Annotated in this window: 148 protein-coding genes (1 of these 148 running past the window's edge); 79 read left to right on the top strand and 69 right to left on the bottom strand. The window is 62.5% G+C overall.

Annotated elements, in window-relative coordinates:
* The 15 genes from hscB to PM2_RS00895 form a co-directional block, all read left to right on the top strand.
* Window positions 1-502 carry the 3' portion of a co-chaperone HscB gene (hscB, locus tag PM2_RS00825; protein ID WP_016713207.1) on the top strand. It extends 20 nt beyond the left edge of the window, so the window shows 502 of its 522 coding nt (coding positions 21-522); its start codon lies off the left edge, out of view; its stop codon occupies window positions 500-502.
* 42 nt (window positions 503-544) lie between these two features.
* Complete coding sequence (hscA, locus tag PM2_RS00830) at window positions 545-2,407, top strand: Fe-S protein assembly chaperone HscA (RefSeq protein ID WP_028698928.1); 1,863 nt, start codon at window positions 545-547, stop codon at window positions 2,405-2,407.
* A gap of 3 nt (window positions 2,408-2,410) precedes the next feature.
* Window positions 2,411-2,752: an ISC system 2Fe-2S type ferredoxin gene (fdx, locus tag PM2_RS00835; RefSeq protein ID WP_016713205.1), complete on the top strand. Its 342-nt coding sequence runs from the start codon at window positions 2,411-2,413 to the stop codon at window positions 2,750-2,752.
* A 10-nt stretch (window positions 2,753-2,762) separates the two neighbouring features.
* On the top strand, window positions 2,763-2,963 hold the full coding sequence (gene iscX / locus PM2_RS00840) for a Fe-S cluster assembly protein IscX (protein ID WP_016713204.1): 201 nt from the start codon (window positions 2,763-2,765) through the stop codon (window positions 2,961-2,963).
* 88 nt (window positions 2,964-3,051) lie between these two features.
* Window positions 3,052-3,477 (top strand): nucleoside-diphosphate kinase, encoded by a 426-nt coding sequence (ndk, locus tag PM2_RS00845; protein WP_016713203.1) that lies wholly within the window; start codon window positions 3,052-3,054, stop codon window positions 3,475-3,477.
* 28 nt (window positions 3,478-3,505) lie between these two features.
* Window positions 3,506-4,651, top strand: a complete 1,146-nt coding sequence (gene rlmN / locus PM2_RS00850; RefSeq protein ID WP_028698929.1) for a dual-specificity RNA methyltransferase RlmN — start codon at window positions 3,506-3,508, stop codon at window positions 4,649-4,651.
* Window positions 4,652-4,665: 14 nt separating this feature from the next.
* Window positions 4,666-5,427, top strand: coding sequence for a type IV pilus biogenesis/stability protein PilW (gene pilW / locus PM2_RS00855; RefSeq protein WP_016713201.1), 762 nt, complete (start codon window positions 4,666-4,668; stop codon window positions 5,425-5,427).
* Entirely contained in the window at window positions 5,424-6,458 is a 1,035-nt protein-coding gene (locus PM2_RS00860; RefSeq protein WP_028698930.1) for a RodZ domain-containing protein, read from the top strand. The genes pilW and PM2_RS00860 overlap by 4 nt, the downstream gene beginning before the upstream one ends.
* A 3-nt stretch (window positions 6,459-6,461) precedes the next feature.
* Window positions 6,462-7,571, top strand: coding sequence for a flavodoxin-dependent (E)-4-hydroxy-3-methylbut-2-enyl-diphosphate synthase (ispG, locus tag PM2_RS00865; protein WP_016713199.1), 1,110 nt, complete (start codon window positions 6,462-6,464; stop codon window positions 7,569-7,571).
* Between the two features lie 25 nt (window positions 7,572-7,596).
* The gene (hisS, locus tag PM2_RS00870; RefSeq protein WP_028698931.1) at window positions 7,597-8,886 is read left to right on the top strand and encodes a histidine--tRNA ligase; all 1,290 of its coding nucleotides are present in this window, start codon (window positions 7,597-7,599) and stop codon (window positions 8,884-8,886) included.
* A gap of 38 nt (window positions 8,887-8,924) precedes the next feature.
* Window positions 8,925-9,566: a tetratricopeptide repeat protein gene (locus PM2_RS00875; protein WP_016713197.1), complete on the top strand. Its 642-nt coding sequence runs from the start codon at window positions 8,925-8,927 to the stop codon at window positions 9,564-9,566.
* Window positions 9,567-10,709 carry an outer membrane protein assembly factor BamB gene (gene bamB, locus PM2_RS00880; protein WP_016713196.1) on the top strand — a complete coding sequence of 381 codons (1,143 nt, stop codon included), beginning with the start codon at window positions 9,567-9,569 and terminating at the stop codon, window positions 10,707-10,709.
* A gap of 116 nt (window positions 10,710-10,825) precedes the next feature.
* Complete coding sequence (der, locus tag PM2_RS00885) at window positions 10,826-12,289, top strand: ribosome biogenesis GTPase Der (protein WP_016713195.1); 1,464 nt, start codon at window positions 10,826-10,828, stop codon at window positions 12,287-12,289.
* A 149-nt stretch (window positions 12,290-12,438) separates the two neighbouring features.
* On the top strand, window positions 12,439-13,587 hold the full coding sequence (locus PM2_RS00890) for a pyridoxal phosphate-dependent aminotransferase (protein ID WP_016713194.1): 1,149 nt from the start codon (window positions 12,439-12,441) through the stop codon (window positions 13,585-13,587).
* Window positions 13,575-14,366: an amidohydrolase gene (locus PM2_RS00895; RefSeq protein WP_019098669.1), complete on the top strand. Its 792-nt coding sequence runs from the start codon at window positions 13,575-13,577 to the stop codon at window positions 14,364-14,366. Before PM2_RS00890 ends, PM2_RS00895 begins: the two co-directional genes overlap by 13 nt.
* A 129-nt stretch (window positions 14,367-14,495) precedes the next feature.
* On the opposite strand, the gene PM2_RS00900 is transcribed toward PM2_RS00895, so the two are convergent.
* The gene (locus tag PM2_RS00900; protein ID WP_016713192.1) at window positions 14,496-17,051 is read right to left on the bottom strand and encodes a PepSY domain-containing protein; all 2,556 of its coding nucleotides are present in this window, start codon (window positions 17,049-17,051) and stop codon (window positions 14,496-14,498) included.
* A 102-nt stretch (window positions 17,052-17,153) separates the two neighbouring features.
* Entirely contained in the window at window positions 17,154-19,445 is a 2,292-nt protein-coding gene (locus tag PM2_RS00905) for a TonB-dependent receptor (RefSeq protein ID WP_028698932.1), read from the bottom strand.
* 222 nt (window positions 19,446-19,667) lie between these two features.
* Between PM2_RS00905 and PM2_RS00910 the strand changes: the two genes are divergently transcribed.
* Both PM2_RS00910 and PM2_RS00915 read left to right on the top strand, forming a co-directional pair.
* A complete protein-coding gene (locus tag PM2_RS00910) occupies window positions 19,668-20,348 on the top strand; it encodes a Fe2+-dependent dioxygenase (protein ID WP_016713189.1) in 681 nt (226 codons plus the stop codon).
* Window positions 20,349-20,351: 3 nt separating this feature from the next.
* The gene (locus PM2_RS00915; protein ID WP_016713188.1) at window positions 20,352-21,119 is read left to right on the top strand and encodes a tetratricopeptide repeat protein; all 768 of its coding nucleotides are present in this window, start codon (window positions 20,352-20,354) and stop codon (window positions 21,117-21,119) included.
* 69 nt (window positions 21,120-21,188) lie between these two features.
* Here PM2_RS00915 and PM2_RS00920 read toward each other — a convergent pair whose 3' ends face one another.
* Window positions 21,189-22,352, bottom strand: coding sequence for a type III PLP-dependent enzyme (locus tag PM2_RS00920; RefSeq protein WP_016713187.1), 1,164 nt, complete (start codon window positions 22,350-22,352; stop codon window positions 21,189-21,191).
* A gap of 494 nt (window positions 22,353-22,846) precedes the next feature.
* On the opposite strand from PM2_RS00920, the gene PM2_RS00925 reads away from it, so the two are divergent.
* From PM2_RS00925 to PM2_RS00935, 3 genes are all read left to right on the top strand, one after another.
* The gene (locus PM2_RS00925) at window positions 22,847-23,344 is read left to right on the top strand and encodes a sigma-70 family RNA polymerase sigma factor (RefSeq protein ID WP_016713186.1); all 498 of its coding nucleotides are present in this window, start codon (window positions 22,847-22,849) and stop codon (window positions 23,342-23,344) included.
* A gap of 20 nt (window positions 23,345-23,364) precedes the next feature.
* Window positions 23,365-24,327, top strand: a complete 963-nt coding sequence (locus PM2_RS00930; protein ID WP_016713185.1) for a FecR family protein — start codon at window positions 23,365-23,367, stop codon at window positions 24,325-24,327.
* A 107-nt stretch (window positions 24,328-24,434) separates the two neighbouring features.
* Window positions 24,435-26,864, top strand: a complete 2,430-nt coding sequence (locus PM2_RS00935) for a TonB-dependent siderophore receptor (protein ID WP_016713184.1) — start codon at window positions 24,435-24,437, stop codon at window positions 26,862-26,864.
* Window positions 26,865-26,899: 35 nt separating this feature from the next.
* On the opposite strand, the gene PM2_RS00940 is transcribed toward PM2_RS00935, so the two are convergent.
* From PM2_RS00940 to PM2_RS00955, 4 genes are read right to left on the bottom strand one after another with little or no spacing between them, the layout of a single operon-like run.
* The gene (locus PM2_RS00940) at window positions 26,900-28,057 is read right to left on the bottom strand and encodes an osmoprotectant ABC transporter ATP-binding protein OsmV (RefSeq protein ID WP_016713183.1); all 1,158 of its coding nucleotides are present in this window, start codon (window positions 28,055-28,057) and stop codon (window positions 26,900-26,902) included.
* Entirely contained in the window at window positions 28,054-28,707 is a 654-nt protein-coding gene (locus PM2_RS00945) for an ABC transporter permease (protein ID WP_016713182.1), read from the bottom strand. Before PM2_RS00945 ends, PM2_RS00940 begins: the two co-directional genes overlap by 4 nt.
* Window positions 28,704-29,618 carry a glycine betaine ABC transporter substrate-binding protein gene (locus PM2_RS00950; RefSeq protein ID WP_016713181.1) on the bottom strand — a complete coding sequence of 305 codons (915 nt, stop codon included), beginning with the start codon at window positions 29,616-29,618 and terminating at the stop codon, window positions 28,704-28,706. The genes PM2_RS00945 and PM2_RS00950 overlap by 4 nt, the downstream gene beginning before the upstream one ends.
* Window positions 29,619-29,631: 13 nt before the next feature.
* Entirely contained in the window at window positions 29,632-30,345 is a 714-nt protein-coding gene (locus PM2_RS00955; protein ID WP_028698933.1) for an ABC transporter permease, read from the bottom strand.
* Window positions 30,346-30,878: 533 nt separating this feature from the next.
* On the opposite strand from PM2_RS00955, the gene PM2_RS00960 reads away from it, so the two are divergent.
* Entirely contained in the window at window positions 30,879-32,462 is a 1,584-nt protein-coding gene (locus tag PM2_RS00960) for a peptide chain release factor 3 (protein ID WP_016713179.1), read from the top strand.
* A gap of 33 nt (window positions 32,463-32,495) precedes the next feature.
* On the opposite strand, the gene PM2_RS00965 is transcribed toward PM2_RS00960, so the two are convergent.
* From PM2_RS00965 to PM2_RS00980, 4 genes are all read right to left on the bottom strand, one after another.
* Window positions 32,496-33,575 (bottom strand): polyamine ABC transporter substrate-binding protein, encoded by a 1,080-nt coding sequence (locus PM2_RS00965; protein ID WP_016713178.1) that lies wholly within the window; start codon window positions 33,573-33,575, stop codon window positions 32,496-32,498.
* Window positions 33,576-33,627: 52 nt separating this feature from the next.
* Entirely contained in the window at window positions 33,628-33,969 is a 342-nt protein-coding gene (locus PM2_RS00970) for a cupin domain-containing protein (protein ID WP_028698934.1), read from the bottom strand.
* Window positions 33,970-34,001: 32 nt separating this feature from the next.
* Complete coding sequence (locus PM2_RS00975) at window positions 34,002-35,408, bottom strand: NAD(P)/FAD-dependent oxidoreductase (protein ID WP_028698935.1); 1,407 nt, start codon at window positions 35,406-35,408, stop codon at window positions 34,002-34,004.
* A gap of 64 nt (window positions 35,409-35,472) precedes the next feature.
* Complete coding sequence (locus PM2_RS00980) at window positions 35,473-36,273, bottom strand: AraC family transcriptional regulator (protein WP_028698936.1); 801 nt, start codon at window positions 36,271-36,273, stop codon at window positions 35,473-35,475.
* Window positions 36,274-36,487: 214 nt separating this feature from the next.
* Between PM2_RS00980 and PM2_RS00985 the strand changes: the two genes are divergently transcribed.
* Entirely contained in the window at window positions 36,488-37,387 is a 900-nt protein-coding gene (locus PM2_RS00985) for a hypothetical protein (RefSeq protein ID WP_028698937.1), read from the top strand.
* 160 nt (window positions 37,388-37,547) lie between these two features.
* Here PM2_RS00985 and PM2_RS00995 read toward each other — a convergent pair whose 3' ends face one another.
* The 9 genes from PM2_RS00995 to PM2_RS01035 form a co-directional block, all read right to left on the bottom strand.
* Window positions 37,548-38,516 (bottom strand): peptide ABC transporter ATP-binding protein, encoded by a 969-nt coding sequence (locus tag PM2_RS00995; RefSeq protein WP_028698938.1) that lies wholly within the window; start codon window positions 38,514-38,516, stop codon window positions 37,548-37,550.
* Window positions 38,516-39,484, bottom strand: coding sequence for an ABC transporter ATP-binding protein (locus PM2_RS01000; protein ID WP_016713171.1), 969 nt, complete (start codon window positions 39,482-39,484; stop codon window positions 38,516-38,518). The genes PM2_RS00995 and PM2_RS01000 overlap by 1 nt, the downstream gene beginning before the upstream one ends.
* A gap of 10 nt (window positions 39,485-39,494) precedes the next feature.
* Complete coding sequence (locus PM2_RS01005; RefSeq protein WP_028698939.1) at window positions 39,495-40,421, bottom strand: ABC transporter permease subunit; 927 nt, start codon at window positions 40,419-40,421, stop codon at window positions 39,495-39,497.
* A 10-nt stretch (window positions 40,422-40,431) separates the two neighbouring features.
* Window positions 40,432-41,442 (bottom strand): ABC transporter permease subunit, encoded by a 1,011-nt coding sequence (locus PM2_RS01010; protein WP_012316108.1) that lies wholly within the window; start codon window positions 41,440-41,442, stop codon window positions 40,432-40,434.
* Between the two features lie 91 nt (window positions 41,443-41,533).
* Complete coding sequence (locus PM2_RS01015; protein WP_028698940.1) at window positions 41,534-43,144, bottom strand: ABC transporter substrate-binding protein; 1,611 nt, start codon at window positions 43,142-43,144, stop codon at window positions 41,534-41,536.
* 78 nt (window positions 43,145-43,222) lie between these two features.
* Entirely contained in the window at window positions 43,223-44,602 is a 1,380-nt protein-coding gene (locus tag PM2_RS01020) for an OprD family porin (protein WP_016713168.1), read from the bottom strand.
* Window positions 44,603-44,733: 131 nt separating this feature from the next.
* The gene (locus PM2_RS01025) at window positions 44,734-46,326 is read right to left on the bottom strand and encodes an ABC transporter substrate-binding protein (protein WP_028698941.1); all 1,593 of its coding nucleotides are present in this window, start codon (window positions 46,324-46,326) and stop codon (window positions 44,734-44,736) included.
* Window positions 46,327-46,469: 143 nt separating this feature from the next.
* The gene (locus tag PM2_RS01030) at window positions 46,470-48,095 is read right to left on the bottom strand and encodes an ABC transporter substrate-binding protein (protein ID WP_016713166.1); all 1,626 of its coding nucleotides are present in this window, start codon (window positions 48,093-48,095) and stop codon (window positions 46,470-46,472) included.
* 337 nt (window positions 48,096-48,432) lie between these two features.
* Entirely contained in the window at window positions 48,433-49,149 is a 717-nt protein-coding gene (locus PM2_RS01035; protein ID WP_016713165.1) for an SIMPL domain-containing protein, read from the bottom strand.
* A gap of 202 nt (window positions 49,150-49,351) precedes the next feature.
* Between PM2_RS01035 and PM2_RS01040 the strand changes: the two genes are divergently transcribed.
* From PM2_RS01040 to PM2_RS01055, 4 genes are all read left to right on the top strand, one after another.
* On the top strand, window positions 49,352-50,608 hold the full coding sequence (locus tag PM2_RS01040) for an ATP-binding protein (RefSeq protein WP_016713164.1): 1,257 nt from the start codon (window positions 49,352-49,354) through the stop codon (window positions 50,606-50,608).
* The gene (locus PM2_RS01045) at window positions 50,608-51,168 is read left to right on the top strand and encodes a response regulator transcription factor (protein WP_003255244.1); all 561 of its coding nucleotides are present in this window, start codon (window positions 50,608-50,610) and stop codon (window positions 51,166-51,168) included. Before PM2_RS01040 ends, PM2_RS01045 begins: the two co-directional genes overlap by 1 nt.
* Window positions 51,169-51,397: 229 nt before the next feature.
* Window positions 51,398-52,339 (top strand): AEC family transporter, encoded by a 942-nt coding sequence (locus tag PM2_RS01050; RefSeq protein WP_016713163.1) that lies wholly within the window; start codon window positions 51,398-51,400, stop codon window positions 52,337-52,339.
* A 55-nt stretch (window positions 52,340-52,394) separates the two neighbouring features.
* Window positions 52,395-53,753 (top strand): amino acid permease, encoded by a 1,359-nt coding sequence (locus PM2_RS01055; protein WP_028698942.1) that lies wholly within the window; start codon window positions 52,395-52,397, stop codon window positions 53,751-53,753.
* A gap of 52 nt (window positions 53,754-53,805) precedes the next feature.
* Here the strand turns inward: PM2_RS01055 and PM2_RS01060 are convergent, their stop codons facing one another.
* From PM2_RS01060 to gatC, 6 genes are all read right to left on the bottom strand, one after another.
* Window positions 53,806-54,177 (bottom strand): carboxymuconolactone decarboxylase family protein, encoded by a 372-nt coding sequence (locus tag PM2_RS01060; RefSeq protein ID WP_016713161.1) that lies wholly within the window; start codon window positions 54,175-54,177, stop codon window positions 53,806-53,808.
* Between the two features lie 10 nt (window positions 54,178-54,187).
* Complete coding sequence (locus tag PM2_RS01065) at window positions 54,188-55,231, bottom strand: calcium/sodium antiporter (protein WP_028698943.1); 1,044 nt, start codon at window positions 55,229-55,231, stop codon at window positions 54,188-54,190.
* A gap of 60 nt (window positions 55,232-55,291) precedes the next feature.
* Window positions 55,292-55,666 (bottom strand): septal ring lytic transglycosylase RlpA family protein, encoded by a 375-nt coding sequence (locus PM2_RS01070; protein ID WP_016713159.1) that lies wholly within the window; start codon window positions 55,664-55,666, stop codon window positions 55,292-55,294.
* Between the two features lie 136 nt (window positions 55,667-55,802).
* Window positions 55,803-57,248 carry an Asp-tRNA(Asn)/Glu-tRNA(Gln) amidotransferase subunit GatB gene (gene gatB, locus PM2_RS01075; RefSeq protein ID WP_016713158.1) on the bottom strand — a complete coding sequence of 482 codons (1,446 nt, stop codon included), beginning with the start codon at window positions 57,246-57,248 and terminating at the stop codon, window positions 55,803-55,805.
* An 11-nt stretch (window positions 57,249-57,259) separates the two neighbouring features.
* Window positions 57,260-58,711, bottom strand: a complete 1,452-nt coding sequence (gene gatA / locus PM2_RS01080) for an Asp-tRNA(Asn)/Glu-tRNA(Gln) amidotransferase subunit GatA (protein ID WP_016713157.1) — start codon at window positions 58,709-58,711, stop codon at window positions 57,260-57,262.
* 15 nt (window positions 58,712-58,726) lie between these two features.
* Complete coding sequence (gatC, locus tag PM2_RS01085) at window positions 58,727-59,014, bottom strand: Asp-tRNA(Asn)/Glu-tRNA(Gln) amidotransferase subunit GatC (protein WP_003255165.1); 288 nt, start codon at window positions 59,012-59,014, stop codon at window positions 58,727-58,729.
* 205 nt (window positions 59,015-59,219) lie between these two features.
* On the opposite strand from gatC, the gene mreB reads away from it, so the two are divergent.
* The 8 genes from mreB (at window position 59,220) to tldD (ending at window position 70,339) form a co-directional block, all read left to right on the top strand.
* Window positions 59,220-60,257, top strand: coding sequence for a rod shape-determining protein MreB (mreB, locus tag PM2_RS01090; RefSeq protein WP_003255163.1), 1,038 nt, complete (start codon window positions 59,220-59,222; stop codon window positions 60,255-60,257).
* Window positions 60,258-60,483: 226 nt separating this feature from the next.
* Window positions 60,484-61,488, top strand: coding sequence for a rod shape-determining protein MreC (gene mreC / locus PM2_RS01095; RefSeq protein WP_028698944.1), 1,005 nt, complete (start codon window positions 60,484-60,486; stop codon window positions 61,486-61,488).
* On the top strand, window positions 61,488-61,976 hold the full coding sequence (mreD, locus tag PM2_RS01100) for a rod shape-determining protein MreD (RefSeq protein ID WP_016713154.1): 489 nt from the start codon (window positions 61,488-61,490) through the stop codon (window positions 61,974-61,976). Before mreC ends, mreD begins: the two co-directional genes overlap by 1 nt.
* 33 nt (window positions 61,977-62,009) lie before the next feature.
* The gene (locus PM2_RS01105) at window positions 62,010-62,621 is read left to right on the top strand and encodes a Maf family protein (protein WP_016713153.1); all 612 of its coding nucleotides are present in this window, start codon (window positions 62,010-62,012) and stop codon (window positions 62,619-62,621) included.
* A 54-nt stretch (window positions 62,622-62,675) separates the two neighbouring features.
* A complete protein-coding gene (gene rng / locus PM2_RS01110) occupies window positions 62,676-64,133 on the top strand; it encodes a ribonuclease G (protein ID WP_016713152.1) in 1,458 nt (485 codons plus the stop codon).
* 82 nt (window positions 64,134-64,215) lie between these two features.
* The gene (locus PM2_RS01115) at window positions 64,216-68,037 is read left to right on the top strand and encodes a YhdP family protein (protein ID WP_033740271.1); all 3,822 of its coding nucleotides are present in this window, start codon (window positions 64,216-64,218) and stop codon (window positions 68,035-68,037) included.
* An 8-nt stretch (window positions 68,038-68,045) separates the two neighbouring features.
* Window positions 68,046-68,897 (top strand): carbon-nitrogen hydrolase family protein, encoded by an 852-nt coding sequence (locus PM2_RS01120; RefSeq protein ID WP_016713150.1) that lies wholly within the window; start codon window positions 68,046-68,048, stop codon window positions 68,895-68,897.
* Between the two features lie 2 nt (window positions 68,898-68,899).
* Window positions 68,900-70,339: a metalloprotease TldD gene (tldD, locus tag PM2_RS01125; protein WP_016713149.1), complete on the top strand. Its 1,440-nt coding sequence runs from the start codon at window positions 68,900-68,902 to the stop codon at window positions 70,337-70,339.
* A gap of 35 nt (window positions 70,340-70,374) precedes the next feature.
* Here tldD and yjgA read toward each other — a convergent pair whose 3' ends face one another.
* Window positions 70,375-70,896 carry a ribosome biogenesis factor YjgA gene (gene yjgA, locus PM2_RS01130; protein ID WP_016713148.1) on the bottom strand — a complete coding sequence of 174 codons (522 nt, stop codon included), beginning with the start codon at window positions 70,894-70,896 and terminating at the stop codon, window positions 70,375-70,377.
* A gap of 108 nt (window positions 70,897-71,004) precedes the next feature.
* On the opposite strand from yjgA, the gene pmbA reads away from it, so the two are divergent.
* From pmbA to PM2_RS01160, 6 genes are all read left to right on the top strand, one after another.
* The gene (gene pmbA, locus PM2_RS01135; RefSeq protein WP_019099450.1) at window positions 71,005-72,351 is read left to right on the top strand and encodes a metalloprotease PmbA; all 1,347 of its coding nucleotides are present in this window, start codon (window positions 71,005-71,007) and stop codon (window positions 72,349-72,351) included.
* A gap of 127 nt (window positions 72,352-72,478) precedes the next feature.
* On the top strand, window positions 72,479-72,880 hold the full coding sequence (locus tag PM2_RS01140; protein WP_016713146.1) for a hypothetical protein: 402 nt from the start codon (window positions 72,479-72,481) through the stop codon (window positions 72,878-72,880).
* Window positions 72,873-74,249: a class II fumarate hydratase gene (locus tag PM2_RS01145; RefSeq protein WP_028698946.1), complete on the top strand. Its 1,377-nt coding sequence runs from the start codon at window positions 72,873-72,875 to the stop codon at window positions 74,247-74,249. Before PM2_RS01140 ends, PM2_RS01145 begins: the two co-directional genes overlap by 8 nt.
* Window positions 74,250-74,276: 27 nt before the next feature.
* Window positions 74,277-74,738 (top strand): DUF2753 family protein, encoded by a 462-nt coding sequence (locus tag PM2_RS01150; RefSeq protein WP_016713144.1) that lies wholly within the window; start codon window positions 74,277-74,279, stop codon window positions 74,736-74,738.
* A gap of 1 nt (window position 74,739) precedes the next feature.
* A complete protein-coding gene (locus PM2_RS01155; protein WP_016713143.1) occupies window positions 74,740-75,351 on the top strand; it encodes a superoxide dismutase in 612 nt (203 codons plus the stop codon).
* Window positions 75,352-75,362: 11 nt separating this feature from the next.
* On the top strand, window positions 75,363-76,256 hold the full coding sequence (locus PM2_RS01160; protein WP_016713142.1) for a ZIP family metal transporter: 894 nt from the start codon (window positions 75,363-75,365) through the stop codon (window positions 76,254-76,256).
* A gap of 44 nt (window positions 76,257-76,300) precedes the next feature.
* Here PM2_RS01160 and PM2_RS01165 read toward each other — a convergent pair whose 3' ends face one another.
* The 10 genes from PM2_RS01165 to PM2_RS01210 form a co-directional block, all read right to left on the bottom strand.
* Window positions 76,301-76,573 (bottom strand): HPr family phosphocarrier protein, encoded by a 273-nt coding sequence (locus tag PM2_RS01165; protein WP_016713141.1) that lies wholly within the window; start codon window positions 76,571-76,573, stop codon window positions 76,301-76,303.
* Window positions 76,574-76,593: 20 nt separating this feature from the next.
* The gene (gene rapZ / locus PM2_RS01170) at window positions 76,594-77,448 is read right to left on the bottom strand and encodes an RNase adapter RapZ (protein WP_016713140.1); all 855 of its coding nucleotides are present in this window, start codon (window positions 77,446-77,448) and stop codon (window positions 76,594-76,596) included.
* Window positions 77,449-77,450: 2 nt separating this feature from the next.
* Complete coding sequence (ptsN, locus tag PM2_RS01175; protein ID WP_016713139.1) at window positions 77,451-77,915, bottom strand: PTS IIA-like nitrogen regulatory protein PtsN; 465 nt, start codon at window positions 77,913-77,915, stop codon at window positions 77,451-77,453.
* 12 nt (window positions 77,916-77,927) lie between these two features.
* Entirely contained in the window at window positions 77,928-78,236 is a 309-nt protein-coding gene (gene hpf, locus PM2_RS01180; RefSeq protein ID WP_003255135.1) for a ribosome hibernation-promoting factor, HPF/YfiA family, read from the bottom strand.
* 79 nt (window positions 78,237-78,315) lie between these two features.
* On the bottom strand, window positions 78,316-79,809 hold the full coding sequence (locus tag PM2_RS01185; RefSeq protein WP_028698947.1) for an RNA polymerase factor sigma-54: 1,494 nt from the start codon (window positions 79,807-79,809) through the stop codon (window positions 78,316-78,318).
* Between the two features lie 176 nt (window positions 79,810-79,985).
* A complete protein-coding gene (gene lptB, locus PM2_RS01190) occupies window positions 79,986-80,711 on the bottom strand; it encodes an LPS export ABC transporter ATP-binding protein (RefSeq protein ID WP_010952146.1) in 726 nt (241 codons plus the stop codon).
* A complete protein-coding gene (gene lptA, locus PM2_RS01195; RefSeq protein ID WP_012270658.1) occupies window positions 80,712-81,236 on the bottom strand; it encodes a lipopolysaccharide transport periplasmic protein LptA in 525 nt (174 codons plus the stop codon).
* On the bottom strand, window positions 81,223-81,795 hold the full coding sequence (gene lptC / locus PM2_RS01200; protein ID WP_016713137.1) for an LPS export ABC transporter periplasmic protein LptC: 573 nt from the start codon (window positions 81,793-81,795) through the stop codon (window positions 81,223-81,225). Before lptC ends, lptA begins: the two co-directional genes overlap by 14 nt.
* A gap of 8 nt (window positions 81,796-81,803) precedes the next feature.
* A complete protein-coding gene (locus tag PM2_RS01205) occupies window positions 81,804-82,328 on the bottom strand; it encodes a KdsC family phosphatase (protein WP_016713136.1) in 525 nt (174 codons plus the stop codon).
* 11 nt (window positions 82,329-82,339) lie between these two features.
* Window positions 82,340-83,314, bottom strand: coding sequence for a KpsF/GutQ family sugar-phosphate isomerase (locus PM2_RS01210; RefSeq protein ID WP_016713135.1), 975 nt, complete (start codon window positions 83,312-83,314; stop codon window positions 82,340-82,342).
* Between the two features lie 248 nt (window positions 83,315-83,562).
* Here PM2_RS01210 and PM2_RS01215 point away from each other — a divergent pair, with 248 nt between their 5' ends.
* The 10 genes from PM2_RS01215 (at window position 83,563) to hisC (ending at window position 91,483) form a co-directional block, all read left to right on the top strand.
* Window positions 83,563-84,372 (top strand): ATP-binding cassette domain-containing protein, encoded by an 810-nt coding sequence (locus PM2_RS01215; RefSeq protein WP_016713134.1) that lies wholly within the window; start codon window positions 83,563-83,565, stop codon window positions 84,370-84,372.
* The gene (gene mlaE, locus PM2_RS01220) at window positions 84,372-85,169 is read left to right on the top strand and encodes a lipid asymmetry maintenance ABC transporter permease subunit MlaE (protein ID WP_016713133.1); all 798 of its coding nucleotides are present in this window, start codon (window positions 84,372-84,374) and stop codon (window positions 85,167-85,169) included. Before PM2_RS01215 ends, mlaE begins: the two co-directional genes overlap by 1 nt.
* Complete coding sequence (gene mlaD / locus PM2_RS01225; protein ID WP_016485045.1) at window positions 85,169-85,654, top strand: outer membrane lipid asymmetry maintenance protein MlaD; 486 nt, start codon at window positions 85,169-85,171, stop codon at window positions 85,652-85,654. The genes mlaE and mlaD overlap by 1 nt, the downstream gene beginning before the upstream one ends.
* Before the next feature lie 9 nt (window positions 85,655-85,663).
* Window positions 85,664-86,311 (top strand): MlaC/ttg2D family ABC transporter substrate-binding protein, encoded by a 648-nt coding sequence (locus tag PM2_RS01230; RefSeq protein WP_016713132.1) that lies wholly within the window; start codon window positions 85,664-85,666, stop codon window positions 86,309-86,311.
* The gene (locus PM2_RS01235) at window positions 86,308-86,610 is read left to right on the top strand and encodes an STAS domain-containing protein (RefSeq protein ID WP_016713131.1); all 303 of its coding nucleotides are present in this window, start codon (window positions 86,308-86,310) and stop codon (window positions 86,608-86,610) included. The genes PM2_RS01230 and PM2_RS01235 overlap by 4 nt, the downstream gene beginning before the upstream one ends.
* Window positions 86,611-86,727: 117 nt before the next feature.
* On the top strand, window positions 86,728-86,967 hold the full coding sequence (locus PM2_RS01240) for a BolA family protein (protein WP_003255121.1): 240 nt from the start codon (window positions 86,728-86,730) through the stop codon (window positions 86,965-86,967).
* Between the two features lie 23 nt (window positions 86,968-86,990).
* Window positions 86,991-88,256 carry a UDP-N-acetylglucosamine 1-carboxyvinyltransferase gene (murA, locus tag PM2_RS01245; protein WP_016713130.1) on the top strand — a complete coding sequence of 422 codons (1,266 nt, stop codon included), beginning with the start codon at window positions 86,991-86,993 and terminating at the stop codon, window positions 88,254-88,256.
* Between the two features lie 91 nt (window positions 88,257-88,347).
* Window positions 88,348-88,983 (top strand): ATP phosphoribosyltransferase, encoded by a 636-nt coding sequence (hisG, locus tag PM2_RS01250; protein ID WP_016713129.1) that lies wholly within the window; start codon window positions 88,348-88,350, stop codon window positions 88,981-88,983.
* A 126-nt stretch (window positions 88,984-89,109) separates the two neighbouring features.
* Window positions 89,110-90,435, top strand: coding sequence for a histidinol dehydrogenase (gene hisD / locus PM2_RS01255; RefSeq protein WP_016713128.1), 1,326 nt, complete (start codon window positions 89,110-89,112; stop codon window positions 90,433-90,435).
* Window position 90,436: 1 nt separating this feature from the next.
* Window positions 90,437-91,483 (top strand): histidinol-phosphate transaminase, encoded by a 1,047-nt coding sequence (hisC, locus tag PM2_RS01260; RefSeq protein ID WP_016713127.1) that lies wholly within the window; start codon window positions 90,437-90,439, stop codon window positions 91,481-91,483.
* A gap of 39 nt (window positions 91,484-91,522) precedes the next feature.
* Here the strand turns inward: hisC and PM2_RS01265 are convergent, their stop codons facing one another.
* Complete coding sequence (locus tag PM2_RS01265) at window positions 91,523-92,707, bottom strand: alkaline phosphatase family protein (protein WP_016713126.1); 1,185 nt, start codon at window positions 92,705-92,707, stop codon at window positions 91,523-91,525.
* Window positions 92,708-92,847: 140 nt separating this feature from the next.
* On the opposite strand from PM2_RS01265, the gene PM2_RS01270 reads away from it, so the two are divergent.
* The 4 genes from PM2_RS01270 (at window position 92,848) to PM2_RS29630 (ending at window position 95,696) form a co-directional block, all read left to right on the top strand.
* Window positions 92,848-93,498 carry a FadR/GntR family transcriptional regulator gene (locus PM2_RS01270; protein ID WP_016713125.1) on the top strand — a complete coding sequence of 217 codons (651 nt, stop codon included), beginning with the start codon at window positions 92,848-92,850 and terminating at the stop codon, window positions 93,496-93,498.
* Window positions 93,499-93,511: 13 nt separating this feature from the next.
* Window positions 93,512-94,789: a CynX/NimT family MFS transporter gene (locus PM2_RS01275; protein WP_016713124.1), complete on the top strand. Its 1,278-nt coding sequence runs from the start codon at window positions 93,512-93,514 to the stop codon at window positions 94,787-94,789.
* 96 nt (window positions 94,790-94,885) lie between these two features.
* Window positions 94,886-95,362 (top strand): nuclear transport factor 2 family protein, encoded by a 477-nt coding sequence (locus PM2_RS01280; protein ID WP_016713123.1) that lies wholly within the window; start codon window positions 94,886-94,888, stop codon window positions 95,360-95,362.
* On the top strand, window positions 95,355-95,696 hold the full coding sequence (locus tag PM2_RS29630; RefSeq protein WP_080578098.1) for a GIY-YIG nuclease family protein: 342 nt from the start codon (window positions 95,355-95,357) through the stop codon (window positions 95,694-95,696). The genes PM2_RS01280 and PM2_RS29630 overlap by 8 nt, the downstream gene beginning before the upstream one ends.
* On the opposite strand, the gene yejK is transcribed toward PM2_RS29630, so the two are convergent.
* Entirely contained in the window at window positions 95,644-96,651 is a 1,008-nt protein-coding gene (yejK, locus tag PM2_RS01285; protein WP_016713122.1) for a nucleoid-associated protein YejK, read from the bottom strand. The genes PM2_RS29630 and yejK overlap by 53 nt on opposite strands.
* A 370-nt stretch (window positions 96,652-97,021) precedes the next feature.
* Here yejK and PM2_RS01290 point away from each other — a divergent pair, with 370 nt between their 5' ends.
* On the top strand, window positions 97,022-97,303 hold the full coding sequence (locus PM2_RS01290) for an HU family DNA-binding protein (RefSeq protein ID WP_003255106.1): 282 nt from the start codon (window positions 97,022-97,024) through the stop codon (window positions 97,301-97,303).
* A 50-nt stretch (window positions 97,304-97,353) separates the two neighbouring features.
* Here the strand turns inward: PM2_RS01290 and rlmF are convergent, their stop codons facing one another.
* The 5 genes from rlmF to PM2_RS01315 form a co-directional block, all read right to left on the bottom strand.
* Complete coding sequence (gene rlmF, locus PM2_RS01295) at window positions 97,354-98,304, bottom strand: 23S rRNA (adenine(1618)-N(6))-methyltransferase RlmF (protein ID WP_016713121.1); 951 nt, start codon at window positions 98,302-98,304, stop codon at window positions 97,354-97,356.
* 86 nt (window positions 98,305-98,390) lie between these two features.
* Window positions 98,391-101,237 (bottom strand): valine--tRNA ligase, encoded by a 2,847-nt coding sequence (locus tag PM2_RS01300; protein ID WP_028698948.1) that lies wholly within the window; start codon window positions 101,235-101,237, stop codon window positions 98,391-98,393.
* Window positions 101,238-101,368: 131 nt separating this feature from the next.
* Window positions 101,369-101,734, bottom strand: a complete 366-nt coding sequence (locus PM2_RS01305) for a hypothetical protein (protein ID WP_016713119.1) — start codon at window positions 101,732-101,734, stop codon at window positions 101,369-101,371.
* A 5-nt stretch (window positions 101,735-101,739) separates the two neighbouring features.
* Entirely contained in the window at window positions 101,740-102,168 is a 429-nt protein-coding gene (locus PM2_RS01310; RefSeq protein WP_019098191.1) for a DNA polymerase III subunit chi, read from the bottom strand.
* Window positions 102,169-102,218: 50 nt separating this feature from the next.
* Window positions 102,219-103,712, bottom strand: a complete 1,494-nt coding sequence (locus PM2_RS01315) for a leucyl aminopeptidase (protein ID WP_016713117.1) — start codon at window positions 103,710-103,712, stop codon at window positions 102,219-102,221.
* Between the two features lie 301 nt (window positions 103,713-104,013).
* On the opposite strand from PM2_RS01315, the gene lptF reads away from it, so the two are divergent.
* The gene (gene lptF / locus PM2_RS01325) at window positions 104,014-105,129 is read left to right on the top strand and encodes an LPS export ABC transporter permease LptF (protein ID WP_016713115.1); all 1,116 of its coding nucleotides are present in this window, start codon (window positions 104,014-104,016) and stop codon (window positions 105,127-105,129) included.
* On the top strand, window positions 105,122-106,183 hold the full coding sequence (gene lptG / locus PM2_RS01330) for an LPS export ABC transporter permease LptG (RefSeq protein WP_016713114.1): 1,062 nt from the start codon (window positions 105,122-105,124) through the stop codon (window positions 106,181-106,183). The genes lptF and lptG overlap by 8 nt, the downstream gene beginning before the upstream one ends.
* 63 nt (window positions 106,184-106,246) lie before the next feature.
* Here lptG and PM2_RS01335 read toward each other — a convergent pair whose 3' ends face one another.
* The 6 genes from PM2_RS01335 to gcvH all read right to left on the bottom strand — a co-directional run bounded on the left by PM2_RS01335 (window position 106,247) and on the right by gcvH (window position 113,263).
* Window positions 106,247-106,735 carry an RDD family protein gene (locus PM2_RS01335; RefSeq protein WP_009687037.1) on the bottom strand — a complete coding sequence of 163 codons (489 nt, stop codon included), beginning with the start codon at window positions 106,733-106,735 and terminating at the stop codon, window positions 106,247-106,249.
* 91 nt (window positions 106,736-106,826) lie between these two features.
* Window positions 106,827-107,039, bottom strand: a complete 213-nt coding sequence (locus tag PM2_RS01340) for a cold-shock protein (RefSeq protein WP_016713113.1) — start codon at window positions 107,037-107,039, stop codon at window positions 106,827-106,829.
* 358 nt (window positions 107,040-107,397) lie between these two features.
* The gene (gcvT, locus tag PM2_RS01345) at window positions 107,398-108,519 is read right to left on the bottom strand and encodes a glycine cleavage system aminomethyltransferase GcvT (RefSeq protein ID WP_016713112.1); all 1,122 of its coding nucleotides are present in this window, start codon (window positions 108,517-108,519) and stop codon (window positions 107,398-107,400) included.
* Window positions 108,520-108,546: 27 nt separating this feature from the next.
* Window positions 108,547-109,923 carry an L-serine ammonia-lyase gene (locus PM2_RS01350; protein WP_028698949.1) on the bottom strand — a complete coding sequence of 459 codons (1,377 nt, stop codon included), beginning with the start codon at window positions 109,921-109,923 and terminating at the stop codon, window positions 108,547-108,549.
* A gap of 89 nt (window positions 109,924-110,012) precedes the next feature.
* Window positions 110,013-112,868, bottom strand: coding sequence for an aminomethyl-transferring glycine dehydrogenase (gene gcvP / locus PM2_RS01355; protein ID WP_028698950.1), 2,856 nt, complete (start codon window positions 112,866-112,868; stop codon window positions 110,013-110,015).
* 11 nt (window positions 112,869-112,879) lie between these two features.
* Window positions 112,880-113,263, bottom strand: coding sequence for a glycine cleavage system protein GcvH (gene gcvH / locus PM2_RS01360; protein WP_016713109.1), 384 nt, complete (start codon window positions 113,261-113,263; stop codon window positions 112,880-112,882).
* 615 nt (window positions 113,264-113,878) lie between these two features.
* Here gcvH and PM2_RS01365 point away from each other — a divergent pair.
* Complete coding sequence (locus tag PM2_RS01365) at window positions 113,879-115,270, top strand: NAD(P)/FAD-dependent oxidoreductase (protein WP_196765143.1); 1,392 nt, start codon at window positions 113,879-113,881, stop codon at window positions 115,268-115,270.
* Window positions 115,271-115,348: 78 nt separating this feature from the next.
* Complete coding sequence (locus PM2_RS01370; RefSeq protein ID WP_028698952.1) at window positions 115,349-115,843, top strand: RidA family protein; 495 nt, start codon at window positions 115,349-115,351, stop codon at window positions 115,841-115,843.
* 53 nt (window positions 115,844-115,896) lie between these two features.
* On the opposite strand, the gene gltS is transcribed toward PM2_RS01370, so the two are convergent.
* The 7 genes from gltS to arcD (PM2_RS01405) form a co-directional block, all read right to left on the bottom strand.
* Complete coding sequence (gene gltS, locus PM2_RS01375) at window positions 115,897-117,099, bottom strand: sodium/glutamate symporter (protein ID WP_028698953.1); 1,203 nt, start codon at window positions 117,097-117,099, stop codon at window positions 115,897-115,899.
* Between the two features lie 127 nt (window positions 117,100-117,226).
* Window positions 117,227-118,735, bottom strand: coding sequence for a transcriptional regulator GcsR (gene gcsR / locus PM2_RS01380; RefSeq protein WP_016713105.1), 1,509 nt, complete (start codon window positions 118,733-118,735; stop codon window positions 117,227-117,229).
* 83 nt (window positions 118,736-118,818) lie between these two features.
* A complete protein-coding gene (locus PM2_RS01385) occupies window positions 118,819-119,187 on the bottom strand; it encodes a DUF5064 family protein (protein ID WP_016713104.1) in 369 nt (122 codons plus the stop codon).
* A 56-nt stretch (window positions 119,188-119,243) separates the two neighbouring features.
* A complete protein-coding gene (gene arcC / locus PM2_RS01390) occupies window positions 119,244-120,173 on the bottom strand; it encodes a carbamate kinase (protein ID WP_016713103.1) in 930 nt (309 codons plus the stop codon).
* A gap of 81 nt (window positions 120,174-120,254) precedes the next feature.
* Window positions 120,255-121,265, bottom strand: coding sequence for an ornithine carbamoyltransferase (locus tag PM2_RS01395; protein ID WP_028698954.1), 1,011 nt, complete (start codon window positions 121,263-121,265; stop codon window positions 120,255-120,257).
* 69 nt (window positions 121,266-121,334) lie between these two features.
* A complete protein-coding gene (gene arcA, locus PM2_RS01400) occupies window positions 121,335-122,588 on the bottom strand; it encodes an arginine deiminase (RefSeq protein ID WP_016713101.1) in 1,254 nt (417 codons plus the stop codon).
* A 33-nt stretch (window positions 122,589-122,621) separates the two neighbouring features.
* Window positions 122,622-124,049, bottom strand: a complete 1,428-nt coding sequence (gene arcD, locus PM2_RS01405) for an arginine-ornithine antiporter (RefSeq protein WP_016713100.1) — start codon at window positions 124,047-124,049, stop codon at window positions 122,622-122,624.
* 427 nt (window positions 124,050-124,476) lie between these two features.
* On the opposite strand from arcD (PM2_RS01405), the gene arcD (PM2_RS01410) reads away from it, so the two are divergent.
* Complete coding sequence (gene arcD / locus PM2_RS01410; RefSeq protein ID WP_016713099.1) at window positions 124,477-125,904, top strand: arginine-ornithine antiporter; 1,428 nt, start codon at window positions 124,477-124,479, stop codon at window positions 125,902-125,904.
* Here the strand turns inward: arcD (PM2_RS01410) and PM2_RS01415 are convergent.
* The 6 genes from PM2_RS01415 to gap form a co-directional block, all read right to left on the bottom strand.
* Entirely contained in the window at window positions 125,884-126,297 is a 414-nt protein-coding gene (locus tag PM2_RS01415; protein WP_016713098.1) for a YbaN family protein, read from the bottom strand. The genes arcD (PM2_RS01410) and PM2_RS01415 overlap by 21 nt on opposite strands.
* A 54-nt stretch (window positions 126,298-126,351) precedes the next feature.
* The gene (locus PM2_RS01420; RefSeq protein ID WP_016713097.1) at window positions 126,352-126,945 is read right to left on the bottom strand and encodes a biliverdin-producing heme oxygenase; all 594 of its coding nucleotides are present in this window, start codon (window positions 126,943-126,945) and stop codon (window positions 126,352-126,354) included.
* 158 nt (window positions 126,946-127,103) lie between these two features.
* Window positions 127,104-129,692: a TonB-dependent receptor gene (locus PM2_RS01425; protein WP_028698955.1), complete on the bottom strand. Its 2,589-nt coding sequence runs from the start codon at window positions 129,690-129,692 to the stop codon at window positions 127,104-127,106.
* Window positions 129,693-129,818: 126 nt separating this feature from the next.
* Window positions 129,819-130,781 carry a FecR family protein gene (locus tag PM2_RS01430; RefSeq protein WP_016713095.1) on the bottom strand — a complete coding sequence of 321 codons (963 nt, stop codon included), beginning with the start codon at window positions 130,779-130,781 and terminating at the stop codon, window positions 129,819-129,821.
* 88 nt (window positions 130,782-130,869) lie between these two features.
* On the bottom strand, window positions 130,870-131,382 hold the full coding sequence (locus tag PM2_RS01435; protein ID WP_016713094.1) for an RNA polymerase sigma factor: 513 nt from the start codon (window positions 131,380-131,382) through the stop codon (window positions 130,870-130,872).
* Between the two features lie 191 nt (window positions 131,383-131,573).
* Entirely contained in the window at window positions 131,574-132,575 is a 1,002-nt protein-coding gene (gene gap / locus PM2_RS01440) for a type I glyceraldehyde-3-phosphate dehydrogenase (RefSeq protein ID WP_028698956.1), read from the bottom strand.
* A gap of 264 nt (window positions 132,576-132,839) precedes the next feature.
* Here gap and edd point away from each other — a divergent pair, with 264 nt between their 5' ends.
* The 10 genes from edd (at window position 132,840) to PM2_RS01490 (ending at window position 144,629) form a co-directional block, all read left to right on the top strand.
* On the top strand, window positions 132,840-134,666 hold the full coding sequence (edd, locus tag PM2_RS01445) for a phosphogluconate dehydratase (RefSeq protein WP_016713092.1): 1,827 nt from the start codon (window positions 132,840-132,842) through the stop codon (window positions 134,664-134,666).
* Window positions 134,663-135,625: a glucokinase gene (locus PM2_RS01450; protein ID WP_028698957.1), complete on the top strand. Its 963-nt coding sequence runs from the start codon at window positions 134,663-134,665 to the stop codon at window positions 135,623-135,625. The genes edd and PM2_RS01450 overlap by 4 nt, the downstream gene beginning before the upstream one ends.
* A gap of 85 nt (window positions 135,626-135,710) precedes the next feature.
* Window positions 135,711-136,436, top strand: a complete 726-nt coding sequence (gltR, locus tag PM2_RS01455) for a two-component system response regulator GltR (RefSeq protein ID WP_016713090.1) — start codon at window positions 135,711-135,713, stop codon at window positions 136,434-136,436.
* On the top strand, window positions 136,417-137,871 hold the full coding sequence (locus PM2_RS01460; protein ID WP_016713089.1) for an ATP-binding protein: 1,455 nt from the start codon (window positions 136,417-136,419) through the stop codon (window positions 137,869-137,871). The genes gltR and PM2_RS01460 overlap by 20 nt, the downstream gene beginning before the upstream one ends.
* A 145-nt stretch (window positions 137,872-138,016) precedes the next feature.
* A complete protein-coding gene (locus tag PM2_RS01465) occupies window positions 138,017-139,303 on the top strand; it encodes an ABC transporter substrate-binding protein (protein ID WP_028698958.1) in 1,287 nt (428 codons plus the stop codon).
* 64 nt (window positions 139,304-139,367) lie between these two features.
* Complete coding sequence (locus PM2_RS01470) at window positions 139,368-140,276, top strand: carbohydrate ABC transporter permease (protein ID WP_016713087.1); 909 nt, start codon at window positions 139,368-139,370, stop codon at window positions 140,274-140,276.
* Entirely contained in the window at window positions 140,269-141,114 is an 846-nt protein-coding gene (locus tag PM2_RS01475) for a carbohydrate ABC transporter permease (protein WP_016713086.1), read from the top strand. The genes PM2_RS01470 and PM2_RS01475 overlap by 8 nt, the downstream gene beginning before the upstream one ends.
* Window positions 141,115-141,117: 3 nt before the next feature.
* Window positions 141,118-142,272, top strand: coding sequence for an ABC transporter ATP-binding protein (locus tag PM2_RS01480; protein WP_028698959.1), 1,155 nt, complete (start codon window positions 141,118-141,120; stop codon window positions 142,270-142,272).
* 41 nt (window positions 142,273-142,313) lie between these two features.
* On the top strand, window positions 142,314-143,657 hold the full coding sequence (locus PM2_RS01485) for a carbohydrate porin (protein ID WP_028698960.1): 1,344 nt from the start codon (window positions 142,314-142,316) through the stop codon (window positions 143,655-143,657).
* Window positions 143,658-143,774: 117 nt separating this feature from the next.
* On the top strand, window positions 143,775-144,629 hold the full coding sequence (locus tag PM2_RS01490; protein WP_016713084.1) for a D-hexose-6-phosphate mutarotase: 855 nt from the start codon (window positions 143,775-143,777) through the stop codon (window positions 144,627-144,629).
* On the opposite strand, the gene hexR is transcribed toward PM2_RS01490, so the two are convergent.
* Window positions 144,622-145,485, bottom strand: a complete 864-nt coding sequence (gene hexR / locus PM2_RS01495) for a DNA-binding transcriptional regulator HexR (RefSeq protein ID WP_169774905.1) — start codon at window positions 145,483-145,485, stop codon at window positions 144,622-144,624. The genes PM2_RS01490 and hexR overlap by 8 nt on opposite strands.
* Before the next feature lie 211 nt (window positions 145,486-145,696).
* Between hexR and zwf the strand changes: the two genes are divergently transcribed.
* Genes zwf through PM2_RS01510 form a run of 3 tightly spaced genes read left to right on the top strand, consistent with a single transcriptional unit; the run spans window position 145,697 to window position 148,564 of the window.
* A complete protein-coding gene (zwf, locus tag PM2_RS01500) occupies window positions 145,697-147,166 on the top strand; it encodes a glucose-6-phosphate dehydrogenase (protein WP_016713083.1) in 1,470 nt (489 codons plus the stop codon).
* On the top strand, window positions 147,153-147,866 hold the full coding sequence (gene pgl / locus PM2_RS01505) for a 6-phosphogluconolactonase (protein WP_016713082.1): 714 nt from the start codon (window positions 147,153-147,155) through the stop codon (window positions 147,864-147,866). The genes zwf and pgl overlap by 14 nt, the downstream gene beginning before the upstream one ends.
* 17 nt (window positions 147,867-147,883) lie before the next feature.
* Window positions 147,884-148,564, top strand: a complete 681-nt coding sequence (locus PM2_RS01510; protein ID WP_028698961.1) for a bifunctional 4-hydroxy-2-oxoglutarate aldolase/2-dehydro-3-deoxy-phosphogluconate aldolase — start codon at window positions 147,884-147,886, stop codon at window positions 148,562-148,564.
* A 137-nt stretch (window positions 148,565-148,701) separates the two neighbouring features.
* On the opposite strand, the gene leuA is transcribed toward PM2_RS01510, so the two are convergent.
* The 4 genes from leuA to PM2_RS01530 all read right to left on the bottom strand — a co-directional run bounded on the left by leuA (window position 148,702) and on the right by PM2_RS01530 (window position 153,846).
* Window positions 148,702-150,375, bottom strand: a complete 1,674-nt coding sequence (gene leuA / locus PM2_RS01515; RefSeq protein ID WP_016713080.1) for a 2-isopropylmalate synthase — start codon at window positions 150,373-150,375, stop codon at window positions 148,702-148,704.
* Window positions 150,376-150,719: 344 nt separating this feature from the next.
* Entirely contained in the window at window positions 150,720-151,547 is an 828-nt protein-coding gene (locus tag PM2_RS01520; RefSeq protein ID WP_016713079.1) for a M23 family metallopeptidase, read from the bottom strand.
* 3 nt (window positions 151,548-151,550) lie between these two features.
* The gene (xseA, locus tag PM2_RS01525) at window positions 151,551-152,930 is read right to left on the bottom strand and encodes an exodeoxyribonuclease VII large subunit (RefSeq protein ID WP_028698962.1); all 1,380 of its coding nucleotides are present in this window, start codon (window positions 152,928-152,930) and stop codon (window positions 151,551-151,553) included.
* Window positions 152,890-153,846 carry a LysR family transcriptional regulator gene (locus PM2_RS01530; protein ID WP_373446711.1) on the bottom strand — a complete coding sequence of 319 codons (957 nt, stop codon included), beginning with the start codon at window positions 153,844-153,846 and terminating at the stop codon, window positions 152,890-152,892. Before PM2_RS01530 ends, xseA begins: the two co-directional genes overlap by 41 nt.
* A 97-nt stretch (window positions 153,847-153,943) precedes the next feature.
* On the opposite strand from PM2_RS01530, the gene PM2_RS01535 reads away from it, so the two are divergent.
* From PM2_RS01535 to tadA, 6 genes are all read left to right on the top strand, one after another.
* Window positions 153,944-154,699, top strand: a complete 756-nt coding sequence (locus PM2_RS01535) for a sulfite exporter TauE/SafE family protein (RefSeq protein WP_028698963.1) — start codon at window positions 153,944-153,946, stop codon at window positions 154,697-154,699.
* A 47-nt stretch (window positions 154,700-154,746) separates the two neighbouring features.
* A complete protein-coding gene (locus tag PM2_RS01540; RefSeq protein WP_028698964.1) occupies window positions 154,747-155,304 on the top strand; it encodes a hypothetical protein in 558 nt (185 codons plus the stop codon).
* Between the two features lie 86 nt (window positions 155,305-155,390).
* Complete coding sequence (gene guaB, locus PM2_RS01545) at window positions 155,391-156,860, top strand: IMP dehydrogenase (protein ID WP_016713074.1); 1,470 nt, start codon at window positions 155,391-155,393, stop codon at window positions 156,858-156,860.
* Window positions 156,861-156,938: 78 nt separating this feature from the next.
* Complete coding sequence (guaA, locus tag PM2_RS01550; protein WP_016713073.1) at window positions 156,939-158,516, top strand: glutamine-hydrolyzing GMP synthase; 1,578 nt, start codon at window positions 156,939-156,941, stop codon at window positions 158,514-158,516.
* Between the two features lie 203 nt (window positions 158,517-158,719).
* Entirely contained in the window at window positions 158,720-160,102 is a 1,383-nt protein-coding gene (locus PM2_RS01555) for a multicopper oxidase family protein (RefSeq protein ID WP_028698965.1), read from the top strand.
* The gene (gene tadA / locus PM2_RS01560; protein WP_016713031.1) at window positions 160,102-160,581 is read left to right on the top strand and encodes a tRNA adenosine(34) deaminase TadA; all 480 of its coding nucleotides are present in this window, start codon (window positions 160,102-160,104) and stop codon (window positions 160,579-160,581) included. Before PM2_RS01555 ends, tadA begins: the two co-directional genes overlap by 1 nt.
* A gap of 11 nt (window positions 160,582-160,592) precedes the next feature.
* On the opposite strand, the gene mltF is transcribed toward tadA, so the two are convergent.
* On the bottom strand, window positions 160,593-162,050 hold the full coding sequence (gene mltF / locus PM2_RS01565; protein WP_028698966.1) for a membrane-bound lytic murein transglycosylase MltF: 1,458 nt from the start codon (window positions 162,048-162,050) through the stop codon (window positions 160,593-160,595).
* Between the last annotated feature and the right edge of the window lie 140 nt (window positions 162,051-162,190).

Here is a 162,190-nt window from a genome sequence, read left to right on the forward strand (position 1 = left end):
CGCATTGTTTGACCTCCAGCCAAGCTTCCGCCTGGACCTCGACAAGCTGGCCACTCGCTACCGCGAGTTGGCCCGCGAAGTCCATCCCGACCGCTTTGCCGACGCCTCCGAGCGTGAGCAGCGTGTAGCGCTGGAGAAGTCCGCAGCCCTCAACGACGCTTACCAGACACTGCGCAGTGCGCCGCGTCGCGCCCGCTATCTGCTGGCCATCAGTGGTCATGAAGTGCCCCAGGAAGTCACGGTCCACGACCCGGACTTCCTGTTGCAGCAGATGCAGTGGCGCGAAGAGCTCGAAGAGTTGCAGGACGAAGCCGACCTTGACGGCGTGGGTGTATTCAAGCGGCGCCTGAAGGCTGCCCAGGACACCCTGAACGAGGACTTTGCCGCCTGCTGGGACGCCCCAGGCGAGCGCGAAAAGGCCGAGCGCCTGATGCGTCGCATGCAATTCCTCGACAAGCTCGCCCAAGAAGTGCGCCAACTGGAAGAGCGCCTCGACGATTAACCCGGTGTCGCCCGTGATGGCACCTAAGGTATTCAGATAAGCATGGCCCTACTGCAGATTGCCGAACCCGGTCAAAGCCCTCAGCCGCACCAGCGCCGCCTGGCGGTGGGGATCGACCTGGGTACCACCAACTCTCTGGTCGCCGCATTGCGCAGCGGCCGTAGCGAGCCCCTGCCTGATGCGCAGGGTAACGTCATTCTGCCGTCCGCGGTGCGCTACCTCGAAGGGCGCAGCGAAGTGGGGCAGGCCGCACGTGATGCCGCTTCCAGCGACCCGCTGAACACCGTGCTGTCGGTCAAGCGCCTGATGGGGCGCGGCCTGGCCGACGTCAAGCAGCTGGGCGAGCAGTTGCCCTACCGCTTTGTGGGTGGCGAGTCGCATATGCCGTTCATCGACACGGTGCAGGGCCCGAAAAGCCCGGTGGAAGTGTCCGCTGACATCCTCAAGGTGCTGCGCGAGCGCGCCGAAGCGACCCTGGGTGGCGAGCTGGTAGGCGCGGTGATCACCGTGCCGGCCTATTTTGACGACGCCCAGCGCCAGGCCACCAAGGACGCTGCGCGCCTGGCTGGCTTGAACGTGCTGCGCCTGCTCAATGAGCCGACGGCGGCTGCCGTGGCCTATGGCCTGGACCAGAATGCCGAAGGTGTGGTGGCCATCTATGACCTGGGTGGCGGTACCTTCGATATTTCCATTCTGCGCCTGACCGCTGGTGTGTTCGAGGTGCTGGCCACCGGTGGCGATACCGCCCTGGGTGGCGACGATTTCGACCACGCCATTGCCGGCTGGATCATCGAGCAGGCTGGCCTGTCGTCCGACCTGGACCCGGCGACCCAGCGTGCGTTGCTGCAAACAGCATGCGCCGCCAAGGAAGCCCTGACCGACGCCGACGTGGTCGGCGTCAGCCATGGCGCCTGGCAGGGTGAGCTGAGCCGTGCCGCGTTCGAAGCCATGATCGAACCGATGGTTGCCCGCAGCCTCAAGGCGTGCCGCCGCGCCGTGCGCGACAGTGGCGTGGAGCTGGAAGAAGTCAGTGCCGTGGTCATGGTGGGTGGCTCGACCCGCGTGCCGCGAGTGCGCGAAGCCGTGGGCGGGCTGTTCGGCCGTACCCCGCTGACCTCGATCGATCCTGACCAGGTGGTGGCCATCGGTGCCGCCATTCAGGCCGACACCCTGGCCGGCAACCGCCGTGAAGGTGGTGAACTGCTGCTGCTCGATGTCATTCCGCTGTCGCTTGGTCTTGAGACCATGGGCGGTCTGATGGAGAAGGTGATCCCGCGCAATACCACCATTCCGGTGGCGCGTGCCCAGGAGTTCACCACTTATAAAGATGGCCAGACGGCCATGATGATCCACGTCCTGCAGGGTGAGCGCGAGCTGATCAGCGACTGCCGCTCGCTGGCCCGTTTCGAGCTGCGCGGCATTCCGGCCATGGTTGCCGGTGCGGCGAAAATCCGCGTCACCTTCCAGGTGGATGCCGATGGCCTGCTCAGCGTCGCCGCCCGCGAACTGGGTTCGGGCGTGGAAGCCAGCATCCAGGTCAAACCGTCCTACGGCCTGACCGATGGTGAAATCGCCCGCATGCTGAAGGACTCCTTCGAACACGCAGGTTCCGACAAGCACGCCCGCCAGATGCGCGAGCACCAGGTGGACGGCGAGCGCCTGCTTGAAGCGGTACAGGGCGCCCTGGACGCCGACGGTGAGCGCCTGCTCAGCCGTGAAGAGCGCGAAGCCATCGAATTCCAGATGCAAGAACTACGTGATTTGCTGGCCGGCACCGATGGCGCAGCCATCGAGCAACAGACCAAGCGTCTGTCGCAGGTGACCGACGCATTTGCCGCCCGTCGCCTTGATTCGACGGTCAAAGCCGCACTGGCCGGGCGCAACCTGAATGAGATCGAGGAGTAACCGATGCCGCTGGTGACATTCCTGCCGCATGAGAAGTTCTGCCCCGAGGGGCTGACCGTGGAGGCGCCGACCGGGACCAATATCCTGGAACTGGCCCACGACCATCACATCGAGATGGAAAGTGCCTGCGGCGGCGTCAAGGCCTGTACCACTTGCCACTGCATCGTGCGCAAGGGTTTCGACTCGCTGGAAGAAGCCGACGAGCTGGAAGAAGACATGCTGGACAAGGCCTGGGGCCTGGAAGCGCAGTCGCGCCTGGGGTGTCAGGTGGTCGTCGCTGACGAAGACCTGACCATCGAGATCCCCAAGTACTCGCTCAACCACGCCGCTGAAGCGCCGCACTGAGGTTTGCACCATGAGCCTGAAATGGATTGATGTACTTGAGATCGCCATTCAGCTTGCAGAAAGCAAGCCTGAGGTCGATCCTCGTTATGTGAATTTCGTAGACCTGCACCGCTGGGTGCTGGCATTGCCAGAGTTCAGCGACGATCCGTCACGCGGCGGTGAGAAAGTGCTCGAGGCCATCCAGGCTGCCTGGATCGACGAAGCCGACTAAGCGTCACTTGCAGGTTAGGCAATCCCCCGGAACCCGCGTATAATTCGCGGGTTTAATTTTTCGTGTCACTCATATTCTGGAGTTTTCCATGGCTGTTCAACGTACTTTCTCGATCATCAAGCCTGACGCCGTTGCCAAAAACGTCATCGGCAAGATCACCACTCGCTTCGAAGAAGCCGGCCTGAAAATCGTTGCCTCGAAAATCAAGCAACTGTCCAAAGCCGAAGCCGAAGGCTTCTACGCTGAGCACAGCGAGCGCGGCTTCTTCGGTGACCTGGTTGCCTTCATGACTTCCGGCCCGGTTGTTGTTCAGGTTCTGGAAGGCGAAAACGCCATCGCTCTGAACCGTGAGCTGATGGGCGCTACCAACCCTAAAGAAGCTGCTCCAGGCACCATCCGTGCCGACTTCGCCGAGTCGATCGACGCCAACGCCGTTCACGGTTCGGACTCCGAAGCTGCTGCTGCTCGCGAAATCGCTTACTTCTTCGCTGCTACCGAGGTAACCACTCGCTAAGCGAAAGCTTACGGGTGAGGGTGAATCCATGACGACATCTACTGGCAAAATCAACCTGTTGGGTCTGACCCAGCCGGAAATGGAACAATTCTTCGACTCGATCGGGGAAAAACGCTTCCGTGCCGGCCAGGTGATGAAATGGATTCACCATTTTGGCGTGTCCGACTTTGCGGCTATGACCAACGTAGGCAAGGTCTTGCGCGAAAAGCTCGAGGCCGTTGCCGAGATTCGGCCTCCGGAAGTGGTCAGTGAAGACATTTCCGCCGACGGTACCCGCAAGTGGGTGATCCGCGTTGCCTCCGGCAGCTGCGTCGAGACCGTCTACATTCCTACCGACGACCGCGGCACCTTGTGCGTATCGTCGCAAGCCGGCTGTGCCCTGGACTGCAGTTTCTGCTCCACTGGCAAGCAAGGCTTCAACAGCAACCTCACTGCCGCCGAAGTGATCGGCCAGGTGTGGCTTGCCAACAAATCCTTCGGGACCGTCCCTGCCAAAGTCGACCGCGCGATTACCAACGTGGTGATGATGGGCATGGGCGAGCCCTTGCTGAACTTCGACAACGTCATCGCCGCCATGAAAATCATGATGGATGACCTGGGCTATGGCATTTCCAAGCGTCGCGTTACCCTGTCCACCTCGGGCGTGGTGCCGATGATCGACGAGCTGGCCAAGCACATTGACGTGTCGCTGGCCCTGTCGCTGCACGCACCGAACGACGAACTGCGCAACAAGCTGGTACCGATCAACAAGAAGTACCCGCTGAAAGTGCTGCTGGAGTCTTGCATGGGCTACATGTCCACCCTGGGTGGCAAGCGCGTGCTGACCATCGAGTACACCCTGCTCAAGGACGTCAACGACCAGCCTGAGCATGCCGCGCAAATGATCGAATTGCTGCGCGATGTACCGTGCAAGATCAACCTGATCCCGTTCAACCCGTTCCCGCATTCGGGCTACGAGCGGCCAAGCAACAACGCCATTCGTCGCTTCCAGGACCTGCTGCACCACGGTGGCTTCAACGTCACCACCCGCACCACCCGTGGTGACGATATCGATGCTGCCTGTGGTCAGCTGGTCGGCCAGGTCAACGACCGCACCCGCCGTAGCGAGCGCTACATCGCTGTGCGCCAGCTCTCCGCGGACGTCGAGCTGCAAGACAGCGCCGCCAACCACTGACCGGGACCTTGCCCATGAGCCTGCGCGCCGCGCTGTCGATCCTTGCGCTCTTGCTGCTGGCCGGCTGTGTGTCGGGCGGCGCGAGCGACCCCCTGGCCAGCCGCCAGGGCAGGGCAGAGGCGGGGCGGGCTTATGTGCAACTGGGCCTGGGGTATTTGCAACAGGGTTTGACCGCGCAGGCCAAGGCGCCACTGGGCAAGGCCCTGGCCCTCGACAGCACCGATGCCGACGCGCACGCGGCCTTGGCGCTGGTATTCCAGGCCGAAGGTGAGCCGGCACTCGCCGAAGCCCACTTTCGCAAGGCCTTGCAAGCCCGCGCCGGCGACACGCGAATGCGCAACAATTACGGCAGTTTCCTTTATGCTCAGGGGCGATTTGCCGAGGCCGAGCAGATGTTTCGCCTGGCCAGCGCCGATACCCTGTATCCTGAGCGCTCACGCGTGTACGAGAACCTGGGCCTGACTGCCCTGAAGCGCGATCGCCGCGACCAGGCGCATGCTTACCTGCTGAAAGCGTTGCAACTCAACCAGCGGCAACCGAAAGCGTTGCTGGAAATGGCTGAGTTGTCCTACGAAAACAGGCATTATGTGCCGGCCCGGGACTACTACGATCGTTTCAGCCAGTTGAGCGACCACGATGCCCGTAGCCTGCTGCTGGGCAGTCGCCTTGCCCGGGTGTTCGACGAGCAGGGCACACTGGCCGAGATGGGCCAGCAATTACAACGACTTTATCCCGGTACGCCGGAATATCAGCAATACCTGTCGGAGCAACGATGAACGCCGCGCATCCCGAAGTAGCAGTAGCGCCTGGCCAGAACCCCGGTGAGCTTTTGCGCCTGGCCCGTGAGAAACGGGACTGGTCTCAAGCCGAGGTGGCCCGCAAGCTCAACCTCACTGTCAGTTCGTTGAACCACGTGGAAACCGGCGCCTTCGACAAGCTGCCAGGGCATACGTTTGCCCGTGGCTACATTCGCGCCTATGCCAAGCTCATGGACCTCGACCAGGCCGCCCTGGTAGAGGCCTTCGACCGCTACACCGGCACCCACGCCAAAGGCAGCGAGGTACATTCGCTGGGCCGTATCGAAGAGCCGGTGCGCCTGTCGCACAACATTCTGCGCGGCGTCAGCCTGCTGTTGCTGGTGGCGGTGGTCGGTGGCGGCTTCGTCTGGTGGCAGGACCAGGGCAGCCTGCGTGGCAAAGACCTGGCCAAGATTGCTTTGGAGCACGTCGAAGTCGAAAGCGCCGATGGCACCACCCAGATTCACCCGCTCGATGAGCCTGAAGACCAGGCTGTTTCCGCTGGCCAGCAAGCTGAAAGCGCACCGCTGGCGCTGGAGCAGGGCGCAGCCGAACAGCCAGCCGCCGCTGCTGAACAGGCACCGGCAAGCCCGGCGCCAACCCTTGCTGCAGTGCCTGCGCCGACACCGGCCCAGCCAGCGTCCGCGCAGCCTGCACCTGCTGCAGTGGCTACCCCGGTAGCACCGGCTACCCCGGCACCGGCCGCTGTTGCACCTGCCGCACCGGCGCCGACCTTGGCTGCCACCGAGCCAGCCGCAGTACCGGCAGGCAGCGCCAAGGTCGCCATCCAGTTCACCGCCGATTGCTGGACCCAGGTGTCCGATGGCAACGGCAAGGTGCTGTTCAGCGCCATCAAGCGCAAGGGGGACAACCTCGAACTGACCGGCAAGCCGCCGTTCGCGGTGCGTCTGGGCTTTGCCCGTGGCGCCCAGGTCAGCTACAACGGCCAGGCCGTCGATGTTGCCCCGTTCACCAGTGGCGAGACCGCTCGCCTGAAGTTGGGACAGTAAGTCATGCACGGCGAATCTCCGATCAAACGTCGCGAATCCCGCAAAATCTGGGTCGGCAATGTGCCGGTGGGTGGTGATGCGCCCATCGCGGTGCAGAGCATGACCAACACCGACACCAACGATGTGGCCGCCACCGTGGCGCAAATCCAGCGCCTGGTCGATGCCGGCGTGGACATCGTGCGCGTTTCAGTGCCGGACATGGACGCCGCCGAGGCGTTCGGCAAGATCAAACAGCTGGTCAGTGTGCCGCTGGTCGCCGACATCCACTTCGATTACAAAATTGCCCTGCGTGTGGCCGAGCTGGGCGTGGATTGCCTGCGCATCAACCCCGGCAACATCGGCCGTGAAGACCGTGTACGCGCCGTGGTCGATGCCGCCCGCGACCGTGGTATCCCGATCCGTATCGGCGTCAACGCCGGCTCCCTGGAAAAAGACCTGCAGAAAAAGTACGGCGAGCCGACCCCGGCCGCATTGGTCGAGTCGGCCCTGCGCCACGTCGAGCACCTCGACCGCCTGGACTTCCAGGACTTCAAGGTCAGCGTCAAGGCCTCCGACGTGTTCATGGCCGTCGAAGCCTACCGCCTGCTGGCCAAGCAGATCGTGCAGCCGCTGCACCTGGGCATCACCGAAGCCGGTGGCCTGCGTTCGGGGACGGTGAAATCCGCCGTCGGCCTCGGTATGCTGCTGGCCGAAGGCATTGGCGATACCATCCGTATCTCGCTGGCGGCCGACCCGGTCGAAGAAGTGAAAGTCGGCTACGACATCCTCAAGTCGCTGCACCTGCGCTCGCGTGGCATCAACTTCATCGCCTGCCCGAGCTGCTCGCGGCAGAACTTCGATGTGGTCAAGACCATGAACGAGCTGGAAGGGCGCCTTGAAGACCTGCTGGTGCCGCTGGACGTCGCAGTGATCGGTTGCGTGGTCAACGGCCCGGGCGAAGCCAAGGAAGCCCATGTAGGGTTGACCGGCGGTACGCCGAACCTGATCTACATCGATGGCAAGCCTGCGCAGAAGCTGACCAATGACAACCTGGTCGATGAGCTGGAAAAACTCATCCGCCAGAAAGCGGCCGAAAAGGCCGAAGCCGATGCGGCGCTGATCGCCCGTGGCTGACACACAGAATTCGTAAGGACTATTCGTGAGCAAATCGCTGCAAGCCATCCGTGGCATGAACGACATCCTGCCAGAACAGTCGCCACTGTGGCGCTACTTTGAAGGCACCGTGGCCGGGCTGCTGGACACCTACGGGTACAGCCAGATCCGTACGCCGATCGTCGAGTTCACCGAGCTGTTCAAGCGCTCGATCGGTGAAGTGACCGATATCGTCGAAAAAGAGATGTACACCTTCGAGGACCGCAACGGCGATTCGCTCACCTTGCGCCCTGAAGGTACCGCCGCCTGCGTGCGTGCCGTGCTGGAGCACGGCATCACCGGCAATGGCCAGTTGCAGAAACTGTGGTACATCGGCCAGATGTTCCGCCACGAGCGCCCGCAGAAAGGCCGCTACCGCCAGTTCCACCAGATTGGCGTGGAAGTGTTCAACCTGGATGGCCCGGACATCGATGCCGAGCTGATCATGCTGACCTGGCGCCTGTGGGGCCTGCTGGGCATCCAGGACGCGGTCAAGCTGGAGCTCAACAGCCTGGGTACCAGTGAGGCCCGTGCACGCTACCGTGACGCGCTGGTCGAGTTCCTCTCGGCACGCCTGGAGCAGCTAGACGAAGACAGTCAGCGCCGCCTGAAGAGCAACCCGCTGCGCATTCTCGACAGCAAGGACCAGAACACCCAGGCGGTACTGGTGGGTGCGCCGAAGCTGGAAGACTACCTGGACGAAGCGTCCCGCGTGCACTTCGAAGGCCTGAAGGTCCGCCTGGACGCAGCCGGCATTCCGTTCGTGATCAACACCAAGCTGGTACGTGGCCTGGACTACTACAGCAAGACCGTGTTCGAGTGGGTCACCGACAAGTTGGGCGCCCAGGGCACCGTGTGTGCCGGCGGCCGCTACGATGGCCTGGTCGAGCAGATGGGCGGCAAGCCAACCACCGGCGTTGGTTTCGCCATGGGTATCGAGCGCCTGATCCTGCTGCTGGAAACCCTCGGCAAGGTACCGGAGTCCATCAGCCGCCAGATCGACGTTTACCTGTGCGCCTTTGGTGAGCAGGCCGAACTGGCAGGCCTGCGCTTGTCCGAAGGCCTGCGTGACCGCCTGCCGGGCCTGCGCCTGGCGGTAAACGCCGGTGGTGGCAGCTTCAAGAGCCAGTTCAAGAAAGCCGACAAGAGTGGCGCGCTGTTCGCCCTGATCCTGGGCGACGACGAGCTGGCCAAGCAAGAAATCGGCTTGAAGCCCCTGCGTGGCCAGGGCGAACAACAGAACATTGCCTGGGATGCTCTGGCAGAGCACCTGGAAACCGCGATCGCGCAGGCGTAACGCGGTTCAACAACGAATAGGCGAAAAGGAGTATTGGGGTGTCGAGTACCGATGATGATGATCTGGCAGGGGTCAAGGACTGGTGGAATCGCAACGGCAAGCCGCTGTTGACCGGCGCATTGCTGGCCGGCGTGGTGGTATTGGGCTGGAATACCTGGCACAAGTACCAGAACAACCAGTCGCAAGGTGCCTCGCAGCTGTATCAGGCGTTACTTGAGACCAGCCTGACGCCGACTGGCCAGCCAGACGCCACCAAGGTCGCGGAACTGGCCGGCAAGCTCAAGAGCGAGTTCGGCGGTACTGCTTACGCCCAGTACGGCAGCCTGTTCGTGGCCAAGGTGGCAGTCGAGAGCGGCAAGCTCGACGACGCCGCTGCCGAGCTGAAAAGCGTGCTGGACAAGCCGGCCGACGTGACCTTGGGCGAGATTTCGCGCCAGCGTCTGGCTCGCGTGCTTGCCGCCCAGAACAAGGCCGAAGACGCGCTCAAGCTGCTTGACGGTGATGCCGACAAAGCCTTCCTGGCCAGCCGTGAAGAGTTGAAAGGTGACCTGCTGGTGCAACTGGGCCGTGCCGCCGACGCACACAGCGCTTACGAAAAAGCCAAGGCTGCGCTGTCCGATGACGCGGCAGTCGGTGGCCTGCAATTGAAGCTGGATGACCTGGCTAAAGGGGACGCGTAAGTGATCGGTTGGAAACATGCAGCAGTGCTGACCCTGGCCGTGCTGGCCGCAGGTTGCAGCAGCAACAGCAAGAAGGAACTGCCTCCGGCCGAGCTGACCAAGTTCACCGAGGAAGTGGTGCTGAAGAAGCAGTGGAGCCGTTCGATCGGTGACGGCCAGGGTGAAACCTACAACACCCTGGTGCCGGCCATCGAGAACGACCGTATCTACGCCTCCGACGTCAACGGCGAAGTGTTCGCCCTGGACCGCATCACTGGCGATGTCGTGTGGAAGAAGGACCTGGAGCTGCAGGTTTCCGGCGCAGTTGGCGTGGGCTATGGCCTGGTCATGCTCGGCACCCTCAAGGGTGAAGTGATTGCCCTGGATTCCAGCACCGGTGAAGAGCGTTGGCGCTCCCGCGTGACCAGCGAAGTGCTGGCCCCGCCTGCCAACAACGGTGATGTGGTGGTGGTGCAAACCCAGGACGACCGCCTGATTGGCCTGGATGCCGCTACTGGCGACCGCCGCTGGATCTACGAAAACACCCCGGCCGTACTGACCCTGCGTGGCACCGGTGCCCCGATTGCCACCAACCGCCTGGCCATTGCCGGCCTGTCCACTGGCAAGGTGGTGGCGGTGGACATCAATAACGGCGTGCCAGTGTGGGAAAGCCGTGTGGCCATTCCACAAGGCCGTTCCGAGCTGGACCGTGTGGTCGACATCGATGGCGGCTTGCTGCTGTCCGGTGAAACCCTCTACGTCAGCACCTACCAGGGCCGTGTAGCGGGCCTGGACCTGGAAAGCGGCCGTGTGCTGTGGCAGCGTGATGCGTCCAGCTACGTGGGCGTTGCCCAAGGTTTCGGCAATGTCTACGTCAGCGAAGCGTCGGGTACCGTGGAAAGCGTCGACGAGCGCACTTCCAGCGCCCTGTGGACCAACGACACCATGGCGCGCCGTCAGCTGTCGGCGCCGGAAGTGTTTTCCAGCTACGTAGCGGTAGGCGACTTTGAAGGTTACCTGCACCTGCTGAGCCAGGTCGATGGCCGCTTCGTCGGCCGTGAGCGTATCGACAGCGATGGCCTGCGCGCCCGCCCACTTGTGGTCGGCGACACCATCTACGTCTTCGGCAACAGCGGCAAGCTCGAGGCACTGACCATCCGCTGAAGCTATGCTTGAAGCCTTGGCGGGCTTCAAGCTGCGGCGTAGGACACGCCGCCCGTACTCCGGCCGCTGCCTTGCAGCGGCCTTTGCATTTTCAAGAATTCGAGAGTGGAGAGCCGATGGTTCCCGTAATTGCCCTGGTGGGCCGCCCGAACGTCGGCAAATCCACCATGTTCAACCGCCTGACCAAAACCCGCGATGCCATCGTCGGTGACTTGTCGGGCCTGACCCGTGACCGCCAGTATGGCGATGCCAGCTGGCAGGGTCGTTCCTTCATCCTGATCGACACCGGTGGTATTACCGGTGACGAAGTGGGCATGGACGAGAAAATGGCCGAGCAGTCGCTCATGGCCATCGAAGAAGCCGACTACGTGCTGTTCCTGGTCGATGCCCGCGCCGGCATGACCGCCGCCGACCAGATGATTGCCGAGCACCTGCGCAAGCGCAACAAAGAGGCGATTCTGGTCGCCAACAAGATCGACAACATCGACGCCGACGTCGCTCGCGCCGAGTTCTCGCCGCTGGGCATGGGCAACGCCATTCCGGTGGCGGGCTCCCAGGGCCGTGGCATCAACGCGCTGATGGAGGCCGTGCTTGGCCACCTGCCGCGCGACCAGGTCGAAGAAGCCCTGGACGCCGAAGTCGCCGAAGGCGAAGAGGCCGTGCGCATCCCTGGCCCGAGCGAGAAAGATGGCATCAAGATCGCCATCATCGGCCGCCCGAACGTGGGTAAATCCACCCTGGTCAACCGCATGCTCGGTGAAGAGCGCGTGGTGGTCTATGACCAGCCGGGTACCACCCGTGACAGTATCTACATCCCGTTCGAACGCGATGGCGAGAAGTACACCTTCATCGACACCGCCGGTGTGCGCAAACGCGGCAAGATCCACGAGGAAGTCGAGAAGTTCTCGGTGGTGAAGACGCTGCAGGCGATCAAGGATGCCAACGTGGTGATCTTCGTCATGGACGCCCGCGAAGGTGTGGTGGACCACGACCTGAACCTGCTGGGCTTTGCCCTGGAAGCGGGCCGCGCCATCGTCATCGCCCTGAACAAGTGGGATGGCATGCAGCCCGGCGAACGCGACTACGTGAAGACCGAGCTGGAGCGCCGGCTGTTCTTCGTTGACTTCGCCGACATCCACTTCATCTCCGCCTTGCATGGCACTGGCGTGGGTAACCTGTACAAGTCGGTGCAGGCCGCGTTCAAGTCGGCGGTAACCCGTTGGCCTACCAGCCGCCTGACGCAGATCCTGGAAGACGCCGTGAGCGAGCACCAGCCACCGCTGGTGAACGGTCGCCGCATCAAGCTGCGCTATGCCCACCTGGGGGGGGCCAACCCGCCGCTGATCGTGATTCACGGTAACCAGACCGAGAAAATTCCGAAGTCGTACTCGCGTTACCTGGAGAACACCTACCGCCGTGTGCTGAAGCTGGTCGGTACGCCGATCCGCATCGAGTACAAGGGCGGTGAGAACCCGTACGAGGGCAAGAAGAACACCCTCACCGACCGCCAGGTCAACAAGAAGCGCCGCCTGATGTCGCACCACAAGAAGGCCGAGAAGAAGCGCCGCGACAAGCGCTGATTCCGCCTCAGCCTCTTCGCGGGCTTGCTCGCGAAGAGGCCGTTTGATCCAAAGCAATGCCCCTAATGTTTCAACCTTTTTCCTGACCGCCCGATCCGCTATGCTCGGACTCCACCCCGTGCCGGATACACCCCAGGAAAGAGGGCTCCATGATCCGCAGCAAACTGCCGAACGTCGGCACGACCATCTTCACCACCATGTCCCAGCTCGCCGTGCAGACCGGTGCGCTCAACCTGTCCCAGGGTTTCCCTGATTTCAACGGCCCGCAGGCCCTGCTCGATGCAGTGGGCCGGCATGTGGCTGCCGGGCACAACCAGTATTCGCCGATGACCGGCCTGCCGGCCCTGCGCCAGCAGGTGGCAGCCAAGGTCGAGCGCCTGTATGGCGCCAAGGTGGATGCGGACCAGGAAGTGACCATCACCCCCGGTGCCACCGAGGCGATCTTCTGTGCCATTCAGGCTGTGGTCCATGCGGGTGACGAGGTCATCGTCTTCGACCCTTGCTACGACAGTTACGAGCCGTCCGTGGAGCTGGCCGGTGGCCGCTGCGTGCATGTGCAACTCAGCGACGGCGACTTCCGCATCGACTGGCAGAAGTTCAGCGATGCCTTGAGCCCGCGCACGCGCATGGTCATCCTCAACTCGCCGCATAATCCCAGTGGCGCGTTGATTACCCGCGAAGACCTCGACCAGTTGGCGGCACTCATTGCCGACCGTGATATCTACCTGGTCAGCGACGAGGTCTACGAGCACCTGGTGTACGACGGCGTACGCCACGCCAGCGTGCTGGCCCATGAGCAGTTGTACCAACGCGCCTTCGTGGTCAGCTCGTTCGGCAAGACCTACCACGTGACCGGCTGGAAGACCGGCTACGTGATCGCGTCCCCGGCGCTGAGCGCGGAGCTGCGCAAGGTTCACCAGTACGTCAACTTCTGCGGCGTGACGCCTTTGCAATGTGCGCTGGCCGACTTCATGGCCGAGCACCCCGAGCACATCGATGAACTGCCGGCCTTCTACCAGGCCAAGCGAGACCTGTTCTGCGGTTTGCTGGACGGTTCGCGGTTCAGCTTCACCCGCACGGCGGGTACCTATTTCCAGCTGGTGGACTATTCGCAGATCCGCCCGGACCTGAACGATGTCGACATGTCGCTGTGGCTCACCCGCGAGCACGGTGTGGCGACCATTCCGGTGTCGGTGTTCTACCAGCAACCCATCCCCGAGCAACGCCTGGTCCGCCTGTGCTTTGCCAAACGAGAGGAGACGCTGCGTCAGGCAGCGGAACGACTATGCGCGATTTGAGCACACTGCCGAACCTGAGAGTCGCCCTGGTGCAAACCACCCTGGCCTGGCACGACCGCGAGGCCAACTATGCGCACTTCGAGGTGCTGCTGGAGCAGGTGGGCGAGGTGGACCTGGTAATCCTGCCGGAAATGTTCACCACTGGTTTCTCGATGCAATCGGAAAGCCTGTGCGAGCCGGAGAACGGCCCGACCTACAAGTGGCTGAAGGCCCAGGCGAAGAAATGCAACGCGGTGATTACCGGTAGCGTGATCATCCAGGCCGCTGACGGCAGCCACCGCAACCGCCTGCTGTGGGCGCGGCCGGATGGCGAAATTCTGCATTACGACAAGCGCCACCTGTTCCGCATGGCCGGTGAGCACAAGCACTACACCCCGGGCGAGCGCCAGGTCCAGTTCGAGCTCAAGGGCTGGCGAATTCGCCCACTGATCTGCTACGACCTGCGCTTCCCGGTGTGGAGCCGCGATGCCCAGGACACCGACCTGCTGCTGTACACCGCTAACTGGCCGGCTGCGCGGCGCCAACACTGGAACCGGCTGCTGCCGGCGCGGGGGATCGAGAACCTGTGCTATGTGGCAGCGGTTAACCGGGTGGGGACGGATGGCAAAGGCTTTGCGTATTCGGGCGATAGCCAGGTGCTGGACTTCCAGGGTGAGAGCCTGCTCAGTGCCGGGGAAGCGGACGGGGTGTTCACTGCAGTGTTGAGCGCGGCGGAGCTGGCGGCTTACCGGGCCAAGTTCCCGGCCAACCTGGATGCCGATACCTTCGAGCTTCACTGACGGCCTGAACTGGCCCTATCGCCGGCAAGCCAGCTCCCACAGGTACTGCACAGTATTCGAAATCTGTGAGGACCCTGTGGGAGCGGGCTTGCCGGCGAAGAGGCCGGCGCTGGTTACATTAATTTTCGATCAATACACATCCCGCCGATACCGGCCATCCTCGATCAGTTGCTGTACAGCAGCGTCCCCAAGCATGCCGTTCAGCGCAGCATCTACCCCCGCAGCCATCCCTTGCAGGCTGCCGCAGACATACACACAGGCGCCATCCGCCACCCAGCGTTTGAACTCCTCGGCCTGCTGCAGCAACACATCCTGCACATACACCTTCTCAGCCTGATCGCGTGAAAACGCGAGATCCAGCCGTGCCAGGTCGCCGCTGTCCAGCCAGCCTTGCAGCTCATCGCCACACAGCAGGTCATGCGCCCGGTTACGCTCGCCGAACAGCAGCCAGTTACGCTGCTCGCCAGCATTCACCCGCGCCCGAATCAGGCTACGCAGGCCGGCCAGGCCGGTGCCGTTACCGATCAGAATCATCGGTGCGGCACTTTCCGGCAGGTGGAAACCGCTGTTACGCCGCAGGCGCAGGCTCAAGGTGCCGTTCAGCGGCAGGTACTCGGTCAGCCAGCCCGAGCCCAGGCCCAGGTGGCCATCGGCGTGGCGTTCCTGGCGCACGATCAGCTCCAGCACGCCATCGCTGGCGATCGAGGCGATGGAGTATTCGCGGCTGCCGATCGGCACCAGTGCATCGATCAACGCCTGCGGCTGCAAGCCGATCAAGTGATCACGACGTGCCGGCAACTGGCGGCCAGCGAGGGCCTGGGCCAGGGTTTCGCTCAGGCCATTCACCTGCACCTTGGCGCTGGCGTCCAGCGCCAGGCCATTGAGGAAGGCGTCGACACGGGGCTGGCCATTGAGCGGTAGGATCTCCACCAGGTCGCCAGCCTCCCAGCTGGCAGGCGCTTCCGGTTGCAAGCCAAGCAGGTACACCGGCTGCCCTTGGCTGCCTGGGTTCAACAGTTCGCGGCGCACCAGTGACCAGTTGGCAAAGCTCGGCGGCTGCCAGGCGGCCACCGGCTGGGCGCCGGTCAGTTGCGCCAGTTCTTGCTGCCACTGCTGCAGCGCTGCCTGGTCGGCATTGTCCACTTCCACCGGGCTGAACGCGCTGCTGGCGCCGCGCTCACCCAGCCATGCCTGCAAGCGGCGGGCGAAGCCGCAGAAGTGCGGATACTGGCGGTCGCCGAGGGCGAGTACAGCGTAGCTGAGGTTGTTCAGCGCCCAAGGTTGGCCAAGCACCTTGCGCTCGAAGGCGCGGGCGCTGTCGGGGGCTTCGCCGTCGCCGAAGGTGCTGACCACGAACAGCGCGCGGCGGGCTTGTCGAAGGTCGTTTTCACCCAGTTCGGCCAGGGCGCGCACCTGTACCGGCATGCCCGCTGCTTGCAGCTGCCCGGCGCTCTGCCAGGCCAGTTGCTCGGCAAAGCCGCTTTGGCTGGCAAAACTGATCAGCCAGCTTTCGCCGCTGCCATTGTTGCTGGCAACGTTGCCACGGGCCTCGCGCACCTGGCGCTTCTTGCGGCGGCGGTCGAGGTATAGCAGCCAGCCGGTGACGAAGAACAGCGGCATGGTCAGGCTGGCGATGGTGACGATGATGCGGCCCGGCAGGCCGAAGTATTCGCCAACGTGCAGGGCGTAGACGCTTTGCAGCAGCTGGGCCTTGAAGGACTTATCGGTGTAGCGGTCGTGGTTTTTCACCTGTCCGGTGGCCGGGTCCAGCACCAAGGTGTTGAACGCGCGCGGGTGATCGGCGTTGTCCAGCAAGTAAAACAGGTTGGCAGGCTGGCCACCCGCCGGCGGCAGGCGCAGGTTATACATGGCCAGGCCTGGGCCGGCAGCGTTTTTGAGGTTGGCCCAGATCGCGTCATAGTCGACCACCAGCGGCGGGGCGTTCTTGTCGACTTTCTGCGGCCCGTGGCGGCCACGGCCTTCGCCGCGTTTTTGTTGCTGGCCCGCGGCCGGCTTGTCGGCCAGCAGCTTGTTCAGGCCTTCGCGGTACCATTCATAGGACCAGAACAGCCCGGTAAGGGCGAACAGCAGATAGAACAGCAGGCACCAGGTACCGGCCACGGCGTGCAGGTCCCAGTTGAAGGCTCGGCCTTTCTTCGCCCAGTCGAAGGTCAGCCAGGTGCGCCAGTCCAGTGCCTTGCGCGGCCAGCGCAGGTACAGGCCGGAGAGGCAGAAGAACACCAGCATCAGGGTGCAGGCACCGGTAATCTGCCGGCCGGTGTCGCCCATGGCCAGGAAGCGGTGCAGGTTGAGCATGAGGTTGAAGAAGCCTTGCCCGGCCACTTTGCCCTTGAGTTCGCCGGTGTAGGGGTCGGCATAGCGCAGCTCGCCACGGCGTTCGCCTGGTGGCGGCATGAAGAAGATCCGTGCGGCGTTGCCTTCACGCACGTCGACCCACAGCATCGACACCTTGTCGTGTTGCTGGGCCTCGACTCGCTGGACCAGCTCGGCTGGCGGCAGCACGCCTTCGGCGCGCACCTCTACCTTGAGCACATCGGCATTGAATGCGCGCAGCAGTTCTTCCTGGAACGAGTACAAGGCCCCCGTGATGCCCATCAGGGCCAGCACCAGGCCAGCGGTGATGCCAAAGAACCAGTGCAATTGGAACAGCGTCTTCTTCACCACGTCTCTCACCTTGTGTTGCTGCCGCTACCTGCGCGGCGTGCATTATGCCTTGATACGCAAAAGCCCCGCTCACTGGTATGAACGGGGCTTTGGGCTGCTGCGTTAGAAGTGAACGCTGGTGGTCAACAGTGCAGTCCGCCCGGCCGCCTGGTTGGCGAAGTGGGTGGAGAAGGCCTTGTCGTAGTACACCTCGTTGGTCAGGTTCTGCACGTTCAGCTGCAGGTCGACGTTCTTGGTCAGCTTGTAGGCCGCCATGGCGTCGTAGCGAACGTAGCTGTCGACCATGGTGGTGTTGGCTACGCTGCCGTACACGTCATCCACGTAGAACGCACCGCCACCGATGGTCAGCTTCGGCGTGATCGCGTAAGTGGTCCACAAGCTGGCGCTGTTGTTTGGCGTGTTCGGCAGTTGGTTGCCGTCGTTGGCCTTGCCCAGCGGGCCGCCGTCGATCTGGCGTGCCTGCATGTAGGTGTAGCCGGCGAACACCTGCCATTTATCGGTCAGCTTGCCGCTGGCAGACAGTTCAATACCTTGCACGCGGGTTTCACCGACGTTCTCGTAGGTGTTGGTGTTGACCTGTACCCGGGCGTTTTCTTTCTCGGTGCGGAACAGCGCCGCAGCCAGAGACAGGCGCTCGTCAAGCAGGTTCCACTTGGTGCCGATCTCGTAGTTGGTGGTTTCTTCCGGCTCCATATCGCTGGCAAGCAGATTCCCGTTGCGGTCAGGTGTGCCACCCAGCGGGTTGCCTTCGGTACCTTCGCCGAGCATGGTGCCTGGTGGCGTAGCGGAGGTGGCGTAGGACACGTAGATGCTGCCGTTTTCGGCCGGCTTCCACACCAGACCCAGTTGGCCGGTCACGAACTCGCTGACGTCGTTGCCTTTGGCAGTGGTGGTGCCAGCGGCGTTGTAGGTTTTGTAGTCGGTGTCGAAGTGGTCGTATCGCAGGCCCATGTTGACCAGCCACTCGGGGGTCAGCTCCAGGGTGTCGAATACATAGATCGCGCGGGTCTTGCTGTTGGTGGTGGTGCCAGCGTAGTTGCGCGAGATGGTGCCGTTCCACGGATCATCCGGGTTCGGGTTGCTCAGCGAGGTGCAGTTGTACCCGCTGGTGGAGCCGATCATGCCCGGGGTGCAGTTGGTATTGGCGCTGCCGCCTGGGACGGTGTCGGTGTCAACGGTGTAGCTGGAGCGCTCGCTTTCTTCACGGCTCAGCTCGATACCGGTGGAGAAGCTGTTTTTCAAACCACCGACATAGAACTCGCCGAACAGGTCGGTCTGGTTGGTGGTGGTGGCGGTATTACCCACCCGGGTGTTGGCACGACGCCACACGCTGCCGTTGTTGACGTTGCCCTTGCTGTCGTCAGGCTGGGTCAGGATGTAGTCCTGCATGCTGTTGCCGTGACGCAGGGTGTTCTTGATGGTCAGCGCGTCGGTCAGGTCGTGCTCGATGGCGAAGGTGGCGATGTCCACGCGGGTCTTGCGGAAGTCGCGACCGGTCAGGCCGTAGAAGTTATCGCTGTCGCCGCCGTCATTCGGTTTGCTCGGGTGCGCCGAGGTGCGCCCGGCGCTGCCGTTGGTCGGGATGGTGTAGGGGATGCTCGAATCCGGCAGGTCGTCGCTTTCCAGGTGGTAGTAGTCAAGGTTGACGCGGGTTGGCGTGCCCAGGCCGAAGGCCAGCGACGGGGCGATACCCCAGCGGTCGTAGTTGACCTTGTCGCGGCCGGCGACGTTGCTTTCGTGGGTCATCAGGTTCAGGCGGCCGGCAACGGTATCGCTGAACTGGTAGTTGCCATCGAAGGTGTAGCGCTGGGTCTGGTCGCTGCCCCAAGTCCAGGCGCCGTCGAGCGAGTTGCCAAGGTGCGCGCGCTTGCTCACCAGGTTGATGGTGCCGCCTGCAGCGCCACGGCCACCGATGGCCGAGTTAGGGCCCTTGGCCACTTCCACCGACTCGATGGCGAAAATTTCGCGGGTTTGCGCGCCAGTGTCTCGTACGCCGTCCAGGTAGGTATCACCCTGGGCATCGAAGCCACGAATGAACGGGCGGTCGCCTTGCGGGTTGCCGCCTTCGCCAGCACCGAAGGTAATGCCCGGCACAGTGCGCAGTGCGTCCTGCAGGGTCAAGGCATTGGTGTCCTTGATCACTTGCTGCGGGATCACGGTAACCGAGCGCGGGGTGTCTAACAGCGGCGCGGTGTACTTCTGCGAGGAGGCCTTTTCAACCTTGTAATCGGTGCTGGCTTGTTCAGCCTTGCCATTGACGCTGGTGGCGTCGAGGGTGATGGCGCTGGTGGCGGCCGGGTCGGCGGCGTAGACCGACGTGGCGCTAAGGGCGACACCGATGGCAGACACGATCAGGCGTGGCGAACTCACAGCAGATGGTACGGACTGGCGCATTGCTAAGGACCTTCCCCAAGGTGTTGAGGCGGCGGATCTTAATGTAAGCAATTGTGACTCACAATTGAGATTCGTTACCATTCGTGAGGAATTTACAATCTTTACAATTTGCCTTTACGGTTTCATCCAGCTGAAACGTCTTAAGCGGCGAATGGGGCTTGTGCAGCGCAAAAGGGAATCAATATCATTGGCGCCTTTACACTTCCTAACGGTGCTGCTGCCATGCTGCTTCACATCCCAGGCCTGTTCGACGCTGATGAGCTGGCCCGTATTCGCCAGGCGCTGGAGCAGGCCGACTGGGCTGATGGCAAGGCTACGGCTGGCTACCAGTCGGCCAAGGCCAAGCACAACCTGCAGTTGCCGGAAGGGCACCCGCTGGCCAAGGAGATTGGCAGCGCGCTGATCGACCGGCTGTGGAAAACTCCGCGCTTCATGTCGGCGGCCTTGCCACACAAGGTGTTCCCGCCGCTGATCAACTGCTACCGCGAAGGCGGCAACTTCGGTTTCCACATCGACAACGCCCTGCGCCAGCCCAAGGGCAGCCCGGAGCGGGTGCGTACCGACCTGTCTTCCACGCTGTTCCTCAGCGACCCGGACAGCTACGACGGTGGCGAGTTGGTGATTCAGGACACTTACGGCGTGCAGCAGGTCAAGTTGGCCGCCGGTGACCTGGTGCTGTACCCCGGCACCAGCCTGCACAAGGTAAACCCGGTAACCCGTGGCCAGCGTTACGCCGCATTTTTCTGGACCCAGAGCCTGGTGCGTGAGGACAGCCAGCGGACGCTGTTGTTCGAGATGGATAACGCTATCCAGCAATTGACTGCCGATGTGCCGGACCATCCGTCGCTGCTGCAACTGACCGGCACGTACCACAACCTGCTGCGCCGCTGGGCTGAGGTATGAGCCGTGTCCTACCAGTTGCGACGTGAGGAAGTGGTGGATGTGGCCGGTTTGCAGGCCATGCTGGAGGAAAGCCCCGGCAAGGCCGCTCAGGCGATTCTGGCGGCAGCGGGGCAGGGCGCGGTCGAGGCGCAGTTGCTGTTGGGGCAGATCCTGCTGGATGGCCGTGGAATCCAGGAGGATGCCACCGTGGCCCGGCGTTGGTTTGGCATCGCCGCACAGGGCGGCAGTGCCATGGCGCACAACATGCTCGGGCGTTGCCTGGAGCATGGTTGGGGCGGCGAGCCGAGCCTGACGCAGGCGGCCATCCACTATGCGCGCGCGGCTGATGCCGGTTTGGATTGGGGCCTTTACAATCTGGGCAACCTGCTGGCCACTGGTCGCGGGGTGCCGGCCAATCAGGCGCAGGCACTGATGTGCTACGAGAAGGCTGCGCAGATGGGGCATGCCAAGTCGATGAACCTGTACGGGCGTTACCTGGAGCAGGGCATTGCAACGGCGCCAAGCCCGGCGCGAGCGGTGCGCTGGTATCGGCGTTCGGCTGAGGCTGGGGATTTTCGAGGGATGTTCAGCCTGGCGCTGGTACTGGTAGAGCGCGGGCAGATGGCGGAGGCCGGGCAGTGGTTGGAGCGGGCGCGGGTTGAGGGGAACATGAATTTCCTGCGCGCTGCGTTGGTGACCTTGCAGGGCGCTGGGCCGGTGTTGATGGCCTTTGCGGGGCGGTATGCCGAGGAGATCGAACGGCGCGAAGACCGTTCCAATCCGACCGGTTGACGCGGTCAGGTGTAGGAGCGGCCTTGGGGGCACGCAAATAAAAACGAGGCCTTGCGGCCCCGTTCTGCATTACAGGTAGTAAGCCTTCAGCGGCGGGAAGCCGTTGAATTCCACCGCGCTGTAGCTGGTGGTGTAGGCGCCGGTCGACAGCCAGTACAGGCGGTCACCGATGGCCAGGTTCAGCGGCAGGCCGTACTTGTAGTTTTCGTACATGATGTCGGCGCTGTCGCAGGTCGGGCCGGCGATGACCACTTCTTCGGCTTCGCCTTTCTTCTCGGTCCAGATCGGGAACTTGATGGCTTCGTCCATGGTTTCGATCAGGCCGGAGAACTTGCCCACATCGGTGTAGATCCAGCGCTCGACGGCGGTACGCGACTTGCGCGCCACCAGCACCACTTCGCTGACCAGGATACCGGCGTTGGCAATCAGCGAACGGCCTGGCTCCAGGATGATTTCCGGCAGCTCGTCACCGAAGTCTTCCTTCAGGAAGCGGATGATTTCTTCAGCGTAGGTTTCCAGGCTGTTGGTACGGGTGATGTAGTTGGCCGGGAAGCCGCCACCCATGTTGATCAGCTTGAGCTCGATGCCGTCTTCTTCCTTCAGGCGCTCGAAGATCACCTTGACCTTGGCAATGGCAGCATCCCACACGCTGATGTCGCGCTGCTGCGAGCCCACGTGGAAGGAGATGCCGTAAGGCACCAGGCCCAGGTCGCGGGCGAGGATCAGCAGGTCCATGGCCATGTCGGTCTGGCAGCCGAACTTGCGGGACAGCGGCCAGTCAGCCGTGGTCGAGCCTTCAGTCAGGATACGCACGTACACTTTCGAGCCCGGTGCGGCCTTGGCGATGTTGCGCAGGTCGGCTTCGGAGTCGGTGGCGTACAGGCGCACGCCCTTCTCGTAGAAGTAGCGGATGTCCTTCGACTTCTTGATGGTGTTGCCGTAGCTGATACGGTCGGCGCTGACGCCACGGCCCAGCACTTTGTCCAGCTCGTAGATCGAGGCGATGTCGAAGCTCGAACCTTTCTCTTTGAGCAGGTCGATGATTTCGACGGCCGGGTTGGCCTTGACCGCGTAGTACACCTTGGCGAATTCGAAACCGGCGCGCAGGTCGTCATAGGCCTGGCTGATCATCTGGGTATCGATGAGTACGAACGGGGTTTCCTGCTTGTCGGCGAACGCCTTCATTTTCTGGAAGGTGTCACGCGCGAAATAGTCTTCGACCTGGATCGACATGCTCAGGGACTCCATGGGCAAACTGAAAGAATAAGTGGCTGCAAACTGAACGTCCTCCGTATCCCCACTTTGGTTCGCCTACTCAGTACTTGAGCCGGATGGATCGTTTCCAGCATGGACGTTCGGCGCGCACTTTAGGGCGTGAAGAATGCAGAATCAACAGGTAATCCGGGCGTGATCGGCGTGGATCGACGACCAGCCATTTGAATAGACGACCCATGTGACCGGCTGATGTTCCCCACGATGTTTCAAGCGTAAAAAATTGTGGAATAGACCGCATTGGGGCCTTCGCCGGTAAACCCGCTCCTACAGGGTTTTCGCCATTCCTGTGGGAGCGGGTTTACCCGCGAAAGGGCCAGGGGTGTTCATATTTATGGCCACATTTTCCTGGTACCCACGTACAGGAAATGGCTCATAAATTTTTTGTTACCGACTGGCGGATTTGCTGGTTTTGATGAGAAACATTACTATTCGCACCCTTGTCTGCCTCCCTGATGACCCCGACCGTGTCCGGACACAAAGGCTTCCTCGACCATTACCATGAGCTGATCGGCACCTGGACGCGCAAACTGCGCAGTCGTCAGCAGGCCGAGGACCTCACCCACGATGCCTTTGTCCGGGTACTGGAAAACCCGCGCGAACAGGTTGAGCAGCCGCGTGCCTACTTGCACCAGACCGCTCGCAACATTGTCGTGGATGGCTTGCGCCGCGAAGACCGCCGCCAGGCCCTGGAACTGGAAGCTTTCGACGATGGCGGTAGCGGCAGTGGCGACCCGGAGGCCTACGTGCAAGCCCTGGAGCTGGCCGACAGCGTCGAGCGGGCACTGGCCGAGCTGCCGCTCAACTGCCGGCAGGTGTTCATCTGGCAGAAGCTCGAAGGCCTTACCCAAGCCGAAATCGCCGAGCGCATGGGGTTGAGCAAGAACATGGTCGAAAAGTATATGATCCGCACGCTCCGGCACTTGCGTGAACATGTGGATGTGTCGGCATGAAGCGTCAGGAGACCTTTTCGATGAAACAGCACGGTACCGATACCGTCCGCGAGCAGGCGGCCGCATGGTTCGCCCGCGAGCAGGATGCGCCTCGGGATGCCGGGCTGCAGAAACAGTTGCGTGCCTGGTTGGCGAGCGACGAGCGCCACCGGGAAGAGTACGAACACCTCAGTCGCGTTTGGCAGGCCGCCAGCTTCATTCCACGCCAGCGCCTTGAAGCGCTGTGCCAGCCGGAACCGGTGCAGCAGCTGCCTCGTCGGCGCTTTGTGCGTCAGGCCTTGGCCGCCAGTGTTGCGGTGTTGGCGTTGGGGCTGGGCTGGGCCGGCTGGCACTACCAGCAACTGAACCATCAGGACAGCCTGCAGACTGCCTTTAACGAGCGCCGCCAGGTTGAGTTGCCGGATGGCACGCACCTGGAACTTAATGGCAACACACAGGTGCAGGTCGATTTCAGCGCCGGACAGCGGCATATCCGCCTGAGCGCCGGGGAGGTGATGTTCAGCGTCGCTCACGACAGCGCCAGGCCGTTCGTGGTCGACACCGCCCAGGGCCGTGTGACGGTAACCGGTACCCGCTTTGACGTTCGCCTGGACCCAGCCAGCACCCGGGTAGCGGTGGAGCAGGGTTCGGTGCGTGTGCAGGGCAAGGGAGCGTCACTTGCGCAGCTTACGGCCGGGCAGGGTTCGCAAATAGACGCACAAGGCGCGGTCACCGCACCTTACGCAGTCAATGCTGCCGCTGTGACCGCCTGGCGCCAGGGCAAGCTGGTGTTCGATAACGCGACCTTGGCCGAGGTAGTGGCTGAAGCCTCGCGCTACCGCAGCCAACCGTTGCGGGTTGCCCCGGGCAAAGTCGCCCAGATGCGCCTTTCCAGCACTTTCAGCACCGACGACACCGACGCGCTGCTGCGGGCCTTGCCGAGCATCCTGCCGGTGGCCATCAAGGCCCATGAAGACGGCTCCCGCGAAATAATTGCGAAATAGATTCAGGTTTTTTTCCACTCGTTCGTCTTCCTCGCCAGCTGCAACTGCCAAGCATTTCCATTTGCACGCGGTTGGCGTTTATTCCGCATTCAGGATGTTTCGACGACGTGAACAACAACAAACCTTTCCCACGTTTGCCCGCCCTGGCGCTGGCCCTGGCGGTCAGTGCCGTGGCCGTCAACAGCCAGGCTGCACAGGCCGGCAACACCATCCAGATCCAGGCCCAGCCGCTGGGATCGGCGCTGAGCCAGCTTGGCCAGCAGACCAACCTGCAACTGTTCTTCAGCCCCGAGTTGGTGGCTGGCAAGCAGGCCCCGGCGGTGTCCGGCAACTTGGCGCCGGTGCAAGCGCTGCAACAGTTGCTGCAAGGCAGCGGGCTGACCTTCGAGGTGTCCCAGGACACCGTTGTGGTAAAGCCGCTGCCGACTACCCTAGACTTGGGCAGTGGCAGCCTGGAGCTGGCGCCCACCGACATCAAGGTAGTCGGTGACTGGCTGGGCGATGCGCAGCAGAGCGTGGTGCAGAACCACCCCGGCGCACGCACCGTGGTGCGCCGCGAGGCGATGGTGGAAAAGGGCGCCATGAATGTGCGCGATGTGCTGCGTGGCATCCCGGGTGTGCAGGTGCAGGATTCCAACGGCACTGGCGGCAGCGATCTGTCGCTGAACGTGGGCGTGCGCGGCCTGACCTCGCGCCTGTCGCCGCGCTCCACCGTGTTGATCGACGGCATCCCGGCCGCGTTCGCGCCGTATGGCCAGCCTCAGCTGTCGATGGCGCCGATTTCCTCGGGCAACCTCGACAGCATCGACGTGGTACGTGGCGCAGGCTCGGTGCGTTATGGCCCGCAGAACGTGGGAGGGGTGATCAACTTCGTCACCCGGGCAATTCCGGAAAAGGCCTCGGCAGAGCTGTCCACCACCCTGGAAACCTCCCAGCACGGCGGCTGGAAGCACACCGAGTCGGCCTTCGTCGGCGGCACGGCAGACAACGGCATGGGTGTGGCACTGCTGTATACCGGCGTCAACGGCAACGGTTACCGTGAAAGCAACAACGGCAACGACATCGACGACGTTATCCTCAAAACCCACTGGGCGCCGACCGATGTCGACGAGTTCTGGCTCAACTTCCACTACTACGATGGCCGCGCCGACATGCCCGGTGGCCTGACCCAGGCCCAGTACGACAGCAACCCGTACCAGTCGCTGCGCGATTACGACTACTTCGCCGGTCGGCGCAAGGACGTATCGTTCAAGTGGCAACGCCAGCTCGACGATGCCACCCAGTTCGAAGTGCTGACTTATTACACCGACAGCTTCCGTGGCAGTGCCATCGCTTCGCGTGACATGAAGACCCTGTCGTCGTATCCGCGCAACTACCACACCTTCGCCATCGAGCCGCGTGTGTCGCGTATCTTCTTTGCCGGCCCGACCACGCAGGAAGTCAGTGTGGGTTACCGCTACCTGAAGGAAGCGATGCGTGAGCAGTCGACGCGCCTGGCGCTGATCGACAACGTGCCCACCGTGACCCCGACCTCCGACGGCCATGTGTTCCAGGACCGTAGCGGTGGTACCGAGGCCAGCGCCTACTACATCGACGACAAGATCGATGTGGGTAATTGGACCATCACCCCGGGCATCCGCTTCGAGCACATCAACACCGACTGGCGCGACCGCCCGGTGCTGGACGCCAACAACCGCCCGGTAGCGGAGAAGAAACGCAGCATCACCAGCAACGAGCCGCTGCCAGCGTTGAGCGTGATGTACCACATCTCCGATGCCTGGAAGGTGTTCGCCAACTACGAGACCTCGTTCGGCAGCCTGCAGTACTTCCAGCTGGGCCAGGGCGGCACCGGCAACAGCACGGCCAATGGCCTGGAGCCGGAAAAGGCCAAGACCTACGAGATCGGTACGCGGTATGACAATGGTGGTTTCGCCGGTGAGCTGACGGCGTTCTACATCGACTTCGATGACGAGTTGCAGTACATCAGCAACGATGTGGGTTGGACCAACCTTGGCGCCACCAAGCACCAGGGTATCGAAGCGTCGGTTCGTTATGACCTGGCCGGGCTGGACCCGCGCTTCGAAGGCCTGTCGGTGAACGGCGGCTACACCTACACCCGCGCCACCTATGAAGGCGAGATTCCCGGCTTCAAGGGCCGTGACCTGCCGTTCTACTCACGCCAGGTGGCCACTGCCGGCGTGCGTTACGAGGTCAACCGCTGGACCTGGAACCTGGATGCCTACGCCCAATCCAAGCAGCGTGCGCCGGGCACCGGGATCAACGCCGACGGCAGCTTCAATGGTGACTACATCACCGAGCCGAGTGCCGATGGGCAGTATGGCGATATTCCGGGTTACGTGACCTGGCATGCCCGTGGCGGGTATGAGTTCGGGCCAGAGATGTCCAACCTGAAGCTGGCGGCGGGGGTGAAGAACCTGTTCGACAAGCAGTACTTCACCCGTTCCAGCGACAACAATGCCGGCATTTATGTGGGTGAGCCGCGCACCTTCTATGTGCAGGCCAGTGTAGGGTTCTGATCTGAAATTGCCGGGGCGCAAAGCGCCCCTAGCAATTACGAAACCACCGCCTCAGCTGGCGAAACAATGCTGGTCTTAGCCCCCCGCGATCTTCCTGAACTCAGGTAAGCCGCAATCGACTCCTGCGTCACCTCGCCCAAGAACACCTGCTCGGCATCCAGCACCGGCAACCACGCCCTATTAAATTCGTACATCCGCGACAGCAGGATGCGCAAATGCTCATCATGCGACGCTGTGGCATTGAACGGCCGCAGGAAGTCACCACAGGTGCCTTGCTGGCGATGCATGTCGCGCCGGCGCACATACCCCAGCGCCTTGTTCTGCGCATCGGTCACCACCACATAGCGGCGGTCGTGTTCATCCAGCAGTTCCAGTGCATCGCTGACCGGCGTTTCCGGGCTCACCGACGGCGCGTTGTCCGCCGCATCCTCGGCACGTACCAGCAATAGGCGTTTGAGGGTGCTGTCCTGGCCAACGAAGTTACTGACAAACTCATCCGCCGGGTGCGCCAGCAGGGTGTCCGGGTGGTCCAGCTGCAGCAGCTTGCCGGCACGGAAGATGGCAATCTTGTCACCCAGCTTGATCGCCTCGTCGATGTCGTGGCTGACCATGATCACCGTCTTGTTCAGCGCCCGCTGCATCTCGAAGAACTCGTTCTGGATCATCTCGCGGTTGATCGGGTCGACCGCGCCGAACGGCTCGTCCATCAGCAGCACCGGCGCTTCTGCAGCCAAGGCGCGGATAACACCGATGCGCTGCTGCTGGCCACCGGACAGCTCACGCGGGTAGCGCTGCAGGTACTGCTTGGGCTCCAGCTTGATCATGTGCATCAGCTCGCGCGCACGCTCGTGGCACTTTTGCTTGTCCCAGCCGAGCAGGCGCGGGACCACGGTGATGTTCTCTTCGATGGTCATGTTGGGGAACAAACCGATCTGCTGGATCACATAGCCGATGTGCCGGCGCAGGGTCACTTCGTCCAGCCCGGTGGTGTCTTCGCCATTGATGAACACCTGGCCCGAGGTGGGGGTGATCAGGCGGTTGATCATTTTCAGCGTGGTGCTTTTGCCGCAGCCCGAGGGGCCGAGGAACACGCAGATTTCCCCTTCGTTGACGGTGAGGTTTACCGCGTCGACGGCTTTCACGTCCTTGCCGTTGACGTTGAAGGTTTTGCTGAGGTTCTTCAGTTCGATCATGAGCGCAGTCCTTCTGGAGTCAGGGCACGTTGCAGGGTTTGCAGGAGCAGGTCGGCAATGATCGCCAGCAGGCTGACCAGCACGGCGCCGACCAGCAGCATCGACATGTCGCTGCGGCTGATGGAGGTGAGGATGAGCACACCCAGGCCGCCGGCGCCGATGGTGGCGGCGATGGTCATGACGCCGATGTTCATGACCACGGCGGTGCGCACACCGGCGAGGATCACCGGCACGGCGATGGGCAGCTCGACCATGCGCAGGCGCTGGCCGAAGGTCATGCCGATGCCGCGTGCGGCTTCACGGATGCCGGGCTCGACGTTGGTCAGGGCCAGGTAGGTGTTGCGCATGATCGGCAGCAGCGAATAGAGGAACACGGCAGTGATCGCCGGGAGTGGTCCAAGGCCTTGGCCGAACTTGGAATAGAACGGCAGCAGAAGGCCGAACAGGGCAATGGAGGGGATGGTGAGCAGCACCGTGGCGCTGGCCTGCAATGGGCCAGCGAGGGCCGGGAAGCGCGTCATCAGAATGCCCAGCGGCACCCCGACGAGGATCGCCAGGCCTACTGCTATGCCCACCAGCATGATGTGCTGCCAGGTCAGTTGCAGCACCTGGGCCCAGTCCAGGTGGCTGAAGGTATCGATCAGGTTCATGGCTGGCCCTCGCTGTTCAGTGGGTGCTCACGCAGGAAGGCGGCGGCGACGGCGGTCGGGTTCTGGTGCTCGACGTCGACCTTGGCGTTGAGCTGGCGCATGGTTTCGTCATCCAGCTGCTCGGCCAGCGGCTTGAGCAGGCCGGCCAGTTGCGGGTTGGCGTCGAGCACCGCCTTGCGCACCACCGGGGCGGCGGTGTAGTCCGGGAAGTAGTGTTTGTCGTCTTTCAGCAGCTTGAGGTCGAAGGCGTTCAGGCGGCCATCGGTGGTATACACCAAGCCAGCGAACACCTGGTTGTTGCGCATGGCCGTGTAGACGAGGCCGCCGTCCATCTGGCGGATGTTGCGACGGTCCAGCGGCAGGCCGTACATCTCGCGCAGGCCGACCAGGCCGTCGGGGCGGTTGGCGAACTCGGTGTCCAGCGCCACCAGGTGGGTGCGCTGGCTTTCGTCATGCAGCACCTGGCTGAGGTCGCTGATGGTGTTCACCTGCGGGTAGGCTTCGGCCACTTGGCGGGGCAGGCCCAGTGCGTAGGTGTTGCTGAACTTCGACGGGGTCAGCCAGATCAGGTCCTTCTTGGCATCCAGTGCCTTTACCCTGGCGAAAGTGGCTTCGGCGTTGGGCATGCGCTCGTCGATGTGGTTATACGACACCAGCGACACGCCCGTGTATTCCCACATCAGGTCGAGCTGGCCGGTCTCCTGGGCCTGGCGTGCGATGTTGCTGCCAAGGCCGGTGGTGACACGCACGTCGAAGCCATTGGCACGCAGGTATTGCGCGGTGATTTCGGCGAGCACGGTCTGTTCGGTGAATACCCGCGCGCCGATGCGCACCAGCGGTTTTTCAGCTGCTTGGGCAAATCCTGCGAACAGCAGGGCCGCGCCCAGCAGCAAGGCGATTCTTTTCTTCATACGTTCCCTATCCTTATTGGGCCAGGCCACGTTCCAGCCAGCGCTTGCTGGAGAAACTCACCGCTGCGTCCAGCACCAGGGCCAGCAGCGCGGTGCACGCGGCGCCCAGCAGCAGCTGTGGCTGGTTGTTCAGGGCGATGCCGGGGAAGATCAGGCTGCCCAGGCTGTTGGCACCGATCAGGAAAGCCAGGGGCGCGGTGCCCACGTTCAACGCAAGGGCCACGCGAACACCGCCGACAATGATCGGCACGGCGTTGGGTAATTCCACCTGCCAGAGTTGCTGGCGCGGGGTCATGCCGATGCCGGTGGCGGCTTCCTTGAGCGAGGCGGGGACGTTTTTCAGGCCCTCGTAGGTGTTGCGCACGATGGGCAAGAGAGAGGCGAGGAACAGTGCGAAGATCGCAGGCCCGGCGCCGATGCCCAGAATACTCAGGGCGATGGCCAGAACGGCCAGGGGAGGGATGGTGTTGCCAACGTTGAAGAACTGCATGAAGCGCTCGGCTTTGTCGACCCGGTGCGGTCGACTGAGCGCAATGCCAGCGGGGATGCCCACGGCCAACGCCGCCGCCATCGAAGCCAGCACCAGTACCAGGTGCGCTTGCAGGTAGAACCCAAGATCGTCGCGATAACGCGTGATCGTGTCGATGCCGATCCAGTGGATCAGCAGGGCCAGGATGACGAGCACGGTGGCGCATCCCAACAGCCCTTTTCCGTAGCGTTTTGCCACAGGCGGACTCCTTGTGTAGTCGGCGAGCACACTTCTTTTTTGCCGGCCAGGCCTGGCGGCGGATGGTGTGTTCGCGAGTAGCAGCTTGATACACGCCGAAGGCTGCGATCAGGCCATGAGCCGAACCCCGTCGGGCCCGAAAATGCTGATGAAACCGATCCCCAACCGAAGCGGGTTGCAGGGGAGTGGACGTCTCCGTGGGTGTAAAGGTTCCCATCTGAGGCGGCATTTGGCCAGCGTTAATCACTGGGGTTATGGAAATCTCGCGCGATAAATAAGTGCTTTTTCTACATCAAGGCGTTGAATTACCTGCCATCGCGACGTCCATCGCGTGGCTCAGGATCGGCATGGAAATTTTTTCACATAAGTGCCAGGCGATCGGTTTTCGTTGTTGTTGAGATCGAGCGCCGCCCGCGCGGCGCTCGATCTCGAAGTCGACAAACGGCTACCGAAAAGCACCTTGGATTTTCGTCCCCGCTCAACTTCAGGTATGATATCGCCCCTTTTTGAATCCCCCAGTCAGGCGATTTCCCATGACCAACCAGGCCGCCGAAGTCGCGAAGCGCCGCACTTTCGCAATCATTTCCCACCCCGACGCCGGTAAGACCACCATCACCGAGAAGCTGCTGCTGATGGGCAAGGCCATTGCTGTCGCCGGTACCGTGAAGTCGCGCAAGTCCGACCGCCACGCCACCTCCGACTGGATGGAAATGGAGAAGCAGCGCGGCATCTCCATCACCACCTCGGTGATGCAGTTCCCGTACCGGGAGCACATGATCAACTTGCTCGACACCCCCGGCCACGAAGACTTCTCGGAAGACACCTACCGCACCCTGACCGCAGTGGACTCGGCGCTGATGGTGCTCGACGGCGGTAAAGGGGTTGAGCCGCGTACCATCGCCCTGATGGACGTATGCCGCCTGCGCGATACGCCGATCGTCAGCTTCATCAACAAACTCGACCGTGACATCCGCGACCCGATCGAACTGTTGGACGAGATCGAAGCCGTACTGAAGATCAAGGCCGCGCCGATCACCTGGCCGATTGGTTGCTACCGCGACTTCAAAGGCGTGTACCACCTCACCGGCGACTACATCGTGGTGTACACCCCTGGCCACGGCCATGAGCGCACCGAAGCCAAGATCATCCAGAAGCTGGACTCGGACGAAGCCCGCGCACACCTGGGTGACCAGTACGACTCGTTTGTCGAGCAGTTGGAGCTGGTGCAGGGCGCCTGCCATGAGTTCAACCAGGAAGAGTTCATCAACGGGCAGCTGACCCCGGTGTTCTTCGGTACTGCACTGGGCAACTTCGGTGTGGATCACGTGCTCGACGCCGTGGTCGACTGGGCGCCGCGCCCGCTGGGCCGCGTTGCCCACGAGCGTACCGTCGAGCCTGTGGAAGAGAAGTTCACCGGCTTCGTGTTCAAGATCCAGGCGAACATGGACCCGAAACACCGCGACCGTATCGCCTTCATGCGCATCTGCTCGGGCAAGTACGAGAAGGGCATGAAGATGCGCCACGTGCGCCTGAACAAGGACCTGCGTATCGGCGATGCGCTGACCTTCTTCTCCTCCGAGCGTGAACAGCTGGAAGAGGCCTTTGCCGGTGACATCATTGGCCTGCACAACCATGGCACCATCCAGATCGGTGACACCTTCACCGAAGGCGAAGCGCTGGGCTTCACCGGTATCCCGCACTTCGCCCCGGAGCTGTTCCGTCGCGTGCGCCTCAAGGACCCGCTGAAGTCCAAGCAGCTGCGCCAGGGCTTGCAGCAGCTGGCTGAAGAAGGTGCTACCCAGGTGTTCTTCCCGGAGCGCAGCAACGACATCATCCTCGGTGCGGTCGGTGTGCTGCAGTTCGACGTGGTCGCCAGCCGCCTGAAGGAAGAGTACAAGGTCGAGTGCGCCTACGAGCCGATCACCGTGTGGTCGGCCCGCTGGATCAGCTGCGACGACAAGAAGAAGCTTGAGGAATTCCAGACCAAGGCCATGGAAAACCTGGCCATCGACGGTGGCGGTCACCTGACCTACCTGGCGCCTACCCGGGTCAACCTGTCGCTGATGGAAGAGCGCTGGCCGGACATCAAATTCCGCGCTACCCGCGAGCATCACTGATAATTGAGCATGGGGCCGCCAAGCGGCCCCTTTTCAATTCCCGGCTTTGATACTGGTCCAGATCCGCGTGCGAATGCGGTCGATCTTCGCCGGCATCGCCTCCAGCGCATACAGCTTGCCCATCACATCCTCGCTTGGGTAAATCATCGTATTACCCTTCATCGCGGGGTCCACCAGCCCGTCCGCCTTCAGGTTGCCGTTGGCGTACTGCACATGGTTGCTGATGTTGGCCATCACGTCCGGCTGCAGCAGGTAGTTCATGTAGGCATACCCGGCTTTTTCATCCGGAGCATCTGCCGGCATGGCCACCATGTCGAACCACATGGGCGCGCCTTCCTTGGGGATCGAGTAGCCCACCTTCACCCCGTTCTTCGCTTCTTCGGCACGGTTCTTCGCCTGCAGCACATCCCCCGAGAAACCTACCACCACGCAAATGTCGCCGTTGGCCAGGTCGCCGGTGTACTTCGATGAGTGGAAGTAGCTGATGTACGGGCGTACCTGCATCAGCAGTGCCTTGGCCTTGTCGTAGTCCGCCGGGTTCTGGCTATGGTGTGGCAGGCCCAGGTAGTGCAAGGCAATTGGCAGCAGTTCAGGACCGTTGTCCAGCACGGCAACGCCACAGCTTTTCAGCTTGCTCATGTACTCGGGCTTGAAGATGAGGTCCCACGAATCAACCGGTGCATTGTCGCCGAGCACCGCCTTGACCTTGTCGATGTTGTAGCCGATGCCGGTACTGCCCCACAGGTACGGGAAGCCGTACTGGTTGCCCGGATCGTTTACCTCCAGTGCCTTGAGCAGCACCGGGTTGAGGTTTTGCCAGTTGGGCAACTGCGACTTGTCCAGGCGCTTCAGGGCCTTGCCCTGGATTTGCCGGGCCATGAAATGGTTGGAGGGGAACACCACGTCGTAGCCGGAGTTGCCGGTCATCAGCTTGCCATCGAGGGTTTCGTTGCTGTCGTACACGTCGTAGGTGGGCACGATGCCACTGGCCTGCTGGAAGTTTTTCAGCGTGTCGGGGGCGACGTAGCTGGACCAGTTGTAGATCTTTACCGTTTCGGCGGCGCCGGCCACGCTGGCGGCCAGCATCAGGGGAGCGAGAAGGAGCGTGCGCATGTCGGGGTTACCTTGCTTTGTCTGTTGTTATCGAAGGCAGGCGATCAGCGGATCAGAAGATAAGGACGTAGGTCTTGCGCACGGTATCCTGGATGTCCCAGATGCCAGTGCTGTTGGCCGGTAGCATCAATGCGTCTCCGGCTTCTATGACCAAGGGTTCGCCACCGTCGGGGGTGAAGGTGCAGCGGCCCTTGATGAAGTGGCAGAACTCCTGTTGCACGATCTGCCGGCGCCAGCGCCCGGGGGTGCATTCCCAGATGCCGGTTTCCACGCCGTCGCTGCGCTCCACGCAGGTGACCGACGTCACGGCTACGGGTTCGCCAAGCGGTACCGCGACCGGGTTGCTGCTGTCGAGCACGGCGCTGTCAGTGTTCTTGAACTGGGTGATGCTCATGACCGGTGGATCCTGTGTATGGAAAAGGGAAGTCAGTGCATGAAGCCTTCCATGAAGTCCGCAAGCGAGCTGGCCAGGCGCCGCCTCCAGGGCGCGCTGGCGGGGTTGGCGAGGGTCCGGTCCTCGTGGACGAAGCTTTGGATGATGGCGTTGTAGCCCAGCCAGCGGCAGGGTTCGGGTGGCCAGCTGGCCAGGCTGGAAACCGGGCGGTTGTCGAGCACCCAGGGCTGCGCGGTCAGTTCGTTGTGCTGGTTGAGGATCAGCGCTGCAAGTGTGCGCCCGCCCAGGTTGGTGGCGCCGACTCCTTCGCCGCCGTAGCCGCCAGCCAGGGCGATGCCGCGCTGGCGGTCGCACAGCATGTGCGGGCGGAAGCGTCGGGCCATGCCCAGGTTGCCCCCCCAGGAGTGGGTGATGCGTACGTGTTTCAGTTGCGGGAAAAGCTCGCTGAACAGGTAACGACGCAGTTCGACTTCATGCGCGTCAAGGTTGAAGTTTTCGCGCAGTCGGCCGCCGAAGCGATAGCCTCCGCGGGCACCGAATACCAGGCGGTTGTCGGCGGTGCGCTGGCCATAGGTGACCTGGCGGCTGCTTTCGCTGAAGGCCTGGCCTTGGCTCAGGCCGATCTGCTCCCAGGTCGAGTCCGGCAGTGGTTCGGTAGCGACCAGCAGGCTCTGTACGGGCAACTGATGTTTGCCCAGTGGCGGAAGGCTGGCAGCGTAACCTTCCACGGCGGGCACTACCCACTGGCAGCGAATTCGTGCCAGCGGCGTGCGCACCTCGCCGGGCTGCCAATCGATGGCCGGCGTGTTTTCATAGATCGGCACGCCCATCGCCTCCACTGTTCGAGCCAAGCCGCGCACGAGTCTGGCCGGCTGGATGGTCGCGGTGTGCGGGCTGTAGATGGCGCCAAAGGCATTGCTGACCCGCAGTTGGGCGTCCAGTTGCTCGGGGCGCAGCCAGCGGTAGTCGTCTTCGGTCATGCCTTGGCGATACAGATCGTCCAGGTAGGCGCGCAGGCTGCGTTCCTGCTCCGGGTAGCGTGCGGCGCAGTACAGCACGCCGCCTTTGCGGTAGTCGCAGTCGATCCCTTCGCGTTGCAGCACACGCTGTACTTCATCGGGAATGCCGTGCAGCAGGTCGATGCTGGCGCGGCGCTGTTGTGGCGACAGAGTGGCCAGCAGGCGGTCTTCGCCCAGCAGGTTGCCCATCAGCCAGCCGCCGTTGCGCCCGGAGGCGCCGAAACCGGCGATGTTGGCGTCGATCACCGCGACGTTGAGCTGCGGGGCCTGGCGCTTGAGGTAGTAGGCAGTCCACAGGCCGGTGTAGCCGGCACCGATGATGCACACGTCCGCAACCAGGTCTTCACGCAGGGCCGGGCGAGCGCACAGTGGCTCGTCGAGCTGGTCCATCCACAGGCTGAGCGTGCGCAGGGGTTGCATCGGCTTGGGCTCCACATCCGTCAAGGTCTGTGGGCGATCCTAGTGGGCTGTGCGAGCGGCTGTCTTACGTGCGTGCACGCAGGGAAATTTGCTTCAGGTACGCCTTGGGCGTGAGGCCGGTGTGTTCCCGGAAGCACTTGTAGAACGCTGACAGTGAGTTGAAGCCGGCGCTGAACGCCAACTCGTCAATCGTTGCCTCGACGCTGTCGTTGTCCAGGCTGGCCATCAGGTGTTGCAAGCGAGCCTGGTTGACGTAGCGGTAGAAGCTTTGCCCAAGCACCTGGTTGAGCAGGTAGGAAATCTGGTTGCGGCTGTAACCACTGGCGTCGGCGACCTGCTGCAGGTCCAGCTCCGGGTCCAGGTAGGGGCGCTGGCGCTGGAAGTAGTGTTCCAGGTCCTGGGCCATGGTCGACAGTTGCCGTGGTGACAACCCCAGGCGGCTGGTGGCAGGGCGCGGGCCGGTACTGGTGCGCCCGCTGCTGTTCTGGCGAACCAGCGTGGCGTATTCGTTGACCCGCCAGATCAGGCCGTCCTTGACGGTGATCGCCTCGCTGGACTGGAACGCCACCAGGCCATCGCCACCCTGGACCGTGACCTGGTACTGGATGAACGCGGTGCAGCCATCGACGCGGATACGGTCACTGTGAACGATGTCTTCGCCGGCTTCATGGGGCAGGCAGGCGCGTACGTAGTCGCGCATCTCAACGTAGCCAAGCACCCGGTTCTGGAAAAAGTCGTGGTACTGGATGTCGGGGTGGTACAGCGCTATGACCCCGTCCAGGTCTCGATGCTTCCAGCACAGGTGGTAGCGCAGCACGGTGTCAGCGGTGAGCGGGGTCTGGGCGGAGTCGTCAGGGAGCGTCATTGCCAGATCATGCCTCGCCGGCGTAAAGGCCACAATATTGCAGAACACCTGATGCCGGAGCGCCACTCGCGCTTTTTGCACGATTCTTAAATCAAAGAATTCACTAACTATCTGATTTTTATATAAGTAATTTTTTGTAATGAATGGCACAGCCTCTGCAACGGTTACTGCGCGAATGGACTTCTCGCTAACAACATACATAGGCGCACATATCATGATCCCCTCTGCCGACTCCTCCGTTTTCGATACTCAAGGCCGCTCAGGTGTTTCCTGGGCGGCCATCTTCGCGGGTGCTGCTGCGGCGGCCGCTTTATCCCTGATATTGGTGGTGCTGGGTGCGGGCTTGGGCTTTGCCGCCACTTCACCTTGGGCCAACGAGGGCGCGAGCGCGAAAACGCTGGCGGTTTCCACCATCATCTGGCTGTTGCTGACGCAGATCATCGCTTCTGGCCTGGGCGGGTATATCGCCGGCAGGCTGCGTGTGAAGTGGGCCAACTTGCATGGCGATGAAGTGTACTTCCGCGACACCGCCCATGGGTTCCTGTCCTGGGCAGTCGCCACCTTGGTAGCTGCGATGCTGGTCCTGGGTACGGCGGGCAACCTGGTAGGTGCTGGAGCCAGCGCGGCGACGCAAGTGGTTGGCATGAGTGCTGCTGCCGGTGGCGCGGCGGCTGCCAATGCCGATAAGGATTCGATGGGGTATTTCGTCGACAGCCTGTTCCGTGGTGACGGCCCTGCGCCGGTGAGCGAGGACGCTGCCAATGGGGTAGCGGCGCGCATTCTGGCCAAGGGCCTGGCAGGTGACGGTGCACTTGCGCCTGAAGACCGCGCTTACCTGGCGCAGTTGGTGGCGCAACGCACCCGCCTGACCCAACCCGAAGCAGAGGCCCGCGTCGACCAGGTGATGGCCCAGGTTCAACAGCTCAAGCTGCAGGCCAAGCAAGCGGCTGACGCTGCCGCGAAGGCTGCTGCATGGACCGCGCTGTGGACCTTTGTAGCACTGCTGTGTGGCGCCTTCTTCGCCAGCCTTGCAGCGCTTTATGGTGGTCGCCGTCGTGACCAGGTGCAGTGGCTGGAAGGCGAATACGTCGCCCATCGCACCATTCAACGTTAAGCAAGGAGAACCGACATGCGCTCGATACTGCTCTGGATGCTTGGGGTACCGATTCCGGTCATCATCCTGATCGCCCTTTTCATGCATTGACCGAAAGAGTCGCTTTGCGGCCCTTTCGCAGCATAAGGCTGCGAACGGGGCGCAAAGCGCCCCCGGTCATCTACAGAAACTGCTCCGCATAATGGCAAGACACCTGCCGCGTACTCACCTGCCGCAACGCCGGCACCTCCTTGGCACAGCGCTCGGTCGCATACGGGCACCGCTTGTGAAACGCACACCCATCCGGCGGGTTGAGCGGGTTGGGCAATTCCCCGGCAATGCGGATCTTCGGCTTCAGCGGGTCCGGGTGAATAGTGGGAGTTGCCGACAGCAACGCCTGGGTATACGGGTGCAACGGCCTCTCGTAGATATCCTCTTTCGGCCCCATTTCCGCCGGTCGCCCGAGGTACATCACCAGCACCTGATCGGCCACATGTCGCACCACCGCCAGGTTGTGCGAGATGAACACGTAGGCGGTGTTGAATTCCTTCTGCAAGTCCATGAACAGGTTCAGTACCTGCGCCTGGATCGACACGTCCAATGCCGAAGTCGGCTCGTCCGCTACCAGCACTTTTGGCTGCAGCATCATCGCCCGGGCCAGGGCGATACGCTGGCGCTGGCCACCCGAGAACATGTGCGGGTAGCGCTGGTAGTGCTCGGGGCGCAGGCCCACCTGCTCCATCATCTTCTGCACTTTGTCGCGCCGCTCGGCCTTGCTCAGTGACGTGTTGATCAGCAGGGGCTCGGCCAGCTGGTCGCCAATCTTCTGTCGGGGATTGAGCGAAGCGTAGGGGCTCTGGAACACCATCTGCACGTCGCGGCGCAGTTGCTTGCGCTCAGCCTTGCTGGCGCCTTTCACCTCGGTGCCGGCGATTTGCAGCGAGCCGGAGGAGGGCTCTTCGATCAGGGTCAGTGCGCGGGCCAGGGTCGATTTGCCACAGCCGGACTCGCCAACCACGGCCAGGGTCTTGCCGGCTTCCAGGTCGAACGACACACCATTCAGTGCACGGACCAACGCATGGCCTTTGAACAGCCCGCGGGAGACTTCGTAATGCCGGGTCAGCTCCCGGGCGGATAGAACGACGGTCATTACGCCACCTCCTGGTTCAGCGGGTAGAAGCAGCGCACCAGGCTGTACGCCTGGGGATCAAGGGGCGGCCGTTGGTGGCGGCAGTTGTCCTGCACATAGGGGCAGCGCGGCGACAACAGGCAGCCGACAGGGCGGTCGTAACGGCCGGGGACGATGCCGGGCAGGGTGGCCAAGCGTTCGGCGCCGATGCTGTGCTCGGGGATCGCTGCCAGCAAGGCTTCGCTGTAGGGGTGGGCAGGCACGTCGAACAACTCAGGCACCTGGCCTACTTCTACCGCCTGGCCGGCGTACATCACGCACACGCGCCTGGCCGTTTCGGCGACCACGGCGAGGTCGTGGGTGATCAGAATGAGCGCCATGTTGCGCTCCTTCTGCAGGTTGACCAGCAGCTCCATGATCTGCGCCTGGATGGTCACGTCCAGTGCGGTGGTCGGTTCGTCGGCGATCAGCAGCTTGGGCTCGCCGGCAATGGCCATGGCAATCGCCACACGCTGGCTCATGCCGCCGGACAGCTGGTGCGGGTAGGCATCCAGGCGGCTTTCCGCTGCCGGGATCTCGACTTTTTTCAGCAGCTCCAGGGCACGCTGGCGCGCGGCCTTGCCCTTCAGGCCCAGGTGCTGGCGCAGCACTTCCTCTATCTGGTAACCCACGGTGTAGCTGGGGTTGAGCGCGGTCATCGGGTCCTGGAAGACCATGGCGATGTCCTTGCCCACCACCTTGCGCCGCTGGCGGCCGCTGAGCTTGAGCATGTCGGTGCCATCGAAGGTGAGGGCGTCGGCGGTGATGCGCCCGGGGGCGTCGATCAGGCCCATCAAGGCCATCATGGTGACCGATTTGCCCGAGCCGGATTCGCCGACGATGGCCAGGATTTCGCCGGCTTCTACCGTCAGGTCCAGTCCGTCGACCACCGGTACCGCCGTGGCGTCGCCGAAGCGCACGTTCAGGTTGTTGATCTGCAACAGTGACATGGCGTTCTCCTCAGGCGGCGTTCTTGAGTTTCGGGTCCAGCGCATCGCGCAGGCCGTCGCCCATCAGGTTGATTGCCAGCACACTGAGCAGAATGGTCAGGCCAGGCAGGCTCACCACCCACCAGGCGCGCTCGATGTAGTCTCGGGCCGAAGCCAGCATGGTGCCCCACTCCGGGGTTGGCGGCTGTACGCCGAGGCCGAGGAAACCCAGGGCAGCGGCGTCGAGGATCGCCGAGGAGAAGCTGAGGGTTGCCTGCACGATCAGCGGTGCCATGCAGTTGGGCAGCACGGTGACGAACATCAGCCGTGGCAGCCCGGCACCGGCCAGGCGTGCTGCGGTCACGTAGTCGCGGTTCAGCTCGCCCATCACGGCGGCACGGGTCAGGCGCACGTAGGAGGGCAGGGAAACGATGGCAATGGCAATGACGGTGTTGATCAGGCCTGGGCCGAGGATGGCAACGATGGCCACCGCCAGCAGCAGCGAGGGCAGGGCCAGCATCACGTCCATCAGACGCATGACCGATGGGCCGAGCAATTGCGGGAAAAAGCCAGCCAGCAGGCCCAGCAGGATGCCCGGGATCAGCGATATCACCACTGACGACAGGCCGATCAGCAGCGACAGCCGCGCGCCCTGGATCAAGCGTGAAAGCAGGTCGCGGCCCAGCTCGTCAGTGCCGAGGATGAATTGCCAGGTGCCGCCCTCCAGCCACACGGGCGGTGTCAGCAGGAAGTCGCGGTACTGTTCGCTGGGGTCATGCGGGGCGACCCACGGTGCAAACAGCGCACAGAACACCACCAGGCACATGAAGGCCAGGCCCATTACAGCGCCTTTGTTGCGCGCGAAGGCTTGCCAGAACTCTTTGTAGGGCGAGGGGTAGAGCAGGCTCTGGTCCACCGGGCTGGCCGGCGACACGGATTTGGGAATCGGGCTAGTCATGGCAAGGGCCTCAGCGCTGATGACGGATGCGTGGGTTGGCCAGGCCGTAGAGAATGTCCACGACGAAGTTGACCAGGATCACCAGGCAGGCGATCAACAGGATGCCGTTCTGGACCACGGGGTAGTCACGGGCGCCGATGGCTTCGATCAGCCATTTGCCGATGCCCGGCCAGGAAAAGATGGTTTCGGTCAGCACCGCACCGGCCAGCAATGTGCCGACCTGCAGGCCGAACACGGTCAGCACCGGGATCAAGGCATTGCGCAGGCCATGCACGAACACCACGCGTGCTGGCGACAGGCCTTTGGCGCGGGCGGTGCGGATGTAGTCTTCGCGCAGTACTTCGAGCATCGACGAGCGGGTCATGCGGGCGATGACCGCCAGCGGGATGGTGCCGAGCACGATGGCCGGCAATATCAGGTGCATCACCGCGTCCTTGAACGCGCCTTCCTCATCACTGAGCAGCGTGTCGATCAGCATGAAGCCGGTTTTGGGCTCGATGTCGTAGAGCAGGTCGATGCGCCCGGACACCGGGGTCCAGCCCAGGCTCACCGAGAAGAACATGATCAGGATCAGGCCCCACCAGAAGATCGGCATTGAGTAGCCGGCCAAGGAAATACCCATCACTCCATGGTCGAACAGCGAACCGCGCTTGAGCGCGGCGATCACCCCGGCCAGCAGGCCGACGATGCCGGCGAACAGCAGGGCGGCGAAGGCCAGTTCCAGGGTGGCCGGGAACAAGGTGAGAAACTCGCTCCACACGCTTTCGCGGGTACGCAGCGATTCACCCAGGTCACCTTGGGCGAGCTTGCCCACATAGTCCAGGTACTGGACCGGCAGTGGTTTGTTCAGGCCCAGGCGTTCCATGGCCTGGGCATGCATTTCGGGGTCGACCCTGCGCTCGCCCATCATGACTTCCACCGGGTCGCCGGGGATCAGGCGTATGAGCGCGAAGGTCAGCAAGGTGATGCCGAAAAAGGTCGGTATCAGCAGGCCCAGGCGCCGGGCAATAAAGCTCAACATTGTCGGGGTTACCTCTTCAGACCGTGCGGCCAGTAGCACGCCACGGCAGTGCCGCCGGTCCCCGTGTGGGTTGCCGGCGGTCGTAGTTGTTCTACTTCACCTTGGTGGTGGCGAAGTTATTTTTGGTCAGAGGGCTGATCACGTAGCCCTCCACGTTGTCACGCATGGCCACGAACACCTTGGGGTGGGCCATGCTGATCCAGGGTTGGTCGTCATCGTACACCTTCAATGCCTCGCTATAGAGCCTTGCACGTTCGTCGTCGTTGATCACTTCGCGGGCGCGGGTGATCAGCTCCTGGAATTTCGGGTTGCACCAGCGGGCGTAGTTTTCGCCGTTCTTCGCCGCTTCGCAGCTCAGCAGCGGGGTGAGGAAGTTATCGGGGTCGCCGTTGTCGCCGGCCCAGCCGGTGGACACCAGGTCGGCTTCGCCCTTTTTGGCGCGGCGCAGCATTTCGGCCCACTCCATCACGCGGATATCCAGCTTCAGGCCGATCTGCTTCAGGTCAGCCTGCAGCATTTCGGCGGAGAGCCGCGGGTTAGGATTGGTCATGCCGCCGCCGTTGCGGGTGAACAGCGTGATCACCGTGCCCTGCGGCACGCCAGCTTCCTTGAGCAGCGCGCGCGCCTTGTCGAGGTCACGTGGCGGGTTCTGGTTACGGGTGTTGTAACCGATCATGGTCGGTGGATAAGGGTTCACGCCGACCAGCGCATTGCCTTTGCCAAAAAGCTGGTCAACGTGGGCCTGGCGGTCGAAGGCCATGTCGATGGCTTTGCGCACGCGCACATCGCTGAGGTATTTGTGCTCGGTATTCATGGCGATGTAGCCGGTGACCAGCGCTTCGGTCTCGGCCACCTTGAGCCTGGGGGCGGCCTTGATCGCCGGTACGTCTTCCGGCTTGGGGTACAGCGCGATCTGGCACTCGTTGGCGCGCAACTTCTGCAGGCGCACGTTGCTGTCGGTCGCGATGGCGAACACCAGGGCATCGGCCGGCGGTTTGCCCCCGAAGTAGTCCGGGTTGGGCTTGAAGCGGACCTGGGCGTCCTTGTTGTAGCGCTGGAAGATGAACGGGCCGGTGCCGATCGGCTTGCTGTTCAGCTCGGCGGTTTTACCGGCCTTGAGCAATTGGTCGCCGTATTCGGCGGAATAGATCGACGTGAAGCCCATGGCCATGTCGCGCAGGAACGGTGCTTCGGCCCGGGTGAGGGTGATCACCACGGTGTGGTCGTCAGTCTTGTCCACCGACTTGAGCAGGCTCTTGAAGGCCATGCTTTCGAAATACGGGTAACCGACACTGGTCTTGTCATGCCAAGGGTGCGCAGGGTCGAGCTGACGGCGCAGGCTCCATAGCACATCGTCGGCGTTGAACGTGCGCGTGGGGGTGAAGTAGTCGGTGCTGTGGAATTTGACGCCCTGACGCAAATGGAAGGTGTAGGTCAGGCCGTCTGGGGAAATGTCCCAGCGTTCGGCCAGCGCTGGCTCGATGTCGGTGGTACCTGGCTTGAAGTCGACCAGGCGATTGAACAGCGTTTCGGCGGTGGCATCGAACGTGACGCCGGTGGTGTACTGCACAACGTCGAACCCTTCCGGGCTGGCCTCGGTACACACCACCAGCGGTTTGGCCGCTAGCTGCGTGGCGCTGCTCAGCACCAGCGCGGCCAGGGCAAGGCGTAACGGTATCGATTTGATGAAAGCGCTCTGCATGGGTCACGGACTCCCGGCTTGCATTGATTCCAGCGTAGCTGCCACGGCCCGCAGCGAAACGGGCCGTGGCGCCAGCGGTCAGAGAATGTTGAATGGAATGGTGGTCACCACCCGGAACTCGTCGAGGCTGCCGTCACCTTGTGCCTTGCTGGCGCGGTGCGCGGTATAGGTGGCGCGGATGCTGGTGTCTTTCAGCGGCCCGCTTTGCACCGCATAGCTGGTGCCGATGCCCCACTCGTAGTGGTTTTCGCCGTCCAGGCCATTCACGTCGTAGGCCGTGCCACGGTAATGGGTGCCGTCGATATCCCAGCCACGGGCGTTGTAGAGGTTGAACTTCAGGCCCGGCACGCCATAGGGCGCCATGTTCAGTACGTAGGAGATCTTCAGCGATTTTTCGTTGGGGCCGTTGAAGTCCGACAGCAGCGAGTTGGCCAGGTAGATGCCGTTGGTCTCGTGCAGGTAGTCGAAGTACTCGTTGCCGTTGACCTGCTGCCAGGAGGCACCGAGGGTGTGGGCCTGATGGGTCAGGTCGAGCGACAGGCTGTAGACGTCGTTGTCGATCTTGCCCATTTTCTGGCTGCCGGCGTCTACGGTCTTGTAGTAGTTCAGGCCGGTGCTCAGGCTGAGTACCGCGCTGTCGCCCAGCATGTGGTTGGCGCCGAAGTAGTACTGGTTCCAGAAGTCGTCGACCTTGGTGGCGTACAGGCTGGTGCTCAGGCTCTTGAACGGCTGGTAGTTGATGCCGGCGGTACTGGCGCGGTCGGTTTCTACGCCGGTGGCGCTGTATTCGCTGCGGAATTTGCTGAGGCTTTGCTCGGTACGCGGCGAGACGCGGTCGAAGGTGCCCGCGTCGAAGCTGAGGTTTTCGAACTCGGCGCTGTGCAGGAACGCACCCTGGAAACTCGACGGCAGGGCGCGGTTGCCGATGTAGGCGATCATCGGCGTGTCCACCGACTGACGGCCGAGGGTAAGGGTGGTGTTGGACACGCGCGCTTTGATATTGCCCAAGCCCAGCTTGCTCCACTGGCCGATGGGGTCGCCATCGCTGTGGGTGAGCGTGCGGTTGTTGGGGCCGGCGACGGCCTGGCGGCTCTGTTGCAGGGCGATGGCGTTATAGCCGGCGGCCTCGACGGCAAAGCCTACGGTGCCTTGGGTGAAGCCGGAGCTGTAGTTGAGGATGGTGCCCTGCAGCCAGTTTTCGCGGCTGTGGGTGGCGTGGCGGGTGCCGTCGCTTTTGTAGTAGCGCCACAGCGGGGCGCGGGCGGCGCGCTCGCGGGCGTACCAGTTGCGGGTGGTGCCGGACAGGCTCTGGCCGTCGATGAAGCCGCTGGCTTGTGCCTGCTCGCTGCTGGCTTTGAGGGTGAGTGGAATGTATTCCTGGCTTTGCGGGTCGGCCTGGGCCACGGTGGATAAGGCACTGATGGATAAAGCCAGTGCTGTCAAGGTGAATACTCTCAAGGTTGAAGCTCCCATTCTTTTCTAGTTATTGCCGGCCTTGTGGGCCGGATGGTTGTTGCGGTGTTGCCAGGGTTGCCGCGGGATCACCGGGCTAAATCGGGGGCGTTGTGTTGGCCGGTACTGGCTAACGCTTAATCAACACTCACACCGGAAAAATCATTGCGCCCAAACGGGCTGACCTTGAACTGGGAAACCTTGACGCTGAGCGGTTGGTTAACCGTGGAATGCGCAACAGGGGTAATCGGCACCTGTTGCTTCAACCGCTGCTGGGCCTGCTGGTACAGGGCGGTGCGCTGGGTGCGGTCGGTAACCTGCTTAGCTTGCTTGACCAGGCTGTCGTACTGCGGGTCGCACCACAGCGAGTAGTTGTTGCTGCCGATGGCATCGCAGCTGTAGAGGGTGCCCAGCCAGTTGTCCGGGTCGCCGTTGTCACCGGTCCAGCCGATCAGGGCGATGTCGTGCTCGCCGCTTTTCATGCGCTTGATATACTCGCCCCATTCATAGCTGACGATGCGCACCTTGAAGCCGAGCTTGCTCCAGTCGGCCTGGAGCATTTCAGCCATCAGCTTGGCGTTAGGGTTGTACGGGCGCTGTACGGGCATGGCCCACAGGGTTATCTCGGTGCCAGGCTTGACCCCTGCCTGCTGGAGCAGCTGTTTGGCCTTTTCCGGGTCGTAGGGTGCGTCCTTGAGGCTTTCGTCATAGGACCACTGGGTGGGCGGCATGGCGTTGACCGCCTGTTGGCCGGAGTCCTGATACACCGCCTGGATGATGGCTGTCTTATTCACCGCCATGTCCATCGCCTGGCGTACTTCCAGGCGGTCGAATGGCGGGTGCTGGGTGTTGTAGGCGATGTAGCCGAGGTTGAAGCCCGGCTGCTGCAGCACCTGCAGCTTGTTGTCGGCCTTGAGTGCCGGCAGGTCGGCCGGGCGTGGGTGCAGGGTGACCTGGCATTCGTTGCGGCGCAGCTTCTGGATACGCACTGAGGGGTCGATGTTGATCGAGAACACCAGGTTGTCGATCTTCACTTCATTCGGTGCCCAGTAATCCTTGTTGCCCTTGTAGCGGATCTGCGAATCCTTCTGGTAACGCTGGAACACGAACGGCCCGGTGCCGATGGGCTGCTGGTTGATGTCGCTGGGGCGACCGCTGGCCATCAGCTGGTTGGCGTATTCGGCAGAGAGGATGGAGGCGAAACTCATGGCCAGGTTCTGGATGAACGCGGCGTCGACTTCGTTGAGGGTGAACTTCACCGTGTGCTCGTCGAGTTTCTTCACCTTCGCGATGTTCTTGTCCAGGCCCATGCTGATGAAATAGGGAAATTCGGTGGGGTAGGCCTTGCGGAACGGATGGCCCTTGTCGAGCATGCGATTGAACGTGAACAGCACGTCGTCGGCGTTGAAGTCACGGCTCGGGGTAAAGGCCTTGTTGCTGTGGAACTTCACCCCTTCGCGCAGGTGGAAGGTGTACTGCAGGCCGTCGTCCGATACCTCCCAGTGCGTCGCCAGGGCAGGGTGTACGGCGGTGCCGCCGCGCTCGAACTCCACCAAGCGGTTGTAGATCGGTTCGGCGGCGTCGTTGTCGGTGGCGGTGGTGTACTGGGCGGTGTCGAAGCCGGCAGGGCTGCCTTCGGAGCAGAACACCAGGTTGTTGGCCAGCAGGGCCGGGGATTGGCTGAGCAGTCCGAGGGCTAGCAGGGTCGATAGGCAAGTAGCGTGGCGCATGGCGAGTCCTTTTTCATCTGTTTGCACCGCCTCGGGGTACGAATGACGGCAACAGTTCGCCTACCCCGCGGCGGGTAGCCGCAGGACGACATAAAGAGGTGATGGGGGAAGGCACCCGCTATTGCGCGGGTGCCGCAGTTACCCTATTTGTCCACGCTGACGCCATAGAAGGAGTTCAGCGCAAACGGGCTGATCTTGAAGTCCTTCACCTTGGCGCTCATGGGCTGGTACACGGTGGAGTGGGCGATCGGGGTGATCGGTACCTGCTCCTTGAGTATGTGCTGTGCTTTCTGGTACAGCTCGGTGCGCTTGGCCTGGTCGGAGGTGGCCTTGGCCTGCTTGATCAGGTCGTCGTAGGGCTTGAAGCACCATTTGGAGAAGTTGTTGCCTTCGACCGCATCGCAGCCGTAAAGGGTGCCCAGCCAGTTGTCCGGGTCGCCGTTGTCGCCGCTCCAGCCAATCAGCATCGCGCCCTGTTCGCCGCCTTTGGAGCGTTTGATGTACTCGCCCCATTCGTAGCTGACGATTTTTGCCTTGATGCCGATCTTGGACCAGTCCGATTGCAACATCTCGGCCATCAGCTTGGCATTGGGGTTGTACGGGCGTTGCACGGGCATGGCCCACAGGGTGATTTCGGTGCCTTCCTTGATGCCGGCTTCCTTGAGCAGTTGCTTGGCCTTTTCGGGGTCGTATGGCGCATCCTTGATGCTGTCGTCATACGACCACTGGGTCGGCGGCATGGCGTTGACGGCCAACTGGCCGGCGCCCTGATAGACCGATTCGATGATCTTCTTCTTGTCCACCGCCATGTCCAGCGCCTGGCGCACTTTCAGCTGGGCCATCGGGTTGGCCTCATTACTGCCCTTGATCTTGTCCATCACGTTGTAGGCGATGTAGCCGAGGTTGAAGCCGGCCTGCTGTGGCATTTGCAGGTTCTTGTCGGCCTTTAGCGGCTCGATGTCGGCCGGGCGGGGGAACAGGGTGACCTGGCACTCGTTCTTCTTCAGCTTCTGCATGCGCACCGAGGCGTCGGTGGTGATGGCGAAGATCAGGTTGTCGATCTTCACATCATCGGGCTGCCAGTAGTCCTTGTTGCCCTTGAAGCGGACCTGCGCGTCTTTCTGATACTTGCTGAACACGAACGGGCCGGTACCGATCGGCTTCTGGTTGATGTCGGCCGCCTTGCCGTTTTTCAGCAACTGGTCAGCGTATTCGGCGGACTGGATGGAGGCGAAACTCATGGCCAGGTTCTGGATGAACGCGGCGTCGACTTCATTGAGGGTGAACTTCACCGTGTGCTCGTCGAGTTTCTCCACCTTGGCGATGTTCTTGTCCATGCCCATGTCGGTGAAGTACGGGAACTCGGTGGGGTAGGCCTTGCGGAACGGGTGGTCCTTGTCGAGCATGCGGTTGAAGGTGAACAGCACGTCGTCGGCGTTGAAGGGGCGGGAGGGCTTGAAGTAGTCGGTGGTGTGGAACTTGACGCCTTCACGCAGGTGGAAGGTGTAGGTCTTGCCGTCGTCGGACACTTCCCATTTGGTCGCCAGGCCCGGGATGACTGCTGTACCGCCGCGTTCGAACTGGGTCAGGCGGTTGAACACGGTCTCGGCCGAGGCGTCGAAGTCGGTCCCGGTGGTGTACTGCCCCGGGTCGAAACCGGCCGGGCTGCCTTCGGAGCAGAACACCAGGTTGGACGCGGCAAGCGCCGACGGTGCGCCGGTGAGCAAGCCTGCACCCAGCAGGAACGGAATGACTGCGTGTTTGAGCATGGTGGCCTCATTGTTGTCATTTTTCGGATGAGGTGGCCTCGTGAGCCGACCTGCGGATACTTATGCAGGGGATGTTCCCAATGCAACAGGTAGAAGGATAGTTGGCGCCAGAAAGGTGGTACGTTCGTACATGGATGTCGCATCGGTATAACTTTCGACGAAGTTAAACGTTTGCGCAGGCAAAATGATGGCATTTTGCAGGATGTTTCGAGGCGGGATTAAATGTAGGAAGCACCTTAGTGGTGCGTAGGAAATGTCTGAAATCGCAAAATTGAAGGTGGGCGCGGTCTTTGTGGGAGCGCCCCGGCAAGGCCGCTCCCACAGCGAGTTCGTAGCTTTACGGCATCTGCACTTCGATCAAGCCATCGGCATTCATGCTCACTTCACTGGTACCCGCCTCGATATCCGGCGCTGGCGCCGCCTCGTCCGCCCCCATGGCCTTCATTGCCATCGGTGCGCTACGCAGGTACGGGCGCGGGTAGCCGCTGCTGTTGAGGTTCAGGCTGACCACTTTGTAGCCCTTGCCGCCCAGCGCCTCGGTGGCCAGTTGCGCACGCGCCTTGAAGGCATCGACTGCGTCCTTGAGCAGTGCATCCTCGCTGGCCTTGCGTGTGGCCGGGGCAATGGAGAAGTCCATGCCGCCCATTTTCAGTTCTTGCAGCAGGTCGGCGGTAAGCTGGGACAGGGCCGGGAAGTTGGCGCTTTCCAGGCGCAGCTCGGCGCGCTCGCGCCAGCCGGTGATCTTCTGGCCCTTGCTGTCATAGACCGGGTAGCTGTTGCGGCTGCCCTGGCTGATCTTCACGTCCTTGACCTGGCGCGACTGCTGCACGGCCTTGTTCATGGTTTCGGTGATCTGCTTGGCGAGCTTGCCCGGGTCGGTGTTCTGCGCTTCGCTGTACAGGGTCACGACCATCAGGTCACGCGCCACTTCCTTGCTGACTTCGGCACGCAGCGATACCTGGTTGTAACGCGGTTCATCGGCAGCCAGCACCGGCAGGCTGGCGAGCAGGCCGCAAGACAGGACAAGGGCGGCGCCGCGACGAGGGATTTGCATGTGGTACTCCTTGGCAATAAAAGGCGTGGGGTCTGGTCATCCATTCCACGCATGGCCCATGTGACCGGCAACAGTGTAGTGGGTTCAAAAGTGCCATCATGAACCTGTGACAAAGTGTGGCGCTTTGCCGCATCGCTGCAGCGAGGCGCCCGGCTTCGGTATACTCCAGCCGATTTTTCTGGAGCACTCATCAGGAGAGCTCATGCTCGCCGCCGTACAACCGCTGTCTGCTACCCGCCAGAACCTCTGGCGCCTGACCGTCATTCGGGTCCTGGTCCTGGCTGCTCAGGCAGGCTCCGTGGGCGTTGCCTACTGGACCGAACTGCTGCCTTTACCTTGGCTGTCGCTGGCTGGCACCTTGGCCTTGTCCTCGCTGCTGTGCGCCTTCACGGCCCTGCGCCTGCGCCTGTCGCTGCCGGTCACCGAAATGGAATATGCCCTGCAGCTGGCCTGCGACCTGCTGATCCACAGTGCCTTGCTGTATTACTCCGGTGGCTCGACCAACCCGTTCGTGTCGTATTACCTGGTACCGCTGGCGATTGCTGCGGTGACCTTGCCGTGGCTGTATTCGCTGATTCTTTCGGGCATTGCCCTGACGGCCTACAGCCTGCTGCTGGTACAGTTCTACCCGCTCGAAGGCCTGCCGATGGCGCGGGACAAGATGCAGGTGTACGGCATGTGGCTCAGTATTGCCCTGGCCGCAGCGGTGATCACCTTCTTTGCTGCGCGCATGGCCGAAGAGCTGCGCCGCCAGGAGCAACTGCGTTCCGAGCGCAGGGAAGAAAGCCTGCGAGACGAGCAGCTACTGGCCGTGGCCACCCAGGCCGCTGGCGCCGCCCATGAACTGGGCACGCCGTTGGCGACCATGAGCGTGCTACTGAATGAAATGCGCCAAGACCACGCCGACCCGTTGCTGCAAGAAGACCTGCAGATCCTTCAGGACCAGGTAAAACTGTGTAAAGAGACTTTGCAGCAGCTGGTGCGCGCCGCCGAAGCCAACCGCCGCCTGGCGATCGTGGAGCAGGACGTGACTGCCTGGCTGGACGAGGCGCTGAACCGCTGGCACCTGATGCGCCCGGAAGCCAGTTACCGCTTCCAGCGCCTGCGCGACGGCAAAGTGCCGCGCCTGACGCCGCCACCGGACCTGACCCAGGCGTTGCTGAACCTGTTGAACAATGCCGCCGATGCCTGCCCCGATGACCTGGAAGTGCGCCTGGACTGGGATGCCCACGACATCGTCATCAGCATCCGCGACCACGGCCCGGGCGTGCCGCCGGCCATTGCCGAAGCCATCGGCAAACCCTTCATTACCACCAAGGGCAAAGGCTTCGGCCTTGGCCTGTTCTTGAGCAAGGCCAGCGTGACCCGTGCGGGCGGTTCGGTGAAACTCTATAGTCATGAACAGGGTGGCACCCTGACCGAACTGCGCCTGCCCTATGGCAAGCGAGGAGATGAATGATGAGCGAAGAAAACCAGGTCGAAAGCGAAGAGCTGCCGCACCTGCTGCTGGTGGACGACGATGCCACCTTCACCCGGGTCATGGCCCGGGCCATGAGCCGCCGCGGTTTCCGCGTGAGCACTGCCAGTTCTGCCGAGGAGGGCTTGATCCTGGCCCAGCAGGACCTGCCGGACTACGCCACGCTGGACCTGAAGATGGACGGCGACTCAGGCCTGGTGCTGCTGCCCAAGCTGCTGGAACTGGACCCGGAAATGCGCGTGGTGATCCTGACCGGGTACTCGAGCATTGCCACGGCGGTGGAGGCGGTGAAGCGGGGCGCCTGCAACTACCTGTGCAAACCGGCCGACGCCGATGACGTGCTGGCGGCGCTGCTGTCGGAGCACACCGACCTGGATACCCTGGTGCCAGAAAACCCGATGTCGGTCGACCGCCTGCAGTGGGAGCATATCCAGCGCGTATTGAATGAGCACGAGGGCAACATCTCGGCCACTGCACGGGCGCTGGGCATGCACCGGCGTACCTTGCAGCGCAAATTGCAGAAGCGGCCGGTTCGGCGCTGATTCTTGCAGGGCCTGTACCGGCCCTTTCGCGGGCAGGCCCGCTCCCACAGGTACCGCGCCGCCCATCACAGCAGCGCAGGACCTATGGGAGCGGGCGCCCGCGAAGAGGCCGGTACAGGCATTAGATAATCTAAAAGACAATTCCTTTTATCGCGCTCGATCCCCGCAAATCCCAGCCGTTGGCGTATCATTAGCCCCCTAACGGCAACCCCTCCAGGATCGCTTGCGCATGCTCGCCCTTCTTATCCAGACGCTGAACATCACGGCACCGGTTTTCGCCATGCTGTTCATGGGTGTACTGCTCAAACGCATCCATCTAATTGATGACAACTTCAACCGCGTCGCCTCGCAACTGGTGTTCAACGTCTGCATGCCGGCGCTGCTGTTCCTCGGCATCTACCACGCTGACCTGGCCTCAGCGATAAAACCGGGTGTCATCCTCTACTTCATCGTCGCCACTCTGGTCGGTTTCGCCATTGCCTGGGGCCTGGCCATCTGGCGCAGCCCGCTGGCAGAGCGAGGCATCTATACCCAGGGCGCGTTTCGCGGCAACAACGGCGTGATCGGCCTGGCCTTGGCCGCCAGCCTGTACGGTGACTATGGTATCTCCTTGGGGGCGGTGCTCGCCGGCCTGGTCATCCTCATGTACAACTCGCTGTCGGCAGTGGTACTGGCGGTGTACAGCCCGGACCTCAAGTCCGACCCGTGGAGCATCTGCAAGAGCATTTTCAGCAACCCGTTGATCATCAGCGTTTTGGTCGCCACGCCCATGGCCTACGGCCAGGTGCCGCTGCCCAACTGGCTGCTGACCTCGGGCGATTACCTGGCGCAGATGACCCTGCCGCTGGCGCTCATCTGCATTGGCGGCACACTGTCGCTGGCGGCGTTGCGCGACAGTGGCAGGCTGGCCATCGATGCCAGCCTGGTGAAGATGGTCTGGCTGCCACTGCTCGGTACCCTCGGTGCATGGTTGTGCGGTTTCCGGGGGGCGGAGCTGGGTATCCTGTTCCTGTACATCGGCAGCCCGACCGCAGCCGCCAGCTATGTGATGGCGCGAGCGGCCAATGGTAACCATGAGCTGGCAGCGTCGATCATCGTGATTACCACGCTAATGGCGGCGATCACCACCAATATTGGCATTTTCATCTTGCAGTGGGGCGGATGGATCTAGATCCTTGACTGCAAACAACACAAAAACACAGCCTCACTGAGCTAAAGGACACTTCATGCAAGACCAGAGCACGCCCGAGCGGTTACAGCGCGGGCTGAAGAATCGCCATATCCAGCTGATCGCGCTGGGCGGGGCCATCGGCACCGGTTTGTTCCTGGGCATCGCCCAGACCATCCAGCTGGCAGGCCCTTCCGTCCTGCTGGGCTATGCCATCGCCGGCCTGATGGCTTTCCTGATCATGCGCCAGTTGGGCGAAATGGTGGTGGAAGAGCCGGTCGCCGGCAGCTTCAGTCACTTCGCCCATCAGTACTGGAGCGAGTTCGCCGGCTTCGTGTCGGGCTGGAACTACTGGGTGGTGTACGTGCTGGTCGGCATGGCCGAGCTGACTGCGGTGGGCATCTACGTGCAGTACTGGTGGCCAGAGTTCCCGACCTGGGCCACGGCAGCGATCTTCTTCGTGGTGATCAACCTCATCAACCTGACCCAGGTAAAAGTCTACGGCGAGATGGAGTTCTGGTTCGCCCTGGTCAAGGTGGTCGCCATCGTCAGCATGATCGGCTTCGGCGCCTGGCTGTTGAGCAGCGGCCATGGCGGCCCGGATGCCAGCGTGGCCAACCTGTGGCAATACGGCGGCTTCTTCCCTAACGGTGTCACTGGCCTGGTGATGGCGCTGGCGGTGATCATGTTCTCGTTCGGTGGCCTGGAGCTGGTGGGTATCACCGCTGCCGAGGCTGACAACCCTCGCCAGAGCATTCCCAAGGCCACCAACCAGGTGGTTTACCGCATCCTGATCTTCTACATCGGTGCCCTGGCGGTGCTGCTGTCGCTGTACCCGTGGCAGAAGGTGGTGCAGGGCGGCAGCCCGTTCGTGATGATCTTCCATGAGCTGGACAGCGACCTGGTAGCGACCATCCTCAACATCGTGGTGCTGACGGCCGCGCTGTCGGTGTACAACAGCTGTGTGTATGCCAACAGCCGCATGCTGTTCGGCCTGGCCAGCCAGGGTGACGCGCCGCGTCAATTGCTGAAAGTGAGCCGCAGCGGTGTGCCGCTGACTGCATTGGGTGTTTCGGCCTTTGCGACCGGCCTGTGCGTGGTGATCAACTACCTGATGCCGGGTGAGGCCTTTGGCTTGCTGATGGCCTTGGCGGTGTCGGCATTGGTCATCAACTGGGCGAGCATCAGTATTACCCACCTGAAATTCCGCAAGGCCAAGCTGGCCGCTGGTATTACCCCGTTCTACAAGAGCTGGGGGCACCCGTTGACCAACTACCTGTGCCTGGCGTTCATCGTGCTGATTCTGGTGGTGATGTACCTGACGCCGCCGGTCCGCATCTCGGTGATGCTGATCCCGGGGTGGATCATGGTGCTGTGGGTGGCCTTCAAGATGAAGAAGGCTCGCCAAGCCAAGTAATACAGTGCCGGCCTCTTGGCGGGTTCGCCCGCGAAGAGGCCGGTACAGGCAACTACTGATAGCTGTCGATCACTTCCTGTGCCGCCCTGAAGGCATCAATCGCCGCCGGCACTCCCGCATACACTGCGCAATGCAGCAACGCCTCGCGAATCTCTTCCACCGTACAGCCATTGTTCAATGCCCCGCGCACATGCCCCTTGAGCTCTTGCGGGCACTTGAGTGCCGTCAGCGTGGCCAGGGTAATCAGGCTGCGGGTCTTCAGTGGTAGCCCCTCGCGGGCCCATACGCTGCCCCAGGCATGTTCATTGACAAAGTCCTGTAGCGGCTGGGTAAAGTCGGTGGCATTGCCCAGTGCGCGGTCGACGAATGCATCGCCCATTACCTGGCGGCGAATCTGTTCGCCGGTCTTGTTGCTATCAGCCATGTTGTTTTCCTTAGTGTTGGCGGCGCCAGGCGCGCACGGTGGTGAACAGCAACACCATGGCGAGCACCGGCAGTACATAGAACAGCATCAAATGCTCAAGGCGACCAGCCAGCGGCATCCCCATGGTAAAGGCCGCTACGTGCAGGCCGTAAGCCAGGTACAGGCAAAGGAACACCAGGCCTTCGGCACGGGTGACGCGATAGCCGGAATAAAACACCGGCAGGCTCAGTGCCGCAACGCCAAGCATCACCGGCAGGTCGAAAGACAGCGCGTTGGGTGAGATCGACAGCGGCTCGGGCGTGACGAGTGCGGTCAGACCCAATACAGCCAGCAGGTTGAACAGGTTGCTGCCGATCACCGTACCCACGGCGATCTCCCGTTCGCCGCGCAGGGCGGCAATCAGCGCGGCGGCCAGTTCAGGCAGGGAGGTGCAGATGGCGACAACGGTAAGGCCAATGATGCGCTCGGACAGGCCCAGGTCGGTGGCAACCTCCACAGCGGCCTCCAGCAGCAGGTGGCCCGCCAGGCTCAGCAAGCCAAGGCCGGCCAGCACCTGCAGCAGCGTGCCGGACCAGAAGCGCCCTGCACCGGTTTTTGCGCTATCCGGGGCAGGGTAGGTACGGGCATAGTGGCGTGACTGGTGCCAGAGCATCGCCAGGTAACCGCCCAGACCCAGCAGCAACAGCCCTCCTTCAATCCGGCCCAGGTGGCCGTTGGCAGACAGCGCATAGACCAGGCCGCTGGCGATGATCATCAGCGGAATGTCCAGGCGCACCAGTTGGCGCGACACGCGCAGGGGAATGATCAGCGCGGCCAGGCCAAGAATGACCAGTACGTTGAAGATATTACTGCCGATTACGCTGCCCACCGCCACGTCCGGCGCGCCCTGGTAGGCAGCCTGCAGGCTTACGGTAAGTTGTGGCGCGGTACTGCCGAAGGCCACCAGGCTCAGGCCGATGATCAGCGGGCGTACATGCAGGCGCTGGGCCAGGCGCAGCGCGGCGCGCACCAGCAACTCGGCGCCGCCGACCAGCAACACCAGGGCGATGCCCAGTTGCAGGAGGCTGAAGGTGGGAAGGGTGGCCAGGTCGAAAATGGTCGGACTCCTGTCGCGTCAGTCGCTAAGCCCTTGTACTCGCACGCGCGCTGTTCCGCTACGGAGCATGCCGATTTTTTCTGCGGCGGCGCGTGACAGGTCGATCAGCCGGCCGCGGGTATGTGGACCACGGTCGTTGATGCGTACCACCACACTGCGCTGGTTGGCCATGTTGGTCACCAGCACGCGGGTGCCGAAAGGCAGGCTGCGGTGGGCGGCGGTAAGGCCATGCTGGTTGAAGGGTTCGCCGCTGGCGGTGCGTTTGCCGTGGTGGCGTGAACCGTAATAGGAGGCGGTTCCGGTTTTGTCATAACCGCGTGGGTTGATGTCGTGGCTGGCGCAGCCGGCCAAGAAGGAGAAGAGGGCCAGGGTGCCGAGGGATTTTTTTAGCAAATCAAGTGCTCTCCTAGTGCGGCTATTCGCGGACAAGCCCTCTCCCACAGGTATGTCACCGCCTATGACAGCGGCGCTGTAACTGTGGGAGCGGGCTCGCCCGCGAACGAGGGCGAAGCCCTCGCCGATAATCAGGTCAGCCTTCGAGCTTGGCCTTGAGCAATTGGTTCACTTGCCCAGGGTTAGCCTTGCCCTTCGATGCCTTCATCGCCTGGCCGACAAAGAAGCCGAACATCTTGCCTCGCTTGGCTTCATCGGCCGCGCGGTACTGTTCAACCTGCTCGGCATTGGCTGCCAGCATCTCGTCGAGCATCTTGTCGATCGCACCGGTGTCGGTGACCTGCTTCAGGCCTTTGCTCTCGATGATGCTGTCGGCATCGCCTTCACCGGCGGCCATGGCCTCGAACACGGTCTTGGCAATTTTGCCGCTGATGGTGTTGTCGCGGATGCGCAGCAGCATGCCACCCAGTTGTGCAGCGCTGACGGGCGCCTGGTCGATTTCGACACCCAGCTTGTTCAGCAGGCTGCCCAGTTCGACCATGACCCAGTTGGCGGCCAGCTTGGCATCGCCACCGATCTTGACCACTTCTTCGAAGTAGTCAGCCTGTTCGCGGCTGGACGCCAGCACGTTGGCGTCGTAGGCCGACAGGCCGTACTGGCTCTGGAAGCGCTCGACCTTCTGCGGTGGCAGTTCCGGCAGGCCGGCGCGGACGGTTTCGAGGAAGCTGTCCTCGATGACCACCGGCAGCAGGTCCGGGTCGGGGAAGTAACGGTAGTCGTTGGCTTCCTCCTTGCTGCGCATGGAGCGGGTTTCGTCCTTGTTCGGGTCGTACAGGCGGGTTTCCTGCACCACCTTACCGCCGTCTTCGATCAGGTCGATCTGGCGCTGGATTTCGCTGTTGATCGCGCGCTCGATGAAGCGGAACGAGTTGACGTTCTTGATCTCGCAGCGGGTGCCGAATTCGGCCTGGCCTTTCGGGCGGATCGACACGTTGCAGTCGCAACGCAGCGAGCCTTCGGCCATGTTGCCGTCGCAGATGCCCAGGTAGCGCACCAGTGCGTGGATAGCCTTGACGTAGGCCACGGCTTCCTTGGCGCTGCGCATGTCCGGCTCGGAGACGATTTCCAGCAGCGGTGTGCCGGCGCGGTTCAGGTCAATGCCGGTGGAGCCGCTGAAGTCTTCGTGCAGGCTCTTGCCGGCGTCTTCTTCAAGGTGCGCGCGGGTGACCCCGATGCGCTTGATGGTGCCGTCCTCCAGGGCGATGTCCAGGTGGCCCTTGCCGACGATCGGCAGGTCCATCTGGCTGATCTGGTAACCCTTGGGCAGGTCTGGGTAAAAGTAGTTCTTGCGCGCGAACACGTTGCGCTTGCCGATTTCGGCATCGATGGCCAGGCCGAACATGCACGCCATGCGCACGGCTTCCTGGTTCAGCACCGGCAGTACGCCAGGCATCCCTAAGTCAACCAGGCTGGCCTGGGTGTTCGGCTCGGAGCCGAAGGTGGTGGCGCTGCCGGAGAAGATCTTCGACTGGGTGGCGAGCTGAGTGTGGATTTCCAGCCCGATCACAACTTCCCATTGCATGTGTGAATTCCTCAGAAGCCTTTGGGGGCGCGGGTGTGCCAGTCGGTCACTTGCTGGTAGCGGTGCGCGACGTTGAGCAGGCGACCTTCCTGGAAGTACGGCGCCAGCAACTGCACGCCGACCGGCAGGCCGTCGACGAAGCCGGCCGGCATCGACAGGCCCGGCAGGCCCGCCAGGTTGGCGGTGATGGTGTAGACGTCTTCCAGGTAGGCGGCGACCGGGTCGCTGCTCTTGGCGCCAAGCTTCCAGGCCGGGTTTGGCGTGGTCGGGCCGAGGATCAGGTCGACGTCGTTGAAGGCGGCCATGAAGTCGTTCTTGATCAGGCGGCGGATTTGCTGCGCCTTCACGTAGTAGGCGTCGTAGTAGCCGGCCGACAGGGCGTAGGTACCAACCATGATACGGCGCTGTACTTCAACGCCGAAGCCTTCGCCACGGGAGCGCTTGTACAGGTCGGTGAGGTCCTTCGGTGCTTCGCAGCGGTAGCCGAAGCGCACGCCGTCGAAGCGCGACAGGTTAGAGGAGGCTTCAGCCGGAGCGATCACGTAGTAGGCCGGGATGGCGTGCTGCATGTTCGGCAGGCTGATTTCCTTGACCACGGCGCCGAGCTTTTCCAGCTCCTTGACGCTGGCCTGGACCAGGTCGGCGATGCGTGGGTCGAGGCCGGCGCCGAAGTATTCCTTCGGCAGGCCGATGCGCAGGCCCTGCAGCGAGGCGTTGAGGTTGGCGCTGTAGTCCGGCACCGGCTCTTCGATGCTGGTGGAGTCCTTGGCGTCGAAACCGGCCATGCCTTGCAGCAGCAGGGCGCAGTCCTCGGCAGTGCGGGCCAGCGGGCCACCCTGGTCGAGGCTGGAGGCGTAGGCGATCATGCCCCAGCGCGAAACACGACCGTACGTCGGTTTGAGACCGGTGAGGTTGGTCAGTGCTGCCGGCTGGCGGATCGAGCCGCCGGTGTCGGTGCCGGTGGTGGCCGGCAGCAGGCGTGCAGCCACGGCAGCGGCCGAACCACCCGACGAACCGCCCGGAACGTGTTCAAGATTCCACGGGTTCTTCACCGCGCCGTAGTGGCTGGATTCGTTGGCCGAACCCATGGCGAACTCGTCCATGTTGGTCTTGCCCAGGGTGACCATGCCGGCTTCGGCCAGCTTGGCGACCACGGTAGCGTCATACGGCGCCTTGAAGTTGTCGAGCATCTTCGAGCCGCAGCTGGTGCGTACGCCGTTGGTGCAGAACAGGTCCTTGTGGGCGATGGGGGCACCCAGCAGCGCGCCGGTTTCGCCAGCGGCGCGACGGGCGTCGGCGGCCCGCGCCTGGCCCAGGGCCAGGTCTTCGGTGACGCTGATGAAACTGTTGATTTGCGGGTCGAGCTGCTTGATGCGCGCCAGCAGGGCGCCGGTCAGCTCTTCGGAAGAAAACGACTTGTCGGCGAGTCCGCGGGCGATCTCGGCCAGGGTCAATTGATGCATGGCAGGCTCTATCCCTTACTCGATGACTTTGGGAACCAGGTACAGACCGCTTTCGGTCGATGGCGCGATTGCTTGGTAGGCATCACGCTGGTTGCTTTCGGTGACCTGGTCGGGGCGCAGGCGCTGGCTGGCCTCCAGGGGGTGGGCCAGGGGTTCGATGCCAGTGGTATCGACCGCTTGCATCTGGTCGACCAGCCCGAGAATGCTGTTCAGGGCGTCAGTAATGCGTGGCAGTTCGCCATCATTCAGGCCCAGGCGGGCCAGATGGGCGATCTTTTCCACGTCGCAGCGTTCAAGCGCCATGGGGATCTCCAGGGGAAACAAAGAACGGAATTTGGGTCCGCAGTGAGGAACATGTCAGCTTTCTGACGGTCTAACGGCCGCGAATTTCTGCTGGCGTGCTCGGAAAAACAGCCAATTTAACATATTGGCTCCTTGCCCAAAATCCCTGCCATTGTTAGAGTTTGCCGCACTTTTTTACCCACGCTTTCCCCAGGGTCACTTTCCCATGTTCAAGAAACTGCGTGGCATGTTTTCCAGCGATCTTTCCATCGACCTGGGTACTGCCAACACCCTTATTTACGTGCGTGAGCGCGGTATCGTCCTGAATGAGCCCTCGGTTGTTGCCATCCGTACCCATGGCAACCAGAAAAGCGTTGTCGCCGTCGGTACCGAAGCCAAACGCATGCTGGGCCGTACGCCTGGCAACATTGCTGCCATTCGTCCGATGAAGGACGGCGTCATCGCCGACTTCAGCGTGTGCGAAAAAATGTTGCAATATTTTATCAACAAGGTTCACGAGAACAGCTTCCTGCAGCCAAGCCCGCGTGTGCTGATCTGCGTGCCGTGCAAGTCGACCCAGGTAGAGCGCCGCGCCATTCGCGAGTCGGCCCTGGGTGCCGGTGCCCGTGAAGTGTTCCTGATCGAAGAACCCATGGCTGCCGCCATCGGTGCCGGCCTGCCGGTTGAAGAAGCCCGCGGCTCGATGGTCGTCGATATCGGTGGTGGTACCACTGAAATCGCCCTCATCTCGCTGAACGGCGTGGTTTATGCCGAATCCGTCCGCGTTGGCGGCGACCGCTTCGACGAAGCCATCGTCACCTACGTGCGCCGCAACTACGGCAGCCTGATCGGTGAGTCCACCGCCGAGCGCATCAAGCAGGAAATCGGTACCGCCTACCCGGGCGGCGAAGTGCGCGAAGTCGACGTGCGCGGCCGTAATCTGGCCGAGGGCGTACCGCGTGCCTTCACCCTGAACTCCAACGAAGTGCTCGAAGCGCTGCAGGAATCGCTGGCGACCATCGTCCAGGCGGTCAAGAGCGCCCTGGAGCAGTCGCCGCCCGAGCTGGCTTCGGATATCGCCGAACGTGGCCTGGTGCTGACCGGTGGTGGCGCGCTGCTGCGTGACCTCGACAAGCTGCTGGCCCAGGAAACCGGCCTGCCGGTGATCGTCGCCGAAGACCCGCTGACCTGTGTCGCCCGTGGTGGCGGTCGCGCTCTGGAGATGATGGACAAGCACGCGATGGACCTGCTCTCCAGCGAGTGATCCCACTTGCTGTTCGCGAGCGCCCGGTTTACAGGTAGTACTCACAGTGCTACCTGTATGTGCTGGGCTGGCGCCCATTCAGGGCGCCGTATCCGTCAACCCGCAACCAGGCTGGTGCGTTGTCCCATGTCCAATGACCTCCTGAGTCGTCCACGAGGAACGGCCCATTAAACCGCTTTTCTCCAAGGGCCCTTCGCTGGGCGTTCGCCTGCTCGTTCTGGTGGTGATGTCGGTCGCGTTGATGGTTGTCGACGCGCGCTTTGACGTGCTCAAACCTGTGCGCAGCCAGATGGGCGTGGTACTGATGGAGTCGTACTGGATCACCGACCTGCCGCAGCGTGCGTGGCAAGGTGTGGCCGGCCAGTTCGGCAGCCGCAACGAACTGATCGCCGAAAACGAAAAGCTCAAGACCGAGGCCCTGCTGCTGCAGGGGCGCCTGCAAAAGCTGGCGGCCCTGACCGAGCAGAACGTGCGCCTGCGCGAGTTGCTGAACTCTTCGGCGCTGGTCAACGAAAAGGTCGAAGTGGCCGAGCTGATCGGTGTCGACCCCAACCCGTTCACCCACCGCATCCTGATCAACAAGGGCGAGCGTGACGGCGTGTTCCTTGGCCAGCCGGTGCTTGATGCCCGGGGCCTGATGGGCCAGGTGGTCGAACTGATGCCCTACACCTCGCGGGTGCTGCTGCTGACCGACACTACCCACAGCATTCCGGTGCAGGTCAACCGCAACGGCCTGCGCGCCATTGCCAGCGGCACGGGCAACCCAGAGCGCCTGGAACTGCGCCATGTGGCCGATACCGCCGACATCAAGGAAGGCGACCTGCTGGTCAGCTCCGGCATGGGTCAGCGCTTCCCGGCAGGTTATCCGGTGGCCACGGTCAACGAAGTGATTCACGATTCCGGCCAGCCGTTCGCCATCGTGCGCGCCATCCCCACCGCCGCGCTCAATCGCAGCCGCTACATGCTGCTGGTGTTCAGTGACCGGCGTACCCCTGAACAGCGTGCTACCGATGCAGCTATCGCCCAGGAAGAAGCTGACCGCAAGGGCGCCTCGGCCCCTGGCCAGCCGGTAAGCCCGGGCGAGCAGGGCGTGCCAACCAGCACTGCGCCCGTTGTACCGGCCACGACGGCCGCCCCCGCCGCGCCGGCCGCTCAGCCAGCAGCTCCGGCGGCTGCCCCTGCCACGCCGGCTGCCGCGCCTGCCGCACCCGCTCACACCCGGAGGCAATGATGCCTGCATCGCGCCGCAACAACGGCTGGGTCATCTGGCTGACTTTTGCTATTGGCCTGCTGCTCAGCGTCTCGCCCATGCCGCAGTTCATGGAAGTGTTCCGGCCCATGTGGCTGGCCTTGCTGGTGTCGTTCTGGACCCTGGCCGTGCCGAACAAGGTCGGCATGACCACCGCGTTCGTGCTGGGCCTGGCCGAGGACGTGCTGTATGGAACCCTGCTGGGGCAGAACGCACTTATCCTGACCCTCATCACCTTCCTGGTGCTGTCGCTGCAACAGCGCTTGCGCATGTTCCCCATGTGGCAGCAGAGCCTGGTCATCCTGGTGATCTTCGGCATCGCCCAATTGATCCAGCTGTGGCTCAGCGCACTGACCGGCAATCGCCTGCCTACCTTGGCGCTGGTCTGGTCGGCGGTCATCAGTGCCTTGCTCTGGCCGTGGATCAGCTTTGCCCTGCGCGACCTGCGCCGACGCTTGCATATCAACTGACGGCGACGTCGACACTGACAGGGAGATGTCTGCATGAACCCGCTATACCTGGCCTCCGGCTCGCCCCGTCGTCGTGAACTGCTGACCCAGATCGGCGTGCCGTTCAGCGTTGTCAGTGCTCCCATCGATGAAACCCCGCTGCCCGACGAAAGCGCCCAGGCCTACGTCGAACGCCTGGCCCGGGCCAAGGCTGCCGCCGGCCTGGCCAGTGTCGAGGGCCCGGCTGTCGTGCTGGGCGCAGACACCGCCGTGGTGCTCGATGGTCGTATTCTCGGCAAGCCGGAAAGCCGCGAAGATGCCTTGGCCATGCTGGCCGACCTGTCAGGCCGCGAGCATCAGGTACTGACCGCCGTCGCCCTCACCGATGGCCAGCGTGTTCAAAGCTTGAGCGTCACCAGCCATGTGCGCTTCCGTGCGATCAGCGACGATGAAGCGCAGCGCTACTGGGCCAGCGGCGAACCGGCGGACAAGGCGGGTGGCTACGCCATCCAGGGCCTGGGCGCGGTGTTCGTCACTGGCCTGTCCGGCAGCTACTCGGCGGTGGTCGGCCTGCCCCTCAGCGAAACGGCCGATTTGCTTGGCCAGTTCGGCGTTGCCTGCTGGCAATCGCCGGCGCATACGCCAGAGGTAACAAACCTGCAGTAGCCAGCAATGCATACGCCATCCATCATTACAAAAGACCTTTGACGAGAGCCGGCCATGAGTGAAGAGATCCTGATCAACATCACCCCGATGGAGTCACGTGTGGCGGTGGTGGAAAACGGGGTACTGCAGGAGGTGCACGTCGAGCGCACCCAGCGCCGTGGCATTGTTGGCAATATCTACAAGGGCAAGGTGGTGCGCGTGCTGCCAGGCATGCAGGCGGCCTTCGTCGACATTGGCCTGGAGCGCGCAGCGTTCATCCATGCCTCGGAAATTTCCCAGCGCGAAGGCTCGGCGGTAGAGAACATCACCGCCCTGGTCCATGAAGGCCAGGCCTTGGTGGTGCAGGTGACCAAGGACCCGATCGGCACCAAGGGCGCGCGCCTGACCACCCAGTTGTCGATCCCTTCGCGCTACCTGGTGTACATGCCCCGCAGCAGCCATGTTGGCATATCGCTGAAGATTGAAGACGAAGCCGAGCGTGATCGCCTCAAGCAGGTGGTCAGCGGCTGCATGGAAAGTGAAAACATCAAGGATGCCGGTGGCTTTATCCTGCGCACCGCCGCCGAAGGCGCACGTGCTGAAGAAATCCTGCAGGATATCCGCTACCTGCGTCGCCTGTGGGAGCAGATTGGCACCCAGATCAAGACCTGCGGCGCGCCCACGGTCATCTACGAAGACCTGGGCCTGGCCCTGCGCACGCTGCGCGACCTGGTCAACCCGAAGATCGAGAAGATCCGTATCGACTCGCGGGAAACCTTCCAGAAAACCACGCAGTTCGTTGGCGAACTGATGCCGGAAATCGCCGACCGCCTCGAGCACTACCCGGGCGAGCGCCCAATCTTCGACCTGTACGGCGTTGAAGACGAGATCCAGCGTGCGCTGGAGCGCAAGGTGCCGCTCAAGTCGGGTGGCTATCTGGTGGTCGACCCGGCCGAAGCGATGACCACCATCGATGTGAACACCGGCGCGTTCGTCGGCCATCGCAACCTGGAAGAGACCATCTTCAAGACCAACCTGGAAGCCGCCACCGCCATCGCCCGGCAACTGCGTCTGCGCAATATCGGCGGCATCATCATCATCGACTTCATCGACATGGAAGATGAAGAGCACCAGCGCCAGGTGCTGCGCACCCTGGAAAAACAGCTGGAGCGCGATCACGCCAAGACCAACATCATCGGTATTACCGAGCTGGGCCTGGTGCAGATGACCCGCAAGCGCACCCGTGAAAGCCTGGAGCAGGTGCTGTGTGAGCCCTGCCTGGCCTGCCAGGGGCGCGGCAAACTGAAAACCCCCGAGACCATTTGTTACGAGATCTTCCGTGAGATCCTGCGTGAGGCTCGGGCCTATCAGGCTGAGGGCTACCGTGTACTGGCCAACCAGAAGGTGGTCGACCGCCTGCTGGATGAAGAGTCTGGCAACGTCGCTGAGCTGGAGGCTTTCATCGGTCGAACCATTCGCTTCCAGGTCGAGTCGATGTATTCGCAGGAACAATACGACGTGGTGCTGCTCTGAGGCTTTCCAGAACACGCCGCAGGATGGTCGGGCTGGCAAAACTGCCGCTACCAGCCATCATGGATAAACGACTTGGAGGGCCATGGCCATGGGACGTCTGACCCGCGTTCTTGTCGCCTTGACCCGCTGGGGGCTGGGCTTATGCGCCCTGTTGGCGGTGTTGGTGGCGCTGTATGTCAGCCTCGGTCGCGAACTGGTGCCGCTGGTGGCCGAGTACCGCGCCGATGTGGAAAGCAAGGCCGAGCAGGCGCTGGGCCTGCCGGTGCATGTCGGTGCCCTTGAGGGCCGGTGGAGCGGGCTGGCTCCGGTGCTGCGGGTGCGCGACCTGCAACTGGGCGAAGGCGCTACGGCGTTGCGCCTGGATGACGTGAAGGTGGTGCCTGATGTCTGGGCCAGCCTTACCGCCCGTGAAGTGCGCCTGGCGCGCATTCAGCTGGGCGGCCTGCAACTGATCTTGCGCGAGAACGAGCAGGGCGCCTGGAACCTCGAAGGCCTGCCGAAAAAAGACGACGCACCACTCGACCCCGCCGACCTGCTGCAGCGCCTGCGTCAATTGGGCCGCGTCGATGTGTTCGACAGCCTGGTCACCTTGCACCCCTGGCAGCGTGACCCGCTCACCCTCACCTATGTCAGCGCCGGCCTGCAGGCGGGTGCTTCACGGCAAGTGCTGGAGTTGCGCGCCACCTTGCCGGATGGCCAGCCTCTGTCGCTGAACCTGCAAAGCCGTGTGTCAGCCAAGGCCTGGCGTGATGGCCAGGTGGAGGCCTACCTGAGCCTACCGCAAAGTGACTGGGCGCGCTGGTTGCCACCACGCCTGCTCGGTGAGTGGCAAGCTGAAGCGTTGCGAGCGGGTGGCGAGTTCTGGGTCGATTGGCGCAAAGGGCAGTTGCAGCAGGCTGTGGTGCGGCTTAACGCGCCTGAACTGCGGGGTGCCTATACCGGCCGCAAGGCTGCCACGCTGAGCAACCTGGCCCTGGGCGCCTGGTTCCAGCGCCGGGATCAAGGCTTCGATGTGGTGGTCGACTCCCTGGCCATGGACATCGGCAAGGCCCGCTGGGAGTCGCACTTGCAGTTGCAGCAGCGCCCGGGCGAGAACGCAGCCGATGAAAACTGGCGGGTGCAGGCCGACCGGCTCGATCTCACGCCCTTGACCCCGTTGATCGATGCTTTGGCGCCGTTGCCTGAGAAGGTCATGGCCGTGGTCGATGGCCTGAAAGTAACCGGCGCGCTGCGCAATGTGCGGTTGGAGGCCCGGCCGAAAGCCGAGGGCGACAAACGCCTGCAGTTCGAGGCCAACCTGGAAAAGGTCGGTTTCGATGCCTATCACAATGCCCCGGCTGCCGGTAACGTCAGCGGCAGCATCAGCGGTGACCTGGGCCATGGTGAGCTGCGGTTGGATACGGAGGCGTTCATGCTGCATCTGTACCCGATCTTCGCCAAGCCCTGGCACTACCAGAAGGCCAATGCACGCCTGACCTGGGCCTTGGACAAAGACGGTTTCACCCTGATTGCGCCGTACCTCAAGGTGCTGGGCGAAGAGGGCAAGATCGCCGGTGATTTCCTGATTCGCCTGTTGTTCGAGGAAGGCCGCGAGGACTACATGGACCTGCGCGTCGGCCTGACCGAAGGCGATGGCCGCTATACCGCCAAGTACTTGCCCGAGGTGCTCAGCCCGGCCCTCGACGAGTGGTTGCGCAGCGCGATCGTCAAGGGCACGGTGGATGAAGGCTACTTCCAGTACCAGGGCTCGCTGAATCATGGCGCGGCTCCCGAAGCACGCAGTATCAGCCTGTTCTTCAAGGTGCGCGATGCCGCCCTGGACTTCCAGCCTGGCTGGCCGCAGGTGCAGCACGTGGATGGCGATGTGTTCATCGAGGACAGCGGTGTGCGCATCAAGGCCCAACGCGGCGTGTTGCTCGACACCAAGGTCAGCGATGTGACGGTCGATATCCCGCATGTCGACGGTGATCAGCACAGCCACCTGTACCTGGATGGAGACTTCGACGGCACCCTGGGCGATGGGCTGAAAATTCTCAAGGAAGCGCCAATCGGTACCGGTGAGATTTTCGCCGGCTGGGAGGGTGAAGGGCCGCTGAAGGGCAAGGTCAAGCTCGATATCCCCTTGGCCCATGGGCCGCGACCGAAAGTACAGGTGGACTTCGCCACCAACGATGCGCGGCTGAAAGTCGCCCCGCCGAGCCTGGAGTTGAACCGCCTGAAGGGTGATTTCAGCTTTGATTTCGACAAAGGCCTGAGCGGCAAGGGCATCAGCCTGCAAGCCTTCGGCAAGCCGGTAACGGCGCAAATCACTGCTGAAGGCCAGGCCGGCCAGATGCAGACCCGCATTAATGCCAATGGCCAGGTGTCGCTCAAGGCGTTGACCGAATGGCTGCAGTTCAAGCAGGCCCTACCGGCCTCCGGCGACTTGCCTTACCAGCTACAGGTCAACCTGGGTAGCCGGGAAAACAGCCTGAGCGTCACTTCCAACCTCAAGGGCCTGGCAATCGACCTGCCGGCACCGTTCGGCAAAGCGGTGGCGGATACCCGCGACAGCCGTTTCAGCATGAACCTGCAGGGGGCGGAGCGTCGCTTCGATGCCGCCTACACCGACCTTGCCCGCTTTGCTTATGCCGCGCCGGCCGACGCACTGGCCCAGGGGCGCGGTGAGTTGTTGCTGGGCGCCGGTAACGCTCAAGTGCCGGCCGGTCAAGGCCTGCGGATACGTGGCCGCCTGGAGGCTTTGGACCTGGCACCTTGGCAAGAGCAGGCAGCGCGCCTGGCGGGCGACGACCCCGGTGGCAGCGCGCGGCAAAACCTGCAAAGCGTAGACCTGAGCATTGGCCAGTTGAAAGCCTTTGGCATGGACCTGAATCAGGCAGTGGTGAGGCTGGCACGAGGCGGTCAGGCTTGGGACCTGCGCCTTGACAGCAAGGAAGTGATAGGTAACGCACGCGTGCCGGATGCCAAAGGATCGCCCATGGTGGTGCGCATGCAAACCTTGCGTTTGCCGGCGGCCGACCCTGCCCAGGCGCAAGCTGAGGATGGCCCCGATCCGCTGGCCTCGTTCGACCCGCGCAAGGTCCCGGCGCTGGACCTGAGCATCGACAAGCTGTACCGCGGCGACGACTTGTTCGGCAGTGCCTCGATCAAGTTGCGACCCACCGCGCGTGGTGTTAGCGCCCGTGATATCGACCTCGACTTCAAAGGCCTGCGTATCGACGGCGGCGGTGGCTGGGAAGGCGAAACGGGTAAGACCAGCAGCTGGTACAAAGGGCGCCTGGACGGTAAGAACCTGGCCGATGTACTCAAGGCCTGGGGCTTTGCCCCGACCGTGACCAGCCGCGATTTCCGCCTGGATGTGGATGGCCGCTGGCCGGGTTCGCCGGCTGCGGTCGGGCTGGAGCGCTTCTCGGGCAGCATGGACGCGGCACTGCGTACCGGCCAGTTCGTCGAGGTTGAAGGCAGCGCCCAGGCGTTGCGGGTATTCGGCCTGCTCAACTTCAACTCCATTGGCCGACGCCTGCGTCTGGACTTCTCCGACCTGTTCGAGAAAGGCCTGGCCTATGACCGGGTCAAGGGCCTGCTGGTGGCCAGTGACGGGGTGTATGTGACCCGCGAGCCCATCAGCGTGACCGGCCCGTCGAGCAATTTCGAGCTGGATGGGACCCTGGACATGGTGCGCGACCGGATTGATGCCAATCTGCAGGTCAGCCTGCCGGTGACCAACAACCTGCCGCTGGCGGCACTGATTGTCGGCGCGCCGGCTGTAGGTGGCGCCTTGTTCCTGGTCGATCGGTTGATCGGTGACCGTGTTTCGCGCTTTGCCAGTGTGCACTACCGTGTCGAAGGACCGGTTAAAGAGCCTAGAATCACCTTTGTGAAACCTTTCGAGAAATCCCGCTAGGAGTGCCCATGAAGGCAGCGGTAATCCAGATGGTCAGCCAGGACGATGTGCTGGACAACCTGCAACGTGCCGGTGCCCTGTTGGAGCAGGCCGCGATGGGCGGCGCACGGCTGGCCGTGCTGCCAGAAAATTTCGCTGCCATGGGCCGTAAGGATGCCGCTGCCATCGGCCGTGCCGAAGCGTTGGGTGAAGGGCCGATCCTGCCATGGTTGAAACGCACCGCCCGTGACCTCAAGTTATGGATTGTTGCCGGTACCTTGCCCTTGCCACCGGTCGGCCAGCCCGAGGCCAAGGCCCATGCCTGCTCGCTGTTGATCGATGAACACGGCGAGGTCGCGGCACGTTATGACAAGCTGCACCTGTTTGACGTGGATGTTGCCGACAACCGTGGCCGTTACCGTGAGTCGGACGACTACGCCCATGGTGCTCAGGTGGTGGTGGCTGATACGCCGGTCGGGCGGCTGGGGTTGAGCGTGTGCTACGACTTGCGCTTCCCCGAGCTGTACAGCGCACTGCGTGCTGCCGGCGCGGAGCTGATCACTGCGCCGGCTGCCTTTACGGCAGTGACAGGCGCGGCCCATTGGGAGGTACTGGTACGCGCCCGAGCCATCGAGACCCAGTGCTACCTGCTGGCTGCGGCGCAGGGAGGCACCCACCCAGGCCCACGGGAAACCCATGGGCATGCGGCGATTGTCGACCCTTGGGGGCGCATCGTTGCAGAACAGGCGCAAGGCGAAGCGGTACTGCTTGCCGAGCGCGACATTGAAGAACAAGCGTCCATTCGGGCGCGCATGCCGGTGGTATCGCACCGGCGCTTTTTCTCGCAGGGCGCGTTGCGGCCTGCGCACACCGCGGAGTGACTATGAGCCAGATGTTATCCACCGTCAGTGAGCAGCTCCTGGCCCCAGGCGGCTTGACCCTGGACAGCCTGCAGAGCGTGCTGGGTGAGTTGGCTGGCCCCGGCATCGACGCCGCCGACCTGTATTTCCAGGGCCAGATCTCGGAAACCTGGGCGCTGGAAGATGGCATCGTCAAAGAGGGCAGTTTCAACCTCGACCAGGGCGTGGGCGTGCGTGCCCAGTCCGGTGAAAAGACCGGGTTCGCCTACAGCAATGCAATCAACCTCGAGGCGCTGACCTCGGCGGCGCGCGCCGCCCGTTCCATTTCCCGTGCCGGTCAAAACGGAACGGTGCAGGCCTTCCGCAGCCAGGACGTCACAGCCCTGTATGCGGCAGACAACCCGCTGGATGTACTGAGCCGTGCGGAAAAGGTCGAACTGCTCAAGCGTGTCGACGCCGCCACCCGTGCCCTGGACCCGCGAATTCAGCAGGTCAGTGTGAGCATGGCCGGGGTTTGGGAGCGTATCCTGATTGCGGCGGCCGATGGCAGCCTGGCTGCCGACGTGCGTCCGCTGGTGCGCTTCAACGTCAGCGTCATCGTCGAGCAGAACGGCCGGCGCGAACGCGGCGGGCAGGGTGGTGGTGGGCGTACCGACTACCGCTTCTTCACTGAAGAGCGCGTGATGGGCTATGCCCGTGAAGCGCTGCGTCAGGCCCTGGTGAACCTGGAAGCGATTCCGGCTCCGGCCGGTACCTTGCCGGTGGTGTTGGGTTCGGGGTGGTCGGGTGTGCTGTTGCACGAGGCTGTCGGCCATGGCCTGGAAGGTGACTTCAACCGCAAGGGCAGTTCGGCTTTCAGCGGCCGTATCGGCGAGAAAGTGGCATCGAGCCTGTGCACCATCGTTGACGATGGCACGCTTGAGGGCCGCCGTGGTTCGCTGAGCGTCGATGACGAAGGTACCCCGACCGAGTGCACCACGTTGATCGAGAACGGGGTGCTCAAGGGCTACATGCAGGACAAGCTGAACGCACGCCTGATGGGCATGGCGGTGACCGGTAACGGGCGCCGCGAATCCTACGCACACCTGCCGATGCCACGCATGACCAATACCTACATGCGGGCTGGCGAAAGCGATCCGCAAGAAATCATTGCATCGGTGAAAAAAGGGATCTACTGCGCCAATCTGGGCGGCGGCCAGGTGGACATCACCAGCGGCAAGTTCGTGTTCTCGACCAGTGAGGCCTACCTGATCGAAGACGGCAAGATTACTGCACCTGTGAAAGGCGCAACCCTGATCGGCAATGGTCCTGAGGCGATGAGCCGGGTGTCGATGGTCGGTAACGACCTGGCGCTGGACAGCGGAGTGGGCACATGCGGCAAGGACGGGCAGTCGGTGCCGGTGGGGGTAGGGCAGCCTACCTTGAAGCTGGATGCGATTACCGTGGGCGGTACCGGGGCGTGATGGCTTTTGGGGGCCGCAAAGCGGCCCCCAAGGGGTCAGCGCAACCCGCGCTGCAACTCGTCGAGGTCGCGGATGTACTTGAACACCTTGCGCGCAGCGGCAGGTGGCTTGTTCCGGGCCTTTTCGTGTTGAGCATGGCGCACCAGCGAACGCATTTGCTGGCGATCGGTTTCGGGGTACTCGTTGACGAAACGCTCGAGGTCTTCGTCGTTACCGTCGATCAGCCGGTCACGCCAGCGCTCCAGGTTGTGGAATCGCTCGTTGTACTGGCGAGTCGAGCTGTCCATCTGTTCGAGCAAGGCGTGGATGGCATCCAGGTCCTGTACGCGCATCAGCTTGCCGACGAACGACATGTGGCGCTTACGGGCGCCATGAGCGGTGTGCTTGCTGGCTTCAGCCAGTGCTTTGCGCAGCTCGTCGGTCAACGGCAGGCGTGCCAGGGTATCGGCCTTGAGCGTGGTCAGGCGCTCGCCAAGTTCGACCAGCGCATGCAGTTCGCGCTTGATCTGGGTTTTGCTTTTTTCGCCGTCGAAGGCGTCGTCGTTTGAATCAACCATGGTGGCAGTCCGCTAGAAATCGCCGCCATGATAACCAGTCGGGGGCCGCTTGTCCGGCCCGGTCGTAGAATGACCCTCGCCGAACGCAGAATTTGAGTGGAGAGAACCATGAGTGCAGTCCAGAGCGTAGGTCCGAAAGACCTGCCAGCATTGCAGGAGCAGGTCGAGGCAATCATCGCCGAGGCTCGCCGCCAAGGGGCCAGTGCCTGCGAAGTGGCCGTGTCGCTGGAGCAGGGCCTGTCCACCACGGTACGCCAGCGTGAGGTCGAGACCGTTGAGTTCAATCGCGACCAGGGCTTTGGCATTACCCTCTACGTTGGCCAGCGCAAAGGTTCGGCCAGCACTTCGGCCAGTGGCCCGGACGCGATCCGCGAAACCGTCGCTGCGGCGTTGGCCATTGCCAAGCATACTTCCGAGGACGAATGCTCGGGCCTTGCGGACGCCGCGTTGATGGCCCGGGACATCCCGGACCTGGACCTTTATCACGACTGGGACATTGAGCCCGAGAAGGCCATCGAGATGGCCCTGGCCTGCGAGGCTGCGGCGTTCGATGCCGACCCGCGCATCCTCAATGCCGATGGCACCACCCTCAATACCCACCAGGGCTGCCGCGTGTATGGCAACAGCCATGGCTTCATCGGGGGCTACGCTTCGACCCGGCACAGCCTGAGCTGCGTCATGATCGCCGAAGGCGACGGCCAGATGCAGCGCGACTATTGGTATGACGTAAACCGCCAAGGCAACCTGCTCGCCGATCCGCGCAGTATCGGTGTACGCGCTGCCCAGCGTGCCGCCAGCCGCCTGGGCGCGCGCCCGGTGCCCACTTGCGAGGTGCCGGTGCTGTTTTCCGCCGAGCTGGCCGGCGGCCTGTTCGGCAGCTTCCTCTCGGCCATTTCCGGCGGCAATCTTTACCGCAAATCGTCATTCCTTGAAGGGACCATTGGCCAGCGCCTGTTCCCCTCCTGGCTAACCCTCGACGAGCGCCCGCACATTCCGCGAGCGCTGGGCAGCGCCGCATTCGATGGTGACGGCCTGGCCACCTATGCCAAGCCGTTCGTCGACAAAGGCGAGCTGGTGTCGTACCTGCTGGGCACGTATTCCGGGCGCAAGCTGGGCTTGCCAAGTACTGCCAACGCCGGTGGCGTGCATAACCTGTACGTCAGCCATGGTGTCGAAGACCAGGCAGCACTGATCCGCCGCATGGGCCGTGGCCTGCTGGTCACCGAGCTGATGGGGCATGGCCTGAACATGGTGACCGGGGATTATTCCCGTGGTGCGGCAGGCTTCTGGGTTGAGAACGGCGAGATCCAGCACGCGGTGCAGGAAGTGACCATTGCCGGCAATATGAAGGACATGTTCCAGCAAATTGTCGCGATCGGGAGTGATCTCGAAACCCGTAGCAACATTCACACGGGTTCTGTACTGATTGAGCGAATGACTGTAGCGGGTAGCTGATTCGTTCCAGATACCTTGGCAATTCAGAAGACCCGGCCCTGCGCCGGGTTTTTTGTTTCATCACCTTTTTCTTGAAGTGATTCTGTTTATCACTTAATAATGAATATCATTATCCAGTAACCCGGCGATGATGTTCATGAAACCCGTCCTCCGCGAACTGCCCTACCTGGAAAACTGGCGCTGGCTCAGCCGGCGCATCCGCTGTGCGCTCGAACCCGACGAGCCACGCCTGATCGAGCATTACCTGGCCGAGGGCCGCTATCTGGTGTGCTGCACCGAAACCTCGCCATGGACGGTGGCACTGACCTCCTTGCGCCTGTTACTGGATACCGCCCGCGACCGCATGCTGCCCTGGCATTGGCGCTGCCTGTGCCTGGACCAGGCCTGGCGCCCCTTGCTGGACCTGCGCAATCTCGATCGCCAGGAACAGAACCAGCGCTGGCAGCCCTACGCCCTGCAGTTGGCCAATTGCCGCCTGCTGCCGTCGATTTCCCCCGATGAACTGATGCAAGGATTTGATGATGAGTGATACCCGTATCGAGCGTGACAGCATGGGCGAACTGCAGGTGCCGGCCAAGGCCCTGTACGGTGCCCAGACCCAGCGCGCGGTCGACAACTTCCCGGTCAGCGGCCAGCGCATGCCGGCCCAGTTCATTCGCGCGCTGTTGCTGGCCAAGGCGGCTGCCGCCAAGGCCAACGTCGAGCTGGAGCAATTGTCTGCCGCGCAGGGCAATGCCATCGTCAAGGCGGTCGAGCAACTGCTGGCCGAGGACTTCATCCAGCATTTCCCGGTAGATGTGTTCCAGACCGGCTCCGGCACCAGCTCGAACATGAACGCCAACGAGGTGATCGCCACCCTGGCCAGCCGTGTACTGGGTGATGCGGTGAACGCCAACGACCACGTCAACTGTGGCCAGAGCAGCAACGACATCATCCCGACCACCATTCACGTCAGTGCTGCACTGGCCCTGAACGAACAACTGCTTCCGGCCCTGAGCCACCTGGTGCAGGTGATCGAGACCAAGTCGGTGCAGGTGCATCAGTACGTGAAAACCGGCCGTACCCACTTGATGGACGCCATGCCGGTGCGCATGAGCCAGGTGCTGGATGGCTGGGCCGCGCAGATCAACGCTGCCAAGGCGCACATCGAAGCGACCCTGCCGAGCTTGCAGGCGCTGGCCCAAGGTGGCACTGCCGTGGGTACCGGCATCAACGCCCACCCACAGTTCGCGGCCGGTTTCGCCCGCCAGCTCAGCGGCCTGACCCAGGTCGAGTTCACCCCGGGCCAGAACCTGTTCGCCCTGATCGGCTCGCAAGACACTGCCGTGGCGCTGTCTGGCCAGCTCAAGACCACTGCCGTGGCGCTGATGAAGATCGCCAACGACCTGCGCTGGATGAACTCCGGCCCGCTCGCCGGCCTGGGCGAAATCGAGCTGCAAGGCCTGCAACCGGGCTCTTCGATCATGCCTGGCAAGGTCAACCCGGTGATTCCTGAGGCCACCGCCATGGTTGCTGCCCAGGTGATCGGCAACGACGCCACCATCGCTGTCGCTGGCCAGTCCGGCAACTTCGAGCTGAACGTGATGCTGCCGGTGATCGCCCGCAACCTGCTGGAAAGCATCGAGCTGATGGCCAACGTCAGCCGTCTGCTGGCCGACAAGGCCATCGCCACGTTCAAGGTCAACGAGGGCAAGCTCAAGGAAGCTCTGGCGCGCAACCCGATTCTGGTCACTGCGCTGAACCCGATTATCGGCTACCTCAAGGCCGCCGAAATCGCCAAGACCGCCTACAAGCAGGGGCGCCCGATCATCGACGTGGCGCTGGAACACACCGACCTGTCGCGCGACCAGCTGGAAGCACTGCTGGACCCGGAAAAACTCACCGCTGGCGGTATCTGACACTGCGTCACCGCTCAGGAGACAACCATGCAGCACTGGAAACGCACTACGGAAACCGCCAACCGCCTGTTCGAACAAGGCGAGTTGGTCGACGCCCGGGAACACTACCTGCAAGCCCTGGCGCTGGCGCAGGTGCTGTTCGAGCGCTGGCATGACGTCGACGAAGCGGTGGCTGCATTCGTCATCGCCCATCACAACCTGGCCGACCTGCACCTGCGCCTCAACCAGCCGCACGAGAGCGCCGACTACCTGTGTGCCGCTCACCAGCGGCTGTTGCAGGCCAGCCAGGAGGCGCGTTTACCCCAAGGGCTGCGTGACGCAGCCCTGGGTCACAGTGGACGCACCTACACCGAGCTGCTGAGTTTTATCGCCGAATACGGCCAGTACCCACGTACCGAGCGTCTGCTCAATCGCCACGGCCCCGGGGCCAGCGAGCTCGCTGCCCAGCCAGACGTGGCGCCCAGAACCCATGCCTACGGAATTCACTGACATGCCGCATACCTTGCCTGCTTTGCCCTACGCCTACGATGCGCTGGAGCCGCACATCGACGCGCAGACCATGGAAATTCACCACACCAAACACCATCAGACCTACGTCAACGGCCTTAATGCCGCCATCGAAGGCACCGAATGGGCCGAATGGCCCGTGGAGAAGCTGGTTGGTGCAGTCAAGCAGCTACCGGAAAGCCTGCGTGGCGCTGTGACCAACCATGGCGGGGGGCACGCCAACCATAGCCTGTTCTGGACGGTGATGTCGCCGCAAGGTGGTGGTGAGCCACACGGCCAGCTGGCGCAGGCCATCACTTCGCAACTGGGTGGTTTCGATGCCTTCAAGGAGGCGTTCACCAAGGCTGCGCTGACCCGCTTTGGCAGCGGCTGGGCCTGGCTCAGCGTAACGCCGCAGAAAACCCTCGTTGTCGAGAGCAGTGGCAACCAGGACAGCCCGCTGATGCTCGGCAACACGCCAATCCTCGGCCTGGACGTGTGGGAACATGCCTACTACCTGAAGTATCAGAACCGTCGTCCGGAATACATCGGTGCCTTCTACAACGTGATTGACTGGGCCGAAGTGGAACGCCGTTACCTCGAAGCCCTGAAGTGAGTCGGACCGGTATGCGCTCTGAGGTGATGTCTGTCAGCAGTGTGCGCCTGTTTCGGCTGGCGCTTGGGACTTTGCTTTTGCTGGCTGGCGCCGCGCTGCTGGTGGCGCGTGGCCTTGCCTGGCTGGACCTGGAACCGCGCATGTTGCGTGCGCTGGAAGGCGGCGCATTATGCGCCCTGGGGACGGCGCTGGGCGCGGTACCGGTACTGGTCATTCGCAACATGCCGATGGCACTGGCCGATACGCTGCTGGGCTTCGGCGCTGGCGTAATGCTGGCGGCCACCGCATTTTCCCTGATCATTCCAGGGTTGGACGCCGCTCAATCCATCGGTTTCAGCCCTTGGGGCGCGGGTGGCCTGATCAGCTTTGGCCTGATGTTCGGTGCGCTGTGCCTTTTTCTGGTTGACCTCAAGGTATCAGGTACCTCGCCGGAAGCACTGGTCGGCACCGGCAATCAGCCAGTGATTGCTGCGCGCATCTGGCTGTTTGTCATCGCGATCATCGCGCACAACATCCCCGAAGGCATGGCGATTGGCGTATCGGCCGGTGGTGGCATGGCCGACGCCGACAGCCTGGCCATGGGCATCGCCTTGCAGGATGTGCCTGAAGGGCTGGTCATTGCGCTGGTGCTGGCAGGGGCGGGCATGCCGCGCTTCAAAGCCTTCCTGATCGGTGCTGCTTCAGGGTTGGTCGAGCCGGTAGCTGCAGTGATCTGTGCCTGGTTGGTGAACATTGCCGAACTGCTGCTGCCGCTGGGCCTGGCCTGTGCAGCGGGGGCGATGCTACTGGTGGTTACCCAGGAAATCATCCCGGAATCACGCAGCAACGGTCATCATCGCTTGGCCAGCCTGGGGTTGTGCATCGGGTTCTGCCTGATGATGGTGATGGACACGGCGATGTCCTGATTCACGATCAGGCCTGCGCGGTCCCTGTAGGACCGCGCAGGTTTTTATTCGCCTTCGTCGAAGAAGTTGTTGATCAGCTCGACCAGCGCATCCATGGCGTCGTTGTCCTGCTCACCCTCGGTAAGCAGGTGAACCTGTGTGCCTTTGCCGGCCGCCAGCATCATCACCGCCATGATGCTCTTGCCATCCACCAGCTTGTCCGGTGCGCGGCCAACCCTTACCTGGCAGGGGAAGCGGCCGGCAACGCCGACGAACTTGGCTGCCGCCCGGGCATGCAGGCCCAGCTTGTTGATGATGGTGATTTCGCGGGCGGGCATCGTGGGGCGGATCCTTGGGCTTAGAGGTCGCGGTGGCGGACCTGGACGTTTTTCAGGGATTGCTGCAGCAACTGGCCAAGGCGTTCGGTGATGTAGACCGAGCGGTGGTGGCCGCCGGTGCAGCCGATAGCAATGGTGACGTAGGCGCGGTTGCTGGCGGCGAAGCGGGGTAGCCACTTGAGCAAGTAACTGGAAATGTCATTGAACATGTCCTCAACGTCTGGCTGTGCAGCCAGGTAGTCGGCGACCGGTTGATCAAGCCCTGAGTGCTCACGCAGTTCGGGCTTCCAGTAGGGATTGGGCAGGCAGCGTACATCGAACACCAGGTCGGCATCGACTGGCATGCCGCGCTTGAAACCGAACGACTCGACCAAAAAGGCTGTGCCGGGCTCGGGCTGGTTGAGCAAGCGCAGCTTGATCGAATCCCGTAGTTGGTACAGGTTGAGGCTGGTGGTGTCGATCTTCAGGTCTGCCAGGTCGGCAATTGGCCCCAGCAGCTCGCTCTCCACGCGGATCGCTTCTGCCAGCGAACGGTTGGCATTGGTCAGTGGATGGCGACGACGGGTTTCCGAGAAGCGCTTGAGCAGCATGTCTTCGTCGGCATCCAGGAACACCACGTCACACTGGATGTTCCGCGCACGGGCTTCTTCGAGTAGCTCGGGGAAGCGCGTGAGGTGGCTGGGCAGGTTGCGTGCATCGATCGACACGGCAACCTTGGGTTGCAGTAATTCCGTGTTGATCAGTGCATCCTCCGCCAGCTGCGGCAGCAGCCCGGCGGGCAGGTTGTCAATGCAGTAGAAACCGTTGTCTTCCAGGACATCGAGGGCGGTGCTCTTGCCGGAGCCGGACCGGCCGCTGACGATGATCAGGCGCATGTTCAGTGCTCGTTCTGTACGTCCAGGACAACCTGGAACAGGGCCTCACTGCTGGTGGCCGCACGCAGGCGATCACGGACCTCCTTGCGATCGAGCATGCTGGCGATCTGACGCAGCAGTTCCAGATGCGCATCGGTGGCGGCTTCGGGTACCAGCAGTACAAACAGCAGGTCCACGGGCGCGCCATCGATAGCGTCGTAATCAATAGGTGCTTCCAGGTGCAGCAGGGCGCTAACCGGCGCTGAGCAGCCTTCAAGGCGGCAGTGCGGAATGGCGATGCCATTGCCGAAACCGGTCGATCCGAGTTTTTCGCGGGCGACCAGCTTTTCGAAGACGTCTTGCATCTCCAGTTCTGGCACTTGGTCGGCGATAACGGTGGCGACCTTTTCCAGGGCGCGCTTCTTGCTGCCGCCCGGCACGTTCACGAGTGAACGGCCGGGGGTCAGGATGGTTTCAAGTCGGATCATGGATGAGGGGGATCAGCGGGCAGCTGCACCTTGCAGCAGGCTTTGCTGTTTTTCCTTGTGTTTTTTCAGTTGGCGGTCGAGCTTGTCGGCCAAGGCGTCGATCGCTGCATACATGTCTTCGTGTTCGGCGTTGGCTACCACTTCGCCGCCGGGAATCTGCAGGGTCGCCTCGACCTTCTGCTGCAGCTTCTCGACTTTCATGATGACCTGCACGTTGGTGATCTTGTCGAAGTGACTTTCCACGCGGGCGAGCTTTTCAAGCACGTAATCGCGCAGTGGCTGGGTGACTTCTACATGCTGTCCACTGATATTGACTTGCATACAGCTTCTCCTTTGTTGCCCGTGCATAAAGAGGCAGGTCTTGCACCTGCCCCACAAACGCTGTGGCACATCTCAGGGGCTACATCAGTCGCTTGCGTTCACTCGACGGTGCAATGCCGAGGGACTCGCGGTACTTGGCGACGGTGCGACGGGCTACCTGGATGCCTTGTGCCTCCAGTAAACCAGCGATCTTGCTGTCACTCAATGGCTTTTTCTGATTTTCCGCCGCAACCAGTTTTTTGATGATCGCGCGGATCGCCGTGGACGAGCATTCTCCGCCTTCGGAGGTGCTGACGTGGCTGGAGAAAAAGTATTTCAGTTCGTAGATGCCACGCGGTGTATGCATGTATTTCTGCGTGGTAACCCGCGAAATGGTCGACTCGTGCATGCCCACCGCTTCTGCAATGTCATGCAACACCAGCGGCTTCATGGCTTCGTCACCATGGTCGAGGAAACCGCGCTGGTGCTCGACGATCTGTGTGGCAACCTTCATCAGGGTTTCGTTGCGGCTTTGCAGGCTCTTGATGAACCAGCGCGCTTCCTGCAACTGGTTGCGCATGAAGGTGTTGTCGGCGCTGGTATCGGCACGGCGCACGAAACCGGCGTATTGCGGGTTGACGCGCAGGCGCGGGATAGCCTCCTGGTTCAGCTCCACCAGCCAGCGGTCGCTGTCTTTGCGCACGATGACGTCAGGCACCACGTACTCGGGCTCGCTGGACTCGATCTGCGAACCGGGGCGCGGGTTGAGGCTCTGTACCAGTTCGATCACCTGGCGCAGCTCGTCTTCCTTGATTTTCATGCGCCGCATGAGCTGGCTGTAATCGCGGCTGCCGAGCAGGTCGATGAAATCGGTGACCAGGCGCTTGGCTTCGGTCATCCAGGGAGTACTGGCGGGCAACTGGCGCAGTTGCAGCAGCAGGCATTCGCCCAGGTTGCGCGCGCCGACGCCGGCTGGCTCGAACTGCTGGATGCGGTGCAGCACCGCTTCGACCTCGTCCAGCTCGATATCCAGCTCCGGGTCGAAACCGGCGCAGATTTCCTCGAGGGTGTCTTCCAGGTAGCCCTGGCCATTGATGCTGTCGATCAGCGTGACGGCGATCAGGCGGTCGGTGTCGGACATCGGCGCCAGGTTCAGTTGCCACAGCAGGTGGCTCTGCAAGCTCTCGCCGGCTGAGGTGCGGGTGGTGAAGTCCCACTCGTCGTCATCGTTGCTTGGCAGGCTGCTGGCGCTGGTCTGGTAAATGTCTTCCCAGGCGGTATCGACCGGAAGCTCGTTGGGGATGCGCTCGCTCCACTCACCGTCTTCCAGGTTGTCGGCACTGACGGTGCTTTCCTGGAAACTGTTGTCCTGGACTTCGGCGGCCGGCTTGTTCTCGGCGTTGTCCGCCATCGGGTCGCTGTTGTCGAAGTCGTCGCCGTCTTCCTGACGTTCGAGCATCGGGTTCGACTCCAGCGCTTCCTGGATTTCCTGTTGGAGGTCCAGGGTGGAAAGCTGGAGCAGGCGGATGGCCTGTTGCAACTGCGGTGTCATCGTCAGTTGCTGGCCCATTTTTAGGACGAGCGATGGTTTCATGGCTGGGGCTTAATACCTTGTTCGCCGGCGCGCATGCGCCATCCACTACACGAGGGCGCCGGGGCGCCAGATCAAGCAAGTTTTATGCCTTAAATTGTAGCGTTTGCCTAGAGCACTGTAACAACTTTCACCCCGCTTTCAGGGCGATTTGCCAGTACTCCAGGCATGTGCCGGGGTCAGAGCCGGAACTCGTGACCCAGGTAAACCTCTTTGACCAGCTCGTTGGCCAGGATGGTCTCGGCATCGCCTTCGGCGATCAGGCGGCCATCGTTGACGATATAGGCGGTTTCGCAGATATCCAGGGTTTCGCGCACGTTGTGGTCGGTGATCAGTACACCAATGCCCTTGGCCTTGAGGTGGTGGATGATCTGCTTGATGTCGCCGACCGAAATCGGGTCGACGCCAGCGAACGGTTCGTCCAGCAGGATGAACTTGGGTGCGGTGGCCAGGGCGCGGGCAATCTCGACCCGGCGGCGTTCACCGCCGGACAGGCTCATGCCGAGGTTGTCGCGGATGTGGCTGATGTGGAACTCCTGTAGCAGGCTTTCCAGTTCTTTGCGACGCCCGTCGCGGTCGAGGTCCTTGCGGGTCTCGAGGATGGCCATGATGTTGTCGGCCACCGACAGCTTGCGGAAGATCGAGGCCTCCTGCGGCAGGTAGCCGATGCCGGCGCGGGCGCGGCCGTGCATGGGCTGGTGGCTGACATCGAGGTTATCGATAAGCACACGCCCCTGCTCGGCCTGGACTAGCCCGACAATCATGTAGAAGCAAGTGGTCTTGCCGGCGCCGTTGGGGCCAAGCAGGCCTACGATCTGGCCGCTGTCGATCGACAGGCTGACGTCACGTACCACCTGCCGCCCCTTGTAGCTCTTGGCCAGGTGCTGGGCTTTGAGGGTTGCCATTTACTCGGCCTTCTTCTTGGGCTGGATCACCATGTCGATACGCTGACGCGGTGTGGTCACGTTGCCACCGCGACCCGCAGTCGCCACCTGGGTCTGGGTGTTGTAGACGATTTTCTCGCCTTCGGTGGTGTTGCCCTCGTTCTCGACCTTGGCACGGTCGGTGAGGATCACCAGGTCCTTCTGCGACTGGTACTGGATGGTGACGCCCCAGCCTTTCATCTTGTCCGGCTTGGCCGCGCTCTGCTGCTGCTCGAAGTAGGCCAGGTTGCCCACCGAGGTCACCACGTCGATGTCGCCAGAGGCGGAACGGGTGATGGTCACGGTGTTGCCTTTGATCATCATCGAACCCTGGGTGATGATCACGTCGCCGGTGTAGGTGGCCACGCCTTGCTTGTCGTCCAGGTGGGCGTTGTCGGCCTGGATACGGATCGGCTGGTCACGGTCGTTCGGCAGGGCGAGGGCGCTCGCGCTTCCCAGTGCTGCGCTCAGGCTGAGCAAAAGGGGGAGGGTTTTAACGAGCCTCATACTGTCCTCTTACGTTAGAGAGCAAGTCCATCTTGCCTTCTTTCAAATACGCTTTCATTCCTTTGCCCGTAGTAGTGCCACCGGCGCCGTCGATTCTAACGGCTTGCTCGGTCTGCGCATATTGCTTCTGCGGGAACACGGTCATGCGTGAGCTGGTAATGATGGTTTCGCGCTGCTTTTCGTCGGTGCGGGCAACCCGTACCTTGTCGATCAGCTCGACCTCGGTACCGTCCGGGTTGACCTCGGCACGGGCGCTCTGCACATGCCACGGGTATTCGGTGCCGCGGTACATGTGCAGGTCCGGCGTGGTCAGCAGGGTGATTTCACTGGCCTTGAGGTGTTCGACCTTGTCGGCGGTCATCTCGTACTGCAGTTTGCCGTCGGGCAGAAACTGCACGCTGTGGGCGTTGATCGCATAGTAGTCGATAGCGCTTTCGTCGACCTGGGCCACCGGCTTGTCGAGGAAGCTTTCCGGGCTGACATTCCAGTAGCCGATCGCCACCAGCAGGGCAGCGATCACTGCGAGCAGCGCAGCATTGCGGGCTTTCTTGCTGAACATGGGCAGCCTTACAGGTAGTTGGCGTTGGCAGCGTCCAGGGTACCCTGGGCCTGCATGATCAGTTCGCAGAATTCACGGGCCGCTCCCTCGCCGCCGCGTGCCTGGGTCACGCCGTGGGCGTGCTGGCGAACGAACGGCGCGGCGTTGGCCACGGCCATGCCCAATGCTACCCGGCGAATGACCGGTAGGTCCGGCAGGTCGTCGCCCAGGTAGGCTACTTGATCATAGCTTAGGCCCAGTTCGGCGAGCAGGCCGTCAAGCACGACCAATTTGTCCTCGCGGCCCTGGTACAGGTGCGGGATGCCGAGGTTTCTGGCGCGGCGCTCGACCACCGGAGTCTTGCGGCCGCTGATGATCGCGGTGGTCACGCCCGCGTTCATGAGCATCTTGATGCCCTGGCCGTCGAGGGTGTTGAAGGTCTTGAATTCGCTGCCGTCTTCGAGAAAGTACAGGCGCCCGTCGGTGAGCACGCCGTCCACGTCGAACACTGCCAGCTTGATGTGCTTGCCGCGTTGCATGAGGTCCTGGTTCATTCCATCGCTCCTTACATTACGCCGGCGCGCAGCAGATCGTGCATGTTCAGGGCGCCGGTCGGGCGGTCTTCGCGATCCACCACCACCAGGGCGCCGATCTTGTGGTCTTCCATGATCTTCAGGGCTTCGGCGGCAAGCATTTCTGCACGTGCCGTCTTGCCATGCACGGTCATGACCTGATCGATCAGGGTGGTGTGCACGTCGATGTTGCGGTCCAGGCTGCGGCGCAGGTCGCCGTCGGTGAAGATCCCGGCCAGCTTGCCGTCAGCTTCGACAATCACGGTCATGCCCAAACCTTTGCGGGACATTTCAAGGAGCGCGTCCTTGAGCAGGGTGCCACGCGGCACCTGAGGCAGTTCGTCGCCGGCATGCATCACGTTCTCGACCTTGAGCAGCAGGCGTCGGCCCAGTGCGCCACCCGGGTGCGAGAAGGCAAAGTCCTCGGCGGTGAAGCCTCGGGCTTCGAGCAGGGCGATGGCCAGGCAGTCCCCCAGCACCAGCGACGCCGTGGTAGAGGAGGTGGGCGCCAGGTTCAGCGGGCAGGCCTCTTGCTCGACGCGGGCATCAAGGTTGACCTCGGCGGCCTGGGCCAGGGGCGAATCCGGGTTGCCGGTGAGGCTGATCAGCTTGATGCCCAGGCGCTTGATCAGGGGCAGCAAGGTGACGATCTCTGCGGTGCTGCCGGAATTCGACAGGGCAAGGATGACATCCTCGCGGGTGATCATGCCCATGTCGCCATGGCTGGCTTCGGCCGGGTGCACGAAAAATGCCGGGGTGCCGGTGCTGGCCAGGGTGGCGGCGATCTTGTTGCCGATGTGCCCGGACTTGCCCATGCCGACCACGACAACCCGGCCCTTGCAGGCCTGGATCAGTTCGCAGGCCTTGACGAAATTGTCGTCGATGCGCGCCAGCAGGGCCTCTACGGCCTCGAGTTCCAGGCGCAGGGTGCGTTGGGCGGATTGGATCAGCTCGCTGGATTGGCTCATGTCGAAAAAGCAATGCCTGATGAAAAGGCCGCGATTATACGCGCAATGACAAAAACCCTCACCCTTTCGATTGCTGTAGCGAATGTCATCAAAGCCTGTCTCAGGGCTGAACGACTCGTTGCCCGGCCTTGGGGCGGCGCTGTCAGCGGTGCTATAGTTCGCCGCTATTCGGCCTGCCAGGGGTGCGTGTGCCTTCCTGATGGAGGCCGGCGTCCATTAGGACGAGGCTGCACTAGCAAGGAGTCTAGATGAGTGTGGATAGCGCCTACGCGGTCGAGTTGAAGGGGCTTACCTTCAAACGCGGTTCGCGCAGCATTTTCAGCAACGTCGACATTCGCATCCCGCGCGGCAAGGTCACCGGCATCATGGGGCCATCGGGTTGCGGCAAGACCACGTTGCTCCGCCTGATGGGCGCGCAGCTGCGCCCCTCCAGCGGTGAGGTATGGGTTGCCGGGCAAAACCTGCCGACGCTGTCGCGCAGCGACCTGTTCGACGCCCGCAAGCAGATGGGTGTGCTGTTCCAGAGCGGCGCGCTGTTCACCGACCTCGATGTGTTCGAGAACGTCGCGTTCCCGCTGCGCGTGCACACCCAGCTGTCGGACGAGATGATCCGTGACATCGTGTTGATGAAGCTGCAGGCCGTGGGCCTGCGCGGTGCCATCGACCTGATGCCCGACGAACTGTCTGGCGGCATGAAGCGCCGTGTGGCGCTGGCCCGGGCCATTGCCCTGGACCCGCAGATCCTCATGTACGACGAGCCGTTCGTCGGCCAGGACCCGATCGCCATGGGCGTACTGGTGCGCCTGATCCGCCTGCTCAACGATGCGTTAGGCATCACCAGCATCGTCGTGTCCCACGACCTGGCAGAAACCGCCAGCATTGCCGACTACATCTATGTGGTGGGGGACGGCCAGGTGTTGGGCCAGGGCACGCCTGATGAGCTGATGGGGTCGGACAACCCACGGATTCGCCAGTTCATGAAGGGCGACCCGGACGGCCCGGTTCCCTTCCACTTTCCTGCGCCTGATTACCGCGCCGACCTGCTGGGGGCGCGTTGATGCGCAGAAGATCCTTACTCGAACGTGTCCGCCTGCTGGGTCGCTCGGCGATCGACGTGCTGGCGGTACTGGGGCGTTCCTGCCTGTTCCTGTTCCATGCATTGATCGGCCGCGGCGGCATCGGCGGCGGTTTCCAGTTGCTGACCAAGCAGCTGTACTCGGTAGGCGTGCTGTCGCTGGCGATCATCGTCGTGTCCGGGGTGTTCATCGGCATGGTGCTGGCGCTGCAGGGCTACAGCATCCTGACCAAATACGGTTCGGAGCAGGCGGTGGGGCAGATGGTCGCCCTGACCCTGCTGCGCGAGCTTGGTCCGGTGGTGACAGCGTTGCTGTTCGCCGGCCGCGCAGGCTCCGCACTGACCGCTGAAATTGGCAACATGAAATCCACTGAGCAGCTGTCGAGCCTGGAAATGATCGGCGTTGACCCGCTCAAGTACATCGTCGCGCCACGCCTTTGGGCCGGTTTCATCTCGCTGCCGCTGCTGGCGCTGATCTTCAGCGTGGTCGGCATCTGGGGTGGCTCGTGGGTGGCTGTGGACTGGCTGGGCGTATACGAGGGCTCGTTCTGGGCCAACATGCAGAACAGTGTTTCCTTTACCGACGACGTGCTCAACGGGTTGATCAAGAGCCTGGTGTTCGCCTTCGTCACGACCTGGATCGCCGTATTCCAGGGGTACGACTGTGAGCCCACCTCAGAAGGGATCAGCCGTGCCACCACCAAGACCGTGGTCTATGCCTCGTTGGCAGTGCTGGGTCTGGACTTTATTCTGACCGCCTTGATGTTTGGAGATTTCTGATGCAAAACCGCACCCTGGAAATCGGTGTCGGCCTGTTCCTCCTGGCCGGGATCCTGGCGCTGCTGCTGCTGGCCCTGCGTGTCAGCGGGCTGTCAGCCAGCCCGAGCAGCGATACCTATAAAGTTTATGCCTACTTCGACAATATCGCCGGTTTGACGGTCAGAGCTAAAGTGACCATGGCCGGTGTGACGATCGGCAAGGTTACCGCCATCGATCTGGACCGTGACTCCTACACCGGTCGGGTGACGCTGCAGCTGGACAAGTCGGTGGACAACCTGCCGACCGACTCCACGGCCTCGATCCTGACCGCCGGCTTGCTTGGCGAGAAGTACATCGGCATCAGCGTGGGCGGCGAAGACCAGGTGCTCAAGGACGGCGCGACCATCCACGACACCCAGTCGGCACTGGTGCTGGAAGATCTGATTGGCAAGTTCCTGCTCAACTCCGTTGGCAAGGAACCGAAAGAAGCGCAACCGGCTAATTAAGGAGTTTCCATGATTTCGATCCTGCGACGTGGCCTGCTGGTCCTGCTGGCGGCTTTCCCTCTGATGGCCCTGGCCGCGCAGTCGCCGCACGACGTGGTGCAGAGCACCACCACCGAGCTGCTGAGTGAGCTCAAGGCCAACAAGGAGCAGTACAAGTCCAACCCGCAAGCTTTCTACGACACCCTTGACCGGATCCTCGCGCCGGTGGTCGATGCCGACGGTATTTCCAAAAGCATCATGACCGTCAAGTACTCGCGCAAAGCCACGCCCGAGCAGATGCAGCGCTTCCAGGAAAACTTCAAGCGCAGCCTGTTCCAGTTCTACGGTAACGCGCTACTGGAGTACAACAACCAGGGTATCGTCGTAGACCCGGCCAAAGCCGATGACGGCAAGCGCGCTTCCGTAGGTATGAAGGTCACCGGCAACAATGGCGCCGTATACCCGGTGCAGTACACCCTGGAAAACCTGGGTGGCGAATGGAAAGTGCGTAACGTCATCGTCAACGGCATCAACATCGGCAAGCTGTTCCGCGACCAGTTCGCCGATGCCATGCAGCGCAACGGCAACGACCTGGACAAGACCATCGATGGCTGGGCCGGTGAAGTGGCAAAGGCCAAGCAGGCTGCCGACAGCTCGCCAGAGAAGACCGTCAAATGAGTGAGGCCGCTGTAAGCATGGCCGAGCCGGGCGTACTGCGCCTGGCTGGCGTGCTGGATTACCGTAGCGGTCCGGTCCTGCGCAAGCAGGGCAAGGCACTGATCGCGGCTTGCCGCGAGGCGCAGCTGGTGCTGGATTGCTCGGCGGTGCAGCACTCCACTAGCGTAGGTCTGTCGCTGTTGCTGGCATTCATGCGCGATGCCCAAGCGGGTGGCAAGGGCTGCCAGGTGCGTAACATGCCCGACGACATGCGGGAAATTGCCGAGGTTTATGACCTCGATGAAGTGCTGGCAACCTGATGGCCCAGCGCGGATGATGGCCCCTCGGTCAGCGAAACCCTCGTTGGGCTTCGCAGGCGAGGGGCTTTTTTGTATGATGGCCGACCCGTGCGCATCGGGCGCCGATTGAGGTTGAGCATGCAGGCCGTAGAAGTTAAAAGCTTCCTTGAAGAGAAATTGCCGGGTTCCCGGGTCGAAGTTGAAGGCGAAGGCTGCAACTTCCAGTTGAACGTGATCAGCGACGAGTTGGCTGGCCTGAGCCCGGTCAAACGCCAGCAGGCGATCTATGCTCACCTGAATCCGTGGATTGCCAATGGCAGCATCCATGCGGTAACCATGAAATTTTTCAGCAGCGCAGCCTGGGCTGAGCGCACCTGAGCCAACTTGGCGGCGAGATTCCAATGGACAAACTGATTATTACTGGCGGCGCTCGCCTTGACGGCGAGATCCGCATTTCGGGCGCGAAGAACGCAGCCCTGCCAATTCTGGCGGCTACCCTGCTGGCTGACGGCCCGGTCACCGTGGGCAACCTGCCGCACCTGCACGACATCACCACCATGATCGAGCTGTTCGGCCGCATGGGCATTGAGCCTGTGATCGACGAGAAGCTGGCGGTGGAGATCGACCCACGCACCATCAAGACCCTGGTCGCGCCCTACGAACTGGTCAAGACCATGCGCGCCTCGATCTTGGTGCTGGGCCCGATGGTCGCCCGTTTCGGCGAAGCCGAAGTGGCCCTGCCTGGCGGTTGCGCCATTGGCTCACGCCCGGTCGACCTGCACATCCGTGGCCTCGAAGCCATGGGCGCGAAAATCGAAGTGGAAGGCGGCTACATCAAGGCCAAGGCGCCTGAGGGTGGCCTGCGCGGTGCGCACTTCTTCTTCGACACCGTCAGCGTGACCGGTACCGAAAACATCATGATGGCCGCTGCCCTGGCCAAAGGCCGCAGCGTGCTGCAGAACGCCGCGCGTGAGCCGGAAGTGGTCGACCTGGCCAACTTCATCAATGCCATGGGTGGCAACGTCCAGGGCGCTGGCACCGACACCATCACCATCGATGGCGTCGAGCGCCTGCACTCGGCCAACTACCGCGTGATGCCGGACCGCATCGAGACCGGTACCTACCTGGTCGCTGCTGCCGTGACTGGCGGCCGTGTCAAGGTCAAGGACACCGACCCGACCATCCTTGAAGCCGTACTGGAAAAACTCAAGGAAGCCGGCGCCGACATCAACACCGGCGAAGACTGGATCGAGCTGGACATGCACGGCAAGCGGCCGAAAGCCGTCAACCTGCGTACCGCTCCGTACCCGGCGTTCCCGACCGACATGCAGGCGCAGTTCATCTCGCTGAACGCCATTGCCGAAGGCACGGGCGCAGTGATCGAGACCATCTTCGAAAACCGTTTCATGCATGTTTACGAAATGCACCGCATGGGCGCTCAGATCCAGGTCGAAGGCAACACTGCCATCGTCACTGGCGTAAAAGCGCTGAAGGGTGCCCCGGTCATGGCCACCGACCTGCGTGCGTCCGCCAGCCTGGTGCTGTCGGCGCTGGTTGCCGAAGGCGATACCCTGATCGATCGCATCTACCACATCGACCGTGGTTACGAGTGCATCGAAGAGAAACTGCAGATGCTCGGCGCGAAAATCCGCCGCGTACCGGGCTAGTAGCCCGAAGGTGCATGGACGCACCCTTTGAATTGAATGCGGCCAGGTCGATGACCTGGCCGGCAGCAGCCGCTTAAGGACCGACGTTCCAATGTTGACCATCGCGCTTTCCAAAGGCCGTATTCTCGACGATACCCTGCCGTTGCTGGCCGAGGCCGGTATCGTGCCGACCGAGAACCCGGACAAGAGCCGCAAACTGATCATCCCCACCACGCAGGACGACGTGCGCCTGCTGATCGTGCGTGCTACCGACGTGCCGACCTATGTCGAGCATGGTGCCGCCGACCTGGGTGTGGCCGGCAAGGACGTGCTGATGGAGTACGGCGGCCAGGGCCTGTATGAGCCTCTGGACCTGCAGATTGCCCAGTGCAAGCTGATGACGGCTGGCGCGGTTGGCGCTCCTGAGCCCAAGGGCCGCCTGCGCGTGGCCACCAAGTTTGTCAACGTAGCCAAGCGTTACTACGCCGAACAGGGGCGTCAGGTCGACATCATCAAGCTGTACGGCTCGATGGAGCTGGCACCGCTGATCAACCTCGCCGACAAGATCATCGACGTGGTCGACACCGGCAACACCCTGCGTGCCAACGGCCTGGAACCCCAGGAACTGATCGCCACGATCAGCTCGCGCCTGGTGGTCAACAAGGCCTCCATGAAAATGCAGCACGCCCGTATCCAGAGCCTGATCGACACGCTTCGTCAAGCGGTCGAATCGCGACACCGCGGCTGACTCCTGCGCGCGGCCTTCGCTGTCGCGCCCGTCTATCCGCGTCATAGCCATTTTTCTCGGGTGCCCGCGCGGATGGACTGGTAGCCTAGGGCGCCTGAGCATTCGCTAATAATCGAGGCCCTCGCCATGACCGTGTCCACTGCAATTGCCCGTCTCAACGCCGCTGATCCGGATTTCGCCCGACATCTGGATCATCTGCTGAGCTGGGAAAGTGTGTCCGATGACGCGGTCAACCAGCGCGTGCTCGACATCATCAAGGCCGTGCGTGAGCGCGGTGATGCGGCGCTGGTGGAATTCACCCAGCGTTTCGATGGCGTAGATGCCAAGTCGATTGACGACCTGATCCTCAATCGTGAACGCCTGGAGCTGGCGCTGACCCGCATTACCCCGGCCCAGCGCGAAGCCCTGGAAACAGCCGCCAATCGCGTGCGCATGTACCACGAGCGGCAGAAGCAGGATTCCTGGCAGTACACCGAGGCCGACGGCACCGTGCTCGGTCAGAAAGTCACCCCACTGGACCGTGCTGGCCTGTATGTGCCAGGCGGCAAGGCGTCGTACCCGTCGTCGGTGCTGATGAACGCTATCCCGGCCAAGGTTGCCGGCGTGGCCGAAGTGGTCATGGTGGTACCGACCCCGCGTGGTGAGGTCAACGAGTTGGTGCTGGCGGCCGCTTGCATTGCCGGTGTCGACCGCGTGTTCACCGTCGGTGGAGCCCAGGCTGTTGCCGCGCTGGCCTACGGTACCGAAAGCGTGCCGCAGGTGGACAAGATCGTCGGCCCAGGCAACATCTACGTTGCCACTGCCAAGCGCCATGTGTTCGGCCAGGTGGGCATCGACATGATCGCCGGCCCGTCGGAAATCCTCGTGGTGTGCGACGGCCAGACCGATCCGGACTGGATTGCCATGGACCTGTTCTCCCAGGCCGAGCACGACGAAGACGCCCAGGCCATTCTGGTCAGCCCGGATGCCGCCTTCCTTGACCGCGTTGCCGCCAGCATCGACAAGCTGATGCCGACCATGGAGCGTGCCGAAATCATCGAGAAGTCGATCAACGGCCGTGGTGCGCTGATTCAGGTGCGTGACATGCAACAGGCAATGGACGTGGCCAACCGCATTGCGCCGGAACACCTGGAGCTGTCGGTGGCCGACCCGCAAGCCTGGTTGCCGCACATTCGCCACGCTGGCGCGATCTTCATGGGCCGCCACACCAGCGAAGCGCTGGGCGATTACTGTGCCGGTCCCAACCACGTTTTGCCGACCTCCGGTACCGCACGTTTCTCGTCGCCGCTGGGGGTGTATGACTTCCAGAAGCGTTCGTCGATCATTTTCTGCTCCGAGCAGGGTGCGTCCGAGCTGGGCCACACCGCGTCGATCCTGGCCCGTGGCGAGTCGCTGACCGCCCACGCCCGCAGCGCTGAATACCGTATCCTGACCCAAGAGAAGGGGAACTAACATGAGTCGATTCTGGAGCCCCTTCGTCAAGGACCTGGTGCCTTACGTGCCGGGCGAGCAGCCCAAGCTGGCCCGTCTGGTCAAGCTCAACACCAACGAAAACCCCTATGGCCCATCGCCCAAGGCGCTGGAGGCCATGCGCGGTGAGTTGAACGATAACCTGCGCCTTTACCCGGACCCGAACGGTGACCGCCTCAAGCAAGCGGTGGCCGACTACTACGGCGTCACCCCGGCGCAAGTGTTTGTCGGCAACGGCTCGGATGAGGTGTTGGCGCACATCTTCCACGGCCTGTTCCAGCACGATGCACCGCTGTTGTTCCCGGACATCAGCTACAGCTTCTACCCGGTCTACTGTGGCCTCTACGGTATTGCCTTCGAGCAGGTGGCGCTGGACGAGCAGTTCCAGATCCGCATCGAGGACTACAACAAACCCAACGCCGGCATCATCTTCCCCAACCCCAACGCGCCGACAGGTTGCCTGATGCCGCTGCAGGCGGTGGAGCAGTTGCTGCAGGCCAACCGTGACTCGGTGGTGGTGGTGGATGAGGCTTACATCGATTTCGGCGGCGAGACGGCCATCAGCCTGGTGGACCGCTACGACAACCTGCTGGTCACCCAGACGCTGTCGAAGTCGCGCTCGCTGGCTGGCCTGCGGGTTGGCCTGGCGGTGGGGCATCCGGACCTGATCGAGGCACTGGAGCGGATCAAGAACAGCTTCAACTCCTACCCGCTGGACCGAGCGGCGATCGTGGGCGCAGCGGTGGCGTTCGAAGACCGTGAGTACTTCGAAGAAACCTGCCGTAAAGTGATCGACAGCCGCGAAGCGTTGGTCGGGCAGTTGCAAGCCAAGGGCTTTGAAGTGCTGCCTTCGGCCGCCAACTTCATCTTCGCCCGCCACCCGCAACAGGATGCCGCCGAACTGGCTGCCCGACTGCGGGAGCAGGGCGTGATCGTGCGTCACTTCAAGCAGGCACGCATTGCCCAGTTCCTGCGCATTACCATTGGTACGCCAGAGATGAACCAGGCGTTGCTTGATGCGTTGAACTAAAGCATTGTCGGGCGCGCCTTTGTTAAGAGCGCGCCCGGCTTAATAACTGCTCTCTTCTATGACAAATGCTTTGCCAGCCGGACGGTTACGCACCGCCGCTGGTGTGCCATCGAGCACTAGCACATAGTCGTTCTCCTGCCCCATGCCTTCGGGGTCGGTCCATTGCCCGTCCTTGGCCGGTACTTGCGCAACCACATGCCCGTTCTTGAGTATTGTCAGGTAGCCGGGAGCATTGCTGTTCCAGCGTACCCGCCCTTTGGTTTCGTCGACCCGTACCTTGCGCACGCCGGTATCACCCAGCAAGGGTGTGCCATCCAGTAGCCATTCCGGCAGCAGTTTCAGGCCCATGTGACGTAACACGGTGGGGGCGACCGAGGTTTGCGCAGGCAGGCTGTACAGGTGGTTCGGCCCAGGGTTTTCCGCTGGAATGCTGGGTTGCGAAAGCTCCTGGTTCAACGGCTTGTTGCTGGCAATGAAGATGGTTTTTTCCTGCTCCGAAATACCGCCATGCGCTTTGCCCCAGTAATCCCGCCCATGGTCCGTGCTGACGATCACCAGCCAGTCTTCCTGCGGGTTCAGGCGCTGGCGCTCATCGACCTTGTCCAGCAAATGGCCGATCTGGCTGTCGAGCGTGCGCAACGACTGTTGATAGCGTTCGCCAAAGCCGCTGTCGTGGCCAGCCTGGTCTGCTTCATCCAGTTGAATGAAGGTAAAGTCGGCGGGTGTATTGTCCAGGATCTGCAGCGTTCGCTCGATGACGCGTGCATCTGATAAACCACTCTCTCGCACATCGGCGCCGTGGGCGTCTTCCAGCAGGTAGGCCGTGTTCAGCGGTGACCAGCCGACCACGCTGGACAGGTAGGCATTCGGCATGGCCAGTCGCAGCCGTTTGAACAGGCTGGGAAACGACGGGTCTACCCGCAATGACTCGGCATTGTTGCTGACGCCGTGCTTGTTGCTCCAGACACCCGTCAGCAACGTGACCCATCCCGGGCCGCTCAAGGTCGGTTGCTCGCTGGCCTTGCCGTTGATGCCACCCGTATAGGCCTTGCCGTAATACAGCCGCTGACTCAGGTTGGTGGCATCGCCCAGTTGCAGGTAGTGCTCTAGCTGTACACCGTCGAGGCCGATTAACAAGGCCTTGGGGCGGCTTGGGTGTCGGGTCGGTTCGCAACCCGGGAGTATGGCCAGAAGCAGCAATAGCAGCAGGCTAGTGAGTCGCATGTCAGGACGCCCTTGAAAGTACACCGCGAGCGTTGCAACAACGGGGTTTGTTCACAACTGGCAGAAATGTCAGGTGGTTTGCGGCGTAGGCCGGCCTCCAGTAAGCTTGTGCAAATTCATCGGATGATTGGTTGAGTGCAATGAATACAGAGCTGACCAAACGTTCCCTGGTTGAGCTTGCTGTGGATCGCATGCGTGAGCGCATCGTGCTTGGCGACTGGCAGGTCGGCCAGCGACTGCCTACCGAGCCGGAGTTGGCCCTGCAACTGGGCATCAGCCGCAATACCGTGCGCGAAGCCATGCGTGTACTGGCGTTCAGTGGCCTGGTGGAAATTCGCCAAGGTGACGGTAGTTACCTGCGCACAGCCCAGGACCCGCTGCTTGCGGTGCAGGCGATGTCTCGCTGCAGCGCGGAGCAGGCCCGGGAAACCCGTCACATCCTCGAAGCCGAAGCCATCGGCTTGGCGGCGCTGCGCCGTACCGATGCCGATCTGCAGGCGCTACGCGATGCGCTGGCCAGCAGCGCCGGGCACTTTCACGGGGATGTCGATGCTTATGTGGCCTGCGACCTGGTGTTCCACCAGCGGTTGGTCGATGCCGCCCACAACCCGGCGTTAAGCGAACTGTATCGCTACTTTTCCGGGGTGGTGGCTGCCGCGCTGCAACGCAACATGGCGACTGTTCCGCGCTGCCAGGCCACGTTCGACCTGCACGGCCAGATCCTCGAAGCCATCGAACAACGCGACGCGGAGCGGGCCAAGCGCCTGAGCCGCACCCTCATCGAATCCTGACACCGAGAAGGCCATGGCTGAATCCATCACCCGCAATACCCTGCCGAACGAGCGGGACCTCGATGAGCTGCTGATCGATGCCGAGGCTGACGACGAGCAGGTGCAGCAGCCTGTAGTGTTACGGCGGCCCTGGCTGTTGCTGCTGGGCCTGGTGCTGGTGGCCTTGAACCTGCGCCCGGCGTTGTCGAGCATGGCGCCGGTGCTGGGGCTGGTGTCTGAAGGGCTGGGGCTGAGTGCCTCGCAGGCCGGCTTGCTGACTACCTTGCCGGTGCTGTGCCTGGGGCTGTTCGCCCCGCTGGCACCCCTGCTGGCGCGGCGTTTTGGCAGTGAGCGGGTGATCCTCGGCATTCTTGTCACGTTGGCGCTCGGTATCGGGGTGCGAAGCGCATTCGGCCCCGTTGGCGTGTTCCTCGGCAGCCTGATGGCTGGGGCGAGCATTGGCATTATCGGCGTGCTGCTGCCGGGTATCGTCAAGCGCGACTTCCCGCAGCACGCTGGCACGCTGACCGGTGTGTACACCATGGCGTTGTGCCTGGGCGCCGCCATGGCGGCGGGGGCTACCGTACCGTTGGCCCAGCATTTCGGCGGTAGTTGGGCACTTGGGCTGGGCTTCTGGGTATTGCCGGCCTTGCTGGCGATGCTGGTGTGGCTGCCACAGGCCCGCCAGGGGCATGGCCTGCACAAGGTGGCTTATCGTGTACGGGGCCTGTGGCGCGATCCGCTGGCCTGGCAGGTGACCTTGTACATGGGCTTGCAGTCATCGCTGGCTTACATCGTGTTCGGTTGGTTGCCATCGATCCTGATAGGCCGTGGCCTGAGCCCGACCGAGGCTGGACTGGTGCTGTCGGGGTCGGTGATCGTGCAGCTGGTCAGCTCGCTGAGTGCGCCCTGGCTAGCCACCCGTGGCAAGGACCAACGCCTGGCGATCGTGCTGGTCATGTTGATTACCCTGGCGGGTCTGTTCGGTTGCCTGTATGCCCCGGTTTCGGGGCTGTGGGGATGGGCCGTGGTGCTGGGCCTGGGGCAGGGCGGTACTTTTGCATTGGCGCTGACCTTGATCGTGCTGCGTTCGAAAGACGCCCATGTGGCGGCGAACCTGTCGAGCATGGCGCAGGGCGTGGGTTACACCTTGGCGTCGATGGGGCCGTTTGCGGTGGGGCTGGTGCATGACCTTACCGGGGGCTGGGCCGCGCTGGGGTGGATTTTTGCGGTATTGGGTATTGGTGCCATCGTGTTCGGGCTGGGTGCCGGGCGGGCGTTGCATGTGCAGGTGACCAGCGAAAAAGTCTGAGACGGGTGATGGCAGTGCCGGCCTCTTCGCGGGTACTGGCATAAGCCATCGGGGCAGATTATCGTGCTGGTTTCGAGCCCAGGACGGACCTGCCCCATGAGCGACGCCAACCGCGACCTGATCACCCGCTTCTACCAGGCCTTCCAGCGTCTGGACGCCGAGGCCATGGTGGCCTGCTACAGCGACGATATTGTTTTCAGCGACCCGGTTTTCGGCACCCTGCGCGGCAAGGATGCAGGTGATATGTGGCGTATGCTCACCCGCCGCGCCAAGAACTTTACCCTGACGTTCGACAGCGTCCGCGCCGATGAGCGCAGTGGCGGCGCGCACTGGGTGGCCACCTACCTTTTCACCCAGACCGACCGGGTTGTGGTCAACGACATCCAGGCGCGTTTTGTCATTCGTGATGGGCTGATCTGCCAGCATGACGACACTTTCGACCTGTGGCGCTGGTCGCGGCAGGCCTTGGGTATGCCTGGCGTATTGCTGGGCTGGTCGCCGCTGGTGCAGAACAAGGTTCGCCTGCAGGCATTCAAGGGATTGCGCGCATTCCAGCAGGCCCAAGGTGAGTGAAACCGTCGAATCCGTTGTTGGCAAACCCTGGTATGTCTATCTGGTAAGGGCCGCCAACGGCTCGCTGTACTGCGGCATCAGCGATGACCCTCAGCGGCGTTTTGCGGCGCACCAGAAGGGGCAGGGCGCCCGCTACTTCAAGACCAGTCCGGCCCAGGCGCTGGTGTATGTGGAGCAATGGCCGGATAAAGGCGAGGCTTTGCGTCAGGAGCGGCTGGTAAAGCGGCTGCGCAAATCGGCAAAGGAGGCGCTGGTGGCCTCCTTTACCGGCTTTGAGGGGATTAGTCCTTGCGCCGCTTCAACTGATCCACCAGCGTTGTCGGCAGCCCCTTGATAATCAGGGTGCCTGCCGCCTCGTCATACTCCACTTTGTCGCCTAGCAAGTGTGCCTCGAAGCTGATCGACAGCCCCTCGGCACGCCCGGTGAAGCGGCGGAACTGGTTGAGGGTGCGCTTGTCCGCCGGGATTTCTGGCGACAGGCCATAGTCCTTGTTGCGGATGTGGTCGTAGAACGCTTTGGGCCGGTCTTCGTCGATCAGGCTGGACAGCTCTTCCAGCGTTACCGGCTCGCCCAGTTTGGTCTGGGTGGTGGCGTACTCGACCAGGGTCTGGGTCTTTTCGCGGGCGGACTCTTCCGGCATGTCTTCGCTCTCGACGAAGTCACTGAAGGCTTTGAGCAGGGTACGGGTTTCGCCTGGGCCATCTACACCTTCCTGGCAGCCGATGAAGTCGCGGAAGTAATCCGAAACTTTCTTGCCGTTCTTGCCCTTGATGAACGAGATGTACTGCTTGGAGTTCTGGTTGTTCTTCCACTCCGACAGGTTGATGCGTGCCGCCAGGTGCAACTGGCCAAGGTCGAGGTGGCGCGAAGGCATCACGTCGAGTTCGGCGTTCACCGCTACCCCTTCGCTGTGGTGCAGCAGGGCAATGGCCAGATATTCGGTCATGCCTTGCTGGTAATGGGCGAACAGGATATGGCCGCCAGTGGACAGGTTGGACTCTTCCATCAGCTTTTGCAGGTGTTCCACGGCAATGCGGCTGAAGGCGGTAAAGTCTTTTTCTTCGTCCAGGTACTGCTTCAGCCAGCCGCTCAACGGGTAGGCGCCCGACTCACCGTGGAAAAAGCCCCAGGCCTTGCCTTGTTTGGCGTTATAGCTGTCATTGAGGTCGGCCAGCAGGTTCTCGATGGCATCAGAGGCGGCCAGTTCGGAGTCGCGAGCATGCAGCACCGCGGGGCTGCCATCAGGCTTTTTGTCGATCAGGTGAACGATGCAATGACGGATTGGCATGGGATTCTCGGCGAGCTGCAAAAGTTGCCAAGTTTACCCTAGACACAAGGTGATGCAGTGGCCGTATGTTGGCAGATATGTCGGTTGTTCGTTTTTTGTTCAAATTTGTGCGTTTTAAGCTAAAACCCCCGAAAAACCTGCATTAAATCGAAGTGCGCAGCGGATATTTATCTGCTCCTGTGGTAGTTTTGCGCGGTCTTGTGCCCCTTGTGTGGCGCATTGCTGGCAGCGTGCTGTCGTCGTGTCGAACCAAACGCCGATTTACGTATCTACATACGCGATTGGCGCGGCCCTCCACTTTCAGGGGCTGGCCCGATAACGTCGTAGTTCGCTGCATAACCATCGAATTTGATAGGGAAGGAACACCACCATGGCATTGACCAAAGACCAACTGATTGCCGACATCGCCGAATCGATCGCCGCGCCAAAAGCCACCGCCAAGAACGCTCTGGAGCAACTGGGCCAGATCGTTGCCGACCAACTGGAAAACGGCGCTGAAATCACCCTGCCAGGCATCGGCAAGCTGAAAGTCTCCGAGCGTCCTGCCCGTACCGGCCGCAACCCTTCGACTGGCGCTGCCATCGAAATCGCTGCCAAGAAAGTCGTCAAGTTCGTTCCAGCCAAAGTGCTGACCGACGCCATCAACAAGTAATTGTTGAACTGTTGACGAAACCGCGCCCGGCTTGCCCGGGCGCGGTTTTTTCATGCCTGTGATTTACGCTGGGCGTGCCAGGCCTGGCGCGCGGCATCGTCAAGGAAGCTCCAGGCGACCATGCGGCTCTGTTTCTGCCCCTGGCCCATTTCGATGATGTGTACGGCCTTGGCGCCTGCCTTCTTCAGTGCGGTCTCGATGCCCGGCAAGTTACTGGCCTTGGACACCAGGCTGGTGAACCACAGCACCCGCTCGGCGTATTGCACGCTCTCGCTTACCAGTTGGGTAACAAAGCGGATTTCGCCGCCCTCGCACCACAGTTCATTGTTCTGGCCGCCGAAGTTGAGCACAGGCAGCTTGCGCTTGGGGTCTTGCTTGCCCAGGTTCTTCCACTTGCGCTGGCTGCCACGGGTGGCTTCTTCGCGCGAGGCATGGAAGGGCGGGTTGCACAGGGTCAGGTCGAAGCGTTCGTCATCCTGCAGCAGGCCGCTGAGGATGTGCGTGCGATTGGCCTGTTGGCGCAGGGTGATGGCTTTGCCCAGCCCATTGGCCTGTACGATGGCCTTGGCCGATGCCAGGGCCACGGGGTCGATGTCCGAGCCGAGGAAGCGCCAGCGGTAGTCGCTGTGGCCCAGCAACGGGTAGATGCAGTTGGCACCCACGCCGATGTCCAGCGCACGTACCTGGGCGCCCTTGGGGATCTCGCCGGCATTGTCGTCGGCCAGCAGATCGGCGGTCACGTGAATGTAGTCGGCGCGGCCGGGGATGGGCGGGCACAGGTAGTCGGCGGGGATATCCCAGTGCTGGATGCCGTACTGGGCCTTGAGCAGGGCACGGTTGAACACGCGCACGGCTTCAGGGTTGGCGAAGTCGATGCTCGGTTTGCCGTGGGGATTGGTGATGGTGAAGCGGGCAAGGTCCGGGTGGGCCTTGATCAGGCTAGGGAAGTCGTAGCGACCCTGATGGCGGTTGCGCGGGTGCAGGGTGGGTTTCTGGATCATGGTAGGGTCCTGAAAAGCATCGCGGGCAAGCCCGCTCCTACGTTGACCTGTAGGAGCGGGCTTGCCCGCGATGAATTTACCGAGGTTTACAGCGCAGCGATGCGCGCATGCTGCTCGGTGAAGTTGGCCAGGGCCTGTTCAGACTCGGCCAGCTTGGCACGTTCCTTTTCGATCACCGCAGGCGGAGCCTTGTCGACGAAGGCGGCGTTGGACAGCTTGCCACCCACGCGTGCCACTTCGCCTTGCAGGCGCTGGATTTCCTTGTTCAGGCGCGCCAGCTCGGCATCCTTGTCGATCAGGCCGGCCATTGGCACCAGCACTTGCAGGTCACCGACCAGGGCGGTGGCCGACAGCGGCGCTTCCTCGGCATCGCCCAGCACGGTGAACGACTCCACCTTGGCCAGCTTTTTCAGCAGCGCTTCGTTTTCCAGCAGGCGGCGTTGGTCGTCGGCGTTGGCGTTCTTCAGGAACAGCGGCAGCGGCTTGCCTGGGCCGATGTTCATTTCGGCGCGGATGTTGCGCAGGCCGACCATCAATTCCTTGAGCCACTCGATGTCACCTTCAGCGGCGGCGTCGATGCGTGCCTCATTGGCCACCGGCCACGGCTGCAGCATGATGGTCTTGCCTTCGATACCGGCCAGCGGCGCGATGCGCTGCCAGATTTCTTCGGTAATGAACGGCATGAACGGGTGCGCCAGGCGCAGCGCCACTTCCAGCACGCGCACCAGGGTGCGGCGGGTACCACGAGCGCGCTCGACCGGGGCGTTTTCATCCCACAGTACTGGCTTGGACAGCTCCAGGTACCAGTCGCAGTACTGGTTCCAGATGAACTCGTACAGCGCCTGGCTGGCCAGGTCGAAGCGGAACTGCTCCAGCTGGCGGGTCACTTCGGCTTCGGTGCGCTGCAACTGCGAGATGATCCAGCGGTCAGCCAGCGACAATTCGTAAGCTTCGCCGTTCTGGCCACAGTCCTCGCCCTTGTCCAGCACGTAGCGGGCGGCGTTCCAGATCTTGTTGCAGAAGTTGCGGTAGCCTTCGACGCGGCCCATGTCGAACTTGATGTCGCGGCCTGTGGAGGCCAGCGAGCAGAAGGTGAAGCGCAGGGCGTCGGTGCCGTAGCTGGCGATACCTTCAGGGAACTCGGCCTTGGTCTGCTTGGCGATTTTCTCGGCCAGCTTGGGCTGCATCATGCCGCTGGTGCGTTTTTCCAGCAGGGCGTCGAGGGTGATGCCGTCGACGATGTCCAGCGGGTCGAGCACGTTGCCCTTGGACTTGGACATCTTCTGGCCTTGGCCGTCACGTACCAGACCGTGTACGTAAACGGTCTTGAACGGTACCTGCGGGGTGCCGTCCTCGTTCTTGATCAGGTGCATGGTCAGCATGATCATGCGCGCAACCCAGAAGAAGATGATGTCGAAGCCGGTTACCAGCACATCGGTGGAGTGGAACTTCTTGAGAAACTCGGTCTGTTCCGGCCAGCCCAGGGTGGAGAAGGTCCACAAGCCGGAGCTGAACCAGGTGTCGAGCACGTCGTCGTCCTGGCGCAGGACCACGTCGGCGCCCAGGTTGTGCTTGGCGCGCACTTCTTCCTCGTTGCGGCCAACGTAGACCTGGCCGGCCTCGTCGTACCACGCCGGGATGCGGTGGCCCCACCACAGCTGGCGGCTGATGCACCAGTCCTGGATGTCACGCATCCAGGAGAAGTACATGTTCTCGTACTGCTTGGGCACGAACTGGATACGGCCATCTTCCACGGCGGCGATGGCAGGTTCTGCCAGCGGCTTGGTGGAGACGTACCACTGGTCGGTCAGCCACGGCTCGATCACGGTGCCCGAACGGTCGCCTTTCGGCACCTTCAGGGCGTGGTCGTCGATGCTCACCAGAAGGCCCTGGGCATCCAGGTCGGCAACGATCTGCTTGCGCGCGACGAAGCGGTCGAGGTTGGCGTATTGGGCCGGCAGTTGGGTATCAACCTGCTCGTTGACGCTGCCGTCGAGGTTGAAGGCCTGGGCGCTGGCAAGCACGAAGGCGTTCTTGTCGAAGATGTTCAGCAGCGGCAGGTTGTGGCGCTTGCCGACTTCGTAGTCGTTGAAGTCGTGAGCCGGGGTGATCTTCACGCAGCCGGTACCGAACGCGGGGTCGCAGTAGTCGTCGGCGATGATCGGGATGCGGCGGCCTACCAGTGGCAGTTCGACGAACTTGCCGATCAGTGCCTGGTAGCGTTCGTCATTCGGGTTGACCGCAACGGCCGCGTCACCCAGCAGGGTTTCCGGACGGGTGGTGGCAACCACCAGGTAGTCGTTGCCTTCGGCGGTCTTGGCGCCGTCGGCCAGCGGGTAGCGCAGGTTCCACAGGTGGCCTTTCTCGTCGTGGTTTTCCACTTCGAGGTCAGAGATAGCCGTGTGCAGCTTGGTATCCCAGTTGACCAGGCGCTTGCCACGGTAGATAAGGCCGTCTTCATGCAGGCGCACGAACGCTTCTTTAACGGCTTCGGAGAGGCCGTCGTCCATGGTGAAGCGCTCGCGGCTCCAGTCTACCGAAGAGCCCAGGCGGCGGATCTGGCGGCTGATGTTGCCACCGGACTGGTCCTTCCATTCCCAGACCTTTTCCAGGAACTTCTCGCGGCCCAGGTCATGACGGTTCTGGCCTTTGGCTTCGAGCTGGCGCTCGACCAGCATCTGCGTGGCGATACCGGCGTGGTCGGTGCCTGGCTGCCACAGGGTGTCGCGGCCTTGCATGCGGCGGAAACGGATCAGGGCGTCCATGATCGCGTTGTTGAACCCATGGCCCATGTGCAGGCTGCCGGTCACGTTCGGCGGCGGGATCATGATGGTGTAGGACTCGCCTGCACCTTGTGGGGCGAAATAGTTCTCGGACTCCCAGGTGTTGTACCAGGAAGTTTCGATGGCGTGCGGCTGGTAGGTCTTATCCATGCGCGGCGGGACCCTGTGCATTTATTCGGGAAAGCCGGGAAGTATAACCAAGGTGGGGGCCGCAGGCGACAAGCTGCTGCTATCTGGCAGTGCGGCGGCGCCTGCTTCGCGGGCACCGCCGAAATTCAGGCTTACTCCGAACGCTTGATCAACCGCTCGATCCGCGCATCCAGCCGGCGCTTGATCTCGTTCTCGATGTGCGGGGTGAAGTCGTTGATCACGTCCTGCATGATCATCTGCGCCGCCGCACGCAGTTCGCTCTCCAGGTGCAGCAGGGTGTCCTGACGGCGGGTTTGCGGGTCGTCCTCGGGTTCGGCAGCCACCGGTTCGGCAACCGGTGCAGGGTTGCCGGCAGGTTCGTCCAGCAGCAACGGAATCTGCTCCACCGTTTCGGTCAGCAGCGGCGGTTGCAGGTCGGCGTCGCCAAGCAGCTGGCGGATTGACTCGAGGTCATCGAGCAGATGCGCGGAGTCGGGCAAAGGTGAGGGCTTGTCCATCGTCGTCAAAGTCGCTGTAAGCGGTGGTCTTGCAGAGCATAGCCCTGTTCGCGGTAGAAACGGAATCGCTCTCGGGCCGATTGGCGGATGCCAGGCTCCTCGACCACGATTTCGGCCACCCGCTCGAACTGGCCGACAAAGCCCGGCACGCTGGCGCCCAGGTTGATCAGCAAGTCGCGGTGCTCGCCCGCGCTGTCTGCCAAGCCCAACGCCACGCCGGCATCGGCATGCACCTCGGCCAGGTCGTGGGGCACGAACGCCTCGCCCTTGAAGCGCCACAAGCGTTGGTCCAGCTCGCTGCGCTGTTCCGCGTCCTGGCAGTGCAGGTAGACCCGGTGGCCGAGGCGCCAGGCCTTTTCGCACAGCTTGCAGGCGAAATCCAGCCGCGCCGACAGCGAGTCGGTGGGCAAGATGTAGAAGTCGACTTTGCTCATGATGAGAATCGCCGGCCAGTGGCGCACAAGGCGCCACCGGCCTCACGGCGTCACGCGCCAGCGCGGTCCAGCAGGTACTGGGTCAGCAGGGGCACTGGGCGGCCGGTGGCGCCTTTGTCCTTGCCGCCACTGACCCAGGCGGTACCGGCGATGTCCATGTGCGCCCAGTTGTAGGCCTTGGCGAAGCGCGACAGGAAGCAACCCGCGGTGATGGTGCCGGCCTTCGGCCCGCCGATGTTGCCCATGTCGGCGAACGGGCTGTCCAGCTGCTCCTGGTATTCGTCGAACAGCGGCAGCTGCCAGGCACGGTCGTCGGCGCGCTTGCCGGCGTCGAGCAACTGGCCCACCAGGTCGTCGTTGTTGCCCATCAGGCCGGAGGTGTGGCTGCCCAGGGCGACGATGCAGGCGCCGGTCAGGGTGGCGATGTCGATCACCGCCTGCGGCTTGAAGCGCTCGGCGTAGGTCAGGGTGTCGCACAGCACCAGGCGGCCTTCGGCGTCGGTGTTGAGAATTTCCACGGTCTGGCCGCTCATGGTGGTGACGATGTCACCCGGGCGGGTGGCACCGCCGCTCGGCATGTTTTCGGCGCAGGCCAGCAGGCACACGAGGTTGATTGGCAGCTGCAGTTCCAGCACGGCACGCAGGGTTCCGAACACACTGGCGGCGCCGCACATGTCGTATTTCATTTCGTCCATGCCGGCGCCTGGCTTGAGGCTGATGCCGCCGGTGTCGAAGGTGATGCCTTTACCGACCAGCACGAATGGCTTGTCGGCCTTTTTGCCGCCCTGGTAATTCAGCACGATCAGGCGTGGAGGCTGGTCGCTGCCCTGGCCCACGGCATAGAACGCACCCATGCCCAGGTCCTTGATCTTCTTCTCGTCCAGCACCTCGACCTTCAGCGCCTTGTGCGCCTTGCCCAGGTCCTTGGCCTGCTCGGCCAGGAAGCTTGGGTGGCAGAGGTTAGGCGGCAGGTTGCCCAGGTCGCGGGTGAAAGCCATCCCGGTGGCGATGGCGCTGGCGTGTTTGACCGCACGCTCGACTTCCGCCTGGCCGGCCTTGTCGGCCAACAGGGTGACCTTTTTCAGGGCACGCGGCTCGGCCTTCTGGCTCTTGAAACGGTCGAAGACGTATTCGCCGTCGAGCAGGGTTTCGGCCAGCAGGCGGTATTTACCGTAATGGGCGTCGCGGTTGCTGACCGCCACATCGTCCAGGGCCAGCACTGCATCGGTGCCGTTCAGGCCCTTGAGTACGCCGGCCACGCTGGCAACCAGTTTGCGCCAGGCACGGTCGCCCAGGGCTTCATCCTTGCCACTGCCTACCAGCAGCACGCGCTCGGCCTTCAGGCCCGCAAGGTTCTGCAGCAGCAGGGTCTGGCCCGGCTTGCCGGCCAGGTCGCCGCGCTTGAGCACGGCGCTGATGGCACCCTCGCTGGCCAGGTCGACAGCCTTGGCCACAGCACCGAGCTTGCGGTTTTCACCTACCGGAATGACCAGTGTGGCGGTTTTTACGGATGCAGCAGCTACGCTTTTTACAACCAGTTCCATGTCAGGATCCCCGAATGATCGATACGAATGGCGCTGTGTGTGCCAGCGCTCTGGACGGGCCTGGCCGCTTAGTGGCGCGCCAGCGGAAAAGCTGCCAGTTTGAGCCTGCGGCAAGCGTGCTGACAACCCCGTTATGCGCGTTCATGCGCGGCCAAGTGACAGGGGCGGTCAATCACAGGATAATGCGCGCACTTTACATGGAGGTTCGCCTTTGGCGAACCGGCATTGGTCTTGGATGTACTAAGTCATTGTTTGGCGCCATTGCATGGCAGTCCGCCCTGACAACCCAGGAGTGTCTGGTTTGATCGTCTTTCGTTATCTGTCCCGCGAGGTCCTGGTGACCTTGAGCGCCGTCAGCGCTGTGCTGCTGGTGATCATCATGAGCGGGCGCTTCATCAAGTACCTGGCCCAGGCTGCCCAGGGCGTGCTCGACCCGGGCGTGCTGTTCCTGATCATGGGCTTCCGGTTGCCGGGTTTCCTGCAGTTGATCCTGCCGCTGGGGCTGTTCCTCGGTATTCTCCTGGCTTACGGGCGCCTGTACCTGGAAAGCGAGATGACCGTGCTGTCGGCCACCGGCATGAGCCAGCAGCGCCTGTTGGGCCTGACCATGGTGCCGGCCGCCCTGGTCGCCCTGCTGGTGGCCTGGCTAAGCCTGAGCCTTGCACCGCTGGGCGTGGCCCAGGTGCAGCAGATCATCGCCCAGCAAGACGCGCTGACCGAGTTCGACACCCTGGTGCCTGGCCGCTTCCAGACGTTGCGTGACGGCTCGCGGGTAACCTATACCGAGCAGCTGTCGGATGACCGCATCAACCTGGCCGGGGTGTTCATTTCCGAGAAGCGCTTCAACCAGGACAAAACCAAGGACCGCGCGCCGTCGGTGCTGGTCGCGGAAAAGGGCCACCAGGAAATCCAGGCCGACGGCAACCGCTATTTGGTGCTGGAAAACGGTTACCGCTACGACGGTAACCCGGGCCAGGCCGACTACCGCGCCATCAAGTACGACACCTATGGCGTGCTGCTGCCCAAGCCGGAAGTCAGCGAGGAAGTCACCGAACGTGAAGCCATCCCTACCTCCGAGTTGATCGGCAAGAAGGGCCTGCGTGAGCGTGCCGAGTTGCAATGGCGGTTGTCGCTGCCGATCCTGGTGTTCGTCGTCACCCTGCTGGCGGTGCCACTGTCCCGGGTCAACCCGCGTCAGGGCCGCTTCCTCAAGCTGCTGCCGGCAATTCTTCTGTACATGGCCTACCTGACAATGCTGATTTCCGTACGCGGTGCCCTCGAGAAGGGCAAACTTCCGATCGGCCTGGGCATGTGGTGGGTCCACGGTCTGTTCCTGCTGATCGGCCTGGGGCTGATGTACTGGGAGCCGCTGCGCCTCAAGCGCGCTGCCCGTCGTGCGGAGGTGGCCCATGGCTAAGCTCGACCGCTATATCGGCCAGAGCGTGCTGCTGGCCATCCTGGCTGTGCTGGGGATCATCCTCGGCCTGGCTTCGCTGTTCGCCTTCATCGATGAGATGAGCGACCTGAGTGATACCTATACGGTGATGGAGGCTGGCAACTTCGTCCTGCTCACCGCACCGCGGCGGCTGTACGAAATGCTGCCGATGGCGGCACTGATCGGCTGCCTGATCGGCCTGGGCAGCCTGGCCAGCAGCAGCGAGCTGACCATCATGCGTGCGGCCGGAGTTTCCATCGGCCGTATCGTCTGGGCGGTGATGAAGCCGATGCTGGTACTGATGCTGGTCGGCCTGCTGATCGGTGAATACGTGGCACCGGTGACCGAGAACAAGGCCCAGGCCGACCGCTCCCTGGCCCAGGGCGGTGGTGAGGCGCAAAGCTCCAAGCGCGGTATGTGGCACCGTCAGGGTGAAGAGTACGTGCACATCAACGCCGTGCAGCCTAACGGCCTGCTGCTGGGGGTGACCCGTTACCGCTTCGACAACGAGCGCAAGATCGTCACGTCGAGCTTCGCCCGCCGTGCCCAGTACCAGAACGACCACTGGCTGCTGGCCGACGTGCGCACCACCTATTTCCGTGGTGACCACACCGAAGTCGTCAGCGCGCCGCAAGAGCGCTGGGACGTTTCGCTCACGCCAGAACTGCTCAACACCGTGATCCTGGCGCCGGAATCGCTGTCGATTACCGGGCTGTGGGACTACATCCACTACCTGTCTGACCAGGGTTTGAACAATGCCCGCTACTGGCTGGCGTTCTGGACCAAGGTACTGCAGCCGATGGTGACTGCGGCACTGGTGCTGATGGCAATTTCCTTCATCTTCGGCCCGCTGCGCTCGGTAACCCTCGGGCAGCGCGTGTTCACCGGTGTGCTGGTGGGCTTCGTGTTCCGCATCGGCCAGGACCTGCTGGGGCCATCTAGCCAGGTGTTTGGCTTCCCGCCGCTGCTGGCGGTGGTGATTCCGGCGGGCATTTGTGCCTTGGCCGGTGTGTGGTTGTTGCGCCGGGCGGGTTGATGGCCTGAGCTGCACAAGAAAGCCGACCTTAGGGTCGGCTTTTTCATGGGTGTTAACTTGTGCTCATTTCTTCTGCTTCGGCACCCGCACCAGCTGGCTCTCTGAATAGATGTCATGCCAGCCCCGCTTGCGCTTGTCGATCAACACCCAGAAGAAACCCAACCCCAGGCACAGCCACGAGGCTATCGAGACCACAAAGCGCAACAGCGCCTGCCACAGGCTAATGGCCGAACCATCGGCGTTCTGCACTCGCACGCCCCATACCTGCATGCCCAGGGTCTGCCCGCCATGGGTCCAGAACTTGGCAAAGAAGCCGAAGAGGGCGAACAGCAGCACCGTCGACAGCAGCGGGTCGCCATCCAGTGCCCCAGCCTCGGTCAGCTCGCGCATGCGTGCTTCGCCGATGATCGCCATCTGAATCATCTTGTAAGCGCCAGCGGTCACGATCAGCAGGGCCGTGCACAGTAAAAAGTCATAGAACATCGCCGCCAGGCGCCGGCCCAGGCCGACCGGTGGAAAATCTCCCTGAGGGGTGAGCAGAGGCTTGGACATGCGGGACGGCTCCAGAAGACGAAGCCGCTATTCTACGGGCAAAAAAAAGCCCCTGCACTTGGCAGGGGCTTTTCTCGAAGTCGGGTTCGGCTTAGCCGGCGACCTGAACTTTGTCAGCCTGCATGCCTTTCTGGCCCTGGACTGCTTCGAAGGTAACCTTCTGGCCTTCTTTCAGGCTCTTGAAGCCGTTGCCTTCGATAGCGCGGAAGTGCACGAACAGATCCGGACCGCTTTCTGGGGTGATGAAGCCGTAACCTTTTTCGTCATTGAACCACTTGACGGTACCGTTCTGACGCTGGGACATTGTCTTAATTCCTATGAAACTTAAATTTTTATGACAGTTACTTTCGCACTTGTTTGTAAGCGAAAGATTACTGGGCTGGGTTGCAGGAAAGTAAGAGACGTCGAACGGGTTGTAGCAAATCTCGGCTACTGGCCCAGGTCACGAACTGTTGCGACCCATGCAAACACAGTGCAGTGACTCTACGCCAACTCCCGAGCGAAAAACAAGCCCTTGGTCGTATGGAAAATCAGCCGTTTGCCGATAACCGACCGATCTGACGGAAACGGCATGGCGCCTGGCCTGGCGCCATGTTCAAAAGTTATTGGGCAGGTTCGAAAACGAATATGTCGAACCTGCCCGTAACCTTCACAAAGCCGTTTCAACCACGGTAGTAACGTTGTGCTACGAAAGGCATTTTGCTGACTTTCAAGGCAACCTTCTTGCCCCGCACCACGGCAAACAGCGGGGTGTCGACTGCAGCATGTTCACTATCGATATAACCCATTGCTACTGGTGCACCGAGTGTCGGGCCAAAGCCGCCGCTGCAGACTTTGCCGACCGGTTTATCGTTTGCATTCACAATATCCGCACCCTCACGAACGGGCGTACGTTCTTGTGGTAGCAGCCCGACGCGCTTGCGTGCCACGCCATCGCGCTGCTGGGCATAGATGGCCTCGGCACCCGGGAACCCGGCGGCACGTGCGCCGTCGGCACGGCGCACCTTGGAAATCGCCCACAGCAGGCTGGCCTCGACCGGGGTGGTCTCGGTATTCATGTCGTGGCCATAGAGGCACAGGCCGGCTTCCAGGCGGAGCGAGTCGCGGGCGCCCAGGCCAATCGGCTGTACTTCCGGCTCGGCCAGCAGACGACGGGCCAGGGCTTCGGCGGCATGTGCCGGCACCGAGATTTCGTAGCCATCTTCGCCGGTGTAGCCCGAGCGGCTGACGAAGCAGTCTTCACCCAGCAGTTTCACCGGGCGGAACTGCATGAAGGTCATGCCGGCCACTTCCGGTGCCAGGCGCTCCAGCACCTTGACCGCAGCCGGGCCTTGCAGGGCCAGCAGGGCACGTTGCTCGAACAGCGGCTGCACATCGCAACGGTTGCCGATGTGTTTTTGCAGGTGGGCCAGGTCCTGGTCTTTGCAGGCGGCGTTGACCACCAGGAACAGCGTGTCGTCCCCCAGGTTGGCCACCATCAGGTCGTCGAGGATGCCGCCCTGCTCGTTGGTGAACATGGCATAGCGCTGCATGCCTGCCGGGAGGTCGATGATGTCCACGGGTACCAGGCTTTCCAGGGCCTTGGCGGCATCAGCGCCGCGCAGGATGATCTGGCCCATGTGCGAAACGTCGAACAGGCCGGCCTGCTCGCGGGTGTGCAAGTGTTCCTTGAGCACGCCCAGCGGGTACTGCACCGGCATGTCGTAGCCGGCGAACGGCACCATGCGGGCACCCAGTTCCAGGTGCAGGGCGTGCAGTGGGGTCTTGAGCAGTGTTTCGGACATCGGTGACTCCTTGGTGTTGTTGTCAGGTCAACATTCGATGATGTTGACGGCCAGGCCGCCACGGGCGGTCTCTTTGTATTTGCTTTTCATGTCGGCGCCGGTCTGGCGCATGGTGCGGATGACCTTGTCGAGCGACACGTAATGTTGCCCGTCGCCGCGTAAGGCCATGCGCGCCGCGTTGATTGCCTTCACCGAGCCCATGGCATTGCGCTCGATGCACGGCACCTGGACCAGCCCGCCGATCGGGTCGCAGGTCAGGCCCAGGTTATGTTCCATACCGATTTCTGCAGCGTTCTCCACCTGCTGCACGCTGCCACCCATCACCTCGCATAACGCGCCGGCAGCCATCGAGCAGGCCACGCCGACTTCGCCCTGGCAGCCCACTTCCGCGCCAGAGATGGAGGCGTTTTCCTTGTACAGGATGCCGATGGCCGCAGCGGTGAGCAGAAAACGCACCACCCCGTCCTCGCTGGCGCCCGGCACGAAGCGCATGTAGTAGTGCAACACTGCCGGGACGATACCTGCCGCCCCATTGGTGGGTGCGGTGACCACGCGCCCGCCGTAGGCGTTTTCTTCGTTCACGGCCAAGGCGTAGAGGTTGACCCAGTCGAGCACCGACAGGGCATCGCGCAGGCAGGCTTCGGGGTGGCGGCTCAGTTGGCGGTACAATGCGGGCGCCCGCCGCTTGACCTTGAGCCCGCCCGGCAATATGCCTTCATGCTGGCAGCCCGCTTCGACGCAATCCTGCATCACCTGCCAGATGCGCAGCAGCCCGGCGCGGGTTTCTGCCTCTGGGCGCCAGGCGGCCTCGTTGGCCAGCATCACTTGGCTTATCGACAGGTTTTGCGTGGTGCAATGGCCGAGCAGTTCCTTGGCGGTCTTGAACGGGTAGGGCAGCACGGTGCTGTCCTCGACGATGCGGTCGTGGCCGGCGGCGTCCTCGTCGACCACGAAACCGCCGCCCACCGAGTAATACTCGCGGCTGCGGATTTGCAGGCCGGCGTCGTCGAACGCGCGAAAGATCATGCCGTTGGGATGGTAGTCCAGCGGCTTGCGGATCATTGCCACATGCTGTTTTTCAATGAACGCAATGCTGTGCTCGCCCAGCAGGTTGATGTGGCCACTGTCGCGGATGGCCTGCAGGCGGGCGGGGATGCTTTCGGTGTCGATAATGTCCGGCTGTTCGCCTTCAAGGCCCAGCAGCACCGCCTTGTCACTGCCGTGGCCCTTGCCGGTGGCGCCCAGTGAGCCATACAACTCGGCTTTGACGCTGGCCGTGCGGGCGAGCAAGCCGTCACGGCGCAGCCCTTCGGCGAACCGCGCGGCGGCGCGCATCGGGCCGACCGTGTGCGAACTGGAGGGGCCGATGCCGATCTTGAACAGGTCGAAGACGCTCAAAGACATGGTGACCTCCTGCCAGGGTTTCAGGACGGACGGTGAACCCGCTCCCACAGAGGCCCACACCTCAACTCAGGGAGCGGGCCCGAAAGCTATCAGGCGTCCTGATAGCTCTCGATCGACGGGCAGGCGCACACCAGGTTGCGGTCGCCGAACACGTTGTCGACCCGGCCCACTGGCGGCCAGTACTTGGCTTCCACCAGGCTTGGCAGTGGGTAAACCGCCTGCTCGCGGCTGTAGCCGTGGGCCCATTCGCCAACCAGCTCGGCCGCGGTGTGCGGGGCGTTTTTCAGCGGGTTGTCGTCCTTGTCCAGGCTACCGTTTTCGACCGCACGGATTTCTTCGCGGATCTGGATCATCGCGTTGCAGAAGCGGTCCAGTTCTTCCTTGGACTCGCTTTCGGTCGGCTCGATCATCAGCGTGCCCGCCACCGGGAAGGACATGGTCGGGGCGTGGAAGCCAAAGTCGATCAGGCGCTTGGCCACGTCGTCGACGCTGATGCCGCTGGTGTCCTTCAGCGGGCGCAGGTCGAGGATGCACTCGTGGGCCACCAGTCCATTACCGCCGGTATACAGAACAGGATAGTGCTCTTCCAGGCGGCGGGCGATGTAGTTGGCGTTAAGGATTGCCATCTGCGAGGCACGCTTGAGGCCGGCACCGCCCATCATGCGGATGTACATCCAGGTGATCGGCAGGATGCTGGCGCTGCCGAACGGCGCGGCGCACACCGCGCCTTCGGTGTTTTCCAGCTGCGCGTGGCCAGGCAGGAACGGCGCCAGGTGCGACTTGACGCCAATCGGGCCAACGCCCGGGCCGCCACCGCCGTGCGGAATGCAGAAGGTCTTGTGCAGGTTCAGGTGGGACACGTCGCCGCCGAACTTGCCCGGGGCGCACAGGCCGACCATGGCGTTCATGTTGGCGCCGTCGATGTACACCTGGCCACCGTTGTCGTGGATGATCGCGCAGATTTCGCCGATCGCTTCCTCGAACACGCCGTGGGTCGACGGGTAGGTGATCATGATCGCGGCCAGGCGCTCGCGGTGCTCGATGGCTTTGGCGCGCAGGTCCTCTACGTCGACGTTGCCGCGGGCGTCACAAGCGGTAACCACCACGCGCATGCCGGCCATGTGGGCGGTCGCAGGGTTGGTGCCGTGGGCCGACGACGGGATCAGGCAGATGTCGCGGTGGCTTTCGCCACGGCTGCGGTGGTAGGCGCGGATGGCCAGCAGGCCTGCGTACTCGCCCTGGGAGCCTGCGTTGGGCTGCAGCGATACGGCGTCATAGCCAGTAGCGGCGCACAGCATGGCTTCCAGCTCGGTGGTCATCTGCAGGTAGCCCTGGTTCTGCTCGGCCGGGGCGAACGGGTGCAGGTTGCCGAACTCGGCCCACGTCACCGGGATCATCTCGCTGGCGGCGTTCAGTTTCATGGTGCACGAGCCCAGCGGAATCATGCTGCGGTCCAACGCCAGGTCCTTGTCGGCCAGGCGGCGCAGGTAGCGCATCAGCTCGGTTTCGCTGTGGTAGCGGTTGAACACCGGGTGTTCGAGGATCGCCGACTGGCGCAACAGGGCGGTAGGCAGCAGCGAACCGGTGCTGGCGGCCAGCGCGGCGAAGTCTGGTTGAGACTGGTCGCCAGCGAACAATTGCCACAGCGACTCGACGTCCGCCTGGCTGCTGGTTTCGTCCAGCGACAGGCCCAGGTGGGTGGCGTCGACCTGGCGCAGGTTGATGCCTTGGGCGCGGGCCTTGTCATGCAGGCTGGCGGTTGCAGTGCCGGTGGCCAGAGTCAGGGTGTCGAAGGCGCTGGCGCCCACTACCTGCACGCCCAACGCCTTCAGGCCGGCGGCCAGGATCGCGGTCAGGGCGTGGGTGCGCTCGGCAATGCGCTTGAGGCCGGCCGGGCCGTGGTACACGGCGAACATGCTGGCAATGTTGGCCAGCAGCACCTGGGCGGTGCAGATGTTGCTGGTGGCCTTTTCGCGGCGGATATGCTGCTCGCGGGTTTGCATGGCCAGGCGCAGGGCGGTCTTGCCGAAGCGGTCGATCGATACGCCGACCAGGCGGCCCGGCATGTCGCGCTTGAAGGCGTCACGGGTGGCGAAGTAAGCCGCGTGCGGGCCACCAAAGCCCAGTGGCACGCCGAAGCGCTGAGCGCTGCCGATGGCCACGTCGGCATCGAACTCGCCCGGCGGGGTCAGCAGGGTCAGGGCCAGCAGGTCGGCGGCCACGGCAACCAAGGCGTTGGCTGCGTGGAAGCGCTGTACCACGTCACGGTAGTCGAACACGTCACCGTTGCTGGCCGGGTATTGCAGCAGGGCGCCAAAGAAGGCGCTGACATCGCCCAGCTCGCGCTCATCGCCGATCACGACTTCGATACCCAACGGCTCGGCACGGGTGCGCAGCACGTCGAGGGTTTGCGGGTGGCAGTGTACGGAGGCGAAGAAGGCGTGGCTGGCCTTGTTCTTCGACAGGCGTTTGCAGAACGTCATGGCCTCGGCCGCCGCAGTGGCTTCGTCGAGCAGGGAGGCGTTGGCGATCGGCAGGCCAGTGAGGTCGCTGATCAGGGTCTGGAAGTTCAGCAGCGCTTCCAGGCGGCCTTGGGAAATTTCTGGCTGGTATGGGGTGTAAGCGGTGTACCAGGCCGGGTTTTCCAGCAGGTTGCGCAGGATCGGTGCCGGGGTGTGGGTGTTGTAGTAGCCCTGGCCGATGTAGCTCTTGAACAGTTGGTTCTTGCCGGCGATGGCCTTGAGCGCGGCCAGTGCATCGGCTTCGCTCTGGCCGTCGTGCGAACCGAGCACGCTGGTGCCCTTGATGCTGTCAGGGATGACCGCAGCGGTCATGGCTTCCAGCGAGTCGAAGCCTAGGGCGGCGAGCATGGCCTGCTCGTCAGCGGCGCGCGGGCCGATGTGGCGGGCGATGAATTCGTTGGCGGTGCCGAGGTTGATGGTCATGGCGGGGTTCCTCAGGCGTCGTCGTTGGCTTTGAGCAGGCGGTCGTAGGCGTCCTGGTCGAGCAGGGCGGTTACGGCGCTGGCGTCGGCAGGGATGAAGCGGAAGAACCAGCCTTCGCCCATCGGGTCTTCGTTGACCAGTTCCGGGCTGTCTTCGAGCTGGCCGTTGACCTCGACCACTTCACCGGTCAGGGGCATATAGACGCCGCTGGCGGCTTTTACCGACTCGACGGTGGACGCTTCGCTGCCTTTCTCGTACGGCTGCAACTCTGGCAGTTGCACGAAAACCACATCGCCAAGGGCGTTCTGGGCGTAGGCGGTGATGCCTACGGTGACGCTGCCATCGGCTTCGACGCGCAGCCATTCGTGATCTTCAGTGAAACGCAACTCGCTCATGGGGAATCCTCGGGAAGCAGGGCGTTGGGCGCGGTGGCTCCGCGCTCTTGGGGTTGCTTTCCCTTAGCAATAATGCGGCCAATCGAAAAAAATTCTTTAAAAACAATGCGTTATTGATTTTTGTTGGGTGGCTGCTTGTTTGTTTGGAACGAAAACGCTACAGAAGGTTGTGCATGAAAAAGGGTTTGGGGATCAAACCCTTGCGCAATAGCACTTGAACGGGTTTGTAATGATTTCATTACGGTGTGTCGAAATCGATACAATACCTTGATGCAGTTCAGTTGTTGGCAAGCCGGAATGGATCAAGCAAGTTCGATACTTGCAAAACTTTGCGCACTTTCTTCTTGCACCTATACCGTGTCGCCATATCAACTATTTGTGTCACCTGCGTGATAGTTTTCAAATGGCTGAACTAAGTATTTGCCCCCAACGATTTTCCCGCCTATAGCGCGTCACCAGAATGGCCACCTTTCATGTGAGCCGTCAGCCTGAAGCAATAACCATAAGTTGGTAATTCGGCTGTCGGCCAAGCATGTGCCTTGCTGCCTGGGCTCATGCAACTAGCACCGAATATCAGGAAGGGAAAGTGTCATGGGAATGACGAGGCGTAAATTTTTGGTTGGCGGCGGCGTCGTGGCTATCGCAGGCGGAGCAGGGGTTCTGACCCCTTTGTTGACCCGGGAGGGCCGCTTGATTCCCGGCAAACCGCGGTTTGGTTATGTCGCAGGCACCGAAGGGGCGCTTCCCAAGCAGGCAGACGTAGTGGTTGTTGGCGCTGGTATTCTGGGGCTCATGACCGCAATCAACCTTGTCGAGCGCGGCCTCTCGGTCGTTGTCGTTGAAAAAGGTGAAATTGCCGGCGAACAGTCTTGCAGGTTCTATGGCCAGGTCATGACCTACAAGATGCCAGATGCGACATTCCAGTTGCACCATCTTGCCAAGCAACGTTGGCGAGAGATGAATGCCAAAGTGGGGGCGGACACAAGTTACCGCACACAAGGCCGGGTCGAAGTACCTTTCGATGAAGAAGACCTGGAAGGCGTCAGAAAGTGGATCGATGTCAAAACGCGGGAAGTCGGCGCGGACATTCCTTTCAAGACGCGAATCATTCAAGGCAGTGAACTTGAACAGCGCCTGCGCGGTGCATCCTCGCGCTGGACGGTCGCAGGCTTCGAGGAAGACTCCGGTAGCCTGGATGCCGAGCGTGCATCGTTCGTCATGGCCGAGTATGCCAAGAAAGTGGGGGTTCGGATCTACACCCACTGCGCCGCCAGGGGCCTGGAAACCCATGCAGGTGCCATCTCCGACGTGGTCACGGAAAAGGGCGCCATCAGGGCGTCTCGCGTGATCGTGGCGGGCGGCGCATGGTCCCGGCTGTTCATGCAAAACCTGGGCGTCGATGTGCCTACCTTGCCCGCCTACCAGTCCCAGCAAATCATCAGCGCGGCGCCCCGTGCACCCGGGGGCAACGTTGCATTGCCGGGGAACATCTACTTCCGTGAGCAGGCTGACGGCACATACGCCACCTCGCCACGCGTCGTCGTTGCCCCGGTGGTCAAAGAGTCGTTCATGTATGGCTATAAGTACCTGCCACTGCTGGCCATCCCCGACTTCCCGGTGCACATCTCACTCAACAAGCAACTGATCGATTCGTTCATTCAGCCAACGCACTGGAAGCTGGACGAGGTTTCGCCTTTCGAGAAAAACCGGCTGATGACCGCAGCGCCGGACCTGCCGGAACTGAATGCTTCACTGGAAAAACTCAAGGTCGAGTTCCCTGCGTTCAGCGATGCGAAGCTGATCGATCAGTGGAGCGGTGCGATGGCCATCGCTCCCGACGAAAACCCCATCATTTCCCAGGTCAATGAGTACCCGGGGCTGGTCCTCAACACCGCAACCGGTTGGGGGATGACCGAAAGCCCGGTGTCGTCCGAACTGTCGGCGGACTTGCTGCTTGGAAAAGCGCCGGTGCTGGACCCCAAACCCTTCAGCCTGTATCGGTTCTAAGCACACCAGGCGCAATGGAATGACCCGTGCGCGCATCGTCGATGCATGCACATTTTTGGCAATCATCAGGAGAACAGTATGAAAGTGGCTTTAACGACCGCAGCAATGGCCGTGGCACTCGCGGGTGCCGGGAGCGTTCATGCACAAGAAATCGTGCGCCATGGCGCAGGTAGTTTCCCTATCTCGTCGGCTGTAGAGGTGCCTGCCGGGAAGACGGTTGTCTACCTGAGTGGTTCTGTCCCGTCGGTTATTCACCCTGAAGCACCCAAGGGGTCGCTGGAAGCCTACGGTGATACCAAGGCACAAACCATCAATGTGCTTGGAAACATCCAGCAGCAGCTGAAAGCACTGGGCCTTGGTCTTGCCGATGTGGTGAAGATGCAGGTGTTCCTGGTGGGCGGCCCGGAGAACGGCGGGAAAATGGACTTCGACGGTTTCATGGCCGGCTATACCCAATTCTTCGGGCCAGCCGCCAAGCAGCCAGTCCTTCCTGCACGCTCGGCGTTCCAGATTGCCGGCCTGGCCGACCCTGCCTGGCGTGTCGAGATCGAAGTGACAGCGGTTCGTCCCTGAACCCAGGCATGCGCCAGTCCCGGGCTAGCCATGCCCGGGACTGGCCGGTGGGTTTAGCCAGTGATAAATGGCAATGCCAGGTACAGTTTGATCACGATCACGTTGATGATGTCGATGAAGAACGCACCCACCATCGGCACCACCAGGAAGGCGATGTGCGAGGCGCCGTAACGTTGGGTCACCGCTTGCATGTTGGCAATCGCCGTGGGAGTTGCACCCAGGCCGAAGCCACAGTGCCCCGCCGCCAACACGGCTGCATCATAGTTACGGCCCATTACCCGGAATGTCACGAAGATCGCAAACAGTGCCATAACCAATGTCTGCGCCGCCAGCAGTATGAAGAACGGCAAGGCCAGTGCTGCCAGGTCCCACAGTTTGAGTGACATCAAGGCAATCGCCAGGAACAGCGACAGACTGACGTTGCCCAGTACCGAGACTTCCCGTTCGAAGACATGATAAAAACCGAACGCCGAAAGGCCGTTGCGCAGCAATACGCCCACGAAGAGTACGCAAACGAATGTCGGTAGTTCGAATGCCGTACCTTTCAACAGGCTGTTAAGTAATGTGCCGGTCAGTAAGCTGACGGCAATAAGAGCCAAGGTTTCGATAAATGAAAACGATGTAATCAACCGCTCTTTGTTCGGCTGCTCAAAGCCCTTGGGTAACTGCGGCACTTCTTCTTCCACACCCGGTGTTTTGACACGCTTGATCAGCAACCGGGCAACCGGGCCACCAATCAAACCGCCCAACACCAGGCCGAACGTGGCAGAGGCCAGTGCAAGTTCCGAGGCCGAAGCCAAGCCAAACTTTTCAGTGAAGGTCGCGCTCCAGGCAGCGCCAGTGCCGTGGCCACCAGACAAGGTGATCGAACCGGCCAGCAGGCCCATCAGTGGGTCGAGCCCCAATGCCGTTGCCAGCCCGATACCCATGGCGTTCTGAACCAGCAGCAAGCCCGTCACCACCAGCAGGAACACGGCAACCACGCGTCCGCCCTTCTTCAGGCTGGCAAAGTCTGCACTCAAACCGATGGTGGCGAAGAACGCCAGCATCAACGGTGCTTGCAACGAGGTATCAAACTGGACCTGTACATCGAAACTGCGCAATGCCAAGAGTGCCAGCGCAACGACCAAACCACCTGCCACGGGCTCCGGAATATTGTAAGCGCGCAGAAAGCCAATACGTGCGACCAGACCGCGCCCCAGTAGCAGTACCAAGGAGGCGGCTACAAGTGTCCCGTAAAAATCGAGTTCAAACATCAGGGTACTCTTCGCTCAGGGTGACATGCAAAATTACAATGTCACCATTCTACGGCGAGTACTCCAGTCAATTGCGGCTGAGCGGCTAGGAAAAATCTGAATCAACGGTAAGTTTTGACGACAAGTATCAGGCTTTTCCGGGTATTCCATATTTACGCAGTCGCTGGGCAATAGCGGTATGCGAAGTTTGCAAACGCCCGGCTAACTGCCGCGTCGACGGGTAGCTGGCATACAAGCGCTGCAACAGCTCACGCTCGAAGTCACCCACGGCCTGCTCCAGGCTGGCTACGTCGCCATCCAGCCCACGTGCCACCGAAGTACCGGCGATGTCCAGGTCGCCGATGTCCACCAGGTTGCCCTCACAGATAGCCGCTGCGCGGAAAATCACGTTCTGCAGTTGGCGTACATTGCCCGGCCAAGGGTTGGCCAGCAGTGCCGAATGGGTGGCTGGCGTCAATCGGCAGGGCGGGCGCTGAATTTGCGTGCAGGCTTGCTGCATGAAGAAGTGCGCCAGCATCAGGATATCCTGACCCCGGTCGCGCAGTGGCGGTACCTGCAGGTTGAGCACGTTCAAGCGGTAGAACAGGTCTTCGCGGAAGCTGCCGTCGGCAACCATGCGTTCCAGGTCGCGGTGGGTGGCGCTGATGATGCGCACATCCACCTTCACTTCGCGGTCACCGCCCACCCGGCGGAAGCTGCCGTCACTGAGAAAGCGCAGCAGTTTGGCCTGCAGGTATGGCGACATTTCGCCAATTTCATCGAGGAATACCGTGCCCTGGTTGGCCAGCTCCATCAGCCCGGGCTTGCCGCCCCGTTGCGCGCCGGTGAAGGCGCCAGGGGCGTAACCGAACAGCTCGCTCTCGGCCAGGCTCTCGGGCAGCGCGGCACAGTTCAGGGCCAGGAACGGCGCTGCGTGGCGGCTGCTGATGGCATGGCAGGCGCGGGCTACCAGTTCTTTGCCAGTGCCGGTTTCGCCATGCACCAGCAATGGCGCGTCAAGCGCCGCCACTCGCAGGGCGCGGGCCTTGAGGGTGCGGATGGCCGGTGACTCGCCGAGCAGGGCATCGAAACCTTCGGCATGGTCGTGGTGCAAGGCTGACAGGCGTTCGCCCATGCGTGAAGGTGGGTACAGCGTTAGCAGGCCGCCGGCATTGGTGATCGGCATCGCGTCCAGCAGCAGGCTTTGGCCGTTCAGCTGCATCTCGCGCATGGGCAGGTGGAAGTTGTTGTCCAGCAGGGCTTGCAGCAGCGCCGGGTCGCCAAACAGTTCGCCCACCGAGCGCCCGGCGGATTCGCGGCCACACAGTTCGATCAGCGCCGGGTTGGCCAGCAGCACCAGCCCTGCGCTGTCCACCGCCAGCACCGGGTCGCTCATGGCGGCCAGCAGGGCATCCAGTTGCAGGTGGCGGCGTTGGCCAGGGAGGATGTCCACCACGTCCACCGATTGCACGCCATGCACCTCGAAGAGCGCATCGTGCAGTTCTTCGAGCACGGCGGGGCTTAGGGTGGGAGCGTCGATGTAAACGTTCGGCGGGACCATCTCCACGGCGTCCAGGTTGAGGTTGCGGGCACCGAGCAGGGCAAGGACTTCCTGGGTGATGCCGACGCGGTCGATGAAGCTGACGTGGATGCGCATGAGGGAGGGTGAGGTGGTGGCCGGGGAGGGCAGTAGTATGCCTTAACATCGCCGGGGCCGCTGTGCGGCCCCGGTTCTTGACATCACTCCAGATGTTCAGGCTTGATCGGATCGCCCGATTTCACATCGAGCTTTTCGCGAATATCGGCGAACATGTAGTCATAGAGCTTGTGCGGCGAACTCAGGGTCTCGAATTTCTTCGGCGGCGCCAGATACGACTGTGCCTTGCGGGTCAGTTGCATGAGAAAGCTGGGCAACACCTGGTCCTTGGCGAGGAAGAACTTTTCTTCCACCGTTTTGCCTTCGATGCTGCCATGCATGTGGAACTGAATGCCTCTGCCTTCCTTGGGGTCAGACACTGCCTCGTACTCGATGTTCAGGTCGTAGCTGTGGTCTGCCGCGTTCAGCGCAGTGCGCTCGATGTGTACATGACCGGGGTGGTACTGGGCCATGGCTAACTCCTCTGGAAGGTTGAAAATGGCGGGCGCCGGGCGCCCGCCCACTGCAATCAACGGTAGCTGATCCCTGGCTTCGCGGTGGAGACCCGAGTGCCGGCAGTGCCTTTGACGATGTCCTCGATGTTCTCGAGCGAACTGATCACCGCCACTTTGCCGGTATTGCGGGCGAAGTCACTGGCAGCTTGCACCTTTGGCCCCATGGAGCCGGCAGCGAAGCCAAGCCGTTCGAGTTCGTCAGGGTGTGCCTGGGCGATGGCTTTTTGCGTAGGCTTGCCCCAGTCAATGTACGCCGCATCCACGTCAGTGGCGATTATCAATAGGTCGGCATCCAGTTGCTCGGCCAGCAAAGCCGAGCACAGGTCCTTGTCGATCACCGCCTCGATGCCCTTGAGCTTGCGGTTTTCATCGTACATGGTGGGGATGCCACCACCGCCTGCGCAAATCACGATGCTGCTCTTTTCCAGCAGCCACTTGATCGGGCGGATTTCGAAGATGCGCTTGGGTTTGGGGCTGGCCACCACGCGGCGGTACTTGTCGCCGTCGGCCTTCACTACCCAGCCCTTTTCCTTGGCCAGCCGTTCGGCTTCGTCCTTGCTGTAGACCGGGCCGATGAACTTGGTGGGGTCTTTGAAGGCGGGGTCATTGGCGTCCACTTCCACCTGGGTCAGCAGGGTGGCGAATGGCACTTCGAAGGCCAGCAGGTTGCCCAGTTCCTGCTCGATCATGTAGCCGATCATGCCCTCGGTTTCAGCGCCCAGCACGTCCAGCGGGTAGGCCTCGTCGGGTTTGTAGGACAGTGCCTGAAGTGATAGCAGGCCAACCTGCGGGCCGTTGCCGTGGGCAATGACCAGCTCGTTGCCAGGGTGGATCTTGGCGATCTGTTCGGTGGCGGTGCGGATATTGGCGCGCTGGTTCTCAGCGGTCATGGGCTCGCCGCGACGCAGCAGGGCGTTGCCGCCCAATGCAACAACGATACGCATGGGGAATGTCCTTTGCGGATGAGGTAGCGCCTCGATCCTGCAGGCGCTGGCAAGCCAGCCCCCACAGGAACGAGGTGGTTGTCAGAGGTCAGCCAGGGTCGACACCAGGATCGCCTTGATCGTGTGCATGCGGTTTTCCGCCTGCTCGAAGGCGATGCAGGCCGGCGACTCGAACACGTCGTCGGTCACTTCGATGCCGTTGGCCAGGTCCGGGTACTGTGCGGCGATCTGCTTGCCTACCTTGGTTTCGGAGTTGTGGAACGCCGGCAGGCAGTGCATGAACTTGGTCCGCGGGTTGCCAGTGGACTTCATCAGCTGCGCATTCACCTGATAAGGCTTGAGCTGCTTGATGCGCTCGCCCCACGCCTCGATCGGCTCGCCCATCGACACCCACACGTCGGTGTGCACGAAGTCCACACCCTTGACCGCAGCAACCGGGTCTTCGGTGAGGGTGATGCGGGCGCCACTTTCTTCAGCGTACTTCTTGCAACGCTCGACCAGGTCATCATGCGGCCACAGCGCCTTGGGTGCGGCGATGCGTACATCCATGCCAAGCTTGGCACCGATCAGCAGCAGTGAGTTGCCCATGTTGTTGCGGGCATCGCCCAGGTAGGCGTAGCTGATGTCATGCAGCGGCTTGTCGCTGTGCTCACGCATGGTCAGCACGTCGGCGATCATTTGCGTTGGGTGATATTCGTCAGTCAGGCCGTTGAACACCGGCACGCCGGCAAACTTGGCCAGCTCTTCGACGATTTCCTGCTTGAAGCCACGGTACTCGATGGCATCGTACATGCGCCCGAGCACGCGGGCGGTGTCTTTCATGCTCTCTTTGTGGCCAATCTGCGAGGAATTGGGGTCGATGTAGGTAACGTTGGCGCCCTGGTCATAAGCTGCCACTTCGAACGCGCAGCGGGTACGGGTGGAGGTTTTTTCGAAGATCAGGGCGATGTTGTTGCCCTTCAGGTGCTGCTGCTCGGTGCCGGTGTACTTGGCGCGCTTCAGGTCGCGGGACAGGTCCAGCAGGTAGCGCAACTCGCGCGTGGTGTGGTGTTCCAGGCTGAGCAGGTTGCGGTTGTGAATGTTGAACGCCATGACTTTTCTCCTTGGGTTTGGTGAACGCACCGGCCGCCGCTTTGTGAGGGCGGCCGGGGGTAATGGGCGTTAGTAATCGATAGGGTCGCGCACAATTGGGCAGGTCATGCAGTGGCCGCCGCCACGGCCCCGGCCCAGTTCGCCGGCGCTGATGGTGATGACCTCGATACCCGCCTTGCGCAGCAGGGTATTGGTGTAGGTGTTGCGGTCGTAGCCGATGACCACACCCGGCTCGATGGCCACCACGTTGTTGCCGTCATCCCACTGTTCGCGCTCGGCGGCGAAGCTGTTGCCGCCGGTCTCGACCACGCGCAGCTTGACCCCCAGTTGCTCGCCCACCACTTCGATGAACGACTTGTTGATGCGGCGAACGTCCATGCCGTACGGCTTGCCTTCGTCCGGGCGGATGATGAACGGCACGATCTCTTTCACCACTTCCGGGAAGACCGTGACCAGGTCGCGGTCGCAGAAGCTGAACACGGTGTCCAGGTGCATGGCGGCGCGGGACTTCGGCAGGCCGGCGACGATCACTTCCTTGACGGCGCCCTTGGCAAACAGGTTCTGTGCCAGCTGGCCGATGGCCTGGCGCGAGGTGCGCTCGCCCATGCCGATGAGCACGATACCTTTGCCGATCGGCATCACGTCACCGCCTTCGAGGGTGGCATTGCCGTGGTCTTTGTCAGGGTCGCCGTACCACACCTGGAAGTCGGCGCCGGTGAACTCCTTGTGGAACTTGTAGATGGCTGTGGTCAGCAGGGTTTCCTGACGTCGCGCCGGCCAGTACATCGGGTTCAGCGTCACGCCACCGTAGATCCAGCAGGTGGTGTCGCGGGTGAACTGGGTGTTGGGCAGTGGCGGCAGGATGAAGCTGGAATGGCCCAGGTAGTCGTTGTACATCTTGACCACGTCGGCGCCTTCACTCTGCGGCAGGTCCTGGCCGGCCACGCCGCCGATCAGGAATTCGGCCAGGTGGCGCGGTTCGAGACTTTCCAGCCAGCTGCGTACTTCGTTGGTCAGGCCCACACCGACGGTGTCGGGGGTGATCTTGCGGTCGAGGATCCACTTCAGCGCTTCGGGTTGTTGGACGATTTCGGTCAGCAGGTTGTGCATCTCCAGCACATCCACACCACGCTCACGCATCTTGGTGACGAAGTCGAAATGGTCACGCTTGGCCTGGTCGACCCAGATCACGTCGTCGAACAGCAGCTCGTCACAGTTGCTCGGCGTCAGGCGCTTGTGCGCCAGGCCCGGCGAGCAAACCATCACTTTGCGCAGTTTGCCGGCTTCGGAGTGGACACCGTACTTCTGTTTTTCAGCGGACATGGTTTCATTCCTCCAATTGAACGAAGACGTGGGTCAAAGGGTCAGGAAGCCGTCGTACAGGCCGAAGGCTGCCACCAGGGCGCCGATGACCACGGCTGCGAAGATCAGTTTTTCCACGTTGGTGAAGACAGGTTGGCCTACCTCACGCTTGGCCTTGGCGAACAGGATGGCGCCAGGTGCGTAGAGCAGGGCCGAGAGCAGCAGGTATTTCACGCCGCCGGCGTACAGCAGCCAGATGGCGTACAGCAGGGCGATACCGCCGATGATCAGGTCTTTCTTGCGTTCGGCCAGGGCTTGTTCGTAGGTTTCGCTGCGCAGTGCCAGCAAGAAGGCGTAGGCCGCCGACCACAGGTAAGGCACCAGGATCATCGAGGTGGCGAGGTAGATCAGCGACAGGTAGGTGCTGTTGGAGAACAGCGTGATCACCAGGAAGATCTGCACCATGGCGTTGGTCAGCCACAGGGCGTTGGCCGGCACCTGGTTGGCGTTTTCGCGGCGCAGGAACTCCGGCATGGTGTGGTCCTTGGCGGCGGCGAACATGATCTCGGCGCACAGCAGCACCCACGACAGCAGGGCCCCCAGCAGCGAGATGATCAGGCCGACGCTGATCAGCACCGCACCCCAGTGGCCGACCACATGTTCCAGCACGGCCGCCATCGACGGGTTCTGCAGCTTGGCCAGCTCTGGTTGGGTCATGATGCCCAGCGACAGCACGTTGACCAGCACCAGGAACAGCAACACGGTGACGAAGCCGATGACCGTGGCCTTGCCCACGTCAGAGCGTTTTTCCGCCCGGGACGAGAAGATGCTCGCACCCTCGATGCCGATGAACACCCACACGGTGACCAGCATCATGTTGCGCACTTGGTTCATCACGCTGCCAAGCTCTGGTGTGCCTACGGCCCAGATGTCGGCGCTGAAGATGTCGAGCCTGAAGGCGAACAGGCAGATCAGTGCGAACAGCACCAGCGGCACCACTTTGGCCACGGTGGTGACCAGGTTGATGAACGCTGCTTCCTTGATGCCGCGCAGCACCAGGAAGTGCACCGCCCACAACAGGATCGATGCGCCAATGATGGCGGCCGGCGTGTTGCCTTCACCGAAGATCGGGAAGAAGTACCCCAAGGTACTGAACAGCAACACGAAGTAGCCGACGTTGCCCAGCCAGGCACTGATCCAGTAGCCCCAGGCCGAGGAAAAGCCCATGTAGTCGCCGAAACCGGCCTTGGCGTAGGCATACACCCCGCCATCCAGGTCAGGCTTGCGGTTGGCCAGGGTCTGGAACACGAAGGCCAGTGTCAGCATGCCGACGGCGGTGATGCCCCAGCCAATCAACACCGCACCAACGCCTGCGCTGGCGGCCATGTTTTGCGGCAGCGAGAAGATCCCGCCGCCAATCATCGAACCGACAACAAGTGCAACTAGCGCGCCGAGCTTTAGTTTTCCGGATGAATCAGACATTTAACAACTCCTGCCAGGAGAAAGTTGACATCAGCATAAATCTGACGCCTTTGCCGTACGCTGACTTGTGTCAGCTTATGGCTACGTGAAGGTGACTTCACGGGTGCTCCTGGAGAGTGCCGACAGCTTAAGCTGCAGGCATTGCGCGCTGGCACCTCCATGTCGTTCTAGAGCAAACGCTCTGTTCAGCCTGCGATGCTTGAAGCTAGCCGCTTTTGCCGCTTTCGCAAATTTTTCACAAGAATTTCGAGTTTTATCAGTTTCTTTTCTAGTCGCCGCGCAGCTGCTAATTTTTACAGGGTAGGTGCATAGACAAAGCAGTTATTAGTGCTATAGCTTCAATGCCAAGCTTCATTATAAGTAACAGCACTTATATGGCCCGCAACGCTGTTTCAAATGCGTGACAGTGCAGGAAAAAGGGAGGCTCATGAGCGAACCGGGACAGAAGCTGCGCCTGGGCGCGCTGATCGCGCTGGTGGTCGGCTCGATGATTGGTGGCGGGATCTTCTCGCTGCCGCAGAACATGGCGGCGCGTGCCGATGTAGGGGCGGTGTTGATTGGCTGGGGCATCACGGCTGTCGGTATGCTGGCGCTGGCCTTCGTGTTCCAGACCCTGGCCAACCGCAAACCGGAGCTCGATTCGGGGGTGTACGCCTACGCCAAGGCGGGCTTCGGTGAATACATGGGCTTCTCCTCGGCCTGGGGTTACTGGATCAGCGCCTGGCTGGGTAACGTCGGTTACTTCGTACTGCTGTTCAGCACCCTGGGCTTTTACTTTCCGGTGTTTGGCGAAGGCAACACGCCAATCGCCATCGGCTGTGCCTCGCTGCTGCTGTGGGCGGTGCATTTCCTGGTGCTGCGCGGCATCAAGGAGGCAGCGTTCATCAACCAGGTGACCACCGTGGCCAAGGTGGTGCCATTGCTGATGTTCGTGGTGATTGCTGCGTTTGCCTTCCGCGCCGATATCTTCACCCGGGATATCTGGGGCATGAGCAACCCGCAGTTCGGCAGCGTGCTGGAGCAGGTGCGCAACATGATGCTGGTGACCGTGTTCGTGTTCATCGGTATCGAGGGGGCCAGCGTGTATTCCGGGCGCGCCGAGCGCCGTTCGGACGTGGGTAAGGCTACGGTCATCGGTTTTCTCGGTGTGCTGGCGTTGCTGGTGCTGGTCAACGTGTTGTCGCTGGGGGTGATGACCCAGCCAGAACTGGCCGGGCTGCAGAACCCCTCACTGGCCTCGGTGCTGGAGCACATTGTTGGCCCTTGGGGCGCGTTGCTGATCAGCCTCGGGCTGGCGGTGTCATTGCTCGGTGCCTTGCTGTCCTGGGCGCTGCTGTGCGCCGAGATTCTGTACGCCACGGCGCGGGACAAGACCATGCCGCGCTTTCTGGCCAAGGAAAACGCCAACCATGTGCCGGCCAACGCCCTGTGGCTGACCAACTGCATGATCCAGGGCTTCCTGTTGATCACGCTGTTCTCGGCCGGTACGTACACCAGCCTGATCTATCTGGCTTCTTCGATGATACTGGTGCCCTACCTGTGGTCGGCGGCTTATGCCGTGCTGCTGGCGGGGCGTGGGGAAACCTACGCCGGGCAACCGGGCCTGCGCCGCAAGGACCTGCTGGTGGCGCTGGTTGCCCTGCTGTATGCCGTTTGGCTGCTGTACGCGGGGGGGCTGAAGTACCTGCTACTTTCTGCGCTGTTGTACGCACCCGGTGTGATCCTGTTCGCCAGGGCCAAGCATGAGCAGGGGCAGACCTTGTTCACCACCTGGGAAAAGCTGATTTTTGCTGCCGTGCTTGTGGGTGCTGCGCTGGCGGCCTACGCCTTGTATTCAGGGCTGCTGAGCTTGTGACGGGGCAGGGCAGGCATGCTCCGGGCGCGACCAGATCCACAGGTTGCCCAGGGTCATGCCGGCGATGGCCAGGAACACCGGCCAGCGGTGTTCGAGAAAGGTCAGCATCAGGCCAGCACACAGCAGCATGCTGACGGTCGCGCTTACCTTGGCCCGGCGCTGGATCACCTTGCCATTGCGCCAGTTGTAAAGGATTGGCCCGAACAACCGATGGTTTTCCAGCCAGGCTGAAAGGCGTGGAGAGCTGCGCGTGGCAGCCCAGGCGGCCAGCAGGATGAACTCGGTGGTCGGCAAGCCGGGAATCACGATGGCGACCAGGCCCACGCCCAGGCTCACGTAAGCCAGTATTCCATACAGCAGGCGGGCGAGTTTGGTGCGGGCGGGTCGGGTCATGGTCTCACTGCATAAAACGGTGCGGCCACCGGAGGGGTGGCCGGTTACGGCGTATCAAACCAGCGCGGCATCTGCAGCATAGGCGTGCTTGAGCAGCTCGGTGAAGCGTTCGAAGGCGGCAACTGCGCCGCGTTCGGCAGCGGCTTCCTCTTCGGCCGACAATGCCAGGCCATCGAGGATGCGGGTGAACTGCTTCCAGCCTTCGGCACGGCCACCGGCCGGTTCGCCCAGGTGGCGGGCACCGAAGCTGTCGGACAGTTCCAGGGCCACGGCACGCTTGATCAGAAACGCAGCGCCCAGTTTGGAGCCTTCGGAGACGAAGATCCAGCCCATTGCCTCACCCAGGCTCGGTTTGCCCAGGGCGCCTGGCACGGCTGCCGGTACTTCGGTGTCGAGGTCGGCGAGGTCCAGGCGGGCCTGATCGGCGCGGCAGCGCTCGGCCAGGTCGGGGACGATGGCGATCAGTTGCGGGTCGTTGTACAGGGCCTGCAATTCAGACTGGAACAGGTACTGGGCAACGACGAAGCGGGCAAAGCTTTCGCGGCTGTCGAAGGGCGCATGGGATTTGACCAGGGCATCCAGTTCGGCGTGCGGGGCGTTGGTGATCTGGTTCAGGCGCTGGGAGCGCAGGGCTGGGCGTTCGGTCATGGGGGCAGTCCTTGGAAAAAGGGGCGTCTAGATACAAGACGAAACAGCGGGGGCGGGACAGTAAAAAAACTGGGTTTTACTTGAGAGTTGCAGCGCCTGTGAGATTGAGCGCCGCGCGGGCGGCGCTCGATCTCACAGGCGCTGCAAAACTAAAGGCCTCAGATATCCCAAACCACATTGATACCGAAGTTGCGCCCCGGCATGGTCAGGCGGTCGATGTTGGCTGGCTGGGTCACAGCCGCTTCACCCTGGCCGTCGTAGCTGCGCACTGAATCCCACAGCCAGTATTTCTTGTCGGTCAGGTTGTACAGGCCGGCATTGATGGTGACGTCGTCGGTCACCTTGTAGTAGCCGGTCAGGTCCAGCACGCCGTAGCCCGGTGTACGGAACTTCGAGGTCGAGCCGTCAGGCGAATAGAAGGTGCTGTCGTCGACGCGGGTCTTGCGCTTGACCAGTGTCCAGCTCAGCAGGCCACCGTAGTTTTGCTGCTCGTAACCCAGGCCAAACACGCCTTTCAGTGGGTTTACGCTGTTCAGCGGTTCTCCGGTGTCATCGTTGCGGCCGTAGGTGTAGGCAATCGAGCCCTGGGTATACAGGCCTTGCGGCGCACCGAAGTGGTCGAGGTTCAGGCGGCCCTTGACCTCGGCACCCTTGATGGTGGCGTGCTTGATGTTGTTGGCCTGGAAGGTTTGTTCCAGGTTGGCGCTTTGCACGGCGTCTTCGTCGATGAAGTCGCGGTACTTGTTGTAGAACACCGCCACGTCGAAGTTGCCGGCGTCGAAGTTGCCGCGCAGGCCGGTTTCGTAGCTTTTGCTCTTCTCTGGTTCGAGGTCAGGGTTGCCTTCTACACGGTAGCCTTGCTCGATGTTTTCGAAGCGGCCGTACATGGCCTTGGCGGTCGGCGTGCGGAAGCCCTCGGCGTACTGGCCGTACCAGGTGTAGTTGTCGTTAAAGGCGTAGGTCAGGCCGAACTTGGGCGAGACGCGGTGCCATTTCTTGTCCGAGTCGTCCTGGGATGTTGGGGCTGTGCCGGTCGATGCCAGGCCACGCAGGAATTCTTCGGTGAACTTGGGCGCCATGCGCGTGTAGTCGTAGCGCGCGCCTGGCATGAAGGTCCAGTTGTTCCAGCGGATTTCGTCCTGCACGAACAGGCTGTAGGTGTTCACGGTCGGGTCCGGGAAGTCGCTGACCAGCGCCTGGCCGTCTGCCGGGCGGTCGGCGCCGATGGCGGTGCAACCGGATCCAATGGTCAGGCAGGTGCCGGTGCCACTGCGCGATCCGGTGACCTTCTCATGCTTGAGTGTAGTGCCGTAGGTCAGCAGGTGATCGGTGGCGCCGATGCTGAAGGCCTTGTCGAGCTGGGCATCGAACACCCACTGGCGGTCCTTGTAGGTGGTGTCGCGGGTACGCAGAACCTGGCGGCCAGGCGGTGCGTAGACTTCCTCTGTGTGCTGGTCGGTCTTGGCGATCTGGTAGTTCAGGCTCCACTTCACGTGGTCGGCGACCAGCGAGTCTAGACCGAACTCATGGTTGATGCCGAAGCGTTCGCGGGTGATGGTGTCGTTGCCATTACGCGCCTTGTAGTAGCCCATGCCGCCAAAACCGGGAATGAACGGCCCGCCCACTGCGCTGAGGATGTTCTGGTCGCGGTCATCCTTGTAGCGTTCGTAGGTCAGGCCCAGGCGTGCGTCGTCGGCGTAGTTCCAACCCAGTTTGGCCAGCACGTTGGTGGTGCGTACGTCCATCGGGTTGGCTTCGGTGCGCGACAGGCCTTCACCGCTGTGGCTGCCGTGGGTTTCGGTCTCGTGGCCGTTGCGCTGGCTCAGGTGCAGCAGGCCATCGAAGTCGCCCTCACGGCCGGCGACGGTGGCAGAGGTCAGCCAGCTTTCGTCGGCCGAGCTGTAGCCGGTCTTCAGGCGGGCGCCTACGTCCTTGCCAGGCTTGATGATGTCGTCCGGGTCGAGGGTGAAGTAACTTACCGCGCCGCCGATGGCGTTGCTGCCGTACAGCACCGAGGCCGGGCCACGCAGGATTTCCACGCGCTTGACGATTTCCGGGTCGACGTAGTTACGCTGGGTTTGGGCGTAGGGGCCGTAGAAAAAGCTGTCGGGGATCGACACGCCGTCGACCTGGGTGAGGATGCGCTCGCCGTCGATACCGCGGATGTTGTAGCCGTTCAGGCCGCTGCGCTGGCCGGTACCGGCCACCGATACGCCCGGCTCGTAGCGCACCAGGTCCTGGATGTTGTTGACGTTCTGGCGGTCCAGTTGCTCGCGGGTCTGCACGCTGACGGTGCTCGGCACCTGGCTGACATCCTGGGCGCTACGGGTGGCGCTGACGGTCACTTGCTGCAGCGCGATCACATTGCCGCTCGCCTGGCGTTCGAGCACCACGTTGCCGTTGCTGATCTTGCGAAAGCTCAGGCCGGTACCCTGCAGCAGGCGCTTGAGAGCGGCCTCTGGCGGCAGCGAGCCCTGCACGCCCGGCGAAGCCACGCCGTCGGCCAGTTCGGCGCTGAAGCCGACCTGCCAGCCGGTGACCTGGCTGAAGGCGTTGATTGCCGACACCAGCGGCTGCTGGCCGATGCTGAAGCGATAGTCGCCCATGCGCGGGCTGCTGGCCTGGGCCGGTTCGGCGGCCAGCGCTGGCAGGCTGCAGGCACCGCTGGCGAGCAGAGCCAAGGTCAACAGGGACAGTTGCCCCGTACGACGGGGAAGGGTGGACGAGCGGGTAGGACCAGTGGACATCGGAAGCGCTCCCAGACGCGCGGGCTGTTATAGGTGATGGCTGTTCTCGTTTTCAAACAAGAATCAGTTGCATTGGCTATAACGAGACGGGTGGGGTAGCGCGATTGCGTAAAAATAATTTTCGGGTCAGTTCAGAATGACCAACGCCGGGTACTCATGCAGCTGTGCCGAGGTGATGTGGGCCAGCGCGCGCAGGGTTTCCAGCGGCTGGTCGAGGCGGTAGTTGCCGGTGACGGCCACGTCTTCCAGGTGAGCATTGCGGTTGATGATCCAGCCGGGGTAGTAGCGCCGTACTTCGGCCAGCACCTGGCTCAAGGGGCAGTTCTCGAACACCAGGCGGCCATCGACCCAGGCCAGGTCTTTTTGCATGTCGGCGCGTTGGCGCTGGCCAAAGCCCTGCGGGCCGACGCTGATGCTGTCGCCAGCACTCAGGCGGATGCGCTGGTCGCGTGCCCCCTGCAGGTCAACATCGCCGCGTTGCACCCGCACTTGAGCCTCGCCGTCCAGGTAGCGCACGGCAAAGTCGGTGTCGCGTACTTGGGCACGCAACGGCCCGGCTTCTACCTCCAGCGGCAGCAGCGCATCCTCGGGTACCTGGAAGTAGGCCTCGCCTTGCAGCAGGCGGGCGACCTGGCGGCCGTCGCGGCGGTCGCTGGCAAAGGCCGAATTGGTGTTGAGCAGTACTTTTGCGCCGTCTTCCAGCTGCAGGCGCTGGCGCTCGCCCACCACGGTCAGGTGGTCAGCCTGCAGGCGCATGGGCAGGTTACCGACGGTGAACAGCCCGACCAGCAGCACAGCCGCAGTGGCCAGGGGTTTCCAGTGGCTGCGCAGGCGCCCGCGCCATGAGCGGCGCTGCTGCTGGTGCATCTGCGCGGCTGCGTGGTGCAGTGGGGCACCGTTCCACAGCGCTTCTGCCTCGACATAGGCCTCGGCGTTTTCGGGAGCCGCGCTCAGCCAGGCTTCGAAAGCCTGGGTATCTGCGGCATCGGCACATTGCAGGCGCACCAGCCAGTCCAGCGCCTCGTCCATGGCACGAGCACGGGCGCTGGGCCCGGCGGGTGACGGGCGAGGGGCGGGGCTGTCGGTCACGGGAAATCCTTGAATGGTTTTTCGCGAATGATCAAGGCTAAGGTGGGGTGTGGCAAGGGCTTTGCGTAACCGCCGGGCAGCGGTCGGCTCACTTGAGGCGGTCGGCGACACCCATGCAGATCGCCATGATCAGTTTCAGCTCCTTCTGCACCGTGCTGGGCGACACATTCAGCTGTTCGGCGATTTCCAGGTAGGTGGCGCCATGCAGCCGGCTGAGGATGAAGATGCGCTGCTGGCGCTCGCTCAGCTGGTTGAGGCTGATGCTGAGTTGCTTGAGCAGTTGCTCGGCATGGGCGGCGTCCTCGCTGCTGGTGGCGGGGGCAGCCACACTGTGCAGGACCTCGTCGGGCACGTCGTCGACCAGCATCCGTGCCTGCACCCGGCGTGCGCGCAGATGGTCCAGTGCCAGGTTGCGCGCGGTCTGGAACACGAACGGCTCGATATGCTCGATGGGCCGCTCGCCCAAGGCGCGGGACACCCGCAGGTAGGTTTCCTGCAGCAGGTCTTCGGCCGTGCTGGGGTTAGCGACCATGCGTTGCAGGGTGCGCAGCAGGGTAAGGCGCTGGACGAGGAAGACGGAGTTGAACCGGGACTGACTCACGGGGGGACCTGGTCGACGAAAGGATAATGATAATGCTTATCATCTATGCCGAAGGTCAAGTGTGGAAGTGTTAGGAAAAGGTAAAGATTGTGAGTGGGTGGGCGTATGGCGGAGGATTTTCTGTGTCTTTGAGATCGAGCGCCGCGCGGGCGGCGCTCGATCTCGTAGGCGCCGAAGATGCCGTGTCCGGCTCAACGGGCCCGGCACAACGCCAGGCAGTTATCCAGCATCCGGTTGCTGAAGCCCCACTCATTGTCATACCAGGCCAGCACCTTGAGCATACGCCCGTTGGCCCGGGTATGGTTGGCATCGAAAATGGACGACAGCGGGTTGTGGTTGAAATCGCAGGAAACCAACGGCAAGGCGTTGTAGCCCAATACCCTGGAATGCTTGCTGGCTTCAAGGAACAGCTGATTGACCTGCTCGGCCGTGGCCTCGCGCTTGAGGTTGACGGTGAGGTCCACCAGCGACACGTTGATCACCGGTACCCGCACCGCCATGCCGGTCAGCTTGCCGGCCAGCTCCGGCAGTACCAGGCCCACGGCTTCGGCGGCGCCGGTCTTGCTCGGGATCATCGACTGGGTGGCCGAGCGCGCGCGGTACGGGTCGCTGTGGTACACGTCGGTCAGCACCTGGTCGTTGGTGTAGGCGTGAATCGTGGTCATCAGGCCTTGCTCGATGCCGAACTCGCGGTGCAGCACCTGGGCAATCGGCGCCAGGCAGTTGGTGGTGCAGGAGGCGTTGGAAATGACCTGGTGCGAAGCACGCAGGATGTCATGGTTGACCCCGTACACCACGGTGGCATCGGCACCCTTGGCCGGCGCCGAAACAATCACCTTGCCAGCCCCTGCGGCCAGGTGTGCAGCGGCTTTGGCACGGTCGGTGAACAGCCCGGTGCATTCGAACACCACGTCGATCGACTCGGCCTTCCAGGGCAGTTCGGCCGGGTTGCGGATGGCACTGACCGCGATACGGTCACCATTGACCGTGAGGCTCTCGTGGTCGGCCTCGACGGTGGCGTCGAAGGTGCCGTGCACGCTGTCGTACTTGAGCAGGTGGGCATTCATGGCGCTGTCGCCCAGGTCGTTGATGGCGACGACCTGCAGGTCCTGGCGGTAGCCTTGGGTATACAGTGCGCGCAGAACGTTGCGCCCGATGCGGCCGAATCCATTGATGGCGATGCGTAGGGTCATGGCAGTACCTCTGGCAGTCCGAGTGAAACCTGTGGCAAAAAGGAGCTTCACTGAAACGGTTTTGTTGTTGGAATTACAAGATTATTCACTAGCAGATAGAAAACAAGCCTTTTTAGTGGCAGTATTTTGTTTAAACATACAACGAGTGGTCGGGCGATGGGCCTCCACCGATGCAGCGGGCTCCTTACCTTGAGCCTAGGCCGCAATCGTTTGGAGGGGAAATGCCTGGTAAACCGCCCTTACAATTAGCCTGGAGTCCAGTACATGCATCCGCGCATCCTTGAGGTCACCCAACGGCTGGTCGAACGCAGCCGTGCCACCCGCGAACGCTACCTGCAGCTGATTCGCGGTGCGGCCAGTGAAGGCCCCATGCGCGCCAGCCTGCAGTGCGCCAACTTCGCCCACGGCGTAGCCGGTTGCGGCAGCGAGGACAAACAGACCCTGCGCCTGATGAACGCGGCCAACGTGGCCATCGTCTCGGCCTACAACGACATGTTGTCTGCCCACCAGCCGTACCTGCACTTCCCCGAGCAAATCAAGCAGGCCCTGCGCGAGGTTGGCTCCGTCGGCCAGTTTGCCGGTGGCGTGCCGGCCATGTGCGACGGCGTGACCCAGGGCGAACCAGGCATGGAGCTGGCCATCGCCAGCCGCGAAGTCATCGCCATGTCCACTGCGGTAGCGCTGTCGCACAACATGTTCGACGCGGCGCTCATGCTGGGCATCTGCGACAAGATCGTCCCCGGCCTGATGATGGGGGCGCTGCGCTTCGGCCATCTGCCGACCATCTTCGTCCCTGGCGGGCCGATGGTGTCCGGCATCTCCAACAAGCAGAAGGCCGACGTGCGTCAGCGCTATGCCGAAGGCAAGGCCAGCCGCGAAGAGCTGCTGGAGTCGGAGATGAACTCGTACCACAGCCCTGGCACCTGCACCTTCTACGGCACTGCCAACACCAACCAGCTGGTGATGGAAGTGATGGGCCTGCACCTGCCGGGTGCTTCGTTCGTCAACCCATACACGCCGCTGCGCGATGCCCTTACCGCCGAGGCCGCGCAGCAGGTTACGCGCATGACCAAGGCCAGCGGCAGCTTCATGCCGCTGGGCGAAATCGTCGACGAGAAGGCGCTGGTCAACTCCATCGTTGCCCTGCACGCCACGGGCGGCTCGACCAACCACACCCTGCACATCCCGGCGATTGCCCAGGCGGCCGGTATCCAGCTGACCTGGCAGGACATGGCCGACCTCTCCGAAGTGGTGCCGACCCTGTCACACGTGTACCCCAACGGCAAGGCCGACATCAACCACTTCCAGGCCGCCGGTGGCATGGCTTTCCTGATCCGCGAGCTGCTCGATGCCGGGCTGCTGCACGAGGACGTCAACACCGTGGCCGGCCATGGCTTGCGCCGCTACACCCAGGAACCGTTCCTCGACAACGGCAAGCTGGTTTGGCGCGAAGGGCCACAGCAGAGCCTGGACGAAACCATCCTGCGCCCGGTGGCGCGGCCGTTTTCGGCCGAAGGCGGCTTGCGGGTGATGGAGGGCAACCTGGGCCGTGGCGTGATGAAGGTGTCTGCCGTGGCCCCCGAGCATCAGGTGGTCGAGGCCCCGGCACGGGTGTTCCACGATCAGCAGTCGTTGGCCGATGCGTTCAAGGCCGGCGAACTGGAGCGTGATTTTGTCGCTGTGGTGCGTTTCCAGGGGCCGCGTTGCAACGGCATGCCCGAGTTGCACAAGCTCACGCCATTCCTGGGTGTGTTGCAGGACCGTGGCTTCAAGGTGGCGCTGGTCACCGACGGGCGCATGTCCGGTGCCTCGGGCAAGATCCCGGCGGCGATTCACGTATGCCCCGAAGCCTATGATGGCGGCCCGCTGGCGCGGGTGCGCGATGGTGATATCGTGCGGGTCGATGGTGTCGAAGGCACGTTGCGGGTGATGGTATCGGCCGAAGAACTGGCCAGCCGCGACCTGCCGCCAGCGCCTCAGGGCAACGACCTGGGTTGCGGGCGTGAGCTGTTCGGCTTCATGCGCATGGCGTTCAGCCCGGCAGAGCAGGGCGCAAGCGCCTTCACCTCGGCCCTGGAGAACCTCAAATGAAGGAGCTGCTGGTTGGCGACATCGGCGGCACCAATGCCCGTTTTGCGTTGTGGCGTGACAACCAGCTGCATGAAGTGAAGGTATATGCCACGGCGGACTACACCAGCCCGGAGCAGGCCATCGAGGCTTACCTGCAAGGCCAAGGCATCGCCCGCGGCGGCCTGGCAGCGGTGTGCCTGGCAGTGGCCGGGCCGGTCGAAGGCGACGAATTTCGCTTCACCAACAACCATTGGCGCCTGAGCCGCGTGGCCTTCTGCAAGACCTTGCAGGTCGAGCGGCTGTTGCTGATCAACGATTTCACGGCCATGGCGCTGGGCATGACCCGCCTGCGCGAGGGCGAGTTCCGCGAAGTGTGCCCAGGCCAGGCTGACCCGTCGCGGCCGGCGCTGGTGATCGGGCCGGGCACAGGCTTGGGCGTGGGGTCGCTGCTGCGCCTTGGCGAACAGCACTGGCAGGCCTTGCCGGGGGAGGGTGGGCATGTCGACTTGCCGGTTGGCAATGCCCGTGAAGCGGCGATCCATCAGCAAATCCATGGCCAGATTGGCCATGTCAGCGCCGAAACTGTGCTCAGTGGTGGCGGCTTGGTGCGCCTGTATCAGGCAATTTGCGCGCTGGACGGCGAAACACCCCGGCACAAAACCCCCGCGCAGGTTACCGATGCCGCGCTGGGCGGTGAACCGCAGGCGCTGGCGGTGGTCGAGCAATTTTGCCGGTTCCTTGGGCGTGTGGCGGGTAACAATGTGCTGACGCTGGGCGCGCGGGGTGGGGTTTATATTGTTGGCGGTGTAATCCCGCGCTTTGCCGAGTTGTTTTTGCGTAGCGGGTTTGCGGCGAGTTTTGCTGACAAAGGCTGTATGAGCGGCTACTTCGCTGGCGTGCCGGTGTGGCTGGTGACGGCGGAGTTTTCCGGGTTGCTGGGGGCCGGGGTGGCCCTGCAGCAAGCGTTGGATCACAACTAGGTGAAATGGGGCCGCGCAGCAGCCCCAGAAGGCAACACCCGACAGCAGGCAAAAAGACCTGTAACCAACAAGAGGAAGGACCACCTTGAGCACTGCCGGCAAATCGATCCTGATGGTCGACGACGACCAGGAAATCCGCGAACTGCTGCAAACCTACCTGAGCCGCTCCGGTTTCCAGGTGCATGCCGAAGCCGACGGCGCAGGCTTTCGCCGGGCCCTGGAAAGCACTCCCTTCGACCTGGTCATCCTCGATGTCATGCTGCCCGACGAGGACGGCTTCAGCCTGTGTCGCTGGGTACGCCAGCACCCGCGCCAGGCGCGGGTACCGATCATCATGCTGACGGCCAGCTCCGATGAAACCGACCGGGTCATCGGCCTGGAGCTGGGTGCCGACGACTACTTGGGCAAACCCTTCAGCCCTCGCGAACTGCAAGCGCGAATCAAGGCCCTGCTGCGCCGCGCCGAATTCGGCACGGCGGCACCCGGCAATGCCGTGCTGGCCTTCGATGACTGGCGCCTGGACACGGTCAGCCACCGGCTGTTCCATCGCGACGGTGAAGAGGTGATTCTGTCGGGCGCCGACTTTGCCCTGCTCAAGCTGTTCCTCGACCACCCGCAGCAGATTCTCGACCGCGACACCATCGGTAATGCCACCCGTGGCCGCGAGCCCATGCCGCTGGACCGCATTGTCGACATGGCGGTCAGCCGCCTGCGTCAGCGCCTGCGCGATACTGAAAAACCACCCCGGCTGATCCGCACGGTGCGCGGCAGCGGCTACCTGCTGGCGACGCATGTCTGCAATGCGCCCTGAGCGGCGCTGGCGCTTGCTGCCGCGTTCGCTGCTGGGGCGCATGCTGCTGCTGACCCTGTTGGTGGTGCTGCTGGCCCAGGGCCTGTCGAGCATCATCTGGGTGGCCCAGCTGCGTGCCAGCCAGTTGCAGGGCCTGCGTGCCAGCGCCAGCAGCCTGGCCCACTCGATGAGCGCCAGTGTCAGTTACTTCCGCTCGCTGCCGGTGGCCTACCGGCCCATGGTGCTCGACCAGTTGCGCAGCATGGGGGGAACGCGCTTTTTCGTGTCACTCAATGCCAAACCACTGGATATGCCGGTGCTGCCCGTCACCCCGCGCAAGCAGGCGGTGATCGATGTGTTCCAGCAGGTGCTGCATGAGCGCCTGGGTACGCAGATGGACATTTCCGTGGAATTCGTTGGGCCCGATGACCTGCGCATCTTCAACAGCGGCCTGAAGCTCGACGAGCTGCCACGTTCCTGGGCGCATTACTCGTTGACCCTGGAACCGCTCAACCCGCCGGTGCTGGTAACGCAGATCCGCCTGGGCGAGGGTGAGTGGCTGTACATCGCCTCGCTGCTGCCCGAACCCTACACCAGCCTTGAGGCCGAACGCCTGCCTCGCCAGCAGATCGGCTTCATCGTGCTCACCACGGCCTTGCTGTTGCTGTTCATCGGCTTGCTGGTGCACTGGCAAAGCTGGCCGCTCAAGCGCCTGGCGCGGGCCGCGCGGGAGATGTCGCTGGGCGCCGATGTGGCGCCGGTGGCTGAAGGCGGTGGCAGCGAGGTGGTCGAGGTGGGCCGGGCGTTCAATAGCATGCGCGAGCGCATCAGCCGCTATCTGACAGAGCGCAGCCAGCTGTTCAGCGCCATTTCCCATGACCTGCGCACCCCGATTACGCGCCTGCGCCTGCGTGTCGAACTGCTGGAGGACGAACACTTGCAGGCCAAGTTCAGCCAGGACTTGGATGAACTGGAACTGCTGGTGAAAGGCGCCTTGCAGTGTGTGAAAGACACCGACATCCACGAAAACATCGAGCCGGTGGACCTCAACCAGGTGCTGGAAATCCTGGCCGAGCCCTACCTGCGCGATGGCCGTATCACGGTTGAAGGCCGCGCGCTGGAGCCTTACCCCGGCAAGCCGCTGGCGCTGCGCCGCTGCATCGGCAACCTGATCGACAATGCCATCAAGTACGGCGAGCGGGCACAGCTGCGCATCATCGACAGTGCCGAGGGGTTTGTGCTGCAGGTGGACGATCAGGGGCCGGGTGTGCCGCAGCAGCAGCTGGAGCAGGTGTTCGAGCCGCATTTCCGTCTGGCCGCGCAGCAGCAGGGTTATGGGTTGGGGCTGGGGATTGCCCGCAACATCGCCCACAGCCATGGGGGCGAGGTGAGCCTGCTGAACCTGAGGGAAGGTGGTTTGCGGGTGACCTTGTATCTGCCGCGTGGCATGGAGTGAGTCTGTGTGTGGCGTGTGCCGGCAATGTAACCAAACGATGACATTCACGCATCGCTTCGTTACCTGGCGAGGTGGGCAGGCTGTTTAGACTTCAAGCAACGCAAGCGCTCGACTTGCACGGCATAACAACAAGAAAGGTGCTCCGATGAATTCCACGCTCCGGCTCGCTGCCGCAATCTCCCTGGCTTCTCTACTCCCGCTCAGTGCCCAGGCTGCCGAACCCAAAGGCAGCGTCGAAGTCGTGCATTGGTGGACTTCGGGTGGTGAAAAAGCTGCTGCCGATGTGCTCAAGGCCCAGGTCGAAAAAGACGGCTTTACGTGGAAAGATGGCGCCGTCGCAGGTGGTGGCGGTGCCACAGCCATGACCGTGCTCAAGAGCCGCGCCGTGGCCGGCAACCCACCAGGCGTGGCGCAGATCAAAGGGCCTGACATCCAGGACTGGGCGGCCACCGGCTTGCTCGATGGCGATGTACTCAAGGATGTGGCCAAGGCCGAACAGTGGGACACACTGCTCGACAAGAAAGTCGCCGACACCGTGAAGTACGACGGTGACTACGTCGCCGTACCGGTAAACATCCACCGAACCAACTGGCTGTGGATCAACCCGGAAGTCTTCAAGAAAGCCGGTATCGACAAGGCCCCCACCACACTCGACGAATTTTACGCCGCCGCCGACAAACTCAAGGCTGCCGGCTTCATCCCGCTCGCCCATGGCGGCCAGCCGTGGCAGGACAGCACCGTGTTCGAAAGCGTGGTGCTGTCGGTAATGGGCACCGAAGGCTACAAGAAGGCCATGGTCGATCTCGACAGCGTCGCGCTGACCGGGCCGCAAATGGTCAAGGCGCTGACCGAGCTGAAAAAGGTCGCCACCTACATGGACCCGGACGGTAAAGGCCAAGACTGGAACCTGGAAGCGGCCAAGGTCATCAACGGCAAGGCCGGCATGCAGATCATGGGCGACTGGGCCAAGAGTGAGTGGACCCTGGCGAAGAAAACCGCTGGCAAGGATTACCAGTGCGTGCCATTCCCCGGCACCGAAAAAGCCTTCCTCTACAACATCGACTCGCTGGTGGTGTTCAAGCAGAACAACCCTGGTACGGCTGCCGGCCAGCAGGACATTGCCCGCAAGGTGCTGGGTGAAGACTTCCAGAAGGTCTTCAGCACCAACAAGGGGTCGATCCCGGTGCGCAACGACATGCTCGCCGACATGGGCAAGTATGGCTTCGATGCCTGTGCGCAGGCGTCTGCCAAAGACTTCCTGGCGGATGCCAAAAATGGCGGCCTGCAGCCTAGCATGGCGCACAACATGGCCACCACGCTGGCCGTGCAGGGCGCGTTCTTCGATGTGGTGACCAACTACATCAACGACCCCAAGGCCGACCCGGCCGATGCGGCGAAGAAACTGGCGGCGGCGATCAAGGCAGCCCAGTAACCGCTATTCGCGGGCAAGCCCGCGAAGCGATGCAGAGCATCGCCATTACCTCGGGATCCGATCTATGACCACAACGACCGCCCAACTGCGGGCCTCACCCCTGGACGCGCTTCAGCGCTGGCTGCCCAAACTGGTGCTGGCGCCGAGCATGTTCATCGTCCTGGTGGGCTTCTACGGCTACATCCTCTGGACCTTCGTGCTGTCCTTCACCACTTCGACCTTCCTGCCCACCTACAAATGGGCCGGGCTGGCGCAATACGCCCGGCTGTTCGACAACGACCGCTGGTGGGTAGCCAGCAAGAACCTGCTGCTGTTCGGTGGCCTGTTCATCGCCATCAGCCTGGCCCTCGGTGTGTTGCTGGCAGTGCTGCTGGACCAGCGCATCCGCCGCGAAGGCTTCATCCGCACCATTTACCTCTACCCCATGGCGCTGTCGATGATCGTTACCGGCACCGCCTGGAAGTGGCTGCTCAACCCCGGCATGGGCCTGGACAAGCTGCTGCGCGACTGGGGCTGGGAGGGCTTTCGGCTGGACTGGCTGATCGACCCCGACCGGGTCGTGTACTGCCTGGTGATCGCGGCCGTGTGGCAGGCCTCGGGCTTCATCATGGCGATGTTCCTGGCCGGCCTGCGCGGTGTTGACCCTTCGATCATCCGCGCGGCGCAAATGGATGGCGCCAGCATGCCGCGCATCTACTGGACCGTGGTGCTGCCCAGCCTGCGCCCGGTGTTTTTCAGTGCGCTGATGATCCTTTCGCACATCGCCATCAAAAGCTTCGACCTGGTGGCGGCAATGACCGCTGGCGGCCCGGGTTACTCATCCGATCTGCCTGCGATGTTCATGTACGCGTTCACCTTCAGCCGCGGCCAGATGGGCATGGGCTCGGCCAGTGCCATTCTCATGCTCGGGGCGATCCTGGCGATCCTCGTGCCTTACCTGTACTCGGAGCTGCGGAGCAAACGCCATGCATAGCCCTGTCGAAAAGCCCGTGCTCAGCATGAGCCGTATCGCCATCCATGCGGTGCTGCTGCTGGCCGTGGCGCTGTACCTGGTGCCGCTGGTGGTGATGCTGCTGACCAGCTTCAAGACCCCGGAAGACATCAGCACCGGCAACTTGCTGAGTTGGCCGCAGGTGATGACCGGCATTGGCTGGGTCAAGGCCTGGGGCACGGTCAGCGGTTACTTCTGGAACTCGATCATGATCACTGTGCCCGCCGTGCTGATTTCCACGGCCATCGGCGCGCTGAACGGCTATGTGCTGTCGATGTGGCGCTTTCGCGGCTCGCAGCTGTTCTTCGGCCTGCTGCTGTTCGGCTGCTTCCTGCCGTTCCAGACCGTGCTGCTGCCCGCTTCGTTCACCCTCGGCAAGCTCGGCCTGGCCAGCACTACCGGCGGCCTGGTACTGGTACATGTGGTCTATGGCCTGGCCTTCACCACGCTGTTCTTCCGCAACTTCTACGTAAGCATTCCCGATGCGCTGGTCAAGGCAGCACGCCTGGACGGTGCCGGCTTCTTCACCATTTTCCGCCGCATCATCCTGCCGATGTCGACGCCCATCATCATGGTCTGCCTGATCTGGCAGTTCACCCAGATCTGGAATGACTTCCTGTTCGGTGTGGTGTTCTCCAGTGGCGACTCGCAACCGATCACCGTGGCCCTGAACAACCTGGTCAACACCAGCACCGGGGCCAAGGAATACAACGTCGACATGGCGGCGGCGATGATTGCCGGCCTGCCAACCCTGCTGGTCTATGTGGTGGCAGGCAAATATTTCGTGCGCGGGCTGACGGCCGGCGCGGTCAAGGGGTAAGCCATGGCAGCGCTCGAACTTCGCAATGTGAACAAGACCTACGGCAGTGGCCTGCCGGATACCCTCAAGGACATCCAGCTGTCGATCAGGGATGGCGAGTTCCTGATCCTGGTCGGCCCCTCGGGCTGCGGCAAGTCAACCTTGATGAACTGCATTGCCGGCCTGGAGCAGATCACTGCCGGTGCGATTCTCATCGACGAGCAGGACGTCAGCGGCATGAGCCCCAAGGACCGCGACATCGCCATGGTGTTCCAGTCCTACGCGTTGTACCCGACCATGAGTGTGCGCGAGAACATCGAGTTTGGCCTGAAGATCCGCAAGCTGCCACAGACCGCCATCGACGAAGAGGTGGCGCGGGTGGCCAAGCTGCTGCAGATCGAGCACCTGCTGGCGCGCAAGCCGGCGCAGCTGTCCGGTGGCCAGCAGCAACGGGTAGCCATGGGGCGGGCGCTGGCGCGGCGGCCGAAGATTTACCTGTTCGACGAACCGCTGTCCAACCTCGATGCCAAGCTGCGGGTCGAGATGCGCACCGAAATGAAGCTGATGCACCAGCGTCTGAAAACCACCACCGTGTACGTCACCCATGACCAGATCGAGGCCATGACCCTGGGCGACAAGGTGGCGGTGATGAAGGATGGCATCATCCAGCAGTTCGGCACCCCCCAGCAGATCTACAACGACCCGGCCAACCAGTTTGTCGCCAGTTTCATCGGTTCGCCGCCGATGAACTTCATCCCGGTGCGCCTCACGCAGCAGGAGGGGCGCTTGTTGGCCGTGCTCGACAGCGGCCAGGCACGCTGCGAGCTGCTCTTGGGCGTCGCCGGTGACGAACTGGACGGCCGCGAGATCATCCTCGGCATCCGCCCCGAGCAGATTGCCTTGGGCACCGTCGAGGGCAACGGCCTGCCGGGCATTCGTGCCGAGGTGCAGGTAACCGAGCCCACCGGGCCGGACCTGCTCGTATTCGTCACCCTCAACCAGACCAAGGTGTGCTGCCGCCTGGCGCCCGATGTGGTGTGCCGGGTGGGGGACACCCTCAACCTGCAATTCGACCCGGCCAGGGTGCTGCTGTTCGATGCCGGCACGGGCGCGCGCCTGCACCCGGCCAGCCCAGGCGCAGCGGTAAAGGACAACGTGGCTCACTTCAAAGGCCGTTGACTCGTCTACACCATCAATAAGAAAAAAGAGGACGTAAAGGGATGGAACAGCGCAAACGCATCAGGACATTAGGCTCGCTGGCTTTGCTCGCCGCTGTCGGCAGCAGCGGCGCGCAGGCTGCCGAGGCCTTTTCCAGCGAATCGAAATGGATGACCGGCGACTGGGGCGGCACCCGCACCGAATTGCTGGAGAAGGGCTACGACTTCACCCTCGACTACGTCGGCGAGGTGGCTGGCAACCTGCACGGCGGCTACAACGACGACAAGACGGCCCGCTACAGCGACCAGTTTGCCCTTGGCGCACACCTGGACTTGCAAAAGATTCTTGGCTGGCACGATGCCGAGTTCAAGTTGGCGATCACCGAGCGCAGTGGTCGTAACCTGTCCAACGACCGCATCAGCGACCCGCGCGCTGGGCAGTTCAGTTCGGTGCAAGAGGTGTGGGGCCGTGGCCAGACCTGGCGCCTGACCCAAATGTGGATCAAGCAGAAGTACTTCGATGGCGCGCTGGATGTGAAATTCGGCCGCTTCGGCGAGGGCGAGGACTTCAACAGCTTCCCCTGCGACTTCCAGAACCTGGCGTTCTGCGGCTCGCAGGTGGGCAACTGGGTGGGCGGCATCTGGTACAACTGGCCGGTCAGCCAGTGGGCGCTGCGGGTGAAATACAACATCACCCCGGAATTTTTCGTGCAGGTCGGCGCCTTCGAGCAGAACCCCTCCAACCTGGAAACCGGCAACGGCTTCAAGCTCAGCGGCAGCGGAACCAAGGGCGCGATCCTCCCGGTAGAGGCGGTGTGGTCGCCCAAAGTCAACGGCCTGCCGGGCGAGTACCGCCTGGGCTACTACTACAGCACGGCCAAGGCCGACGATGTGTTCGACGACGTCAACGGCAACCCGCAGGCGTTGAGCGGCGAGGCCTTCAAGTCGCATTCCAGCAAGCATGGCTGGTGGGTGGTGGCACAGCAGCAGGTCACTGCACAGGCGGGTGACGTCAACCGTGGCCTTAGCCTGTTCGCCAACTTCACCGTGCACGACAAGGCCACCAACGTGGTCGACAATTACCAGCAGGTGGGGCTGGTCTACAAGGGCGCCTTCGATGCCCGGCCCAAGGATGACATCGGCTTCGGCGTGGCGCGTATTCATGTGAATGACGACGTGAAGAAGCGTGCCGAACTGCTCAATGCCCAGAGCGGTATCAGCGATTACGACAACCCAGGCTTCGTGCCGCTGCAGCGCACCGAGTACAACGCCGAGCTCTATTACGGCTTTCACGTCACCAACTGGCTGACCGTGCGGCCCAACCTGCAGTACATCAAGAGCCCTGGCGGGGTGGACGAGGTGGACAATGCGCTGGTCGCAGGTTTGAAGATTCAGTCGTCATTCTGAGGGCAATTGTTGTAAATTTACGCCAATCCCTTTTCGGTTCCCGGCACCCACTGGCCTGCAGTGGGTGCCAGGGATAGGCCGAGACAGCGCTATCTCAAACAACAAGAGCTCTGAACCATGCCCGAACATCCGCTCCATCGCTTCTTTTCCTCGCAGCGGCCCAGGCCGACATTCGAGTGGGAGCGTTACCAGCAGCGCGATGTGCTGATCATCGATCACCCCCGTTGCCAGGCGGTATTCAGTCGCCAGGGCGCGCAACTGCTGCACTTTCAGCCAGCGGGTGAACGCCCTTGGCTGTGGTGCGCCGAGCAGTGGCCGCAGGTAGGGGCGATCCGTGGTGGCGTGCCGGTGTGCTGGCCGTGGTATGGCCGCCACCCCAGCGAAGACTTGTGGCCTGCCCATGGCTGGGCACGGCTGCTGGACTGGAAGCTGGTGGACAGCCGTGAGGACGAGGAGGGCGTAACCCTGAAGTGGCGGCTGGACCTGTGTGACTGGCAGGTAGACCTGCATGCCCGGCTGGGTAGCCGCATGGAACTGAGCCTGAGCACCGAGCATCAGGACAGCGAACCCTGCCAGTTGAGCCATGCGCTGCTGGCCTACTGGCGCATCAGTGACGTGTCCGAGATAGCGCTATCCGGGCTTGAGGACATCGAAGGTTACGACCGCTTGAACCGCCAGGCCTGCCGAGAAGATGGCGCGCTGAAGCTCAAGGGGGGCTGCCAGAAGGTCTACCCCGGCACACCGCGTGTGCAACTGCAGGACCCGGCCTGGCAGCGTGAGCTGTGCATCGATACGGGGGACAGCGACGACACCGTGGTCTGGCACCCGGGCAACCGCCCGTTGATGGGCGTGACCGGGCGTGAATGCCAGCGCTTCGTCTGTGTCGAGGCTGCCAGCGGCAGTGGCGAGGGCCTGAGCCTGGCGCCGGGGCAGCGTGCCCACCTGCGCCTGCAGGCACACCGGCTCAGTTGAGCTCGTCGTCCTCGATCGGGTAGCGGCTGGCGTTCAGGCTTTCCTTGATCTTGCGCAGGTGCGGCTGGAAGTCCACGCCGCGGCGCAAGGTCATGCCGGTGGCCAGCACATCGAGCACCGTCAGCTGAATGATCCGCGAAGTCATCGGCATGTAGATGTCGGTGTCTTCCGGCAGCGGAATGTGCAGGCTCAGGCTGCAGGCGTTGGCCAGTGGCGAGCCGGCGGCGGTCAGGCCCAGTACCGAGGCTCCGTTTTCACGGGCCAGGCGGGCCACTTCGACCAGTTCACGGGTGCGCCCGGTGTAGGAAATGATCACGAACAGGTCGCCGGTGTGCGCCACCGAGGCCAGCATGCGCTGCATCAGCACGTCAGCATGGGCCGACACGGCCAGGTTGAAGCGGAAGAACTTGTGCTGCGCATCCAGGGCTACCGGCGCCGAGGCGCCCAGGCCGAAGAAGTGGATCTGCCGGGCCTGGATCATCATGTCCACGGCGCGGCTGACCTGTTGCGGGTCCAGTTGCTGGCAGGCGCTGTCGAGCGAGGCGATGGCGCTGGCGAAGATCTTCTGGGTATAGGCGGCCGGGTCATCGTCGGCCTCTACTGCGCGGCTGACGTAGGCGGCGCCGCTGGCCAGGCTCTGTGCCAGCTGCAGCTTCAGTTCGGGGTAGCCGCTGACGCCGAACGAGCGGCAAAAGCGGTTGACGGTCGGTTCGCTGACCTTGGCTGCCTGGGCCAGCGCAGCAATGCTGAAACGGGTGGCTTGTTGCGGGTTGAGCAGGATGACTTCGGCGACTTTGCGTTCGGCCTTGTTCAGCTCGTCGAGGCGTCCCTGGATCTGCTCCAGGAGGTTTCGCACGCGGTCCATGGGTGTGTCCTTGGGTCGGGAAGACAGCCGGCTGTGGAAGCAGCAGGCTTTTTGCACGGTCGTCTATCGTACTGTCGGCGCGGTTGGCGTACCACTTGTCTGTAACACTTGCGTGTAATGTTGTGGTTTTTACTACATTATCCCTTGAAAACCGCATGTGAAAGCGGTATTCCTAGACCAACTTTAGGAAAGAACCAACATCATGGCTGCGATCAGTGTCGAACCTTGCACCTTTGCCCTGTTTGGCGCCCTCGGCGACCTGGCATTGCGCAAGCTGTTTCCTGCGCTTTACCAGCTTGACCGGGCCAACCTGTTGCACCCGGACACCCGCTTGTTGGCGTTGGCCCGCGAAGCCGGCAGCGCGCAGGAGCACCTGAACAGCATCGAGGCGCACCTGCGCCGGCATGTGCCCGAGGCGGATATCGAGCCAGCAGCGCTGGGGCGCTTTCTCGCCAGGCTGAATTACCAGCATCTGGATTTTCTTCAGCCCGAGGGCTACCAGGCCCTGGCCGAGCAATTGCCAGGCGAGCTGCCGCTGATCGCTTACTTCGCCACGGCGGCAGCGGTGTATGGGGCAATCTGTGAAAACCTCGACAAGGCCGGGCTGGCCCCGCGCACCCGTGTGGTGCTGGAAAAGCCTATCGGCCACGACCTGGAGTCGTCACGCCGGGTCAACGATGCCGTAGCACGGTTCTTCCCCGAAAGCCGGGTTTACCGTATCGATCACTACCTGGGCAAAGAGACGGTGCAAAACCTCATTGCCCTGCGCTTCGCCAACAGCCTGTTCGAAACCCAGTGGAACCAGAACTCCATCTCCCATGTGGAGATCACCGTTGCCGAAAAAGTCGGTATCGAAGGCCGCTGGGGCTATTTCGACAAGGCTGGCCAACTGCGTGACATGATCCAGAACCACCTGCTGCAGCTGCTGTGCCTAATCGCCATGGACCCGCCCAGCGAACTGTCGGCCGATGCCATTCGCGACGAAAAGGTAAAAGTGCTCAAGGCCCTGGCACCGATCACCGGCGACGGGCTAAGCACCCGTGTGGTGCGTGGCCAGTACATTGCCGGCTACAGCGAAGGCAAACCGGTGCCGGGCTACCTGGAGGAAGACAACGCCAATGCCCAGAGTGACACCGAAACGTTCGTCGCACTGCGTGCCGACATTCGCAACTGGCGCTGGTCGGGCGTGCCGTTTTACCTGCGTACCGGCAAGCGCATGCCGCAGAAACTGTCGCAGATCGTTATCCACTTCAAGGAAACGCCGCACTACATCTTCGCCCCGGAACAGCGTTTGCAGATCGGTAACAAGCTGATCATCCGCCTGCAACCGGACGAAGGCATTTCTTTACGGGTAATGACCAAGGAGCAGGGCCTGGACAAGGGCATGCAGCTGCGCAGCGGCCCGTTGCAGCTGAATTTTTCCGACACCTGGCGCAGCACGCGGATTCCGGATGCCTACGAGCGCTTGCTGCTGGAAGTGATGCGTGGCAACCAGAACCTGTTCGTGCGCAAGGACGAAATCGAATATGCCTGGAAATGGTGCGACCAGTTGATCGCCGGCTGGCGTAATGCGGGCGATGCGCCCAAGCCTTACGCGGCGGGCTCCTGGGGGCCGATGAGCTCGATTGCACTGATCACACGCGATGGGAGGGCGTGGTATGGGGATATCTGAACTGAAACTGCCAGCGGCTGTGAAGGTACACGCGCTGGCAGATGCCAAGGCGCTGGCCGCCACTCAAGCCCACGACGTGGCCGAGCGCCTGCGTGCGGCAATTGCTGCCAAGGGCCAGGCCTGCCTGGTGCTGTCCGGCGGCCGCAGCCCGGTGCCGTTTCTGGAGAAGCTGGCCAGCGAAAACCTGGACTGGTCCAAGGTCACCGTCAGCCTGGCCGATGAGCGCTGGGTGCCCGTGGAGCACGCCGACAGCAATGCTGGCCTGCTGGCCCGCCACCTGCTCAAGGGTGCAGCGGCCAAGGCCCGCTTTGTTGGCCTGTACCAGCAGGCGGAGAACCTCGAAGCCGCCGCGCTCAAGGCCGACCAGGCCTTGGCCGGGCTGCCACTTATCGATGTGTTGGTGCTGGGCATGGGCGACGATGGCCATACCGCCTCGCTGTTCCCGGCCAGCCCCAACCTGGAAGCAGGCCTGGACCTGTCCAGCCCGCGCCGCTGCCTGCCGTTGCTGGCACCGAGCGTGCCGCACCAGCGCCTGTCGATGACCCGCTCGCTGCTGGCCAGTGCCGCCTTTACTGCGCTGTCCGTGCAAGGCCAGGGCAAACTCGCTACCCTGCGCGCCGCGCTGGCTGGCAACGACCTCACTGAAATGCCGATTCGCGCTTTTCTTCACGACCCCCTGGACATCTACTGGTGCCCATGAGCCAAGGATCCATAGTCATGACCACCCTTGAACGCCCACAGCCCAAGCTCTCGATGGCCGATAAAGCCGCGCGGATCGATGCCATCTGCGAAAAGGCGCGCATCCTGCCGGTGATCACCATCGCCCGTGAGGAAGACATCCTGCCACTGGCTGATGCCCTGGCCGCTGGCGGCATCCGTACCCTGGAAGTGACCTTGCGTTCGCAGCATGGCCTGAAGGCCATCCAGGTGCTGCGCGAGCAGCGCCCGGAACTGTGCGTCGGCGCCGGTACAGTGCTTGATCGCAACATGTTCGCTGCTGTCGAAGCGGCGGGTGCGCAGTTCGTCGTTACCCCCGGCATAACCCAGGACATTCTGGAAGCCGGTGTGGACAGTGAAATTCCGTTGCTGCCAGGCATCAGCACACCGTCCGAAATCATGATGGGCTACGCCCTGGGTTACCGCCGCTTCAAGCTGTTCCCGGCGGAAATCAGCGGCGGTGTGGCAGCGATCAAGGCCTTTGGCGGGCCGTTCGGTGATATCCGCTTCTGCCCAACCGGTGGCGTCAACCCGGCCAACGTGCGCAACTACATGGCCTTGCCCAATGTGATGTGCGTGGGCGGGACCTGGATGCTCGACAGCAGCTGGATCAAGAACGGCGACTGGGCGCGGATCGAGGCGTGCAGTGCCGAGGCGATGGCGTTGCTGGACGCCAACTGAATTTGTTGTGTGCTTTACGGCTTATGGGGCGCTTGGTCGGCGCCCCTTTTTTTGCCTGTCATTCTTGTAGGGCCAGAACAGGCAACAAAAAAGCCCGCATCAAACGATGCGGGCTTCTTCATTCATCGCACCAGGGCTCAGGCCGCCTTGGCTTCCTGCTGGCTCAGCGAGCGGTTCAGCGCGCTGAACAGCGCCTTGAAGCTGGCGGTGGTGATGTTTTCATCGATACCCACACCATGCACCGGACGGCCACCGGCCACGCGCAATTCAATGTAGGCAGCAGCCTTGGCATTGGTGCCTGCGCCAATGGCATGCTCGTTGTAGTCCATGATCTCCACCGAGATCGGCAGGCCGGCTACCAGGGCTTCCAGGGCGCCGTTGCCCTTGCCGCGCCAGTGCAGGGTGGTTTCGCCTTCGCCGGCGACTTCCACTTCCACGGCGCTGTGGCCGTTTTCTTCCTGCAGGCGGTGGCTGACCAGCGCGTACGGCGCGTTGGCCTGGAGGTATTCCTTGTGCAGCAGGCTGTAGATCTGCTGGGCGGTCATTTCCAGGCCCAGGCGGTCGGTTTCACCCTGGACGACCTGGCTGAATTCGATCTGCATGCGGCGTGGCAGGCTGATGCCGTATTCCTGCTCGAGCAGGTAGGTGATGCCGCCTTTGCCCGACTGGCTGTTGACGCGGATGACCGCCTCGTAGCTGCGGCCGATGTCGGCCGGGTCGATCGGCAAGTAAGGCACTTCCCACAGCTCGCCTTCCTGCTGCTTGGCGAAACCTTTGCGGATGGCGTCCTGGTGCGAGCCGGAGAACGCGGTGTGGACCAGATCGCCCACATACGGGTGGCGTGGGTGCACCGGCAACTGGTTGCACTCTTCGACCACTTTGCGCACGCCGTCGATGTCGGAGAAGTCCAGCAACGGGTCGATGCCCTGGGTGTAGAGGTTCAGTGCCAAGGTCACCAGGTCGACGTTACCGGTACGCTCGCCGTTGCCGAACAGGCAGCCTTCGGCGCGGTCGGCACCCGCCATCAGACCCAGTTCGGTGGCGGCAATGCCGGTGCCGCGGTCGTTGTGGCAGTGCAGGCTGATGATCACGCTGTCGCGACGGCTGACGTTGCGGCAGAACCACTCGATCTGGTCGGCGTAGATGTTCGGGGTGGACACTTCCACGGTGGCCGGCAGGTTGAGGATGATCTTGTGCTCAGGCGTCGGGTTCCACACTTCGATGACTGCGTCACAGACTTCCTTGGCGAACTCCATTTCGGTGGCGCTGAAGGTTTCTGGCGAGTACTGGAAGGTCCACTGGGTTTCCGGCTGCTGGGCAGCGTACTTGACGAACAGCTTGGCCGCGTTCACCGCGATGTCCTTCACGCCTTGCTTGTCCTGGTTGAAGACGATGCGGCGGAACGACGGGCTGGTGGCGTTGTACAGGTGGACGATGGCTTTCTTGGCACCGCGCAGCGACTCGAAGGTACGGGCGATCAGGTCTTCACGGGCCTGGGTGAGCACCTGAATGGTGGTGTCGTCGGGGATGTGGCCTTCTTCGATCAGCATGCGCACGAAGTCGAAGTCGGTCTGCGAGGCGGACGGGAACGAGGCTTCGATTTCCTTCACACCCACCTGTACCAGGGTCTTCCAGAAGCGCAGTTTCTTCTCCGAATCCATCGGCTCGATCAGCGACTGGTTGCCATCACGCAGGTCGGAGCTGCACCAGATCGGCGCGGCAGTGATGGTCTTCGACGGCCAGGTGCGGTCAGGCAGGTCGATGGTCGGGAAAGCGCGGTACTTCTTCGAAGGGTCTTTGAGCATGGTCATGGAAGCAATCCTTTTGTGTGCGGCCGAGATCGGGCCTGCCGAGCGATAACGAGATGAAGAGGCGAGGCGACGCGATTCAACCTGGTAGTCGGGCGCTGACCAGGCAGAGGCTGCGATGTTGTCGGAGCAGGATGAGGGTGCTGAAGGTTTTCATGCCCTCAAACTTAACCAGTGGGGTGGGGGATGGCAAGCGTTCGAGGAAAATTGAGAGGAATGCTTAAAAAAAGATCTTGTGCGAGATTTTATAGCTGGAATTTGCTGGGTGATTATTGAATGTTGCGCGGTATTTTTCGATGGCGCAACACAGTGGAATTGATGTCGGCAGTGCTGGGCTCTTCGCGGTTTCAGGGCTGGAACGCCCCAATGAAAATCGCCGGATCCACCCGTGCATCATTCAGGCTGACGTTCCAGTGCATATGCGGCCCGGTCGCCCGCCCGGTGGAGCCCACCCGCCCGACCACCTCGCCACGGCGCAGTTGCTGCCCCACCTGCACATCGATCTTCGACATGTGGCAGAACATGCTGATGAAGCCCTGCCCATGGTCGACGAACACTGTGCGGCCATTGAAGAAGTAGTCCCCCACCAGAATCACCTTGCCATTGGCGGGGGTCTTGATTGGCGTGCCTGCCGGCACCGCGAAGTCCAGCCCGGCATGTGGGTTGCGTTCTTCGCCATTGAAGAAGCGGCGCACGCCAAACTTGCTCGACAGCGGGCCGTTGACCGGCTTGTCGAGGATCAGGTTGCTCGGCAGGCTCGGGCTGAAGCTGCGGTAGGCCTTGATCTGCTCGGCCAGTTCGCGGTCGATGCGCTTGAGGTCGGCGGGGTTCGGGTTGACCTGGCGGGTGTTCTTCAGGGTGATGCGCTGCTCGGGGTATTTTTTGCTCCCCACGCTGAAGGGCAGCGTGCGACCGCCCTGGTTCAGCGTGGCGGTGCCGGGCTTCTGGGTCAGCGGAATGCCGACGATGGCCAGCCAGGTATCCTGCTCTTTCACCACCAGCACCGGCTTGCCGTTGAAGCGGGCACTGGGCGCGCTGGCGGCGGGGCCCAGGTCGACCACTGCAACGCCGCCGGGCACCGGCTTGTTCAGCGTGCGGGTGATGTAGCTGGCCTGAGCGCCGCCGGCCAGCAGCAACAGGGAAAGGGCAAGCAAAGGCGCAAGCAGGCGGGGCATGTGTCAGTCCAGTAGTGAGAGGGTGACCGGGGTCAGGTGGTTGTCTTCGACCCGCACCAGCAGCTCGCCTTCGTTCAGGCGAGCGGTCAGGCGCTGGCCGTTGCGGGTCTGTTCGGCGCTGCGGATGGCCTGGCCTTGTTCATCCAGCAAAATGCTGTAGCCGCGGGCAAGGGTGGCCAGCGGGCTGACCACCTGCAGGGTTTGCAACTGAGCCTGGAAGCGTTGGCGGCGATCTTTGAGCACGTCGCGCATGGCCCGTGGCAGGCGCTCGGCCAGGCTGTCCAGGCGCTGGCTCAGCAGTTTCAGGTTACGCCCCGGATGCTGTGCGGCCAAGCGCGTATCCAGGCGTGCCAGGCGCTCGCGGCGCTGGTTGAGGCTGAGCATGAAGGCGCGGCGCAAGCGCATGTCCAGGTCGTCCAGGCGCTGGGCTTGCTGGCGCAAACGCTCGCCCGGGTGGCGCAGGCGCCGGGTCAGGGACTCCAGGCGCAGGCGGTCGTGGGTCAGGCGGTTCTGCATGCGCAGCAGCAGGCGCCGTTGCAGGCCATCCAGGCGTTGCTGCAGGCCACTGTTGTCGGGGGCCAGCAGTTCCGCGGCAGCAGACGGTGTGGGGGCGCGCACGTCAGCGACGAAGTCGCTGATCGACACATCGGTTTCATGGCCCACGGCGCTGACAATCGGCGTTACGCAGGCGGCGACCGCACGCGCCACGGCTTCTTCGTTGAAGCACCACAAGTCTTCCAGCGAGCCGCCCCCACGGGCCAGGATCAGCGCATCGAAACCGAGGCTGTCGGCGAGACGGATGGCACGCACGATCTGCGCGATGGCTTCGCGGCCCTGTACCGCTGTCGGGATCAGGTTCAGCTCTACCTGTGGAGCTCGGCGGCCGAACACGCTGATGATGTCGCGGATCACTGCACCGGTGGGTGATGTGATGATGCCGATGCGTTGGGGGTGGGCCGGTAGCGGCTTCTTGCGTTCGGCGCTGAACAGCCCCTCGGCACCGAGCTTCTCCTTCAGGGCTTCGAACGCCAGGCGCAGTGCGCCATCGCCGGCCGGCTCGACGGTGTCGAGAATCAGCTGGTAGTCGCCACGCCCCTCGAACAGCGAAACCTTGCCGCGCACACGAACGGCAAGGCCGTCTCGCAGTGCCTGGCGTACGCGGGTGGCATTCTGCCGGAACAACGCACAGCGCACCTGGGCGCCGCTGTCCTTGAGGGTGAAGTACATGTGGCCGGACGCCGGGCGGGCGAGGTTGGAAATCTCGCCTTCCACCCACACGCTGCGGAACACGTCTTCCAGCAGCACGCGTGCGCGGCCGTTGAGTTGGCTGACGGTAAGGACCTCACGGTCCAGGCCGAGTCGTTCGAAGGGGTCTTTGATCATGGCGGGCATCATAAAGGACATCGGCCCCGGTTGTCTGTCCCGGCCCTATCGCCCTCACGAACTGGCGCACCATCTGCCCTGCATCACGTCGGCAAGCCAGCGCTACGGTGCTCTCGCGGCCCCCCTCCAGCGCCACGAAACTGACCGAAGCCGGCGCGATCTCACGCATGCACGCTGGCAGTAACGCCACCCCGAACCCCGCCTGAATCAGCTGCAATTGCGTAGTTTTGCGCGACAGCACCTGCGCCGCGCGCGGAAAGAAACCTGCCCCCATGCACAACGAAGCCGACAGGTAACTCAGCCCGCCACGGTCCCGGTGCGGGATGGAAATAAAACGTTCTTCCCTCAATTGCTCCAGTTGAACGTACTGCGCATTGGCCAACGGGTGCCCAGCGGCGACCGCCAGTAACAGCGGTTCGCTGAACAGTTCATGCAGCGCCACGCCTTCATGCTGGCGCAGCACTGGCAAGCGCAGCAGGCCAATATCCAGCCGCCCGGCCGCAATATCTTCCAGCTGGGCCTCCGACGACTGCTGCGCGATCTCCAGCGAAACCTCCGGGTTTTCCCGCAGATAGTCCCCCAGGCGAGCCAGCAACGGGCCGATCAGCGGCACGGTACTGGAATGGTTCAGGCGCAGGCTGCCCTGCAACCCCTCGCCAATGTCGCGCGTTACGCGCTCTGCTTGCGCCAGGTCGGCCAGCAAGCGGCGTGCCCGTTCGAGAAAGGCCTGCCCGGCCAGCGTCAGGCGTGGCAGGCGTGCCGTGCGTTCGAACAGTGGCGTGCCCAGTTGCTGCTCCAGCTCCTTGATCTGCCGGCTCAGTGCCGACTGGGCGATGTACAGCCGTTCGGCGGCACCGCTGAAGCTGCCACACTCGGCAATTTCCACGAAGTAACGCAACTGGCGGATCGACGTCATGTCATGCCTTTTCAAGATAGCTATGGCGATAAAGGCATATTAGTCGGCATGGCTCATGGCTGGCTAACCTTGGCCTGACTTTTCAGGAACTGCTGCCATGCTTGCCCAACTGTCGTTTTCCGGCCTTGACTGGCTGCCCATCCTGTTCGGTGTCGGTGCCGCCTATATCGTTTTTGGCATCGCCGGTTTCGGCACGGCGCTGGTGGCCGGCCCTGTGCTGATCCACTTCATGCCGTTGTCACGCATCATCCCGCTGTTGGTGCTGCTGGACTTCGTTGCCGCGTTCGGCAACCTGCTGCCATCGCGCCGGGACGTGGTGCGCAGCGAGTTGTTGCGGCTGCTGCCGTTCATGGTGCTGGGCTGCACGCTGGGCGTGGTATTTCTTCTGCAACTGAAATCCGACCTTTTGCTGCTGCTGATGGGCTTGTTCGTCACGGCCTACGCGCTGTACGGGTTGGCGGTGAAGGTGCGGCCGGCCCGATTGTCCGGCGTGTGGGCGGTGCCGATGGGTACGGCAGGTGGTTTGTTCGGCGCGCTATTTGGCAGCGGCGGTTTCTTGTACGCCCTATATCTGAGCGCACGCCTGGAGGTAAAAGAGCAGGTACGTGCCACCCAGAGCGCGCTGATCAGTTGCAGCACGGTGGTGCGCCTGACGCTGTTCCTGCTCGCCGGTGTCTATGCCGACCAAAGCTTGCTGCTGCTTGCCGCCTGCTTGCTGCCGGTCATGTTCGTCGGCCTTTGGCTGGGGCGCAGGCTGACCCACCGGCTGTCCCGTGAGGCATTTGTACGCCTGGTCACCTGGTTGGTGCTGGCCAGCGGGCTGGCGTTGATCGGTCGCTACCTGAGCGGCTGAGCGGTAGAATTGCGTCATTACCGCAGTTTTTCAGGCTTTTCCCGTTCATGAACACCCAGAGCATCATCGTTCCCAAGCTGTCCACCGTCCCGGTGCATGAAGCCCGCGCCCGCGCCATCCTGCGCTGGCTGGTGCGCGAAAAGGTCGTCGAGGAGCAACTGACCACCTGTGGCCGTACCGGCAACCGCATGGGGCATGCCTTGGCTGCAGGCGCGCGCAAAGTGGCCCTGCACCCCGAAAAACTGCCCTTCGGCCAGCAGGTCAACGGCCTGGAAGTGATGCTCAAGCGCTGCATCTATACCCCGACCGATGGCTTCCTTGAAGAAGCCGGTTGCCCGGAATGCCGGCGCGAGGTGGGCGAGCCGCTGTTCGAAAGCCTGGAAGAGTGGATGCCGGGGGTAAGTGACAACTTCACCTGCCCGCTGTGCGGCTTCGAAGATGACATCAATGGCTTCATTTACCTGCAGCCATGTGCCTTTTCAAACCTGGGGTTCATCTTCAACAACTGGGGCGAGGCCGGGTTTACCCAGGCCTTTCTCGACAGCTTCGCCGACTGGCTCGACCAGCCGGTGGCCGTGGTGCAGGTAAAACTGCCACAAGGCTGACCGAAGGCCCTTATTTTGCATTGAGCGGCGCGCCGTGCATGAGTATAATGGCGCGCTTCCATTTTTCCCGCCCGGGAGCCCCCGCGATGCTGCGTATCAGCCAAGAAGCCCTGACCTTCGACGATATCCTCCTTGTACCTGGTTATTCCGAGGTACTGCCCAATGAAGTCAGTCTCAAGACCCGTTTGACCCGTGGCATCGAGCTGAACATTCCGCTGGTTTCCGCCGCCATGGATACCGTGACCGAAGCGCGCCTGGCCATTGCCATGGCCCAGGAAGGCGGTATCGGCATCATCCACAAGAACATGACCATCGAACAGCAGGCCGGCGAAGTACGCAAGGTCAAGAAGTTCGAGGCTGGCGTGGTCAAGGACCCGATCACCATCGACGCCGACGCCACCGTGCGCGACCTGTTCGACCTGACCCGCCTGAACAACATCTCCGGCGTACCGGTGCTGGCGAACGGTGACCTGGTTGGCATCGTCACTTCCCGTGACGTGCGCTTCGAAACCCGCCTGGACGCCAAGGTCCGCGACGTGATGACGCCAAAAGAGCGTCTGGTCACCGTCCGCGAAGGCGCCGACAAGAACGAAGTGCGCGAGCTGCTGCACAAGCACCGCCTGGAAAAGGTCCTGATCGTTGACGACAAGTTCAACCTCAAGGGCATGATGACCGTCAAGGACATCGAAAAAGCCAAGGCCTACCCGCTGGCCAGCAAGGACGACCAAGGTCGTCTGCGTGTTGGCGCTGCGGTCGGCACCGGCAAGGACACCGGCGAGCGCGTTGCCGCCTTGGTTGCCGCTGGCGTTGACGTGGTGGTTGTCGACACCGCCCACGGTCACTCCAAAGGCGTGATTGACCGCGTTCGCTGGGTGAAAGAAACCTACCCGCAAGTGCAGGTCATCGGCGGCAACATCGCCACCGGCGCTGCTGCCAAGGCCCTGGCCGAAGCGGGCGCTGACGCCGTCAAGGTCGGTATCGGCCCAGGCTCCATCTGCACCACCCGTATCGTTGCCGGTGTCGGCGTGCCGCAAATCAGCGCCATCGCCAACGTTGCCGCCGCACTGGAAGGCACTGGCGTGCCACTGATCGCCGACGGCGGTATCCGCTTCTCCGGTGACCTGTCCAAGGCCATCGTTGCCGGTGCTTCCTGCGTGATGATGGGTTCGATGTTCGCCGGTACCGAAGAGGCTCCGGGTGAAGTCGAGCTGTTCCAGGGCCGTTCTTACAAGGCCTACCGTGGCATGGGCTCGCTGGGTGCCATGGCACAGGCGCAAGGCTCGTCCGACCGTTACTTCCAGGACTCCTCGGCCGGCGCCGAGAAGCTGGTACCGGAAGGCATCGAAGGCCGCGTACCTTACAAAGGCGCCCTGGCCGCGATCATCCACCAGCTGATGGGCGGCCTGCGTTCGTCCATGGGCTACACCGGCAGCGCAACCATCGAAGAGATGCGCACCAAGCCGGAATTCGTGCGTATCACCGGTGCCGGCATGGCCGAGTCCCACGTGCATGACGTGCAGATCACCAAAGAAGCCCCTAACTACCGTGTAGGCTGAGGCTTCCAGCAATATAAGCATGCGGGGCTGTCACGACAGCCCCGCGTCGTTTCCGATTTCCACTGACGAGATTGAGTCATGGCCCTCGACATTCACGCTCACCGCATCCTGATCCTCGATTTCGGTTCCCAGTACACCCAGCTGATCGCCCGCCGCGTGCGCGAAATCGGCGTGTACTGCGAACTGCACCCGTTCGACATGGACGATGAAGCGATCCGCGAATTCAACCCGCGCGGCATCATCCTCGCCGGCGGCCCCGAATCGGTCCACGAAGCCAACAGCCCACGCGCTCCGCAGGCCGTGTTCGACCTGAACGTACCGGTGCTGGGCATCTGCTACGGCATGCAGACCATGGCCGAGCAGATGGGCGGCAAGGTAGAAGGTTCCGACCTGCGTGAATTCGGTTATGCCCGCGTAGACGTGGTCGGCAAGAGCCGCCTGCTCGACGGCATCGAAGACCACGTTGACGGCGACGGCGTACTGGGCCTGGACGTGTGGATGAGCCACGGCGACAAGGTTACCCAGATGCCGGGCAACTTCCACGTGCTGGCCAGCACCCCAAGCTGCCCGATCGCCGGCATGTTCGACGATTCCCGTGGCTATTACGGCGTGCAGTTCCACCCGGAAGTGACCCACACCAAGCAAGGCGGTCGCATCCTGTCCCGCTTCGTGCAGGACATCTGCGGCTGTGAAGCCCTGTGGACGCCTTCCAACATTGTTGAAGACGCCATCGCCCAGGTGCGTGAGCAAGTCGGTTCGGCCAACGTCCTGCTGGGCCTGTCCGGCGGCGTCGACAGCTCGGTGGTTGCCGCGCTGCTGCACCGGGCCATCGGCGACCAGCTGACCTGCGTATTCGTCGACAACGGCCTGCTGCGCCTGCACGAAGGCGACCAGGTGATGGCCATGTTCAAAGAGAACATGGGCGTCAAAGTGATCCGCGCCGATGCTGAAAAGCAGTTCCTCGATAACCTGGAAGGCGAAGCCGACCCGGAGAAGAAGCGCAAGATCATCGGCCGTACCTTCATCGACATCTTCGATGCCGAAGCCAGCAAGCTGGAAAACATCCAGTTCCTCGCTCAGGGCACCATCTACCCGGACGTGATCGAGTCGGCTGGCGCCAAGAGCGGCAAGGCCCACGTGATCAAGTCGCACCACAACGTGGGCGGCCTGCCGGAGGAAATGAACCTCAAGCTGGTCGAGCCGCTGCGTGAGCTGTTCAAGGACGAAGTGCGCAAGATCGGCCTGGAACTGGGCCTGCCGTACGACATGGTCTACCGCCACCCGTTCCCGGGCCCGGGCCTGGGCGTGCGCATTTTGGGTGAAGTGAAGAAGGAATACGCCGACATCCTGCGTCGCGCCGACCACATCTTCATCGAAGAGCTGCGCAAGGCCGACTGGTACCACAAGACCAGCCAGGCGTTCGTGGTGTTCCAGCCGGTCAAGTCGGTTGGCGTCGTTGGCGACGGCCGTCGCTACGCCTGGGTCGTGGCCCTGCGTGCCGTCGAGACCGTGGACTTCATGACCGCGCGCTGGGCGCACCTGCCGTACGAACTGCTGGAAACCGTCAGCGGCCGTATCATCAACGAAATCGACGGTATCTCGCGCGTGACCTACGACGTGTCGAGCAAGCCGCCGGCCACTATCGAGTGGGAATAAGTTGAGCCACAAGGGCGCCGCGAGGCGCCCTTGTTGTATCTGCCCTCTGTATCGGCCTCTTCGCGGGCTTGCCCGCGAAGAGGCCAGCACAGGCAAAAACGAGACTTCACTTAATCTTTCCCATTTGCAGGTGTATCGTATTCGCCCTTCACCGTCAGCCATGCTGGCAGCTTGATTGCGCAGAACACGAGGTACCCGCACCGATGTCCTTCACCCGTCGACAAATGCTCAAGGGCCTCACCGGCTTGGTTGTGGTTGGCCTGGGCGCCGGTGGCGCGGCGCGTTACTGGCTGGGCAAGGTCGAAGACGACAATGCGGGGCATGATTACGAGCTGATCGCCGCGCCGCTGGATGTCGAGCTGGTGCCGGGCTTCAAGACCGAGGCCTGGGCGTTCGGCCCGTCGGCGCCGGGTACCGAGCTTCGCGTGCGCCAGGGTACCTGGCTGCGGGTACGCTTCATCAACCACCTGCCGGTGGAAACCACCATTCACTGGCACGGCATTCGCCTGCCGCTGGAAATGGACGGTGTGCCCTACGTCTCGCAACTGCCGGTCAAGCCGGGCGAGTATTTTGACTACAAGTTCCGCGTACCGGATGCCGGCAGCTACTGGTATCACCCGCATGTCAGCAGCTCCGAAGAGCTGGGGCGCGGTCTGGTTGGCCCGCTAATCGTCGAGGAGCGCGAGCCGACCGGTTTCCAGCATGAGCGCACCCTTAGCCTGAAGAACTGGCACGTGGACGAGCAGGGCGCCTGGCTGCCTTTCAGCATCCCGCGCGAGGCCGCGCGCAACGGCACCGCCGGGCGCTTGATCACCATCAATGGTCAGCCCGACTCGGTGACCGAGCTGCCGGCCGGCCACGTGGTGCGGGTGCGCCTGCTGAACCTGGACAACACCTGGACTTACCGCCTCAACCTCAAGGGCAACTGCGAGGCAAAAATCTATGCCCTCGACGGCAACCCGGTGACCCCGCGCCCATTGGAAGACGAGTACTGGCTCGGCCCCGGCATGCGTATCTGCCTGGCCATCCGTATTCCCGAGGCGGGTGAGGAGATTTCCCTGCGAGACGGTTTCGTGCGCCTGGGCACCCTGCGTTCGGTGGCCAGCAACGACGTGCCGAGTGACTGGCCGCCAGCGCTGCCGCCCAACCCGATCGCCGAGCCGGACCTGGAGAATGCCGAAAAGCTCAACTTCAATTTCGAATGGGCGGCCAACGTCACTGTCACCCCTGACCCGGACAAACCCTCGAGCATGTGGCAGATCAACGGCCAGGCCTGGGACATCACCGACAAGACCTGCGCGGACCGCCCCATCGCCACGTTGCAGAAGGGCAAGAGCTACATCTTCGAGCTGAAGAACATGACCCAGTACCAGCACCCGATCCACTTGCACGGCATGAGCTTCAAGGTGATCGCCTCCAATCGCCACGACATCAAGGAGCCGTGGTTCACCGACACCTACCTGCTGGGCAAGAACGAACGCGCCCAGGTGGCGCTGGTGGCGGATAATCCGGGCACCTGGATGTTCCACTGCCACGTCATCGACCACATGGAAACCGGCCTGATGGCCGCGATCGCGGTGGTCTGATGCGCCCGCAGATCATCGATCGCAGCCGCGATCAGGAATTCATGCGCCTGGCACTGACACTGGCTGCGCAAGGCGCAAGCATGGGGGAAGTGCCGGTGGGGGCAGTGCTGGTGCAGCATGGCCAGGTGATCGGCCAGGGCTTCAACCGGCCGATCATCGACAGCGACCCCAGTGCGCATGCCGAGATGGTGGCCATCCGCGCAGCGGCGAAGTCTGCCAGTAATTACCGGCTGCCCGGCAGCACCCTTTATGTGACCCTGGAACCGTGCAGCATGTGTGCGGGGCTGATCGTGCATTCGCGGGTGATGCGCGTGGTGTTTGGCGCCCTGGAGCCCAAGGCGGGGATCGTGCAGAGCCAAGGGCAGTTTTTCGGGCAGGGGTTCCTGAACCATCGGGTGATGGTGGAAGGCGGGGTGCTGGCGGAGGAGTGCGGGCAGATCCTCAGTGATTTCTTCAAGGCTCGCCGGGCCAAGGCTTAACCTGTACAGGCTTACATGGGCGGCGACTGATCTGCCGGCTTGTCCTTGTTCACCCCAGGCACATGCAGGTTGCCCTCGGCCACCTGGCCTTCGAGCTGCGGCTGGGTCACCCAGGTGAGAATGTCGTAGTAACGGCGGATGTTGGCCACGAAATGCACCGGCTCGCCGCCACGGGCGTAGCCGTACTTGGTTTGCCGATACCACTGCTTCTGCGACAGGCGCGGCAGCATCTTCTTCACGTCCAGCCACTTGTTCGGGTTGAGCTTCTCGCGCTTGGCCAGGGTACGGGCGTCTTCCAGGTGGCCGCTGCCGACGTTGTAGGCAGCCAGTGCGAACCAGGTGCGGTCCGGCTCCTGAATGCTGTCGTCCAGCTCTTCCTTGATCTTCATGAAGTATTTGGCGCCACCCTGAATGCTCTGTTTCGGGTCCAGGCGGTTGGATACGCCCATGGCCTGGGCGGTGCGCTGGGTCAGCATCATCAAGCCGCGCACGCCGGTCTTGGAGGTGACCTCCGGCTGCCACATCGATTCCTGATAGCCGATAGCGGCCAGCAGGCGCCAGTCCACCTGCTCGACCTTGGCGTAGCTCTTGAAGTGCTTCTCGTACTTGGGCAGGCGTTGCTGCAGGTGCTGGGCGAAGGTGTAGGCGCCCACATAGCCCAACACGTCGACATGGCCGTAATAACGGTCTTTCAGGCGCTGCAGGGTGCCGTTCTTCTGCGCCTTGTCGAGAAATTCGTTGATCTCGTTGAGCAGGCTGTTGTCTTCGCCCGCGGCCACTGCCCAGCGCTGGTCGCGGGTGTCGCCCACATCGAAGGCCACGCGCACGTTGGGGAAATACACCTGGTTCATCGCCAGCTCGTTGGAGTCGACCAGGGTCAGGTCGATCTGGCCTTCGTCGACCATGCGCAACAGGTCGACCACCTCCACGGCATCTGACTCTTCATATTCCAGGCCAGGGTTCTGCTTTTTCAGCTCGGCCAGCAGGTCGGCATGGCTGCTGCCTTTGAGCACCATTATTTTCTTGCCGACCAAGCCCTTGGCGTTGGTCGGGCGGGGGCGGCCGTTACGGTAGATGACCTGCGGGGTCACTTCCAGGTAAGGGTGCGAGAATTTTGCCTGGGCCGCGCGCCGCGTGCTACTGACCAGGCCGGCGGCTGCCAGGACCGGGCCGGAGGGTTTACCGAGGTCGTCAAACAGCTCATCGAGGTTGTCGGCTGTCTCGATCTCCAGCTTCACACCGAGATCGTCGGCGAAATGCTTGACCAGCTCGTACTCGAAGCCGGTTTCGCCGTTGCGGTCCTGGAAGTAGGTGGCCGGGCTGTTGCGGGTGATGACGCGCAGCACGCCATCCTCCTTCACGCGCTCGAGGGTGCTGGGTTTTTCAACGCAGGCACCGAGCAGCAGAAAGAGTCCGGTTGCGAGAAGCCATTTGGCGCAACGCTGGCGCAAAGCAGTGTGGGCGAACATAGGTTGCAGTATACGCAAAGGACCGGTTCAACCATATCTCGACAACGGTTAGCTTGTCTGGTAGCGGTTTATGTGATGTGGGGGCGTGGCGGTGGATTGTGTTTGGGCCACCAAGTGCCTGCCGTGAGAGGTGTGGCGCC

This window comes from Pseudomonas monteilii NBRC 103158 = DSM 14164, assembly GCF_000730605.1.
Classification (GTDB): Bacteria; Pseudomonadota; Gammaproteobacteria; order Pseudomonadales; family Pseudomonadaceae; genus Aquipseudomonas; species Aquipseudomonas monteilii.

Bases quoted from the DNA above. Each gene is read 5' to 3' on its own strand.
- PM2_RS00920 (WP_016713187.1), bottom strand. From the start codon at position 22,352: ATGTCGATCCAGGTCGAAGACTATTTCGCGCGTGACACCTTCCAGAAA.
- PM2_RS01450 (WP_028698957.1), top strand. From the start codon at position 134,663: ATGAAGGAGCTGCTGGTTGGCGACATCGGCGGCACCAATGCCCGTTTT.
- PM2_RS01185 (WP_028698947.1), bottom strand. From the start codon at position 79,809: ATGAAACCATCGCTCGTCCTAAAAATGGGCCAGCAACTGACGATGACA.
- PM2_RS01160 (WP_016713142.1), top strand. From the start codon at position 75,363: ATGCGCTCTGAGGTGATGTCTGTCAGCAGTGTGCGCCTGTTTCGGCTG.
- PM2_RS01115 (WP_033740271.1), top strand. From the start codon at position 64,216: ATGGCCATGGGACGTCTGACCCGCGTTCTTGTCGCCTTGACCCGCTGG.
- PM2_RS01150 (WP_016713144.1), top strand. From the start codon at position 74,277: ATGCAGCACTGGAAACGCACTACGGAAACCGCCAACCGCCTGTTCGAA.
- PM2_RS01265 (WP_016713126.1), bottom strand. From the start codon at position 92,707: ATGCGACTCACTAGCCTGCTGCTATTGCTGCTTCTGGCCATACTCCCG.
- PM2_RS01520 (WP_016713079.1), bottom strand. From the start codon at position 151,547: ATGCCCCGCCTGCTTGCGCCTTTGCTTGCCCTTTCCCTGTTGCTGCTG.
- PM2_RS00860 (WP_028698930.1), top strand. From the start codon at position 5,424: ATGAACGCCGCGCATCCCGAAGTAGCAGTAGCGCCTGGCCAGAACCCC.
- gcvP (WP_028698950.1), bottom strand. From the start codon at position 112,868: ATGACCATCAACCTCGGCACCGCCAACGAATTCATCGCCCGCCACATC.
- gatA (WP_016713157.1), bottom strand. From the start codon at position 58,711: ATGCATCAATTGACCCTGGCCGAGATCGCCCGCGGACTCGCCGACAAG.
- ndk (WP_016713203.1), top strand. From the start codon at position 3,052: ATGGCTGTTCAACGTACTTTCTCGATCATCAAGCCTGACGCCGTTGCC.
- arcD (WP_016713099.1), top strand. From the start codon at position 124,477: ATGAGCGAACCGGGACAGAAGCTGCGCCTGGGCGCGCTGATCGCGCTG.
- PM2_RS01060 (WP_016713161.1), bottom strand. From the start codon at position 54,177: ATGGCTGATAGCAACAAGACCGGCGAACAGATTCGCCGCCAGGTAATG.
- hscA (WP_028698928.1), top strand. From the start codon at position 545: ATGGCCCTACTGCAGATTGCCGAACCCGGTCAAAGCCCTCAGCCGCAC.
- gap (WP_028698956.1), bottom strand. From the start codon at position 132,575: ATGACCCTACGCATCGCCATCAATGGATTCGGCCGCATCGGGCGCAAC.
- lptB (WP_010952146.1), bottom strand. From the start codon at position 80,711: ATGGCAACCCTCAAAGCCCAGCACCTGGCCAAGAGCTACAAGGGGCGG.
- PM2_RS01395 (WP_028698954.1), bottom strand. From the start codon at position 121,265: ATGGCGTTCAACATTCACAACCGCAACCTGCTCAGCCTGGAACACCAC.
- PM2_RS01310 (WP_019098191.1), bottom strand. From the start codon at position 102,168: ATGAGCAAAGTCGACTTCTACATCTTGCCCACCGACTCGCTGTCGGCG.
- PM2_RS01415 (WP_016713098.1), bottom strand. From the start codon at position 126,297: ATGACCCGACCCGCCCGCACCAAACTCGCCCGCCTGCTGTATGGAATA.
- PM2_RS00905 (WP_028698932.1), bottom strand. From the start codon at position 19,445: ATGCGCCAGTCCGTACCATCTGCTGTGAGTTCGCCACGCCTGATCGTG.
- gatB (WP_016713158.1), bottom strand. From the start codon at position 57,248: ATGCAATGGGAAGTTGTGATCGGGCTGGAAATCCACACTCAGCTCGCC.
- der (WP_016713195.1), top strand. From the start codon at position 10,826: ATGGTTCCCGTAATTGCCCTGGTGGGCCGCCCGAACGTCGGCAAATCC.
- PM2_RS01005 (WP_028698939.1), bottom strand. From the start codon at position 40,421: ATGACTAGCCCGATTCCCAAATCCGTGTCGCCGGCCAGCCCGGTGGAC.
- PM2_RS00910 (WP_016713189.1), top strand. From the start codon at position 19,668: ATGCTGCTTCACATCCCAGGCCTGTTCGACGCTGATGAGCTGGCCCGT.
- PM2_RS01470 (WP_016713087.1), top strand. From the start codon at position 139,368: ATGACCACAACGACCGCCCAACTGCGGGCCTCACCCCTGGACGCGCTT.
- gcvH (WP_016713109.1), bottom strand. From the start codon at position 113,263: ATGAGCGAGTTGCGTTTCACTGAAGATCACGAATGGCTGCGCGTCGAA.
- PM2_RS01555 (WP_028698965.1), top strand. From the start codon at position 158,720: ATGTCCTTCACCCGTCGACAAATGCTCAAGGGCCTCACCGGCTTGGTT.
- murA (WP_016713130.1), top strand. From the start codon at position 86,991: ATGGACAAACTGATTATTACTGGCGGCGCTCGCCTTGACGGCGAGATC.
- PM2_RS00965 (WP_016713178.1), bottom strand. From the start codon at position 33,575: ATGCGCACGCTCCTTCTCGCTCCCCTGATGCTGGCCGCCAGCGTGGCC.
- PM2_RS01120 (WP_016713150.1), top strand. From the start codon at position 68,046: ATGAAGGCAGCGGTAATCCAGATGGTCAGCCAGGACGATGTGCTGGAC.
- PM2_RS01210 (WP_016713135.1), bottom strand. From the start codon at position 83,314: ATGAGCCAATCCAGCGAGCTGATCCAATCCGCCCAACGCACCCTGCGC.
- PM2_RS01280 (WP_016713123.1), top strand. From the start codon at position 94,886: ATGAGCGACGCCAACCGCGACCTGATCACCCGCTTCTACCAGGCCTTC.
- PM2_RS01530 (WP_373446711.1), bottom strand. From the start codon at position 153,846: ATGACGTCGATCCGCCAGTTGCGTTACTTCGTGGAAATTGCCGAGTGT.
- pmbA (WP_019099450.1), top strand. From the start codon at position 71,005: ATGAGTGCAGTCCAGAGCGTAGGTCCGAAAGACCTGCCAGCATTGCAG.
- PM2_RS01030 (WP_016713166.1), bottom strand. From the start codon at position 48,095: ATGCTCAAACACGCAGTCATTCCGTTCCTGCTGGGTGCAGGCTTGCTC.
- PM2_RS01305 (WP_016713119.1), bottom strand. From the start codon at position 101,734: ATGGACAAGCCCTCACCTTTGCCCGACTCCGCGCATCTGCTCGATGAC.
- PM2_RS01155 (WP_016713143.1), top strand. From the start codon at position 74,740: ATGCCGCATACCTTGCCTGCTTTGCCCTACGCCTACGATGCGCTGGAG.
- rlmF (WP_016713121.1), bottom strand. From the start codon at position 98,304: ATGATCCAGAAACCCACCCTGCACCCGCGCAACCGCCATCAGGGTCGC.
- gcsR (WP_016713105.1), bottom strand. From the start codon at position 118,735: ATGCGCATCCACGTCAGCTTCATCGACCGCGTCGGCATCACCCAGGAA.
- tadA (WP_016713031.1), top strand. From the start codon at position 160,102: ATGCGCCCGCAGATCATCGATCGCAGCCGCGATCAGGAATTCATGCGC.
- PM2_RS01000 (WP_016713171.1), bottom strand. From the start codon at position 39,484: ATGTCACTGTTGCAGATCAACAACCTGAACGTGCGCTTCGGCGACGCC.
- lptG (WP_016713114.1), top strand. From the start codon at position 105,122: ATGGCTAAGCTCGACCGCTATATCGGCCAGAGCGTGCTGCTGGCCATC.
- tldD (WP_016713149.1), top strand. From the start codon at position 68,900: ATGAGCCAGATGTTATCCACCGTCAGTGAGCAGCTCCTGGCCCCAGGC.
- xseA (WP_028698962.1), bottom strand. From the start codon at position 152,930: ATGATCAAAGACCCCTTCGAACGACTCGGCCTGGACCGTGAGGTCCTT.
- PM2_RS01480 (WP_028698959.1), top strand. From the start codon at position 141,118: ATGGCAGCGCTCGAACTTCGCAATGTGAACAAGACCTACGGCAGTGGC.
- hisG (WP_016713129.1), top strand. From the start codon at position 88,348: ATGTTGACCATCGCGCTTTCCAAAGGCCGTATTCTCGACGATACCCTG.
- PM2_RS01045 (WP_003255244.1), top strand. From the start codon at position 50,608: ATGAGCGAAGAAAACCAGGTCGAAAGCGAAGAGCTGCCGCACCTGCTG.
- PM2_RS01475 (WP_016713086.1), top strand. From the start codon at position 140,269: ATGCATAGCCCTGTCGAAAAGCCCGTGCTCAGCATGAGCCGTATCGCC.
- PM2_RS00970 (WP_028698934.1), bottom strand. From the start codon at position 33,969: ATGAGCATCACCCAGTTCAAGAACACTGACAGCGCCGTGCTCGACAGC.
- PM2_RS00985 (WP_028698937.1), top strand. From the start codon at position 36,488: ATGATCCCCTCTGCCGACTCCTCCGTTTTCGATACTCAAGGCCGCTCA.
- arcC (WP_016713103.1), bottom strand. From the start codon at position 120,173: ATGCGTATCGTTGTTGCATTGGGCGGCAACGCCCTGCTGCGTCGCGGC.
- fdx (WP_016713205.1), top strand. From the start codon at position 2,411: ATGCCGCTGGTGACATTCCTGCCGCATGAGAAGTTCTGCCCCGAGGGG.
- yejK (WP_016713122.1), bottom strand. From the start codon at position 96,651: ATGCCAATCCGTCATTGCATCGTTCACCTGATCGACAAAAAGCCTGAT.
- PM2_RS01485 (WP_028698960.1), top strand. From the start codon at position 142,314: ATGGAACAGCGCAAACGCATCAGGACATTAGGCTCGCTGGCTTTGCTC.
- PM2_RS01350 (WP_028698949.1), bottom strand. From the start codon at position 109,923: ATGTCTTTGAGCGTCTTCGACCTGTTCAAGATCGGCATCGGCCCCTCC.
- gltS (WP_028698953.1), bottom strand. From the start codon at position 117,099: ATGTTTGAACTCGATTTTTACGGGACACTTGTAGCCGCCTCCTTGGTA.
- PM2_RS01040 (WP_016713164.1), top strand. From the start codon at position 49,352: ATGCTCGCCGCCGTACAACCGCTGTCTGCTACCCGCCAGAACCTCTGG.
- PM2_RS01140 (WP_016713146.1), top strand. From the start codon at position 72,479: ATGATGTTCATGAAACCCGTCCTCCGCGAACTGCCCTACCTGGAAAAC.
- mltF (WP_028698966.1), bottom strand. From the start codon at position 162,050: ATGTTCGCCCACACTGCTTTGCGCCAGCGTTGCGCCAAATGGCTTCTC.
- yjgA (WP_016713148.1), bottom strand. From the start codon at position 70,896: ATGGTTGATTCAAACGACGACGCCTTCGACGGCGAAAAAAGCAAAACC.
- mreD (WP_016713154.1), top strand. From the start codon at position 61,488: ATGCCTGCATCGCGCCGCAACAACGGCTGGGTCATCTGGCTGACTTTT.
- hpf (WP_003255135.1), bottom strand. From the start codon at position 78,236: ATGCAAGTCAATATCAGTGGACAGCATGTAGAAGTCACCCAGCCACTG.
- mreB (WP_003255163.1), top strand. From the start codon at position 59,220: ATGTTCAAGAAACTGCGTGGCATGTTTTCCAGCGATCTTTCCATCGAC.
- PM2_RS00895 (WP_019098669.1), top strand. From the start codon at position 13,575: ATGCGCGATTTGAGCACACTGCCGAACCTGAGAGTCGCCCTGGTGCAA.
- PM2_RS00995 (WP_028698938.1), bottom strand. From the start codon at position 38,516: ATGACCGTCGTTCTATCCGCCCGGGAGCTGACCCGGCATTACGAAGTC.
- arcA (WP_016713101.1), bottom strand. From the start codon at position 122,588: ATGTCCGCTGAAAAACAGAAGTACGGTGTCCACTCCGAAGCCGGCAAA.
- PM2_RS01055 (WP_028698942.1), top strand. From the start codon at position 52,395: ATGCAAGACCAGAGCACGCCCGAGCGGTTACAGCGCGGGCTGAAGAAT.
- PM2_RS00960 (WP_016713179.1), top strand. From the start codon at position 30,879: ATGACCAACCAGGCCGCCGAAGTCGCGAAGCGCCGCACTTTCGCAATC.
- PM2_RS00930 (WP_016713185.1), top strand. From the start codon at position 23,365: ATGAAACAGCACGGTACCGATACCGTCCGCGAGCAGGCGGCCGCATGG.
- edd (WP_016713092.1), top strand. From the start codon at position 132,840: ATGCATCCGCGCATCCTTGAGGTCACCCAACGGCTGGTCGAACGCAGC.
- pilW (WP_016713201.1), top strand. From the start codon at position 4,666: ATGAGCCTGCGCGCCGCGCTGTCGATCCTTGCGCTCTTGCTGCTGGCC.
- PM2_RS01370 (WP_028698952.1), top strand. From the start codon at position 115,349: ATGAAAGTGGCTTTAACGACCGCAGCAATGGCCGTGGCACTCGCGGGT.
- PM2_RS01205 (WP_016713136.1), bottom strand. From the start codon at position 82,328: ATGAACCAGGACCTCATGCAACGCGGCAAGCACATCAAGCTGGCAGTG.
- pgl (WP_016713082.1), top strand. From the start codon at position 147,153: ATGGGGATATCTGAACTGAAACTGCCAGCGGCTGTGAAGGTACACGCG.
- PM2_RS01335 (WP_009687037.1), bottom strand. From the start codon at position 106,735: ATGTCCAAGCCTCTGCTCACCCCTCAGGGAGATTTTCCACCGGTCGGC.
- PM2_RS01540 (WP_028698964.1), top strand. From the start codon at position 154,747: ATGAACACCCAGAGCATCATCGTTCCCAAGCTGTCCACCGTCCCGGTG.
- rapZ (WP_016713140.1), bottom strand. From the start codon at position 77,448: ATGCGCCTGATCATCGTCAGCGGCCGGTCCGGCTCCGGCAAGAGCACC.
- PM2_RS01510 (WP_028698961.1), top strand. From the start codon at position 147,884: ATGACCACCCTTGAACGCCCACAGCCCAAGCTCTCGATGGCCGATAAA.
- leuA (WP_016713080.1), bottom strand. From the start codon at position 150,375: ATGACCATGCTCAAAGACCCTTCGAAGAAGTACCGCGCTTTCCCGACC.
- iscX (WP_016713204.1), top strand. From the start codon at position 2,763: ATGAGCCTGAAATGGATTGATGTACTTGAGATCGCCATTCAGCTTGCA.
- PM2_RS01290 (WP_003255106.1), top strand. From the start codon at position 97,022: ATGGCATTGACCAAAGACCAACTGATTGCCGACATCGCCGAATCGATC.
- PM2_RS01105 (WP_016713153.1), top strand. From the start codon at position 62,010: ATGAACCCGCTATACCTGGCCTCCGGCTCGCCCCGTCGTCGTGAACTG.
- zwf (WP_016713083.1), top strand. From the start codon at position 145,697: ATGGCTGCGATCAGTGTCGAACCTTGCACCTTTGCCCTGTTTGGCGCC.
- PM2_RS00945 (WP_016713182.1), bottom strand. From the start codon at position 28,707: ATGAACCTGATCGATACCTTCAGCCACCTGGACTGGGCCCAGGTGCTG.
- PM2_RS01240 (WP_003255121.1), top strand. From the start codon at position 86,728: ATGCAGGCCGTAGAAGTTAAAAGCTTCCTTGAAGAGAAATTGCCGGGT.
- PM2_RS00950 (WP_016713181.1), bottom strand. From the start codon at position 29,618: ATGAAGAAAAGAATCGCCTTGCTGCTGGGCGCGGCCCTGCTGTTCGCA.
- PM2_RS01025 (WP_028698941.1), bottom strand. From the start codon at position 46,326: ATGCGCCACGCTACTTGCCTATCGACCCTGCTAGCCCTCGGACTGCTC.
- PM2_RS01230 (WP_016713132.1), top strand. From the start codon at position 85,664: ATGATTTCGATCCTGCGACGTGGCCTGCTGGTCCTGCTGGCGGCTTTC.
- PM2_RS01465 (WP_028698958.1), top strand. From the start codon at position 138,017: ATGAATTCCACGCTCCGGCTCGCTGCCGCAATCTCCCTGGCTTCTCTA.
- mlaE (WP_016713133.1), top strand. From the start codon at position 84,372: ATGCGCAGAAGATCCTTACTCGAACGTGTCCGCCTGCTGGGTCGCTCG.
- PM2_RS01165 (WP_016713141.1), bottom strand. From the start codon at position 76,573: ATGCCCGCCCGCGAAATCACCATCATCAACAAGCTGGGCCTGCATGCC.
- gatC (WP_003255165.1), bottom strand. From the start codon at position 59,014: ATGGCGCTTGAACGCTGCGACGTGGAAAAGATCGCCCATCTGGCCCGC.
- arcD (WP_016713100.1), bottom strand. From the start codon at position 124,049: ATGTCTGATTCATCCGGAAAACTAAAGCTCGGCGCGCTAGTTGCACTT.
- PM2_RS01215 (WP_016713134.1), top strand. From the start codon at position 83,563: ATGAGTGTGGATAGCGCCTACGCGGTCGAGTTGAAGGGGCTTACCTTC.
- PM2_RS01535 (WP_028698963.1), top strand. From the start codon at position 153,944: ATGCTTGCCCAACTGTCGTTTTCCGGCCTTGACTGGCTGCCCATCCTG.
- PM2_RS01425 (WP_028698955.1), bottom strand. From the start codon at position 129,692: ATGTCCACTGGTCCTACCCGCTCGTCCACCCTTCCCCGTCGTACGGGG.
- PM2_RS01035 (WP_016713165.1), bottom strand. From the start codon at position 49,149: ATGCAAATCCCTCGTCGCGGCGCCGCCCTTGTCCTGTCTTGCGGCCTG.
- PM2_RS01275 (WP_016713124.1), top strand. From the start codon at position 93,512: ATGGCTGAATCCATCACCCGCAATACCCTGCCGAACGAGCGGGACCTC.
- hisD (WP_016713128.1), top strand. From the start codon at position 89,110: ATGACCGTGTCCACTGCAATTGCCCGTCTCAACGCCGCTGATCCGGAT.
- PM2_RS01015 (WP_028698940.1), bottom strand. From the start codon at position 43,144: ATGCAGAGCGCTTTCATCAAATCGATACCGTTACGCCTTGCCCTGGCC.
- lptC (WP_016713137.1), bottom strand. From the start codon at position 81,795: ATGTTCAGCAAGAAAGCCCGCAATGCTGCGCTGCTCGCAGTGATCGCT.
- gcvT (WP_016713112.1), bottom strand. From the start codon at position 108,519: ATGTCCGAAACACTGCTCAAGACCCCACTGCACGCCCTGCACCTGGAA.
- PM2_RS01270 (WP_016713125.1), top strand. From the start codon at position 92,848: ATGAATACAGAGCTGACCAAACGTTCCCTGGTTGAGCTTGCTGTGGAT.
- PM2_RS01340 (WP_016713113.1), bottom strand. From the start codon at position 107,039: ATGTCCCAGCGTCAGAACGGTACCGTCAAGTGGTTCAATGACGAAAAA.
- mlaD (WP_016485045.1), top strand. From the start codon at position 85,169: ATGCAAAACCGCACCCTGGAAATCGGTGTCGGCCTGTTCCTCCTGGCC.
- PM2_RS01315 (WP_016713117.1), bottom strand. From the start codon at position 103,712: ATGGAACTGGTTGTAAAAAGCGTAGCTGCTGCATCCGTAAAAACCGCC.
- PM2_RS00925 (WP_016713186.1), top strand. From the start codon at position 22,847: ATGACCCCGACCGTGTCCGGACACAAAGGCTTCCTCGACCATTACCAT.
- PM2_RS01420 (WP_016713097.1), bottom strand. From the start codon at position 126,945: ATGACCGAACGCCCAGCCCTGCGCTCCCAGCGCCTGAACCAGATCACC.
- hisC (WP_016713127.1), top strand. From the start codon at position 90,437: ATGAGTCGATTCTGGAGCCCCTTCGTCAAGGACCTGGTGCCTTACGTG.
- PM2_RS00890 (WP_016713194.1), top strand. From the start codon at position 12,439: ATGATCCGCAGCAAACTGCCGAACGTCGGCACGACCATCTTCACCACC.
- PM2_RS00940 (WP_016713183.1), bottom strand. From the start codon at position 28,057: ATGATCGAACTGAAGAACCTCAGCAAAACCTTCAACGTCAACGGCAAG.
- PM2_RS01235 (WP_016713131.1), top strand. From the start codon at position 86,308: ATGAGTGAGGCCGCTGTAAGCATGGCCGAGCCGGGCGTACTGCGCCTG.
- PM2_RS01460 (WP_016713089.1), top strand. From the start codon at position 136,417: ATGTCTGCAATGCGCCCTGAGCGGCGCTGGCGCTTGCTGCCGCGTTCG.
- ispG (WP_016713199.1), top strand. From the start codon at position 6,462: ATGCACGGCGAATCTCCGATCAAACGTCGCGAATCCCGCAAAATCTGG.
- PM2_RS00975 (WP_028698935.1), bottom strand. From the start codon at position 35,408: ATGCAACCCCTGCGCACGCTCAGCCTGTGGATGGACCAGCTCGACGAG.
- PM2_RS01010 (WP_012316108.1), bottom strand. From the start codon at position 41,442: ATGTTGAGCTTTATTGCCCGGCGCCTGGGCCTGCTGATACCGACCTTT.
- mreC (WP_028698944.1), top strand. From the start codon at position 60,484: ATGTCGGTCGCGTTGATGGTTGTCGACGCGCGCTTTGACGTGCTCAAA.
- guaA (WP_016713073.1), top strand. From the start codon at position 156,939: ATGGCCCTCGACATTCACGCTCACCGCATCCTGATCCTCGATTTCGGT.
- PM2_RS01385 (WP_016713104.1), bottom strand. From the start codon at position 119,187: ATGGCCCAGTACCACCCCGGTCATGTACACATCGAGCGCACTGCGCTG.
- PM2_RS01050 (WP_016713163.1), top strand. From the start codon at position 51,398: ATGCTCGCCCTTCTTATCCAGACGCTGAACATCACGGCACCGGTTTTC.
- PM2_RS00980 (WP_028698936.1), bottom strand. From the start codon at position 36,273: ATGACGCTCCCTGACGACTCCGCCCAGACCCCGCTCACCGCTGACACC.
- rlmN (WP_028698929.1), top strand. From the start codon at position 3,506: ATGACGACATCTACTGGCAAAATCAACCTGTTGGGTCTGACCCAGCCG.
- PM2_RS01490 (WP_016713084.1), top strand. From the start codon at position 143,775: ATGCCCGAACATCCGCTCCATCGCTTCTTTTCCTCGCAGCGGCCCAGG.
- ptsN (WP_016713139.1), bottom strand. From the start codon at position 77,915: ATGATCCGACTTGAAACCATCCTGACCCCCGGCCGTTCACTCGTGAAC.
- PM2_RS01145 (WP_028698946.1), top strand. From the start codon at position 72,873: ATGAGTGATACCCGTATCGAGCGTGACAGCATGGGCGAACTGCAGGTG.
- rng (WP_016713152.1), top strand. From the start codon at position 62,676: ATGAGTGAAGAGATCCTGATCAACATCACCCCGATGGAGTCACGTGTG.
- guaB (WP_016713074.1), top strand. From the start codon at position 155,391: ATGCTGCGTATCAGCCAAGAAGCCCTGACCTTCGACGATATCCTCCTT.
- lptA (WP_012270658.1), bottom strand. From the start codon at position 81,236: ATGAGGCTCGTTAAAACCCTCCCCCTTTTGCTCAGCCTGAGCGCAGCA.
- PM2_RS01300 (WP_028698948.1), bottom strand. From the start codon at position 101,237: ATGGATAAGACCTACCAGCCGCACGCCATCGAAACTTCCTGGTACAAC.